The following is a 230686-nucleotide window of genomic DNA, read 5'->3' on the forward strand; positions in this document are numbered from 1 at the left end:
CTGGAATATTTGTTTAACATATATATAACAAAGTTAGAGCCAATAAATCCTGCTCCACCTGTAACTAAATAAGTTTTCATAAGCCCCTCCAAACTATTTTATTTTAACTATTAATATTCTATTTAATAAAAGTGCTTTTTAATAAAAGTGCTTTAGTCACTTAAATTTAAGTAACTAAAGCACTTTTTTTCTCTTCACGATACTTTATAATCTCTACTAAAAATGTTATCTAAATTTATATCTTTACATAATTCATTTGCATAAGCTAAGGATTGAAAAGTCCCCGCATCTATCCACCATCTTTGAAGTACATCATAAGTTAATGTGCCTTCTTTTATATACCAATTATTTACATCTGTAATTTCAAGTTCTCCTCTTTTAGATGGCTTTAATGTTTTGATGATATCAAAAACTCTACTATCATACATATATATGCCAGTAACACAATAATTACTTTTAGGATCTTTAGGTTTTTCTTCAATATTAATAACCTTGTATCCCTTAAGTTCTGCTATTCCATAGCCTTCCGGATTATTAACTTGTTTTATTAATATTTTTGCACCATTATTCTGTTGTTCAAAATTAGCCACATAGTCTATTAAGCTATCTTCAAATATATTGTCCCCTAAGATTACAATGGATTTATCCTTACCTACAAAAGCTTCACATAAACTTACTGCATGTGCAATTCCTCCGGGTTGATCTTGAATTCTGTAAGTAAAATTCATGCCATATTCATATCCACTCCCCAAGCGATTAACTGCTGCTCCAATGTGTTCTTTATTCAAAATAATCATAACATCATTTATTCCTGCTTGTTTCATTTTAGCTATTGAATGATCTATCATAGGATACTTTCCAACGGGTAATAAATGTTTATTTACTACCTGAGTCAGAGGAAATAATCTCGTACCTGTTCCCCCTGCCAATATTATTCCTTTCACTGTGAACGCCTCCTGTTTTTTGAGCATGGATATTTAGGTAATTTCTTTTCTCTTTATAGCCACTATATTCTATTCACAGAAGTGCTATTTAGTGCTATTAAAAGATGAATTAAAAATTTCAAATTGCACATTTATAAAAGTTAATGAATATTCTAAAATATAAAATAAGATTTTATACGCTTTAACAAGGTCATAGTCATAAGACCAAAATCAATTAATACTATATTAACTTTAAGGAGTCGATATAAATGAGAGATAGACTTGTAAAAATTATGGAAGAAATTTTAAACGAAAAAATTAACAACCTAAATGATGATGATATTATTCCTGAAAACTTAGAAAACTGGGATTCATTAAAACATCTATCACTTGTAACAGCTCTTGAAGATGAATTTAATATTGTGTTGGAACCAAATGAGATCATTCTAATGAACCAAGGAATTAAATATATTATTGATGTTTTAAAGAAGCATGGAGTGAATTAAAAATGAAACTTAATCATATCGGAATTGTAGTCAAAGATATACAAAAAAGCTTAGTTATTTACGAAAATATTGGATACATTTTAATATCCAATATTATTATTGATAATATACAAAATAATAAATTGATTTTTTTAAAAAATATATTGACTGGAGAAAAAATTGAATTAATAGAACCTATTAATGAAAAATCTACTGTTTTTAATTTTAAGGGTGGATATCACCATTTATGTTATGAGGTTAAAAATATAGATGAATTTATATCAGAATTTAAAAAGAATAAATTAGGTATAATTTTTACTAACAAAATAACAGCACCCGCCTTTGATAATAAGAATGTAATTTTTGCATATTTAAAAAATGATACTATTGTTGAATTTTTAGAAACAGGTGAGCTTTATGAATAAAAATATGAAATATTTAGATTATGTAGCCAAAAGTAATAACATTAGCAATGAAATTATTGATAATAATTTTAAAAAACTAAATATTGCCATTCTAAGATCTTTTACTATCGAAACAATAGTACCAATATTAAAAGTCCAGTTATACAAAGAAAAAATATATAGTAATTTGTTTATAGGGGAATATAATCAATATCATCAAGAGTTATTCAATGCCACAAGCAATTTATACAAGTTCAATCCAGATGTTATTATAATTGCAATAAGATTAGAAGAGCTTTACCCACAATTGATAAGCAGCTTTTTAGATATAAAAAATAATTTATCACAAGTCAAAAATTATATTATTAATGAATATAAAAATATAATTGAGAAAGCAAAGAATGATTTAAAATGTAACATAATCATTCATAATTTCATGCTGCCTTATAACAATTATACAAGTCTTTATGATTTCCAAGATACAGATGGGCAAATTAATTTTTTAAGAAAATTAAATTATGAGTTAGTTAAATTAGTTAATCAGTATAAAGGAGTATATTTAGTTGATGTAGATAATACTTCAAGTTTAATAGGAAAACTAAATATTCAAGACAAAAAAATGTGGTATCTATCTAAAAATCCATATAAATATGAATTTTATGTGCTTTTAGCAAATGAATACACCAAATATATAAAGGCTATTTATGGCTTAAAAAAGAAATGTATTGTATTAGATTTAGATAACACCTTATGGGGTGGAATTATAGGAGAAGATGGACTTGATGGAATTATACTTGGCGAAGCATATCCAGGTAAATGCTATAAAGACTTTCAGCAGCAGCTCTTAAAACTAAAAAATAGAGGAGTTATTTTAGCTATTTGTAGTAAAAATAATCCTGAAGATGTGGACGAAGTATTTGAAAAACATCCTGATATGATTTTAAACAGGACAGATTTTGCATGTATTAAAGCAAGCTGGAATGATAAATGCACTAATATAAAAACTATTTCTGAGGAGTTAAATATCGGTACAGATAGTATTGTATTTATTGATGATAACCCAATAGAATGCGAACTCATAAAACAACAAGTTCCAGAAATTACAGTTATAAATCTTTCTAAAAATCCTATAGAATATCCTGATTTAATTAATAGTTTAAATTATTTTGAGACAATTAATTTAACCGAAGAGGATTTGCATAAAACTGACATTTATAAAGCGCAAATAAACAGAAATATTTTAAAGAATAGTTATAACAATTTAGATGATTATTATAAAAGTCTAGAAATGAGAGTTGAAATAAAAGAAGCAGACAGTTTTGCGGTATCGAGAATCGCTCAACTTGCTCAAAAGACAAATCAATTTAACTTAACAACAAAGCGATATTCAGAAAAAGATATAAAAGAAATGATTCAAGATAACAATTATAAAATATATTATATTAGAGTAATAGATAAATTTGGCGACAATGGCATTACTGGTTGTTGTATATTAAAGAAAATTGATGATTGTAAATTATTTATAGATACATTTCTATTAAGTTGTAGGGTTATGGGAAGAAATATTGAAAATGCTTTCATGTCTTTTATTTATAATAAAGCTAAAGAATACAATATAAAGAAGCTAATTGGAGAGTATATCCCTACTAAAAAGAACAAACCAGTTAAAGATTTTTATACAAATCTCGGATTTTTAAGGGATGAAGCTAATTATTATTTGTTTGACATAGATAATAATGAAATACTATGTCCTAGTTATATTAAAATAATTTAGCAGGTGATTGTAATGAATAAAAGAGGAGTTAATTGTATTATCGATGATAGTGCTACAATAGAAGATGGAGTAGTCTTAGGCAATAATGTAATTATAAAAGAAAATGTTGTTATTAAGCAAGGTACCTTTATAGCAGATAACTGCATTATAGGGGAATATGGAAAAGAATATTATACAGATGATCATTATACTAATCCTAAAACTGTTATAGGAGAAAATAGCATAATTCGCTCATATAGTATTATTTATTCATCTGCTGAAGCAGGGATAAATTTTAGTACAGGACATTTTGCAGTAATAAGAGAAAACGTTAAGATAGGTGATAATTGTTCAGTGGGAACATATAGTACAGTCGCTAGTGACGTTGTTATTGGTAATAATAGTAGAATTCATACTCATGTTCTTATAACGGATAAATCAAAAATCGGCGATAATGTCTGGGTATTTTCTAATGTAACTACTTCTTCAGATATTCACCCTCCATGCGGTTTATGCGATAAGGGGATAGTCGTCGGTAGTAATTCAGTTATTGGAGCTGCAACTACGTGTATACCTGGAGTTGAAATAGAAGAAAATGTTGTTGTTTCCTCCGGGAGTTTTGTAAGCAAAAACTTAAAATCGGGTTATTTATATGGTGGAAATCCGGCTAAAAAGATATGTGAGTTAACTAAAATACCATGTACTAAGATGGTTTATGAGAATGCGTATCCATGGAATGATCGTAAAAATCTCAAAATAGACTAAAAAAGTAAATTTAGAAAGGGCTACCCTTAGGTAGCTCTATTTTAAATTTACTAAAAATTATTTATAACTTCTATCACATATTCTATTTCATCTTTTTTCATCCCATACCATATTGGTAAACTGAGTACCTGAGAGGCTATTTGCTCACCTATAGGAAAATCACCTGATTTATACCCTAAATCTTTATAGGCCTCTTGTAGGTGTATAGGTACAGGATAGTGTATTAGCGTATCAATAAAGTTTTCTTCAAGATACTTTTTAAGTTTATCTCTATCTTCACATCTTACCGCAAATATATGCCATACATGATTACTTTTTCCAACGACATATGGTTTAATAACTTTTTCATTTTTTATACCTTGAAGATACATATTAGCAATATATCTTCGGTAATTATTCCACTTATCTAGGTGTCTTAACTTTACAGTCAAAAATGCTGCCTGAATTTCATCTAGCCTTGAGTTAACTCCTTTATATTTATTATAGTATTTTTTATTTGAACCATAATCTCTAATAGATTTAACTTTAAGCGCTAAATTTACGTCATCTGTTAATACAGCCCCTCCGTCACCTAATGCTCCTAAATTTTTTCCGGGATAAAAGCTAAAACCTGCAGCATCTCCAAAACTTCCTGCTTTTACTCCACTTAATTCAGCTCCATGAGCTTGAGCACAATCCTCTATAACCTTTAAATCATATTTTTTAGCTAAACTTACTATTGCATCCATTTCTGCTAACTGCCCATATAAGTGAACCGGTATTATAGCCTTAGTCTTTTTAGTTATTGCACTCTCTATAAGCTTAGCATTAATATTATACGTTGTTATATCTGGCTCAACAAGCACAGGTTTTGCACCATTATAAGAAACTGCTAATGCTGTTGCTATATAAGTATTACATGGCACTATTACCTCGTCACCACTTCCAATGTCATAGGCTTTTAAAATCAAGTATAAAGCATCTAATCCATTGCCGCATCCTATACAATGCTTAACACCACAAAATTTTGCAAAATCTTCTTCAAACTTTTTAACTTCCTCACCTAGTATAAAAAAGTTATCCTCATATACTTTTCTAAACTTTTCATAAATTTCATTTTCTAGTTCTTTGTGCATGGGTTTAAAATTATTAAACATAACTTTCAAATCATTTCACCTTGCTTATATAAAATTAATTAAGTAGTTCATAACCATCAAAAGTTCCTAATAATTTATGAAACATTACTAGGTAGATTTATAGATTTTAAAAACTCATCATAGTTTCTTATATAGTCTTTTTCATCATAATAATCAGATGCTAAAACTAGTAAAATAGCATCCTTTGAAAATTCAAACATTTCTCTCCAAATATTAGCTCCAATATATATGCCTAAGTTTTTTTTATCTAGAATTACCGTTTCTCTTTCAGCACCGTTATCTAATAGAATTTTACAACTACCATTAATACAAATAAGCACTTGTTGAAGAGTCCTATGTGCATGACAACCTCTAATTACATTTTCTTTTGTTCCGTACATGTAGTAGATTCTTTTTATTTCGAAAGGTATATCTTTTATCTGTTGTATTGCTACTAAAATCCCTCTGTAGTCACATATTTCATCAAAGATATACGTTAACTTCTTCATTATACACACCTAACCTTCTAAAATATAATCTATAAATAGTTTTATAAGTTTAATAAAGTCTTAATTGCTTGTATATAACAATAATTTAAGTTTTCTCTTAATTCCTTCTCCTCTTCATCATCTTCACTTAAATGCTCTTTTATAAATTTTATCTTTGGCTTATAAGTATTCAACCATTTTTTAATAACATTTAAATACTGATCTCTGCTTTTTATAAAGTTATTATTCAAATACGAATTAGTTATTAAATGATACCAATCTACAATGCCCCAAAGTTGAATTATAGGGTCATAGGTATTCTGTTTACCATGTATTCTAAAATAGCTTAATGGTTCTTTAATATATATTGCGTGCCCTTTAGTTAAAAGTTTAAGCCATATAGCCATATCTCCAAAGCCTCTTATTGTTCGACCTTCATAACTAAGAATTTTATCTCCAATATCTCTTTTTCTAAACATTGCTGTAGTAGGTTCTCCCACTACATTTATCATATTGTTAAGCATATAAAAACCTAAATTTTGTCCATTTATTTTACAATTTATATCCATGAAAGGTTTTGTATCACATAAACATTGATTATTTTCATTAATAAACCTTTTATGAGAAGTAACCAAGGTTGCATCCTTATTATTAACTAAATACTTTAACATAAGTTTAATTTTATTTAGAGAAAATAAATCATCGTGCATTAAATAATTAATGTACTCTCCACTGCTTAAATCAAAGCATTTTTGCATATTTAAAACACCTTTTTGTCCTAAAGGACCACCATTATTATAGTATTTTATATTTTTGTACTTTTGCAAATAATTCTTTATTAGTTTCTCTACCTCATCAGTAGTGCTATCATCACATATAATTATTTCTATATTAGTATAAGTTTGATTTAAGGCACTTATTAAAGCCTTCTCTAAATGCTGTACTTGGTTGTAAGCTGGAATTAAAATGCTTACTAGCGGTAATCTTTCTTGCACAAAACTCCCTCCAACAGTTAAATTATGTTAAAGCTTATTTTATATTATTTTATTAATTATATAGGATATTTTCTCATAATAATTTATTCAACATAATATTGTTTAGTGCAATGAATTTATATAAAAAATAATTTATATATTATTTTTTAAAATAGCCATAAAGAGCGCCATTTAAAATCAATCACCGACGCTCTTCTTCTGTGAAATAAATATATTTTATAATATTCCTTCTCTATATAATACCTGAATCATATATTCGGCTCTTTCCTTATAACTATTACCTACTACGGCAGTTGGTGCTTGCATAGCTATCTTTCTACACTCCTCTGTGTGTTTCAAATAATACTTAACAAGTTTTACTGTCTCTTCTGGAGAAGATGAGGTTATTAGATGTTCTCCTGATTTAAACAAAGTTCTTACTCCAGTTGTATCAGAAGTTAAAAGAACGCCTCCAGACGCTAAGATTTCATAAGTTCTCTGAGTAACCATATTTTCATAATTTTGTAGACCAATCATAATAGTAGATGAACTGTAAATCTTATTAGCCTCTATATAAGGTAATGGTCCATGAATCCATTCTCCGGGTATATGATGCCCTAAAAAACTCTCTGCTCTATCCCATTCTCCACCCCAAAAATCTATCCTAATATTTTCTTTCAGCAATGGAACTATAAGTGTTTTAATGGATTGATGTCTATAATGTTCAGGATAAATTTGAAGTAAATCAGGATAAGCATTTGCAATAATAGCTATAGAATATTTATATTCCTCTTGAGGAGTAACAGGGTGATGAACTAAGGGGCTGTATCCAAAATCCATATACGCTGCTTTAATTCCCATTCTCTTATATTCCTCTACTGTCTCTGAACAGATAGTAAATACGAAATCCGGTTGAGTTCTTTCCATAAAGGGTAAAGAAAATCTTGAGGTATATGCGGGGTCTTCAACATTCCAATATACATGAGGTATTCCTGAAGCCTTCGCAACATTTTTAGTTATTACTTGTCTTTCTATACTTTGGTCTTCCGTCCATCCCAAACTTAAAATTAAATCTGGTTTAAATTCATCTATTTGTTTTATAAGTTTGTCCTCTGAAATTGGTCCAGACTTTTTAACTTCATGTCCAGCTTCTTTAAATCCTAAGGGTAAAGTATATATCCAATCTGTACTACATAAAACAAAAACTTTCATTAAGTTTCCCCCTTCAAATCTTTTATAAGAAAAAGTTTCACATGTGAAAGATATATTATAGAGCATGTTAGATAACGTGTTACTGACACTCTTCTTATATCACTTAACTATATTTTTAATATTCCTTCTCTACTTAATACTTCAATCATATATTGGACTCTTTCCTTATAACTCTTACCAACTACAGCAGTTGGTGCTTGCATAGATATCTTTCTACATTCATCTGGATGATTCAAATAATATTTTACAAGCTCTATAGTCTCTTCTGGAGAAGATGATGCTACTAATTGTTCACCTACTTTTAATGAACTCCTTACTCTAGTTGTATTTTTAGTTAAGAGAAATCCTCCAGCTGCTAAAATTTCATAAGTTCTCATAGCAAGCAAATCATCAGAATTTTGTAATCCAATTGTAATATTAGATGAATTATAAACGTCATTGGTTTGCAAATAAGGTAAATATGGATGAATCCATTCTTTAGGTATATCATAACCTAACAAACTCTCTGCTCTCTCCCAATCTCTTCCCCAAAAGTCTATTCTAATATTTTCTTTCAATAATGGCATTACAAGAGTTTTAATAGATTCATATCTTTTAAACTTTTCATTATTGTAAAGAGAAATAGGATAAAGATTAGCAACTACTGCTATAGAATATTTGTAATCTTGTCTAGGAGTAACAGGATGATGAATTAAACTACTATAACCAAAATCCATATATGCTGCTTTAATTCCCATTCTCTTATATTCTTCTACTGTTTCTGGACAAATACTAAATACAAAATCTGGTTGAACTCTTTCCATAAATGGCAAACAAAATTCTTCTGTGAAAGCTGGATCTTCAACCGACCAATAGACATGGGGGATTCCTGTCGCTTTTGTGACCCTTCTTGTTATTAGCTGCGGTTCTAAAAATTGATCCTCATTCCATCCCATACTTATAATTAAATCTGGTTTAAATTTATCTATTTGTCTCATAAGCTTATCCTCTATAATTAGTCCTGACTTTTGAACCTCATGACCAGCTTCCTTGAATCCTAACGGTAAAGTATATATCAAATCAGTACTGCATAAAGCTAAAACTCTCATTAAGCTTCCTCCTATTTTAGTTTTTTTATATAATCTTTTTAATTATAGGCACTAGAAGAGATTACTAACACAATGTCTTATTTAAAGATTTTATCAAATAAGAATGTTTGCTCATGATAATTTATTCAACAATACATTGTTTAGTGAAATGAATTTTTAACAAATAAAAAGAATAAAAGATGGCAAAAATATTGTAAATGCAATATTTCTTGTCACCTTTTATTCCCTTTACTTTATAATTTGACTATAACTACTGTATAATTCTTTTATGCACTTTTCCCAATTGAAGTTATCTAATATATGTTTTTTCAACGTTTCAGTTTTAGTTTTCTTAATTCCTCTTACAATTGCCTCACTAATACTCTCCTCACTATAAGGATTGCAGTATTCAGCCATATTTTCGAAATACTCTCTAGTGCTTCCTTCACTAGTAGATACTATATTACACCCTGAAGCAGCTGCTTCTAATGAAGAAAGTCCAGGAGTTTCAACAAAACTAGGTAATACATGTATTTTACAAAACCTATATGCATTATATATATTATAACTATCCATAAACCCTAGATATTTAACATTACTGTAATTTATACATTTATTAAAATATTCCTTGTCGTTAACATTGCCAATAAGAACTAGCTGTAATCCTAAATCATTGCATACTTTTGCAAGTATAAGCTGATTTTTTCTATGACAGATCCTTCCTACACATAATACGTAGTTATTTAATTCAAACCTCTCTTTAAAATTATAGAGAGGAACATCTTCATTTTCTATTTCAACACCATTGTAGATTACATTATACGGCATCCAATTACCAAATTCTTTTTTTATAATGTCTCCTTCCATTTTACTATTAGGATATATCATCTTGCATCCTTTTAGTATTTCTAACCTATAAGCTCTACATTTATCCCAAAGCTTTATATTTTCCAAATCATTAATGTAATTATAATATTTCTTTAAATCCCAATACACAGAAGATAGCACTATGTTTTTCTTGTATGTCTTAGCTCTTTTATAATATCTATAAGTTTCACCTATTCTTGTTAGGTTAAATAGATGTATTATATTATAGTTAGAGTAATCTATTATAGAGCCATCATTTATATCTACCTCTACACCCATTTTTCTCAAATATTGTGCTGTTTTTAATACCTGCATTGAATCTCCAGCAAAGTTTCTATAATAATCGCTTCTTATACATAATAATACCTTCATAGCAATCCTCCTAAATAAGTTGCTAATTTGTAAATGTTCTTGAAATATTACTATGCAGCTATTTATCTAATTATCACGCTTTATTACTAGTAAGTTATTAAAGATTATCAATTCACTTCATATAATTCAATAAACATTATTTTATAAGATATGCAAAATGATAAGTAGTTTATATCAGCGCAGCAAGTATTCTCCTAACAGAAGATATCATACTGCACAATTATTTACTTAAGGCAATATAATATAATGACTCATATTTGAAACAATAATTTAAAATAAGTACTATTTTATGCATTTAACAAAATATGAGTAATAAAATTATATTTGAAAGGTATGCAGCTATGATTACTATAATTCAAATGCCAACAGTTCCTTTTGACTGGATGGTTCAAAGACCTCAACATTTGATGTCCAGTCTAAGTAAAAAAAACTGTTTAGTTTATTATATTGAAGATAAAGATGGTAATTATATAAAAAAAATAAGCAACAATCTATATGTGCTTAGTCGGGATTATGATTTTAATAATGTCCAACTAATTTCTCCAGTAATTTTGTGGGCAAGCTGCTCTAATCAAGTATATAATATAAATAAGTATCCTCATAATTACGTAGTTTATGATGTTGTTGATAGTTATAGTGACGAGTTTTCTTGCTGGGCTCAATACGCAAGAGAAATGGAAATGAGAGCTGATCTAATTTTTACTAGTGCTGAAAATATATATAATTACCACAAGAATAGGCACCAAAGAGTTTACTTGCTTAATAATGCAGTTGACAACGATAATTTTTCACTATTTAAAAGAAACTTTCCACCAGATTTACCTGTAGGAAAGAAAATAGTAGGATATGTAGGAGCAATAGCAACATGGTTTGACTGGGATACCATTAACTATATCACTGAACGCAAAGATATAAATTTCGTATTTATTGGAACTCTCTATGGTATTAATGCACCAACTGTAATGAAGAATAACACATTTTATCTAGGTCATAAAGAACACTCTGTCCTACCATTCTATATTAATAATTTTAATTGTTGTATAATACCATTTAAGGTTACTAACATGACAAACTCATGTAATCCAATTAAGTTATATGAGTACTTTTCGTTGGCTAAACCTGTAGTAAGTACTAATATGCATGAACTAAATAAATTTTCAAATTTATGTTATATATCACCTAACAGAGAGACATTTCTATATAATATTAATATGGCGTTACAAGAAAATAATTGGATGCTGCAAAATGAAAGAGTAAAAATAGCTTTAGCAAATAACTGGAACGTAAGAGCTAATTACGTTTTAGAAGTATTAAGCAAAGAATTCAATATAAATTTATAAGACTTGAACTAATTAAGAGCCCTGCAGATTTTTAGCAGGGTTTAAATATATATTAAGAAGCTATTCTACATAAATCATCAAGAGTCCCATCTAACCATTTCCCCACATAAAAGGAGTATTATATTCTAATCCTAATTTTTGATATACAAATCCGCCCTAGCATCTTCAATCAAGCTTTTCATTTTACCTTGATTAAAACTCTAAAACTTTCCTTGAAGCTGTAGATACTCATTATACAATTAAATTATAAATATAATTATATTTATAATTTATTCTAATATATTATGAAATCATTAAACACTTTATATAAAAATGTTAAATACAGATGTTACATATAAAATTTTGTTATCTTATGTACAATTTTATTACAAAGACATATATTGTAGTAAGGCATATTAGAGTAATTGACACAACATCAAAAGATTAAAAGAGTAATAATTAAAGAATGAAATAAATGAGGAGATGAGAGGAAAGTATGCCACTTATACAAGTTATTCCTACCGATGATGCGTATATATCTCAGTACTACGCAACTACAAACTTTGGTAGTTCACAAGTTTTGTTCACTGGAAGTTTTGCTCAACCTAATGACTCATACAAAAGCTTGTTAAAGTTTAATTTAGCTGGCGTTATTCCTCCTGGAAGTGTTATACAAAGTGCTACGTTAGAATTGTTTGTTTATAGAAAAGATACTCCTGACGCGCTGTTATCACCACAGACAGTCAGTGTATATACAAATACAAATAACTTTTCACAAAACACAGTCACCTGGAATAACGCACCAGGAATAAATCCAACACCATATTTTAGAAATATAACAGATGCAGATATCAACAATTTTGTTAGTATTGATATAACAAGTTTAGTTGCTAATTGGTTTTATAATATAATTCCAAACAATGGTATAACCTTAGTTGGAATAGAAAATTTGTTAGATACTATAATAGGCTATAGATCTTCCGACTGGACAATTCCAGCACAAAGGCCATTCCTAATTATACAGTATGGCACAGTAGGACCAACCGGTCCAACTGGAGCTACCGGCGCTACAGGTCCTACTGGAGCTACTGGCGCAACAGGCGCTACTGGGGCTACTGGAGCTGCTGGTGCTGACGGTGTAACAGGCGCTACTGGCGCAACAGGCGCTACTGGTGACACTGGAGCTACTGGGGCTACTGGCGCTACTGGCGACACTGGAGCTACTGGGGCTACTGGCGCTACTGGTACTGCTGGTGCTGACGGTGCAACTGGCGCTACTGGCGCAACAGGCGCTACTGGTGACACTGGAGCTACTGGCGCAACAGGCGCTACTGGTGACACTGGAGCTACTGGCGCTACTGGAGCTACTGGTGCTGCTGGTGCTGACGGTGTAACAGGCGCTACTGGTACTGCTGGTGCTGACGGTGTAACAGGCGCTACTGGCGCTACTGGAGCTGCTGGGGCTGACGGTGTAACAGGCGCTACTGGCGCTACTGGTACTGCTGGGGCTGACGGTGCAACTGGCGCTACTGGGGCTACAGGCGCAACAGGCGCTACTGGTGACACTGGAGCTACAGGTGCTACTGGCGCAACAGGCGCTACTGGCGACACTGGAGCTACTGGCGCTACTGGGGCTGCTGGTGCTGACGGTGTAACAGGCGCTACTGGCGCTACTGGCGACACTGGAGCTACTGGCGCAACAGGTTCAACAGGCGCTACTGGTGACACTGGAGCTACAGGTGCGACAGGCGCTACTGGCGACACTGGAGCTACTGGCGCAACAGGTTCAACAGGCGCTACTGGTGACACTGGAGCTACAGGTGCGACAGGCGCTACTGGTGACACTGGAGCTACTGGCGCAACAGGTTCAACAGGCGCTACTGGTGACACTGGAGCTACTGGCGCTACTGGAGCTACTGGTGCTGCTGGTGCTGACGGTGTAACAGGCGCTACTGGTGCTACTGGTACTGCTGGTGCTGACGGTGCAACAGGCGCTACTGGGGCTACAGGTGCTACTGGCGCAACAGGCGCTACTGGCGACACTGGAGCTACTGGCGCTACTGGGGCTGCTGGTGCTGACGGTGTAACAGGCGCTACTGGCGCTACTGGAGCTGCTGGGGCTGACGGTGTAACAGGCGCTACTGGCGCTACTGGAGCTGCTGGGGCTGACGGTGTAACAGGCGCTACTGGTACTGCTGGGGCTGACGGTGCTACTGGCGCAACAGGCGCTACTGGCGACACTGGTGCTACTGGCGCAACAGGCGCTACTGGCGACACTGGAGCTACTGGCGCAACAGGTTCAACAGGCGCTACTGGTGACACTGGAGCTACAGGCGCTACTGGAGCTACTGGTGCTGCATTAGCTGCATCTGGATATGTGTATGAACTTGCAACAGCTATTGATTCTACAGTTCCTGGTGGATCTGATGTTCCGTTTTCTAATAATGGTCCTTTAACTAATATATCCCATACAGCAGGAACTACTACTATTACTGTAACTGATGCAGGCATATATCAAGTTAGTTACAGTGTTAACACCACTGCTGGTTTGGGATCCCAAATAGCAATTGCTATAAATGGCGCTATTGATCCATCTACACCTGTTCCTATTCAACTCGCTACTGGTGACACATCAGGAAGAGCAATACTCAGCCTTGCTGCTGGTGATGTAATTACGTTGCGCAACAACTCAGCAGTAGCTTTCACCATGGCTTTAGCACCTTCAGTTGGTGCACAGATAACTCTTATGAAATTGGATTAGCTTATATTGGGAAGCCTTATGCATTAATGCATAAGGCTTCTCGTTTTAAAGGTTTAAATACCTTATTAAATTGAAAATATTTTACCTGTATGCAGTACAATGTAAATTAAGAAGTATTTATTTAAATATGTATTTTAATTAAACTAATTTAAAATGAGATTAATTTTTGAAAAATTTCATAACCGTAAATATCACTATATAATTACTTATTAAAACATTATATTTGCTTCAATATATGCTACCTATATTTACAATATATCTGCACAAACTATGGCTAATTAAGCTTCGTAAAAGCAACGCTAACTATACAAAATACTTTAGGTGACTCTTCAATACTATTAACTAACAATGGTGGAACTTTAAACGATTCTAATACTTTAATTCTTATTGCTAAATTAAGTTAATATCAAAATCTATTAGTTCTCTAAATATTTAGAGGACTTTTTACTATATAATACAAGTTGTTTTTAGATTATTTTTCTATCTGTATTTATAAGACAAAATCGATTTTAGGTTAAAAATAAAAATTTTGTGTCGCTTTTTATGATAAAGACATATATTATTACAGGACAGACTATAGTAATAGTTCAAACAACACAAGATAAAAAATTAATAAATTAAAAATAAGGAGGAAAAAGCTATATGCCATTTGTACAAGTTACCCCTACTGACGATGCCTTTATAACTCAATATTACCCAAATAATAATTTTGGTAATGATATATCTTTATTTACAGGAGAATATCTACAATATAATAATCGACTAGATGCTTTTAGAAGTTTATTGAAATTTGATTTATCAGGTATTATCCCTCCTGGAAACATGATACAGAGTGCTACGTTACAACTGTTTGTTTATAGGAAGGATAAATCAGATATACAGTTATCTCCACAACCTGTTAGCGTATATGCTAATACAAGTAACTTTTCAGAGAATACAGTTACCTGGAATACTGCACCTGGTTTAAACGCAACACAATATTCTAAAAATGTAACAAATGCAGATGTTAACAATTTTATTAGCATTGATATAACCAACTTAGTAGTTGGCTGGTTCTATAATTTTATACCAAATTACGGGATTACTTTAGTTGGAATAGAAAATATAATTGACACTATAATAGGCTATAGATCCACTGAATGGGGAGTTCCAGCACAAAGACCATTCCTCAATATACAATATGATATAGTTGGACCAACAGGTGCTACTGGTGCAACAGGCGCTACTGGTGCAACAGGTGCTGCAGGTGCTACTGGCGCTGCAGGTGCTGCAGGTGCTACTGGTGCTACTGGCGCTACTGGTGCTGCAGGTGCTACTGGTGCTACTGGCGCTACTGGTGCTGCAGGTGCTACTGGTGCTACTGGCGCTGCAGGTGCTGCAGGTGCAACAGGTGCTACTGGCGCTGCTGGTGCTACTGGCGCTGCTGGTGGCTTACGTGCAGGGTTATATGCTATAAATAGCTCTGGATTAATATCTCCTACAATAGCAGTAGGAAGTCCAATCCCATTTAATACTTCAGTAACAACTTTTGGAGCTGGTATTTCACAATTAGATGCGGACACATTCCAAGTAACTGGTTCTGGTACCTTTAGTGTAACCTTCATTTTATCTACAGCTGCTCTGTCTTTACTTGGAGGGGCTCAAGTGCAGGTTGATGGTGCTCCTGTAGGTGCAACATTTACCTTAATAAGTGCAGGAACACCTATACTTGGTCAGGCATTATTTACCGTTGGAGCTGGTGCTCACACTGTAGAAATAGTTGCCACTGGTTCAGCTGTAACTTTAGCAACAGGCAGCAATGCAAGTATAATTATTGAACAAGTCGCTTAAATTAATTGTTTTATTAGGCTCAGCATTTTGCTGAGCCTTTAAATATACGATACTTGTGTCAAAATTTTTTTATCTTCATATTATATAGTGTAGTAATTTTTGAAAAGGTGATTATATGATAACTATTAGCTTTTGTATGATAGTAAAAAATGAAGAAGATGTAATAAAAAATTGTCTAGAGTCGATAAAAGACCTAGTTGATGAAATAATAATTATTGATACCGGTTCTACTGATAAAACAAAGGAAATAGCTAAGAAATTTACAGATAAAATTTATGATTTCCAGTGGATTAATGACTTTTCTGCGGCAAGAAACTTTTCTTTTAGTAAAGCTACTCAGGATTACATTTTTTATTTAGATGCTGATGATATTTTACTTCCTGAAGATATTGAAAAATTTAAATTGTTAAAAGAAACTCTTGATTCTTCAGTTGATTCTGTAACAATGAAGTATAATGTAGGCTGTGATGAATATGGTAATGTAGCTTTAAGCTTTAGACGTAATAGACTTGTTAAAAGAGCTAATAACTTTAAATGGTATGGTTTTGTTCATGAATACCTATCCGTATATGGAAATATAATCAATAGTGAAATTAGTATAACTCATAAAAAAACACATCCTGCAAGTAACCGAAATCTTGAAATTTATAGAAGTAAATTAAAAGAAGGAGCAGAATTTACTCCTAGAGATATGCTTTATTATGGAAATGAACTGTATGACCATCGTATGTTCGAAGAAGCTCTAGAATATTATAATAAATTTTTAGATTCAAAACTGGGTTGGGTTGAAGATAACATTCGTGTTTGCGGAAATATAGCTGATTATTATCAATCAATTAATAATATAGAAAATTCCAGAAAATACATTTTTAAAAGCTTTGAGTATGATACCCCAAGAGCTGAAGCCTGCTGCAGACTTGGTTTCTCTTTTTTACTGGAAAACAAATTAAATAGCTCAGTTTTTTGGTACGAAATGGCAACGAAACTAGAAAAGCCAAAAGATAGTTGGGGTTTCTTCAATGAGGCTTGTTGGACATGGTTGCCTCATTTACAATTATGTGTTTGCTATGATAAACTAGGAAACTATAAACTGGCTTTCGAACACAATGAAATTGCTAGCCATTTTAGACCTAATGATCAAAGAATATTATATAACAAAAAATACTTTGAAAAACTGGTAGTAAGTAAGTAATAACTAAAAAACTCAAACCTATCCTGCTAAGATATAGGTTTGAGTTTTTTGTTATTATATTTAATTCTAATTTTCTATTCTAATATATGTGAAACTCATCATATAAGATTTTCTTAATCATATTTATTCTAGAATCCCAACTATTTTGCTCTGCTGCTATAATCCTCTTATTCACTATTTCATTATTTTTTTCACCAACAGCTTTATCAATATAGCTTCTAAATTCTTCAGTATTATTAGCTATATAGCATAGATCTGAAAATTTATATATTTCTTTCATACTAGTAGTAACTATAGGTTTTCCAAGTGAAAAATATTCATAAAGTTTTACAGGATTACAACTATTAGTCATATCATTGACTTTAAAAGGTATAATACAACAATCAAAGTTATTTATATAATATGGAAGTTTATCATAATCCTTAATTCCTAAATAATATATATTACTTCTAATTAATCTTGGTCTAAATCCATTATAAAAAGGACCTATAAAAACAAAGTTATATCTTGATCTTTTTGTTATAAAATCGATAAGCTCCCAATCTATCCAACTAGCTACAGCCCCTACATAGCCTACAACTGGTCTAAATGTAGGTAAATCTTTTGGTTTTTCATTCTTTTGTAAAGAAAAATTATCTAAATCCACAGCATTGTTTAAGAGATACACTTTAGGGTGAACTACTTTAAATTTATCATACAATCTATCTGCAGTAGTAAACACTATATCCGCCCTTTCGAGCATCTTATCAATATAAGAACCCCAACCTGCAAACTCATCAGAAGCATCATCTACAACATCATATACTATATAATCATGTGGGATTTTATCTACATTAAGTACTTGATCTGGAGAACTACACCACAAAACTATGCTTCCTTCACATTTAATATCTGAAGGATTATAATTGCTGCCTACTATGTTTAGATTTGTTTCTCTTTGTACTATTCCGTTAACTCCTTTAGTGGTAAAGTAATAAACTTTATATCCGTGTCTAGCAAACTTAGTCATAATCTGTTGTGGTCTTTGAACCATCCAGTCAAAAGGAACACTAGGCATTTGAATAAATGTTATCATCTTTCCATATTCCTTTCCTTTTTAATTCATTTAAAAAAAATTTTACTTTATCCTTATAACTATGCTTTAAATAACATTCTCTTTGTCCTTCAAATGAAATAGACTCTCTTTCATTCTTTCTTATTAAATAATAATCTATATTTCTTAATGTTTCTAAAGAACTTTTACTCCAAACTAAATGTTTCTTGTTAACAAAATAACTATTAATTGCTGGTGTGTATTGAGTAAGATAAAAACCCCTGCACGCTAGGATTTCAAAGGCCTTAACACTCATCATGGTAGAAGAATTATTAACAGAGTGAATTCCTAGTACTATTTTCGCAGAAGCACAGGCGTCTTTTATTTTACTATATTCACAGTATCCACCATAATATTTTTCATCTATTGTAAAAGTCTGACTGCCATCTATCCACCATCTGTTTCCATAAATTTTAATATCGTATCCTCTTTTTATTAGTGGCTCTATCATAGTTTTGTATCCTTGAAGTCTTGCAGGATATCTAGAATAATTATTGCCTATAAATATTATATCATGATTAAATTTTTCATCATATTTTCCTACTACCTGAATGTCTTCATTACATCCAAACATTAGTAGAGATGCATCGATTCCCATTGCCTTATATTTTGCAATGCATTCAACAGAGGGAGTAAATGTTAATAAAGATTTTTTTGCGTGTTTTATTGATTCACTCATCATTTCTATAGGATCATCTATAGCCCAATATAGTATTGGAATATTATATTTTTCTGTTAATTTAAAAAATATATCTCTATTTTTATATATTGCTACATGTTCATAAAAGAAAGCATCGGGCTTATACCGCTCAATCGCATATATTAAAGATTTATAGTTTCCACAGGAAATGTCTTTTCCAAAATTAGTATATATAATTTCTATTGGACTTTGTGCTATAGCGTGACCAATCCCGTATTTTATAATCGGAGCTGTACTCAAAGTCATAATTTTCAATAACATCACCTCTAAGATATATTAAATTTAAACTATATTGATATTATTAAATAGTTCGTTACTGATCTTATGGTATAATTATTTCAAAAGATTTCTTCGTTTCAACTCATAAATAAATATATCGATCTTTTTGTCATAATCATGTTTTAAATAACATTCTTTCTGTCCTTCTAAAGCTATTTTTTCTCTTCCTTCTTTATTATTTAAATATCGATCTACCATTCTTAAAGTAGCATAAGGACTTTCACTCCACGTCAAATGCTTTTCATTTGAAAAATACCTTTGAATTGCTGGCGTATGTTGTGTTAAATAAAAACCTCCACAGCCCAAAATTTCAAAAGTTCTCATACTCATCATGGTACTAGAATTAGCAACAGAATGCATTCCAAGAGCAATTTTAGCTGTGGCATAGGCATCTGGAAGCTCTTTATAATCACAGTAGCCCCCATAATACTTTTTATCTAGAACAAAACTTTGAGAAGTATCAAACCACCAATCGTTCCCATAAACCTTAATGTCATAACCTCTTTGTACTAAGGGCTTTAATATAATATCTATTCCCTTTTTTCTTGAAGAATGCTCAGTATAATTGTTTCCTATAAAGATTATGTCATGATTAAATTTAGAGTTAAACTTGCCCTTATAATGAAAGTCCTTGTTGCATCCAAACATCATGAACACAGCACTTATACCATACCTTTTATATTTTTGAATACACTCAGCTGCTGTGGTCATACACATTTCAGACATTAATGCATGCTTTAGTGAAATGTGAGTGAAATAAACAGGATCTTCTATAGCCCAATATACATAGGGTAAAGAATAATATTTTAAAACTTTAAACATTTCATTTAAGTTACACATTATACACATGCCTGCATTCAATACGATATCAGGTTTAAATTGTTCTATTTCTTCTCGAAGTGCATCCAGCTTTCCCTTATTTATTTCAGCATAAAGTGATGTATATCTGACTTCAATACCCTTTTTTATCATAGCAGCTGCAAATCCATATTGAAAAATAGGTGCATCCTCCAAAAGAAGAATTCTCATAGTAACCCTCCATTTCACCCATTGATTGAACAATGTTTATTGCTTCTACAAAACTCTATTACCTTATATATATTATATGTTTAATAAAAAAAATGGTGAATAAAGTCTTGAATATCTAGATTTAACGCCTTTACACTTAACTTTGATACGGATAAAACTCATTTTAATAAAATTGAGTGACTTAAATTATATTAATAAAATTTTATTAAATTTCATATATATTAATACAACTCAAATTATGTATAGTTATTTTTAGTAATTATAAAGGAAAGGTTGATTTATGATTTATAAAGATTTGCCTTGTATTATAAGTAACTCACAAAATATTATTTATAAATTTTGGTTAGATTCTTTTAATAATTTAAATGTAGAAAATTACGATGAATCTAATATTAATAATAGTACTAGATTCATCTATAAGCACTCGGTACTGGATTATTCTGTAGATATAGATGATATGGATAGAATTCATATCATCTATACAAATAAAGACGGTATTTTAAAATACTCAACTTTAGATTCGCCAAACGTTGAAAAAAACATAAGTAGTGTGTCTTCTAAAGATTATAAATTTGATTATCTTACTATAAAACTTATATCCTCTAGCATTCATGTTTTTTACATGGCACAAAGCAAATATGTTATCGATAAATGGAGTATAAATCATAGTTTCCTATACAACAATACATGGAATTCTAAGAAACTAGATGAAATATCTCTTATAAAAAAATCAGTACCTTATAGTATTGATTTTTATAAGAATAATATTTATATTTTTTATTCAACAAACTCACAGGATCAGTATTCCATACAAAAATTTAATATGAAATTTAACATGTGGTCAACGACTGACACAAATATACTTCTTACAAATTGTCAGGATGCAGAATTATTTATAAATAGTTTAGGTATAGGTACTATATGTTATAATTCATATATTTACAGAAATACCAATACATTATTAAAGTTTAAAGATTTTAATATTAATAGCTCTATTTGGTCTGATGGATTGCCAGTTAAAACTAATACTTATGATCTTTTATTACCGTCTGTATTATGCAGAAGTGATGCAATATTTTTATTTTGGCAAGATAACGATACATTACTATTAAAAAGGTCTCTTTATGAAAATAGTGGCTTAGACGAGAAAAAATTAATATTATATAAAGATATAATATCTAGTTGTCAATATATAACTAATAAAAAACTGCAATACACTACCAAAAGTAATTTTCTATTCTTTATGAATACAACCCCTCCTTATACTATTTTGGAACATAATACTGTAAAAGAATTTCTAAAGGTTGATTTTAAAAAAATTGAGCAAAAATTTAACCCTCTTAATGGGCCACTAAAAGAAACCTTAAAAATAATTACTCAAAATAGTAATTTGAATAATAGAGTTATAGACAATAATGAACGAATTTCTCATCTAGACAATATTAATGTGTCAGATTTAGAATTCAATGATATTAACTTTATAGGCCCTAATAACTCAGGACTTAGTAATTTTAAAGATAAAACTAGCAAAAAAACTGTTAGTGTTAATGAATTAGATATTGAATTAAAATGCTCAAAAATAGAAAAGTTAAAAAATGATCTTTATCTAAAAGAAAACGAGGTTGAAGAACACAAAAATAGTCTTATATTAAAAGACAATGAATTAAATCGACTTGAAAATAATCTCAGCTTAAAGAATAGCGAATTAGAGCAACTTAAAAGTAGTTTTAATGCAAATAATAGTGAATTAGCGCAACTCAGGAATAGTATTAATATGAATAATAATGAATTAGTACAACTGAAAGATAGTATTAGATTAAAAGATAGTGAGCTAGAACAACTTAGAAATATCGTTAATGTGAAGAACAGCGAAATTGAACAACTTAAAAATAATCTTGTTCAAAAAGAATCTGAGCTTAAGGAGTTAAACAGTTCCTATGCTTCACTAAAAGATTTAGTAAATGAAGATGAGTTATTAATACAAAATCTTAATATTAAAATAGAAAAGCTTGAACTTAAACTGCAATCCAAAGACAAGGATACAGACAATTCAGAACTACCAAAAAAGAAAAGTTTTATGGATTTATTTAAAACTTAAAGGACCAATTATTGGTCCTTTAAGTTACTTTTATATAGGCATATTTAGATCCATTTTTAGTTATTTTATATATGCCTTTTACTCTCATAGCTCCAGCTTTAATCTCTGTTTTTATTACTTGCATATCCTTTTCCTTAAATTTTATAGACTGAGTACATCCTGCTGAAAGAGTGCACGGAGTGGATACAAGTTCAACTTTATATCCCTTTCTTAAAAGCTTATTAAATAAAAATACAGCTTGGTTATGTGAAGCAAAAACTAACAAATATTGAGATTGTTCATTATACACATTTACCAACTCCCAACTAGAGCCCTTTTCTCAACCAATATATATTTTGTAATATATCAAGGTTAATATTATCCCTTAATAATATTATATTGTCTGGAGATATAAATGTGACTAGCTCCTCTACATTATGTTCTGCTAAAAATTTAAAAGTTAGCTCATATACCTGTCTAATATAATCTTTATCATCAATTTTGCCATTATATATATATATATTTACAAAGGCTTTACCTTCCTTACTAATTACATTTATAAAAAACTTATCTTTTTCTAAACTACCTTCATAAATATTACTCTTACTTTCAAATCGCGCTGGCATTATCTTACCTATGCCTGTGTAATCCATGTCAATATGTTTAACTTTTATTATATCTCCGATAACAGGTAGATTATTGTAATTCTTTATATTTACCCTTGCTTTGCAATTTTTCCATATACACATATATCCCATATCTTTAATTTCTTCTAAAGCCTTGTTTTCCTTATCATTGTCATATTTAAAACTTATAATTCTATCAAAATATTGTATGTTCCTATTTTTTAGCTTTTGTGTTATAAGTTTTTCAAACTTTTTATAATACTTACTATCTTCATTACTTTTAAACCCCATAAAATGTAAAAAACCATATTTCCCAAAATCCAACTCATTCTCATAACTTATAAAAGCATAGGCTACAACTTTATCCGAATCATACAATTCAATTAGTTCAGTTTTATCCTTTAACATTATAAGCTTATATTGACTCATATTATACTTATCTTCCATAATTCTTCTTTTTTCTTCTATGTTGCTATAACCTTTTATTGTTATCTTATGAGGTGTTGCTCTATTGGGATTTTTATTTATTAAATCATATATTTTTGATAACGTATATAGAAATTCCTCATTCTGAATGAGCTTAAGTAACTCTTCATCTTTTTTATATTTATCATAAAACTCTATTGCTTTTACTTTTAGTTCTTCCCCAGTTATAGCATTTTTCAATTCTTCCATTAATTTTCCCCCTCCAAATAATAACAATTTAGAGCAGACAAGTGCCTGCTCTTTTTAAATGCTATATTTATTTAGCTATTTGAACAGTTTATATCCTCATATTGGTATGGAAAGAAATCTTCTGGGAATGGAGTCAGAGTAAAATCTATAAATCTTTCGCATACATTATCTTCTGGTGGTGTTATATATTCTTCACATTCAGGAGGTGCCGGACAATATCCAAATGCTGGTATTAAAAGTTGCACTTCTCCTACTACTTTGTATACTATGAATACTCCCACTGCAAAGTTCAGTACTCCATTTATAAAACTAGGATTATTTAAAATCTCTGATCTAGTTTCTACAACGATATTAAAACTAAACTCATCTCTAGCTTCTGGAATAAATAATATTACATCCTTATCAATATCTGGTAGGAATCCATTAATTTCTCCTGTAACTCCTGCTGCGTTTCTATATTCTATAGTATAAGGAACTCTTAACACAAATTCTACTCTTGAGAAATTTGGTCTTTCAGGTATTGGCACCCTAACTTCTGTTCCTGGTACTATAAAACCATTACCAAATGATATTTTTTCTATTACAAATGGTCCTCCTGTAGTAGGAAAACTATCTACAGTAACATTAGGGAAGCAAACCCTTTGCTGACAATGTGCAAAGACTTTATTAGTTATAATACATACAGATTCAGAAATATCATCTAACTGATAACTGTCAGTTAAATCAATAGGATCTCCTGGAGAAATTAAAGAACCTTCGTAAGTTCCTATTATACCTATAGGAGCACCTGTAAATCCACCAATACTTCCAATTAGGACATTTGTCAGAGGATCTATCATATTTACACTTAAATTTGCAGAGTTTGTTACATATAACCTTGTTTTATCAGGTGACAAGATTACTCTTTGAGGACTTCCACCTAATGCTATAGGTGTTAATGGTGTGCCAGCTAGTATGTTTACTGGTATTATACTTCCTGCTGTATTTGCAACATATAAGATATTACCAAATACTACAAGACCATTTGGTACCACACCTACTCCTAATGGTATATTATTTAAAATTGAATTATCAGAAAGATTTATTTCACTTACACTTGCACTTCCTGAATTTGATATATATGCCTTAGTTCCATCGCTGCTAAATAATATAAAATTCGGAGCTATTCCTGATGATATCTTACCTACCTCTCTTAATGTTAATGTGCTAATTATTTTTACTGAATTATCTCCAGTGTCTACAACATACAATAAGTTTCCACTATTATTTAGTTTTATATACTGCACATTAGTAAAACCTGTTATGGTTCCTATTAGTGATCCACTTAATAAATCATTTACAGTAACAGTTGTTCCAGTAGATGCATATAGTTTGGCATCTTCAGGCCATACATCTAAAAAACCATTATTTGGAATGTTGTAAGTTTTAACTGTACCATTAATACATATAGCTGATATTGTATTTGAACCTGCATTAGCTACATATACACGATCATCAGTATCATAAGTTGCACGTACAACTTCTGCAGCTCCCAATCCTGTGTTAATTGTTTTAATGATCGCATTAGTAAATTCATCAACAATGGATATACCTCCATTGTTAGATACAAAATATCTAATTCTCCTTGTTAAATCAGATACAGGCATTAGGTCATTCCTCCTCTAAATTATTTTAATTACAATTTTCCTACTACATTAACTTTTTAGGTGGATAAGATAAGAAAAGCATAGCTTTCTAATATCAATATATGAATTAAATTAAGTTGTGTTACTGATTTTAATATAAAAATTATTTATTTTTTACAAAAGAAATTATTAACTATGATTAAGTAGTTTTCATATTTATATGTACTTCAGAATAATATTTACTAATATGAGCATAATGACTAATTCGAAAATTAATGTGTTTTGAATTGATTTAATAATTATCTCTTTTTACCAAAGTGGGGTGTAAAATGTGATTTATAATAATAGATACTGTTTTGTAGTAAGAAACTCTAAGAGCATATTCTATAGATTTACATTAAACAATCACAAAAATCTATTCTTGCAATCTTATAACTATAAAGGGATTACATCTTCATCTGTATTTAAGGAAAGTATTATTAATTTTTCTGCTGAGATTGATTCACTAGATAAAATTCATATACTATATGCTTCTGATGATGGAAATGTAAAATATACTGCATATCCATCAAACTTTCACAAAGATATTAATTTGTTTAATTTTGATAATAAAGTATTTAATATACCTTTTCTTTCATTAAAAACAGTTGAATTTAAACCACATATTTTTTACATATTGGAAAACAAGCTTCAACCTTCTCATAAGAGTATTTATCATGGATTTTTGGAAAACAATACTTTTCACAATACAAAAATTGAGGATATTACTTTTTCAAAATATATATATCCATATATAGTAGATGTGGAGAATAACAACATTTATATATTTTATTCCAAAAATCACAATAACTTTACACTTAAAAAGTTTGATACTTGTTTACGAAATTGGCAAACTTATGATGATAATATTTTTATACCTTCTGCTAATAATGCTAATTTTCTTATCAATGATAAAAACACTGCATTACTTTGCTATAATAGCTCATTTAATAAAAACATTCAGACATTTGTAAAATATAAAGACTTAGATTCCTATAATTCTCAATGGTCAAATCCCATTATGCTTTCAGATGGAAACACTAATTCAGCTCATGCAAGTATCGTAAATAAAAATGGAAACTCATATGTTACTTGGGAAGAGAATGGACAAATTGTGTATAGAAAATCCCTTTTTGGTAAAGATGACTGGGAAGATAAAAAAATTTTAGCACAAAAAAAAGATAAATTTTTTACAGGTATATATTTAAGCAATCATCAAACTGATAAAGATTACAAAAGTATATTTACTACTATTGATATGGGTTCTTTTCCTTATCCCGTAATAAACCTTGAAGGGAATACTGCAAGTTCATTTTATATAGATAAGAATTCTTCAAATAATTCTCTTTTTATGCCTATAAATAATTTGACATCAACTTATAATAGAAAAGAGAAAAAGTTTATACAAGAATTACAAATCTTGCTTGCTGATAAAGATAAAAAAATTATAGAATTATCGCAACATAATCTAATCTTAAAAAATGAACTTGAAATAAAGAATAATCAATTAGAAAATCTAATTAAAAAATTAGAAAAAAGAAACTGGTTTCAAAAGCTCTTTAAGAATAACTCATAAGTCCGGTATTTATCCGGACTTTATTATTTATATCTTCTAAATACGAGTATACTCATAGGTACCATTTCTATTAATCATTTTATAAATATCTCTAATTATAACTTTATTTCTTTTCGCCTCTTCTTTAATTTTTTTAATATCTTCTTTTGTAAACACTATTGATTGACTACATCCCCTAGAAATTCTACATGGTGTTGAAACTAATTCCACATTACATCCTCTTTTTAATAGTTCATTATATAGTAATATAGCTTGATTATAAGATTCAAAGATTAGAAGATATTTGAATTCATTTTCCTCCATTTTATCAACTCCTGAATTTTCGTTATTATTAATCTAAACAGCTTATCTAAATTATAAATATCGCTATTTATAATATATTATGTAAGTAAATATTATAAGTTCACATACATTAATATTAAGTTTACTTCTTTAATAAAATAACGGTTTAAACAGTAACACATTATATCTTATTACATAAAATGATATTGAGTTAGTATTAATAATTACTTTTTAAAGGAGAGATAATAAGTGAAGGAAATTTACGAAATAATAACAAAAATAGAAGACATATTTAATGAGCAAGCAACTACCGACTTAAGTGAAGAAGAAAAAGCAGACCTTGAAAGCTTACTTAATATTGTTGAAGTACAGATAGAAGATAGTAATATTCAGGTAGGCGCTACTACCTCTTCCTCTGCATGTTGCAATCAAGTACCATTTTGCTGCACCGTAGATATTCCTAATCAATTTAATTTAGTAAATATTAGTGATCCAACAATTAATTTTGTTAGCTGCTTAAGCTGTGTAACAGGGCAACCATGCAACTTCCAAATTCCTTTAAGTAATTGTAATCCAATTACTGTAAGTGTATTTCCTATAAAAGCTACTGGTTGCATTCAATTTATTATACACGCAACTGCTCAATTCGATAATGCTTGTACTGTCACAGGCTTTGGCAACACATGCCCATCTAAAAATGGTAAGGCAGATATATGCTGCCAAGGTTCCGTATGCATAGATCAGATTATTAATTTTACATCAAATTCTACGCCACAGTCTAATCCTATACCTTGTGATGTAATTCAGGTTTGTTTTAATAGCCCTGAAATAATAAATTGTGTTACTGGAGTTCAAACAAGTGGTAAATCTATAAGATTTAGCGGACGATTCATACTTCCAACAACTTGTCCTCCACCAACAACATGTGTACCAACAACATGTCCGCCAACTTGTGTGCCAACAACAACATGTCCGCCAACAATTTGTCCTACAACAACGTGTCCACCAACAACGTGTCCTCCGACAACATGTCCGCCAACTACTTGCCCTCCGACAACGTGTCCACCAACAACATGTCCGCCAACTACTTGCCCACCATGCTAAAAATATATAAAATCATAATAATATAAAAAACATTTAGTCCTTGCTTTCTGCAAGGGCTTAATTTTTTTAATAGAAAAATCCTCACTTTAAAACTGTGAGGATCTTTATTATTAAAAATTTATTAATTTAACCTTATAGAAATTTAACTAAAATAAAATATTAAACTTTTCAAAGAAAAAATCATCATCATATACACGTTCTCTAAAATACTGCTCTCTTTGTTTTAAAATTAAATCTAAATTCTTTTTTATATCCGCTGATGCAGTTGAAAAAAAGAAATCATTTTTTGCTATATTTATAGTCTTAATAATACGCTCTTTTTTAAAATGAGAGTAGGCAATGCACAGCATGTTATAAGTCACATTAGCTGTAGTTACCTGATATGGATGCCTAGGTCTAAAAAGATGCTGTACTTTCACTTCAGGATCAACTATAGTCTTATAACCATAGAGCCATGCTTTAAAGCATAATTCCTCATCTTCCTTACCCCATACCTGAAAAAAGTGATCAAAACCTCCTATCTTTTCAAAAGCCTCTTTGGTTATACCAAATGCACAGCCACATGCAATAGGAATTTCTACTATATTCCCTGGATTGCTTGTTAACCAGGTAATTTTAAGTTGATTATCCCATGTCTGACCGTAGCCTGCCGATGTTATATTTGACATATCTACAATACACGGAGCCACCAAGTCAGCATTACAATCTTTTAATGTATTTACCAAGCTGTCTAACCATCCATCCGGTACCTTTACATGAGCATCACAAAAAAATAAGTACTTTCCTTTCGCAGCTTTTCCCCCGGTGTTTCTAGCTTCAGCAGCTCCCACATTATTAGTTTTTACTAAAACAATATCTTTGTAGATATTTTTATTTAAATCCGAGCTTAAAAATTCTGTACTTAGGTCCACAGAAGCGTCATCTACTACTATAATTTCAAAACTTAGTGAATTTTTGCTGTTCATTATAAAATCTACTGTTGATTTTAAGTTATTCACTTCATTTTTACAGGGAATAATAACAGAAACATCAATTAAACTTTCTGATTTAGACAATAACTTGCTCAAACCCCATTCTCCTTCTCATATTTTTAAATCCACACTAATCTAGTATATGAGTAATGTGTAAAATTGTTATTTTTAAAAAGGAATATTAAATTTATCAAAGAAAAAGTCATCATTGTATATGCGTTGTTTAAAATATCTTTCTCTTTGTTCAAAGATTATTTCTAAATTACTCCTTATGTCCTCTGCCGCAATAGAAAAAGCCAAATCATTTTTTACGATATCTATAGTCTTAATAATACGTTTCTTATTAAAATGTGAATAAGCAAGACATAATATATTAAAAATTATATTAGATGTAGTTATTTTATATGAATGCACACTTTTAAAATAATGTTGTACTATCACCTCTGGGTTAACTACAACCCTATAACCATAGAGCCATGCCTTAAGACATATTTCAAAATCTTCACTTCCATATATTTGAAAGATATGATCAAATCCGTTTACCTTTTCAAATACTTCTCTTGTTATTCCCAAAGTACATCCACAGGCAAAAGGAATTTCAGTTATTTTGTTACACCTGTTTGTTAACCATATAGCTCTAAGTTTATCGTCACAAGTCATTCCATACGCAGGCTCTAAAGTATTTATCATATCTATATCAGTTGTATTCACAATACATGGAGCCACTATATGAGCATTATTATAATTTAGTGTATTTACTAAGTTGTCTAACCATCGTACCGGTACTTTTACATGCGCATCACAAAAAAATAAATAGTTTCCTTTAGCAGCCTTAGCCCCAGCATTTCTTGCTTCTGCCACACCTTGCTTATCCGTTTTAATGAGCACAACATCTTTGTAAATATCTTTATTTGAGGAAGATGTTAAGAACTCTGTGCTAAAGTCACTAGAACCATCATCTACTACAATAATTTCAAAATTAATAAAGTTATTAGAACTTATTATAGAATCCACTGTTGACTTCAACGTATTTACTTCATTTTTGCATGCGATGATAATAGAAACATCTATCGACTTGCTCAAACTATACTCTCCCTTTCACATTTTTATTTAATCCTACACTAACTTATTTGCTTTCATATATTCCTTTTATGGCTTTAACTATACTTTCTATATCTTCATTAGTATTAAAATATCCTGGACTTATTCTTACAGTTCCCGATTTATTCGTACCTATTACACCGTGAATTAATGGAGCACAATGATACCCTGTTCTAACGGCAATCCCTTTTTTATTTAATAAATATCCCACTTGAGAGCTATCTATATTTTCTAAAGCAATTGATATTACCGAGCTTCTATTTGTATGATAAGCTGGTCCATATATTTTTACATAATCAATCTTTTTTAGTTCTTCAAGCAAATGCTCTGTCAGGTTTTCCTCATGTTTTTGGATATTTTTTATTCCAGTTTTCTCAATAAATTTGATTCCTTCACATAAGCCAGCTATTCCTGGGGTATTTAACGTTCCACTTTCAAATTTGTCAGGTAGAAAATCTGGTTGGCTCATAGAGTTAGAATTACTTCCAGTTCCCCCTTGCTTAAAATCACTTAAATTAATTCCTTCTCTTATATACAATCCACCAGTTCCTTGTGGTCCAAATAGACCTTTATGGCCTGGGAAAGCTAAAATATCTATATTATCGCTTTCTACATCTATTGGGATAGCTCCAGCACTTTGAGAAGCATCCAAAATAAATATGATGCCTGACTTCCTTGCTATAGCTCCTATACTATTTATATTCTGAATAGTTCCCAATACATTTGAAGCATGATTTATTATGATTGCTTTTGTATTCTTTCTTATTTCCTTTTTTAAATCCTTTATATTTAAATACCCAAGTTCATTAACTCCGAGTAATGTAACTTCTACACCTTGTTTTGATAGATAATTTAAAGGCCTCAGCACGGAATTATGCTCAATTACCGTACTTATGACATGGTCACCTTTTTTTACTACTCCCTTTATTCCTATATTAAGCCCCTCAGTAGCGTTACTAGTAAACACTATATTGAGCGGATTTGAAATGTTGAATAACTTGGAAATGCACTGTCTTGTTTCCATGATTTTAGATGATGCCTTTAAAGCCATGTCATGAGATGCCCTGCCTGGATTAGCAGCATAATTTTTCATACATTCTACAACTGCGTCATATACTCCATCAGGCTTAGGAAAAGACGTAGCTGCATTATCTAAATATATCATAAATTCCTCCTTGATAATACTATTTGTAGTATATATCTATTACCAGTATATTTTTTTATTCTTAAATGTTACATAAAAATATACAAAATAAAATCCGAACTAATTGAAAACAATTAGTTCGGATTTTACTTTGTACTATCATTCAAAAACGGGTGTTTTTGTTTTTTTTCCTTTGCCAAATTTATTTGATTTTCAACTAATTTGTGTTGTAAATCTATTATTTTATATTTGGCGGATTGAAGTTGAAACTTAAATTCCTTATTTTCCGATTTAAGAACTGAGTTTTCCTTCATATGTCTTTGTGCTGTTTCTTGAGTTATATCTAATTCCTCAGTAAGCTTCTGAACACTTTGCTGCAGCTGTTCTACCTGCTGATTGCTTACATTATTTTTTAACTTTAGTTGAAGCTCATTATTATATTGCTCCATATGATTAAGCTGCTTTTTTAGAGTTTCTATGTGTTCCATATAACTGCTCTGAACTTTCTCTATTTCGTTTAATTTATTAATAAGCTCCTCATATTCTTTTTGTTTTTTAAACATATCATCAACAACATTTACAGCAGAAAGAATTGCTGCTGATGATGTACTTAATTTTCTATTATTTTCTAGTATGTTTTTTACCTTTTTATCTACATAACCGGCTACTTTATGTAAATATTCTTCTCGTTCGTCACCTTTTAAATTATATTCAATGCCATTTATCTTAACCGTTACTATATTCATGTAAACACCCTCTTAGATAATTACTCTTTATTCCAATTTTTTATAATTTTATTCTATCATAAAATCTTAATGTATTAAACAGTTTATTTTTACCTAAACTTAACAAAAGGTAGTATAATATATTTCTTACATTATACTACCCTTATCATGTTAAATAAACCTTTTATCAATTTTTACTATTGTCTGTGTTGTGCTCCAAGTCTATTTTCTAAGGTTCTAACTATTTTGTCATAAACCTTATTTACATCAGCATCAGTCAAGGTTCTATTATCCACTCTATAAACCATAGAATAAGCTATACTTTTCTTTCCTTCTGGAATTTGCTCTCCCTTGTATACATCAAATAACTTAACGCTTTCTAATATATTTCCACCCTGTTTCCACATCACATCTTCTATATCCTGTACAAGTATGGCATCATCTACTAAAATTGCCATGTCTCTTGTTACAGCTGGGAATTTAGGAAGTGCCTTGTATTTTTTATCCAAATTAGCATTGCTGTATAATACATCAAGGTTAAGTTCTGCAATATAGCATCTTTCTGATATTCCATAGTTTTCTGATACATCTGGATGAACTTCCCCTAATACACCTACAAGATCCTTCTTTATATAAAGTGCTGCTGTTTTTCCAGGATGGAAGCTTGGATCCTCACTTTCTCTTTTAAAGGACGCCTTATCAATTCCCAGTGTTTCTATTATATTCTCAACTACTCCTTTTATGTGGAAATAGTCAACATCTCCATATAATCCTATAGTTACAATATTTCTTTCTTCAGGAAGCTTACTTAAATCTTCATTTGGAATATAAGCCTTACCAACTTCAAATAATCTTGCATATTCATTGTTTCTAGAGTAGTTTCTAGCTAGTGCTTCCATCATAGATGGTATAGTAGTAGTTCTCATTATACTATAGTCTTCCCCTAATGGATTTTTTATGACTACAGCATTTCTAAAACTGCTATCTTCTGGTAGACGTATTTTATCGAATACCTTAGGGCTTACAAAGGAATAACTTATAGATTGATTAATACCGCTTCCAATTAATACCTCCACTACCTTATCATCTAAATGCTGTTTTTTATTTTTTCCGCTTCTTGAACTAACACTTTCTATAAGGGTAGTAGGGATATTATTATATCCATATATTCTCGCTATTTCCTCGGCTATATCTTCCTTTATATTTACATCACACCTAAAGGTAGGAATATTAATAGCTAGAGTATCGCCATTTATCTCTGTGCCTAGTTCTAATCTATCTAAGTAATTTTTCATATCTTCTTTAGAAATCTCTGTTCCAAGGAACTTATTCACCCATTTATAATCCACTTCTAAGCTATGAGGCTGAAGTTTTTCAGGATATATATCAATAGTTCCTTCCATAATTTCTCCTGCACCTAATTCCTCAACAAGATTACATGCTCTGTCCATAGCAATTTGAGCTAAATTAGGATCTAAATCTTTTTCAAATCTTGAAGAAGCCTCTGTTCTTAAACCTAATTGCTTAGAAGAAACTCTTATATTTGTTCCATTAAAATTGGCACTCTCAAATATTACATAAGAAGTATCATCCTTAACTTCGGAATCTAAACCTCCCATTATTCCAGCAAGTCCTATTGTCTTTTCTCCATCTTTTATATTCAACACATTTGAAGTCAAAATTCTTTCTTGGCCATCTAATGTAACAAACTTTTCTCCATCTTTTGCTCTCTCAACTACTATATTCTTTGATGTTATTTCTCTAACATCAAAGGCATGCATTGGTTGCCCCAGCTCTAACATAACATAGTTTGTTATATCTACTATATTGTTTATTGGTCTTACACCGGCTTCTAAAAGTCTATCCTGCATCCAGCCTGGAGATGGTTGAATCTTAACACTTTTTATTCCTCTAGCTATATATCTTCTACATAGGCTGTCTTTTACTTCTACTTTAATTTCATTTTGAATATTATCTTTGCAGCCTACTTTATAGCCAAGTTGAGGCATTTTATAAGTCTTATTTAATGTGGCAGCAGTTTCTCTTGCTATTCCAACTACGCTTAAACAATCCGGTCTATTTGATGTTATCTCTAAATCAATTACTGCACTTGTCATATCCAAAATATCTTTTATATCTTCGCCAACAGGCGTATCCTGTGTAAGTATCATAAGTCCATGAACTGGCTCATCTCCAGCTATCCCCAGTTCTTCTTCTGAGCAAAACATCCCGTTAGAAACAGCTCCTCTAAGCTTTCCTTTTTTTATCTTTAACCCTCCATGAAGAGTCGATCCATGGAGAGCTGTCGGTACTACATCTTGCTCTTTCATATTTGTTGCTGCTGTAACAATTTGTATAGGGTCACTTTCTCCAATGTCTACCTGACATATAGATAACTTTTCTGCATCCGGATGTTTTTCTATTTTTATTATTTTCCCTGTAACAACATTCTGTATTTCATCACCTGTTGTTATAACCTCTTCAACCTTTGAGCCACTTAAAGTTAATCTATCTCCTAATTCCTTTGGTGAAATATCTATATCAACATAATCTTTTAACCATTTAACTGGAACCTTCATAATAAAATCCTCCTTTTTTAATTTTAAGTTTTATCTTTATTCGTTGGATAATACTCTCATTCTTTACTTTTAAATTATTAGAACTGATTTAAAAATCTCATATCACTTTCATATAGCTGTCTTATATCATCTAAACCATATTTAAGCATAACCATTCTATCTACACCAAATCCAAAGGCAAATCCACTATACACTTCTGGATCTATGCCACAATTTCTTAAAACCTGTGGATGAACCATTCCACAACCTAAAAGTTCTATCCATCCTTCTCCTTTACATACTCTACATCCTTCTCCACCGCACACGAAGCATGTAGCATCCATTTCAGCTGAAGGCTCTGTAAATGGGAAATGATGCGGTCTGAACTTAGTTTTTAGCTTATCTCCAAGCATCTTCTTTGCAAATGATTCCAAAGTACCTTTAAGGTCAGCAAAAGTTATTCCTTTATCAACAACTAATCCTTCCATTTGATAGAATATTGGAGAGTGTGTTGCATCCACAGCATCTGAACGATAAACTTTTCCAGGTGCTATCATCTTTATTGGAGGCTTTTGATTCTCCATAGTTCTTATCTGAATTGGCGAAGTTTGCGTTCTCAAGACTAAATTATCATTTATATAGAATGTATCTTGTTCTCCTCTTGCTGGATGATTCTTAGGAATGTTTAAAGCTTCAAAGTTATAATAATCAAGCTCTACTTCTGGGCCTTCTTCTATAGTGAATCCCATAGATATAAATATTTCTTTCATCTCATCTAAAGTCTGTTCCAAAGGATGTCTTCTGCCTAGATTTTGTCTTATGCCTGGCATAGAAATATCAATTATTTCATTTTGCAGTCTTGAATTCTTTTCTTTGTTCTTTATTTCTCTTGAAAACTCCTCTAAGGCATTTTCTATAGCTTCTCTTACTTCATTAGCCATTTTTCCAACTAAAGGTCTTTCTTCAGCGGATAGTGATCCCATCCCCCTCAATATTTGTGTCAATTCACCCTTTTTCCCAAGATATTTAACTCTGATATTTTCAAGCTCAGAGCTATTTTGAGCATTTTTTAATTCTTCAAGAGCACTATTTTTTATAGCTTCTAAATTTTCCTTCATTTTTTATTCTCCTTTCAAATTTTTATTAACAATACATATACAATGTTTTTTTACAAAATAAAAAGTTCATCCCTTTAAAAGGGACGAACTTATATCCGCGTTACCACCCAAATTGATATTGTTTAAACAATCAATATCCACTTTAGAAATTTATCGGCTTTAACCGCTAACTGCTAATTTTAATCTCACAATTAGAACTCCAGAGTGAACTTCAATATAAAAGCTTTTAAGAAGGTTTTCAGCCTCGACCTTCTCTCTCTAAAAAAACTATATATATTTACTTTCTCCATCATAGTAATATATGCAATTTTATATTTTCTTATTTTACATATTCATATTGAAATTGTCAATATAAATTTTACCTAATTTTCTATTTACCAAAATAATATGTTATATCAGTTTTTGCCTAACTGCTTCAAACATCATAATAGATGCTGCCACAGAAACATTTAAGGATTCTGCTCCACCAGGCATAGGGATTTTAATTTTAACATCTGCTATATCCATTAATTCACCGCTTATGCCACTGCCTTCATTACCTACTGCTATTATAACCTTATCATTCAAATCTACATCATAAAAATTTTTATCTGTATCTAGAGAACTACCAACTAATCTAAATCCATTGCTCTTTAAGCTCTTTACACTTTCTAAGTTTATATCGTGAATTATAGGTATATGAAAAATTGATCCCATAGTAGACCTAAGAGTTTTTTCGTTATATATGTCCACAGTTCCTTTTGTTATTATAACTCCTAGAGCCCCTGATGCGTGTGCTGTTCTTATTATTGTACCCATGTTTCCTGGGTCTTGAACTTTATCAACTAGTATATAAAATCCTTGTTTGTTTTCCGCGTCTATATTTTTATTATTTACCACCGCAACGATTCCCTGAGGAGTATCTGTACCGCTAATAATTTTTAGTATTTGATCTGTAACAGAATAAACCTTAGTGTTTTTTTGAACTTTATCTTGCATATTGAAACTTTGCCATCTATCTAAAGCACTTTCACTTACAAATACTAAAGGAACAATAAAATCAGATTGTAAGGCTTCACCTACAAATCTAAACCCTTCAATTAAAAATCTACTACTTTCAATTCTATATTTCTTATCTTTTAGTTTCTTTGTATCCTTAATCAGTGAATTATCTTTGCTTTGTATGGTTTCCAATTACATGCACTCCTATCCATTAATAACATCTAACTTATTTAGATGTTTATATGTTCCAATTGCTACTATTATATCACCACGTAGAATTCTATATTCAGGACTAGGAGCTATATCAATATCATCTTTTCTCTTTATAGCTACAATATTTATTCCATATCTTGATCTTAAATCCAATTGCTCTAAGGTCTTATTATTCCAATTTTCATTTGGTATTATTTCTGCAATACCATATTCTGATGATAACTCAATGTAATCTAATATGCTGCTTGAAACCATATCTTGAACAACTCTTATTCCCATATCTCTCTCTGGGAAAACTACTTTGTCCGCACCTATTTTATATAAAATTTTCGCATGAATGCTTGTATTTGCTTTAGCAATTACATATTTTACACCTAATTCTTTAACTAGAAGAGTAACCATGATACTATCTTCCATGTTAACGCCTATACCTATTATTGCTACATCAAAATTGCTTATTCCAAGAGATCTTAAACTTTCTTCATCTGTAGCATTTGTATGAATAGCATGGGTAACATATTCTGAAACATCTTGAACTCTCTGTTCATCGGAATCTATTGCTAAAACATCGTTATCTAGTTCATATAAAGTTTTGGCCACAGCTGTTCCAAATCTTCCAAGACCTATTACAACATATTGTTTTTTATCCACAAAATCCACCCCTATCCAATTAAAATTTTGTCCTCAGGATATTTTATTGTTCCTGGAATAGTTTTTTGAGCCAAAGATAACGCCAATGTTAAAGGACCTAATCTTCCAGCATACATAATAAAACTTAATATTATCTTACCTGGTACACTTAGGTCAGGTGTTAATCCGAGAGTTAACCCAACAGTACCAAAAGCTGATATTACTTCATAGAGAATATATTCTAATGAAGCTGGTTTCTCAGTCATACACAGTATAATTGTAGCTATCATAACAATACCTATGCCTAACGTAGTAACAACTAGAGCTCTGTAGACAATCTCTTTTCTTATTCTTCTTCCATATATCTCTGCATCTTCTCTACCTTTTATAACTGATATAACAGTAATAATTAATAAGGCTGCTGTAGTAGTTTTGATACCTCCAGCGGTAGATCCTGGAGATCCTCCAATAAACATAAGGATCATAGTTAGAAATATACCTTCTCCACTCATATCTGCAGTAGGGATAGAATTGAATCCTGCAGTTCTTGGAACAACTGCAGCAAATATGGATGATACTACTTTTCCTTTCATTGACATATTCCCTATAGTCTTAGAGTTATCCATTTCAAATATAAACATTAAAATTGAGCCAGCTACAATAAGAAATACTGTAGAAACTATAACTATTTTTGAGTGCAAAGAAAGCTTTTTTGTATCCTTGAAATAGTATATTTCTTGCCATACAAAAAAACCAAGACCTCCTATAACTATCAGTGCAGCTATAGTAAGTAATATAACTGGATTTTGTGAGTAAGGAGTCACACTTCTAAAATTACCTATTATATCTATTCCTGCATTACAAAAGGCAGAAATAGAATGAAAAATACTATAATATATACCTTTCCCCCAACCAAATTCTGGTACGAATTGAGTAGCCATAAGCACTGCCCCTGCACTCTGTACACAAAATGTGAAAATTAATAAGTACTTAGACATTTTTACTAACCCTTGTATCGTAAAAGAATTAAGTGATTGTTGTATAACAAGCCTTTCTTTAAGTGTAATTTTTCTCCCCATTAATAGCGCAATTAAAGTTGCTATTGACATAAATCCTAGTCCACCTATTTGTATCAAAAACAAAATAACAACTTGACCAAAATAGCTCCAATGAGTCCCTGTATCCAAAGTTACAAGGCCTGTCACACAAGCAGAAGAAGTAGCTACAAATATACAATCAAAAAAATTAGTATATGTACCATTGCGTGATGATATTGGAAGCCATAATAAAAATGCTCCAATCATAATTAATATTATAAAGCCTAGTGCCAGTATTTGAATTTCATTAACCTTAAACCATTTGTTAATTTTAACCTTCATATCAAATACTCCTTTTTAACATATTTGATAAAGATATAACATCATCCATGTCTTTTATATATGTATTTTGCTATTATAAAATAATATAATACAAACCAACTATTGCCATCATAATATATATTAAGTCTAATATTTATGAAAATCAATACAAACTCAAAATATAAATAAAAATGCAGCATAAATGCTGCATTTTATATAATCACTATTACGCGTTTAACTGTTTTTTAGCTATTTCAACTAATTCAGTAAATGCTTTTGGATCATTTATAGCTATTTCTGAAAGCATCTTTCTATTGATGTCGATGCCTGCAGTCTTTATTCCATTCATAAATCTTGAGTATGAAAGACCATTCATTCTTGTAGCAGCATTTATTCTTGCTATCCAAAGTTTTCTGAAATCTCTCTTCTTTAATCTTCTTCCTACATATGCATTTCTTAATGCTCTGATAACTGATTCGTTAGCAGTTTTGAATAACTTGCTCTTGCCACCATAGTAACCTTTTGCAAGCTTTAATATTTTTTTATGATATTTACGAGCATTCATAGCTCTTTTTACTCTTGCCATTTAATAAAACCCTCCTTATCGAACCTGCCTGCTATTTTGCGTAAGGCATTAATGTTTTCATTGTTTTTTCTTGAGTTTCTGAAACATAACCAGTCTTTCTAAGATTTCTCTTAGTTTTTGTACTCTTCTTTGTTAATATATGGCTTTTAAAAGCCTTCGCTCTCTTAAGCTTACCTGATCCTGTAACCTTAAATCTTTTTGCTACACTTTTCTTTGTTTTCATTTTTGGCATGATAATTTCCTCCTCTCAATTATGCTTTCTTTGGACTTAAAATTAATATCATGTTTCTTCCTTCTAATTTTGCTGCTTTTTCTACTACACAAACTTCTTCAATTTTAGCATAAAAGTTTTCTAATATTTTTTTACCTATAAATGAGTAATCAGCTTCTCTACCTCTAAATCTAACTGTTACTTTAACTTTATCTCCTGCAAGTAAAAATTTTCTTGCATTATTAGCTTTTATAGTAATATCGTGGTCCTCAATAGTTGGGCTAAGCCTAACTTCTTTTACATTAATAACTTTTTGTTTTTTCTTAGCTTCTTTATCTTTCTTAGATTGTTCATAAATGAACTTACCAAAGTCCATTATTTTACAAACTGGTGGATTGGCATTTGGTGATATCATAACTAAATCCAATTCTTTTTCTTCTGCAAGCCTAAGTGCTTCTCTAGAAGATATTACCCCCATTTGTGAACCATCGTCTCCTATAACTCTTATCTCTTTTTCTCTTATCTGTTCATTTACAAGAAAATCTTTGTTAATGATTTTCACCTCCCAGGTGGATTTGAATCTATGTACTTAAGTATATATAAAAAAGGACGGCATAAGCCGTCCTTTGAATACAACACTAGACATACTAGAACTGGATTCATATAACCTTACTAGCTGCACTGTAAGGTGAGAAACGGCTGTTTCTTCTTAACAAATGAAATTATACTATCATATTCAAACTTTGTCAACAGTTTTTATTAATCAACTGAACTTATTTTTTTATCGATTTCCTCGGAAATTTTTGCAACAAAGTCGTTCAATGACATAACTCCCATATCACCTTGTTTTCTACTTCTTACTGCTACAGTTCCGTCATTCATTTCTTTGTCTCCTAATACTAGCATGTAAGGAACCTTTTGAAGTTGAGCTTCTCTTATCTTATATCCTATTTTTTCATTTCTTAAATCAGTTTCAACTCTTATTCCGTTTTTCTTTAATTCTTTAGCAATTTTATTTACATATTCTATTTGCCCATCAGTTATATTCATTATTTTAACCTGTACTGGTGCAAGCCAAGCTGGGAATGCTCCTGCATAGTGCTCAGTTAATATTCCTATGAATCTTTCAATAGAACCAAATACAACTCTATGAACCATAACTGGTCTGTGCTTTTCTCCATCTGCTCCTATATAAGTTAGGTCAAATCTTTCTGGCATTTGGAAATCAAGCTGACAAGTTCCACACTGCCAAGTTCTTCCTATACAGTCTTTTAAGTGGAAATCTATCTTTGGACCATAGAATGCTCCATCACCTTCATTAACTCTGTATGGTAGGCCTGCTGCCTCTAATGCTTCTCTTAATCCATTAGTTGCTGCTTCCCAATCTTCATCGCTTCCCATAGAATCTTCTGGTCTTGTTGAAAGTTCAATAAAGTATTCAAATCCAAATACTTTATAGAATTCAGTTATAAGTTTTATAACATTTAATAGTTCATCTTTTATATTTTCCTTAGTTAAGAATAAGTGAGCATCATCTTGAGTAAAACATCTAACTCTCATAAGACCATGTAATGCTCCTGATTTTTCATGTCTGTGAACTAATCCCATTTCAGCATATCTTAATGGTAATTCTCTATATGAGTGTATTCCATTTTTGTAAACAAGTATTGATCCTGGGCAGTTCATTGGCTTTATAGCATAATCTCCCTCGTCAATCTTAGTGAAATACATGTTTTCCTTATAATGATCCCAGTGTCCTGATTGATGCCATAATGATTCACTTAATATTACAGGTGTCATTATTTCATCATAGTCTGCAGCTTGGTGCATTTCTCTCCAGAAGTTTTGAAGAGTATTCCTTACTATCATTCCCTTTGGATGGAAGAATGGAAATCCTGGGCCCTCTTCCTTTATGCTGAATAAATCTAATTCTCTACCTAATTTCCTGTGATCTCTCTTCTTTGCTTCTTCTAGCATCTTTATATGCTCATCAAGTTCTGCTTTCTTTTCAAAGGCAGTTCCATAGATTCTTTGAAGCATTTTGTTCTTTTCGTCACCTTTCCAGTAAGCTCCTGCTATTGAAAGTAATTTTAATGCTTTAGCTTTTCCAGTAGATGGTACATGTGGGCCAGCACATAAATCTACAAAATCACCTTGTTTGTAGAAAGATATAATTGCATCCTCTGGAAGATCTTGAATTAATTCAACTTTATAAACTTCTCCTTTTTCTTGCATTAACTTTATAGCTTCGTCTCTTGGAAGTTCAAATCTTTCTAGTTTTAAGTCTTCTTTAACTATTTTATTCATTTCAGCTTCTATTTTTTCAAGCATTTCTGGAGTGAATGAAAATTCTGCATCAAAATCATAGTAAAATCCATTGTCTACTGCAGGTCCTATAGCTAATTTAACATCTGGATATAATCTTTTTACAGCCTGTGCAAGTATATGTGAAGCTGTATGTCTTAATATCCACTTTCCATCTGCATCTTCAAAAGTTAATATTTCAAGCTTGCAATCGTCGTTAACCTCTGTCATTAATTCTGCTCTTTCACCATTTATTTTAGCTCCTAGAGCCTTTTTAGCTAATGATGTGCTCAGTTCAGCAGCAATATCTGCTACCTTTAAACCATTTTTAACTTCCATCTGTTTTCCGTCTTTTAAAGTAATCTTTACCATCGTTTTTTCCTCCTATTTTCTATTTATATTATATAAAATTAAAAATTAAACAAAATAAAAAACTCATCCCATGTATGGGACGAGTATTATCGCGGTTCCACCCAAATTCAATAGCAGTACATTACAACTTAAATAGAATACAAACATATTTCAATAGAAATATACTAGCTATTATCTTTGTACCTTTAACGCAGGCTAACGGAAATACTTACTAAGTTTCAGTACTCAACTCAAAGGTGGTTTTCAATAACACTTACTCAAAGAACCTTTCAGCCTATGGGTTCTTCTCTCTTGGAGCAGCTACTTATTTACTCTTCCTTGTCATTGTTTTTATTTTCTACATTATAGTTTTTTATCAAATATATGTCAATCATTTTTTCAAAATAAAAAAACTCATCCCATGTATGGGACGAGTATCATCGCGGTTCCACCCAAATTCAATAGCAATATATTACAACTTAAATAGAATACAAACATATTACAATAGAAATATACTTGCTATTATCTTTGTACCTTTAACGCAGGTTAACGGAAATACTTACTAAGTTTCAGTACTCAGCTCTAAGGTGGTTTTCAATAACACTTACTCAAAGAACCTTTCAGCCTATGGGTTCTTCTCTCTTGGAGCAGCTACTTATTTACTCTTCCTTGTCATTGCTTTTATTTTGTATTTATTATATTATTTAATTTAGTTTATGTCAACACAAAACTATAAATTATTCAATTATTCTAAAACTTTATACTCTATGGATGCTGCTTTTGATTTTTTTGCATAGCTTACAGTCATTGCAAAAATTAACTCTATCAGTAAATACTTTTTCTATTGTATCAATTAACTCGTTGTTTTTGCAGTTTTCAACGCAGTGAATTGTTATCTTTTCTGGTGAATTCGTTATTAGCACACTTATAAGCATATCCTCCATATTAGTGCTTTCTTTATATCTTAAATCACTTAAATCACTAAATAACTTTAATGTTATATCATTGCCATCTTCATCCTGTACTGAATACTCTCCGCTATTGTCAATTATTAAATTAATTTTACCTATTTTACTTTCTTGAACTTCTACAAAATATTTTAAGAGCTTTATAAACTCGTTATATTCCTTATCTACCATGTATTTTTCTACAACTTTATCTATTATTGATTCTAAATCTTCTTTTAATTCCTTCATTCTAAAAGTTATAAAGCCATTTATATTTATCTCTTTATTTTCATTTATACATTCAACTATTTTATCTATCACTGAATTTTTTTTATTCATGCAGTAGATCGAATTCTCATCAATTACACGTTCTTCTCCTCTTAAAGCGTCCAAGCTACTTTGTTTTATATCTTTGATTTCATCAAATTTCAAAAAGAAATATGTATCAGATAAAAAACCTAGTATATCTTTTTTATAAAATTCCTCTATAACTACATTGTATAGTATATTAGCCATATGAATGTTGAACACATTGAGAAGCTTAGGGCTAATTTCTTCGTCACAATAGATTTTTACGAAGTGAGTATTTGAATCTATGCTTTCTGAAATGCCTATATTTATATTTTTATATCTAAAGTATTCTCTGACCTTATTTATTCCATCTATGATATCTTCTCTATCATCATTGTAAACAACAGTAAGTAATAGCAATCTTCTCACTCCCTTCTTGAAATAGTATGTGTCTAAACTAAATGTATATGCAATTTTTTTTTGTCAAATATCGACAGTTGCATTATTGAAACTTTGCAGTAGAATATGTAAAATAATATAGGGTTTCGAGGTCGAAAATTAACTTTCTAGCTAGTTTTTCTATACCGATTTTCTAATATAAATATTACTTAATATAAATATTGCTTAGAAAGGATTTTAGTATGAAGTATGCTATTGTAGACTATAGAACAAGTAAAGAAGAGATTCTGAGTTTGAAAAAATTAGGTTGCGAGATACTAATTCCTCCTCCTTCTGATGCGCTTTATGAGGCTGTTTGTGGCCATCCAGATATGCTTTTACATATAGTTAATCAAAAAAACGTTATAGTACATAAGGATATGGATAATGGGTTCATTGACATATTAAAGAATTTACAATTACACATAGTCTTTTCTGAAAATAATCTTGGATCAACTTATCCTTATGATATAATTTTAAATAGTGTAAATTTGCCTAACTTGTTTATTCACAATATAAAATATACTGATCCTAAACTTTTAGAAATGGTAAATGTTAAAAAGCTTATAAATGTAAAACAAGGTTATACTAAATGTTCTACTGCAATAGTAAGTCAAAATGCTGCAATGACTAGCGACACGACAATAACTAAGGCTTTATCTAGAGAAAATATCGATGTACTTCTCCTTCCGCCTGGCGACATACTCTTACCAGGCTTAAATTATGGTTTTATTGGAGGGTGTTGTGGGCTTTTAGACAAAAATTTATTAGCTTTTTATGGAGATCTAAACTATTATGCTTATGGAAAAGAAGTTATGGAATTTTTAAAAAAACATAATGTGGAGCCAGTTTTCTTAAGAAAAGGTAAACTTATTGACAGAGGAAGTCTTTTTATAATTGAAATATAAAACTCCCCATATAAAGCTTTATATGGGGTTTTGCATTTAGTAATTTAATACTTCTATTATTTTGTTCACATCATGTTCTGAAAGTGCAGGATGTACAGGTATTGCTAATACTTCTTCACATAACTTTTGAGATACTGGGCAGTTGCTGCTAATATTCAACTTCTTGTATAAAGGTTGATCTGGTAATATTGTTGGATAATATATACCATAACCTATTTCATTTTTTTCAAGCAAATTAATTACTTTACTTCTGCTCTCTTTACATCTTATTGAAAATTGATGAAATACATGTTTAGTATTATTATTTACTATAGGTAGTATAAATCTATCTCTATTTAATTCTTTCAAATATCTATATGCATTATAAATCCTTAAATTATTAAAATAATCTATTTTTTTTAATTGTTCAATACCTATCGCTGCACTTATATTGGTCATTCTAAAGTTATACCCTAATATATCATGTTGATATCTTTGCACCTGACCATGATTAATGATTTTTTTTACAAAATCATAAACCTTCTCATCATTTGTAACTACCATTCCACCCTCACCGCAGGTCATATTTTTTGTTGGATAAAATGAAAATGCTGATACTGCACCAAAAGTTCCAACCTTTTTCTGTCTGAATTCTGCTCCATGGGCCTGGGCACAGTCTTCTATCAAAATAATATCATATTTTTTGCATATCTCCACAATCCTCTCCATATCGCATGGGTTGCCAAAAAGATGAACTATAATCATAGCCTTTATTTTTCCTTTAGTATTCTTTATAAGATTCTCCACTTTGTCTGGGTCTATATTAAATGTATCTTCTTCTACATCTGCAAATAAAGGTGTAGCACCTACATAAAGAATTGCATTTGAAGTAGCAATAAAACTAAATGGTGTGGTTATTACCAAGTCTCCTTTACCAATACCTGTACCTAACAAAGCAGCATGAAGTGCAGTAGTACCATTAGTAGTACATAGAGCATATTTACATCCTAAATAGTCTTTAAACATATCCTCAAATTTAGTTACATACTCACCGCTAGCTAGCTGTCCCTTTGACAATACTTCCATTACTGCTTTTTCTTCATCTTTAGTAATTAACGGTTTTGCAATAGGAATCAATTTATTTCCCCCTTTTAGATACGCAATTTACTATTTCTCTAGCAACTTTTAACGCTAGATACCCTGTTTCTTCATTGCTTATTGGTTTTTTCCGTTGAGTTATACACTCAATGAAATGTTGTAGTTCTATCTTTAATGGTTCTCCTTCAAAATACAGTGTTTTTTCTTTTCCAACTATATTGTATGAATTATTTTCACTAATCGAATTCTTTATATCACAAAGCTTAACTAAATCTATTTTACTTTTTATATAATCTACATGAATATTCTCATCAGAACTAGTAATGTGTAACTTTCTTATTTTTTCTTGAGATGTTCTACTGGCCGTAAGACTCGAAGTAATACCATTATTAAATTGCATCATTGCTAATACATCTTCTAAATTTTCATCATGTGACGCTGCAAATATTTTAGCTGGTTCACTATTGATCATAGAAAGAATTATATCAATATCATGTATCATAAGATCTGTAACTACATCTACATCAAAAATTCTATCATGTTCAACTTTACTAATTCTGTTTGCTGAAATAGATAGAACTTTTTTTGTTTTTAAATACTCTGTTAAATATAAAATTACAGGGTTAAATCTTTCTACGTGTCCCACCATACAAATAATATTTTTATCCTTCATATAATCAATCAACATTTTTGCTTCTTGTACCGTTGAGGTTATTGGTTTTTCTAATAATATATCCTTATTTCTTTCTATACATTTTTTTGCAATATCATAGTGAGTAGTTGTAGGGGTACATACTATCACAGCATTTACACTATCTAAAAAGCTGTTTAAATCTTCGTAATAGTTAACATCATATATCTGAGACATTTCCTTCATTGTTTTAGCATCTGCATCATATATAGATATGTCATCTACATTACTTCGCAAATGATTTAGAACTCTTAAGTGATTTTTACCCATTCTGCCTAATCCAATAATTCCAATCTTCATAGTTCTCTACTCTCCATTTTATAGTTTTTAGTATATGCTATGAACTTTGTAGAACATTTGACATACTAAAATTAATAAATTATATGATAGATTGTTAATCTTATTGATTGTCAATTAGTTGGTCTTCTGGGACATCTCTAAAGTATTTTGCAGGATTTCCACAATTAATCTTTTTTGCAGGGATATCTTTCGTTATAACACTACCTGCTGCTGCAAAAGCATCTTCACTAATTACTTTTCCAGGAAGTATAGTTGCCTGTGCTCCAATTCGGCCACCTCTTTTTACAGTTACCCCTTTAAATGAATATTCCTTACCTTTAAGTCGTGCAGCATAGTTATCATTAGAAGTTACTACACCGGGTGCAATAAAAACATAATCTTCTAACTCAGAATACGCAGTTATATACACATTTGTCTCTAATTTGCAATGAGAACCAATAACACAGTTGTTTTCTACTGCTACACCTCTACCAATAATTGTATTATTTCCCACTGATACATTTTCTCTTATGGTAGAAATATCTGCAACCAAGCAGCTATTCCCAATACTACAACCTCTATATAGTATAGCGGCTGTTCCTATTATGCAGTTATCTCCAATATTACAGCCGCTAAGATTATTATCTATTTTCAATGCACTTGTTGAAACACTCATAGGCAATTTTCCTATAACAGCATTATCATCAATTCTTACATTACTTCCTATGATCGTTCCATCATGTATAATTACACCGTTTCCAATCTTAGTATTTTGTCCTATTGTGACATTTTTGCCTATTATCGTGTACCATCCAATACTTACATTTTCTCCTAAAGAATTTCCTTCTTTTATAATCGCAGTAGTGCTAATTTCTATATTATCATTAAAATATTTCATATAAATTACCTCCAAACATTCGCTATAACACTATAATATTTATCCTCTAACTTATTTGTGTCATTGAACTATACATCTTTAATACTAAACATAATCATTTTTCTATAACATTCTTTACATTTCACCATAGTATGAAGTGAGGTAATCATACCTTTCTATATTAAAGAGGAGGTGCGGTGTGATGCCTAATAATCTAGTATTTAATAATGTAGCGGAAAATCTTAAAACGCAAATATATGGAAGCACATCTGGTGGCACTGTCACAAGTGTGTTAGTAGATTCCAATGGTAATATACAACTTGGTGGTAGCGTTACTGCTACCATTGCTGCTGGTACTGTTACTGTTGTTGGCGGTAACATCACTGCTACCGTTGCTGCTGGTACTGTTACTGTTTCTGCTGTTTCTCAAGGTACTGTGACTGTCGTTGGTGGTAATATTACTGCTACTGTTGAGGCTGGTACTGTTACCGTTGTTGGCGGTAATATTACTGCTACCGTTGCTGCTGGTACTGTCACTGTTTCTGCTGTTTCTCAAGGTACTGTAACTGTCGTTGGCGGTAATATCTCAGCTACTGTCGCTGCCGGCACCGTAACTGTTGAAGGCGGTAATATTACTGCTACCGTTGCTGCTGGTACCGTAACTGTTGTTGGTGGTAATATAACTGCCACTGTAGCTGCTGGTACCGTAACTGTTATTGGTGGTAATATTACAGCTACTATTGCTGCTGGTACTATGACTGTTGCTGGTGGTAGTATCTCAGCTACTATTGTAGGCCATGGATTTACAACCTCTAATTCAACACTTAATACTAATACTGCAGCGTTAACTAATACAGCTTTCCAATTTGATACTTCTCAGTTCGACAATCACTATTCCTTCTATATAATGAATACTGGAACAGCTACTGTATCTGTTAGACTACAAGTTAGTCCAACAACCACAGATTCTTACTTTGTTAATGATAACACTGCTGAGGTTACCCTCACTCAAAATCAAGCAGTTGTACTAGTTCCTGGTTACTTCTTGAACTATACAAGAGTACAAGTATTAGGAGTAGGGTCTGATACGTCAACTGTAGTAGCTTATATCAACGCTCAGAACTAATTATTAAGTGAACTTTGATTCTATAGAGGGCAGGGGCATCATTCCCCTGTCTGTTACATAAATTAATTTAAGTGGGAGTGATTGATTTGAATGCTAAGCTTAGCGTATGCATGATAGTAAAAAATGAAGCTAAAAGTATAGGGAGATGCCTTGAAAGCATAGTTGATATAGCAGATGAAATTATTGTTGTTGATACGGGCTCCATTGATAATACAAAAGAAATAGCAAAAAAATATGGAGCTAAGGTATATAACTTTAAGTGGGTAGATGATTTCAGTAAAGCAAGAAATTATTCTATTGATAAAGCTACAGGTGATTGGATTTTAATTTTGGATGGTGATGATGAATTTGAAAAACAAGATGTTCATAAACTGTTGGATATAATAAATAATTCTGATGAAGGTGATATATTTATCTTTAATTCTATATGTTACGTGGGCGATACAGCTGGTAGTGAAAAAATAATGAATGTCAACATTAGATTATTTAAAAATAAACCTCAGTTTAGATACCAAGGTAGAATACATGAGGGAATCAAACCACAAAGTAAAGATGTTGTAACAAAATTCAGTGATATTCGCATATACCACTATGGATATATAAACACTTATGTAAAAGATCAAAAAAAACGAGAAAGAAATATGAGGATATTAAAAAAGGAATTAGATGAAAATCCAGACAATCCTTATTGGTTATTTTGTATAGGAAATGAATATTTTGCCTTGAATGAGCTTGATAAAGCATTAGAATATTTTCTTTCTTCCTATGAAAAATGTAATATGCAAGATATTTATGTCCCTAAAGTTATATTAAGAATAATAATGATCTATGATGCTTTAAATAAACCAGATGAAGCTTTAAAATATATCGATGAGGCTCTATCTCATTACCCTCAATATACTGATGTTGAATTTTTAAGAGGAGGAATATACCATAAACTTGGACATATTACTAAAGCCATAAGAAGTTTTCAACACTGTATAGAATTAGGAGAACCTCCTTCCACTCTTAATTTTTTGATGGGAGTTGGGAGTTATAAAGCGTATTATGCCTTAGGTAACGTTTTTCATCAAGTAAGCGACTATGATGAGGCTCTAAAATGCTATAATCAAACCCTTCTAGTAAAAAATGATTTTTATGACGCTATTATTAAAATAGGGGATATTCTCACAAAAATTTATAAAACACCAGAGGATATTAAGAAAAATTTAGAGCAGTTTTTTGATTTAAATAATCCGCTAAACTATTCTAATATGGAGGAAGTACTATTTTCAGCAAAACAGTATCAACTTGCTTTAGATTATGCTAATAGTGCACTAGCTAACGAAATTAGAGTACCATATATGACTTATAAAAAAGCTATGTGTATGTATAATTTAAAATTATATGCTGAAGCGATAAAAGAATTTGAGAAAATAGATCCAGATAACGCAAATTATTTAGATAGTCAAATAATGCTTTTTATATGCTATTCAGTTTTAGATAAATTTGATGCTGCAGAAAATGTTTTATCAAATATCGAAAACACTAATAATAGTAGTAAAGTACACCAAACGTTCACCTGCTTAAATAGTATTTTCAAATCTAAAGGTAAAGAGACCTTGTGTGAGGATGTAGAAGAGTCCAATGAATATTTACCTATTATTATAAATATATTAGATGCTTTTCTTCGCGTAAGGGAATTTGAAAAATTTGAAAAAGCCCTTGAGCTATTTAATTGCCTGGAAAGCAATAATGCTTTACTTGAATTAGCAAAATTATATGCTAAACATGGGCTAATAGGAATGGCTGTAAGTGAAATAAAGAGATCTATCAGTGTTTTTGATAAATTAGATGAAGAATCTGCTTATATTTTATCTAGAAGTTTTTCATTTAAAGAACTTAAATCCTAAAGTTTATAACTATAACAAAGAGAAAATATTAGCTTTCTTAAGAAAATTTACACAAGAGACATTCAATAAAGGATGTGAGATAATGCCATCGGCGATTTTTTATTCAGATTCTAGTATAACATTAGATGAGGCAAATCCTTCTGTTACATGGGCTGGTAGCCCCTATTTAATTGTAGGTCTATACTATAATACTAACCCGCCATCAGTCTATAGAAGCTTGCTTCACTTTAATATAGGCTCGATACCGGCAAATGCAGAAATACAAAACTGTATTTTAAATATGCATGTTATAAATACTGTAGATTCTAATGTACAAGATTTTTTTACTCCATACCTTGTAACCTCACCCTGGAATCAGTCTACTAAATGGGCAACTCAACCAGGAATAAATTATTCTATTAAAGGGTCATCTACAGAGATAGCTGGTATAGGTAACGTGCCTTTTGATGTAACATCTATAGTTAAGTACTGGATTAGTTCTGGAATAAATAGTAGTTTAGTATTAAAATCTACAGAGACTGTAGAACTTAGTCCAAAAACTTTTGTCAGCAGTAACGATACCACCCACACAGATCTCAGACCATTTTTAAATATACAATATAATGATCCAGCGCCTATAACAGTATTCAAAAGAAGATTTGAAACTACTTCAACTATTACACCAACTTCAACTACTCTACAGACAAGTCCTGCAATAGATGTATCACAAATCTTTGATTACACAATTTTTATTCAGAATGCTGGTTCAAATTCAATAAACTTGACTTTACAAATAAGCCCTGATGGAGTAAATTTTGCTACAGAAGCCCAACAACCTATATCTCCTGGAAACCTAGTACCACTAGTATCTAGATATTTAACTAATTATATAAGGTTCATGTATGTTTCACCTGGAGGTACTAGTAATTTTAAATACTGGATAGTAAAGCAAATATAAAATAAATAATCTATTAGATAACATTATATTTTATCTAATAGATTATTATTTTTATAGATATTTTTTTATAATCTCATGAAGATTTTTTGCTCTAAAAAGCCATGAATTTTGGTAAGCAAATCTTTGTCTGTTTTGCTTTTTTTTAAGATTTTTTTCCTTTACCGCTATGTTTAAAAGACTATGAAATTGTTCATAATCTTTTGCCACATATACATAATCTCTATCTATAGAAATCATCTCTAAAATAGCAGTAGATACTACAGGTTTACCTGTGCTTAGATATTCATATAGCTTAACAGGACTTACACAATTAGTCATAGGTGTAATCTTAAATGGATTTATAAAGACATCCATCTCCTTCATATATTTTATAAGATCCTTATAATCTTTTCTACCAGTAAAAACTGCATTGTTGTAATTAAAATTAGGTTTTATATCGTAGAAATCTCCTACAAATACAAATCTTTTATCTGGATTTTTCTTTATAATATAATCTATTAAATTGTAATCTAACCAAGATGCTAAACTTCCTATAAAACCTACTTGTTTTACTCTATTATTAGCTACTATTTCAGCTTTTTTAAAATACTCAAAATCTGCTCCATTTCTTATCATATGGACTTTTTCACCATACTTCCTTTGCAACATATACAGTCCCTGAGACGAGCACGTTATTATATCTGCCTTTTCACTCAAAACATCGAAATTTTCCTTCCAATGTTCGAACTGTTCTGATGGGAAATCTATACAATCGAAAATTAGTATATTATGTGGAATCTGCCTATTTAAATTGTGTTCTGGAGGGTAGCTTTCAAATAATATTATAGGTTTACTTAATTTTCTATAATTAATAGAGTACCTCTTGCTAACTAATAAAAAATTATTATTTATTTTTTCTATATCACTCTTCTGTTTTATATGGATGTCAGGGTTTATAAATATACACTTATATCCCAACAAGCTCATATTGAGTAGTAGTTGTTGAGGCCTTTGAAACATCCATTTAAAGTCAACAGGAGATGGATAAATTATAGTAGGCATACTGCCACCCCCAAATTGTATTTATTAGTAATATTCTATATTTACAGCTAACCAACATCAATCTAAACAGTCATCCCTAGGATAAAAATCATCTGGAAATAGCTTTAGTTCAAAAATCTCTTTGCATAGAGAAATCGAATCGTCTTTATACTCTTCGCATTCTGGCGGATTAGTACAATATCCTAAAGCAGGTATAAGCAAATCTACTTCTCCGACAATGCTTACTTCAATGAATGTACCTACTGAAAATATAAAGGTACCATCTTTGAAAATAGGTGCATTTAAAAGTTGAGATCGAGTATTAACAATAGTTTTTAGTTCCGTTTCACTTCTTGTATCAGGTACATATAGCACTATATTTCTTTCATTATCCTCTATTACATCATTTACTATAAATAAATTATTACTCTTATCATAATATTTAAAAGCATATGGTATTGCTAAAGAAAAACTTATTTTTGAGAAACTAGGATTGTCTTTTAGAGAACTTCTTCTATATGATCCTGGAACAATATATCCTTTAAAAAACCTAACTTCATCTACAATATAGGAATATATAGAATTTAATTGAGCTTTTGCTTTAACATCCTTAAAACACACTCTTAAAACACATCTAGAAAATATCTTATTTTCCCTTATACATACAGCTTCACTTATATCACTAAGTTGGTATGGATCTGTAAAATTTACATCTTGAGAAGGCATAAAATCCAAATTTGAATTTACTGCAACAATACCTATTGGTTGACTAAATCCTTGTATTGTTGCTTCTACCCTATTTGTTAATGAATTTATTATAGAAATGGTATTTTCAGTAGTATTTGAAACTAATAACTTTTCACCATCCGGGGTAGAAGTAATCCTTTCTGGACCTATTCCCACTGATATGCTAGACATAACTGAATTTAATAACGCGTTAACTATAGTTACATTGTTTCCTAAGCTATTTACTACATAAAGATTGTTTTTAAGCAACTTCATCCCAATAGGAGCATTTCCTACATTAAATATAGTAAAGATTACTTCTAGATTGTTTATATCTATAACTGATATAGAGTTGTCCATTGTATTTGATATATATGCTATATCATCATTCTCGTTAATTTCTATAAATGATGGTGCATTTCCAACAAGAATATTTCCTATAACACTTCCATCTTTAGCATTATATATTGTTACTTTGTTATCATCTAATACAAATAATTTATTTTTCGAATTGCTAAGTTTTATAAACTTCACACTATAAAAGCCATCAACTCTCCACAGTAAATTACCCTTTTCTATATTATAAACTGCTAAACTACTAATGTTACTAACATACACTCTTGTCATGCTAAAATCTACATCTATATGACCATTATTAGGCATTTTCAAAGTTTTAACGCTACCATTAGCACATACTATAGAAATAGTGTTCGATCCACTATTTGCAACGAATATTTTATTTTCACTTCCTGTTACAATGTCATAGGGTTGAACATTACACTCAACTTTTTTGATAATTTCATTTTTTACTCCGTCTACTATCGATAAAGTTCCTTCTGCATAATTTGCAATATAATACATGATTTTATTTAACAAATCTTTCATGTTAAAAATTCACTTCCCATTCACACCTCAAGATAATGGTTTTACATATACTTAGTTAGCATACTTAAGTAGTTGATTAATCTTATAGATAACAAAACTAACAACTACTATACAATGCTAATATTATAATATGCAAATGTTGTACTTTATTTGAAAAAGTTTTGTCAAAACTAAACCATTGTATTATATTTTTTAGTGTGCTTTAATTAAGCATATTACTAATATATGCTGTGAATCAACTTTTAATCTACCATATCTTCATCTTTTAAATGTATAAAATGATTTCATCTTAAAATCACTATGATATCTTTATAAAATAAAAAAAGAGAATTGTTAAAAACAATTCTCTTTTTTTATTTGGAGGCGCCACCCAGATTTGAACTGGGGAATAAAGGTTTTGCAGACCTCTGCCTTACCACTTGGCTATAGCGCCGTATTTGGAGCGGAAGACGGGATTCGAACCCGCGACGTTCACCTTGGCAAGGTGACGCTCTACCACTGAGCCACTCCCGCGTTATGTGGTGGCTGGACCAGGAATCGAACCAGGGACACGAGGATTTTCAGTCCTCTGCTCTACCGACTGAGCTATCCAGCCAATTTAGTTTTTTATGGCGACCCAGAAGGGACTCGAACCCTCGACCTCCGGCGTGACAGGCCGGCACTCTAACCAACTGAGCCACTGGGCCATATTTATGGTGGGCACAACAGGGCTCGAACCTGTGACCCTCTGCTTGTAAGGCAGATGCTCTCCCAGCTGAGCTATGCGCCCTCACCAATTTTCTAAGACATATAAGATTATACAACAGTAATTTAATCATGTCAACATTTTTTATGATTTTTATAAATTACTGAGTATTCTCAATATCTTCTTAACAAACATTATCATATAAAATTAAATACAACTTGTCAAAATGCCAATTGTAAATTATATAAACTTATATTCGTTTATCTTAATTTGTCACTATCATTCTTTTAATTTCCCACTTTTCAAGTTTTAAAATAATTCTATTTATCCTTAGCGAATTTAAGAAGTTCGCCGATTTCCTCTGAAGTAAACTTATAACTTTTATTACAGAAATGACATTTTAATTCTTCTTCTTTCCCTTCATTGTACAAGTCTTGTAAATCTTTTTCTCCTATACTAATCAAGGCTCTCTCAACTCTTTCTTTAGAACAATCACATTTATATGAAGGCTCCATATCCTCTAATATCTTTAAATCCATATCATCAAATATAAAATTCAAAATTTCTTCTATAGTCATCCCTTTACTTATCATTTCCGTTATAGAAGGTATTTCTTGAAGTCTATAGGTTATTATGTCTGCAACTAATTCATTTGCTCCTGGCATCATTTGGATTATAAATCCACCAGCAGCACTTACTCTTAAGTCTTTATCCACAAGTACTCCTAATCCTACTGCAGATGGAGTTTGTTCTGAAACTGTAAAGTAATACGCTAAATCATCACCTATTTCACCTGTGTATATAGGTACCTGACCAACATAAGGTTCTTTTAATCCCATATCTCTTATGATAAATAAATTACCATTTTTTCCTACAATTCCACTTACATCAAGCTTTCCTTTTTCATTTGGAGGCAAATCAGCTTGAGGATTGCCAATATATCCTTTTACATGTCCATCAGCGTGAGATGTTACCACAACACCTTGAGCATCTCCTCCTCCGGAAATTTTCAAAGTTAAAGAATCGCTTTCTGACTTAAGCATAGCCCCCATAAGACTTCCTGCTGTAAGCATTCTTCCAAGTGCTGCTGCTGCTGTAGGAGCACAATTATGAACTTTAACACCTTCATTTACAAGGTTAGTTGTTATTGCAGCTATTATTCTAATATCACCATTTTGAGCTGTAGCTCTCACTATTTTATCATTCATTTTTTTTCCTCCTTTTAGTCGGAAACACGGGGTAATTTAACCCGTTCGCTCCCGCTCACAAATTACCCGTTAAAGTCCATTTAGGACTTTAACCTCCTTTTTTCACCACATAAACTATTCTTTCTGTTATGTCCTCTATATCTCTATCCTCATAATTATTCATTTTCATAACTATTTCAAGCCCTATTTCCTTTAAGATTGTTTCTATTTCTTCGCATCTATAAGCTCTTTCACTATGTTGCTCATCAAATCTTTTATACAGTTCTCCTTGTTTAACAAAAAAAGTAAGATACATGTCCACAATATCCTCTTCAAGAGAGTTCTGCCAAATATAAGTAACATTCTCATCATCATAATTATAGACATTATTCCCTAGAACTTCTGTAAGTTTATAATATGAATTAATATCAAATATAAAAATACCTTCATCCTTTAAATGGTTTAAAACGCTTGAAAAGTATTCTTTTAAACTGCTATCTTCTAATATATAGTTTGTAGAATCCAAGCAACAAGTAATTAAATCAAATTTTCTATTTAAGTTCAATTCAGTTATGTCCTGACAAACGAATTTGATATTATTTCTATTACCTCTTAATTTAGTCTCTGCTTCTGTAAGCATATCATAAGATAAGTCAACAGCCCAGGTATTATTAAATTCAGATACAATTTCTCCTGTAATATTTCCTGTACCACATGCAAGATCTAAATAATCTTTTCTATTTACCTTTAATTCATCGCATATCTTTAATATCTGACTTGCCCATTGCTTATAATTTATGTCACTATTTATAAGTTCATCATAAATATGAGCAAATTCTTTATAACATTCCATATTAATTCCCTCTCAAAGTTAATAAAATACACTTCTAAATTATCTACCAATTAATATTATATATTTTTAATACATAAGTCAATAATCTAGCTTATTAACATAAACTTATATATAGCTCTTTTATAATCTATATCTTTGTTCATTTAAAATAACTTCATTTTTAGGAATGTTTAACTCTTTTTTTCTCTTAGTCATTATACCGCCTATTCTCCCTGTTTCCTCAGCAGTTAGGCCGCTCCACCCATACTTATCTACCTTATCTTTTAGTCCTAACTCTTCTGCTATTTCATATTTTAATTTCTCCCTAAGCTTCTCTGCTTCTGTTAACTCTCTATGAGACTTTAATTTAGCTTTTATAACCTTTTTTAATGGTGTTTTTGTCATATTATACCACCCTCCCACTTTTCTGTTTATTATTTTTTACATTTAATAAACTATTTATACGTTATAATATTGGTTATAAATAAAAATTAGCTTAATAGTGAATTTATAATACAAATCTAATAAGGGACTACCTCATAATGCATAGATATACATTATGAGGCAGCCCCTTTACCATTAATTATTTCTACCACTAGTATAAGCATATTTTAATTCAACATCTGGCCCGAATAATGGTGTCATTACACCCTTTACATATTTATATTTTAAGATTTGTCTATTTCTATATACAATGGGTGAAATTACTGCATCTTTTGACACAAGTATGTTTTCAGCCTCCTTAAAGGCTTCAAACCTCTCTTCATTTCCATTTATCCCAATACTATTTGCTTTTCCTACTAGTGAGTCATATATAGGATTTGACCATCCAGTTGGTATAATGCCCGCACTAGCGATCCATAGATTCAATTCAGCAGAAGGATCATTGTAATCCCCTGTCCAAACTATACTAGCCAGTTGATATTCACCTGAGTTTATTCTTTTCTGGAACATTGGATAATCAACATATTCTATTTTTAAATTTATTCCGAGATTTTTACAGTACATTTTTTGAAAGAATTCCGCTATATTTCTTTGATCTATATCTGCCCCCGCTTGTAAATAACTTATTGTAATTTTACTTGTATCCGCCTCCATCCCCAGTTCTTTTAACCCTTCAATTAAAAGTTTCTTAGCATCCGGATATTCCTTCTTTAACTCTTTTATTGGCTCAAAGTTAGCTTTTTCCCTAAAACCTTCCTCTCCTATTTGCACAGATGGCGACACCCACCCATAAGCCGGAGCATATAGCCCCTTCCATAAATCTTTACTGATAGCCTCTCTATCTACAGCTAATGAGAAAGCTTTTCTAACCTTTGGATTACTAAATATCTTATTATTTTGATTATAAATTTCACAATTTATAGATGGTTCCTCTACTTTTAAAATATCAATCTCATTCTTCTTGTTAAGCTTGTTATTCCATTCTGGTGATATACCACCTACCAGATCTAGCGAATTATTTAGAAATTCATTCATTATATCTGTGTCATTTTTTTCTATTTTCATTATTATTTTTTCAAGCTTAACAGATTTAGCATCCCAGTATGAGTTATTTTTTATCAACTCTAGTTCTTTGTTATGAGTCCACTGTTTTATTAAAAATGGACCATTAAAAACTAGTGTATTCACCTCAGTTCCATATTTATCTCCATACTTTTCTACAATATCCTTTCTTTGAGGCTGCATTATTTCGTAACTTGTTAACTTTAAAAAATATGCACAAGGTCTTTCTAGTGTAATTTCTAATGTTTTATCATCTAGTGCCCTTACTCCTAATTTGTTCGAGGATATATTACTAGACTTATTTGTTTCCAAAACATTATATTCCTTAGCTCCCCTTATTGGATATAATAAAAATGCATTTTGTGATTTAATGGCTGGATCTAGCGTTCTCTTAATCCCATACTCATAATCCTTAGCTGTTACCTTCTTACCATCAGACCATTGATTATCTCTTAAGTAGAATGTCCATTTCAATTGATCTGGAGACACTTCCCATCTTTCAGCACCAGCAGGCTTGACTATATTTTTGCCATCCTTATCTTCCTCTACTCTTGTTAGGGATTCGTTAACCTCGAAGAGAATTTGAGATGAGTACCTATCAGTTGATTTAGATGGGTCTAAAATTTTTGGTTCATCTTTTAATATAATACTTATGTATTGTTCGCTATCATTTTTATTTAATTCCGAATTGGTTTTAATTGTGTTTTTTCCACATCCCCATAAAGAAAAAATAGTAAGAACTATTATTATGAATCCAATCTTTTTGATCTTCAATAAATTACCTCCTTATGTTTTCGAATTAGATCTTTATGGTTTTTTTTACCTATTATACATTATTGGTAGTTTGTTAAATTTTTATTCAAGTGGTCTCTACAAAACTTCTAAAAATAGTTATATGTATGCATAAAAAAAACTTGAAATGTATAATTACGTATGTTAAACTAATTGTAATTTAATAACGATACTTACCTTAGGGTAGAGGTGCTGTAATTAATAGTATTTATTTTTAGTCGGCAGACGCTAAGAAATAGAGAAAGGAATTATGGCCGAAGAAAATAATTTGGCGGAATTATTTTCTGGCTTTGCACATAATATGTGTAAGGTTGTCACTTAAGTTTTTGTTTTATACAATAACTTAGCTATACGATTTTTGTATGGTTTCATTTATGAAGGTGGAGAGCTACAAAGGTACACAGAGTTGCATTGTATTTTTTGTGCAGCAGAGGTGTTCCTTTGCTGCTTTTATTTTTCTAGAAATTATATACAATTATATAATATAATTAATTTAAAGCACTTTTTGCAATATATTAAGCAATTTTAGCAATAATTTATGCAAAAATTCAACATATAATATAATTAGCTGAGTAGAATTCTTTAAGCAGGTATACAAAATCTTAAGTCCTAATTGCTTGAGGTTTTACAATAAACTATAAATAAAATTTTAGGGGGTATTTAAAATGAAATACAATGTAGCAGTAGTTGGCTGTACAGGCATGGTTGGAAGAAAGTTTTTAGAAGTATTAGAAGAAAGAAATTTCCCAGTGGATAAAATTTATCTTTATGCATCTGCAAAATCTGCTGGAAAAATGATAAAATTTAAGGGTATAGATGTTGTTGTTGAGGAACTAAAAGAAGATAACATTAAAGATAAGAAGATAGATTTCGCACTATTTTCCGCTGGTGGAGATGTAAGTAAAGCGTTTGCTCCTATATTCGCTAAATACAATATTACTGTTATAGATAATAGCAGTGCTTGGAGAATGGATCCTGAAGTTCCTCTAGTTGTACCTGAAGTAAACCCTGAGGATATCAAATGGAACAAAGGGATAATTGCAAATCCTAATTGCTCTACAATTCAAGCAGTAGTTGCACTAAAGCCTTTACATGATAAATATGGAATAGATAGAGTAATATATTCAACTTACCAAGCTGTATCTGGTGCTGGAATGGGTGGTTATAATGACTTGTTCGAAGGTTATAAAGGTACTGCACCAAAAAAATTTCCTTATGCTATAGCTGGTAATGTTATTCCTCACATAGATGTATTCATGGATAACGGATACACAAAAGAAGAAATGAAAATGATTAGCGAAACAAAAAAAATATTACATGATGATAACTTAAAAATCACAGCTACTACAGTTAGAGTGCCTGTAGTTTATGGGCACAGCGAAAGCATCAATGTAGAATTAAAAAATCAATTTGAACTAAATGATGTATTTGAATTATATAAGAATTCAAAAGGAGTAATCTTAAAAGACGATGTTCAAAATCTTGAATACCCAATGCCTATAGATGCTGCAGGTCGTGATGAAGTTTTTGTTGGAAGAATTAGAAGAGACTTTAGTACTGATAATGGCTTAAATTTATGGGTTGTAGCGGATAACATAAGAAAAGGAGCAGCTTCTAACGCTATTCAAATAGCCGAATATATAATTAGTGAAAATAAGTAATTTATATAAATCTAAAACATAAATTACTTATGTATATAAAAATATTTAAGATGAGGTGTTTGTATGAGTTTATTTAAAGGTTCCGGTGTTGCTATAGTAACTCCATTTAATGAAACAGGAGTAGATTTTAAAAAATTAGAAGAACTACTTGAATGGCACATTAAGTCAAGCACAGATGCTATAATAGTTTGCGGTACCACTGGCGAAGCATCTACAATGAGCGAACAAGAAAGAAAAGAAACAATAAAATTCACAGTAGACATAGTAAATAAAAGAATTCCTGTAATAGCTGGAACAGGAACAAACAATACTGCTGCATCAATAAACATGAGCAAATGGGCTGAAAGTATAGGTGTAGACGGACTTTTAGTAATAACTCCTTATTATAATAAAACTACACAAAAAGGTCTTGTAGAACATTTTAAAGCTATAGCTACAAGTGTTAAGACTCCTATAATTGTTTATAATGTTCCTGGAAGAACAGGCATGAATATTACTCCAAAAACACTAAAAGAACTATGCCAATTTGATAATATAATTGCTGTTAAAGAAGCAAGTGGAAATATAAGCCAGATAGCTGAAATAAAAGCTTTATGCGGCGACAGACTTGATATATATTCTGGAAACGATGATCAAATAATTCCTATACTGTCTTTAGGTGGCGTAGGTGTTATATCAGTACTTGCAAATATAATTCCTAAAGATACTCATGATATGTGCGAATTATATCTTGCTGGTAAAACTAAAGAGGCTTTAAAAATACAATTAGATTCTCTTGCTTTAACAAATTCTTTATTTATAGAAACAAATCCTATACCTGTTAAAACAGCTATGAATGTTTTAGGAATGAATGTTGGAAATTTGAGACTTCCATTATGTGATATGACTGATGCAAATTTAGAGGTTCTAAAGAAAGAATTAAAAAATTACGGGCTTTTAAAATAACTTTTTAAAATAGAATTATAATCTTAAGTGTAGCATCATATAATATGAAGATAAACTTTATAAAATAAAGACATAATTCTCATATTATTTGATGCTATAATTTTAACACATTTTATTTTTAATTAATTACTAGGAGGTTTACAATGGTTAGAATTATACTAAGTGGATGTAACGGAAAGATGGGAAGGGTTATTTCAAGTATAGTATCCAACTTCCCAGACTTAAGCATCGTAGCAGGTGTTGATAAAAGTAACCAGCAAAACACTTATCCTGTATTTTCAAATATTGATGATTGTACTGTTGATGCAGATGTAATTGTTGATTTCTCAAGACCAGATGCATTAGATAGTCTTCTTAAATATGCTAAAGAAAAAAATGTAGGTATTGTATTATGTACAACGGGTTTCAGTGATGAACAGATTTTAAAAATTAAGGAAGCATCTAAAGAAATTCCTTTATTCCGTTCAGCAAATATGTCTATAGGAATTAATGTAGTAAATAAAGTTTTAAAAAGCATAAGTGCACTACTTTATAAGGACTTTGATATAGAAATAATAGAAAAGCATCATAATCAAAAAGTTGACTCACCAAGTGGAACAGCTCTTCTACTTGCAAATACAATAAAAGAATCCTTACCTGAAGAAACTATATTTGTTCACGGAAGAGAAGGTATAGCTAAAAGAAGCCCTAAGGAAATTGGAATACATGCTGTTAGAGGTGGAAGCATAGTTGGAGATCATGAAGTTATCTTTGCAGGACAAGGAGAAGTCATTGAAGTTAATCACTATGCGATTTCAAGAGAAGTATTCGCTGTAGGCGCCCTTAAGGCGTGTCAATTTATGTATGGCAAAGGAAAAGGTCTATATTCAATGGATGATGTAGTTAAATAAGAAATAAGTTTCAATAAGAAGAAGTATAATTCATTCAAACTCAAATATAAATGAACTATACTTCTTTTAAATACTTTATTTATATATGTAAAAATTCACTTCAAATCATACTGTATATATTGTTCACAAGATGTTTTTTTATACCACATCTTCCTTACATTTTAATACTGCACTTTCTTTATCATCAAAGAATTCTTTAGTTAATTTAAATACTTGAGGGCTTAAACGAATAAGTGCAATAATATTTGAAATTACACCTAAACCGATTACAATTTCTCCAACTGACCAGACTATTTTTAATGCACCTACAGCACCCATGAAAATAAATAGTAAGAATCCATATCTGTATATTTTTCCAGCTTTAGCTCCACCAACATAGTTCATTGTAGACTCTCCATAATAGCATAAACCAATTAGTGTAGAGTAAGCGCATAATATAATACTTATACTAACAACATATGATAAGAAAGGATGAACTTTTCCAAAAGCTAAACTAGCTAATATATTTGGTGACGCTCCTGTTTGAAGAACACCACTTGTTAAAATAGCTAAAGAAGTTATAGTACATACAACAAATGTAACGATGAATACTTCTATAATTCCCCACATACCTTGACGTGCAGGATGATCTGTCTTTGCCGTAGCATGTGCTATAGGAGCTGTACCTTGTCCAGCTTCATTAGAGTATAATCCTCTATTTATTCCGTATCTAATAGCTGTTGCTACTGCAACACCGCCTAATCCACCACCAAAAGCAACAGGTGAAAATGCACATCTGAAAATAAGACTAACTGCTTCAGGAACTTTTGATATGTTAGCACATATAACTATAGTTCCTGATGCAAGATAAAGTAAAACCTTAGCTGGGATAAGTTTTTCAGTAACCTTACCTATTCTTGATATCCCCCCCATAGAAACAATACCTACAAGAGCTATAATTATAAGTCCAACAATTTTAGGTGAAATATTGAAATAGTAAACGATATTTCCAGCAAGAGCATTAGATTGAATCATAGTTCCTGCTAAAGTATTTAATATTAAAGTAACTACGAACCATGTTGCTAAGAATTTAGATTTTAATCCTTTTCTCATATAGTATGTAGGTCCACCAACAAATTTACCTTCTTCATTTTTTTCTCTATATGCTATACTTAAAGTAATTTCTGCATATTTAGTACACATACCAACAAAAGCTGCAACCCACATCCAGAATATTGCACCAGGACCTCCAAAAGCTAACGCCGTTGCAACTCCAACGATACTTCCAACACCTACTGTAGATGCTAACGCTGTTGTTACAGATTGGAAAGGAGTTAATGTTCCTTCTCCTGGAATGTCCTCTTCCTTTACAAATATTTTCCCAAATGTTTCTTTAAAAATAAAACCAATCTTTCTTATTTGTAAAAATTTTGTACCTATTGTTAAATAAGCACCTAAGCCAACCAATGCACATATTGTCCAGGGCCCCCAGACTAACGCCGATATTTCTTTTAATAAAGTCTCCAAGTTTTCCATTGCTCATCCTCCATTTAACATCTATTTATAAGCTCTTCAACTCTTCTATATATAATTATTTTTTAAAACCTTTACATAACTATTGAAAAATCGAAATACTCACGCTATTGCACATTGATGTTGCTTATTTTTCTTATATTCTATACATGCTTCTACAAATGCCTTAAAAATTAAAAAATGTTCTTGGTAATGCTCTACCATCATTTCTGGATGCCATTGTGTTCCAATTACAAATCTATCCCCTTTTAATTCTATAGCTTCAACAATTCCATCTGGCGCTGAAACTGCAACTTTAAAGGCATCCGCAACATCTTTTATTGCCTGATGATGATATGAATTCACTTCTATTGTTGTCTTATTTATAACCTTACAGAACTTGCTATTTTCTTTTATTTCTGCTTTATGTACCGGATTATATTTTGGTGAACCATACATAGAATGATTTATATCTGCATTATTTTTTAGTTCTAATGGCACTTGACATAAATCCTGATAAAGAGTTCCACCACAAGCAACATTTAAAAGCTGATATCCTCTGCAAATACCAAAGACAGGCATTTCGCTTTTATTAATAACATTTTTTATCAAACTCAATTCATGTTTGTCTCTTCCCGGATTAAGAGGTCCTATTTTAGATCCCATAAATTCACCATAATGTTTAGGATGAATATCATTTCCTCCAGCAAAAAGTACTCCATCAACCATATCAGTAATATCTTCAATATTATTTTCATTATTATACACAGGAATAATTATAGGAATTCCACCAGCTCTTTCAATAGCCTTAACATAATCATTTGTAGTAAGCTGCCAATCAAGCTTGCTACCTAAACTACCAAAAAGTTCACTTAATCCACTACAATAATCTGCACATATGCCTATAATCGGTTTCATTTCTACTCCTCCTACTTACTTAGTAAAAAATTTAGTTATCATTGAGAATATAATTAAATAGTGTCTATCTGTTTTGTATTGAATATCTGCTCCTTTCTTTATATGAAATGATTTTTTACTATGCATATTTATAAGCAAAATATGTGCCAAAATAAAATTAGCAGATTTAGTGTAGTTTTAATTACTTTTAAAATCTAAATTGTCAAAATGACAAGTCATTTTGACAATTTAGATTAAATATATTAGTTTTGATTAAATATTAACAATGGTAAAGTCTATTGTCATTTTGACAATAAGTTTTTCATTTTGAACAATAAATTTTACAAATTGTATTTTTTTATGTCTCTATATAAAGTAGAAAGGCTTATCCCTAACTCTTCTGCAATTTTTTGTTTACCTTTAAGTGTACTACCGTACTTAATCAGTAGATTTTGAAGGCAGTTTCGTCTTATTGATTTTAAATTCTTATATTTTTCATTTTTTGCTTCACTATTGATTTTTCCTGGAACGCATGCAGTTGTTAATATATCTGTATTAGCCATATTAACCGAATACTCAATTACATTCTCTAATTCCCTTACATTTCCAGGCCATTCGTATAACAATAATTGTTTTTTTACCTCTTCTGATATGCTAATAATATTCTTTTTAAACTTTTCGTTATACTTATTTAGAAAATATTCAGCTAATAGTATAATATCCTCCGGCCGTTCTCTAAGAGAGGGGATCATTAAAGGTATTACACATAATCTATAAAAAAGATCTTCTCTAAACTCCCCCGCCTCAACCATTTCTTCCAGGTCTTTATTCGTAGCTGCAATTATTCTAACATCCAATTTTATTGGTTTTACTCCTCCTACTCTTTCCAATTGACCATATTCAATTACTCTTAATAATTTAGGCTGCAAATGCAGTGATAAATCTCCAACTTCATCAAGAAATATCGTTCCACCATTGGCAAGCTCAAACTTGCCTGGTTTTCCTCCTTTATTCGCTCCTGTAAAAGCACCGCTTTCATATCCAAAAAGTTCACTTTCAAGAAGATTCTCAGGTATAGCCGCACAATTGATTGCTATAAAAGGTTCTTTCTTCCTTTCACTCAGTTCATGAATTGCTCTAGCAAATAACTCTTTACCTGTCCCACTTTCTCCTAAAATTAAAACATTAGATTCATATTTGGCAGCTTGTACTGCAAGATTTTTCGTCTTATTCATTAAACTACTGTTTCCTACTATACTATCAAGGTTTATATTTAAATGGGAAGCATCTGCCAAAAGCTGATATGCTATATTGCTTAATTCTTTTTTATGTTTGAATTTAAAAAGAATATCCGACTTTTCATTATCGCTATTAATAAATTTAACACTTACAAACATTCTATTATTAGGAATTGAGCATCTTAAATCTACTTCCCACTCTTTACTACTGTCTTCTTTTGCATCACTTATTATATTCTCTAAGCAAGCTTCCGGAAAAATATTTTTAATGTTAGTTTGATTCTTTAACATTGCTTTCATATTGCTGTTATATCTAATTATTTCACCACAAAAATCGGTTAACACAATTCCTTCACTTATTGAGTTTAATACTGTTATTAACCTATCCTCTGTTTCTTTTTCTTTTATCTTTGTTATAATAGTATCTCCAAGTCTTTCAAGAAATGTAATTAATTTACTCTTAATCTTAATTAGTTTATCTTTAAGCTCAGGTGTTAAAGATGCAATTGTAATCGCCCCAATACACTTGCATTCATTTTTTATAGGATATATTATTGAATATTCTCTTTCACATTTATTATAATCTTTCATTGGACATGTATTGCAAATTTCACTTTCCTGTGGATTATCAATAATTAAGAGAACCCCTTTTTTAATTACATAATCATTTGCACAACCTTTAGGAAGTGCTATTCCAGTAGTTTCCTTAAATACACCAGTTCCTGCTACCCTTATTAAATGCTTGTCAGTAACATAAATATCAAATTCGATAACTGAACTTGTTGTTTCTATTAAATTCTGTATAAATTCTTTTATTTTATACATTAAACTGTGCATAACGCTTTGCCCCTTTATCAATGAGTCATTTTTCTTTGAAAATATATCCAAATGTTATAAAATAGAATACATGAAAAGGCAGTTTTTAAAACTGCCTTTTCCTAACTAGAAATCTGCTTATTTGTTTCTTCTATTTATTAATGCAAGTACTCTGTTCATTTCGTTGTTAACTATCATGTAGCCTTCGTCTACACCCATTCCTGGTTTTGCAAGTACCTGTTTTGCTCCACAAGCCATACCTATGTTTGTTGTAACTTCAGCAGATCTATTAGTTTCGTTGCAAGTTCCTCCACAATAAGCTCCAATACCATGTTCTTTGCAGTACATTATAGCATCAGCTATATTGTTAACTCCTCCAAGGTCTGGAGTCTTTATTTGAACCATATGTCCAGCTTTGTTATCAGTAAAGAACTTAACATCTTCTACAGTGTTACACCATTCATCGGCAACTAATTCTACTTTTATTCCTCTTCCGTCTATCTCAGCTCTTAAGTCTCTCATTGCTTCCATTTGTTTTTGTCTATCTTCTACATCCATAGGTCCTTCAATTCTTAATTGGAATGGCTTAGCAACTTCTTCTAAAGTTCCTAAGTAATCAGCCATAGCCTTTATGTTGCAATCAAATGCAGCCCCAATTGTTCCATAAACATCTATATGGAATATTGGATTATATTCTTCTGTTGTTCTTAATTGTAGAACTCTATCTCTTAGCCATTTAACATAGTCTAATAACTTTTCACCTTTTAATCCAAGCTTTTCTTCTACGTTATTTATAAGTGCATGAGGCATTACATCTGCACCTTTTATGATCATTTTGTCTGAGTTATCGTATCTGTCGTCTCCTGATTGAGTGAATATTGGAACTCTTTTAATTTCAGCTTCTGGATTATATTCATTTCTTATAACTTCAGCCATAGTTATTTTTTGTGATTTTGCTACAGCATCAAGTATTGCCTGAGATACTCCGTATCTTATAGCTGTGTGTAATCTATTTCCGTTAACTTTCATGTTATCAAATTCTTCTGCAAGAGCTTTAAAGCTGTTTAACTCTCTTCCTATAAGCTTTGGTGCTATTTCATTTTCTATTACTGGTATAAAGTCTTTTGCTAAAAATAGTGGGTCTCTTCCGCCTGCTCCTGAATATTGAACTGCAGCACAATCTCCGTGTGCTACTTGACCGTCTTCAAGCACTAACATAACAGATATAGCTTCTCCCGCCTGTCTTACACTAGTAAAGCCGTCTGTTACAGGCTCTCCTACATATGTAAATCCATCATGCTTTGCTCCTTTTTTTATTGCTCTTTGGTCATCAAAATAAAATCCAGTTTTTCCTTCTGCACAAATAACATCAACTATTTTCATTTTTTACACCCATCTTTCTAAATAGTTTATTTTTGTATTTATCCGATGACTACCACTATTGCTTGAGATACTCCATATCTTATAGCAGTATGCAATCTATTTCCGTTAACTTTCATGTTATAAAATGATAATCATCGGATATTAATATCACTATTTTGCTTTTATTATTCTGGTCTACCTATAAGAACACCCTTACCTACAGCGAATATATCATCTATTGTCATCTGGAAGCTTACTTCTCTTCCTTCAAAGTTACCTCTTTCTTGTAGCTTTTTCATGTTGAATTCTTTTAATTCATCACTTAGAGGTACGTTTCCAAAGTTAAGATATCTTACAGCTCCATTATTATCTCTTGCTGGCATCATTTGTCCTAAATTGTATTTGCTTGGAGCAAATGGTATATCTACTGTTCCAACTTCAAAGCCTTTTACTGTTCCTATAGCTAAATCACCATTTCCAAGTTCGAATAATTTATCCATCATGCATTTTGTTTCAGCTTTAATTACAGCTATTTCTGTTTCTAATTCTTTTGACATAGGAAGTCTTTGTCCTTGAAGCATATTTAAAGCCATCTTTGTAGCCTTTATTCCTGCTGCATTTGCTTCTTTTGTTGGTATTCCTAATGCTTCATGAGGAGTTTTTACTATAACTTTTGTAGCTCCAGCTAAAGCTGCTGTTGCTGCTCCCGATGATATAACTCCAAAAGCTTTTGCTTCATCTTGTGGGAATCCACCCATCCATTGATGGAATACTGTTGTTACATAAACATCATTATATCCATATTGTTTTAAGTATTCATTTACTTGTTCTTCTAAAGCTCTTATAGCTGCAACGTCTTGAACTAGGTTTCCACATTGTCCATATCCAACAGTTATGTTTTTAACACCTTGCTCTGCTGCAAGTAAAGCTTCTATTATAGCAACTGTATTTGATGTACTTGGTGGAACTAATGTACCTGTCAAAGGACCGAATGGCTCTCTATTTATAGATATTCCTTGCTCTTCATAATATCCAGCAAGTCTATCACAGTACTGCCAATCTAATAAAGTTTTTTCTATAGATACACTCTTTGCATAAGGAATGTTGTAGGATATTCCGCCACCTTCATTTGAAGTCCAACCTGCTGCATGAATTATCTCTGTAAGTAGTCTAGCATCTGGTGTACCGTGTCTTGCTTGAAGAGGCAATTCTACTGATTCAAATACTTTTCTACATCCTTTTACTCCATGGTTAACTCCTGGGAAACCATTTAACAATGATCTTCCTGCTGCTATACTTTCTTGAATTCCTACTTCACATTCGTCATATCTATTTTGTCTTGTATAACTATCTATAGTTGATGGAAGCAAATCTGCTCCACCTTCATTTTGAAGATATGTTAAAAGTTCTATATGCTCATTTAATAAAGCAACACCTGCTCTTGGTTGAGCTAACGTAATTCCTGCTTCTTTAGCCTTCTTTAATTTAGCTGGAAAGCTTTTGCTTTCAGGTATGTTCTTTAAGTACTCAACAGCTTCTTGAAGATCTACTTCTTTACCAGTTGGCCACTGTGCTAAAACCTCTTTTCTCATATTGAAAAACTCTTCGTCAGTCCATTTTTTATTTTTAAGTTCCAATCCGATTACCTCCTAATCTACATTAACCAAATATTTTTTCATTATTCTTACTGCTTTATCTGTTAACTACCTATTCATCTGAGTGTGCCTCTGCTGAAAGTCCTATATCAGATAAAACTTATGTATCATTTAAAGTAAAACATTCTTATAAAAGTTAGCCTTATATCGTTTTCAAGAGGGGCCTATTTAAACCTAAAGTTTTAGATCAGCCTTTAAATCTCTAATAGTTATTTCTGGAGATGTTCCTGGAGCATACACTTTATCGAATCCCATCTCTTTAAACTTTTGGTGAACATCTTCCCACTTTTGTTTTCCAACAACTAAGTTTCCACCAACATACATTAGTATTCCTTTTAGACCTGCTTCATCACATTTTTCTCTTAATCCTCTACAATCTATCTCTCCATGTCCATATAATGATGAAACTATTATGGCGTCTGCATTAGTTTCTATTGCAGCATTTATAAAATCTTCTTGCGGAGAAAGAACTCCTATATTTACTACATTAAATCCTGCTTGTGTAAATGAATGTTCTAATATTTTATTCCCTACAGCATGACAGTCCGATCCAATTACACCTATTACTAAAGTTTTCATTATGAGACCTCCTAAAATTTACTTTTGATATTTTAATTCTATATATAAAGCCTTTGTCGAGTTATAATTTAGGCTATATAAAAGCCATCATATTGTCTTATATTTAATTATTTTTCTAGTAACTTGTACATTTTTCGAAAATTCCATCATTTTAAAATTTTAAAAAATAAATGGACTAATAGACCAATCCATTGTTCTTTTTTATAATAGCATAATAAAAAATACATATCAAATATTTTTTCAAATAATTCTTTTTTCATAATTTTCAAATAAATATATGTATTTTTATTCATATTTTTTATTTAATATTCATAGTCTGATATTCTACTATTTCGTAATTAATTGTGAAAATCTATAATTACTTACAAAATTCTATATTTATATACTAAGATATACAAGTGTATCTACTACACTATTCAAACAAAGATTTTATAAACTCTGCATATATTTTCATATAGTCAAAAATATACCATGAATATTACATTGCATAAAATTGCACATCCGAATTTACTTATACAATTATTTTATCTTGCTATTATACTTCATAATAATTTTAAATTAATTCTAATATAAACTGATGTATATTTAAATACTTATCAATTTATAGATCCAATTTTAAAATTGGACTCATGAAATTTTATGTTAAATTACATAATAAAAAGTGCAATACTTAAGTATATAGAACTCTTCTATAATACAAAATACTGCACTCTTTTTTAAGTTTAATTTATAAATTCTTCACAAAGTTTTCTATTCTATCACATGCTTCTTTTAATTGTTCCATGCTGTAAGCATAGGAAATTCTCATATATCCTTCTCCACCCACACCAAAAGCGGATCCTGGTACAGCAGCAACTCCTGCTTCCTTTAAAAGCCTTTCACAAAAATCTTCACTTTTCAAATTAAATTTCTTTATGGAAGGAAACATATAAAAAGCACCCATTGGGATATTAGATTCAAACCCCATTTTAGTCAATCTATCATATAAATAGTCTCTTCTCTTAATAAATTCCTTTTTCATATATTTTACATCTTCCATACAATTTTTAAGTCCTTCATATGCTCCATATTGGACTATAGATGGTGCACAGGATACATTGTACTGGTGGACCTTCATTATAGAGTTCATAAATTCTTCTATCGCACATACATACCCTATTCTAAGTCCTGTCATAGAAAACATCTTTGAAAATCCACCAACCACTATTACTTTATCTTTTATGTCATCGAATTGTGCTATAGAATAATATTCTTTTTCAAAATATAGTGCACTATACATCTCATCACTTACAACAATAATCTCATTTTCACTTATTATTTTATGAAGTTTATCATTATCTTCTTTGGATAAAATAGCTCCTGTAGGATTAGACGGATAGGATAACACCATCACTTTAGGTTTTTCTTGTGCTATTAACTTTTCCAGCTCTTCAAAATCAATTGAAAAATCTTCTTTTAAGTTATAATTTACAATATCGCCACCTAATAGCTTTACACAACTTTCATAAGCTGGATAAGCCGGTGTTGGCACTAGAACCTTATCTGAAGGATCAATCAATGCCGCAAAAACATCCATTAACCCTTCACTACCTCCTACTGTAATACATATCTCATTTTCATTATAATTTATATGTTGAGTTTTTAAGTAGTTGGAAATCTCTTTTCTAAGTTCTATAATACCTGCATTTGATGTATATGTAGTTTTATTTTCATTTATTGCATTAATCATAGCTTCCTTAATTTTCTCAGGTACATTAAAATCCGGCTGACCTAAAGTTAATGAAATTGCATTAGGATATTTAACTACCTTGTTGAAAAACTTTCTAATTCCTGAGATCTCTATGCTTTGAACATTCCTAGAAATAATACTGTTTATATCTTTCATTTTATAATTAGCCCCTTTCCGTTACTTACGTTAAATCATGCATTAATAATATTAAGTTTAATACTTTAACAATATAATAGCATAAAACTATTTTTATAAACAGACTTCTTAGTTTCATGATAAATAGGAACCGGACCTTAGAATTCCAATTCCTATCTCTCATTATTTTAAATTAGTTTTTGATCCATAATATCTGTCAATCCTAAGCTTGCTATTCTGCTTTCAATTTCATTTTTATCAGTAGAATATAGTTTCATATCCTGCATTCGTTTAAAATACTCTGCTCCTGCAAAAGTATATCTATTCCTTCTTCCTTTTCTTGACATCATCTTGTAATTAGCATAAGATATAATATCGCCAATAGCTGTTGCTTTTGGAAGAACTAATAATGGCATACCCGAAAGATATCTTACAGCATTATGCCCTGCTAAACTTCCTGTGCATATAGCTTCTGTATGCCCTACAAAAAGACCACTCTTTTCTCCACCACAGAATAAGTTGCTTATACCTTTTACCTTCATATCATCAGTTCTTGGAGCTACGGATAAATATCTAATTGAATTACCTTTTCCTCCTGCATAAGGATCAATATATTTTGCATTCTCTAATCCTTTAATCTTTCTTAATTTATCCAGTGGATAATAAGAAGTCATAAGCTTTACATGCCCTGTGTCAAGCAAAACCACGTTTTCAGCAAATTCTTTCAAGGCATACTGTTGGCATACTTTCGCTTTTAATTTATCCATATTTATATCTTCTGGAGGAACCTTTAGGACAATTGCTCCTTTTTCATTTAACTCTCTAACTAATTCTTCATCTAAACTCTCTTTGCAGAGCTTACAAGAACCACTAAAGGCTCCATATATACCATCTTCTCTTTCTCCCTGAAGATCATCCACGCCAGCCCTCATACTTATACTTACTCTTGGTCCAAAAGATGGACATCTCAATACACACATTGAGCAACCATTGCCATATCTTAAACAGTTACCCATAGGTCCAGTTGAGCCTGTAGTTTCAATAAATACATCGCCTTCATCATAAGTTCCATCCGCTAAATATAATCCTATTATTCTATCTTCAGCTTTCTTTATATCTACTACCCTAGATATCATTTTTAATTCTATTCCTAATTCTAGTAGATACTTTTTAACAGCAGGTTCTATTTTGTTGACATCATAAAGCCATGCATGCTTATGTCCTGGGAAATCTATATTTTTATGTCTTGTATTTTTATCTGTTATATTAATTAAGTCTCCTGCTCCAAGCGCTAGAAGCTCTTCAGCAGCAGTATATCTTCCATTATTTCTCATTATTCCACCAACGTTACCTAGTCCTAAAATCATATCGGTTTTTTCGTAGAGTGTAACTTCAGCTCCTGCTTTTTTTGCTGTTATTGCAGCAGCACAACCAGCCCATCCACCACCGATTATAATAACTTTCATTAATAATCCCCCTTTATATTTGTAACTGTCAACTTAAATCTTCAATTCACAATATAAAAATTTTGTGTCGCAAAATTTTTATATTGCATTCAAATAAGTCTTCTTTCTTTAAATACATATTTAGGATCTATCTGAATCTTACATAGCTTCTTCACTACATGATTTTTATATCTAGTGCTGCATGTACCGCATACACCCTCTCCACAGCACATTTTTGAGTTGTTACAACAAGATACATCAATAGAATCACTTAGATAGTTTAATAATTTATAAATTAATATATCAGGCCCATCACAATGAACTAAATTTACATTTTCAACCTTTAATATTTGACCAATTATATTTTTAAATTCTTCTGAGAGCTCTCCTGCTTCTAACATATTACAATAAAATATTTCAGCATTACACATATCAAAGTACTTCTTTCCCAAAAGTTCCTTAAAAGGAGTCTTATCTATTATTGCAATAACTTTGTTTCCATTCGAATATAATTTTTTTAATACTGGTACTAATGGTGCAATACCAATTCCCCTTGCTACTACAACAGAAATTCCTTCCTTTGCCTTATATAGATTTTTCAATCCTAAAACTCCATTCCAAAATGGCCCTCTTATAAGTACGCTTTCGTCTTCTTTAAGCTTACAAATACTTTTTGTTTTTATTCCCTTTAGTTCAATGGCTACTTTCAAAGTATTTTCCTCAGTATCTGCTTCCATTATAGAAATAGGAGTATCATAATAGGCTGATGACTCAGGATTTCTCATAAATATTACACTACCAGGATATACTAAGTCGCTCACTAAACTATGTGGGGCATTTATTGTAAGGATAAATAACTTATTTTCCAATACCTCTTTTTTCATTATCTTGCATAGATATTCTTTTCTTATATCTTTAGCTTTGTTATTATTTAATATATATTCTTGATACATGCACACTCCCTTCCAGTTAATACAATCGCAAAAGGTTTTTCCTGAAAGTTGTGAACACAATACGCAATCTCCAGTTTCTGCCAAATGACAAGGGCAATATATACTTCCAGCATCAATACAATCCTTTATTTCATAACCCATTAAACTACCTCCTAATGCACTATACTATTAGATTATTTTTCGAGGTTATATTTTGTTACTGAAACTTATATTTTGTTGCTAAAAATGTGCTTTACCCCTTTAATTCATGAAACATATTTATTATAATTATACTTATTATGATAAATATGATAATTTAAATTACTTAACTAAGGAGGTTCTACATATGAACTATAATTTAACCGATCCATATGAAATTGCCAGATATATAAAAGAAGCTAAAAAATCCACTCCTGTTAAAGTATATCTTAAAGGAGATATTTCAGATTGCAATCTAGGAAATATAGAAAGCTATAACGGTTCAGACTTTTATGTGCTTTTTGGTGAGTCTGAAGAAGTTTCAAAATTTCTTGAAAATAACAAAGAAATGATTAAACAATTTAGAATGGAATATGATAGAAGAAATTCTGCAATCCCTCTTATTGATGTAAGAAATATTGAAGCAAGAATTGAACCAGGCGCTATTATAAGAGATAAGGTTACAATAGGTAAAAATGCCGTTATAATGATGGGCGCTGTTGTAAATATAGGTGCTGAAATTGGCGAAGGTACAATGGTAGATATGAATGCTGTTGTTGGCGCAAGAGGTACTCTTGGTAAGAGAGTTCACCTTGGTGCTGGTGCAGTTGTTGCCGGTGTTTTAGAACCACCAAGCAAATCACCATGCGAAATAGGAGATGATGTTCTAATTGGTGCTAATGCTGTTATACTTGAAGGAGTAAAAATTGGAAAGGGTTCTGTTGTAGCTGCAGGTTCTGTTGTAACAGAAGATGTTCCTGAAGGAGTAGTTGTAGCAGGCACACCAGCTAAAATAATAAAGCAGGTTGATGAGAAAACAAAGGATAAGACTAAGATTCTTGAAGATTTAAGAAGATAAGTTAATTTAATTTAAACAGTGAATAGTTTTTAATACCATTCACTGTTTATTTTTTAAGAAATCTGTTTTCCTGGTAGAGTTTCCTCTAAGTTATTTTCATTCTCCTTATGGCTATATTCCATATCTTCATCTATCTCAAAACTGCTGCTTACCTCATTGCCATCTTCATCTTTATTTACTTTTTCCATTTTTGATATAGAAACTTCATATGCTATCTTTTTTATTACATCCTCTTCTGAAATCTTCTTTTGGTATTCTCTGCTTTGCAATCTTCCCCAAATTCTTATATTATCACCAACTTTTAAAGTTTTACAGAATCTTGAGTTTCTTCCCCAAGCAATAGTTGGTATGTAGTCCGATTTGTTATAAGATCTGTTTACTGCAAGAAGCATATCTGATATTTCTCTTCCAAAAGGAGTTGTCCTATAAACTGGTTGTTTACAAATAAAACCATCAAGAAATATCTGATTAGGATTTTTGCTTCTTTCCTCACAAGCGCTAATATTTCTTGCAAAAACTGTTAATATTAGTCTATTAGCCCCATCTACAAATTTGTTATAAGATCTTAGTTGACCCTCAACTATAATTTGGGACCCAACTCTAATATCCATACCGCTTATTAGCCTTTCAGAAACTGTAATAAATAATGCATCCTTAGCATCACTTAGTCTCGGAACTTCGATATAAAAGGTGTAAAACCCCTCACCATACATCTCATGACTAAATTCTAGCTCTGAACTTACTTCCCCCTCAAGATAAATTTTATTATTCAACATTAAATTGTCCATCATAACCCCTCTTTCCCTTAGTTTTTGAATTATCTCATCAACATATAATTATTCAAAGAATACTGAAAATATACTTATTAAATTTTAGCATATAAGGTTTAGGTTAAAACCGTAAGCTTTTTTCCTTTAACTAAACTACTTATGTCTTTTCCTTCAATAATGCTAATAGTTATTCCAACCATAGCTGCATATATCTCTTCTTCTCCGCTAAAACTTATATTAATTGGGACTTCTGCAGGTTCTAATTTTCCAAATGCATTATAATTTAAGTCCCTCTGTAGACAATACACAAAACTGTTATTATCCTCCATACTGGAAACTGTAATTGTATTTTTACTGCCTAAACCATAAGTTATTATGTTTCCATATACGTTAACATTTCTATTACTATTTACCAAATCCATGTTAACAAAGCAGTAACCTCCATTTAATAATACATCTTTAATGCTACTATTTGAATTAAATATTACGTAATCATAATAGCTTTCTCTTTTTACAGCATATTTAGTAAAATACTTGCAATCAACCTCTAATGATTTGAGAACTTTCTGCAAATAGGAATTAAAACTTTTATTACCACCTATTATGGATACTGTTTTCATTTTCCTACCTCCTCAAAATAATTGATTAAAATTATTTTAAACAAGAGATAGTTTTTTATACTATTTTATTAGTTTGTATATAATATCTCCTTCCTAATTCACCTTGATATTTCCATTATAATACAAATTTACACCAAGTTTCAATAACTCTTATATTAAACTAAGTAAAATATAGTATAAATAGCCTTAATTGGATATTTGTTTGCCTGAATAATCAATTTTATAATTATCTTTATAAATCAAATTCCCAATTTTTTCAAATTTATAACCTTCACCTTGAAGTTTTTCTATGATTCTTGGCAAATTTCCTGGTGTATACTTCGCGTTATTGTGAAATAGTAAAATAGAACCTGGCTTTGTATTTTTTATTATCCTATTATACTCTACGTCCGCCCCCTCTTCTCTCCAATCTATGCTATCAACATCCCATTGTACACAATAATGTCCTGTTTCAGATGCAGTTTGTACTGACATATCATTGTATGATCCTTCTGGGAATCTGAAAAGCTTTGTACCTTCACCTGTAAGCTGTCTAATTTTTGCATCACTAATATCTATTTCCTGTATAATTCTTTCTCTTGATATTTTAGTCATGTCTGGATGCTTATTAGAATGATTTCCAATCTCATGGCCTCTCTTATAAATTTCTTTTACCTTATCTGGATTTTCGTCTATCCATCCTCCTACTAGAAAGAATGTTGCTTTAATATTGTATTTGTCAAGTATGTCTAATATTTTGTCTGTGTTGTCATTTCCCCAGCTTACATCGAAACTCATAGCTATTTTTTTATCTTTTATATCAACACAATAAATAGGCAAATTCCTGTTCATTCTTATAAAAGCTCCTCTTTCTTTATAGTTGATAAAAATAGATGTTATAATAGCTATAAAAAGCAAAAATAACACAAGTAAAATTTTTTTTGATAACCTAAATCTCAAAATTTTCCCTCCAAAATATAATTGTTCTTATAAATTTATATAGTATCATTTACTAACAATTATTACATAAATTAAATAAATTTCTTGTTAATATTTTTAGTGGTTAAGTTAACCTAATCTTCCTGAAACTCTACAGAATAAACTAATAATAAAAGTACAAACTATGACTACAGTACATAGTTAAAGGAGGATTTTATATGGCATTAGGTCAATCTGGAAGTGGAAGAACACAATTAGTACCAGAAGCTCATTCTATATTGGATAACATGAAATATGAAATAGCTGAAGGATTAAATTTAGGAGTTCACCAAGGTTCTGAAGATTATTGGGGCGAAGTTTCATCAAAAAACTGTGGTAAAGTTGGCGGTGAAATGGTAAGGAGACTGATATCAATGGCAGAACAGAACTTAGCTAACGGAAAATAACATATAAAAAATAAAGCACTGAAGAAATTCAGTGCTTTATTCATTTTCATACATTTTATGTTATAATATAAAATATAATTATTGTATAACTAATAATTTATCAGGAGGATAGATAATGTTTGAGGATACTGTAGAGCTAGCAGAAAACAAATTATTACTGCTTTACATACTTAATAAAATTAAACTCCCTATCTCGAATAATCATATAACACAGATTATTTTAGAAAATAATTTTATTAATTATTTTACTCTTCAGCAATATTTAACAGAACTTGTTTCTTCGAGTTTTATAAAAGATATAGACAACTCAGGTAATCACAGATTTATGATTACTGAAAAAGGAGCTAAAGTGTTGTCTTTATTTGAAAATAGGCTTTCTAATAGTAAAATAGATACTATAGATAACTATTTAAAAAATCACATAGAGAATATAAAAAAGGAAGTTGCTGTAACAGCCAACTATACAATAGAGAATAAAGATAACTATATAGTTAACTTAAAGGCACTAGAAAATGATTCTATACTCATCGATATAAAAATTAATGTAGGATCAAATAAACAAGCTAAGGATCTATGTCAAAAATGGAAAAGCAATTCTTCAGAATTATATAATAAAATTATTAATTTATTGATAACCTAATAGCATGTTTATACTAAAATCATACCTGTAGGCTCTCCTCCTATAGGTATATATTTTTTGTTTCCATTTTCAATGTTTACATCTATTAATCTATTATTATAATTATCTCCTACGTATATACTTCTGCCATATTTCATTATTCCTCTTGGCATTCCACCCACAATTATTTTTTTATCTTCCTTATAATGATTTATGTCTATAACACTTATGCTGCCCTCTCCAAAGTTAGATACAAGGCAAGTCTTCTCATCGCAATACATATCAATAGGTGAATTTCCTACAGTAATTCTGTTAATAATCTTATAGTTCTTTAATGAAAGAACCGCTATGCTTCCTCTAAAATCGGAACCTATATTACTTTCACATACAAGAGAATATTGTCCATCAACTGTAAATAAGGCTTTCGTAGGATATGCACCTACTCTTATATTTTTAATATTATCGTTATTAGTACAATCAATTATCGTTATGCTATCATCATACATATTCGATACTAGTAAAAGCTTCTTCTCCTTATTTAAGCATATACTATGTGGTAAACTTCCACAGGGGATTTCCTCTACTATTTTATTTTCTATAAGATCAAATACTATTAAACTGTTAAGGTCACCACATATTATATATGCATTTTTTCTAAAAATAACTACATCATTGCAGTGCACACCTATATAGTGGCTGCTTTCCTCTAATTCTTCTAATAAATTTATAATTGATATACTATTACTATAATTATTTGCTACTATAAGTTTATCTTTATATAAACTTATGCCATGTGGCCCAACTCTGTCATTCATATTATTTGACTTTAATATAATTCTACTTTCTTCTTCAAAATTATTTATATTAACTTTAGAAATAAAATCCGAAGAAGTATTACATACATATAAACGCCTCAATTCTATCCCCCCCTTACAAATATAATATGAATATTCCTCAAAATAGGTAATAATAAATTTAGAAATTTTATTAGGCATCTGAAAGAAAATAACAAGTCAAAAATGCAACGGATATTTTGAAGATGCCTTATCTAAACTTTAAGAATATTTTTTAAATAACACTATGTGTTGAGTAATATATATATTTTGTTATATAATGTTTTTGTTAATCATAAATTTACTAATAATACTCAAGGCAGGTGATATTATGTATAGCTATAAAACTAATGGAGTTTGTTCTAAAGAAATAAATTTTGATATAGTAGATAACAAAATTACTAATGTTTCTTTTGTTGGAGGATGCAATGGTAACCTTCAAGGATTATCTAGTCTCTTAGAGGGGTTAGAGGTTGAGGACGCTATTAAAAAATTAGAAGGTATATCCTGTGGCGGCAAGAACACATCTTGTCCTGATCAGTTTGTAAAAGCTCTTCAAGAAATGGTTATAAAAAATAATTAAACTTATAATATCAAAGCATTAAAAAGTGCCTTAACTATGTAAAATAATTAAGGCACTTTTTTATATTTTATTATTAAAATAATTTCAGTATTTTTCTCATATCACCTATCATATATAACGAACCAGAAATTAACAATAGATCATCTTCATTACAATATGAAAGAGCTAACTCATATGCATCTTTATAATTCTCTACCGCTTCGCATTTTGTGTTATATTTTTGTATCACATTTTTAAGTTCTTCTGCACTCTCAGCTCTATAGCTGTTAGGTGTTACTGCTATAACTCTGTCCGCTAGGGGAACAATGGTATTTACCATACTATCTACTTCTTTATCTGCTAATATTCCTAATATTAACGTCATCTTATTATATTTAAAATATAATTCAATATTTTCCTTGAGCTTTGAAATACCATCTATATTATGTGCTCCATCTATTACAACTAAAGGCTTGTTCCTAATAACTTCAAGTCTTCCTATCCATTTCACAGTCTTTAATCCATTAATAATGCTATCAACACTTATCTTTATCCCTTGCTTTATAAGCTCTTCTATAACAAAAACTGCTGTAGCACAATTTAATAATTGATGTTTACCTAGCAAGGCTAATTCTATATAATATGTACTCTCATTGGTCTGTAATTTAATGTTTTGACTATAATTCATGCTCTGATTATCTATTTTAATATTGTTATCGTCTAAATACTCTACACAGTTATTCGGAACCTTTATTAATTTACAGCCTCTCTCAAAGCATACCTTTTCTATAACTTCTTCCGCTTCCTTTTGTTGAGGATACATTATTACAGGTACACCATTTTTTATTATTCCGGCTTTTTCATAAGCAATCTCCTCTAATGTATTACCTAATATTTGCATATGATCATAGCTTATAGATGCCATGACACTTGCTAGCACTCCTCCACCTTCAACAATAGAAAATGGTTCAATTACATTTGTAGAGTCTAACCTTCCCCCTAATCCTACTTCAACTACTGCAAAATCTACGTTTTTCTTCGAGAAATAATAAAACATTGTACAAGTTATAATCTCAAATTCAGTTGGATGTTCATATCCTAATTCTATAACTTTATTTACTGAATTTGATACTTCTGTAACAGTTTCACTTAACTCTTCTTTGGAAATGTTTTCTCCATTTATTTGAATTCTTTCTTCAAAAACCTCAAGGTAAGGTGAAGTATACATGCCAACTTTATATCCAGCATCTACAAGTATTCGAGTAATCATAGCAGTAGTAGATCCTTTTCCATTAGTGCCAGCTAAATGTATACATTTTAACTTTTTATGAGGATTCCCCAGCAATTCTAGTATCTTTTCCGTTCTATCCAATCCAAAGTTAGTTCCGAATTTGGCCGTATTGGTTATATAACTCATAGTTTCTTGATAATTCATAATGTCACACCCCAATATTTTAAAATTTACCCAATGGCTAATTGATTCTGATTTAAACTCTATCTTATTTTATCAAGAATTTAACATTCAATCAATTTTATTATAAAACTATATATTCTTATAAGTTATTATTAGATTAACAATTTTGGCATAGCTAACCCAACAAAACAAAAAACTGCTATAATATTTCTACTACAACAGTCTCCTATGACGCTCTTATTTTACAGATTCTATAATACTATTTATTTTTTGAATTTCATATTCTATCATATGCTTTTGCTCGCTTTGAAGGCTTTCTTTCTTGCTTATATTTTGCTTTAGCTCTTCTATTTCTTTCAGTAATTCTTTAATTCTATCTTGATATTGGTTTACTACTTCATCTGTATTCTTAGAGAATTCTTTAAGGTAATCTCTAAGTACAACTGCCCTATCTTTACCATCTTTTAGTAAAGTATTAATATTCATGCCTGATGCATTTATTATATTAACAACTGATTGTTTTTTGATTTCAGTTGGAAGGTTCCCTGGTAAAGCATTAAAAAAGTTATCTATTATGTATACCTTTTTTGTATTCTCATTTTCCAAATTAAACATGCTATATATTTCTTCTATACTTAAGACCGTATCTATACTCATATTACTAGCTTCCTGACATATATTATTTTCTTCATCCTCTTGATTTGCTGTTATAATCTCATCATCTTTTGAAGAGTCACTTTCGATATTATTATCTTCCGGTTTATCACTTTCGCTGAGTACTTTATCTTCACATTGCTCCTCATTTTCTAGTTTTGCGTCTTCTATTTTTTCTACTAACTTAAATTTTTCAAATATAGATTTCTTTGCTGCCATCTGCTTATCCCCCTATTTATTACTATAAAGTTCAATGTTATAATAAATCTTTTGGTTAGCTTTTATCTATCTTAAACTAAAACTCCTGAAACAAATCCTAATACAACACATAACGTACCTTCCACAGTATATCTGCATCTGTCGGTTAATCTAAATCTATTTTTAGCAAGCTTTTTATCAAGGATAAAAAAAATAGTCTTACAAAACAAAAGAGTAAATAGAAATATCATAGAAGCTTTAATGTACTTATCCACAATATACCAACCTTCCATTCACTTTATCAAAAGTATCGTATCTACAATTTCGACTCATATATAATATACGTAAGTTTTAAAATATACTTTAACATATTTTTAAATACACTTAAATTTTTTTTAATATTTTTAATACGCAAAAATATCCCCCTTAATTATTACGGGGGATATTAGACTTAGCCTATTATTTTAAACTTTTCAATCTTGAAATTACTGCTGCAAGCATTTCTTTATATTTGTCGCCTTTAGCTTTTTCTTCATCAACTACTGCTTGAGGCGCTTTTGATACGAATTTTTCGTTAGCAAGCTTTTTCTCTACTCTATCTATTTCTTTTTCTAATTTTTCTTTCTCTTTATTTAATCTTTCAAGCTCTTTTTCAAGATCTACTAGATCAAGTAAAGGCATAAACATTTCTGCTCCTCTTGTAACTACTGAAACTACATTTTCTGGAGCTTCTTCTTTAGTATTTAAGAATTGTACCTCACTAGCTGAAGCAAGCTTTTGGAAGTAAGTTTCCCCACTCTTAAATGCTTCTAATGCATCACTTTCTGTTACATAAGCCATTACTTTAGCTTTTCTTGAAGGTGGTACATTCATCTCAGTTCTTACATTTCTTAATGATTTAATAGCTTCTATTATATATTCCATATCTTTTTCAGCTTTTTCATCATTAAGTGTTTCATCATATTCTGGCCATTTTGATATAACTATTGATTCAAACTCAGTATAAAGGTGAGTATATATTTCTTCTGTTATGAATGGCATTATTGGGTGTAATAATTGTAAGCTTGTTGATAAAACTTTGTTCAATACATTAAATGCAACACCCTTAGCTTCTTCATCTTCACCATACATTACTGGTTTTACAAGCTCTATATACCAGTCACAGAATTCGCCCCATATAAAGTCATAAACTTTTTGTGATGCTATTCCTAACTCAAATTTTTCTATATTATCAGTTACTTCTTTTACTAAAGTGTTCATTCTTGATAGTATCCACTTATCAGCAGCACTGTAGTTTTTGCAATCCTTATATTTGTTCATAGCTTCCTCATCTATATTCATAAGAACGAATCTTGAAGCATTCCAAATCTTATTTGCAAAGTTTCTAGCAGCTTCTACTCTTTCAGGATAGTATCTTATATCATTTCCTGGAGCATTTCCTGTTATAAGTGTAAATCTTAAGGCATCTGCACCATATTGTTCTATTACCTCAAGTGGATCTACTCCATTTCCTAAGGATTTAGACATTTTCTTTCCATTTGCATCTCTTACTATACCATGGATTAATACATTTTCAAATGGAATATCATCCATACAATATAATCCTGAGAATACCATTCTAGCTACCCAGAAGAATATTATATCGTATCCTGTAACTAATGTACTATTTGGATAGAAATACTTTAAGTCTGGTGTTTTATCTGGCCAGCCCATTGTTGAGAAAGGCCATAATGCTGAACTGAACCAAGTATCTAATACGTCATTGTCTTGTTGTAATTTTTCTGAATTACACTTATTACATTTTGTTGGTTCATCTACAGATGCAATAACCTCACCACAGTCTTGGCAGTACCATACTGGAATTCTGTGTCCCCACCATAACTGTCTTGAAATACACCAATCTTGAATGTTTTCCATCCAGTTAAAATAAGTTTTTTCAAATCTTTCTGGTACAAACTTAATCTTCTTAGTTTTTACAACATCTATAGCTGGTTTTGCTAAAGATTCCATCTTTACAAACCATTGCTTTGAAACCATAGGTTCTATAACCGTATTACATCTATCATGAGTTCCTACATTGTGATTGTGTTCTTTTATATTTACTAAGAAGCCTTCATTTTTTAAATCTTCAACTATAAGTTTTCTAGCTTCATATCTATCTAATCCATCATATCTACTTCCTGGGAAATTTATTCTTCCGTCTAGGTGCATAACAATTATTTCTGGTAGGTTATGTCTCTTTCCTACTTGATAATCATTTGGATCGTGAGCTGGAGTTATTTTAACTGCTCCTGTACCAAACTCTAAATCAACATAATCATCTGCTACTATAGGAATTTCTCTATTAACTAGTGGAAGCATTAAAGTCTTTCCTATTAGGTGAGCATATCTTTCATCATTAGGGTTAACTGCAACAGCAGTATCTCCAAGCATTGTCTCTGGTCTTGTAGTAGCTATTTCTAAATATTCATCGCTGCCTACAACTGGGTATTTAATATGCCAGAAATGTCCGTCCTGTTCGCTGTATTCTATTTCAGCATCGGATATCGCAGTTTGACATTTTGGGCACCAATTTGTTATTCTATTTCCTTGATAAATTAAACCTTCATTGTATAACTTAACAAAGAAATTTCTAACAGCTTTGTTTGCTTTCTCTTCCATAGTAAAACATTCTCGTGTGGAGTCTACTGAACAACCTAACTGTTTTACCTGATCCATTATTCTGCCTCTATACTCATTAGCCCATTCCCAAACCTTGCCTAGGAATGCTTCTCTACCCATTTCCTTCTTTTTAAGGCCTTGTTTTAAAAGTTCATTTTCAACCTTAACTTCTGTAGCTATACTTGCATGGTCTTGTCCTGGTAACCATAAAGTACTGTAACCTTGCATTCTTTTAGTTCTTATGATTATATCTTGGATAGTATCGTCTAGCGCATGACCTAAGTGAAGCTTTCCTGTAATGTTTGGTGGAGGTAATACTATTGTATATGGAGCTTTATTTTCATCCACCTCTGGAGTAAAATAGCCTTTCTCCTCCCAATTTTTATAGATTCTGCCTTCAAATTCTTTTGGACTATAAGTTGTTGCCATTTCTCTTTTTTCTGACATTCTAATTCCTCCTTTTAGTCGGAACACTGAGCAATTAAAGATTGCTCTCTCCCGCTTGCTAATTGCTCGTTAAAGCCCATTTAGGGCTTTAACCTCCTTAAGTTATTAAATATTCTTATACCTTGCCATTGGATATTCATCAGTATACTGATCTTAGAAAATAAAAAAAGCCTTCATCCCATAAAAGGACGAAGACCCGCGTTACCACCTTTTTTCCTGCAAAATTACAGGCTCTTAATACAAATAACGGTTAAGAAAACCGTCTTTACCTACTATAAATTCAGCAAAGAAGCTCCGAAGCTACATTCAAAGTAATCCGCATAGAAAGCCTTTCAGCTAGTAAGCTTTCCTCTCTTAATACTTTTCTTACCTTTACTCCTCTTCATCATAGCTAATTAAATCCCTATATTTAACTTTTAAATATTATTATATCCTTATTTATTCTACTGTCAAGTATATTTATATAAATTTATAATATTTTCTCCACAAAAATGTGAAATATTCTTTATTCTTCTCTATTGCACTATATACTAAATCGCTCTGACGTTTCATAAAACTTTTTTGCTTGCTTTAGATTTCCATCTTTCTCATAAATCGTTCCAATTATATAATATATCTCCGAACATAATGGATCTATAGATAAAGCTTTTTTCAAAATATCATAAGCCTCTTCATTTCTTCCTAGTTCGATCAATTCTCTACTGTTCTTTAAGTAATCATCTAAAGCTTTAGTATTATCATCATTAAAAATTTCATTTAATACTGATTTAATCTTTTCTGCAGTAAAAGGTTTTTGCAAATATACAACAGCACCAAGTTTTGTGCACTCCACTGCATTTTTGATTGTAGCAAATGCAGTCATAATTACTACAGGAATATTAATACCTATTTCCCTCATTTTCTTCAAAACTGTAGTTCCACTTATTTCTGGCATTTTTATATCTAAAAAAGCCAAATCAAACTTTTCGATATTTAATAGTTCAATTGCCTCTTGCCCATTTTTAGCTGTGATAACTTCATAATCATTTATTTCAAGACATGTAGTTAGTAACGTTCTTATGTTCTTTGTATCATCAACCACTAATACTTTTTTCATTCAAATTCCCCTCCATATCTAACTAATTTGCCACAGGAATAGTAAAGGTAAAAGTGCTTCCTACATCTAATTTACTTTCACACCAAATTTGCCCGCCGTGAGCTTCTACAATCTCTTTAGCAATAGCTAAACCTAACCCACTACCTCTCATTTCTAAATCGCTGCCTTTTACTTGAACAAACTTATTAAATATTCTCTTCTGGTATTCAGCAGGTATTCCTACTCCTGTATCAATAACTGATACAAATATTTTATTACCTTCAGCAAATGCCTTTACTAAAATTTCATCTCCTGCATTTACGTATTTTAATGCATTTGACACCAGATTATTTAACACCCAGGATATTTTATCTGGGTCTACTAGTATTTTAGGAAGCTTTTCGCTTGCTTCATAATATAAATTTACTTCCTTATCTGCAGCTTGGTCATTAAATCTTTTAATACAATTTTCTATTATTCCAATTATAGAACATGACCCTATATTAAATAACGCCTTATCTGACTCAATTTTAGAAAGCTGAAGCAGTTCGTTTACAAGGCTAGAAAGCCTTTCCCCATCTTCTCTTATTGTTTTTATAATGCTTTCCTGTTTTTCACTCAAACATCCTATTTTCTTATCTGTAACCAAGCTTAATCCCATCATTATTGAAGTTAAAGGTGTTTTTAATTCATGAGATATAGTAGCCATAAAGTCTGATTTTATTTTCTCAAGTTGTTTTAGCTTAGTAACATTCTGGAATAATACAACTATTCCATATATATTTAAATTCCTATCTTCTATAGCCGTAACAATAATATTAAAGTAATAATCTTGTTCCTTTATCTTTAAATTCATTATTTTTTCTGCCCTTTTTTTATGTTCTTCTCCATAAACACTGGATATATATTCGTATAATTCTCTATTATTTATACTTTCCAAAAAGTGTTTGTTTAAAGCATCAAGTTCTTTTATACCAAAGATGTCTTCACAAGCATCATTTAGTAAAATAACCTTACAATCTGTATCTAAAACAATTAAAGGGTCAGAAATACTTTTTACAATAGCAAGTGACTTATTCTTTTCTTCTAATAATTTGCCTTTACTACTATATTCAAACTGTTGAAGTCTTTTGGTCATGTTATTAAATTCATGCGCTAGAAGACCTATTTCATCAGTTGAAACTACAGGTATCTCCTGATGCAGATATCCTTCCTTAACGGATCTTATGCATTCCGTAAGAATGTATACTGGCTTTAAAAATCTATTAATGAAGAATGTTGAAATAAAGAACCCTCCTACTACAGCCACTGTAGACAATCCCAAGATTATATACATTGTTACTATTGTGTCATTAGTTACATTATTTTTTCCATTAAACATCGCTTTTTCATTTAAAGAGGATAAACCTTTTAATTCATTTTTTAAGTCATTATATTGAACATTAACTTTATTGTTGTAAAAATCAAGAGCTTCATATGTTCCCTGTTTACTTTTAATTTCCTGTACATTTTGAAACAACGTCATATATTTAATATATTCATTATTAATTTTAGCTACGTAGTCTCTCTCCCCTATTTCAGTTATATTATTAGCTTCTATGTTATACCATCTATAAAACTCATCACTATTCTTATAAAATAAATTAGTTCCTATTTGTTCATTATTATTGATATAACTTAAAATAGCTGTATTTTGTTCATCAATAGCTTCAATCATTTTATCAACTGCATTTATGCTCTTATAATTATTAACCATTAATCCATCTATTGACTTACTTAATATATGAAAACTAATTACTGAAGTAAATCCTACCACAGCAATCATTAATACAAGACAAGTATATACTACTGAAATTTTACCTTTAAGTGTTCTTATCATATTCCCCTCCGTTACGATATTCTACATTTATTCCTCAGTATAAGATTATCGATAACTAACGTCAATTAGTTAAGCTAACATTAAAACGAGAAAACATCAAATATGCCTGCAAATCAATAAATTAATTAAGCTAGATCCTATTTAATAGCAAGGAAAATCTAAAAATGGACGATTTTCAAGACTTCAGCAAAAGAACTATAGGTAATATAATTAACTAATAATAAAACTATATGTTATAATTCCAGCTGTACTTATTATATATATTTAGACTATAGCAATAACATTAAATTTTATAATAATCATACAATAATTGTTAATTATAGAGGTGGAATATGTATAAAATTATAAAAAATAGTTTTGTCAAAAACTTATTAGTAAGCTTTTGCAAAAATAATTTAGAAAAAAAAGAAAAAATACAATCTCATGATCTTAACAAAGGCTTAGATACCAATATTGCAAAGCTTTTAGATAAAAACGGAAACATAAAAATAGTAAGTGCATGTTATCTAAAAAAAGGAGATATAGTTGTTGTGGAGGTTGGTGATATTATTCCAAGTGACGGCGAAATAATTGAAGGACTAGCTTTAGTAGACGAGTCTGCAATAACTGGTGAATCTGTTCCGGTTATGAAGGAAGCCGATGGAGATTCCTCTTCAGTTATAAGTGGGACAAGACTTGTAAGTAATTGGCTGAAAATTAAAGTTATTAAAACTCCTGTAGAGTCATGCTTGGATAAAACATTTTGCTCTACAGAGCGCAATTCTATATAAATCAAAGCTTATATATAAATAAAAATAACTCTAGATAGTCTAGAGTTATTTTTATTTATAATTTTTTATTTTGTTTTTAATAATGTTGCTATTTCAAGATTTACCTTAAGAACGTTAACTCTAGGTTCGCCAAAGATTCCCAAAGCCCTTCCTTCCGTATATTTGTTAACTATATTTTGAAGCTCTGCTTCGCTTATGCCTGTAGCTTTTGAAACTGCTGGTATTTGTATCTTTGCTGATTCGGGACTTATATTTGGATCAAGTCCTGAACCTGAGCTTGTAAGCAAATCTGTCGGTATATCTTCTTTCTTCACGCCAGGATGAGATTTTAAAAACTCATCTATATCTTTTTGTACTCTATCAGTTAAAGCTTTATTTGATGGTGCAAGATTTTGTGAACCTGAACTTACACCAGTATATGCAACCTTTCCATTCTTATCAGGTTTAGTATCAGCTTCAGTATAGGTATTATAATTAACTGCTGAAACTCTTCCATGAAAGAATCTTGGATCAGTAAAGCTTTGGCCAATCAACTCAGAGCCAACTTCTTTTCCATTGACAAATATCATACTTCCATTAGCCTTTTTATTAAAAACAAGTTGACTTATTCCTGTCATAGCTAAAGGATATATTATTCCACATAAGATCAACAATACAACACTTATAAGAATTGATCTCTTTAATGTTTTCATGGTTTTAATCTCCTTCAATAAAATATATTTATATAAGTATTTTATTAAGGAAACAGGTTCAGAATTGGTGTGGGTAATTCCTCCCCTGAATCCTTAAAACAAAATTAAGATATTAGCTTAAGTTTAATATTCTTAATAATGGTGTTATAATTAAATCTATGACTTTAATCCCAACAAAAGGTACTATCATACCACCAACACCAAATACTAACATATTTCTAAGTAAAAGCATTTCTGACTTCATAGGTTTATACTTTACGCCTCTCATGGCAATAGGTATTAACACCGGAATTATTATAGCATTAAATATTAATGCTGAAACTATAGCACTAGAAGGCGTTGATAATCTCATAACATTTAATATCTGCATTTGAGGTATTGCTACAGTAAATATAGCAGGGATTATAGCAAAGTACTTAGCAACATCATTTGCAATACTAAAGGTTGTTAAAGCACCTCTAGTTATAAGAAGCTGCTTACCAATTTCAACAACCTCCAATATCTTTGTAGGGTCTGAGTCTAAGTCAACCATATTGGCTGCTTCCTTAGCTGCTGTAGTACCACTATTCATAGCGAGGCCTACATCTGCCTGAGCAAGAGCTGGAGCATCATTAGTTCCATCTCCTGTCATAGCTACTATCTTTCCTTCACTTTGTTCTCTCTTTATAGCATCTATTTTATCTTCTGGCTTAGCTTCTGCTAAAAACTCATCAACCCCAGCTTCTCTAGCAATTGTTTCTGCAGTCAATGGGTTATCTCCCGTACACATTATAGTTTTTATACCCATTTCTCTTAGTCTTGCAAATCTTTCTACAAGACCAGGTTTTACTGTATCTTTTAGATATATAACTCCATATATTTTATTATCTACACATACTACTAATGGAGTACCACCTAATTTTGAAACTCTAGTTAGGCTTTCATCTAAATCTGATGGAATTTCACCACCAGCCTCAGTCACAAACTTTTTAATTGAATCCTGTGCTCCTTTTCTTACCTTTCTTCCGTCTGAAAGGTCTAATCCACTCATTCTGGTTTGAGCCGTAAATTCTATAAAGTCTAAATTCTCATATTTAGATGCTTCTATTGTAGTTCCTTGTTTTTTACCAAGTTCAACTATGGACTTTCCTTCTGGAGTATCATCTTTAAGTGATGATATCACAGAATAGTGGATAAGTTCTTCAATTTTTACAGCAGTAACTGGTATAAATTCCGCAGCTAATCTATTACCATAAGTTATAGTACCTGTTTTATCAAGTATCATTGTATTAACGTCACCACAAGCTTCAACGGCTTTACCTGACATTGCTATAACATTAAATCTTGTAACTCTATCCATACCGGCAATGCCTATAGCTGATAAAAGACCACCTATAGTTGTAGGTATGAGACAAACAAGAAGTGCAATTAGTGTTGATATAGGAATTCTAACTCCAGAATACATAGCCATAGGATAAAGGGTTACTAAAACTATTAAAAATATTAGTGTTAAACTAACAAGCACTGTATTTAAAGCTATCTCATTAGGTGTCTTTTGTCTGGATGCACCTTCTACTAAAGCAATCATCTTGTCAAGGAAGGATTCACCAGGTGTAGCTGTTATTTTAACCTTTAACCAGTCACTTACGACTTTGGTTCCTCCAGTAACAGAGGCAAAGTCTCCGCCAGCTTCCTTCATAACTGGTGCGGATTCACCTGTTATAGCAGACTCATCTACAGATGCAAGACCTGCTACAACTTCACCATCATTAGGAATTAAATCTCCTGTTTCTACAAGAACAATATCTCCTTTTTTTAGTTCACTTGCACTTATTACTTTTGCATCGCCATTACTATCTAAGAGCTTAGCCATAGTATCTTTACGTGTTTTCTTTAAGCTTTCTGCTTGAGCTTTACCACGACCTTCTGCTATAGCTTCAGCAAAATTTGCAAATAAAACAGTTATAAAAAGAATTAACATAACAATCAAATTATATGTTCTTAAATTATTACCAGTATCTCCAAATATGGTTGGAAAAAATGTTAATAATAAAGATATAAAGAAGCCTATTTCAACAACAAACATAACTGGATTTTTAATCATATATTTAGGGTTTAATTTCCGAAAGGATTCAGTTATAGCTTCATTAACTATTTCTTTGGTAATAAACTTATTTTTCCTATCATTTTTACTCATACCAAATGCTCCTTCTTAAATATTTGTAAAACTTATATTACCATTAAACTTAACGTATAAGTGTTAAATGCTCTGCTATCGGTCCTAATGCAATAGCTGGTAAGAATGTCAATGCTCCAATTATTAAAACAATAACCACTAAAGTTATTGAAAACATAGCATTATCAGTTTTAAAGGTACCGGCAGTTGCAGGTATAGCTCTTTTAGAAGCTAAGGACCCTGCTACAGCAATAAGAATTATCATGGATAAATATCTTCCAAGGAACATTACAATTCCTGTAGCGGTATTCCAAAATATCGTATTATCTGCCATGCCTTCAAATCCAGAACCATTATTAGCTGCAGATGATGCAAACTGATAAACCACTTGAGTTAAACCATGGAATCCAGGATTTGTTACTCCTGCTACACCTTGAGGAACAATTAATGCTAGTGCAGAAAACATAAGTATTAGAAATGGATGTATTATTATAGCTAGTGCAATCAGCTTAATTTCTCTTCCCTCTAGTTTCTTAGATAGGAACTCTGGAGTTCTACCTACCATTAATCCACATAAGAATACAGTTAGTATTGCATACATAATCATATTCATAAAACCTACGCCTTTTCCACCAAAGGTTACGTTTAGCATCATATTAAACAGTGGCACTAATCCTCCCAAAGGTGTTAGAGAGTCATGCATATTGTTTACAGTTCCCGTTGTAAAAGCTGTAGTTACAGTAGTAAATAGTGCAGACTGAGGTATACCAAATCTAACTTCTTTACCTTCCATGTTTCCCATAAGCTGATTAAGACCTATATGTGCTAGTGCTGGATTACCTGCTTTTTCTGCTGAATAACAAATTGGAAGTACAAGTAAAAATAATATTCCCATAGCGGCAAATATTGCCCAGCCTTGTTTTTTATTCTTTAACATTAGCCCAAAGGCATATACTACAGCACCAGGCAGTATCATCATTGATAGCATTTCAATTAAATTCGTTATAGGTGTTGGATTTTCAAAAGGATGAGATGAATTAGCACCAAAGAAACCACCACCATTTGTACCTAGATGTTTAATTGACTCAAGAGTCGCAACTGGACCTAATGCTATATCCTGAAGCTTACCTTCTATTGTAGCTACTGTATGAGTACCGGTCAGAGTTTGTGGTACTCCCTGTGCTACTAATAACAAAGTAACTATAACCGATAGAGGAAGAAGAACTCTAGTTATAACTCTAGTCAAATCTACAAAAAAGTTTCCAAGAGTTTTATTTCTGCCGATGATTCCTCTCATAAATGCAAGTGCTGCAGCAAAACCAGTGGCCGCAGAAGTAAACATCATAAATGTCATTACAGTCATTTGACTTAAGTAAGATACACCGGATTCACCACTGTAATCCTGAAGGTTTGTATTTGTTATAAAGCTTATTACTGTATTAAAGGTAAGCGACTGCTCCATTCCACCTACCTTATTTGGATTTAGAAAATGTAAAGATTGAGTTCTCAATATTAAATATCCTAATGCTGCCATTACTGCATTTACTGCAATAATTGATAGGATATATTGCTTCCACGTCATTTCTTCGTCTTTTTTTATTCCGCATATCCTATATATAAAATTATCTATAATATCGAAAAATCCATTACCAAAATGTTTTTCAAAGGTACTTACCTTGTACAAATATTTACCAACTGGGATAACCAATAAAACAAATATTATTAGTGGTATTATTATTTGCAAAGTTTCCATTGCAACAACCTCCTTATATAATTAAATTATTAAAACTTTTCAGGGTTAAACAGTGCATAACATAAATATATAAACAGCAAAATAGTTATTATAATTAATCCCCACATTCTCTAGCTCCTCCTACTAATCCTTTTTATTTTCAGTTTGCTTATCACACCATTCAGCAAAAAATTTTAGACATACAAAACCTATAAAAAGTGATGCTACAAAAATTATGTCCATCATATATATTTACCTCCTTTTTGTCCAGTTAAATATTAATAATTCATAATTCATTGTCAATGCAATTGAGCATATTGAGATTATACTGCCATTGAGGAAAAAAATGAAATTTAGTGTTGTCCTCAATTTGAAAAACTCCAAGCTATTGTACACAGTTTAGAAAAACTATTATCAATATTCTTAGTAATCCTTAGTATTTGCTTTACTTACCTTAAGTATTCTAAATTGACATAAAACAAAAAAAGTACTAAAATATAACCATTTTTTAATTTAAATCTGTATTAATATTCTGACTTTGGCATCGATCAATATTTTGCTATTAACATCAATTGACTAAAAAATCAATATATTGTTCATATCATAACATATAATAAATAGACACAAATCATAGAAAAAGTTTTATATTTCAATTTAATTACTTTTAATGTTATTGATAATGTTAAATAGAAAATGAACCTTGATTTTAAATATTAATAAATAAGTACTATAATCTTTATACATAAGATGAATTTTTAATGAACTGAGGTGTTTATGTATGAAAAAGCTGTTATCACTTATAATATTCGTTTTAATCATTTTGTCTATGACAAGCTATCACAAAAATCCTTATTATGGCAAATATATTTGTCAAGTAAATGCTAATATAACGTTGAATCTTAACAAAGACAATAGTTATAATCTAATAAATACATTCAATAAAGATGCAGAATCCTCTAACGGAAAATATACAATTACTGATAACCAGATTACTCTTATACCTAAAGAAGATAATTCTTGTTTTTTCAATGACAAAACTATAAAAGGAAAAGTAGAAGGAACAAGAATTACACTTTCAAACTTTCTAGCCAACCAAAACTGCATATTTAACAAACAATAATTAACATACTAACTTAATAAAGTCATAAGGCTAGATCCTGTAAATTTCACTGTACAGGATCTAGCCTTATGACTTTATTTATCTTAAATCATTTGGTATAACATGAACTTCTATATCTCTTGTAAGCTTTAAGAGTCTCGTAACTGTTGAGCCTCTTAATATAGTTTGCCATTTAGTTCTCGTACTATGGCCAATAATTATCTGTGTTATATATCTCTGAGTTGCAAATTGTGCTAACTCTCTTGATATACTCTTGCCAGTCAAATTTACAACTTCTGCTCCTAACTGCCGTGCCAATTTAAAATGTCCTTCAAGCCTCTCCGAATCTTTTTCGGTCGTTTTCTGAGCAAATATCCTTGTGCTATTTATGTTAACTACAACCCATTCACATTTGAATTTTCTTGCTATTCTAGCGCCTCTTCGAATAAGCTTTTTAGAAGTTGGGCTAGGACTTATACATACCATTACTCTTTCTATAATGTGCCAGTTTTCTTTAATTCCATGTTCTTTTTTATATTCTTCAAGTTCTTCATCAACTTCTTCAGCAGTTTGACGAAGAGCTATTTCTCTTAATGCATTTAAGTTACCTAGCCTAAAAAAGTTTTTTAACGATCTAGCAATATTTTCATATTTATATATATATCCACCTTTTAACCTGCTTTGAAGAGCTGTTGGGGTAATATCTATTACTACTACTTCATCTGCTTCTTCAACAATTTTATCTGGTATAGTTTCTTTAACTGTAACTCCTGTAATTTGTCTTACTATATCGTTAAGACTTTCTAAATGCTGAATATTTAATGTAGATACCACATTTATTCCTTGGCTTAAAATCTCTTCAACATCTTCATATCTCTTTTTATTCTTAGAACCTGGCACGTTGGAATGTGCTAATTCATCTATAAGAACAGTACTAGGCCTCCTTGATATAATAGCTTCAGTATCCATTTCCTCCATTACTATGCCATTATACTCAATCTTTTTTCTAGATACAGTTTCTAGCTTTCCTATTTGAGCCTCTGTTTCTTTTCTCTGATGAGATTCTAAATACCCAATTACTATATCTTCACCTTTTTCAAACCTGTTGTTGGCGTCATTAAGCATAGCATAAGTCTTTCCAACACCTGGTGCATAACCTATGTATATTTTTAATCGTCCACTTAGCTCTCTTTTAAACTTTTTCAAAGCTTCCTCTGGGGTATCTCTTTTGAACTCATTTCTCATTTATCTCAACCTCTTAAAATAACTATATATTTAAGTACATTATATCTAACAAAATATAGTAAGTAAACTTATTCTTCAATTATACAGGGATTCAGAAACAAGACTACAGTAAAAAATACATATTCACTTAGTTATATTTTTTTATTTATAATTTCCATAGAGAATTTAATTTTATACATTTCTCAATTTTGAGCTCCATATACTATACAAAAGTTTAACCAAAGCTTACTTAATTTCATAATATAAATTAATATCTAATTTATTCAACGGAGGTTCTGTATGAAAAAACATAAGTTTATTCCCTATTCCATTTTAATAACTTTTATTTTTATAGTTACTATTTTTGCTGGATGTGCTGAAAAGAAAAATGCTGATAAGGATGTTGTAACTGTTAGATTGAATGAAGTTACCCGTTCGGTTTTCTACGCTCCAATGTATGCAGCAATGAGTCAGGGATTCTTTGCTGAAGAAGGTTTAAAAGTAGACCTGACAACTGGAGAAGGTGCTGATACAACTATCTTCAAAACACAAGTATTATAATTAATTTGTTATAATTAATTATAACTCCCCTCATAATAAAATTTGTTTGTAATCTCAAATTTACTATAAAGGGGAGGTTGTTTATATATTTTATTATTTACTAATCATTCAATAGTTTTAAATCCACAGGGCATTTTCCGTAGGTTTTGCCTGCTTCCATAAACATTTCAACCTTTTCTATTGGTGTATGCATTGGAATTTGACATCCTGTACTTAAAATGTAACCTTTTTTAGAGTCATGTCCCTTTCTAATAGATTCTTTAACTGCTTTAAAGATATCTTCTTTGCTTCCTGAATATACTGCATCTACTGGTGGAACGTTTCCAGTAATAACTACTCTATCACCCATTATTTCCTTAGCTTCTTCTAAATCCTCTACATTATCAATACTGAAATTGGAAACACCAGCATTTACGACATCTTGCCAAATTTCCTTACTTTTGCCGCAAATATGTATACCAGGGGCGCTTCCTGTTTTTTCTTTTATCTTATTTATATTTTTCTGAAGAGCAGGTAATGAAAACTCTCTAAACTGCTTTGGACTTATAAGACTAGTAGATGAAACTGGATCTGCAAATCCAATAGATACACCTAGCTTAGCTACTTCCTCTATATACCTGTTGTTAGATTCTGCTACTATTTCCATCAAAGTATGAACTCTTTTAGGATACTTAATCATCCATTTTAATAAATTTTCTGTTCCCACTACTGAAGCCGCAACACTGAAAGGTCCCGACATAGCAGCACCAACATCTACTTCATCTTTAAGTGCATCCCTAGTAAGTCTTATTGCCTCAATTAAAATTGGCAAATTACCATCCTTTAGCGGATCTACAACCTTAAGAGATTCTATCTCATCTACAGATTTAATAGCTGGTTCCATTAGATATGAAATACCATACTCAGGATAACCTACTTTAGATCCCATAGCTTGAGCAACTCCTCTGAGACTAGTAGATATACCTAAGCTATCATGACGAAGTCTTTTAAATAAAGCTATTTCCAAATCAGCCATAAGCTGTGCTGAATGATAATATTCCCTGGCTGTTACTCCAATAAAAGGAACCATTGTAACTCCCATATCAGGAACACATATTATTCTATCAATTTCCTCTCCTTTAGAAAAAGCCTTCATTCTTTCTAGTGGTGTCATTTCTTCTTTAATCAACTAAAATCATCCCTTCTTTTGCTTTCATACATATAATTCTAACATTGTAATGCCAAGCTTTCTATAAACATATTAAATTGTAATAGTTCAAGCCTTTTCTATAAAAATTTTGATATAATATCATTTTTCAAATCTGTCTGATTTTTCTTAAATTTTAGAAACAAGAACTGTCAACTGAATTTATTTCTAAGGTTTTCTCTGAATGCTCCTTACATACTCTTCTAAAATCACATCTTCATACTTCTCTTTTAACACCTCAAACACAATTCTAATCTTTCTATCTTCTAATTCTATTAAATCCTCTTCTTTCTCTGAACAATTAATCTTAACTGAAATATCCTCTTTTCCTCTCATAAAAATCTCCATTAAAAGCACTGTTATAACTATAATATTCAGCTCTATTAATTTCTTTCAAAAATCTTCTTTTAAATTTTAAAAGAACATAAACTTTAATATATAACTTTAACTTGCTGTGGAGGTAATCTTTATGATTGCTGCAATATATGCTAGAAAATCTATTGAAACTGACAAAGGAGAATCTATAGAAAACCAAATTCGATTATGCAAAGAGATTGGTACTAAAGCAGGAGTTACAGATTTTTTATACTATAAAGACGAGGGATTTAGTGGTAGTAATACTAATCGTCCTAAATTTAAGCAGATGATGAAGGATGCTAAGGCTAAGAAGTTTTCTATGCTCATTTGCTATAGATTAGACAGAATATCTCGTAATGTAGCTGACTTTTCTTCTACATTAGAAACTCTTCAAAAATATGATGTAGATTTTGTTTCCATCAAAGAACATTTCGACACTTCAACTCCTATAGGTCGTGCTATGGTTTATATCGCTTCTGTTTTTGCACAGCTTGAGCGTGAAACTATTGCTGAAAGAGTTAGAGATAACATGCTTGAACTTGCCAAAAGCGGTCGTTGGTTAGGTGGTACTGCTCCCCTTGGTTTTAAGTCTGAAGCTATTAATTATAGAGATTTAAATGGTGGGAATAAAAAAATGTATAAGTTAACTTTAGTACCAGAGGAAATTGAACTTGTTAAGCTAATTTTTAATTTGTATTTAGAGAAAAAGGGCTTTCCTTCTGTGGCCACTTACCTTTGCAATCATCATTATAAAGGTAAAAATGGTGGCGAGTTTTCACAAGGTACTGTGGAACAAATTATAAAAAACCCTGTATACACTTATGCTGATAAGAAAATTTATGAGTATTTTAAAAATCTTGGTGCAATAGTTTGTGGCAATTTTGATGGTAAAAATGGTCTTATTACTTATAACAAAAGAGAAAAAGGAAGAAAAACAAATCCTATTAGTGAATGGATTATAGCTGTTGGAAAACATAATGCTATTATTCCTAGTGACCTATGGCTGAGATGTCAAAATATCAATGCTTTAAATAATCAAAAGCCTTCTCCTAGAAGTGCTACTGGTAACAAGTTTCTTTTATCTGGACTCTTAATCTGTGGTGAGTGTGGCAGTGGTATGAGCTCTTGGAGCAGAAATAATCCTAAGAGTGGCAAATACGAAAGGTATTATAGATGTAACTTAAAGAACAGAGCCTCTAATAGATGTAGTTCTACCATGTTAAATGCAGATGTAGCTGAAGATTTAGTTTTAAAAAATATAAAGGGAGTTACTGTAGAACAACTTATAGAGTCTTATGATAAGATAGTTTCTAAACAAAAAAGCAAAAGCAGCTTAATCAAAGAAGAAGAATTAAAACTACAAACCCAAATAGAAAACAATAAAAAGCTTATTCAAAGCTTGATAAGAAAGCTAGCCCTTTTAAATGATGATCCTACTATAATTTCAGAGTTTCAAAAGGAAATTAATAGTTTAAATTTACAAAACCTTTCTTTAGAAAAAGATTTACTTGCTTTAAAGAATCTTGCCTTAAAAACAGATTCCGATTTAAATTATATTGATGAAATAACCAGCAAAATAGAGAACTTTAAAAAGCTTTTTGATTGCATTGAAAGCACAGATAAAAAGCGTCAGTATCTTTTAGAAATTATAAATAACATTGTGTGGGACAGTAAAAGTAGAACTCTGCAAGTTAACTTATTCAATGCTACCTCTGATTTTCCTATTGGCGGTGTTAGAAGAAGATCTAACGATAACTTGTCCTTTAAAAATGTTTCCAGATAAAACTATGCAACAGGTATTAAGCAAAAGCGTTGATATAGGTTTTTGTGGACCAGAACAAGTAATATACATTAATAATCAAAACAGAGATGATTATCCTATACTATTTGCACAGCTAACTCAAACAGACGGCTCATTCTTAGTTGGAAGGCATGAGGAAAAGGACTTCAAATGGGAATCACTAAAGGGTAAAACTATAATTGGTGGAAGACCAGGTGGGATGCCTGAAATGACTTTCGAATATGTACTTAAAAAGCATAATCTTGAGCCTGGTAAAGACGTAAATATCATAACCAACATTGCCTTTTCTGCTGTAACAGGCGCATTTAAAGGTGGTACTGGCGATTATGCAACTATCTTCGAACCTAATGCAAGTATGCTTAATAAAGTAAATGCAGGTTATGTAGCTGCCTCTGTTGGCAAAGAAGCTGGCACTATACCTTATACTTGTTTCTTTTCAACAAAATCCTACATGGATAAAAATCCACAAGTAATAGAGAAATTTACTCGTGCTATATATAAAGGACAACTCTGGGTTCAAAAGCATAGTGATGAAGAAGTAGCAAAAGCTATAAAATCCTTCTTCCCTGGAACTGATGAGGAAATACTAGTATCTGTAGTAAAAAACTATAGAGGCATTAATGCTTTTGCTTCCAATCCAACACTTAAAGAAGAAAATTTGAGTAGGCTTATGGATATAATTCAATCTTACAAAGCTGATCTAATCCCTCAGAGACCACCATTTGATAAAATTGTAAACAATACCTTTGGCGAAAAAGCTATTAAAGAAATAAAATAAGGGTGCATAGTGCACCCTTAAGCTGTTAATAAACATATTTTGTTAACAACCTTTTACGCTTATTATAAAAATTATTTTCTATATTGAAAATAATTAGTTTATTTGATTATTTCTATTGCAGTCATAATTATACCCATAGCCATAAAGCATATACCCACAACTTTTTGTAATGTCTTTTCATTAACTTTATTTGCATAACGAGAACCTATAATTCCACCAAATACTGCTCCTACAGATAATAAACTACCTAATACAAAGTCTATATTACCTCTAACCCCATAGCCAACCGTAGAAGAAAGGGCTGTTATAGCCATTATAAGAGTAGAAGTACCTATGGCCTTATGAAGTGGGAATGCCATTAATACTATTAAAGCTAAAAGTATCATAACTCCACCGCCAGCTCCAAATATTCCACTTAATATTCCTATACCTAATCCTATAACTAAAGCTGCTAATATTTTTTGCCATTCTTTTTTAAAGTTAACCAATTTACTTAAAGTATCTGATGAATCCTTTTTCTCTTTATAACTCTTACGAACCATTGATAAACCTGCAAGAACTAACACAACTCCAAAACTTGAGGACAGGTTACCTTCTCCCATTTTACTTGCAAATGATGCACCTAATTGGGCTCCAATAATAGAAGTTAAAGCTATCCAAATACCTGATTTAAGCTCTATATTGCCATTCTTGTAGTAAGAATAAGATACAGTTAAAGAAGCTATAACATCAACAAAAAGACTTGTACCTATTGCGGTATGAACACTAGCTTTAAAGAGCATAGTTAAAATAGGAACTATAATCATAACTCCACTAGCCCCTATAAGGCTTGTTATACCACCAGTGATAACACCTATAACTATTGCTAATAAATATAATACTAAACTCATAAAAATATATCTCCTTTGCTATTTCTATTTCATAGATAACCCTATGAAGTTAACTAAAAAATTGATGTTGTCTTCTTTATCATTTGGATGAAATTCTAACATTATTAATGTGGATACTAATAAAGATTCTGCTAATCTAGTATTAACGTTGGAACATTTGCTAAGAGTTTCTACCTTATCAAGACAATTTAAAAAATTTTCTACTCTTAAAATCAAGCTGTTTTTTAAACCATTAATCTCTTTATCATCTTTCAGTTCAGCTACTGAAGTATTTATCAAAGCTTTACCTAGACCATTCCTTGCTTCAATGTCTTCATAAAGTGAAATTATGAATTTTCTAAGTTTCTCTCCTGAAGAAATGGTAAGTTCACTTATAGCATCAAGCTTATTAAATGTATTTTCCCAACTCTCTTTAAGTATGCTTATATAAAGCTGTTTTTTATTTTCATAGTAATTATATAGAGTTCCAACGGCTACACCGGATTTTTTAGATATCATTTTCATATCAACGTTAGTATAGCTAAACTCAACAAACAATTCTAAAGCACAATTTCTGATAGTCTTCTCAACATCTTTTATTATCTTTGGCATAACATCACCTCTTTTTTATGAATCATGATTCATTTAAACATAATACTATTTTATACTCTTCTTTGTTATTTGTAAATAAATTTAAATGCTAAATTTGATAGAATTATAAATAACAGCTTTGGTGAAAAAGCTATAAAAAAATAAGGGTTCATAATGCACCCTTATTTTTTAGTTCCATCTTCAGCTGCCATTTGATCTTTAGTTTCATTTTGGCTTCTCAACACTTCATCTTCCATAGCTTTAAACGCCACTGAAAGCATAAGCTTTATTCTGTTTAATTGGTTAACCTCACTTGCACCGGGATCATAATCTATAGCTGCTATATTTGCACCAGGATATCTTCTTTTTAATTCTTTTATCATTCCCTTACCTGTAACATGGTTAGGCAAACATGCAAAAGGCTGCATGCATACAATATTCTTTGTTCCACTCTCTATAAGTTCTACCATTTCCGCAGTTAAAAACCAGCCTTCACCAGTCTGATTGCCTAATGATACTATTGGTGAGGCACCTTCTGCTAGTTTTTCAATTTCTATAGGAGGACTAAATCTTTTGCTATTAGCTAAAGCAGCCTTCATAGGTTTTCTATAATACTCAATAGCTTTTATAAAAGCATTCCGCACAATTTTATTCCTTCTATTTCCTGAAAGATATTCGTATTTAAACTTTGCATCATATGCACAATACAGGAAGAAATCTACTAAATCCGGCATTACTGCCTCAGCACCTTCTTTTTCAATAATATCTACAATATTATTATTTGCTGTAGGATGAAATTTTACAAGTATCTCTCCTACTATTCCAATCTTAGGCTTACTGATATTATTTATCTCTAAAGTATCAAAATCCTCTACTATAGCATATATATTTTCTTTAAATTCTTTATGATTTCCATTTATAACATTTTGCTTACACTTCTCAAGCCATTTTTCATATAAAATATTAGCTGATCCAGGAATTTTCTCATAAGGTCTTACTTTATAAAGTACCCTCATAAATAAATCACCATATAATAATCCAATCATAGCTTTATTTAGAAGACCTGCTGTTATTTTAAATCCAGGATTTTTCTCTATACCTATGGGATTTAAAGATATTACTGGAATATTTGACATTCCAGCTTCCTTAAGAGCTTTTCTTAAAAAACCTATATAGTTTGTCGCTCTACATCCTCCTCCTGTTTGAGTTATCAGTACAGATGTATTATTTAAGTCATATTTTCCTGATTTAAGTGCCTCTATCAACTGTCCGACTACTATTATGGAAGGATAGCATGCATCATTATTTACATATTTTAACCCTTCATCTACCGCCTTCTTATCTACTGAAGGCAAAACTTCTAGATTATATCCAGATGCTTTAAAAGCTTCTTGAACAAATTGAAAGTGTATAGGAGACATCTGTGGACATAAAATTGTATGTGTTTTTCTCATTTCCTTGCTAAAAACAATTCTATCTGAACTTTTTAGTATCTTCATTGGCTTAAATCCTATACTGTCTCTTTCTTCTAAAGCAGCCTTTAATGATCTTATTCTGATCTTAACTGCCCCTAAATTACTTCCCTCATCTATCTTTAAGACAGTATATATCTTTTCATAAGAGTTTAATATATCTTGTACTTGATCTGTCGTTACTGCATCTAAGCCACAACCAAAAGAATTTAGTTGTATAAGTTCTAAGTTTTCTTGAGTAGCAACAAAGCTTGCTGCCGCATATAGTCTTGAATGATAAACCCATTGATCTACAACTTTTAAAGGTCTATCAATTTCTCCTAAATGTGCTATAGAATCCTCTGTTAGAACAGCCATTCCGTAAGAAGTAATTATATTTGGGATTCCATGATTAATTTCTGGATCCACATGATAAGGTCTTCCTGCTAATACTATACCTTTTTTGCCAGTTTCTTTTAGATATCGTAGTACTTCTTCACCTTTATTTCTTATATCCTTCTTGACCTTACTATCTTCCTTATAAGCTTCTGCAGCAGCTTGTTTAATCTCATCTCTGCTTATATTAAAATCTTTTAATTCATCAAATAATCTTTTTACTAATCTATTCTCATTATCTATAGGCAAAAATGGATTCATAAATTTAATATCTTTATCTCTCAAAATATCCATGTTATTCTTAACAACCTCTGGATATGATGTAACCATAGGACAATTATAATTATTGTCTGCCTGAGCTTGTTCCTTCTGTTCATATGGAATACAAGGATAAAAAATAAAATTTATACCTCTGTTAACAAGACTGATTATATGTCCATGAACTATTTTTGCAGGATAACAAGCTGATTCAGAAGGTATTGTTTCTATTCCAAGTTCATATATCTCCTTAGATGATCTAGGAGACAATTCAACTCTAAATCCTAACTTAGTAAAGAATGTAAACCAAAAGGGATAATTTTCATATATATTTAGTACCCTTGGAATACCAATAGAACCTCTTTTAGCTTCTTCTTTCTTTAGTGGTTTATAATCAAATATTTTTCTATATTTATAATCAAATATATTTGGTATTTCATTAGTCTTATGGTCTAAACCAACGCCTCTCTCACATCTGTTGCCAGAAATAAATTCTCTGTCATCAAAAAATTTATTTATAGTTAAAAGGCAATTATTACTGCATTTTCCGCATCTTTTCATCGTTACATCTGTTGAAAAACTCTCTAGCTTATCAGACTCTAATAAACTACTTTTTTTATCTTTTTTGTATCTTTCTCTAGCTATTAAGCCAGCTCCAAATGCTCCCATAATGCCTGCTATATCCGGCCTTACAACTTCTCTTTCGGATATAAGTTCAAAAGCCCTAAGAATAGAATCATTGTAGAAAGTTCCACCCTGTACAATTATCTTCTTTCCTAACTCCTTAGGATCTCTTATCTTTATAACCTTAAAAAGAGCATTTTTTATTACTGAATAAGAAAGCCCTGCTGATATATCACCTACAGAAGCTCCTTCTTTTTGGGCCTGCTTAACTTTTGAGTTCATAAAAACCGTACACCTTGAGCCCAAATCCACAGGTTTTTTAGAATAGGTTGCTGCCTTAGCAAAACCTTTTACATCCATATTTAAAGAATGAGCAAAAGTTTCTATAAATGAGCCACATCCAGAAGAACAGGCCTCATTAAGCATTATGCTGTCAATTACCCCATTCTTTATTTTTAGACATTTCATATCCTGTCCACCAATATCTAGAATAAAATCTACTCCTGGCTGGAAAAATTCTGCTGCCTTATAGTGAGCTACAGTTTCAACTTCTCCTATATCCACTAAAAGAGCAGCTTTTATAAGTCCCTCTCCATAACCAGTAACTGCAGAATTTACTATACTAGCCTTTGGCGGTAATTTGCTATATAAATCCTTTAATATTCTCACAGCAGATTTAAGTGGACTTCCCTCATTACTTCCATAAAAAGAATAAAGTAAGTTACCATTATCATCAATAAGAGCTGCCTTTGTAGTAGTAGAACCTGCATCTATTCCTAAATAACAGTTTCCTTCAAATTCTTCTAAACTTTCCTTTTTAACTAGGTATTTTTGGTGTCTTTCTGTAAAATTTTGTAACTCATGTTCATCCTTAAATAAAGGCCTCAACGTCTGCACCGCATCACTTGTAAACTCTTCGATTCTAGGTAGTTTTTCAATCAAAGATTCAAATGACATTATATTCTCTTTTTTAGAGGTTAGCGCAGCCCCAATAGCTACAAACAGCTGAGAATTCTTAGGAAATATAATCTGTTTTTCTGTTAATTGTAAAGTTTCAGTAAATCTATTCCTAAGCTCAGATAAGAAGTATAAAGGTCCTCCTAAGAATGCTACATTTCCTCTTATTGATTTACCACAAGCAAGTCCACTTATTGTTTGATTCACTACGGATTGAAATATGGACGCAGCTATGTCTTCTTTTGCGGCTCCTTCATTTAAAAGAGGCTGAATGTCAGTTTTGGCAAATACTCCACATCTTGCTGCTATAGGATAAATGACCTTGTATCCCTTTGCAAGCTCATTTAATCCTTCTGCATCTGTTTGAAGCAATGATGCCATTTGATCAATAAAAGCTCCAGTTCCTCCAGCACATGTACCATTCATTCTTTGGTCTATTCCATCATCAAAAAAAGTTATTTTAGCATCTTCTCCACCTAGTTCTATAGCTACATCTGTGCATGGAATAAATCTCTTTATGGTATTAGTACATGCTATTACTTCTTGTATGAATGATATGTTTAACCATTCAGATACAGATAACCCGCCGGAGCCTGTTACCATTATTGTAATATTTGCTTCCTTAAAATAATCATAAGCTTCTTTTATAACATTAATTATAGTACTTTTTATATCTGAAAAATGTCTCTGATATCTACTATATACTATACTGTCCTTATTATCACAAACGACAATCTTTACTGTAGTTGATCCTACATCAAGACCAATATGAAACAAGTTTCTCATAAATCATATCACCTTTTTACAAATTAATAAGTTTATGGGAATTACATATTTTTCTTTTAAATTATCCTATGGATAAAATAACGTATGTACATTTTAATATGAAACTCCTTCTCCTTTCGTCGAATGAGTAAGCGATCATCTCAAAATCAACACTCTGTGTAAGTGACTATCACCAAATCGAAGATTTGGGATATCTACTTAAGATTTTGGATGCCTGCTTACGTATTTTCATTATAACAATGTAAAACTCCGATTTTCATATGCTTTTTCATAAGCAAACTATATAATTCCTTAATACTAAATATATAGTTTATAAGAAAAAAAATAACCATATCAATAATATACGGTTATTATATAATTTTGTTAAATTTACATGAACTAGATATAAGCCTATGAAATCCCATAATAATACTTTTCTATAATAACATTATAACATATATTTGTCTTTATCTGTTTACTAATTATTCAAATATAACATAATGTTAAAAATTCCGTTTTAACATTATGTTATAAGAGTTCATATAATGAAATATGCTAAAACTTCTATAGGAGATGATCTCTTGGATAAAGTATCTGTCAATAACATTTATATGAACTATCATTCGTTGAAAGGATCAACCAAGGCTATAAATGATATAACCTTTACAGTATCAGATGGTGAGTTCCTTAGTATAGTCGGACCTTCAGGTTGTGGAAAATCAACCTTGCTTAATATAATTGCAGGACTTCTAAAGCCATCTAATGGAGAAATATACGTTGATGGTGAAGTCTCAAATTCTATATCAACTAAAATGGGGTATATGTTTCAAAGAGACCACCTATTTGATTGGCTAACAGTATGGGACAATATACTTCTTGGATTAAAAATACAACATAAACCTATAGATTTGTATAAAGAAAAGGTTAATTCACTACTAAATGATTATGGGTTATGGGATTTTAGATTCCATCATCCTTCAGAACTTTCAGGAGGCATGCGGCAAAAAGTTGCCTTGATTAGAACTCTTGCTCTTAATCCAGAAGTTCTACTTTTGGATGAGCCCTTCTCAGCTTTAGATTACCAAACTAGACTTAATATAAGTGATGAAATTTATAAAATAATTAAAAAAGAAGGTAAAACAGCAATCATGGTTACTCATGATATTTCTGAAGCCATATCAATGTCTAATAGAATAATTGTTTTGACAAGTCGCCCTGCAAAGATAAGCAAAATATTTGATATTGATTTTTCAATTCCTCACGATTCACCATTAAAGTGCAGGGAAGACTCTAAATTCAGACTTCACTTCAACAATGTATGGAAGGAGTTAAACTCTCAATGATTGATGAAATTAGAGAACATGAATTATATATAAAAAGTGTTAAAAGGAGAAAAAGAAATATTGTAATTGCTAGAATATCAATCCTAGTATCAATATTTTTATTATGGGAAATCGCAGGAGATTTAAAATGGATAGATCCATTTTTAACAAGTACTCCATCAAGGATGTGGAAAAGCCTTGTTAAATTATATATGGAAGGAAGTTTATTTAAACATATATGGGTTACTTGCTATGAAACTATATTAGGGTTTGTTCTTGGAACAATCCTTGGTACTCTAATAGCTATAATATTATGGTGGTCTGACTTCATTTCAAAAGTATTGGACCCGTATATTGTTGTACTTAACGCCCTTCCTAAAGTAGCTCTTGCCCCGATCATAATATTTTGGGTTGGAAATGGAGCTCCTGCAATAATTTTAGTAGCTCTTCTCATATCAATAGTAGTTACTATAATAACTGTGCTAAATGGCTTTAATGAAGTTGATATAGACAAAATAAAGCTACTTAAAACTTTTGGAGCTTCTAAGCTTCAGATATTAATTTATTTAATAATACCATCCTCTATTCCTACATTAGTTTCAGCACTAAAAATAAATGTAGGACTCTCCTGGGTAGGAGTTATAATGGGTGAGTTTCTAGTAGCTAAGGATGGATTAGGCTTTTTGATAATATTTGGAGGTCAAATAGCACAATTAGATACAGTCATGCTCAGCATCATAATATTAGCAATACTCGCATATTTAATGTATGAAGCAGTAGAGTTTTTAGAAAAAAAGCTGAGAATGTAGCTTTCTTAACTGCATAAAAAAATAAAATGTGGTTATGATTTTTAATGGAATATTTTTCCGAAAAATTTGATATAAATTTATTACAACAGAATGAAAAACGTGTTTGGTAAACCTAAGGAGGATTAAAATGAGCTACTTTCACAAGGCTAATGAATATTATAATGCTAAAGATTATAAAAAAGCACTAGATATGTACGAAAAAGCCATTAAAGTTAAAGAGAATGAAGCATCTTCACTGTATAATTCTGCTGTATGCTTTATAAAGCTTAAAGAATACAATAAGGCTATTCCTCTATTAAAATCTGCTATTGATTTAAAACGAGAAAGCAAGTACTTTTTTAACCTTGGATATTGTTACACCATGCTAAAGGATAATAAAAAAGCTTTGGTATACTTTAATACAGCATGGAGCCTAAATAATGATGATACTGACTGCGAAAAAGCAATAAATATAATAATTAAAAATCACTTATCAAAAAAATCAAAATAAAATACAGCTTGAAGTATCTAATCTTCAAGCTGTATTTTTATTTCAGAGTTTCAAAACTATATCCCTTAGATTGTAAATATTCTATTACCTGTGGAAGAGCGTCCACTGTAGTAGTCTTGGCAGGAGCATCATGCATTAAAATTACTACATGATCTTGAGTAGTGTATTTTTTCAATTTATCAAGCAAATCATTTACAGGAACAATGTTACGCTCAGCATCACCGGTTAAATCATTCCAATCTATATAGTGGTAACCAGCCTTTTTTGCCGCTTCTCTGAAAGGTGCTAATTTTGTCCCAAAAGAGCCTCCTGGAAATCTTGCAAGCTTTAAATTATAATCATTACCTATTATAGCTTTTAAAGTCTTGTCCCCTTTATCTAAATCACTAACAAAAACATTTGGATCTGAATATATATGCTTCATGTTATGAGAATAAGTATGATTTCCAACTACATGTCCTTCTGCTACTTCTCTTTTTACTAATTCACTATTTTGCTCAGCACATTGTCCAATAACAAAAAAGGTTGCCTTTACATTATATCTTTTTAGTATGTCCAATATTTTAGGTGTATTATTTGTTGATGGACCATCATCAAAGGTTAAATATGCAACTTTTTTACCATCTGGTTTATATGGATCAAATTCTCCACTACTATTGCTATTATTACTATTTTTTTTATTGTCACTATTTACCGCACTTTCTCTCTTATTCATAGCTTCATCGGAAGGTTTCTTTTCTGTTTCCTTTGTGTCGCCATTTGCAGCACTTACAACAACGTTGTTCTTCTTATGAGACATTTTGCCGCCAACAAAGAATCCAAAAGAAAAAAGTACTAATAAAGAAAATGCAGTAAGGATGGCATTTCTCTTTTTTCTTCTTTTATTTCTTTTAATTCTTTCTTCATATTTTTCCATAATTCACCATCTCCTATATTCTCGTCAACAATATTATACTGCTTTTTGGTGAAAAATCATATTACAATTTGGTAACATTTTTACCACTCTCCAGCTATTTGAGAGCCTCTATGATCTAACTCAAATCTTTTACTATTAAAGTAGTTTCCCCCTTTGTAGAAAGTTGTATCAACGTTAATCCATTTCCCTTCTTCAGGTATATACACTTGGTTCCATGCATGGCTTACCCAGCTGACACCATTAAACCCTTCACCAGTTATTAATCTCACTTTCATATGGTTAGCCCTAGCCATCGCAACATACAAACAGGAATAGTCAAAACAAATCCCTTTTCCCGTATTGAAGGTAGGTATAGCCCCTGACTCCACATTAAAGTTGTTATTTAACACTTTATTTGCTTTATCATGATCGTAACTTACGTTACTTCCTATCCAATTATATATTATCTTTGCTTTTTCCTTTGTATTAGATTCCTTAGCAGTAATTTCTCTCGCTGTCTTATCTATTTCTGCATTAGATTTTACTCCTTGGTCCAATGTAACTCCATTGTAATAGACTATAGTTCTGCCTTTGCTAACACTCTTTCCTGGTATAGTTTCTTTAGGCTCAGATTCTTTTGTTACAATCCTAAAAGAATTATTTATTATACCTGGCAATTTTTTAGCTATTTTAGAGTCTGTAATAGGAATAACTATTTCTTTACATATAGTATTATAGGGTTTGGACCCTTCCAGGTGCTCATTAAGCTTATCGCTAGCACCAAATATAGACATTATATTTAATATAAAAGTTACTATAAGTACGTAACACACCGCTTTAGGAAATTGAACAAACATTCCTGCCATTCTCTTAAAAAAGTTACTCTTTGAACTCAAAAACTTTTCTACCCCATCAAGTACAGGATAAAGTGTTGCGTAGCTTATAAGATCAAAAATCAATTTAATAATCCTATATACTATGAATATAAGTATTGGTATTACAACTGCATATACTATAAAGCTATTGCTTTCCATATATTGAACTATACTATCCGGTATAATTTTATATATTTGTTTGTAAATGCCAGTTTCGTGCTGTAAAAATATCTTTTTACCATAATAAATTCCTAAAACTAAAGAAATAACAAAAGAAACATTTCTATTTATTTCGTCTATTCCAGCCTTCAAGTTACTCGAAGAAAATTTAAACAAAAAACCTTTTAAAAGAGGATATAAAAATACTAAAGCTAATACAAGTGTTACAGGATTAATATTCTTATTCATTATAATAATCACCTCTTAATTAATTGACAATTTCTATACTTAACAAAATATTTTTAAGTTTTAATCTAAGAGGTTTTGTTAAATATAAGAGTCTTTTATAATATTGTTTAACGCCGCTTTTATGTCACTCCAAGAGTATCCTCTTCGCAAAAGATAATCTCCCAACTTCTTATAAAGCTTTCTAACATCACTTTCAGATTTTATTAATATTTTATACCTTTTCTCTGCCAGCTCATATAATTTATCTATGTCCTCATTTACCTTATCTTCAGCTTCGTTTTCATATATGTTATCTATATCCTGTTTTACTACTTGATTTAAGACACTTTGTACTATATCTAAATTATAGCCCTTTCTAATTAGGTATTCTCTTAATTTTTTATTAATATTTCTAATATCCTGTTCACTTTTAATTAATAAGTTATACTTTTTTTCCGCCAATTTTAAAGCGGAACTTTCCTCAGAATCTTTATTAATATAACATAGCTTTTCATTTATTATTTCTTCACTTATTCCTTTATTAATTAATGTATATTTTATTTTATTTCTACCTTGAGAGTTCATTTTATCTTTTATGTACATTTGTGCATACTTATTATCATTTATAAAATCATACTGTTTAAGAAACTCTTTAGTTCTCTCAATAACTTTCTCATCATAGCCTTTTTCAATTAATTTATCAGTAATCTGCTTCTCTGTTTTATACGATTTTTCTATCATTTTTAAGGAGGTATTCTTACATTTTATATAATTATCTTCATTTACTATCTCCTCTAAATTATCCTTCTCTATAATCTTATCCTTTGAAAGACTATGAGTATATACAAGTTCTGCACTACATGCGAAAGCAAATTCGTCATTTATATATATATTAACTCTATCTTTATTTCTTTTCTGCACTTCTATCTTTGTAATAATATATTTATCTTTGTTCATTTCAAACTCTCCATTTAAGCATATAAAGATTATCTACTATCTTCACTTTTCAATATGTGTATAGTAGGATTTTCAAAAACAACTCTTGCTACATTGTATATATCCTCTTTCCTTATATTATCTAAGTTTTTCATATCATCAACAAATTTGAATATATCATCTTCATCAATAGCTTGATGCAGTACATAATTTCCTATATCTGTAGAATCTTCTAAAGTAAATGCCACAGCTGTCTTTAGAACCTTTTTCATCAATCCTATGGTGCTGTCATCAAAAACAATATTTTCATTTTTGATTTCTTCTATACAATTATCTATAGTGTTTATAGTTTCATCTACATTCTCATCACTAACAGCAGTGTATATATATAATGTTTTTACATTAGTAGTCAAATCTAAATCTGTATAAACATCGTAAGCAAGTCCTTTTTCCTCTCTAAGCTTTCTAAACAATATAGAGTTAGCACTTTCTCCAAATTTATGATTTAAAATTCTAAGAGCAAGCTCCTCTTCTTTTGTTATATTATAAAAAGTGAATAGATATAATATTGTACTCTGTTCTATATCTTTTTTATAAGAAACCTTTAAGCCAGGTATATTATTTTCAACAATAACTTCCTGTCTTTTAAATTCTTTCCACATCCACTCTTTAAAATACCTCCAAACTAAATCATATACATACTCATGCTCAAAGGATGATACTATGGAAATAAAACAATTATTAGGAACATAATATTTGTCATAGAAATTTATTAACTTTTCTCTATTTATCTTATTAACAGTTTTTTCATCGCCTATAGTTTCATATCTTAGAGGGCTTTTTATAAATGCCATTTCGTTTATCTTTTTAAAACTATAGTCTTCTACATCATCTTTACTTGTCCTAATCTCTGCTAGTATTACATCTCTCTCTTTACTAATCTCTTCCTCTGGAAATGTTGAGTTTCTAAGCATATCTGATAACAATTCTATTGATTTTTCTAACTCTTCACTTAGCGCTGTAATACTGTACACTGTGCAATCATTGTCGGTGTAGGCATTGTATTCTCCACCTAAGGCCTCTAAATCTAAGTTTAACTGTTCATTTGTCTTAGTTTTCGTACCTTTAAACAACATATGTTCAATAAAATGCGATATTCCCTTTTCCCCTGGTTTTTCAAAAATTGCTCCTATTTTTATACCTGCATGTATTGAAGTAACCTGCGTATCTTTCTTTATACTAATCAATCTTATTCCATTAGGTAAGACTTTTTGTTTAGCATCAAACATAAAATTAATCTCCTTAAAATCCATAATGTAATACATTATATTATAATTTATGTTGACAGAAATAAAAAGATTAAAACCTATAAATAAAAAAACTCCCCGGATTTCTCCGGGGATATATAGATATTCAATCAAGGTGCTTAACTTATTAGCGGTATTCATAGAGGTACCTCTTCTGTACTGTTAATAATTTTAGTTATCTCTAGGGCTTGCTGCTAAGAGCTAACATAAAATCATTAAATGTACTGTCAGATGTACCTCTATGAATACCTTGATTAAGTCAATTATCAAAATTGGATATCTATACTCTATGCTTATTATTTATTGCTTAGCTGGTGGCGCAGGATCTAATAATCCCGTTTTATTCAGTTGTAAATTTATTTCTCCAACAACAGCCTCTCTGAAGTGATCTATTTCATCTTGAGTAAGTCCTGGAACTTTGTTTAAAAGCATTTTATTAAACATATCAGCTTTTTGTTGTCCGGATTTTGGAATAGATTTAAACTGTTGTTCAACAGCGAAAAATATACTCTTTGCAATGTTGTAAGTTATATTATACTGATCAGCACCCATTTGTTTTATAAGAGCTTCTTTTTTCTTGGTCAAATAGGAAACAGCAACAGTAGTTAGATATGAAACCAGTACTCCCAAAATTGCTAAAACTGCTTGTACAAAAATACTCATTGCTTGATTTTCCACAAACTCCATCCTCCTAAAATTGATTTTTATAGATAAAGGATCTTATTTTAAAATTTTATTCCAGCTTTCTGTTCTAATAACTCCATCTGGATTTGAGTATACTTTAGAGGATTTTTGCCAGTCCTTAACCTTTTGAAGTGTTGCGTCATCAAATACCCCAGTCTTAGATACTCCAATCCACCACTGAATAAATTTAGTTGCTATAGTATTGCTAGGCCATCCTTTACCTATTATTGACATTTTAGTTATAGCATTTAGTGAATTGACAAGCTGAGAATCTATATTTTCACCCTCTGGTAGTCCTACAATACTTCTGAACTGTTTTATAGCAGCTTTAGTTTTAGAATCTAACACACCTGTTGCATTAGCTTCTCCACTCTCCAGACAGCTAACTCTTTGCAAATCATGCTGTACAGATTTTATAAAGTCCGAGTTGCTATTACTTGGCTTTACTGTTTGTCCAGTCAGTCCTTGAACTATTGCCGAGGCTATAACTTCAGCACCTAATTTGTTATATAAATCTGCATCACTTTGAGTATCCACAAAGCATACTTCTATAAGAATTGCTACAGGATTACTATTCCTTATTACATATAAACTACTGCCATCTTTTACCCCACGATTTACAAACCCCAGAGCTGCTAAGCTTTTTACTACACTAGAAGCTAAAGCATTACCTGCAGCACTCATAGCAAATACTTCACTACCTTTTCCACCACCTGCATTTAAGTGTATAGAAACTAAATAGTCTGCGTTAACTGCATTATTACACCTTTGCTGAAGTGAATTCGAAACACTCCAAGCACTTGTAGGTCTTACATTCCAAGCCTGATGACCTACTATTTGAAGTTTGTTTATAACTTTATTGGCTATATCCAAAGCACAGTCCTGTTCATTTAAATATCCTTCTGCTCCTGTGTCTGGATAACACCCATGTCCAGGATCTACTGCAAATTTGCTCATAATAATCTACCTCCTATTTAGATTATGTTGGTAAATTAAAAGTGCTAATAGTTATTTAAATATTTTATCTTTAACTTCTTTTATGTCCTCTTTGATACAATTTAAGCCTTCTTCTATACATTGAAATTTATCTGTTAACTGAGATATTATCTCCTGATATTTTGATTCTCTTTTTGAATTTTCATTTAATACAAAGAAAAGCAGTGCTATAAAAAGCACTGCCCATATTCCTTGCTGCACAGCTAAATCTAATATTTTCTCTTCCAAGTTGCACCTCCATTAAATAATAAAGTGCAGAACTTTTCATTCTGCACTAAGATTCAGTTATCCTGAGGTACAGATTGTACCCCTTCTTTACATATTTTTTTGTATAATCCAAACTGGAAACGTTGTTTCATGAGCACCATCAACTTTATGGATATGGTGAACTTCAAGGTTTTCCACTGCACCACATATCCAGCATCTATAATGTCCATCTTCTTTAAGCCTGTTCTTATTTTTTATAAATTCCTTTGACTCTGCTCTTTTAGCGTGTTCTGGAGGAATAACAACTTCTGTAAGATGTCTAATACTTTTATGCTCTTCAACTATTTAATCATCAACGCTTTTCTTTTCTAAATGGGTTTCTTCCGTAGTTCCATCTCTTTGTATTTTATAATATGAAACAATAACTAATAGGTGAATATGGGGTAAAATAAAAAGAACCTAGCTAAACTAGTTCTTGCGTCATATAATTTTCCCATTTGTTTTATCAAAAATTATTCTTCTTCCTACTTGAATTGCCATTTATAAAATTCATCCTTATTTTTTTAATTAATTATCAAAAGCTATCCAATGTACAGGTATATTTTCTGGTTTATAACCACCTGGATATGAAAGATATCCTTTATGAAAAGTAAATCCATTGGTTTGAATTTGTAATTCGTTAGTAGAATAAGCATCATCAGAAGTTATACAATATATAAAATCACTTGAACTATTAAGCCAAGAACTTTTTAATATCATAAAAAGTTCTGCATTTTGTGGCAAATATAAAAATAAAGTAGCTGGGATAAACGCAAGTGTATTTATACTTAAAGTATTCATTTCCCATCCACCATAATCTACTTGTCTTAACGGAGTTAAATAAGATGTACCGTTTGCCCATTTTTTCCCCGTATTACCTGTTCCTGATACTCCGAATATAGATTTACCATTTATTATATTTGAGGGTATAAAATTAGCGTCATACATAAATATTTCTGGTTTTCCTGCTCCTCCAACTGCTAAATATGCTCCAAAGGGTATGCTTACATTTAAATTACCACTACCACTTGCCCATGTGGAAACAGGGGTAACTCCATTTGGTTGGCTTACTAATGCTCCTACCAGTCCACTATCGTTATCGTTGGAAAAAGTTTTTCCTGCTAAGACATTCCCAACGTCTGCTGTACCTTCTGCCTTAGCTACAAGAAAAAAACAATTACCTGTAACATCATAATAAATTTCATAAACCTTGCCATTTTTTATGGTTGGTATACTTCCGTCCAGCTTTTTTATACTCTTAGCACCTTTACTATCTATATTAATAGTAGTTGCAACTGTACCATTATCTGCTATAGCCTTAAATCTTAATATTCTACCTTGTGTATAAGTAAAATTACCACCTGTAGTTACTACAATCGCTGTAGCAGTTCCGGTGGCAGTTTGTATCACACTTTCAGCCAAATGCGACGTAAAATCATCTTGTTTAGCTGCTCCCCCAGTTTGCCCTAATTTTGAAGAAGATATCGCATCCGTAATTCCATAACCAGCTAATGTAGTAGGTTTATTCGATGTTATCTTACCCCAATCCAAATTAGGAATATCAGGAGCAGCTAGACTTGCGCCACCAGTAACTAATCCTTTTGAGTTAACTATTACTTTTGGATATGACCCAGCTGTAACCCCTGACGCAGGTAGTGTTGTGGTCATAGAAATGTTAGTAGAACCATCAAAATTAGCAGAACCAGTTATATCACCGCTTAAAGCTATACTTCTTGCAGTTTGAAGTTTAGCAGCAGTATCAGCACTGGCTGATGAACCTACTTTTGTAGATCCATTTTTCATATTTATTAGTTCAGTATCAATAACATCAGCATTATAATTAAAATCATCAATGTTTACTACATCTGTTCCTTCTGGTTTTTTTAATCCTAAATTTACTGTTGTCTTCAATATTTTTCACCTCTATCCATAAACTTTTAAGTCATTCCATGTTTTCATTTTTGATTGACTCCAAGTGAGTTCTATCAATTTATTCCACCAAGTGTAAGTATATTTAAAAGAGTATCCCAAATGTGCTGGCTTAATGGTTTCTATTATTTCTATTAATCCTGTCATATTCTTTGGAATACCCTTTATGCCAATAAACTGTATTATAAAACTATAGTCTAAAAAGTTTTCTAATACCTCAACTTCTCCTCCTGAAAAAGCTTCGGCAACATTTTTGATCATATTTTTAGTTACAGTTCCAGCTCCTCTTAACTTTGCCTTTATAATCTCTCTTCTTTCTTCATAGGGTTTATTTAAATCGGTCTGAATACCTAGAGTTTTTTCCCATATGCAGCTTAGTCCCCAAGTTGCACTGTCAACATAAAATTGATCTAACAAATCCTTCTTGGAGTAATTTAGTTTACCAACTTCTTTTGCTGTAGTACCTTGAATACTTTTCATTAGTTCAGAATTTTCATAGTATGTTGGTAAGTAGTTCATTAAATCAGGTGTGAAAGGTTGCAATTGCTGCGATATTAAGTTATTATCGGCATATTGTGTGATTCCATAGATAGCATTCCTATACATTTATTACACCCCCACACTAATGGTCCCAAGCACAGGTGTCTCTTCATTCTCAAGTTTTACATTTAAAATACCTCCATTAACAAGAAGGTTGCTGTAATCAATAACTCCATCAGTATTAAATATTAAATTACTTATGCTTGCGTATGAAATATAGTTGCTTATAAAAGATATTTCTTTAAAATATTTTATTAGGTTATTTTCAATGGAAGCTTGAATTTGATTTAAGGTGCATAATTTAGTATCTATTACTAGAGTAACTGATATATTTATTGATTTTTCTTTTGCTGAAACTACTGTAACATCAGATCCTATAGGTCTATTTTCTTCTATATGATTTTTAACAGCATTTACAAGATTACTATCTGCAGCTTTTTTATTAGAGTTAATTATAATTACCTTTACAGTTCCATTACCATTCCAAAGAGGAAATACTTTAGCATCCCCAACACCAGTAACTTCCTTAGCCCAATTCCTATAATGATACTTATTACCTGAAGTTGCTGGGGTTTGCAGTCTCTCGAAATACCTTTTTCTTAGACTTTCATCATCTTCAACATCATAACCATTTGATATTGGATTAGGATTTGTAACAGATATAATCCCGCTTATTTGCACTGGAACCTCAGTAATAATATTAGCAGGAACATTATATCTACTTCCAACTTCACTAGCTTCTGTACTAACAATAGTTGATTCGTTTATTACTACAATATCTTCTATAGTCTTGTATACTAGACCAGATTTAGTTTGAAATATTGAGCCTGATTTCAAAGTTGTACCTATAACAGCATTTACCAAAATTTGAGTTAAAGCTTTTTTGCCAGGCTTTCTGGTAATTCCATAAGGGTTTGTTATTTTTTCAAGATCCTCTCCTGTAGCTCTATAAGGATCTGTTCTTCTTAATACATCATCATTTGATATATATGATTTTTCTAATTCTTTGCTTACTGGAGATAAAGAATCATAAATAAAAGAACCTTCTGATTTATCTAAATCAGAAGGTATATCATCTTTCATTCTTTTCAATATGTCATCAGTCGAGTTATTTTCAATATACAAATAATCACCTCCTATACAGAAGTTTAATCCTTTAGGAATACTCTTCTGTACTTAACCTTTAAGCGTTCCTTTTCTTTAAATTTGATTTTCCCTCGAAGATTTCTCTTATCTGTAAATATAAAGAATTCTTATTTTATTCTTTATAAATTTCTTTTACTCTGCTCTTTTAGTATACTCTGGATCAATAACAACTTCTGTAAGATTTCTAACACTTTTATGCTCTTCAACTATTTTATCAGCAGCGTTTTTCTTTTCTAAATAAGTTTCTTCTATAGTTATTATTTTCTTGTATTTTATAACATGAAATAGTAACTAGTAGGTATATATAATGCAAAATTAATAGAACCTAGTTAAACTAATTCTTGCGTCATATAGTTTTTCATAAACGGCATAAAGTTACTGCAAATCACATTCACACTTTATCAATATTGACATATTATATCTCTAATCCTGCAGCTTGCTGGCTGATTCTCTATCTATATAATTAAATTTATCATATAAATAGATTATCTTCATAATAAGTTGTTTGCTTACTTTTTATATGAAATCCTTTGAAATCAACACAATCGACATGATCAACATTGTTAGTTGAACCAGAAAAAACTTCTAAATGATATAACCCTAATGATAAGGTAGACAAAATTGTTTCCAATGCTTCTGACTTATATACAACACCATTTATTTTTATATAAGTATTAAGATAACAAGAAACATATGATTTTAAACTCATCTCATCTTTAGAATTTATAAAAACCCAAGCTTCCATAATTTTAGTATCCAATTCATCTGATTTTAGATACTTTGCATAAAATTTAAATCCATATTGATCAATAGGTGAGTATGTTAATTTATCCTCATTAACTCCATTAATTACTTTTTGAGTTGAATAATCTATTTTCGTATCTGTCTCAACAAATATTACCTGTGGAGAAATATGTGCAAAAATTAAATCCGCCTCATACTGATGGCCTATATCTCCAAAATGTAATCTATCTGGAATAAGCGTAGCTATGTCAGTTGGCGAATAGAGTAAAAATCTTTCTGTAAATTTATTAATATCAATTAATTCTAAGTTATATTCAACGGATAATTCTCTTTTAACCTCGTTTGCAATTGAATTAATTGCTTCTGCTGTTCGTAATGGATATTGGCTTGCATACTGCGTGTCTACATTTGGTGATACAATAGCCTGTGTTGTTAGTAAAAATGGTTGAATACCTCTTGAATAAAACCAATTTATTTGTGAAATTATATTAGCTTTAAATCCATCTCGATAGGCTTTAGTGTCGGAATAATTCAATCTGTCGTTTATGCCCCAACCAATACCAACCATTTTAACGTCAGAATAGTCAGTATCAATGCCAAATTCCGCATTAATATTTGTAACACCAAAGGCAGAGTCTTTACCAGAAAAACCAGCATTATATACTCTCAGCCTGTTATTTCCTGTTGCTAAGCGCAAGTTTGTTTCTAACTTTCTACAAAAAGTATTTGGAGATTGACTATCTTTCCCTAACGTATTTGCAACATACCCTGTTGTATTATTGCCATCTATTGTACTATCACCATAAAATGCAATGGGAAATTTGTTTCCAGCTTTCCATTGGCTCCAAGCATCATTGAATGTATATATTTTTTTGAACATTTTCGCCTTATCAGCAATACTATATTCGTCTACTTTTTCAGTAATAGGACTAGATTTTAAATGATTTTTATTTAAAATTTGAAAAAAACTTTTCAGCAAAATACATCACTCCTTGTTTACTTTTATAACGCAAAAGTTTTCTATGACGAACTAAATGAAAGTTATCTCTATTTAAAATAACTTTCATTTATAATTCATTCGTATAACGTAAAATCTTACATATAAAATTTTATAGTTCAAACATACTTAGTACCTGTGTACTTTCATCCTTCTCATACGAAGCTAACTCCAGTATCTTATTAAACAAAGTTATATTTCTATCTGCTTTTGTTGTATGATAAGAATTTTTTCGTGTAATTCATTGAATAACCTAATAGAGACTTGTACACTTATTCTTCCACCAACAAAATATCCACTTTCATCAACTATTGTTGAAGTAGCATCAGAAATTGCATAGCCTGGTTCTCCTAATGGTCTGATAAAGTTTTTTTGCTTTATTCCTTTACTCTTATAATATTCAATTTCATGTTCTCGCATATTTCTTACTTCTTTAATGAATGGCAGTTCTTTATCTATGTTCGCAATCATCTCTTCAAATTCTTGAATATATTGCTTACCTTCTATTAACCATTCCCTAGCTTTATTTAGTGAAATTACAAAGAAATATTCTTCAATTCTAGATAAGTCTGAAACATCATCCATTCTATTTTTATCACTGCAATGAAAATTATCAAAACATCTCATTTTTTCAAATAAGACTTTCATTTCATTGCTCAAATCAAGTATATTTTGACCTTGAATAATAACGAATTTACACCATCTTCTTACATTATCTAAACAGAAAAACATTTTTGTTCTCTCTTCATCAATCATAATCTATCTCCTTACATATCTAAATTAATGTATTATATGGGAAATATAACTTGATATTACCATTTTATAATATAAAAATAAAGAGTAAGATTAATACACAAAGATTTTCCTAAATAACATAATTTACTTCAGTAATTTCTTTATACTGTATATCTGTAATCTTACCTTTTGCAACGAATATTTTTAAGGAAGTATTGTTATAAAATCCTAGGTTATAGTACTGTGAACATACCTTAAACCAATCCATATTACATCAACCCTCCATTCACTAAAGCTAATACTATTTGAGCATTTTGTGCTTGTAAATCTATCATTTTTTGTTCTTCAGGACTTGATGGAATACTTGCTATTACAGCATTTATTTCAGCTATTGTAGAATCTGTGCCTTCTACTCTAGTTTTCCAACTTGTTATAGCAGTATCTGCTCCTTCTACTTGTACATAATCAAAACCATCTTTAGATACTAAAACTGAAAATTTTAGTCCATCTACTTCTTGATCTTCATGTGTTATTGATAATTTACTTGTTTTTATATATACCATTATTTATCACCTTCCAAATTAAATGATTGCATTACCCATTCCGTAACTGGACTATTACCAAAATAACTTAATACTTCATCCATCTTATTTCTTGCTATACACTCTTTACATAGTGCGAAGAACTGAGCAAGTATGTTATTATATCCTGCTGTATCAGAGGAATTACCCAAATGAGTAACGTGATATGCTTCCTGGATGTACCTCCTAGTCATAGATATAAGCTGATTAGAATCTTTGTTGTCTTTATCAAAACTGCCATCATCTAATTCTGCTTTTACTTTAGACCATGTTTCAAGTTCTCTAACCCTTTCCTTGCCTTGTACTTGCATATTTTTAAGTCCATATATAAGTTCCTGTTTTTCTATTTCCTTTATATTTAGTTCTGCTTCTAACTTTTTAACTTCATATGATTTTAAATTACTAGTTAACTTATCTTCTATTTCTTCAATTTCAGCTTCCTTTATACTCAATTCCTGTTGCTTCTTTCTATATTCAAAACTTAGTTGCAATAATTGTTCAAAGAATACTGTTTGCTCTAGTTTGGCTTGGTGATACTTAGAAGCATTATCTGGACAATCTTTATCGTTAAGGACACTACACCTTATTTCTGTTTCTGTTCTCCATATAGTTTGGGTCATTATATTGTGTTTTAGTTCTGGCATCATATCTTTCACCTTAACCATTAGTTCAGTAGGTAATATATTTGCTTTTCTAACATCACTTAAAAAGTGTTCTGTCATATTTTCTATTGTGATTAAGTTGTTCATACTAACCTCCTATAATTATCCAAAGAATTTTTCTGTAATTTGCGTATAATTATTACTGGAAATGCAACCTCCAAAAGATAATCCTACACTTTGAGTTCCACAACCTGCTAGTTTTGTCCTTAGAACATTTAAATCACCTGTAGTTGACCAGGTACTTCCATTAAATTTTTCTGTAGTCTTTAAGTAACTACCACCACCACCGTTATTTCCTCCAAAAGATAATCCTGCATTTTGAGTTCCGCAACCAGCTAAATCGTATCTACGAACATTTAGACCACTAGTGCCACTCCAAGTACTTCCATTGAACTTTTCTGTAGCAATTTGAGAACCAAAACCGTTAACTCCTCCAAAAGATAATCCTGCATCTTGAGTTCCACATCCTGCTAAAGATTGTCTACCTAAAATTAAATTTCCAGTTGTACTCCAAGTACTACCATCAAATTTTTCTGTTTTAACTGATGAACCATTACCTCCAAAGGATAATCCTGCATTTTGAGTTCCACAACCTGCTAGTAAAGTTCTACCTGTAATTAATTTTCCAGTTGTACTCCAAGTACTACCATCAAATTTTTGACAATCATTAGTATATGAACCATCACCCCCAAAGGATAATCCTGCATTTTGAGTTCCACAACCTGCTAAGTTATAATTGGGGTAGATCATATTAACAGTGCTACTCCAAGTACTTCCATTAAATTTTTCTGTAGCACCTGGATTATTACCATTATACCCACCAAAAGATAAACCTGCATCTTGAGTGCCACATCCTGCTAGTTCATCTCTAGCTATATTTAAACCTGCTGGATTATTTACCCATACGCTAGGGTTAGGATTAGTGTGAAATAGATATTCCAAAGTATTAAATCCATTTCCTAATTTATCTTTCATACAACTTTGTGGTAGAACTACTTTATAGTCTCTATTTGGGTACATACTTTCGTTTATAGTGATGTAAACAGAATCTTCGTCTGTTCCATTTGCAGTATTACCAACATTTATTGTCGCACCACTAAATACATTGGCAACACCATCTTTTAATACTTGTATTGCTCCTAAATTATTAGGGTAAACCCTATTGTAAAATTCTATTCTTATACTAGCTAAATCCACTGGTGCATTGACTGTTGGATGGCTAGAACCTACTATTCGTGTCTGACCTAAACTGTCTTCTTCCATTGTTCCTATCATTACCTGTGTGCCACTACCAAAAGCTCGGCCTATAGCTACTCCCTTTTTTATATTAGCAGGAACAAGTCCAGCAACAGACATTTGTATCTGAGAATTGGAATCAATATATCCTGTTCTGCCATAAGCATTTCGACCAGTAATCAGACCTTGACCATTAGGGTCTGATGGATTTGGTATTATTTCTGTTATTTCCTCATATCCACATATTTGAAACTTAGTATTTGCTCTATTGGTCATTGTACCTTGACGACCAGTATCTATATCATTTGAATAAGTATCTCCTGCTAGTACGTGGGCATCTATAGTATTTCCCTCCGCACTAGCTTTGATAAAAAAACAACCATTTCCATTATCTCCTGTAGCATTATACCAAACAGTATATGCCTTTCCTGCAATCAAGGTTGGGGCTGTAGTCGTGTTAGATTTATATAATTTTTTATTATTTATAGTTGTAGCACTACCATTATTATTAACACTAGCAATAAAAGTAATAGGATATCCCGTTACCAATGTACCACTAATTGTTAGTGTTATTGCTGTAGCAGTTCCTGTTGCAGTTTGATACATATTATCAGCCAAATGCGAACTAAAATCAACTTTATCAACCTTAGTTGTCACCGCGGTATCTATCTTGTCCCAATTGTCATTTAACATAGTCTTTATATTAAAAGTATCATTTCCATCTACAGTTGGATCTTTTTTATATAAATTTAAATTAGGCGTATTACTAGCCATTTATTTCACCTCCAGCGAATTTATTTAATGGAATAGCTTCGAGCTGCCTTAATGTCTTAACTCCATCAATATATTTTAAAAGTAGATATGAAAATATATATTCAAGCCTTAAGTTTACTGGTTTTATATCTTCCAAAGCTTTTTTTAAATCATCTAAATTGTCTGGAATTCCTATAATACTATTAAATTTAATATTTATTTTTCCATCAAAAGTAACATCAACCTGTCCATTTGTATAAGCATCTGCTACCATCTTAATAAGCTTTCCATCTATTTTTCCTGTGCCTCTCCACTTGGATTTAATTACAGCTCTTCTTTCATCCAAAGACTTAGTTAAGTCAGTTTTAATCCCCATTTCATTTTCGTATATGGATAAGGCCCAGGTTGCAGTATCAATACCTAACTGATCATTTAGGTCTTCAATTTTTTCCCCTAAAGTATCAAATTCCCTAACTTCAGCATCATATATATTTTTAAATATTTTAGATTCAGTAATAAATGATGGCATGCAGCTTTTCATGTATTCATTATCCAATTGTTACCACCCCTTTTACTGCTACTTCATTATCATCTATTGGGATGTTGGAAGTTCCTCCATTGATAGTTAAATTTGAATAATCTAAAAAGCCTTTTGTATCTAGTATTAACGCTCCTACTTTAGCATAGCTTATTGAGCTTTCAACGAAAGCAAAATTCTTGAGAAAATCAGTTAGATTATTTTCAAAATTAATCTTTCTTTGCTCATCAGTATAATTTTTATCTTTTACAGCAGTAAAGCATACATTTATATCTTTGCCTACTGCACTCACTACAGTACAAAATGCACCTATTGCAGCAACTCCCTCTCCTAAGCCTTTACTTTCAGGATCTATATAATTTTGTACTGCCTGAACTAACTCTGTACTTGCTGGCTGCTTATTAGAGTCTATTATTACAACTTTTACAGTGTTATCTCCATTCCAAAGAGAGTATACCTTTGCGTCTCCTACTCCTGCAATTTCTTTTGCCCAATTCTTATATTGTGCTTTATTGTTACTTGTAGCTGGTGTTCTAATTCTTTCATAGTATCTTTTAATTAACTCTTCATCACTTTCAGCATCATAACCACCTTCAGTAGTACTTGGATTATTTACACTAATAATTCCAGGAATGGCTACCGGTATTACTGTTATTTGATTAGCAGGAACATTGGAGTCTATTCCTGGAACAACTGCTTCTATACTTATAGTTCCCTTAGTAACAATTGTTTTTGTTTCTATAGATATAAATTGTATACCTCCAGCAGTTTGAAACAAATCACTTGCTTTTATAGTAGCATTACCTATAACATTTAAAGTTGTATGAGCTTTTGTAGCCTTTTTTCTTTTTATTCCTGTTTTTTCATATATTCTTTGCTCTAATTCATCTCCAGATAAAGCGTCTATACTAAGTTTTCCTACTATGTTATCTAATTTAATATGAGCTTTTTGAAACTCATTAGCTGCTGGTAGAAGTGAATCATAAATAAAAGAACCTTCTGATTTATCTATATCAGAAGGTATACCATCTCTCATTCTTTTCAATATATCATTTGTACTATTACCTTCACTATACATTGATTTTCACCTCCCCATAGTTTGTAATAGCTATAAAGCTAATATCTAATTTATCCTTTGAAAAATTCATGTCAAATTTCTCAATTCTTTCTATATAAGGATTTAACTTTAAACATTCCCATACTAGTCTTTTACCTTCACTTTGCAGAAGCCCTCCAGAAAACCCTCCTTCTCCAATCAGTGTTTCTAAATCATGTCCATAGTTTTCTGAATATACACTGTATTTTAGTTTTACAGTATGAAGAGCCTTCCATATCCAAATCTTAATTGCTTCCTTTCCTTCTACTACAACCAGCTTTCCATCTTTCATGATAAAGTCGTTATTTTCAAAATCCCAGGCGTATTCCCTTGGAATCCTTTCTATTTTCTCATCATTCTTTTTTATTTCATTATTAATATTTACATCAATCTGTGGAAAAATGCTCATGCTTTCACCACCCTACATAAAATTATATATGTCTGTCTATCTTCCGTAGCCAAACAAGCTAGTATATCATCTTTTTTAAGACTATCAGTAAAATTCAAATCCGCATCTGGAATACCTAATGCAGTTATGCTGCCGGTTGTGGTATTTCCAGTTGCGGATGTAGATGGAATAGTTATTTTTCTTTTGTAGTTTTTTAGGAGATAATCAGCTACTAAAAGATTGTCTTTAGTTAATTGCAGATCGCCTATTTTTATTATAAGAGGATCTGAATTTAGGACCACTCCTAAATCTATACTTGGAGGGTTGTATGCTGATCCATGTTTTTTTATTATATTTATTAGTTTACCGTAGCAGTCTTCCATTTTACTCCTCCTTTGCATCCATAGTATTATAATAGGAAAGCTTTAAATCCATGGTATACTTTCCTGAAGCTAACTCCCATGTGTGCGTATCTCCATCAATGAACATAATAGTATCAGCTAAAATATCAATATAAGGTATTTTAACTTGTATAGCATATCCTGTTCTACATCTCCAATCACCTATCGCTGTTACAGAAAATTCTCGATCTATTCCATGTAACAACTTTCTAGCTTCCGTAACTGGATCTTTATTTTCTTCCTTTTGATATTCTTCTTGAAACACTCCATAAAACTTTATCATATCTTCTAACTCAGTAATACCACTATCATTACCATTTTCATCGTAAATTTTAACCTTATTCACCATATTAGAACTTGTGTCTTTGTATACAGTCCCCGCCATATTTAAATCTGGACTCAACACAGCGTTAACATCTACAGTACCTGTATAGCTATGCCACTCTTGATTAGTTATAACTTTACCCTTTTCCATAACTGAAAACATATCATAATCTGCATAAGGCATATATTTAATATTATTAACCTTATTTACTTGAGTATATATTTCCATAATGGCTTCATAAGCAGTTTTATTTTGAATTAGTCTGTTTATTTTTATTCCTGTAGTAGGTATATAGTTATACATAACCCCTAGATCTTTGCATATCTTTTCTACTGCATATTCACTTTCTATATTTTGAAAGTTATAGGTTACTTTAGATCTTAAAAAATACATTAGATAATCATAAGCTGTAAAAGTTATTTCTTGAGCCCCAGAATTTATTTCTCTATCCACTACAACGCCACGATATATTTCTTTAAAATCTAAATATACATATATAATAGTGCCAGGGCCTATCTGTGCATTAGGTTGGTTTTTGTCTCTTATTGAATAAGCCATATTTATATCTAATTTTCTAGCACATTGCTGTACATCTCCGCTAATTTGTACTGTTTTACAGAAATCAGTTATATTCTCTAAAACTTTTCTATCATATAAAGCCCATACACTAAGATACATTAAAATACATCCCTTCTAATTGGCGATATTCTCTAAGATCTAATGTAAAATATACATCTCTATCTCCAAATTTTTCACCATAAGTGAACTTTTCTATAGTACATAACATATTTACATCCGTTTCTGTAATTACTAAGCGTATTGGCTTACCACTTTGCTGCCACTTTTTTATCAACTTTACACATTCATAAGGCTCAGGAAAATTTAAATACTGGCAGAAGTTATATTTTTCATTAGGAAAAAAGCTATTAATTGATATATTTGAAAGCTTACTTTTACCAATAAAACTTACTTCTCCTAGATTTTCTACATTAAAAACATCTACATTTATTTCATTAGATAGATTGTACTCTGCTGGTGGTACGGGAAGTTGAAATTTATCTTCATTCTGCATTAGCCAAAATTCCATAATCTATTCCTCCTATACACAATTAAATCCTACTTTAGTTAACTTTTTAGCTAAAGCATCTGCTATTCTGTCAATATCCGCATCTTCTCTAACTACTAAGGTGTCTGCTAATTTTCCTATTCTTAAGGAACCATCTAGTGCGTTTTGAGAAGTTCTGTTATCTAATATCTGTGTTCCTCCTGGAAGCTTCATAAGTTCGGGTCCTTGTTCTCCTACCCATGTCCAACCACCATGAAAATAAGATGTACCAACTGCACACTTATCAGCAGGATTTTTTTCGAATCTCGATTCTCCTTCATTCGGACGTTCAAAACTACCTAGTTTTTTTAAAGCATCATTCCAGACCTCATTGAAATGATTATATAAATAGTTAAGTCTTTCTACAATTCCATTTATGTCTTTTTCAACAGCATCTCTTATTCCGAGAAAATTATTTTTCCAGGCTACAGCAAATAATCCTACTCCTACTATAAGCAATAAAAGCATTGGATTAAGTCCCATCAAAGCCTCTATTGCCCCAATAGCAAATTTTGAAATTATACGACCAAGTCCACTAAATACTTTTCCTATAGGAGCAAATGCTGATTTTAATGTATTAGGCATTTCTTTCGAAACTGATTTAAAAATACTTGGCATTTCGTCAAATGCACCTTTTAATGTCTTTCCAAGTTGCATATTTTTTAAAATTTTTGGCACTCCACTAAAGGCCTCTTTAACTGTTTTCCCTATATTGGCGCCTTTTATTGTAGACTTTATCGTCTTAATTGATTGGGATATATTTTTACCAATTCCACTAAATGCTTTTCCTGTGGGATCATTTGGTATTTTTCTTATAGCTTTATATATACTATATATATCTTTAGTTAGGTCGCTTATATCTCCATAGCCTGATATTATATCTTTGACACTAAATTTATTGTCTTCTTTAGGCTTATCTGATTTTTTTAAAACTTCTTCTTTTTGTAATTTAATCTCTAATTCACTTATTTCTTTTATAGCTTTTTTAACAGATATTATTTGCTTTTCGAAACTGTCAGTTTTTAATTTAATTTCTAATTCACTTATTTCTTTTATAGCTTTTTTAACAGGTATTATTTGCTTTTCGAAACTGTCAGTTTTTAATTTAACCTCTAATTCACTTATTTCTTTTGTGGCTTTTTTAACGGATATTATTTGCTTTTCAAAACTGTCAGTTTTTAATTTAATCTTTAATTCACTTATTTCTTTTATAGCTTTTTTAACAGATATTATTTGCTTTTCAAAACTGTCAGTTTTTAATTTAATCTCTAATTCACTTATTTCTTTTATAGCTTTCTTAACAGATATTATCTGCTTTTCAAAACTGTCCGCGGCATTTACAGCTTTTTTCAAATTTTCATAAAAACTTTCGTTCAGATTAAATATGTTTTTATTTTCTTCACCCAAATTTTCACCACCCTTCTTTTTATAAAATATACGAGATACATTTAAGTATCTCGTATATTAGTTATACCAATACCACAGGAAAAATAGGTGTCTCAGAATTTCTCATTTCCTGCCTATTTTTATTTTTTTCTTCTATCTCATTTTCATAAAAAGCTTGTACTATCAATCTTTCGCCTATAGGCATACTATAAAACACAGAGGGTCTTATACCTTTTTCTTTCCAATAATAATACATCATCTGTACAAGACCATCTGTGTTTATGAGTTTTTTATTTCTTTTACTGAATCCTTACCAAATCCTGAAAGATCAGTTATAGTTGTATATATGCTTGATATTTCTCCACTCAAAAATATCTTCTGAACCAAATCCTTTGGAGTAGGTACGCCAAAGTGATCCATAAGTTCTTTACTCTTAAAATCAGGGTCTTTTGTTCCCTTTAGAATTGTTAGCACTTGTATATTGTTATCTAGTTCAATATTTCCTTCTACATTAATTGAAATGCTTTCCTGTAGCTCATTAAACTCACTAGGAGTTAACGCCTGACATGTAACTATAAAAGGTTCTCCATATAATTCAGATAATCTAGTTATCTCTACATCCTTAGTTGGTCTCTTTAACTTACTTACATCATTTTTTAATAATAAATCTATTGTCTTATTCATAAAAATTTCCTCCCTATACAATCATGAAATTTCTTAGTTTTAATATATCTGGAAACTAACTTTCTAATTTGCATATTTTACTTATATATATTTTTTATATAAAAAAATTAGCTAGAAAGTTGGCTTATACAGAGGGATATGTTTCCAAAGCTGAAGGTACATTTTAAAAACTTTGTGTCAGTCTTAGCGGAGAATTTTTAGACTGGCTAAAAGTTTTTAACATACTGAAGCTTGGAACATATCCCGGCGTATAAGTCAACTTTCAGACTTCTCCCCTATACTTTCTATATCATGTCTATATATTCAAAGTCTTCAAAAGTAAAAGGTAAACTCTCAACTAAAGCTTTATTTGCTGACCAATCTGCTAGAGTTAAATCATCAAATTTAACACCCTTTAAGCATACTCTTTCAACTCCATCAGATGTAGGATCTGCTAATTTAGAAATTATGGTGCATACAACTTGCTTTCCTTGTCTTAAGTTATCACCAATTAATTTAGCCATTCTACTGCTTACTTTATTTAAAGTAACCGTTCCTTTCCCTTCCCATCCTGAGACTTTAAATGCCTTACTTAACCTTCCACACATAGGTATGTCCACCTTCTGAAATGTAGCTTTAGCCTGTAAGCCAGTGCACTCTGAAATCAATTCAGAGTTAATCCATAATTCTCCCCAAGTTCCAATAATAGTTTTTTCTGCATTATACATAAAATATACCTCCTAAGTATAAAAATTTTTAACATTTTTTAATTATTAGCTCTCAAATTAACTTTTACTATTTAATAACTCTATAGGGAAACTAACTAGAAAGTTAACTTATATAAAGGGATATGTTTTCAAAGCTGAAGGTAGATTTAAAAACTTTGTGTCAGTCTTAGCGAAGGGTTTTAAGACAACCTTAGAATCTTAGATACTGTTTGAGCATAGCGAGTTTATCTAAGTTCTTAGGTCGTCTAAAACACAAGCTTTAGACTGACTAAAAGTTTTTAACGGACTGAAGCTTTGAAAACATAGCCTGGGGTATAAGTTAACTTTCGGCCTAGTCCCCCTATAAACTACTTAATTCTATATAGAAACATTAAAACTCATATCTTCTATTGCATCTAAGATTTTAATATTTGCTGCCAAGAACACCTTATCTTTAGTATTGGCCTGCTTAATATCTATTTCTTTCATTCTGTCAACATCAACGCCTATACTCTTCAAGTAAGCTTTTTGTCCTTCTAAATCAATAGTTACCTTATTTTTATCTCTATCTAGAAGGCCTTCCATTTCTAATTCTTCAAAATAGCCTCCAATAGAAGTTGTTAATAGGCACTTGTTATCATAGGAGTTGCTTACCTTTCCTATATAGTTATCATCAACAACTTTCTTTATATCATCATGAATCTGATCCATGATATCAATTATTTTTATCTTTTTAAAATCTTCCCCTTTATCGTTAGCTGTAGTTACAAGAGAATTTACCGCTCTGCCAACCTTAACTTTAGCTCCATCATTTATAAGTATAAATTTGCCGGAGTCTACAGCAGCATCAGAATCTTCCTTTGTTAAGTGATCACAATCTAATACTTCAAGTAGAGGTGCATAAGTAGCACTTATAGTTAATGGAGTGCCGGCTAGTAATCCCGCTATTCTGCTGCAGTATTCTTTAGTTGAATAAGTTTTATCTTTAGTTTTTATATTTTGAGTAGCAAAATTAATTATTCCTTCATGATCGGCAGCACAATTAGGTAATACAGCCTTAACCTTTATATCTCTATTATTTCTAAGGTCTTTAACCCAGCTTGCAAAAGCAGTAACATCTGCATCTAAAATATCTGGCACTGCAATATAGTCCCACTTAATAGTTTCAAAATATTTCTGAGCTTCCTTATAATCAGCTGCGGTATTTATATATGCTATAATCTTTTTAGGAGCTTTTTGATAACCCATAAGTGCTAAATTAATTTGCTCTTTATTTATATCGCTTAGACTATTTGGAATGTCTTTTGGACTATATATAGTTATAGGATTAGTAACACCTGCACCTATTGTGTCCTTTAATATTAGAGCAACAACGCCACGTTCTCCACGCTCAATAGCAGTTGTACCTGCTTCTTTAAATATGATATTAATACTTGGTAATTTCATTAGATTCCACTCTCCCTTATATAAATATTTTTCATAGTTTCAAGATTATTTTCACTGTTGTATATGTCTTCTCTAGATTCTTCTTTATCTAAAGTAAGTTGTAAAAATATATCTTTATCTTCTGTATAATTTACAGCCATATCGCTAATGCGTACCCAGTTATCTCCTACTCTAATTCCCATATTAGAAAATACTTTTTTTAACTTTTCTAAAGTAGCTAATTGATCTAATCTAATAGGTAACTGGTATTTGCTTAATGGAGCAAAATATACTATTTTTATTAAGATGTTATTGTTGTATTTTCTTCTATTTATATCTACTTGCTTTGTCGATACATGATAAATAAAAAAAGAAGGTCTTTTAAATCCTTCTCCTATGTCTTGCAAATAAATATAATGTTCAAATTCTTTTGCTATATCTACTGCTATTGCCTTAATTAATTCTTCCATAATTATTCACCTATTTTTTAATATTTCAGTAAGTCAGGTTCTTTCTCTAATAAGCTTATCTTCATTTACTACACTTCCTGATATAATATTAAATCACACTCAATATGATGATTAGCAGGTTTATAAATATTTTTTACAATGTAGTTATCTCCATCTATTAAAGCTATGTCACCTGCTTTTATATTTGCACTTATTACAGTGTATAATCTTAAGTTTTGTGTAATTTTAGTTTGAGGCATAGATTGTACAAATTTACTTATGGGACGCCCTATTCTGCATGGGTAAGGACCATAGGCTGTTTCTTGTTGTTCTACTATATGATTTAATCCAGCTGTGCTTTCTGTTCTAATAATAGTAAGACTCTGATTTAAAAGATCTGTAAACACCTTATACACTCCTTTTTAGTTGAGATAAATAAGGTGTGAGTATATCTTCATGCACATTATACTGAACATAATAGTCTCCTATTCTCTCATACCTTATATCATTTTTACCCTGCATAATTTTGATAACTAGCTCTTCAACAATTCCTTCATATTCAGGCTTCAGTTGAGTGTCTCCACAATAACTTTGAACTCTTTGGCTTATTCTGCTTACATAATATTTTATTAGCTCATCTTTAGAGTTATCTACCATGCCTAAAACTAGTTTTATATTTTCAAGCATACCTTACCACCTTCTAACTACTTATTTGCTTTAATGCACCTCTACGCCTTTTATAGCTCCTATGCTTCATTAGGTTTTCAATATCATGTAAATTTTCCTCCTTTGAATTATTTAGCTTTTTATCTTGTTTATCAACTAAAGCTTTTTTAACTTCCATGATCTCACCTCCTTTTAATATCTAGTGTACACTCCCATACATTGATTGATTTTATTTATTTTATACGTAGACTACATATAATTTATGTAGTCTATAATTTAATTGTTTTATGATTATAATTAATACACAATTTAAGAAAGATACGACTGAACTTATATTACATTAAATCTATAAATTGCAATTTATCTTAATATTCTTTTATAATATTGGTACACAAATTTCGCAGCAATGCTTATTTATCATCTGTATTGCATAGCGTTCAAGGATAGGTCTTCTATCATCAAATTCGTAATTTCTTTTTGATAACTCTGAAAATATCTCCATCCATGCTTTTTGCATAACATCTACCGTATGACTTATTTTAAATACGCAATATTTTCCACCAATAATTTTTCCAAAATTAATATACTTATTATCAACCTTAAGTTCATCCGAAACAACTAAACATGTATCATAACGACAATCTTTAGGTTCTGTGAATTGAGGGTTATCTTAGGCTATTCCTAATATCGGGTACAGCCGAGATATGTGTAAAACAGGATATTTTTACTTATGTTTTTTATCTCTAACTATATATTTAAACCAATTTATTATATCTCTAAATAAATCAACCCTACTATAGTTTTTTACACGAATCTTGGCCATATCCCTTATAAACTTCCTTTTTTCTTTAAATCATCTAACTTTGATTTAAAATCCTTCACAAAATCCCCGGGGGTATTAATGAGCGAAAAATATGATTATCTGTATATCAATCAGCCTTTAAATCTATGATCTTTTATTTTAAAGAGAAACCTTTGCTATTTAAAAATTTTTCAATACAATCTCTATGATTTAATGCTGCTTCATTAAATAAATAATAATCTGTCTTTTTCTTATCTTCTGCAGTAGGAGATGCACTGAATTTTTCATGCCATTCATCTTTATTAAAAGGTGCAATTTTTTCTCCATATAATTCACCAATCAAATTATTCCAATCATCTGATTGATCTACTTTTCTAAGATTAATAACATTTTGAATCTTTTCTTTAACACTTGCTTCTAATTCAGCATATTTATTTACCTCAAATGGAGTATTATCTCTGATGCATTTTAAAGCATATACCATTTGAGTAAATCCTAACATGTATTCTTTAGGATTGTCCTTTTCTATTTCACTATTGCTTCCTGTGTTGTTACTTACCCATTGAGGAGAATATTTATAATGTAAGTATGGATAATCTGGTAAATGTCCCATACGTCCATGCCCTAAATAAACAATTCCCTCATAGGTAGCCATTGGAGGTAAGGCAAAATAGTCCCTTGTTTCTGGATTATCGTCAAGGATATGTGGAAGAGTTGAAGATTTAACGATATTAAAATTAAGATCAAGCCATTCTCCGTTAAAAGACTCCTTTACACTATTACCAGCATCATTAATGTACCATGCTGGTGTTCCTATATGATACTTATGAGACCATGTATCTGCCAAAACATGCATTCTTAAACCTATCATATGCAAATTTGGTTCTGATTTATTATAGCTTGTATCATTTATTATAGCTTGAACTGTAGTACTATTTGTATTACATATCAATTTAAATTGTTTTAATTGCTCATCATCTAATTTCCAGTCACTAAACCATCCATCATATGAAGTCACTCCTTGATAAGGTATTTCATTTTCAAGATTTCCAGGTAAAAAGTGAAAATTCATCCATGCACTTTGTATTTCATGTAGCTGACTATCACTCCAAGCTTCTATTGGATTAAGATAATATTTAATATATTCATCGTTAGCCATAACTGTTGGCTGTGGTGCCCTCCCTAGTAATTCATTTAATTTTGAATCCACCATACTAATATTAGATTCATCTACATACTGTGCTGAGTGAGCTATCACAATAGCTTCCTCCTTTTCAAATCCTGCTAGTCTTGCTGCAAGAAATGTTCCATAATAATGAAGATCAATATTCATAATTAAGTTCCTCCTTTAAATTTTAAATTCAATATAGTCGCTTGCGGAATTCCGCAAGCGTTGATTCGCCTAAATTTGCACAGGCTAACCCTAGTATTAAGTTAGACTTTGTTAATGGACATTTTGGTTACTTCTACAAGTTTGGTCTTTTAACAAATGGTTGGGGTATTCCTTTGAATATAAAATTCTTCGATGAAGATTTTTATAAATCCTTAGATAAAAAAGGTAAATGCTATCACACATGTGAAAATCCCTGTACAGATAAAAAAAGTGGTCGTATGACATATGTTTATCCTGATAAAGATTTTAGACTTTATCCTGGTGTTCAAAGGAATTCTTCAGAATGGGATGAAACATACCCTATTCGTGCATGTATTGAAAGATCTATAGCTTCTTTTAAGTGCAATCCATGCATTGAACAACCAAGAACAGTAAATACCACTACTATGCGTTCTGAATTATACTTAACTGCTATTTCTAAACTCATAAATGTAATACTGGCTTACGCCATAAATAAGCCTGAATATATTAGAAGCATAAATAAACTTCTTAAAATAGCAGTATAATTAACATATCCACAGTTGCATATCAAGCCGCTATGCTACGCATGCCTTTTTATCAAAAGGCTTTTTGTTGTGCTGTCCTTTTTCGGATTTTTAAGCAAAGTTCCAAAAGTTATCCACATTTTTTAATTGTCAATTCTGCAATCATCTAATCATTTAAATTTTTGTTATTTGTTAAATCTTTTCTATTAGGTTTAGGATCTAAGTCTTTTTTCGCTTTCATATCCTCACCTCCTTTCAATAAACAGAGTTCTAAGCTTCAGGTGGAGTTCTGACTCCATCTGAAGCTTAGAAGTCATCGGATAAAACAACAAGCACTTGAAGTATCTCCAAGTGCTCGTTTCGAATTAATTTGATGATATAATATTAGCATGTGTTTACTGTACTTGTTACAGAAAAAATCCGACCATTTCCGGGATTTATCCCGTGTACTTTTTGCTTACCCAAATTAGTTCTGATATCTTATTTACAGCTTTTCTTTTAATGCGGCCGCAGTAATCTCCATCTCTGTTTGTTAATATGCCTATTTTATTCCATCCCATTTTTTCAAAATACCTTAACTTAATTATTTTTATTTCCTCTTCTTCTAATATAGTTAAGGCATTGTCTACTTTGCTAAGCAATATTTCCTTGCTTCTCTTTTCTTTCATTAAATCCCTTATTAACTTTTCTTTCTTTAATATTTCGTTCTCTACTGAGCTACTAAAAGCATTAGTTTTTCCTGTTCGTTCTTCATACCCTACAGCTTTAACACCATCGTATTCTGATTTAATCTCTTCTATTTCTAATTCTAAATTATTTATTTCTGCCTTAATTATCTTATAATTTAAAAGTAATCCATCTGTTTTTTTATATAAATCCTTTCCCTTATCTTTGTTCATTTTATCAGCTCCTTTTTTATATGTTTTTCTCTTTTATTTTTTTCAAGTAATTTTCTAGATTATTGATAGCATAGATACCTTATCAATGTAAGAATAAGTCTATTTAAAGTATTCTTTATAAAAAGAGTTTCTGGCATCAGAGTTTTTTCTATCACTTGATGCTTAGAACTCGTTATCTAGAGAGTATCCGATCAAGCAGTCATCGAATAAAGCTTGTATTATTAATAGTTTTCATTATTTAATCTTCATTACGTTATTTACGTAATTACAATTTAAAAAATGCCCACTACCATCGTTGATAACTTAAGTAATTTTTTCAAACTCATTTTCCACCTCCTATATATCTAAGATTAAAGTATCTTTTGAGTATAAAGATTTTTATTGATATATATAATAAATTATTATATATTAGCAGAATGTTTATAATTATTATACGTAAATATCGTAATAAATCATACATCTGTATTATGTTATTTGGTTAAAATAAAGTTGTATTGTTTTAAAAAACTCTAAATTTCTCATATTTACGTAAAAAACGTATTTTTTCATATTTACTTCCGTTTTTATTGATGTATAATATAATTAATACGTTATTATCGAACTAAAGATAGTAACAAATTCAGAAAGGTGATATGTATGTCTATTAATAGTATAGGAGATAGAATAAAAGCTCTTAGAAAAGAACACAGTTTAACTCTAAAGGATTTATCTGAAAAAGCAAATATATCAATTTCTTTTCTAAGTGATATTGAGAATGGAAGAAGTAATCCTTCCTTGGAAAGATTAAATGATATCGCTAAAGCACTTGACACTACAACATCTTATCTTCTAGGCGAGAATCAATTAGCTAATGAAAGAAACGAGACACAATTAAATAAAAAAGACGAAAAAGACATAGAAAAAAGACTTAATCAAATAAAAACTGAACTTATGGAAGGGCAAGATGGACTTATGCTTTCAGGGGAACCAGTATCACCTGATGCTGTTCAAAGCATTGTAGACGCACTTGAGTTTGGTATGCGTCAAGCAAAATTAATTAATAAAAAGTATATACCTAAAAAATATAGAAAAGATTAAGCTCAACTGATAGGTTAATGTTTGTATTGCGTGGGGGAGTTAAATTGAGAAACCATATAAAGGAAAAAGTAGATCAATTAACAAAAAAATTTAAAACTGATAATCCTTTTGAATTAGCTGAATTACTAAAAATTCAAGTAATTCATTGGCCTTTGCATGAAGAAGTTAACGGATTATATCAATATGAAAAGAGAGTTAAGTTTATCTATATTAATTCCACTCTCCCGTATTTAATGCAAAGAGTTGTATGCGCACATGAACTTGGTCATGCAATTCTTCACCCTAAATTAAATTGTACTTTTTTAAAAAACCATACCTTTTATAATATAAATAGATATGAAAATGAGGCCAACAGATTTGCATCTGAGTTATTAATATCAGATAGCCTCAAGGAAGATTATCCAAGCTATTTTAACTTAGAACAAATATCCCTAAGTGAAGGTTTACCTATAGAGTTATTGAAGCTCAAATTCGAAAAATGATTTGAGTATTTTTTAGACTTTTATCAGAAAATTTTAACATAAATGTACAATATTAAATAAAACCCACAAATGTGGTATTTGCAGGTTTTAATAAATATCTTTTTTGTAGATTTTATAGTTTATGTTTTTAAATATGTTATCTAATTCTTCCATATATGAAATATGCTTAGAATCTAATGTATTCTTAGTTATGTCATCATATAACTTATCAAATCTTTCAATATGTGTATTCACTCTCTTTACCGCATATTCAACAGTTGTATTGTTTTTTATTATAAAGGGCCAATCCGATGCTTCTGCAAGCATTAATTCTCTAGCAGCTTGATTTAATGCTCTTTTCTGAAGATCACTGGGATTAGTATAGGTATCAGCCAGCCTTACCATAGCCTCTGCACAGCTATGAAGATCTCTATAAATCCAATCATTGGATTTATTTATCCATACTGAATAATCTCCATTTTCTCCCCAACTTGAAGGACACGGATTGCTGCATTGAACCATTGGGTATTTTTCTAAATACTGCGACGGTGTTATTAGCTCATAGTTCGTCCATTCTTCTGCAGATTTTCTTATAAATGCATCTATAAAATCCGGCCCCTCAAACCACCAATGCCCAAACAATTCCGTATCATAGGGGCAAGTTATTATAGGTGGCTGCTCCATGTTTTGAGAAATATGATTAATTTGATTAAATCTAGAAGATGCAAAATGTGAACTATGCTCCTTAATTTTCTCCATTGCAGCTTCTCTGTTATAATACTCCTTTTTATCTGTTTTTTCTGTTATTCTATAATACTTTATCCCTGTATCTAACCTTATTCCACCTTTATTTATGTAAGGCTTTATGTATTCCATAGGCAATTCATATCCTATATCCTTATAAAACTCTCTATAATAATAGTCACCTGGATATCCAGTAAAGTTACTCCAAACTTGATGTGAAGATTCCATGTCTCTTCCAAAAGCACATACACCATTAGGAGTAGCTATTGGGGCAAAAGTTCCATATCTCGGCTTTGGTGATGCATTAAGTACCGCAGTACTTTCTGTTATAAAGTATTGTATTCCAAAATCCTTTAACATTGAATCCAAGGAATATGTATAAGCACACTCAGGCAGCCATATTCCCTTAGGAGAATGTCCTATACAATCTATGTATGATTGTATTCCTGTTGCAAGCTGTGCTCTGACTGTTTCTGGATTTACCATAAGCAAAGGTAAAAGTCCGTGAGTAGCAGAACAAGTTATTATTTCCAAGCTGTCAGACTTATCAAATTTTTTAAATGCATTCATTAAATTGCAATCATAACTTTTATATATTGATATCAATTTATTAAATCTTTCATTATAGAAACATGCTAGTTTGTTTAATTCCCTATTATTCTTTGTTCTAATAATCTCTTTTTCTGATAGTTCTATAGATTTCTTTAAATATTCTAAATATCTTTTTTGTAAATAGTCGTCCTCTAGCATAGCCATCAATGGAGGTGTTATGGACATAGCAATTTTAAAATTTATGTTATCCTTTATAAGATTATCATAAACCTCTATTAATGGTATATAACATTCGCTCATAGCCTCAAAAAGCCATCTTTCTTCTAAAGAATCCTCAATTTCAGGATGCCTGACAAAAGGCATGTGGCTGTGAAGTATCATTGAAACATAACCAGTGACCATATTTTTACCCCCATATTACTTAATTGGCGACGAACATAGATCATATTTAATTATTACTTCATCAAAATATCTATTAAAAAAATCTTCTTTACAATAATCTGTATTTATTATTATTTTAGGGTATCCATTCCACTTTTTATTGGCGTTCATAAAAGGATAGGGCTTAGGTTCTCTATGCTTCTTAATATTGTTTGTATATTCTTCATAAGTAGTAAGGCTTGCCTTAGAATTTATGTTAACATTTTGAGAAAGATCTACAAAATATACTGAAGTATCTTCTGATTCGTAACTTCTTGGAGTAGTAACTGTATTGGATACTGCAAATGCATAAAAAGTGTTATCTGGTAATACCCTGCCAAGCTTTATAAATATGTCTTTATCCCCTCTATCCATATTTATATACCAGTTATTTGCAAAATCATCTATAAAAATTGTTTTCGTTTCTTTTGCTATGCCATTTTCTACAAAGTAAACTTTAATAACAGGCTTTGAATTTTTCCAGGAGCTTTCCCCATATCTGTTCTCAAATTCTCTTATAGTTACAGATGATACGTTAAAATAACAAAATATTCTACTTGCACTTTGCACCATTAAAACTATATTTGATTTTTCCTTTCCCAGCATGAAATCACTCCTCTGAATGTATAGTAAAGATATTATACCTTAAAATTCCATTTACGTCACTTATAGAAACTCTTAAATTTTCTTGTAACATTTAATATAGTTCTTTGATATAATATAAATCACTGTATTTTATATTAAAGTGTATAGATGATTTAAGACAAATTGACTTATAAAAACTAATAAAGAAAGGAGAAATTACATGTCTAAAATATCATTTAAAGGAAGTGCTATACTAAATCCAGTTCCAGCAGTACTTATAACATCTAAAAGCAAAGAAGGAAATGTAAATGTATTTACTGTTGGTTGGATTGGAACTGCATGCACAAGGCCACCTATGATAACAGTGGCTATACGCCCTGAAAGATTATCATACAAATACATAAAAGAAACAGAGGAATTTGTAGTTAATCTACCTTCTAAAGATCTTGTCCGTGCCGTAGACTTTTGTGGTGTGCGATCCGGAAAAACTATTGATAAGATAAAAGAGTGTAATTTAGTATTGGAGGATAGTGAACAAATTTCTGTACCTGGTATTAAGCAATGCCCCGTTACCATGGAATGTAAGCTTAAAAGTATAACTCCTCTGGGAAGTCATGATCTTTTTTTAGCAGAAGTAGTATCAATTCATGTAGAAGATACTTTAATAGATGAAAGTGGTAAAATACATTTAGAAAAAGCTAATTTAATATGTTACTCTCACGGTGAATATTTTCCTGTTTTCAATAAACCTTTGGGTAAGTTTGGATACTCCGTTCAAAAAAAGAAAAAAACTAAAAATAAATCAAAAAAATAATATTTTGCATGTCCCTATCACATAGAATATGATAGGGGTGATTTTAATGTCAAACTTCAAAAAGTTATTATTTATTTTAATTTTTATACTCATTATTGAAATCATATTTATATTTACAAAACATAAGATGTCTCCAAACAGAGATACATTAGAATACAACAACCTTTTATGTAAAAGCTATCATACAAATTTACTATGGTATAAATGAGCAAAACTATGCAGATAAAAAAGGCCGAAAGTTAACTTTCGGCCTTTAAACTCTATTTTAAAACAACTAATTCATAATCTTGAGTACCTATACCTATTTGTTCAGCGTGCTTTAAACCAGCCTCCCAGTTGGTATTTACATGTATATGAGTAAATTTATCTTCACCTTCATGATAGTGTTCATGTTCAAGAACTGATCCATTTATTATTGGTGCTTTATTTACCAAATCCACACAAGCTCTATCTAGTGCAACGGGATCAAAGGAAGCAGCTATACCTATATCCGGTACAATAGCTATATCATTTGAATTCCAACAATCACAATTAGGTGAAACATTCATTATAAAACTAATATGGAAGTTAGGCTTATCTTTAATAACTGCATAAGTGTATTCTGCAATTTTTTCATTTGCAGTATCAGCTGATTCATTCCATATAACTTGTGCAGCGTTAAATTGACATATCGCAACACATTGACCACAACCTATACACTTACTATAATCTATATCTGCCTTTTTGTCTTTATCAATTACTACAGCAGATTGTGAGCAGCTTTTTATACATTGTCCGCATGCAACACAATTCTCTTTTTTTATCTTTGGTTGAGATGCGGAATGCATTTCTAATTTTCCACCTCTTGAACCGGATCCCATTCCTAAATTTTTTATTGCACCACCAAAGCCAGTCATTTCATGGCCTTTAAAATGATTCATAGATATAATTATATCTGAATCTGCGATAGCAGTACCTATTTTAGCAGTTTTACAATGCTTACAGTTGATTTCTATTTCTCTATAATCTGTTCCCTTTAAACCATCTGCAATTATAACATTACAGCCTACTGACAATGGATTAAAACCATTTTCAAAAGCAGCCTCTAAATGGTCTATAGCATTTGATCTTCTTCCTGTATATAATGTATTGGCATCAGTAAGAAATGGTATTCCCTCTAATTCCTTAATCACTTTTACTAATTTCGCTGCATAATTAGGCCTAATATATGCTAAATTTCCTGGTTCTCCAAAGTGAATTTTTATAGCTACAAATTTATTTTTAAAATCAATATTCTCAATGCCCGCCTTCTTTACTAGCTTCTCTAGTTTATCCAATAAGTTTAAGCCTGGTTTTGTTTTTAAGTCTGTAAAATATACTTTAGACTTTTCCATTTAATTGCCCCCCCTTAAAAATATACAAAATAAATATATTAATAAGATATAGTATATCAATTTTTAATACACTTTTAAAGTAAGATACTTTATTGAAATATAGTAACTTTTATGGTACCACTATAAACTTTTTATTATCAGGTCTTCATCAAAGTAACATTTTTTAACTTCGTAGAATAATATGAAATTATCAATGTTCGGAGGTATATAAATGTTACAAAAAAAATGGTTTTGTTGCCCTTACACCATGTGCCAATTCTGCAGCAGTTTTTATCATTGTCATCCAAATATGCGTATGAGCGGCAACGAGGAAACCTTTATTGACAAAGATGAGAGTAGAGAAGAAATTTCAGAATGTGATGTGGATGCAAATAACAATTCCAATGATACTAACATAGAAGCCTCAAGTGAAGATTTTAGTGACAGTAGGTCAAATTTAGATGTAGATATATACTTAGATGCATTTAGAGCACCTCAAAATGAGATAGATCAACTATTAAAGTTGCTAGCTAAAGAGGAGCCTAATATTTATAAGAGTCTGACGGATTATGGGATTAATAGACGTACTTCTGATTACTTACTTAGATTAATTATTGGATATGTTCTCGATAATGCGGAAAAATATTCAGGAAGCGAAAACCAAAAGGTAAATGCCATCGCCAAGGATTTCGAGAAAAGATACTCTTATGTTTTATCATCTTTAGTAACTATGGGTATACCTCGTAATAGACTTAATGAGCTTATAAAGAAAGTTATTAGATTCACACTAAATAATGCACAAATTTCTACTGAAAAAGGATGGAGTAAGTGGGAAGACTTAGGTGGCATTTTAACTTCAGGTCCTGGCTCATCTTCCTGGGGACCAAATAGATTAGATGTTTTCGTTAAAGGATCTGACAATGCTATGTATCATAAATGGTGGAATGGTTCCAGATGGAGTGACTTTGAAAATCTTGGCGGTGTCTTGACTTCTGCTCCTGCCTCAGTATCCTGGGGGCCTAATAGAATTGATACTTTTGTTCGCGGCACTGACAATGCTATGTACCATAAATGGTGGAACGGTTCTAGATGGAGCGACTATGAAAATCTAGGTGGTATTTTAACTTCTGCTCCAGGTGCATCATCATGGGGGCCAAATAGAATCGATACCTTTGTTCGTGGAACAGATAATCAACTTTATCATAAGTGGTGGAATGGGTCTAGATGGAGTGATTGGGAAGCACTAGGTGGAAACCTAACCTCTGGACCTGCTGCTGTATCCTGGGGGCCTAACCGTATTGATGTTTTTGCTAGAGGACAAAATCAAGCACTATGGCATAAATGGTGGGATGGTTCTAGGTGGAGTGATTGGGAAGACCTCGGCGGTAATATAGCATCTGAACCTGCAGCAGTATCAACTCGTCCTAATCGTATTGACGTTTTTGCTAGAGGTAAAAATGGAGAATTAATCTATAAATCTTGGAATGGAAGCCGATGGAGCTCATGGCAAAACCTCGATGGAAACTTGACCTCTGCACCTGCATCAGCATCCTGGGGCCCTAATCGTATTGATGTTTTTGCAAAAGGGAAAAACGATCATCTATGGCACCTTTGGAAGGAGTAGTATAAAAATTTGCGACATAAGATCCTATATAGGGCATTAGTCTGAAAGTTAGCTTATACTCCAGGATATGTTTCCAAGCTTCAGCACGTTAAAAACTTTTAGCTTTGGAAACATATCCCTTTGTATAAGCTAACTTTCTAGTTACTTTTCCTATAAAAACTGTGTCGCAAAATTTTTAAATTATGAATTACATTAAAAAATTACCGGTACGGAGTTTAAGATTATATACTTATGGCAAATATCTAAATGATTGTTATCTTGTTGTAATATTATATTGGTGATATTATATATAGTATAAACAAATAAAGCATGGTTGTAAGCAATTTTGCTATATTAATAAAATTTTAGATAGTGGGTGATTTTTTCATGCGTAATTTAATGTTGACAGAAGCTGGAAAGAAAAAACTAGAAGAAGAATTAGAATACCTAAAGACTGTCAAAAGAGTAGAAATAAAGGCTGCGTTAAAAGCTGCTCGTGCACAAGGCGACCTTAGTGAAAATGCAGATTATAGTGCTGCTAAAGATGACCAATCAATGACTGAAACAAGAATAATGGAATTAGAAGAAACACTTAAAAATGCACAAATCATTGAAAGTTCTGATGAAGAAGATGTATTTGGTATTAACAAAACAGCTTTAGTAAAATTCTATGATATTGATGAAACTGAAGAGGTTACATTAGTTAGTACCGTTGAGGCAGATGCTAAAAATATGAAAATAAGCATTGAGTCACCACTTGGCGAAGCTTTATATAAATTAAAAGTTGGCCAAAAGAAAACTGTAACATCACCAGATGGCGAGTATGACGTAGAAGTTATAAAAATACTATAAGAAATACATAAGATTCACTCCTAATAGAAAAATTCACAGGAGTGAATCTATTCATTTAAGAAATTTTTAGCTTGTTATTTTCTTTCGGATACCTAATCAAGTGTTTTACTAAACTTCTTCATAGTTAGGCCAACAATTATAAGAATTAAAATTAATAAAGAAATAATTGGACTTATCAGATAAGTTATTCCAACTCCCTTTACTATTATTCCTCTTAAGATCTGTAAAAAGTAAGTCATAGGTAAAACATTACTTATATAATAGATAATCTTAGGCATAGACTCTCTTGGAAACATAAATCCAGAAAGTAATACACTAGGTAATAGAAGAGCAATTGATGCCTGCATAGCTTGCAGTTGAGTTTTAGCTACTGTAGAAATTAGCATCCCCATAGCTAGAGAACATATTAAAAATAATGTTCCAAGTAAAATTAGCAATGCCACACTTCCCTTTATTGTTACCCCGAATATTATATTCCCTAAAAGCAGGGCCACAATCATATCAAAAAATCCTATTATCGTATATGGTATAAGCTTACCAACTATTAGCTCAAAAGATGTAACTGGAGTCATAATAAGCTGTTCTATCGTACCCTTTTCTCTTTCTCTAACCATAGCAAAAGATGTTAATATTACTGTTATATTTTGAAGAATCAGCCCGATAACCCCTGGTACATTAAACTTACTGCTCTCAAGAGTGGGATTATATAGCACAAATGGCTTCAAACTTATACCTGTGTTTTCTTGTTTTCCTAATGCTGACCTTTGGGTCTCAATTTTCCTCATTTTTAAAGAATAATTATTTCCAATGAGCAGTGAATATGACATAGCAGTTCTAGCTATAGTAGGATCTGATCCGTCCACTAATACCTGTACTTCAGTTGGGCTATTTCTTCTCAACTCCTTAGTATAATCAGGTGGTATAACAAGTCCAACTTTAACCTTTCCCATCGCTATATATTCCTCAACCTCTTTTGGTGAATTTACTTCTCCATAAAGTCTAAAGTAAGAGGAATTCGTAAACTTACTTGTTAACTCACGGCTCTCTGAAGTTCTGCTTCCATCATAAACTATCAAATCTACGTTATTTACATCAGTATTAACTGCAAATCCAAACAATAAAAGCATCATTATTGGCATCATCAATGCTATTACAAGGCTAGCTTTATCCCTTTTTATGTGAATAAATTCTTTTTTAGTTATAGTCATTAGCCTCTTCCACTGCATTATTTATCGCCTCTTTTCTGCCTCGTTAATTTTAAATCATCAAAAGATGATATAACATCCTTATTTGAAAGCTCTTTAACATAGCTTATAAATATATCTTCTAAGTTATTTATACCATGTTCCTCATACAAACTATCAGTAGTACTAATCGTAATGAGTTTGCTATTATAAATAAAACCTATGATATCACAGATTGAGGCCTCATCCATGTAATGAGTTGTTACTAATACTGTTATTCCACCTTTAACAAGATTAGTTATTGTACTCCAGAATTCTCTTCTTGATACCGGATCCACTCCTGCTGTTGGCTCATCTAGTATTAAAAGACTAGGTTTATGAATAAGAGAGCATCCCAATGCTAATCTTTGCTTCCATCCACCGGATAATGTACCAGCTAAACTTTTTTCTTTTCCTGTTAGATTAGCCATTTCAATTAATTCTTTTTTTCGTTCTTCTAGTTTATCCTTGGGTATCATATATATGTTTCCGTAAAACTCTAGGTTTTCTTCTACTGTTAAATCCTCATATAAACTGAACTTTTGAGACATATATCCTATATTTTGCTTTATTTTCTCTGATTCTTTTATAAGGTCATATCCTAAAACCTTTCCTTCTCCAGAAGTTGGTTTTAATACGCCGCAAATCATTCTTATAGTTGTAGATTTTCCCGAACCATTAGGCCCTAGAAAACCAAATATTTTACCTTTAGGAATGTCAAATGATAGATCATCTACAGCTGTAAAGTTCCCAAACTTTTTTGTAAGGTTTTTTATAGAGATGGCATATTCCATAATAAGCCTCCATTATTTTAAATTTACATCAAGAAGCATACCAGTTTTTACATTGTCAATATTATCTAAAACCTTGATTTTTACTTCATATACAAGCTTAGTTCTGTCATTTTTAGTAACTATATTCATTGGAGTAAATTCTGCTTCTGGTGATATATATATTATCTTTCCTTTTATGGTTTTATCCTTTAAAAAATCACTCGTAAGTGTTACTTCCTTTTCTAGTTTAATGTGTGTAAGTACGCTTTCAGGTACATAAATTTTTACCCATAGATTTTTGTCATCTAACAATGTAGCAACTGCACTACCTGGTGCTATATATTCACCTTTCTTAAAATTAATAGTTTCTATAATACCATCAGTAGATGTCACTATATTACTTTTATCTAGCATAACTTTACTAAGCTCATAACTGTTCTTTGCTTTTTCTACTCCATACTGTGCTGAGTTTTTATCTCTTTCTGTAGCACCATTTACTAATAACTGCAATTTTTCATTGGCTGAATCCAGTTGTGCACTATAGTTGCTAACCTGTGCTTTAGAGCTTTCCAATGAGTCTTTAGCATTATTAAGTACATTTGAAGCAGTGTCAAGTTCGTTTTTGGCAGCATCCATTTTGTATTTTGAATCCGCTCCACTTTTATATAGTGCTGCTGCATCATCATATATCTTTTTCTTATAATCAAAATTTGTTTGCGCAGAGTTTAAATTATTTTCTGCAATTTTTGCTGCTGCTTCTCCTTGCTTTACTAATGATTGTGCTTGTCTCACCAAAGCCTCTTGAGCTTTTATCTCCTCAGCTCTAGTACCATCTTGTTTTTTACCTAATTCATTTTCAGCGTTTTTTATTGATATTTCTGAATCTTGAAGTTTTAATGAATTTTCATCAGAGTCTATAGTCGCAACTAATTCACCGGCCTTTACCTTACTTCCCTCTTGAAGTTTAATCTCCTTTATCTTTCCACCAATTTCTGTAGATAGGTTTACCTTATCTGCTTCCACGGTACCGTAATATACAAATTCATCTTTTTGCTTGTCCTTAATGGATTTAAAAACAAAACCACCAGAAACTGCAATTATTAAAGTAATAAGCACCAATACTTTTACTTTTTTCTTTTTATCCACTATATTTCACTCCTTTATTAAAACTATATATTACTAACTCCGTTTAAGAATATATCAACAATCTTTCTTATCTCATCTTCGTGATTTTCACCTTGAAAAAAATCTGGAAAAGTATTAGAAAATATAACATAACCTAAAAGTAAGCTCATCAGTGTCCTTGTAACTAACTTAGGTTCTAGGTCTCTAAGATTGTTATTTTTTATATTAGATTCAATGAAAAAGTTTATAAATGGAATGAGTTTAGGTGCTAAGTCTTTTCGCAAAGTTTCTAATAATTCTGGTTGGTAAGCTGCCTCCATAAATACTGTTTTAATTAATGGTAGGTTTTTATCAATTAAATAGAATCTATCAATTAATAAATTATTAATTACTTCTTCTAATGGTTTATCATCTTCATTTTTTATAATTCTCTCTGCAGAATCTAAAATCATAGGCCTGAAAAACTTTGTAATTAGCGGTATTAATAGTCCCATAAGCAAATCTTTTTTAGTTTTATAATATCTAAATATAGTTCCTTCAGCTACGTCAGCTTCCTTTGCAATTTCACTCGTTCTGCTTCCATCAAACCCCTTAGCTGAAAATACTTTTACAGCAGCCTCTAATATCTGCCATTGTCTTTTCGTCATTTCTTCTTCTGAAAAGCCTTCATTTGATAAAAGCTTTTCAATCATCTCTTTATTTTCTATGTCCATCTTTATCCTCCATTTTATATAAGTAGAATAATTTTATAGTGCTTACTCACTCAAAATGAGTGAGTACTCATTTTAAATTTATTATATTTTCTGAACTTTGTCAATTGCTTTTATCAAAATAAATTCACGTTTTATTAAACTGGATAACTTATGTAAAAATAAAATGTTATAAGTATTGCTTTTTATTTTTACAAATCTATTAAAATAATCCAGAAATATTGACATTAAAGTACTTTTATGTTAATATAAGATTAACTTAAAAATATATCATTAATTTATGAAAAGACGTTCACATGAGCGCATTTAGCATTTGTGTAATGAGAGCATATTAATCTGAGGAATTTAATTCTCTTGGGTTTATATGCTCTTTTTTAATGAATATAATAAACGGGAGGGGTTAGTATGAAAAAAAATTTTAAAAGTTTCTTTGTAATTTTTATTGGAGCATTATTGGTAGCCGTGGGCACTTACTTTTTTCTAGCTCCAAACCATATTGCTGCTGGAGGAATAAGCGGTGCTGCTATAATAATAAATAGTATTTTCCCAAGTTTGCCTATCGGAGCATTGATGATGGCTATGGAGGTAGTACTATTTTTAACTGGTATTTTAATAATTGGACCTGTTTTTGGAGGAAAAACTATATTCTGCAGTTTTTCTGTTTCAGGAATAATTCTACTATTAGAAAAGTTTTTCCCTAATGTTCGTCCTTTAAGCGACGATATGTTAGTGCAACTTATATTTGGTGTCTTAATATGTGGTGTAGGTATGGCAATTGTATTTGATCAAGATGCATCTACTGGTGGTACAGATATTATTGCAAAAATAATAAACAAGTATTTTAAAATTAGCATTGGTAAATGTGTATTAATTGCTGATATTGTTATTACAGTAGCTGCCTCTATTGTATTTGGAATAGATAAAGGTATGTATGCAATTCTTGGTGTAATACTAAATGCAACACTTATAGATACTGTAATAAGAAACCTAAATACCTATAAGCAAGTAGCAATAATAAGCAATTCAGGTGAGGAAATAAAAGATTATATAGTAGATACATTAGATAGAAGTGCTACTATATACTACGCTAAAGGCGCATATAACAATAATGAAAGAGAAGTAATTACTACCGTTGTTAACAGAAAACAATTTTTAAAATTAAAGGATTATATAAAATGTATTGATGAAAGAGCCTTTATTACAGTTAATGAAGTTAATGAGGTTCTCGGAGAAGGCTTTGCAGAAATTGCATAATAAAGATGGGTACTAGCTTTGCTAGTACCCATTCTTTATTAAATTTATCCTAGTATTTCTTTTAAATCTTGTTCTGGAGTAGTTATTGGAGCTAAGTTAAATGTTTCAACCAATACATTAACTACATTTGGTGATAGAAATGCTGGTAATGAAGGTCCTATCTTAATGTTTTTGATTCCAAGAGATAACAATGTTAGTAGTATACATACAGCTTTTTGTTCATACCATGAAAGAATCAGTGATAATGGTAAGTCATTTACTCCACAATTAAATGCTTCTGCTAATGCTAATGCTATTTTAATTGCTGAATATGCATCATTACATTGTCCTACATCTAGTAATCTAGGAAGTTCTCCTATAGTTCCGAAATCTAGCTTATTAAATCTATATTTACCGCAAGCTAAAGTTAATATTATAGAATCTTGAGGAACAGCCTTAGCAAAATCTGTATAGTAGTTTCTTCCTGATTTTGCACCATCACATCCGCCTATTAAGAAGAAATGCTTAATTGCTCCTGCTTTAACTGCTTCTATTATTTTTCCTGCATTGCTTAATGTTGCATTATGTCCAAATCCAACTAATATTGACTTTTCTTCTTCATCTTCAGTCCATCCGCCAAGTTCTAGAGCTTTTTCAATAACTGGTGTAAAATCTTTTACTCCATCTTTATCATCAATATGTGCAACACCAGGCCAAGCTACTACGCTGGAAGTGAATATTCTATCTTTATAGTTTTCTCTTGGCTTTTGTATACAGTTAGTTGTCATTAAAACTGCTCCTGGAAGATTATCAAATTCTTTTTGTTGATCTTGCCAAGCTCCACCAAAGTTTCCTATAAGGTGACTATATTTATTTAACTCTGGATATGCATGACATGGAAGCATTTCACCATGAGTATAAATATTAATTCCTTTTCCTTCAGTTTGCTCTAATAATTGTTTTAAGTCCTTTAGATCATGTCCTGATACTACTATAAATGGACCTTTCTTTTTAGTTACTAGTACGCTTTTTGGAGATGGGTTTCCATATTCACTTGTATTAGCTGAATCAAGAAGCTCCATAACTTTAAAGTTTACTTGTCCAAGTTCCATATCTAAGCTAAGCCAATCTGATACAGTTAAGTTTTTATCTAAAGTAGATGCCAATAACTTATAGAAGAAGTTATTTACTACTTCGTCTTCTCTTCCTAATACATAAGCATGATGAGCATAAGCTGCCATTCCTTTTATTCCATATATACCTAATTCTCTTAATGAGCGTACATCTTCATTTAATGTTGAATCTGACATAACACCTAAATCTTTAGCGTCTGATATCATCTCTTCTATAGTATTTGGCGCTTTATAATCTACCTCATCAGGAATTTCTACAGTAATTTCTCCTGCTACTCCCTTAAGTTGAGCTTTAACACTTTCAGATTCCTTTATTAAATCAACTAATCTATTAGAATCAAAATTTACATTTGTTAAAGTTGAGAATAATGCATCCATAGTGAATTTATTAATTTTACTATCTATTTTTATTCCTTTTTTAACTGCTTCATTTCCATAGAAACCTATTCCTTTTAATTCATGAATTAGAAGGTCTTGTAATGCAGCTACAGCCGCATCTTTACCACAAACTCCAGCCTTTGTACAACCTTTACCTCCTGCAGTTTGTTCACATTGATAACAGAACATATCGTAATCATTTGCCTTTAAGTTATATCCAAGGCCGTTATTCAAATCTTCTACTAATTTATCTAGGTTTATGCCATGGACTGCCGCTGCTTGTTCTAGTGATTCCATTTGTGAAGATGGACATCCTACGCATCCCATACCATGATTCATTAATATTTGTGCTGCCTTGCTGTCTAATTTTAAAATTTCTCCGATTAGCATATTACTAGTTATTTTCATTATTATTTCCCCCTCTTAATATAAATTTTTACTTGCTATGTAAAATCTTGCGGGTTTTCTATTAGTGATTATACTTTACCAAAAATAATGTTATAAATCAGTAACCTATGTTACAGAAAAAAGAAATGTTTAATAATATAATAAACACATAAAATAATATCTAGTAAAATAAATACTAATCTAACTTACTTAAAATACATCGTCACTATATTTAAACTTAAGTGGTAATTTATTTTATATAGTTGTTTAGAAGGGAGATATAAAAATGAGTAAATTTTTAGCACCTATTCATACATGGTTGTTCAATAAAATAAAATTATATGAGGGTTTAGAATCAGATTTAGTCAATGCTTATACAGAAAAATATGGGGAGAGTGTAAAAAGCTTATATAAAGATATAGAAGAGAAGCATGGATATCCTTTAGAGAGTAAACCTATAGAGGAATTAATAGATGTTTCTAACATACATGGTTGGTTACAACATAAAATATCCCTTGCAGAGACAAGACAGGCTGCTTTTATAACAGAAATATTTAATAATTATAACAAAGAAGAGACACTAAATATAGCTCTAGATTTATATGCTAAGCAAGCCCGTATTTGTGCTGAAGAAGCAAAAGAAAAATATCAAATTAATACCCCTGAAGAAATGTATAATGCATTAAATAGCTATATCATTGAGGGTATGCCTTGTGATAGAGTAAATGATATTACTGTAAATAATGAAGATAAATTGCAGTGGGAAACTGCATTATGCCTGCATAAAAATTACTGGAATGCTGCTAACGGAGATATAAATGTCTTTTACACATTGAGAGAGGCATGGATTAAAGCTTTCATTGAAACACTTAACAGCAGCTTTACTTATAAGGTGACTCATAATGCTACTGGAACTCCTGTATCTGTAAATGAAATAATAAAAAAATAATAAAAAAGAGTAAAGGATTCAATATCTTTTACTCTTTTTTTGTAATATGATCTGCTATTTAACCCACTTTTCTTCTAACTGCTCTAACATTTTTATGTAGTTATTTTGAGTATTTTTTTCATCAGCATTATCCTCTAATTCAATACACCTGTCTTCAATTTCTTTAAGAGAGCTTTCACTTAAGGATCTTTTTGCAAAATTGTATATGGCATTATCTTCCTTATCTATATGTCTATTCAATAAATCACAATAACCTATAGAATTAGCTATAATATCTACTCTTGCTTCCATGTCTCCTTCTTTAAACTTTTTAAGTGCTTCTTCTAAATTGCTGATGAATAATCTCCCTAAATCATGTTCTACAAGCATACCAGATAGAGGTGCTTTCACTTTTTCGCCTAATTCATCTTCCATTTTCTTAAATAGTATATTTTCTTCCTTACTATGATGATGCTTATCAGCATAGTTTCGTATAAAATCAATCATCTTTATAAAATCATCATAAGATACTTTTCCAGTTTCAAGTATAGCTATACATATTTTTCTTATGACTTTAAGTCCTCTTTTTATAAACATATGTTCTTCTTTCATTAGTTCGATTGAGTCCATTTTTAATCACCTCTATTTAATATTGTTACCATTCAAATAAATATATATGAATAATTTATAGTCATATTGGGTGAACTAAATTTATATAACGCTGGAAATATTCTTATGGATGGTGATAACTTTGTCTAAAATAATAGTTTTTGTAATATTATTTGTTTTTATTTACATTACTGCAAATATATCAATTAATATTTATTTCAACAAAAAATTTACATCAAATATTCAAAACGCAGATTATATATATATTGATGGTATAAGGATAAATTTTGTTAAGAAGGGAGAAGGAGAACCTATTCTTTTAATTCATGGATTTATATGTTCAATTCTAATATTTGAAAATATAATAGATACTCTATCTCAAAACAATACAGTATTTGCCTTAGATTTAATAGGTTTTGGTTTCTCAGATAAGCGTAGAATTTTAAATTATTCTAGAAAAGATATGGGTAAGTTATCGACAAAATTTATGTTAAAGCAGTGTATGAAAATTGTATAATTTCCATACACCTTTTATATATTAAATTATATTAAATAAAAATAGATTACACTTGATTACTAGGATATCCTGCATACCCTATTCCTAAACAATCTGACAAATCTTTATCTACAGTAACTAAGTCCGTCGTTGAAAGCTGATCAAATCCAGTTTTACCCATAGCAACAAGTGCTAGTTTCATCTCTTCATTGCAAGAATTTAAGAAATTAGACAGTGTTTTTGCCCCTAGCTCTACATCTAATTCATCTGTTAGCTTTCCATCATAAAGCACAAGCTGTGGTGTTGGTTCATTAGGAGTTGCTTTCACTGCTTGAGCTTGAATCATTGCAATTAGTGCTATAGAACCTATGTAAACAGCGCTAGCTCCAAGTGCTAAGGCCTTAAGGAAATGCCCAGGAGTACTTAATCCTCCTGCTAGAATAATATCATATTTATCTTTTACTCCATTTTGCTCTAAATATTTTGCTGCCCTAGATACAGCATACAATGTAGGAAGTCCCATATCATCTTGAAGAGTTGGAGGTGAACCGGCTGTTCCCCCTTCAGCACCATCAATAGTTATAAAATCTGCATTAGTTTGCATTACTATATCTAATTCTTTTTCAATAAAATGAGATGCTGCTATTTTAATCCCCACTGGTACTTCATAATCTTTTTTTAGCTTATTTACTAAATCTATTATTTCTTTTGGTGTATTTGCTTCTTCAAATCTTGAACCTCTATTAGCTGGTTGATTTTCTCCAAGGTGCCATGATTCTCTCATGTGATCTCCTATATTTTCTGGTTTAATACTTCCAATCATTGCTCCTCCCCAGGCTCCTTGCCCAAGTTGAACTTCTATAGCATCCAGCTGAGATAACTGTTCTACTGTACACAATGATCTATATCTATTGTATTGGCCTATTAGTAGGGTAGCAGCTTTTCTTTCTTCATTAGTAACCGGTGCTTCACCAGTATTCGTTGAAATCCCAGCTAAACTAGCTCCCTTTGCCAATGCAACCTTAGCATTTAAGCTTAACGAGGCTCCATAAGACATACCTGTTATCATAATTGGCATAGATAATTTTAAAGGTTTTACAGCATTTTTCCCTATAGTTACTTGGGTATCTACAGCAAATTCATCCTTTGTAGGAAGTGAAAAAAGCTGTGTTGGGTTTAAATATAATTTATTCCATGGTGATTGAACATTTGGACTTCCAAGTGATCTACTTAATACTTCTCCAGATTCCCCTCTCATACAAGCCTCAATTATAGCACGTACTGTTAACTTTTGTGCTGCTGTTATAAGTACAAAAATATTTTCTGTATATTCGTCCTTTAGCATTCTTCCCATTAAATTGTCAGCAGTATCATTAGCTATTCCTCTAATTAAGCTTTGAAACATAAGAATACACTTCCTTTCAGTTTTACCATTAATAATTATTGTGTATAAATATATAAAGTAATATGTAATCTTTGGTTTGGTTTATTATGGAATAAAACCTATATTATATGGTAATACTGTCATTAATAGTTAATATATAGGAGGCTATAAAATGAGAATTCCAAATCATATTGGCGTTATACCTGATGGAAACAGACGCTGGGCTGTTAAGCAAGGATTAGGTAAAGAACAAGGATACGGCCCAGGACTTGATCCCGGATTACAATTATTTAAGATTTGCAAAGAACTTGGAGTAAAAGAATTAACTTATTATGGTTTTACTACGGACAATACCAAAAGACCAGCAGTACAAACCAAAGCCTTTACTGCAGCATGTATAGAGGCAGTAAAAATGTTATCTAAGGAAGATGCCTCGCTTTTAGTTGTTGGTAATAGTTCATCGCCTATGTTTCCTAAAGAACTTCTTCCTTTTACTAAAAGAAAACAGTTCGGTAAAGGAGAAATGAAAGTCAATTTTTTGGTTAATTATGGTTGGGAATGGGATTTGGGAAATGCTAACGATTTAACTACAAATAATAGAAACACTATAATAAGTTATTTAAAATCCTCTGATATTACTAGAGTGGACTTAATTATAAGGTGGGGAGGAAGAAGAAGACTTAGTGGATTTTTACCAGTTCAATCAGTCTATTCAGATTTTTACATTATAGATGATTACTGGCCTGACTTTAAGCCTTCACAATTTTACGAAGCTCTTGAATGGTATAACAAGCAAGATATTACTCTTGGAGGCTAAAAGTGGAAAGCTATTTAACAGCTTCCCTTTTTATTAGGCCCATTCAAACAAATAATAAGCCAGTATGATTGAAAATAAATTATCATACTGACTTGTTATTTATTTGAATGTAACTTATATTAACTTAACCCTAGTTCCTTACGCTTTTTCTCTATATGATCAACATATATTTGAATAGTTTTTTCTGCATCTAATTCTACTACAACTTTTCCAAGTCCCAATGTCTCTGTTGTTTCTGTAAGAGTTTTAACTACTACATCGCTTCCTGTTATAGATGGAACAGGAGCTACATGTACTAACCATCCAAGCGCCACGGCTGTACATGCATCTGCTACTGCTTTTTGCTCTAGATATTCTGGTGCACCTATGACTAACGGTAATTTATTTGTATCTACATCTAATGCATCAGCAAGTTCTTTTGCTGTATGCGTCATTTTGCCAATATCAACGCATGCACCATAGCTTAGTACAGGTGGTATTCCCAATTGTTTACATACAGCCTTTAAGCCCTCACCTGCTTCATCGGCAGCCTTCGGATTTGTTAAACCTGTATATTCCATAACACTTGAAGTACATCCACCTGATAGCACAAGTATGTTGTTCTTAATTAGGCCTTGGGTTATTTTGAATATATTGCTTCCCCCTTGACCATATCTTGCTGTTGTACACCCAACTATAGTTGCAATACCTCTTATATTACCATTTACGATTTGGTCAATTAGTGGTTTAAAGCTTCCACCTAGCGCTCCTTTGACTGACTCTGTACTAAATCCAACCATGCAATCTGATACATATGGTGGTATATGAACTTTTCTATTTTCACCTTTACGATTCTTAAATGCATCAATAGCCATATCTAAAACTTTTGCCGCTTGCTCATTCATCTTCTCAGGAACAAAATCTAAGGTCTCTGTTCCTTGAAGCTTAATCACTGGATGTACGCTTAAAAGTTTAGTTCCAAAGCGTTTTGCATAAAGTGGCAAGGTTGGAACCGTGCAGTTATAATCAAACATAAATAGGTCAACTACGCCTGTAGCAAGTAAATATTCTTCAGATAACCATTCACCTTCTTGACCGGTATAAGCCTTTTGATTATGAGTTCCCTCATAGTTCATCAGCTGTTGTCCTTCACAAACATGACCTAATATCTGTATTCCATCAGCGCCAGCAGCTTTTGCCTTTTGCTGCCATTCATCAGATGAAGCCATTTCAATAGCCACATGTGCAAGAAGAGGCATGTGTCCATTTGTAATTATATTTATCATATTTTCTTTTAATAAGCCCATATTTTGCTGCTTCATTGTTATTTCTTGAGTGCCCATAAGTATTTCCTGTAATATATCAAGCATAAATAAACCTTGATATTCATTAGCTATACCAAGTCTTACGCTGTTTAATAAGAATTCAATAGGATCAGAAGTAAAGTTAGTCATACACCTTGTTTGTGCAAAAGCAACTTCACTATATCCTCCCCCTGGGAATAATCCTAGCTGATTCCATAATTCCTTACGTCTTGTAGGTGCAAAAGCCTCTACAGTTTTAGAAGGAATATGGAATGGTGCATGTATGTCATCCATAACCCACTGTGCAAATTGTACTGCCAGTTTTTCTATAGGCTGATTAGCATCAAGTCCTGCCATATCAGCATACTTTTTGAGTTTTTCAGCATCTCTTATCTTTAGACCACTTTCTGGATGTTCTCCTGCTGCTTTAAGTGTTCTTGCAGCTTGGTGTGCATGAAATATGTTAGCAGATGTACCTATAGTAACATGTCTATACATAAAGTTTCTAGCTACCATTGTGTGTCTATCAACACCGCAGGTTCCTCTAGGAACTTTATCACTTATACGACAAGGCCCATTAGCACACAACTGGCAGGATAACCCCTCAATACAAAATTTACATTGTATTGGCTGCTGCTGTGAAAAACGATCGAAAACGTTTGTCATTCCAGCCTTATGTACAACTTTATACATATCTCTCATAGCAGGATCAATTATGACATTTAGAGGAAAGCCATCTTTACCTTGATCATCTTTATTTTTTATATGCTCTCTTTGAAGTTTATGAACCTCTTCCATAGAAACTGGATTGCCGGCAGCGCTATAATCAACTTTAAATTGTTCATGAAGATCATGATGATCGTTTGGATCATTAGTATCCTTTACTTTTTCAGATATGGTATGAGCTTCTCCACTCATTGTTTCTGCACTTTTTTTATAAGAACCTTGAATATCCTTATCTGACATATAAATCACTCCTTGTTAATTATTCCCATTTAGTTTTTTCATAGAGAGTTATTTATATACATAGGAAACTACTTTTAATTAGTACATTAACCCATGATTTGATATTTTAAATTTAACATCAATATTTATTTGTGCTGTTTTATAAGCTTCATTCCAGTTAACCTTTTTCCAATAATCACTATGTTTAGCTCTTACTATATCTCCAATTCCTAGTGAATCACAACCTACCGCCTGAGTATATTTTATTATATTTAAACACTCATTTTTCAGCTCCTCAGCCATTTCACTTTCAAGTTCTCTATACTTTTTTTCTTTATCTAAATCGTCCCATCTATATTCATCAATAAATCCTTTAAATTTTAATTGTATATTTACAATTGGTTTACCTTTATCTATATTAACATTTATTTTTCTTTTTGATTTTTTTATGGAAGCGGCTATGCCATCTTTTACATTACTATGAGCATCTTCTATATTAGGAACTCTAAATATGTATTCCACTGTATTTTTCATTTTATTCATCATTGCAAGTATTAAAGTGGTTTGTTTAACATCAATGTTTCCTACCATTTTATCTCTTGAAAACAGTGCTGAACCTATAATTTTAACTGATGTAGATTCTAATTTTATCATAGGAACTATACTGTCTAACCCTTCCACATAATATTCTGTATCAAAATTATGAATTCTAGTTTCCGCCATTTTTGAATCTTTTACAGCAGCTTCAAATAGTTGATTTAAATACATTCCTATTCTTGGCTTATCCTGAAATTCAAGCGATTTTTTACATAATTCATAAGGACTTCCATCTACAATAACTAAAAATGCTAGTGTAGGACTTAAAGGATCACTAGAAAATATGGATATCAAATTATGGATATCACCTTTTTCTGCTAACTCTTTTGAAATAAGAACTTGCTGAACCTTACCAGCTTCTAATGGTCTAGATGTTTTTGTTCTTGAAATCTCTCTTGCCTGCCTTAATGAGTCCGCCTCTTGGCTAGTTAACTCTACCTGATTTTTTTTCCCAAGTCCAATAGCTGGGCTTGTGTAAGTGATTAATAGCTTTCTACCTTTTTCCTTTGAAGACTCTATTCCAGTCACTAATATAAAGCCAACTTTTTCATAAATTTTTTGATCCCAGCAGCCTATAAGTGTGTTTGAAAAAATTACTATCATTAAAATTACAAGTATTTTCTTTATCTTTATTCTAACTATTTTTTGCATTAGAATTTACACCTCTTTTATTAACAAAGGAAAATGCATAACTCACTAAAAGAAAAACTATAACTGAAATTCCATAAATACTAACTATTCTTTCAAAATTTGAAATTTGTATTTGATCTTTCGGGATTCTACTTATTAAAACTATTATAATTGTGCATAAAGTAGTAAGCATTTTTTTATTTTTTATATTTAAGAGTTTATAGGAGCTATAATGTGCACAAAAATAGCAGGTACGTATTGCACCAGCCATGACAGGCATCCAAAGAGATATAAAAAATAAGTCTACTCTTTCAAATAACATAGATTTATATGCTCTAGCTAAACTAAAAAGGGGAAATACCATAAACTTTAACCTATTTTCCCCAAATATTCCTGTAGAAACTATAACAACTGAAGTATAAAAAAATCCAGATAAAAAAATTGCTGCTACTGTAGACTTTGTAATCTTATTTTTATCCATAATATTAGGGTAAATAAAAGATAGTAATTCATAACCTAAAAATGAAAAAGTTACAGTACCTGTACCTTTTATAATATTCTTAATCCCTGCTTCCCCTACAGGTTGAAGAAATGTTAATCTTATGCTTTTACCTACTAACATTAGTAAAATCATCATAGTTGTTATTGAAAAGTAAAATACACTGCCATATCTACATACAGCTTTTAGCCCATACCAAACTAAATATATGGTAGGAATCATAACAAAAAGACTCAATATAATAGCTGGAGTATTTCTTAGTATGGCAACCTTTATAAGCTCTGTGAATTGTCTTAGTATATAAGCTGGTAGTAAATATGTGTATACTACTAATACATAATTATTAAAGGTTCCTATATGTTTGCCATATAACAATCTATTAATTTCTAAAATTGACTTATTAGGATATCTCTTTAGAAAAAATGTTATTAAGCTTCCTGAGATTATTGATATAAAATTTGCTGCTATTACACAAATCCATCCGTCATGGCCAACAGCTTTTGCAAGAGATGCTGGTAGTGAAAGTATACCAACTCCCACTTGAGCAGTTAATATAAATGTCATTGCCTGTTTTGAGGTTATATTATTTCTATCCTTCTCCATTACCTTTTCCTCTTTTCTTATCTACAGGTTTTGGCATTTCAGGTCTCCTTCTAAGTAAGTTAAGTGGAAATCTTACAATAGTATCTTTAAGGTCCTTAACTCTTAAAGGTATAATCGGTTGGAAATATGGCTGTCCTAAGGATTCTAATACAACAAGATGCGCAATTATCATTGATACACTTATGACAACACCTATAATTCCAAATATAGCAGAAAATATCATTATTACAAATCTTATAAATCTTATAGCTAAACCCATATCATAAGTTGGTTGAACAAATGAAGCAATAGCAGTTACTGCTACTATAATTATAAGTAAATCACTTACAATACCAGCTTGAACTGCTGCCTGCCCTATAACAATACCGCCTACGATGCCTACCGAAGTGCCTATATATGTAGGAAGCCTTACAGCTGCCTCTCGAATAAACTCTATAGTTATTTCCATAACTAATGCTTCAAGTATAGGTGGCAAAAATACTCTTGATCTGGATTCCGCTAGTGATACCAATAGGTTTAATGGAATCATGTAGTAATGAAAAGAGATAATTGCTATATATAATGCCGGAAGAAGAACCGCAATGATTAAAGCTAGAAACCTTAGAATCGTCAAAAAACTTCCAAATATCCAATGAGTACTATAATCATCAAAAGCTGTCAAAAATGCAAAAAAGTTTACTGGTAAAATAAGAACTACGGGAGTCATATCTAACAAAACTACTAATCTTCCTTCCAAAAGTGCTGCAATAGCTCTATCAGGCCTTTCTGTGGCTTGGTATTGTGGAAAAGGTGATTTCTTAAAATCAGTTATAAATTGTTGTATGTAACCAATCGCAAGTATTCCGTCATAGTTTATAGTACTTAGTTTATTATATAAAGTATCTATCATCTGAGGATTTGCTATTCCTTCAATGTAGGCAATTGCAGTAGTTTGATTAGTTGCAGTACCTAATTTTAACGTTTTAAATTTAAGATTATTGTTTCTAATTCTTTTTCTTAATATAGACATATTTATATTTAAATCTTCTATAAATCCTTCATGAGGTCCTTTTACATTTTTCTCAGTTTGTGGTTCACTTATCTCTCTTTTTTCAGATTTCTTGCTTTCACAGCATATGGCATAATTGATTCCATCCACAATAAAAATTGTTATACCTGACATTATATTTTGCAAAAGCTCATTAAAGTCATAAGTAAGAAAAATACTACTAATAGGAATGTTTTGTATCTTTTTTAAATCTAATAAGTCTTCATATTTCATAGAGATTATAGGACTTATAAAATCTCTTTGTATTAAGTTGTCATTAACAAGTCCTTCTATATATATAAAGCAACCTTCTTTATCATTATCTAAATACACATTTTTCCACATAATATCCGGACAATTAGTAAATTTTATTTTTAATTGATTTATATTATCTAAAATGGAATTAGATATTTTTACATCTGCAGGGTTGTTACTACAACTATTATTCATATTTGTATTGTTTATCATACTTACAAACACCACCATTTATGATGTCTTAATTATTGTTATATTTTATTTACTGCTTATTTCTATCACTTATTTGTTGTTTTACCTTTTTTACAATGGTTGCAATATCCTTATATGCCTTAATAGTTCCATAAGTTACTATAGGCCTTCCAAAAGACACGAGATTCATTGCTCTTGAACTAAAACCTCCAATTTTCATCCACAAGTTAACAGATGGTTGTGTATCTACTATAAGCAGATTATCTGTGCTTCCATTTAAAATAGTATACATACTTGATATAGCAGGTACAACCAAATTAGGCTTATATCTACGTCCCATAGTAAATACCTTATTTCCAAATTCATCTTCGCCAATATATAATAGAGTTCCCATTTGACTTCGAGTTGTCTTGTCAAAAGTCGGTAGACTTAATAATTCTTCTTTTGTAGGAATCTTATCCATAGAGAGGTTTCCTATATGAATATTTGCAGCTGTAGCTGTAGAGTGCGCTCCTCCTGCATCATGATAAACAACTATCATAATTAATCCTCCTATTCTGATATAAGTTTTAATTTAATTATTCTAAAATAACTCCAATAATTTCAATTTTAATGATCAAAAATTTCATATATAATCTCTTATTATATTAAAGTACCTTAAATTCCATATTTTTATTCATAACTAAAACTTAATATAAAGCTAACTATATTAACACATCTGGATAATACTTCAACACATGAGAAAACTTTCACTAATAGCTTTTACTTCTTTGAAGATAATAATATAGAGGAGGGATAGTATGGCAAAAAATAGAATTAAAGAACGTTTTATGGGAGTTCCAGTAGAAAGTCATGACACTGCAGCATGGGCTAATATAGAGGATACAAAACCAGTTTCAAATGTTACCTTACCTAGCGAAACCGAAGTAAGAAATGCAAAGGAATGGGTAGATACAAACGAAAAATAATACTTATAAAGAAAGGGTTGCCTATAACATAGTAACCCTTTCTTTTAATAATTCTATATGAAACTTTTGTTAATATTTCATTTCTGCTAAGCGCTTATAAAAGTCGTATCTTTCTTTAGCATTTTTCTCTGCTTCATCAAACATTTTATCTGCAATCTCTGGAAATACGTTCATAAGTGAAGAATATCTTATTTCACCATGTATGAAATCCTTAAATGGTTTTGTTGGTTCCTTTGACTCTAATAGGAACGGATTCTTTCCTTCTTCTCTAAGCATTGGATTGTATCTATATAAATGCCAATATCCACTTTCTACAGCTTTCTTTTCTTCCATTATGCTAGTTCCCATTCCAGATTTTATACCATGACTTATACATGGAGCATATGCTATTATAAGTGATGGTCCCTTATATCTTTCAGCTTCAGTTATAGCTTTGATTGTTTGATTCATATTTGCACCCATTGCTATTTGAGCTACATATACATAGCCATAAGTCATTGCCATTGCTCCAAGGTCTTTTTTTCTTACCTTCTTTCCTGCTGCTGCAAGCTTAGCTACTGCACCAGTTGGTGTAGATTTTGAGGATTGACCACCAGTGTTAGAGTATATTTCTGTATCCATAACAAATAGGTTTACGTCATCTCCCATTGCAAGTACTTGGTCCACACCACCATAGCCTATATCGTATGCCCAACCATCTCCGCCTATAATCCATTGAGATTTCTTTATTAAGTAGTCTTTTCTATCCATTATTTCTTTTATAATTTCATCCTTACTATAGTCGTAACCTTTTAAAACCTCAAATATTTTAGCTGTAGCTTTTTTCGAACCGTCTCCATCATTCATTTCATTTAACCACAAATTGAAGGCTTCCTTTATTTCTTCTTTCCCATCAGCTAGCACATATATCTTCATTAAATCAGCTATTTTTTCTCTTATCTGCTTAACTCCTAAATACATTCCATATCCATATTCAGCATTATCCTCAAATAATGAGTTTGCCCAAGCAGGTCCTTTGCCTTCTGCGTTTGTAGAGTATGCTATTGATGGTGCACTTGCTCCCCAAATTGATGAGCAACCTGTAGCATTAGCAATCATCATCCTATCTCCAAATAATTGTGTTAAAAGTCTAATATATGGGGTTTCACCACATCCTGGACAAGCTCCATTAAACTCAAGCAATGGTCTCACAAACTGACTTCCCTTTAATGTATTAGGATCCATAACATTCTCCTTAGGAGTAACAGTCATTGCAAATTCCCAGTTTTCTGCTTCCATCTCTATTTCATGATCTGCCTGTTTCATCATAAGTGCTTTTCCTGGTGCAGGGCATACATCTGCGCAATTACCGCATCCTGTGCAGTCAAGTGGAGCAACTTGAATACGATATTGATACTGTTCTAATCCTTTTCCTGTTGCTTTTTTAGTTTTAAATGTATCTGGTGCTCTCTTTACTTCATCTTCATCTAGTAAAAATGGTCTTACAGTTGCGTGAGGACATATATACGAGCATTGATTACATTGAATGCATTTATCTATCTGCCATTCAGGTATCATTACAGCAATTCCTCTCTTTTCATATGCTGTTGTACCAAGTGGATAAGAACCATCTTCCATACCTACAAAAGTGCTAACAGGAAGCTCATCACCTTCGTGTCTTGCTATAGGTCGTTGAATTTTCTTAATAAACTCTGGTTCATCTTTAATTGGTATATTAGGGTCTTTTGCATCAGCCCAGTTTCCTGGTACAGTAATCTTTTTCAAGGAATCTATACCTCTATCAACTGCAGCCTTATTCATTTCAACAATCTTTTGGCCCTTTTTGCCATAAATGTGCTCTATAGAGTTCTTTAAGTATTCAATGGCATCTTCAATAGGAATTACATTAGCTAATTTAAAGAATGCTGACTGCATAATCATATTTATTCTTCCGCCTAATCCTATTTCGCCTGCTATTGATATAGCATCTATTACATAAAAATTAATATTATGCTTTGCTATGAATCTCTTTATTGATGCTGGTAATTTTTCATCTAGTTCTTTTTCATCCCATGGACAGTTAAGTACAAATGTTCCACCATCTTTTAGACCTTTTAATAAATCATAATTATATACAAAGGACTTATTGTGACAAGCAATATAATCAGCTTTATATACTAGATATGGTGATTTAATAGGTTTTTTACCAAATCTTAAATGAGAAACAGTTGTTCCACCTGATTTCTTGCTGTCATAAGAGAAATAGGCCTGTGCATAAAGGTTAGTGTTATCTCCAATAATCTTAACTGCACTTTTATTTGCTCCAACGGTACCATCTGATCCCAATCCATAGAATTTGCAGCTTATAGTTCCCTCTGGTGATGTTTGTATAATATCCTCTTCTTGAAGTGATGTATTGGTTACATCATCTACTATTCCAATAGTAAATCCATCCTTTGGATTATCTTGTTTTAAATTATTAAACACTGCCAGTATTTGAGATGGTCTGGTATCTTTAGATCCTAATCCATACCTTCCGCCTACAATTACAGGTCTGTTCTCGCTCTTATCATATAACTTAACTACATCTAAATATAGAGGCTCTGCCAATGATCCTGGTTCTTTTGTTCTATCTAAAACTGCTATTTTCTTTACAGTTTTAGGTAATACATCAAAGAAATACTTAGCAGAAAATGGTCTATATAAATGCACTTTTATAGATCCTACTTTTTCTCCTTTAGACATTAAGTAATCAACAGTTTCATCTACAGTATCACAAACTGAACCCATAGCTACTATTATGTACTCTGCATCTGGCGCACCATAGTAATCGAATGGATGATAAACTCTTCCCGTAACCTTTTCTATTTCTCTCATATAGTTTTCTACAATATCTGGCACTGCTAAATAAAATGGATTTGAAACTTCTCTTCCTTGAAAATAAATATCTGGATTTTGTGCAGTACCTCTTACTACAGGGTGTTCTGGATTAATTGCTCTATCTCTAAATTGTTTAATAGCTTCGTAATCAACAAGTTTCGCAAGCTCATCATAATCAATAACTTCTATTTTTTGATACTCATGTGATGTTCTAAATCCATCAAAAAAATGTAAAAATGGAACCCTTGATTTAATTGTAGATAAATGTGAAACGCATCCTAAATCCATTGCTTCTTGAACGCTTGATGAAGCTAATAATGCAAAACCTGTTTGTCTGCATGCCATTACGTCTTGATGATCCCCAAATATTGATAATGCATGTGCAGCTATTGCACGAGCTGTTACGTGAAAAACTCCTGGTAGATGCTCCCCTGCGATTTTATACATATTAGGAATCATTAAAAGCAATCCTTGTGATGCTGTATATGTTGAAGTTAATGCTCCTGCTGCAAGAGAACCATGAACTGCTCCTGCTGCACCTGCCTCTGATTGCATTTCAACAACCTTTACTGGCTGACCAAATATATTTCTCTTTCCATGAGCAGCCCATTCATCTACACCTTCTGCCATAGGCGTAGATGGAGTTATCGGGTATATTGCCGCAACTTCTGTAAAAGCATATGATGCATAAGCAGCAGCTGCATTTCCATCCATTGTCTTCATAACCTTTTTCATGAAATAATCCTCCTCACATTTTTAAAATAAGGCACATAAAAATAAATAACAAGTCAAATTTGAATGTGCCTGATACTCATACTATTTTCCTAACTTATTATTTGATACAGAAAGAATCTCATACATAAAATAAAAAATTATTTACTAATTTTTTTATTTTTACTAAGAAAATTCTAATTTTTAATATTATTAAGAAATTAGCAAAGAATATTATTAGTACAAAGAGGAATTAATTTTCTTTATCAATTGATAATGTATTTCACCCCTATTTTTATTGACTTATAATGGATTGTACGTTATTATTATTTTATAATCTTTTATCAAGTGATAATAAATAATTTTAGGAGGAACTGTAGAAATGAATGAGAAAACTAAGGTCGCAAGGCTTTCTATATTATCAAACTCAGGCCTTATCATAATGAAATTATTTGTTGGAGTTTTTACTGGATCGGTAAGTATAGTATCTGAAGCCATCCATTCTACAATGGATTTAGTTGCAGCTATTGTAGCTTATTTTTCTGTAAAAATTTCAAATAGACCTGCAGATGAAGACCATCCATATGGTCACGGTAAAGTTGAAAATATTTCTGGAGTAATAGAAGCCCTTCTTATCTTTGCAGCCTCTGTTTGGATAATAGTGGAGGCGATAAAAAAGCTTCTTCATCCTGAGACAGTTGAATCCATAGGTATTGGATTTATTGTTATGTTTATTTCCGCTGCAATAAATTACTTTGTATCAAACAAGTTATACAAAGTAGCTAAGCAGGAGGATTCTATAGCCTTAGAAGCTGACGCTTTGCATCTAAAAGCAGACGTCTATACCTCTCTCGGCGTAGGTGTAGGACTATTATTAATCTGGATTACAAAATTACATTTTTTAGATCCTGTAGTTGCAATTATAGTTGCGATATTTATTCTAAAGGAATCTTTTGAGCTATTAAAAACCGCATTTAACCCTTTACTTGATGTAAAATTATCTGATAGAGAAATTAATATTATCGAATCTACTATAAGTAAGTTTAAATCTGTTTACTGCGATTTCCACGATTTGAGAACAAGAAAATCTGGAAACGTAAAATATATAGATTTGCATCTTGTTTTTCCTGAAAACATGTCAATAAAGGCTGCTCATGATATATGTGATGAAATAGAAGATGAACTTGAAGCATCACTTAGAAATACAGAGGTTTTAATACATTTAGAATCCTGTACACATCAATGCCTTATTTGTGAACACAAAGAAGATAACCATATAAAACAAAAATCACAGGAATAAACTTATTTATCCTGTGATTTTCTCTTTAATTATTCACTTAATGAATTTAACGCTCTTAGCAGATTATCAAGTTCTAGTCCATGCACTTGAGCAGCCTGCTCTAAAGTTTCAGCTTGAGCTGAAGGACATCCAACACAGCCCATACCAAAGCTCATTAAAACTTCAGCATTTCTAGGATTTAATCTTATAACTTCTCCTATTGTCATATCCTTTGTTACTTTTTCCATAAGTAAATACCTTCCTTTTCACTTTTCTCATACTAGAAGTTAGTATGTACCTTTATTATAAATTTATTATATTTTTATTTTAACTTAAATGCAAGAATGAACTTTTTTGTTAAATAGTAACCTTAATGATACTTACATACCTGAAGTTCTATTTATTTATCATCTTGAATTCACTATTGGTTAATTTAAAATTATTTTTTAGCCCCTCTGTTACATAGACTCCCTTGTCTTTTGTTATAAATATTGCCTCTACCCCAGGTAAAGAATTCTTTACATACTCAGGCCCTTTTTCTAGTCCCTGATAAAAAATATACTTAGTCATAGCATCTGCATCAAAAGATACATCTGTAAAAACTGTTACACTAGCTAAGGAATTTTCCATAGGGTATCCTGTAAATGGATTTAATATATGGTGGTATTTCTTTCCATTTTTCTCAATATACCTTTCATATATACCTGAGGTAACTACAGTCTTATCAGTAGCCCTTAGCACACCTATCTCTTTTCCTCTCGTGTCAAAAGGATTTTGTACTCCTATTCCCCATGGTCGACCATCTGGATTGTTGCCAATAACTAATACATTACCTCCCAAGTTTATAATCGCATGTTTTACTCCATTTTGCTTTAATACCTTTGCCGCTTCATCTGCTGCAAATCCTTTCCCTATTCCACCTGCATCAATGGACATTCCAGGTCTCTTAAGCATTACTTTTTTATTTGCTTCATCTAGTACTAAGTCTTTATATCCAACTAAAGCTTTTGCTGCATCTATTTCTGCTTGTGTTGGAACTTTAGCATTATCTGTTCCTATCCCCCAAAGCTTAACTAGCGGGCCTATTGTTATATCAAAGGCTCCTTTAGACTGCTCAGAATAGTATAATCCCTTTTTTATAACTGCAAAGGTATCATCGGATACTTTTACAAAATTCTTCCCTGCGGCATTTGCTACTGCATCAAATTCAGTTCCTTCTTTATTTATACTCATTTCATTTTCTATCTGCTTAATTCTTTGAAAAGCTTTATCAATTGCTTCATTTTTATTACCATCATAAACTTTTATTGTACATATGGTACCAAGCATAAATTCTGTTTTTTCAGCTGGTTCAACATTTTGTGAGCTACACCCTCCTAAAAATAAGGACATAACCATAAGGCCAACTAATAATATAGAAAGTTTTCTTCTACTAAGGTATTTCATTGTCTATCACCTTCTTTTCTATTTATAATACTTACTTTAATCTTGGCATAGAGAAATTAACTTTCGACCAAGTAACCCTATAAATTATTTTAATTTCAAAGGAATTCCACATGAAACTAAATATGCTTCATCGCTTAATCTTGCTATAAACTGATTTATATGTCCTAGTATATCACTAAAAATTCTTCCTAGCCTATGCTCTGATACTAATCCCCATCCTACTTCATTTGTAACAATAACTAAATTTTTATTACTTTCTTTAGCCGCTGCTATCATATTCTCTATTTCATTCTTTATACTAAAACTTAGTTTTTCTATATCTTCTTGATTCATGCTTTCAAAATCATAATTTTTATCGAACATTAAATTTGTTACCATAGTTCCTATACATTCTAACATCACATACTTATTCTTATCCTCTTTTAATATCTTATCCAAGCCTTTGTATCCTTCATAAGTTTCCCATTTTGAATTTCTTTGCTTCTTATGTTTTTCAACCCTTTTTTCCATTTCCTTATCTGTTACTATTGCAGTAGCAATGTATAACACATTATCCTTATCTTCTAGTAATTTTTCTGCAAAAGTACTTTTGCCACTTCTGCTGCCTCCAGTAACTAAAGTTATTTTTGACATATAATCCGCTCCTAACATCACTATTTCACCTTATATTTTTAATATAACAGATATCAAAATTAATGTTAATATTTCCACCAACTCATTATTTGCTCCAAGGGTATCACCTGTCAGTCCCCCAATTCTTTTTTCACAGAATAAGTTGAATATAAAGGACAAAATTAACGCAGCAATTAATAAGATAACTATGTATCGTGGTGTCATCAATAATGATAAAACTCCTAATGTAATCACTAATCCTATAGCAAATTGGACTATCCCAACATTACCAATAAAAAAGTTTCCTGTACCAGTACTTTTCGCAGTTTTTCCTTTAAACCCTAAAAACAACACGGAACACCTTGATATCATAGGGGCTGCAATAATTGCTACTGAAAATTTTGGAACTATAAAAGAAAAAAGAGTATATTTGAGTAGCAAGTCCATAACCATAGCAATACAAGCATAAGTTCCTATTCTACTGTCTTTCATTATTTCTATTATTCTATCGCTGCCCTTAAAAGCGAAAAATCCATCACAGGTGTCTCCCAGTCCATCTATATGTATTGCGCCAGTTACTATAACACCAACTATTAAAATTATAATTATCACTGCATCTATAGGAATAATATTTACGAGTAGCTTGTACACTCCCCACTGAATTCCACCTACTACTAAACCGATTACCGGAAAAAATATTGATGCTCTTCTAAAGTTATCCTTTTCACAAGGTAAACTTACATTTACCGGAATCCTAGTTAAAAATTGAATCATCAACAAAAAATTGCATACAATTTCTTTCATAATTATAGTGCCTTCCTTTCATATTTAACTATAGAGAAACCAACTAGAAAGTTAACTTTCGGGCTTTAAATCCTACACGTGAGTTATACTATCTATGTACAGATTACCATATTCGTATTTTATGATGCTTATATCTCCGTTACTTGACCCAAAGCTCCAAAAATAATCTATATTTCCCCCTAGTATATAGCAATACACTGATCTTATTACTCCTCCGTGAGCAACAATAAGTATATTATCTTTCTCTAATTTTAAGATATCGTTCATAAAACTTTTAACTCTTTCATAGACTTGTACACAGCTTTCTCCTCCAGGTGGAGAGGTATTTTTCCAATCTTCACACCATGCCTTCCATTCCTTTGGATAAAGCTGCTTTAATTCTTCATAGCCTTTACCTTCGAATTCGCCAAAGTCTCTTTCATTTATTCTCATATCAGTTATTAATTTATACTGTTTATTTTTTAATAGAATTTCAGCTGTATTTACTGATCTTTTCTTCTCACTTACATATACTTTGTTAAAGCTTACATCCTTTAATAATTCCCTTGCTCTTTCTGCTTGTAAAATACCTTCTTTAGTAAGCTCTACATCCAAACTGCCATAGTAACATTTACTTTTATTTTTTTCAGTTTCACCATGTCTTACAAAGTATAAATTCATATAAATCACCTCAGTCCTGCCTATTTAATTATATAAAAAATATTATAAATATACAAACTTAATAAAGGCTGCCAACAACATTGCTGGCAACCTTTACTTTATCATTAAATACCTAATCTGGTAATGTAGAACCTCCGAAAGGCATCAATATTACTTTAGCATTCTCACCTTTTTCATTAAAAGCCGCATCTACAGCACTTTGAGCATCTGAAAAAGGCTCCATAAATATACTTCTTACAAAATTCGGGTCCAACTCAGAAACTAAGAATATCTTAGCTTTCTTTAAAATCATAGCTATTGCTGCTGCTTTATGGCCTCCAAGTTGAAAGTTTCTTTTAATTTCTTCAATCATATCTTCAGATTTTTCAAAATTCAGCATCCACTGCTCAAACACTTTCTCTCCTAGCCCTTCTTTACAAGAGGCTACCAATATTATTATTCCTCCATCTTTTACTGCATGTTTTGAATTATCTAATGCTTTTTGCGCTTGATATAAGTTTAAGTCCTTAGGATATCCTCCCGGAGTAGTGATAACTATGTCAGCCTTCTCTTTTATATTTATCTTATAAAAGCTGTCTAAAAATCTGCATCCTTCTCTATGAGCATCTATATAATGGCCTGCTACTGCTTTAATTATTTTCTTGCTGCTGTCTAAAACTACATTTACTATAAAATCTATAGGAACAAATTTTTCCACAGCATCTATATCAATTCTTACTGGGTTAGTCTTTATATTTCCTGTTCTTGCCTCTTCTTCTACCATTCTGCTGTGGTTTGCTTGAATTGCAGCTCTTGTAGAAACTCCAGGCATTATTGCCTTAGCCCCTCCACTATAGCCTGCAAAATAATGATATTCAATGTTTCCAAGACATATCCTTCTATCAGCCTTTGCTACTTCTTTATTTATATCTACCGGTGTTCCGTTTGCCGTTATTCCTAAGTGTACATATTCTGTTGAATTACTATCTATACACTTTATTCTTTCATAAATTTCTTCCCCAACTAGATATTTTTTTTCATCTTCTGTGTGAGCTCTATGGCTTCCAAGAGCAAATACTATTGTAATATTTTCATCCTTTATTCCTGCACTGTTAAGTTCCTCTATAACTACAGGAAGTACTATTTTACTTGGCATAGGTCTTGTTATATCACTAGTTACTATTACAACATTTTCTCCAGCTTTAACAATATCTTTTAACTTTCTAGAACTTATGGGATTGTCCATTGCTCTTTTAACTTCTTCTACTCCAGTTAAATCAAGCTCAATCTCATTTGGAAGTAATATATTAGATACATTTTTTTCATCTATACTAAATTTCAATTTACCTTTTCCAAAGCCAAAGCTATATTCCATAAATAACTCTCCTCAACAATTAATTTAATACAAATTTTATAAAATTTTACATTTAACTTGTCATAAGGTTTAAAAATAAACAGTAGAGGCAGGCTCAAGGCTATTGAGTCTAAATCTACTGTTATTTATACGATTATATTATTTACTCTTCAATTCTCACTGGTCTTCCTTCTTCATAGGATTTCTTTGCAGCAATCGCTATAATTACTGGCTTTAATCCATCAATGCCTTCAACTGGTGTTGGAGTATCATTTTTTATTGCATCAAAGAACTGTTTTAACTCCTCAACAAATGAATCCTTGTATCTTTCAAGGAAGAAGTATTTAGGCTTATCACTAAATACGCCTTCTGCTGTACTGAGTACTGCTGAAGTTGGAGCATCGTTGCTGACAGTTACGCCTCCCTTTGATCCAAACACTTCTACTCTTTGGTCATATCCGTATGCAGCTCTTCTGCTGTTATCAATAATACCTATGGCACCATTTTTAAACTTTAGTGTAATCAAAGCTGTATCTACATCTCCTGCTTCTCCGATTGCAGGATCTACAAGCACTGCAGCATTAGTATATACCTCTGTTACTTCACTTCCTGATAAATATCTAACCATATCGAAATCGTGAATAGTCATATCTAAGAACATTCCTCCAGATACTCTAGCGTATTCAGCTGAAGGCGGTTCTGGATCTCTTGAAGTAACCTTAATTATATGTGGATCACCAATTTTCCCTTCTTTAACATATTCACGAACTTTGCTAAAGTTATGATCAAAACGTCTATTAAAACCAACTTGATACTTAACTCCTGCCTTTTTAACAGCATCTAGTGCTGCAGCTATTCTATCAAGATCATAGTCTATAGGTTTTTCACAGAAAATATGTTTTCCAGCATTAGCAGCCTCTACTGATATAGGTGAATGTGTATTTGTGGATGAGCATATTAAGACAGTGTTTATTTCTGAATCATTTAATATATCATGATAATCTGCATATACATTTTCAATCCCTAAGTTTGCAGCCCAATCTTTTATATTGTCAGCATATACATCTGCAATAGCCTTAACTTTAACATCTACGAAATTATTAATTACATTTTCCGCATGAAGTTTTCCTATTCTTCCAGCTCCAATAATACCAAGTACAATTTTCTTATTCATAACCAATCTCTCCTATCAACATTTAGAATTTAGTATCTCTTATGTGTAAAGATTCTTTACACATAAGAGATCTGCTTGGGATATTTTTATCTAAATACTATAGACCTGTCTTTTCTGTTATAAACTTTCTTGCTTTTATAGCATATTCTAATGGGTTAGCTTTAGCAGGATCTTGTTCTGCTTCAACAACAAACCAACCTTCATAATTATTTTCATCTAAAATCTTAAATAGTGGGCCATAGTCTATCATTCCATCTCCTGGAACTGTGAATACTCCAGCTTTAACTGCATTTAAAAAGCTCATTTCTTCGCTTTTTACTGTAGCTAAAACTTCTTTTCTTATATCTTTTAAATGTACGTGTTTGATTCTGTTTATATATTTCTTTAGAACTACCTCTGGATTTACATTCGAGAAAGTAAGATGACCTGTATCGAAAAGTAAATATACTAAATTAGGATCTGTTATTTCCATTAGTTTATCTATTTCTTCTAAAGTTTGTACACCTGTACCCATATGGTGGTGATAAACTATCTTCATACCTTTTTGTGCTGCAAGTTTGCCTAGCTCTTCTAATCCTTTTGCAAGCTTGTTCCACTCTTCTTCTGTAAAGTGAGGCTTCTTGCTTAAAACTGGAGTGTCCATCATGCCTTGAATACTGTGCCCTTGCTCCGATACAACTATTACTTTTGCACCCATAGCATTAAGGAAATCTCTATGTTTTATAAATTCAATTACAGTATCTTCTAGTGGTTTTGTAGTTAAGAATGAACTAAACCAGGCACTAGCTATATTTATTCCTCTTAAGTTTAAAGCCTTCTTTAATACTTCTGTATCTTTTGGATATTTGTTACCTACTTCACTTCCTGTAAAGCCAGCTAAAGCCATTTCACTAACACATTGCTCAAAAGTATTTTCTCCTCCAAGCTCAGGCATATCATCATTTGTCCATGCTATAGGAGCTATTCCCAATTTTACTTTATTTTTATCTAACATATCTTATCCCATCCTTGCCTTATTTTTAGTACTTTCTTGCATCCTTTATGTGATCCACAAGATCTTTATAAGCTTCTTTAACACTTTCTTTCTCTGAAACTTCTGCTGTTCCAACTCTCCACCATGATTCATAACCATTTGTCATAGTCTTAGGAAGAACCTTAATATCAATTAATGTTGAAACAGTTTGTTTCTTTGAATCCTCTATAGCTTTTCTTAATTCTTCCTCGTTTTTAACAGTGTAGGTTTTACATCCATAGCTTTCTGCGTTCTTAGCAAAGTCTATTGGAACTAGTTGTCCATCTAGCTTTCCAGTTGCAGGGTTCCTAAACCTAAATTCAGTGCCAAAGCTTCCCATACCGTTTCCCATCTGAAGATTGTTTATACAGCCAAAGGACATATTATCAAATAGGAGTATATTGATTTTCTTTCTTTCTTGAATAGATGTAGGAAGCTCTGAGTGAAGCATCATATAAGATCCATCCCCTACCATGGCATATACCTCACCTTCAGGCTGAGCAATCTTTACTCCAAGAGAAGCATTTACTTCATATCCCATACAGGAATATCCGTATTCCATATGATATGTGTTAGCTCTCTTTGGACACCACACTCTCTGTAAATCCCCAGGTAAACTTCCTGATGATCCTACCACTATTGCATCCTCATCAAGCATTTCATCAAGCATACCCAAAACTCTTGTCTGTGTTAGGAAGGAACCTGTTTGATTGTTAAACTCCTCTATTACATGATCTAAGTGTCCTGCAATCTCTGGTTTAAATGAATCTTTTTCATATTTTATATTAAACAGACGGCTAAGCTCCTCTGCCCACTTATTCTTTGCATCTTTTATTTCATTTGAATATCCTGATTTATATCCTACCTTGTCTAGCTCTTCTGTAAGAGTTTCTAAAGCACTCTTTGCATCTGCTACCACTCTTACAGCATCCATTTTGTAGGCGTCAAACTCAGCAACATTTATGTTTACAAATTCTACATCAGGATTTTGGAAGATCCACTTTGAGGATGTAGTGAAATCCGTATATCTTGTTCCTATACCTATAACCAAATCTGCTTCCTTTGCTATTATGTTAGCTGAAAGATTTCCTGTTACACCAATGCCTCCAAGGTTAAGCTCATGATTCCATGGGATTGCACTCTTTCCTGCTTGTGTTTCAGCAAAAGGAATATTATACTTTTCGGCAAATAACTTAAGTGTTTCAGCAGCTTCGGAATATCTAACACCGCCTCCACATATTATTAAAGGTTTCTTTTTAGACTTAATAATGTCTAAAGCATCCTTTATCATTTCCTTAGTTGCAGGTCTTCTTTCTATTCTATGGACTCTCTTTTTAAAAAAATCAGTTGGATAATCATATGCTTCACCTTCAACATCTTGAGGTAATGCAATTGTAACAGCTCCAGTATCAGCTGGATTTGTAAGTACTCTCATGGCATTTATCATGGCAGACATGAGCTGCTCTGGACGACTTATACGGTCCCAGTACTTACTTACAGCCTTGAAAGCATCGTTGGTTGTAATATTAAAATCATGGTAATGCTCAACCTGCTGTAATACAGGGTCAGGCTGACGTACAGCATAGGTATCACCAGGTAAGAAAAGCACTGGTATACGATTTGCACTTGCAGTTCCTGCTGCTGTAACCATATTTGCTGCACCAGGACCAACAGATGATGTACAAGCATAAATCTGCTTTCTATGATTTTGCTTTGCAAAGCCTATCGCAGCATGAGCCATTCCTTGTTCATTTCTTCCTTGATGCACTATCAATTCACCGGGATCTTGTTCTAAAGCCTGTCCTAAGCCAAGAACATTACCGTGTCCAAAAATAGTAAATACACCTTTCACAAATTTAATTTCTTTTCCATCAAACTCTACATATTGGTTATCTAAAAACTTAACAAGGGCCTGTGCCATTGTAAGCCTAATAGTTTTCATATTTTCACCTCAAAACAAATAAATTTTTACCTATTTTAGGACATCCGCCGCATAAGAATGAATCAGTAAAGAGGAACGGCGGATGTATATAATTTAATAAGGGGCAATTTTATTAGTTTTTAAACATTGGGTTAATTCAAGTACTAATGAAGTAAATCTTTAAATTTCATCTGAAGTTTTAATTTATTTGTCAGGCCAAATTTTAGCATCCTTTTCTGTAACCCATAAATGTTCAGGCACAAAAATTGGAGTTATATATGGATTTCCATCTAAATGTCTTATTACCCAAATATAATACATAGCATATCCTGGGGCTGTAGTTTGTGGATGTGTAGCATTGTCTAGTATTTTTACAGTATCATTATTCTTTAACTTAACTACATCCTCTCCTAACTCTGAAAATCCATATCCTTGTTCAGGGTTAAACTTATAAAAGTATATTTCTGGTTGTGGATGATAATGTGGTGGATAACTTGACCATTTTCCCGGGTAATCTACAACTTCTCCAACGACTAAGTTTGAATGTTTGGCATTTGAATAATCAAATACAGTTCTTACAATTCTTGTGGAGGCTTCGTTCATTGTTCCAGCACCACGATTTTCACTTCTGCATTCTTTATTTATATACAGCTTTGATTCAAATATAGTGTCATTAGTTGTTTTAGTAACACATATTTCTGTGTCTTCAGAAATTCCTGTGATTTTTACCTCAATATTCTTTGGTACATGAAGTACCCATGGGTCTTCATCGAAGCAAGAATTTCTTAAAGCATTTTCTTTTTTACCCTCATATTCAAAAGTAACTTCACCTTTAATTAAAAGAAATGCTCGTTCTTTTTCATCCTTATCTATTTCAACCTGATTCTTAGCAAGCCTCAATATGCCAAAATCCATCATGGTGTTATGTTCTTGTTCATCAATAGTAGTTATCGAGTTATAACCATATTTAAAAGGTTCATTCTGTTTAATCCTAAGCATAATTTGTCACCTCTTTATAATATTTAAGCCATTCTAAATCTTAGAATAAACTTATAAATTTTTATTCCATCTGCTCTGAATTATTTAATCTTTCTTTCTAAAACCTTCTTAACTTTTGACATAATATCCTTGTAAGTAAGGTTATACTGCTCCTTTAAGTAATCTACAGGTCCAACTTGACCAAATCTATCTTCAACTCCAACCCTTTCAAGTGGTACAAGTTCATTCTCTGTAATTACTTCCGCCACTGCAGAGCCTAATCCATTTAATATACTGTGGTTTTCAGTCGTTACAATAGCACCTGTTTCTTTTGCACATTTCAATATAGCTTCTTTATCAATTGGTTTTAAAGTGAACATATTTTCAACTCTTACAGATATGCCCTCTTTATCCAATGCATCAGCAGCTTTTAATGCTTCTGATACCATTATCCCTGTAGCGAATATTGTTACATCCTTACCATCTCTAAGTGTTATAGACTTTCCTATTTCAAAGGTTGAGCCCTCTTCATATATCTTCACTGCATTTTTTCTTAAAAGCCTTGTGTAGAATACACCATATTTGTCAGCAATCTGCTCTATTATATTTTCAAGCATTACACTATCAACTGGTTCTAGTATTGTTATGTTTGGGACATTTCGGAGTATTCCCATATCCTCAAAAGGCATGTGTGTTCCTCCATTAAAGGCTGCAGTTACTCCCGGGTCACTACCTGTAATTTTTACATTAAGCTTTGCATATCCACAGGATAAGAAAATTTGATCAAAGCATCTTCTTGTAGCAAAAGGTCCAAAGCTATGAGCGAAAGGTATTAGTCCTACTGCTGACATACCTGCTGCAACACCAATCATGTTTGCTTCTTGTATTCCTACATTAAAAGTTCTATCTGGATACGCCTTCTTGAATGGCATCATTCCCATTGAACTCATTAGGTCTGCATCAAGAGCTACTATATTTTCATTTTTATCTGCTAGTCTCATAAGTGTTTTAGCATACATATCTCTCATTGCTATTTCTTCATTTACTCTTTTTTCTGCTAATTTAATACTCATTATTTCATCACCTCTTGTAGCTTATTCTCTAATGCCTTAACTGCATCTTCCATTTGCTCTTTGCTTACAGTTATATGGTGATTACTTAAAATACCTTCTGCAAAACTACATCCCTTTCCCTTAACAGTATTCAAAACTATTACTGAAGGTCTGCTTCCATTTTCTTTAGCATTTTCTATAGCATGGCATATTTCCTCAACATTATGTCCATCAATGCTTTGAGCATACCATCCAAAACTCTCAAATTTAGCTTTAATATCTCCAAGATCATTTATATCCTTAGTATATCCGTCTAACTGCTGCTTATTGTAATCCACAAAAGCAATAAGATGATCTACTTTTTGCTGGGCTGCACACATTACAGCTTCCCATACCTGCCCTTCCTGTATTTCTCCATCTCCAAGTATTAAATAAGTATAGTTATCTTTCCCTTTTAATCGATTCCCCAGAGCTACTCCTAGTGCAGTAGAAGATCCTTGACCAAGAGATCCCGTAGTCATATCAATACCTGTCGTTAGGTTTCTATCACAATGGCTTGGGAAATGAGTTCCTGGCGTATTTAGTGTAAGAAGGTCTTCCTTAGGAAAGTACCCTTTCAGCGCAAGGGCTGAGTATATTGCAGGCCCTGCATGTCCCTTTGAACATACCAACCAATCTCTGTCTTCCCACTTTGGATTCTGAGGATCTATATTCATTGCTTCACCATAAAGTACTGCTATAGTATCAGCAACGGACATTGCTCCTCCCATATGTCCAAAGCCTAGAGTACCTATAGCTCTTACAGTTTCTATTCTTATATTTACTGCAAAAGTTTCTAACTCTCTTATTTTGTCATAACTAAGCATCCTGCACCTCCAATTTTTTATCATAAGCCTCTTTCATAGCTTCGATAAGAGGCATTTTCACGCCAGATAAGAATCTTACCATGGCTCCTCCGGCTGTACATACGTAATTTATTTTGTCTGTATCTATAAAACGTTGAGCTGCACTTACTGTATCCCCGCCGCCAATTACAGAATAACCTTTAGCCTCCGCTATAGCGTTCCATATTGCTTTAGTTCCATATTCAAATATCTTATTTTCATAAACTCCAGCGGGACCATTTACAAAAATTGTACCTGCTTTTGTTAGCTCCTCCTCAAACATTTCTATAGTTTCACGACCTATATCCATACACATGTGGCTTATAGGAAGTTCTTCTATAGAAACTTCTTTTCTAGCGCCATCTTGCTCATATGCTAAGTCCACTGGATATATTATCTTTTCACCGTATTTTTCAAGATATTCTTTAGCCGGTTCTATAAACACATCGAGATTTCTATTTTTTATAAATTTCTCGTTAGCTTCTCCTAATTGGTATCCCTTTGCCATAAGCATTATATGTCCAGTTATACCACAACATAATATTCTATCTGCAGTACCATTTTCTAAGACCTGTTTCATCATTCCAAAAGCATCTGATATTTTAAGTCCACCAAGTACAAATACAGAAGGCTTATCTGGACACTCCATAACCTTAGTTAAAGCACTTAATTCCTTAAACATTAACGTACCTGCCGCACTAGGAAGAATTCCTTGAAAAGCGACCATAGACGGTGCATTTCTATGTGCTGCTGCAAAGGCATCATTCACATAGAAATCTACAATAGGTGCAAGACTTCTAACTAAGTAGGTATTTAACATTCCTTTTGCATCTAATTTTACGTCGTTTTCAAAAGTAGATACCTCTTCCGTTAAATATCTTAAGTTTCCTAAAAGAACCAATTCACCACATTTCAAACTTTTAACTGTATCCTGAGCTGCAGGGCCGCATACATCATCTATATATTTTATTTCTCTGCCAAGCTTTTGAGATAACTTTTCTGCATGCTCTTTCATAGACATTAGATTATGATAGTCTAATGTATCTCCCTGATGCGCTATTATAGCAATTTTAGCTCCTTGTCCTATCAGATAGTTCAGTGTAGGAATACTTTTATTTATTCTATTTTCACTTACTATCTTTTTAGTTTCCGGATCAATTGGAGAATTTATATCTAATCTCAATAATACTGTCTTATCTTTATAATCAAACTCTTCCATTGACCTTATTTTAGTTCCAACTATTCCATCCATTTTCCCATCCCCAAATATTTATTTGTTTCTGCAACTCCTTCGAGCCTATCTGTTTGCATTTCCATAGCAGCTCTTATAGCATCTATATTTTCTGGTATAACTACTGCTTCTTGAGGAATATTTATTGCAAACATTATGTCTTTTCCTGACTTAACGATTGATTCTTCAAATACTGCTATTTCGTACATATCTCCTCTTGGATTTCCAAGATCTCTTGCATATCTAAATAATGAAGCATTTCCAAGGAATCCATCTGCAAGTCTTACAACTCTTATTCTTGGATGCTTGCTAAACATTTCTAACAATTGCTCTTTTGATATATCCTTTTTAGGTGTAGCTAAAACAGTTATAATATGTCCATGTGTTACTGGTGTATGAACAAGTATTCCTGTTGCATCTACATGAGGCATTATTGTCATTAAGTCTAATGCCTGATGGCTTGGCGCCTTATCAACCTGTAATGCATTTGTAAGACCTCTGTGATAGTCACCAGGATCAGCAACACGTCTTATTATTGTTATTGCAACTTTTTCAACACCTACTTCTCTATCTATACAATCTACTGCTCTGATAAGTCCTGTAGTGTTGCAGGAAGTTAACTTTAAGAATTGTTTACCTACTCCCTTCTCATAGTTTGCATAACCATGGAAGAACACATCTGCTACATTATTTTTTTCTCCACCTTGGAATATTGCTTTTTTATTGTATTTAGCATAAAGTTCTTTATTTTTAGCTCCTACTCCAGCACTAGTAGCATCAAGGATAACATCACAATTTTGCACTAATTCTTCAAGAGTGCCACTTACAGGTATTCCTAATTCATCAAATAATTTTTTATTTTCCGGTACTGCAGTATATAAAGCATATGGCATTCCTTTTTCTTTTAAAGCTCTTACTGAAAGTGTAGGTGAAACATCTGCAACCCCCACTAATTCCATATCTTTTTGAGAAGCAACTCCATCTGCAAGTCTTTGTCCAATAACGCCAAAACCTGCAACTCCAACTTTTATCATTTTTTATTCCCCCTAATTTTCAATATTTATCTTTTAATAAACCTTTAAGTTTTCGGATAATACTACTTATAATTGACCAAGTAACGCTTTAGTATGTTCTGCAACCATCTCTGGAGTAATATCATTTTTTCTAGCAACTCCAGTATCTATTGCAGCTTTTGCTACATATTCAGCAACTTTAGGTGCTATTCTCAAATCAAAGGCTTCCGGTATAACATACTCTGGTCTTAACTGATCTTCATCTACAAGTCCTGCTATAGCATAGGCTGCTGCTATCTTCATTTCATCATTAATTTCACTAGCATGAACATCTAATGCTCCTCTAAATATTCCTGGAAAAGCTAGTACATTATTAACTTGATTTGAGAAATCTGATCTACCTGTGCATACTACCTTTGCTCCAGCTTCTACAGCTAAGTGTGGAAGTATTTCTGGATTTGGATTTGCCATAGCCATAATAATTGAATCTCTGTTCATTGATTTAACCATTTCCTGTGTCACACAGTTTGCAACCGATACTCCTAAGAATACATCTGCACCTTTTAGCGAATCCGCTAAGTTTCCTGATATTAATTCTTTGTTAGTTATTTCAGCTATTTCGTCTTTGTATTTATTCATACCAGAGGTTCTTCCTTTATATATTGCTCCTTTAGTATCGCAAAGAATTACATCCTTAGTTCCCATCTTTAATAATAGTTTAGTAATAGCAATTCCTGCTGCGCCTGCACCGTTTATAACTACTTTAATATCTTCAAACTTCTTATTAGTGAGCTTCAATGCATTAATCAAGCATGCAGCTGAAACTACCGCTGTTCCATGTTGATCATCGTGAAATATTGGTATATTAGAGATTTCTTTAAGCTTTTGTTCGATTTCAAAACACTCTGGAGCTTTTATATCCTCTAGATTAATTCCTCCAAAAGTCGGTTCCATAAGTTTAACTGTTTCAACAATCTTATTTACATCCTTAGTTTCTAAGCATATTGGGAAAGCATCTACTCCACCAAAGGCTTTAAATAATACCGCTTTACCTTCCATAACAGGAAGACCTGCTCCTGCCCCTATATCTCCAAGCCCCAATACTGCTGTACCATTTGTTACTACAGCAACCCAGTTTCCTCTTGATGTGTAATCATAAATTAGCTCTGAATTTTTATTAATTTCCAAACAAGGTTCTGCAACTCCTGGGGTGTATGCAAGTGTCATATCTTCTTGATTTTTAACCGGTACCTTACAATTCAAAGCTATCTTACCTTCATTATCTTTGTGAAATCTTAGTGCTCTTTCTCTTAAATCCAACATTATTTCCTCCTGCCTGTACTATAAATTTTATTTTTTATGCGTTAGCACTTGTTGTATTATTTGTGTTTGTATTTGTAACTGGAGCTATTTTAGCTTTCTTTTGAGCTTGAGTTCTTAAAACATCTACATAAACGGCACCTATTATAACTAATCCTATTGCAACAGTTTGTATATCTGCTGGTACACTTAGAAGATTTAATCCATTTCTAAGCACAGCCATAATCATAGCTCCTATTAACGTTCCCCATACTGTACCAGATCCACCCATAAAGGATGCTCCACCTATTATACAAGCGGCGATAGCATCTGCATCGTAGTCTAAACCAGCTAGTGGAAATGCTGCATTAACTCTTCCTACTAAAACTATTCCACATAGTGCTGCCATGAAACCACATATTGTATAAACTAGTATTAATGTTCTTTGTACATTAACACCAGATAACTTTGCAGCTTCTTGATTACCACCAACTGCATATATATATCTACCTTGAGCTGTTCTAGTTAAGAATATATGGAAAACTACAAATACAACTATAACTAATATGAAACTTACTGGTATCGCTCCTATTTTTTCTGATCCTAAAAATTGAACTGATTTAGAGAAACCTGATATTGGAGAAGCTGCTGTAACTATAAGAGCTAAACCTCTTGCCACATTTTTCATAGCTAATGTTGATATAAATGGATGTGGTAATTTTAGTTTAGTAAGCATAATTCCATTGAGAAATCCTAGAAAAGCACCAACTGATAAGCATAGTGGAAGAGCTAGCATAGGAGACATATTCCACTTTGTTATAGCAACTCCCATTACGCATATAGATAACGCCAACATAGAACCAACAGAAAGATCGATACCTGCTGTTATTATAGTAAGTAACATACCAACAGAAATTAAGCTGTTTATTGCTGACTGATTTGCTATATTCATTATGTTTTTAAAGGTAAAAAACTGATCTGACGCAAAGCTTAAAACAACACAAAGTATTAACAAGCCTAATAAAGGGCCAAGTTTAGATAATATACTTTTTAAAGATTTATCTTCGTTTAAATCAAACCTTGCTTTTTTGTTTGTTTGTTCCATTTACTATATCCCTCCCGAAGCCGCTTTCATAATATTTTCTTGATTAGCCTCTTTTCTGTTAAATTCACCTGTAATCTTTCCCTCATGCATAACAATAATTCTATCGCTCATACCTAATACTTCTGGCATTTCTGAAGAAATCATTATTATTGCTGCTCCTTTAGCTACAAGTTCATTCATAACATTATAAACTTCAACTTTAGCTCCTACGTCTATACCTCTTGTTGGTTCATCAAAAATATATATATCTGCATCTGTATTCAACCACTTAGCTATAACTACTTTTTGTTGATTTCCGCCGCTAAACTGTCTTACTATAAAGTTATCTAGCGGAGGATTTATATTCAATTTTTTGATATTTTCAGCACATCTTTGTTTAGATTTGCTTGCACTCAAAAGTAATCCATTTCTTATTTTATTAAAAGATGAAATATTCATATTAAATGCTGCTGTATTGTCAAGGATTAACCCCTGTCCTTTTCTATCCTCAGTTAAAAATGCTATTTTATTATTCATCGCATCTCTAGGGGATTTTATTTTAACCTTTTTGCCGTGCACAAATATATCTCCAGCGTCTTTAGGATCTGCTCCAAAAATGACTCTCATAACTTCAGTTCTCCCAGCTCCTACAAGACCTGCCAATCCAAGAATTTCTCCTCTTTTTACACCAAAAGTAATGTTTTCAAACACACCATTTTTACTTAAACCCTCAACTCTTAGCGCTTCTTCACCTAGTTTAGTTTCTATTTTAGGAAATTGTTCTTCCAAATCTCTTCCAACCATTAATTTTATTAGAATTTCTGTCGTAACTTCTTTTTTCTCTAAAGTCTTAACCTTTTCCCCATCTCTCATAACTGTAACTCTATCGCATATTTCTAAAATTTCTTCAAGTCTGTGTGAAATATATACTATTCCTATACCCTTATCTCTTAAGCTTTTTACAGTTTTTAGCAACTCTTTAACTTCTCTATTGCTTAAACTCGCTGTAGGCTCATCCATTATTAATACTTTTGTCTTTACACTTAAAGCTTTTGCTATTTCAACCATCTGTTGTTGTCCCACACCTAACATATTTATAGGTAACTTTGGGTTAATTTCTTGTCCTAAATCCTTTAATAACTCAGATGCCCTTTCTATCATGTGTGTTCTATCAAGTAACTTGCCTTTTTTAATTTCTCTACCTAAAAAAACATTTTCCGCAACTGTAAGTTGTTTAACAATGTTTAGTTCTTGGTATATAGCTGTTATTCCTAAGTTCATAGCATGTTTAGGTCCATCAATAACCGTTTCTTTACCTTCAATAAATATTTTTCCCTCATCATTTCTATGAGCACCTGTTAAAATTTTAATTAACGTAGACTTACCTGCTCCATTTTCTCCTACTAATCCGAGTACTTCACCTGGATACACATCTAAATCTATTGAATTTAATGCTCTAACCCCAGGAAATATCTTGGAAACGCCTTTTAATTCAATAATAGGCTGTTTCATTATACAACTCACCTCTATTTCCAATTAGCTATAATATTTGTATTTTTTAATTTTGTGAACCCAACGTATTTTGAGTTAGTCGGGCCCACATTTTAATACTTATATAATAAAAGTTATTTTTTAAGTATTTTATCTAACTCAGCTTGAGCCTGATCTACATTTTCTTTAGTTATCATCTTTGTACCAGTATCAACTCTCTTGTCAACGTTTTCACCTTTAGCAGCCTTAACTGCAGTTTCTACACCTAATTTACCTATATTATATGGACTTTGTGCTACTGAAGCTGTAAGCTCTCCAGCTTTTATTGATTTCATAGCATCTGGTGAACCGTCAAATCCAATTACAGCAACATTTGTTTTATTAGCTTGTTTAAGTGCTCTTAGAGCTCCTAGTGCCATTTCATCATTTGAACAGAAAACACCTTTTACATTTGGATGAGTTTGTAGAAGGTTTTCCATTACTGACATAGCTTTGTTTCTATCACTGTTAGCTGGCTGAATTTCTACAACTTTAACACCAGCAGCTTCTAATTCTTGCTTAGCACCATTTACACGTTCATCATGAGTTGCATCTCCTAAAGCTCCTCTTATAATAACAACTTCTGCTCCTTTACCAACCTTTTCTGCTAAGTACTTACCACCAAGCTGTCCACCAGCTAAGTTTCCTGTTCCAACAAAGGCTTTTTTCTTATCCCATTTAGCATCTGTGTCTATAAGAATAACAGGAATTTTAGCAGCATCCGCCTTATCAAAAGTAGCTAGTGCAGCACTAGGTTGTGATGGTGCTACAACTAAAACAGAAACTTTCTTAACTATTTGATCTTCCATTAAGGAAGTTTGCCCTGCGATGTCAGTTTCATCATTTGGACCAAGTACTTGTACATCTACTCCCAATTCTTTACCAGCATCCTTTGCACCTGCTTGTACTATCTTCCAATAGTCACTGTTTACCGCTTTTAAAACAACAGATATAGTAGGTTTTCCATCTTTCTTATTTGATGCTTCTTGACTTTCACCAGTTGACTTATTTCCACATCCAACAAACAATGATGACATTACTGCCGTAATAGCAAGAGCACTTAACAACTTTCCATATCTCTTCATCAATTTTCCCCCTTAACTTTATTAAAATTTGAACCATATATATTTGATATTTGTTATTAAATTCTATCCTCCTCTCATTAGAATTTAATTTTTATGTAATGTTATTTTGTACTATTTAATATAAAGAGATTTTTTAATATTAAAGATATAAAGAGTTTTTTATCAAGTGTATAAGTACTATATTTATTTATAAAAATAATGTATAATTTAAATATTGCATATTGTCTGAATTTTCACCCTTTGCTTCGGCATATTTAAATAATAAAGTAAATTCTAAATTTTCAAAACTATAATTTTTTACTATTTGTTTACTTTTTAAAAATATCATTACTTTAAATATTTTTAGTTACTTTGTTTTATGTTACATTAGGACTGATTAGTTTTATCACTAATTTTCCCATATATGTTGTTATAATCCATAAAATACCTTTTATTTTTAACACTTTATTTAAAACTAAGCACATATGGTTGTATTTTTAAAGTTAACTTTCATACTAAGGAGATGTATATATGAAAATGTTTGCATTAAATAAAAAATTTAATTTTAAAAGTACATTTATAAGACTATTACTGTCATATATAATGCTTACTTCTGCAATATTATTCGTAACTACTCTAGCTATATATAGCGGTTACAAACGTCAAATTATAGAGAACTCTATATCATCTTCTCAAAAAATATTAGAACAAGCTTCCTACTATACGAATTATACATTAAACTGGGCCAAGCTATTTTCATATCAATTATATTTGAATCAAGATATTTATAATTTGATGTATTTAAACAAAAATGAAAATATTACAGAGGTTGCGAATCCTAAAATTATGCAACTAACTTCTTCAATTCCATCTATTTATTCAATATACATTTACAATAACAACAATGGGAAGATTTACACATCTATAAGTGGCGAACAAAAATCTGATAGTTTTTATGATCATGAAATCCTAGATATATTGAAAAATTCTTCTGAAACATTTTCTTCTAACTTAATTCCAAGGAGAATAAATCTATCCTCAGAATATAATTCAAACTATAAAAAGAATGTTTTATCAATTTTTCTTAGCAATAGTAAAAATCCTAAAAATAATTTACCTGATGGTGCTATAATTATAAACTTAGATGCTGATGAAGTTGAAAAATATTTCAAAACTATTTCGGAAAATGGATGTGATTTATTTGCCATTGATAATAAGGGTAATATAGTACTCCACTCAAGTTCAGGAATGTTTTTAAAAAATATATCTCAAAGTGATTATTTAAAGAAAATATTAGAAAATAAGAATGATAACGGAAATTTCTTATGTGATATAGACGGAAAACCTTGTGTTATTACTTACACAAGCCTAGGAAGAATGGGTTTAAAGTTTATTACCATTACTCCATATAATACTTTTCTTGGAAGTATAAATAAAATGATTCATTTGATTATAGTAATATTTATAACAATATTTGTTATAGGAGCTGCCTGTTCATATTTAATGTCTGTGAGAATATATTCTCCTATAGATAGAATTGTTAAACAAGTTAAGAGTAAAGCAGCTATTAACAATGACCTCCAAAATTACAATAAGTCTAATGAGTTTGATTTTTTATCACTAGCTATTGATAATATTCTTAATGAAAAGTTAAGCTTGAAAAAACTTTCTATTGAAGATACCAACTTTATTAAAAAACAGTTGTTAAAAAGTATATTATTAAATACAGTGGTAAATTTCAAAGACATAAAAACAAAATTTGAAGAGCTAAATATTAATATATCTGAAAATGGGAATATAGTTATTGTGTTTAAAATAGATAGAATTAAACATTTTTATTCAAGGTTTTCTAATAGAGATAGGCAGTTAATACGATTTGGCATATGTAACATATGTAGTGATGTTTCTTCAAAATACTATAGTAACGAGTGCCTTAATATAAATGGTAATTTAATAGCATTAATTTTAAGCACTTCAAAAGAATCAAGTCAAGAAGACTTAGATTTAATTATAAATATTGTTGCTGAAATTCAAAATTATGTTTTATCATATTTTAATGTTTCACTTTCATCTGGTATTGGATCTTATGCTTATAATTTATCACAAATATCATCTTCATATAAACTTGCTGTTGACTGTGTGAATTATAGACTAAAATATGGCACAAACTCCATTCTATATTATGATAAAATAAACCCTGATATTAATAATGACTATTTCTACGACGAAGATTTAGAAAGTTCCTTATTTAATGCTATAAAACTAGGTAACATGAAAAATATAGAAACCGAACTGGATAAAATGCTTAATAAGATTAGTACCTATTCTTATAGCAATATTCTTCTTAGTATATCGCAACTGGCTTTACATTCAAAAAAGCTAGTAGATACCCTCTATAAGGTAAACAATGAAACTAGAAACATAAGTCTAAAAAACTTTTTGGATAACCTAGATAAATTAGAGACCTTAAATGAAGTTAAAGCATGGTTTATGAGCCTTTATTCAAATTGTGTAGCTCAGTTTAATGAAAAGAAGTTAAATAGGGTAAATACTATTGTTAAAGCTGTTACTAATTATATAGACGAAAATTACCCTAATTCGTCTATATCACCTGAGAGTATTGCAGACCATGTAAATATTTCATCAAATTATCTTAGAACTATCTTTAAAAATACGGTAAATAAATCTCTATCTATTTATATTTCTGAAGTTAGATTTAATAAAGCTAAACTTCTTCTTGAGACTACTGACTTAACAGTATCTGAAATATCTACCGCTGTTGGTTTTAGCAATACGAATTACTTTTATACTGCCTTTAAGAAGAATTATGGTATTTCACCTAATCATTATAGAAACACTTATAAGTCTACTTAATTGTTTATAGATATCCAACCTCGATAATTGACTTAACTAAGGTATTCATAGGGGTACATCTGACAGTACATTTAATGATTTTATGTTAGCTCTTGGCAAAGCTGCTTTAGAACATATACAATCTTAAATACTGTTTGAGCATAGCGAGTTTATTTAAGATTGTTGAGGTTCTTGGCAGCAAGCCCTAGAGATAACTAAAATTATTAACAGTACAGAAGAGGTACCCCTATGAATACCGCTAATAAGTCAAACACTCAGATTAAATATCTATATATAAAAAGTGGATACCTCTAATCAGAGGTATCCACTTTTATTCTTATTTAAAGTATCTATCTAATAATCCTTTAAATGCACATCCATGTCTAGCTTCATCTTTGCACATTTCATGTACTGTATCATGAATTGCATCATAGTTTAACTTTTTAGCTAAAGTAGCTAAGTCTTTTTTACCTTGGCAAGCTCCATGTTCTGCTTCAACTCTCATCTGTAAGTTCTTCTTTGTATCAGCAGTTACAACTTCACCAAGTAATTCTGCAAATTTTGCAGCATGTTCTGCTTCTTCAAAAGCTATTCTCTTATATGCTTCTGCTATTTCAGGGTATCCTTCTCTTTCAGCTTGACGGCTCATAGCTAAGTACATTCCCACTTCTGTACATTCACCTGTAAAGTTAGCTCTTAGCCCTTCTACTACTGCTTGATCTACTCCTTCAGCAACTCCAACTTTATGCTCATCAGCCCAACTCATTTGGCCTTCTACTTTTTCTATAAATTTTTCTCTTGGAGCTTTACATTGAGGGCACTTTTCTGGAGCCATCTCTCCTTCATGAACGTATCCACATATTGTACAAACAAATTTTTTCATTAATATTTCCTCCCCATCTAATTATAATTTATATATAGGTTTTTATTTATAAAGATTAAAATATCATCAACAATTACTATTATATGATATTAATTCGTATTTTTCAAGTGTTTTCCAAAATAAGATATGTATATTTTTTTAACTTTTTGTATACAGGTATCCAAAGGAAAAATTCAACTTATTAAGAGAGATATTTTTCCAGACTGGAAGTAGTTTTAAGACCTTTATTTATTCTATTTATAAAAAAAGACTTATATGAAAATAATTAGTGTTATTTTCACATAAGTCTAACTTTCATATATTACATTTTATGCAATATTATCTTCTGCTTTCTTAAACTTACTCTTTCTTGACTTGTAAACAGGATATCCTATTAATGTAAGGATAAGTCCTATTCCAGCGTTCTTAGGTTGAGTAAATAAAGTATTTAATATTATATAAGCTCCTCCAACTATTGCTATAGCAGGTACTATAGGATATAGAGGTACTTTATATGGTCTGTGAAGGTTTGGTTGATTTTTTCTAAGAACAAACACAGCATAGAATGTCATAACATAGAACAACCATATTACGAATATTAGTAAGTCAGTTAACTGATCAAACTTTCCTGAGAATACTAGTAATATTGATATAACAGCCATTAATATACCACTGTTTATTGGTGTCTTAAATGTTGGGTGTAATTTTGCTAACCAGTTACTAAATGGTAGTTTATTTTCAGTTGCCATAGCATATGGAATTCTCATTCCTGTTAATATATATCCATTGATTGCTCCAAATATTGACACTAGTATACCTACTGTAATAATCTTTCCACCTGATGGTCCAAAGATTATTGTTGCAACGTCTGCTGCTGGTGTTTTTGTTGCTGCAAGTGCAGTTGCTGGTAATACGAATAAGTAAGCTACGTTTATTAATAGATAAACAGCCATAACTAATGATAATCCACCGATAATCGCTCTTGGTAAGTCTTTAGCAGGATTTTTCATTTCTCCAGCTATAGCTCCAACGTTTATCCATCCATCATAAGCGAACATTGTAGCAACTAGTGCTGATCCTAAGCTTGTACCAATTGGGTGATCAACAGCAGTCATTGGGAATAATCTAACTACTCCACCATCACCTTTTATAAGTCCTACTATTATGATTGCAAATAAAGGTATTAATTTACCTGCTGTTGCAACTGTCTGAATAGCTCCACCTGTCTTTGATCCTAATGAATTCATACATGTAAGGAATATAATAGTTATAATTGCTATTGGAATTATCATTGAATCACTTAAACCTAGTAGAGTAGCAGCTTGAGTACCAAATATTATTCCAAGAGCTGCAATATTTGCTGGGAAATATATAACTGTTTGAGCCCATCCTAAAAGATAACCCCAAACATCACCATATGTTTCCTCTAGATATGCTACCATACCACCTGTTTTTGGTATAGCTGCAGATACCTCAGCAGCAGTAAGACCACCTGCTATAGAAATAATTCCACCTAAAACCCATGCAGTCATACCCAATCCTGGCGCTCCTGTTGCACCAAATACAGCTGTAGGTTTGAAGAATACTCCTCCACCTATAACCATACCGATAACGATTGCAAGAGCGGGCACTAAACCGATTTCTTTTTTTAATTCATTATTGCTCATGGCGTGATTTACCTCCCCACAAAAGTATTATGATATATATTTTTTATTCCGATAAAATCTTAACATGAATCATTCACTAAATCAAGTTAAATTTTCACAATAATTTTATATTTAAATGAATTTTTTTCATTAATTTACATAATAAGCATACCATTTTTGCGAATTTATAAATTTATGGTCATTTTTTGAAATTTTACCTTTATATAAATTGTTATTTTTATAATTATTTAATTATTATAAAACTTTTAATAAGAATAATTTTTGTTATACTTGAAATAAATTTGTCATGATTTACGTCATATTGGAGTTCTCATGCTAAAGTTTGCATACATAAAAAGTTCTTTGCTACAATCAAAATGCAAAAGATTTAACATATTCATTCACAACTAATAATTACACTACATTTTTAATCTAGTAGTAGTAATCCAGTAATGATATTAAAAATTCATTTAACATCATTTATTCGATAAAATGTAAAATCCCTATATTTCAATCTATCAATTACTTGATGCAGCACCGATTGATTAGAATATTCGTAATATGGGTATCCATCTTCCCCCTTAGATATTTTTATATCATCAAATTCTATATATGGATGATAAAAAAAGCTTGCAATCAACCCCTCTTTTAATGTATCTATTTTATTAATCATATTTATACAATCATCTTTACCATCTATATAATTCAATGGTGTAGGAATATACTTTATGAGTCTTCCATATTTATCTTTATAAAACACCTTATTGCACTCAGTTATACCTCCATCTTCAGAATATGGTTCATATATATAATCAAAATTTTTTTCGATAATATCTTGTTGAGGATATAAAATAGCATAGTGCGGCACTTCAAAAAAACTGCATTGAATTTTTAATTGTGCAGCTGTCTCTAATGCAGCGTTTATTATTTCCTGTGCATACTGAATATCTCCTGGAATATTGTCTCTTAAACTTCTATGAAATTCTATTCCATCTACACTTTCTGTCTCTCCATATTGATGAGTATATCCGTGAAGTCCTATTATTCCACCTTTATCCATAAAGTAATCTAGAGTAAAGACAAAATCAGCATTATGCATATTATAATTTTTTAGAAGATCATTATCTATATTTTTTCCCGGGCTAACATATCTAGGTATCCATGCAATATGAAAAGGTATTCCTTCACTATGCAAATAGTCACAAATTATTCTGAGTTTCTCCAAAGACTCTTCCGAACTATACATTCCCCCTGCTGCTATATCTTCTAGCCTAATTAAAGCAGGTTTCCCTTGCTTACTTACTGCAGTACAATTTTCTATACCTCTATTTTTATATAGAGATATAGTATTTTTATCTATATTCCATTGAGTCTTTAAATCAAACATTTTTATAAAGTCAAATAGTGTTATATAAACACAATCATTAGTGCATACTGGTTTCTCTTTTAATTTAATAACTCTTTCATTCTTGACAAATTCATTTTTATCATGATTAACAATAATATCACATTGATTTAATCTTAAAACTGTACTATTATTTTTTATAGAACTCTTTCCATGAAGTTTACTTAAGATCTCTGTCACAGGAATATAATATCTATTATTTTCTACATATATAGGCTTTGACAAATTTAAATCAACGTCTTCGTATCTTAACCTTATGTTAGCCTTTATCATATTAATATCTTTTGATGTATATTTATTGCTATTGTTTTCTACAACCACTTTACTACTTGCAGACTTAATAAAATATGTAAATATTAAAAGCACTATAATTACAATAAAAAATTTCCACCTGCTAAAAATTCTCATTTTATCGCTTCTTTCTTTATTAATAGTAATATAAAAAATTCTTCACTTTATTTTTGCCTTTCTCATGAAAATTATCCTAATTTTATGATTTAATTTTCCTAAATTTCACATCAACAATATTTTCTAAAAAATTACTTTTGACAAGTAATAATTTTTATTATATGATATAATTAATTATATAGTAAGGATGGTGTATATGAATAATTTAGCTGGTATTTTTAGAGAGAAGAAATTAAAACTTACTCCTCAGCGTATTGCAGTATATAAGTTTTTGCAATCTACAAAAGAGCACCCATCTGCTGAAACTATATATAAAGCTCTACAACCGGAATATCCTACAATGAGTTTGGCAACTGTTTATAAAGCTTTAAAAACATTAGTTGAGGTAGATCTAGTTAAGGAAATTAATGTAGGCGAAGGTAACTTTAGATATGATGGAAATGTTACGTCTCATCCGCATATACAGTGTTTAAATTGTGCAAGAGTTGATGACATTGATGGTATTTCCTTCTCAGACTTAAATGACAAAGCGAAAGATTATACTGACTACGATATTATCAATAACAAAATATATTTTTATGGAATATGTAAATGTTGTAAAGATAATGCTTGTGAACAGTAGTTTAGTACAAATTTTTAGAGCAGTTGTGATCAACTGCTCTTTTGTCTTATCATTATTTCATTTCTCTATTTAAAAGCATCATCTACAGCTTCATCCCACTCTTTGCCTGTATGCTTTCCATTTAGTATTTGATCTATTTTAGATGATATACTACTTTTTAATTTATCTGGTATATTGTAAACATACATTACACTATCTTCTGTACTATTCTCGAGATGTTTTACTATACTTGCTTTAGCTCCTCCAACTATAGAATTATTAGCTTTTTTATTACCAGTAATAAATCCCTGTTCTACTAATTTTTTATTAATTTCTTCATCAGTAAAAAACTTTATGAAATTTCCTATCTCTTCACCATTCTTACTATTTACTGGAGTACACATTATTGCGTTACTTATAACAGGTACGTTCATTTTTTTTGAAGGATCATTTGTACTATCAGCAGCAACCATTATATTGTTATCCTTGAAATGACTTGAATAATAAGATGAACTTATTATTAATGGAATATCTCCTTTTACAAACTTCTCCACGCTACTTTCGTTTCCTACTTCAAAAGTGTTCTTGTTTATATTCCCACCACTAACAAGACTAGATATAGTATCAAAAGCCTGCTGCATTTCCTTTAAAGATTTATAAGCTGCACCCCCACTATCAAATATGCTTTCTAGTTTTCTCATACTTACCTTATTATTAACTATTATAGAAGATAGTCCACTGTTTATATCTAAATCTTCAGTAAGCACAACTGGAATTCTCGCTGATGTACTATTTATCTTTTTTAACGCTTCTTTTAAATCATTAACTGTAGATGGTTGGGATAAGCCCAATTTATCAAAAGCACTTTTATTATATAATATCTCCATAGTGTAAGGCATTAGTGCTATACCGTAATATTTATCTCCAAACCTTCCATATGCATTTACAACACCATAATACTTATCACTTATCTTATTCTCATCATAATAACTTCCTAAATCACTCAGAAGTCCTTTTCTACTTAGTTTTATCATATTATTCCTAGAAGTTATTACTATATCTTGTTCACTTCCCTTACTTATGTCCTCTTCAATCTTTCCACCTATTGTATTATTAACACTGAGCTTTACTTTAGGATTAGATTTTTTGTACTCTTCTGTAATAATTTTTAATATATTCAAAGATTCTTTATCTTTAATATCAACATATATGTTTAATTGCTTTTCTTTAGGTGTGTCTTTTTTAAAGGAGCAAGCACTAATACTTAAAGTTAATATAACTAATAAAAAAATCGTTAATACTCTTTTCTTATAAAACATATTTTTCTCCTTTCACTATAACTTATTCTTTATAAATATCACCTTCTTTCTAGTTACAAAGTACTTCTAAATTTATTTTGTGCATAATAATTAAATATATAATAAATTCATATAATTAAGTGGAGGTGAAATATATGAATTTCAGGGTAATATTTCTAAAGAAAAAACATATTTATTTTATAATTTTTATACTTATCATTTTCATATTTTTAATAGTTTTTCTAATATCAAGAAGTTCATCTGCAACTTTTAATAATGTATCTGATAATAAGGTGTTAAAAGCAGATTTTAATGGAGATGGTAAGGAAGAGGAGTTATATATTAAGAAAGATGGTACTAAATATATTCTGGAATTAAAATGTAAAGATAAAATTTATCCTATAGAAGCTGGAGGTAAGCTATCACCTATTGGTTTTTATTCTCCTTACTGGCCTATGCGTGTAACTCTTATTGATGTTTCAAGAGATAAAATTCCAGAAATATTTGTACAAGCTTCAAATAAAGATACACCTATTCAACATGTATTCTTTTGGAACAATGAAAAATTTGAAAATACTTTTTCTAATTCTAACAACATACTAGGATTTATAGATTGTAAAAATAACAGAACACCAAAGGTTATATCCGGTAGATTACAAGACGCTGGTATATGGATGTCAAACTATATATTTTTAAACTATAAATTCAAAAACTATAATTATGAAACTACAAATACATTTATGGGGAAAGATACAATTTTTACTTTTATTAAGTTTATACAAAGTCTTCCTCAGAATGAAGAGTATACACCAAAGGAGGTATTTTCATCTAATATACCTGGTAGCAGTTTGTCTGTAATTGGAAAATTGTCCGGTGATAACAACACTTATGTGTTTCAAGATGCAATATTTATGGAAAACAGGTGTGATAAGAATGGTAATGTATCAGAGGTCATTTGGACTCTTAATTTTAGAGGCACTTCTAACAAAGATAAAAGTATAGTAAAAAATTACACTTTAATTGTTAACTTAATTCCGGATGAAAACAGCAAAGAAAATAATTATTTTAAGATTATATCAATTAACTTAAAATAATAGGATTAAGATTTATTTATAATTAAAAAGGGACCGCATTTACGGTCCCAAGGGGGATGGGGGGTTATCGCATCAAGTAGAGATTATAGTACTTGATGCTACAGGAGATTTTATCTCCGAATTACATTTTTTATTTTGTCCCATTCCCCAATATTTATACATCTATAAATAACTTTTTAAATATTTTTTATATATTTGTTCTGTTTCCGCTTTTATCTCTTCTCGAAGGCTTTTAGGTTCTATAACCTCAGCATCTTTTCCGATTCCAAGTATCCATTTCTTTAGTTCATCGGTATCATCTAAATAAATACTTAATAATACATCTCCATTTTGCAGCTCTTCTATCTGTTGACTAATGTGCCACCTGCCATCTTTAATAAACTCGGAAATATTCTTATCAAACTTTATTACGATCTTTGTCTTCTCGCCCTTGAATACACCCCAATTATTATTAAGATAATCTTTTAGTGAGAAAGTGTGAGGTATCATGTATATTTCATTTGTTGCTTTTATTGTCTTAATTCTTGATAGCTTAAAAGTCTCTATGGTATCTTTCATGTGACAATAACCAATAATATACCAAGCACCCTCTCTGAATAATAAAGTATATGGATCTACTTTTCTTACAGTCAAATTATTTTTATTTATTGAAAAATAATTTATACTTATGGTTCTTCCTCTATTTATAGCATAATTAATCTTTGATATTTTATCTTCCATACCTTGTAAATTTCCAATTTCGCTTATTTTAAAACACCCGTTGTCATTTAAAAGTTTTAGTTCATCGTCATCATTTATACAAATGCTTTTTATTTTGGAAACCGCTGACTGTAGATTTTTTTCCGCTATAAATCCATTTTCTTCAGTAAGTATTTTAGTGGCCATTAATAAAGACTGTAATTCTTCTTCGCTGAGCTTTGATGGTTTCATATAAAATTCTTCGTCTATATAAAATCCTCCATATCTTCCTTTCTTTGTATATACAGGTATATTAGCTTTATTTAAACTATTTATATATCTATATATAGTTTTTTTATCGACTTCCAAAGTTTCAGCTAATTCTGATGCGGTTGTAAGTCCCTTATACTGTAGCGTAATTATCATCTCTAGCAAATGAGAAATCTTAGACATATTTTTTCCCCCCAGTATATAGTTATACTAATCTTTACTTTTATCGTGTTATTTTGATATTTTTTTAGTACATTTTCATATGATTTTAAAAATTATATTATATTATCATTTATCACTATTGTAGAATCAAATTTTTATTACATTAAACTTTTATATAAATTATTTTTTGTTGTGTCAAATCTATAATAAATGAATAATATATATTATAAACAAGCCAAAGATAAGTATTCGAAAAGCTACTAATTATAAAATATTTAAACTTAAGATATAAAGTGAAAAGAATTAAATAAAACCATAGCCTAGAAAAGGGGGATTAGAATATGAGTAGACATCATCACCACTGCAGCAATAACAATAACTTTTTTCCAATAGCAGCATTAGCAGCTTTAATAGCATTTTTCTTGCTAATATTTGGTAGACGCAGAGGTACTCGTTTCGCTGTTTTAATAACACTTGCTGTAATAATAGTTTGTGGATGCTCTGGCTTTAACAGAGATCGTTGCTAGTAAAACAAAGTTGTAAGTATCACGTCATATCTTATGCATAAACTATTTGATCACTAAAAGTAAGATATAATTACACAAGGGCAGAAGAAACTGGTAGAACCTATGATGTAAAGTAAAAAGAGTTAAATAAAGCCATAGCCTAGAAAAGGGGGATTTGCGTATGTTCAATAATAATTTCGGCTTCATAGCATTAGCCGCTTTAATAGCATTACTATTGTTAGCACGCAATAGAAGAAAGGGAGCTCGTGATGCTATTATAATTACACTTGCTGTGATAATAGTATGCGGTTGCGCTTGTAACAACCATTAGTATTTAAATAAAGTAATTCAATTAGGGAGAGCCTACTGCTCTCCTTAACATAAAGGAGTGATAAAATGGGAAAACATCATCGTAAAAATAATACCAATGTTTCTCAAGGATTTAATTTTGGTGATTTATTGAAAAATATTGACATAAATCAAATTATATCTTTAATCGGCTCTCTTGTAGGTGCTAATAATATGACTACAGGCCAATTAAGCTCAATGCTTAGAAATTTTGATTTAAATGATTTAAATCAACTTGATTTAAATCAAGTAGTAAGCTCGAGTAATATGAATAAAAATGAAATAAGATCTCAACTTTTAGCTCTTGCAGATAGATTAGATGATGTAGATAACGGAAAAAATAGTAATGTACAAGACCAAGTATTAAATGCTGTAAAATCTCTACAGTCATCTCCTGATGGACAAGACCTTTTAAACTCTTTGTTAAAAGGTGCTCTAGGAAATAGTGATAATGACAGTAAAAAAAGTAAATAAACTATATTAAATTATATAAAGGTAAAGACACGTTTACATAACTTGTAATACATGTCTTTACCTTTATTATATTACTCTAATTGCATCCTCCAAAATCTTGCTTATCCTAACTTCTGAGCCAATAATACCATGGTAGTTACAAAATTAAATACAAAATGATTAAACACAGAATACCAATAACCCTTTTTATTAATTAAATAACAATTGTATAGTCCTATCCATATTAGTATAGGTAATGCCATTAAGTTAAAATGTATGAATGCAAAAATTATGCTGCTTAATATTGCTGATAAATATATCCCAATCCTAGGTCTAAATATCTTTTCAAATAATAGCCACCTAAATACAAATTCTTCAAGTATAGGTGCAAATATAGTAACAATCGGAATCATTATCAAAAATCTTTTAAGGGGCATACTAGACATCCATGTAACTATTTCTTGCTGTTTTGCATTTACATTTAATCGATAAAATATACCTGATGATATTGCGGAGATTAAAATTGTTATTAAATATGACTGAATAGTATACTTAATAGCTGATATTATATTTAAATTCCTTATACTAAACTTAAATCTATTATAATCTTCTAACAATCTACTGCTTATGGTAGGTTTTGTTGAAATATTTAATTCACATGGAGAAGTATACTCACTCCTAGTGCTGTTATAGCAAATTCTTTCCGCCATTTTTAAATATCTAATATTTATCAATACAAAAATAAAAGGAATTAAATTTTGCGTAAATAGAGAAGTTACAATATATAGTATACTTATTATTGTTAATAGAAAATAACTTCTCTTTCTTTCCCTTGAAAATCTTATAAATATTATAAGCGGAGGTAAATAAACAAATAAAAACACAAGGAAATCTTTAATAATATTAATTTTAGTCATTCAACTTTCTCCTTGTTTATACTTACTTAACCTTGAACAGTTTCATCAATAACCTCTAGCAATTCTTCCTTTCCCATCTTTTTAAGAGAAGAAAATGTTAAAAGCTTATCATTTGGATTTAATTCTAATGTTTCTCTTATCATCTTTAAGTTTTTTTGCAATTCATTTTTAGTTAGTTTATCAATTTTTGTTGCTACTACAACAGCCTCATAATTATAATACTTAATCCACTTATACATGTTTATGTCATCCATACTTGGTTTATGTCTGCAGTCAATTAAAAGTACTATTTTTTTAAGCTGTTCTCTTTTAGTTAGGTATGTCTCAATTACTTTTCCCCAGCTTTCCTTTTCTACCTTTGAAACTTTTGCATATCCGTATCCAGGTAGATCAACAAAATAGAACTCGTTATTTATTAAGAAGAAATTCACTAGTCTCGTCTTTCCTGGAGTACCACTTACCTTAACTAGTTTTCTTCTATTAGTTAAAGTGTTAATCAGAGAAGATTTACCTACATTAGATCTTCCTACAAAAGCTATTTCTACTCTATTGTCACTAGGATACTGGGCTGCAGCTACTGCTGAAATAATAAACTCTGCTTGTTTTATTTCCATAATTTCATCACCATCTAATCATTTTTTACTAAAGCATGTTCTAATACTGTATCTATATTATCTGCTAGTATAAAACTCAATTTACTTTTTATTGTTTTAGGTATTTTTGATAAGTCTTTTTCATTTTCTTTTGGTATAATTACAGTATCTATACCCGCTCTATACGCAGCTAAGCTCTTTTCTTTGAGTCCTCCAATTGCAAGTACTCTACCAGTTAATGTTATTTCTCCAGTCATAGCTACATTGTGCCTTACTTTTCTTCCACCTAAAGCGGATATTATAGCAGTAATCATCGTAACACCTGCTGATGGCCCATCTTTAGGTACAGCACCCTCTGGAACATGTATGTGAATATCTTTATTTTTATAAAATTCTTCATCTATTCCATATTTCTTTGCATTTGCTCTAACATAACTATATCCAGCTCTTGCTGATTCCTTCATGACATCTCCAAGTTGGCCGGTTAGCTCTAGTTTTCCTGTTCCAGACATAGCAGTTACCTCTACTGGCAAGGTGTCTCCACCATACCCTGTCCATGCCATACCCATTACAACCCCAATTTTATCTTCTTTATCTGTTTTTTCGTAAGTAAATAGCTCAGGACCTAGATAGCTTTTAACCTTATTCGTATTAACTATAATCTTATCCTTATCTTTTTCAATCATTTCTGCTATTGCTTTTCTTATAAGAGAGGATATTTTTCTCTCAAGGCTTCTGACACCAGATTCCCTTGTGTAGTTTTCTATAACAAAATATATAGAGGAATCAGAAATCTTTATTTTATTGTCCTTTACTTCATGTTCTTTTAATTTCTTAGGAAGCAAATGATCCTTTGCTATATGAAATTTCTCTTCTGAAGTATATCCTGAAACTTCTATAACTTCCATTCTATCTAATAAAGGTCTTGGAATAGTTTCTAATGAATTAGCAGTTGTTATAAACAAAACTTTAGATAAGTCAAACTCTAATTCGAGATAATGGTCTCTAAAGGTACTGTTTTGCTCAGCATCTAGTACTTCTAAAAGTGCATCTGCTGGATCTCCCTTAAAATCATTACTCATCTTATCTATTTCATCCAATAAAAATAATGGATTTTTTGATTTAGCCTGTTTCATGCCATATACTATTCTTCCTGGAATTGCTCCAATATAAGTTTTTCTATGACCTCTTATCTCTGCTTCATCTCTAACTCCACCTAAAGACATTCTAACAAAGTTTCTGTTTAATGCATGAGCTATAGATCTTGCAATTGAAGTCTTACCTACCCCTGGAGGTCCTACAAGACAAAGTATAGGTCCTCTTAGTGAATTACTCATTTTCTTAACAGCTAAATATTCAATAATTCTATCTTTTACATCTTCAAGTCCATAGTGCTCTTTCTCTAATACCATTCTAGCAGACTTTATATCTAAATTATCCTTAGTTTCAGCATTCCAAGGAAGGTCTAATATCCAATCTAAATAAGTTCTTATTACACCACCCTCCGCAGAGTAGCTTCCGCTATTCTTTAATCTATCTAACTCATATAGAGCCTTTTCTTTAACCAACTTAGGAAGTTTTGCCTTTGTTATCCTATTCTTGTATCTTGTTATTTCTTTTTTATCTTCATCTTCCTCACCAAGCTCTTCTTGAATAGCTTTTAGTTGTTCTCTTAAGTAATATTCTTTTTGTACCTTATCTATTTTATTTTTTACCTTAACACCTATTTTTCTTTCTAACTTTAAAATATCAACTTCATTTGATAGTATATCTAATAATTTTTGAAGCCTTTCTTCAACGTCATATGCTTCAAGAAGTTCTTGCTTATTTTCCTGTTTTAACATTAAATAAGAACTGATAACATCACTTAATCTACCTGGATTATCTAATTCTTCTAATGTTACTATTGTTTCAACAGGTATACTTCCTGATAACTTTGTATAGTCATCGAAAGCTTTTCTAACAGAACGAACTAGCGCTTCGCATTTATTAGTTTTATCACATTCATCATCTTCTAATATTTCAACTTCTGCCTTAAAAAAAGGACTTTTTTCAATGTATTTTTCTAGTCTTCCTCTACTTTCACCTTCAACGAGTACTCGTACAGTATCACCTGGCAACTTTAATATTTGTTTTATATTACAAATGGTACCCATTGTATAAATATCTTCTTCTTCTGGCTCTTCAACTTTAGCTTCTTTCTGTGATACCAAAAATATTTTTTGGTCAACAAGCATAGCTTCTTCAAGCGCAAGTATAGATTTTTCACGGCCTACATCAAAGTGTATAACCATATATGGAAATATAGTAATGCCTCTTAAGGGAATTAGAGGAAGGATTTTCAAATTTTTATCCATATTTTCCCCTCACTTTTAAAATAATTTAGTAAAAACTATCATAATTACAATAACTTAAAATAGATATTGAAATAAATTTATATATAGTTAGACTAATATATTATAACTATAAAATAGTTTTTTTTCAATTATAGTTATCGATTAATATCAAATATTTTTTTAGTTTAAAATTGAAAAATGACAATTGAGAAGTATAAATTCTCAATTGCCAATTGAACCTAGCTACATATTTATTGACTCAGCTGACAATACATCTAAGTTAGCTTCTATTTCTATAGATGAACGTTCCATTGCTTCATTGACTATAGCAATATCAATAACTTCTTTTATATTACTTACAGGTATTATTTTTACTCCTTCTATTTGTGAAAAGTTATCCTGCCAATTTTCATTAGGTATTACTACAATATTTGCTCCTGCCTTTTTAGCAGCCTGAATTTTTGCATTGGCACCACCTATTGGTTTAACCTCACCATGTATTGATATTTCGCCAGTCATTGCTACTTTATTATTTACAGGAATATTCTTTATAGCACTATATACAGCCGTAGCTATACTTACTCCCGCAGATGGACCATCTACCGGTGCACCTCCTGAAAAATTTATATGTATATCATACTCATCACAATTTAGATTAAATAATTTCTCAATTACAGTTATTACATTTTCAACAGAACATCTAGCTGTGCTTTTTCTCCTCATTCTTCTATTTTGAGCGTTTATTTCTTCTTCTTCAATTATTCCTGTTATTTTAAGATTGCCTTTTCTAAGACTAACTTTTTTTGCAGTAGCTTCAACTTCCATTAATGCTCCCATGTTAGCTCCATAAACCGCAAGCCCATTGACATATCCTACAGAAGGCTTACCGGAAATCTTCTTTTCAGCTCTTGGAGAATACTGACCATTTTCTATTACCCATTCTACATCGCTCACATTAATTTCGCTTCTTTCTTCATTTAATGCTATTCCTGATGCAAGCTGAATTAAATTAACGACATCTCTTCCATTTTGCGCATACTTTCCTACCATATTGCAAGCTTTATTTTCAATTGTAAATCCTATCTTATCTACTGCATTTTGAGCTATAACTTCAATTTCTTCTGGAAGCAATGCTCTAAAAAATATTTCTACACATCTTGATCTTAATGCTGGTACTATCTCTTCTGGATTTCTCGTTGTAGCACCAACTAACCTAAAGTCCGCAGGAAGTCCGTTATCAAAGATATCCTTTATATATGTAGGCATATTTTCATCTGAGGAATTATAATAGGAGCTATCTAAGAAGACTTTTCTATCTTCCAGCACCTTAAGTAATTTATTCATTTCTATAGGATGAAGCTCTCCTATTTCATCTATAAACAATACACCTCCATGTGCTTTTGTTACTGCTCCAGGTTTAGGTTGAGGTATTCCTGCAACGCCTAAAGGACCAGCCCCTTGATATATTGGATCGTGAACAGAACCAATAAGAGGATCTGCTATCCCTCTATCATCAAATCTTATTGTAGTTGCATCAATTTCTATAAACTTAGAACTTTCATTAAAAGGTGAATGATCTTTTTTCTTTGCGTATTCTAAAACCAATCTTGCAGCTGCAGTTTTACCTATTCCAGGAGGTCCATATATTATAACATGTTGAGGATTAGGACCACACAATGCTGCCTGAAGAGCTTTAATTCCTTTTTCTTGACCTATTATTTCACTAAATTTAGAGGGTCTACTTTTTTCTGTTAATGGTTCTGTTAACTTTACTTCTCTTAGTTTTTTTAACTTTTCCATTTCTTTTCTATTTTCTCTATCTACAACTAGCCTTCGTGATTGTTGACCTTTTAATACATTAAGAAAATAGAGTCCCATAACTACTGTAACTACTAATTCAATAATCATTAAGGTATAAATCATATTTTTAAACCTCCCTTAAAGACTCCCTATAATTTCAAATTATATCTCCTTAGTATTATGCACATCTTTCATTCACTATATTCTTTCAGCTCCCTAATAACGGCAATAAAAAAGGAGTTCTGATATTTCACAGTACTCCTTTTTATTATGAAACTCCTTCTCCATTCGTCGAATGAGTAAGCGATTCACACAAAATCATAGATTTTGGTTCTCTGCTTATGCTGTTTCTGAACCCTTTCGAGTTCTAGACTTTTTTACTTTTATAGGTGATCTTTTTTCACCTTCAGCCTCAATAAGAATTGGCTCTTTTGTATCAACAGTTTCTTTATTAACTATTACTTTTGCAATTTCTTCTCTTGAAGGAATATCAAACATTATATTTTTCATAGTATCTTCTATAATTGCTCTTAGACCTCTTGCTCCTGTATTTCTCTTTAACGCTTCGTCAGCTATTGCTTCTAGAGCATCATCTGAAAATTCAAGCTCAACATTATCTATCTCAAAGAGCTTTCTATATTGTTTAACAAGTGCATTTTTAGGCTCTTTCAATATGCTTATTAGTGCGCTTCTATCTAAAGCATCGAGAGTTACCACTATAGGAAGTCTTCCAACAAATTCAGGAATAAGACCAAATTTCAAAAGATCTCCTGGCATTATGTCTTTTAAGAGTTTTCCTACGTCCTTTTCAGTTTTAGATTGTATACTAGCACCAAATCCTAATGTGCTTATTCTTGTTCTTCTTTCTATAATTTTTTCAATTCCATCAAAAGCACCACCACAGATAAACAGTATATTAGTAGTATTTATCTGTATGAATTCTTGATGAGGGTGCTTTCTACCGCCTTGTGGTGGTACTGATGCTACTGTACCTTCAAGTATTTTTAGCAATGCTTGTTGTACACCTTCACCAGAAACATCTCTTGTTATAGATGGATTCTCTGATTTTCTTGCTATCTTATCTATTTCATCGATGTATACTATACCTCTTTCAGCTCTCTCTATGTCATAATCAGCATTTTGAATAAGCTTTAAAAGTATATTTTCAACATCTTCTCCAACATATCCTGCTTCTGTTAAAGTTGTAGCATCTGCAATTGCAAATGGAACATTTAAAAACTTAGCTAGAGTTTGCGCTAAGAGAGTTTTTCCTGATCCAGTAGGTCCTAATAATAATATATTACTTTTCTGTAATTCTACATCATCATTATTAGCGTTTGAATTAATTCTTTTATAATGGTTGTAAACCGCTACAGCTAGTGATTTCTTTGCACCATCTTGACCGATGACATATTGGTCAAGATAGCTTTTTATCTCTACAGGTTTTGGAAGTGAACTCATATCCACTTGAATGTCTTCTTCAAATTCATCACTTATTATTTCTGAACAAAGCTCTATACATTCATCACATATATATACTCCTGGCCCAGCTATAAGTCTTCTAACTTGATCTTGAGTTTTACCGCAAAATGAACATTTCAATTGTTTTTTATCATCAATTTTGGCCATCTTTACACCTCACTAAAGGTTATTTCTTTTTTATAATTACTTCGTCTACTAATCCATAATTTTTAGCTTCTTCTGCTTCCATAAAGTAATCTCTTTCTGTGTCTCTTTCAACCTTTTCAAGCGGCTGTCCTGTTCTCTCACTTAGTATGCTATTTAATTTTTTCTTTATTCTTAGTATTCTATCTGCATGTATTCCTATATCTGTTGCCTGACCTTGGAAGCCACCAAGAGGTTGATGTATCATTATTTCAGCATTTGGTAGTGCAAATCTTTTTCCTTTCGCACCTGCTGCAAGTAAAAATGCTCCCATGGAAGCAGCCATTCCCACACATATAGTAGAAACATCAGGTTTAATATGCTGCATTGTATCATAAATTGCCATTCCTGATGTTATAGACCCTCCTGGACTATTTATGTATAGATATATGTCCTTCTCTGGATCCTCCGCTTCTAAAAATAACAATTGTGCTACAACTAAACTTGCGGTAACATCATTAACCTCTTCACTTAGCATTACTATTCTATCCTTTAAAAGTCTAGAATAAATATCATAAGATCTTTCTCCCCTATTAGTTTGCTCAACAACTACTGGTACTAAACTCATAAATCTCTCCTCCTTTTTGTAATCACATTAAGTGATTTTACCCATTTAAATCTAAATTAAATCAGTTTTTTAATATAATTAATTTAAATATATTAATTTAAAATTAATTGCCAGAAAAATTCCTGGCAATCAACCCTTTAATATATTATGCTATAGCTTTAGTATTTTCTACTAACATTTTAACAACTTTTTCATTAACTACATCTACTTTTAGATAGTTCTTTTGTGACTCAAGCACTAATTTAGCAGTCTTTTCTAGATCTTTACTGCCATATTGCTTTGCCATCTCTGTAGCTTTTTCTAAAAGTTCCTCTTCAGTAGCATCTATATTTTCTTTCTTCGCTATTTCTTCAACTACTAAATCAGTTTTTACTCTTTTATCTGCTGTTTCTTTCATATATTCTCTAACTTTTTCTTCAGTATTATTCGTATATTGATAATATGTCTGTAAATCTAAGCCTTGATATTTTAATCTCATTTCTAAGTCTCTAAGCATGTTATCTATTTCTTTATCTATCATAACACTTGGTATTTCTACTTTTGCATTTGCACAAACTGCATCTATTACTGCTTCTTCAAATTCTCTTTTTGCTCTTAACTCATTTGCTTCTTCCATTTTTCTTCTTATATCAGCTTTTACTTCATCTATAGTATCAAATTCTGAAACTTCTTTTGCAAATTCATCATCTAATGTAGGTAGTTCTTTTACTTTTATATCTTTAACTGTAACCTTAAAAGTAGCATCCTTACCATTTAAATCTTCTCTACCATATTCTTCTGGGAACTTAACAGCTACTTCCTTTTCGTCACCTTTCTTTAAACCAACTAATTGGTCTTCAAAGTTGTCTATGAAAGTACCTGAACCAATTTCTAATTGATAGTCAGTTCCTTCTCCACCTTCAAAAGCTTCGCCATTAACAAATCCTTTAAAGTCGATTACAGCTATATCTCCCTTTTCAACTGTTCCATCTTCTTTTGTCTCTATTCTTGCGTTTCTTTGCTGCATTGATTTTAATTCGTTTTCTGCTTCTTCATCTTTCACTTCATATGTAGGCTTTTTAACTTCTAATCCTTTATACTCTCCTAATTCCACTTCTGGAACTACTGTAACTACAGCTGTGTATATAAAATCTTTTCCTTCTCCTACTTGAACTACATCTATTTCTGGATAATCAACTGGTTTTATATTATTCTCATTTATTGCTGTTGAATATGTATCATCACAACAGAAATTTATGGCATCTTCATAAAATACTCCTTCACCATAATATTTCTTTATTATATTCATTGGAGCCTTACCTTTTCTAAATCCTGGTATATTAAATTTTTTAGCATTTTTAGCAAATGACTTTTTCATAGCCTCATTAAACTTTTCTGCTTCTACAGTTATTTCTAATTTTACTACATTATTTTCTATTTTTTCCATCTTAACGTTCATTGCATTATTCCTCCTAATCACCATCGTGCTTATTGTTAACCCCATTATTATAACATATATTTAAATGTATTAACATATGTTACTGTATCTTATATAATTTTAATATTATTTTAAAATATTAATATATAAAGTAAGAGTTTCTGTATTAATAATTATATACCAAAAAACATAATTTTTACAATTATTTTTTGATTCTAAAGAAAACCTATTAAAAATTTTTTCGCATCCATCAATTCATCATAGTTCAAATAATTATTACTGTAAACTTCAATTATTCCGGTGCCACTATATCCCTTTTCATTTAATTTATTAAGCAAATTTCTATAGTTAACATTTCCTTTCCCAGGTAATAGACATAAGTTCTCTTCATCTCTATCATTTATATGAAAGTTCATTATTCTATTATCCATTATATCAATATACTCTTCAGGTTCAACCTTTGCTTTATATGATTGTTTTATATCAAAAGTAAAATATAAAGGATATCGACATTCTTCTTTTATCATTTTTAAAAATTTAGCATCTCCAGACATACACCATGAAACATTTTCTTGGCAAAGCTTTACCCCTTCTTCCATAGCAGTGTATATTAATTTATTATATATTTCAACTATAAATTTATAGTCCACAAAGCTTAAATCCTGACGTCTCATACCATGAAAAGTATAACATTCTGCTCCCAATAATTTAGCTGCTTTACATATTTTTTTGAAATATATAAACATATCCTCTCTTCTTCTCTTATAGCTATCAAAAAGAAAAGGTTCAAAGGATGAAGAAAATCCATGAATAGAGTTGACTTTAAAATTATTTTTGTCTTTTTCCTCTAAAAGCAATTTTATAAAATCCTCATCATATTCACTTGGGCTATTTAAGAATAACTCTCCAATATTAAATCCTAACTTTTTCATTAAAGCTATGCTATTTTCTGTATTTACCTTTGGGTAAAAACTTGCTGACGATAAACCTATCTCCATCCGACCCTCCAAAAGTGCTCAAATAAATTTATGATAAAATTTCAATCGTTATTCCGTAATACTTCCATTTGATGTTAAGTATATAGTTTTCCCATCTACTATTACAGTAAGCCCTTTATCCGTAAGCTTATCTAATTTTACATCTTCCCCCTCTATTCCCTGAACCCATGTATGTGTTTTGTTTTTTATGTTTTCAATCCATATATATTTAGCTGTTTTTCCAATCCACGGAAGCTGACTTATGTATGCTATATTATCTTCATCAATAAATTTTGGCGCAGAACACCAAATATATTCCGGTTGCGCTGAAAGCTGGCTACTCTTTGTTATAACTGTTCCGCTAGTAGATACATACTGAGGATTAGTTATATCTTGTTTATTTCCGCTTATATCCATCAAAATAATGCTTTGAACTTTACTATCAAATAAAACTATATTCTTACCAGCGGGACTTATACTATATTGTATATTGCTTTCTGCTGGAGAAACATATTTAAATGTTTTGTCATTATTTTTAGTTTCATATATGGCGTTTACAGTAGTTCCATCACTTAATTGGATAGGATAACCTTCTACCTTTTCCTGTTTAGCTGGTGCTTTAGACTCCTGCTTATTTATATTTAAATTCTTTGTTTCATTTTTATTCGGAGTAGTATTATTCTTTGTATTATTTGCATTCGTTCCAAAATTTCTAAAGACATTTTTACTATATATCACAGCAAATATAATTAGGATAATTGCTACAAAGGCTGCAAAAACTATTCTTTTTTTTCTTCTTCGCATTTTTTTTTCATAATCCTTGCTAAATATGCTTGGCTTTCCCACCGCTGATTCCTCCTATATAGTATAAATATTTAGTATTTATACCTAAGTTAATATTAATTATTTATCAACTACATCTTGACAATAAAATTATTGTCGTTCTACGGCAATTCATATTTATTATAACTCAAAAGAATAAAAAATAGTATTATTTTTGTAAATTATACCCTTTGGGCCTGTTTAAGTAAAGTTAAAAATTTGAAAACCCCATGCAAAACATGAGGTTTAATTAATCTAACTCAAATATTCATCAACAGTATTATATTCTATGTTGCTATTATTTTTTTTAACTTGTATAGCTGTAAAAAATGCTTTAAAAGTATCTATGCATGTAAAAACAGGAACTTTATATTCTGCTGCCTTACGTCTTAACTTGAATCCAGTGCTATCAATATTATTTCCTTTTGTCGGTGTATTTATAACCATATTTATTTCACCTTTTGCTATTAAATTTAATGCATCTTTAATATCTACAACAACACAATCTATATTGTTTGCTATTAAGTAATTTCCTGTTTTCTCTGAAGCATAAATTTTAAAACCAAACTCTATATAATTTTTTACTATTTCAAGACCTTCTCTTTTATCCACATCTTTTAGTGATACATATACATTTCCTTCTGTAATTATTTCAACACCGGATGCGCTAAAACCTTTATATAAAGCTTTGCTTAGAGTTCTGTCTATTCCTAGTACTTCCCCCGTAGATTTCATTTCTGGTCCTAAATATATATCTGCATCAACAAGTTTTTCTCCAGAGAATACAGGTACTTTCACGGCAAAAAATTCTTTTTTTTCTAGTAGCCCAGTTCCATAATCAAGGTCAGCAAGTTTTTTGCCTAACATTGTTTCTATAGCTATTTTGACCATAGGAATTCCTGTTACTTTACTTAATATAGGTATTGTTCTTGATGCTCTTGGGTTTACCTCTATTACATAAATACTGCTGCCATCAAATACATATTGTATATTCAAGAGTCCTATTATTTTTAATCCTTTAGCAATTTCTTTAGTATACTGCACAAGCGTTTTAACCGTATCCTCGCATAAGCTTATATATGGATATACAGTTATGCTATCTCCTGAATGTACTCCTGTTCTTTCGATATGCTCCATTATGCCAGGTATCAATATATTTTCTCCATCAGAAATTGCATCCACTTCTATTTCTATTCCTTTTATATATCTATCTATAAGTATTGGGTGCTCGGAAGAAATCTGAACTGCTTCAGCCATATATTTTGTAAGTGCACTTTTATCATAAACAACTTCCATGGCACGCCCACCTATTACGTAAGAAGGTCTTACTACAACTGGATATCCTAAAGATTCAACTGCATGATAAGCTTCTTCTACACTCGTAACGGCAGTACCCATAGGTGACGGTATATTTAGATCTTCTAAAAAATTTCTGAATTTGTCTCTGTCTTCCGCTAGGTCTATAGATTCAAAAGAGGTCCCCAAAATATTTACTCCTCTTTCATTAAGTTTCTTTGCGATATTTATTGATGTTTGACCACCGAGCTGCACTATGACACCTTCTGGTTTTTCTCTCTCAACAATATTCATCACATCATCTATATGCAAAGGCTCAAAGTAAAGTTTATCTGCAGTATCAAAATCTGTGCTAACTGTCTCTGGATTATTATTTATCATAATAGCTTGATACCCAGCCTCTTTTATTCCCCATACACCATGCACACAACTGTAATCAAACTCTATACCTTGCCCTATTCTTATTGGTCCTGAGCCTATTACTAATACCTTCTTCTCCTCTGATATTATATTCTCATCTTCATCTTCGTAACAAGAATAATAATATGGAGTTCTAGCATCAAATTCACCGCTGCAGGTATCAACCATTTTGTATACTGGATAAATGTTATTTTCTTTTCTAATTTTTTCAAGCTGCTCCTTTGTCATTCCAGTAAATTCGCATATTTCTTCATCAATAAGTCCCGTAGCCTCTGCTTCATATAAGATTTTTTCATCTAACTTATCATTCTTAAGTTTTTTCTCTATAGTAACAATATTATTTATACCATTTAAGAACCACTTGTCTATCTTAGTTATGTCATGCATTTTGTCTACTGTTAGCCCTTTTCTCAAACCTTCTGCTATAGCGAAAATTCTTTGATCATCTTGCATTTTTATTTTTTCTATAATTTCATCTTTGCTTAGTTGTGACATTTTATTAATTCTAAGTCCTGTAAATCTTCCATCTAATGAAGTAACAGCTTTTAAAAGTGATCCCTCAAAAGTTCTACTTATAGCCATAACTTCTCCTGTTGCTTTCATTTGTGTCCCTAAAGTTCGCTCTGCCTTACTAAATTTATCGAAAGGCCACTTAGGTATTTTAGTTACTACGTAGTCTAAGGTAGGCTCAAAACAAGCACTGGAACTTCCTGTAACATAATTTTTAAGTTCATCTAAACTATATCCGATTGCTATCTTTGCAGCTATTTTAGCAATTGGATATCCTGTAGCCTTGGATGCTAAAGCGCTAGAGCGGCTAACTCTCGGGTTAACCTCTATTACTACATAATTGCTGCTATTTGGATCTAATGCGAATTGTATATTGCATCCACCTTCTATTTTTAAGCTTCTTATTATATCTATAGCAGCTTTTCTTAACATATGATACTCTTTGTCTCTGAGTGTTTGAGATGGTGCTACTACTATACTATCTCCTGTGTGTATTCCAACAGGATCGATATTTTCCATATTACATATTATTATGCAATTATCTTTTCCGTCTCTTATAACTTCATACTCAAGTTCCTTCCATCCAGCCACACTCTGCTCTAAAAGTATCTGGCCTATTGGGCTCATTTTTATTCCTATATGGCATATCTCTAAGAGTTTTCTCATATTATCTGCTATTCCACCACCAGTTCCACCTAAGGTGTACGCTGGTCTAATTATAACTGGAAATCCGTATTTATTTACGAATTCTACGCATTGTTCCATATTGGTAGCTATTATACTCATAGGTATAGGCTGATTTGTATCTATCATTAATTTTTTGAATTCTTCTCTATCTTCTGCTTTTTTTATAGCCTCGCTATTTATTCCTAGAAGCCTTACGTTATACTTATCTAATATACCCTTTGATTTTAGTTTCATAGCAAGATTAAGGGCTGTCTGTCCTCCGAATCCTGCAAGTATTCCATCTGGTTTTTCTTTTTCTATAATTTTTGTTACACATTCAATATTTAAGGGTTCAATATAAACCTTATCTGCTATATGGCTATCAGTCATTATAGTTGCCGGATTACTATTTATAAGGATGGTTTCTATTCCTTCTTCCTTTATTGCTTTACATGCCTGGGTACCAGAATAATCAAATTCAGCAGCCTGGCCTATTATTATTGGACCTGAGCCTAGTATCATAACTTTTTTTAAGTTTTTATCTAAAGCCATTACATATCCTCCAATTCTCGAAATTATATTAGGCATCTGACACAAAATAGACTAGCAGATTGACTAGTTATTTTTTTGAAGATGCCTTACCCTCTCATTGAGCTTATAAACTTATCAAATAAATATGCTGAATCTTGAGGTCCTGGTGCTCCTTCTGGATGAAACTGCACTGAAAATACTGGCAGTTCTTTATGTCTCATTCCTTCTATGGTGTTATCATTTAGATTTGTATGAGTTATTATAACTTTGTCTTTTATACTATCTCCATCTACTGAATATCCATGATTTTGAGAAGTTATATATGCTCTATCTCTTTCTATATCGTATACTCCGTGGTTTCCTCCTCTATGACCATATTTCATCTTATAAGTATCTCCATCTAGAGCCAACGCAAGTATTTGATGTCCCAGACATATTCCGAAGGTAGGATATTTATAAATTGTTTTTTTAACTGTATCTATAGCCTTAGTAACAGTCTTTGGATCTCCGGGACCATTACTCAAAAGAATCCCATCTGGATTAAGCTTATCTATTTCTTCGCAAGATATGTTATAAGGTAGGATAGTTATATCACAATTTCTATGCTTTAGATTTTCTATGATATTAGATTTTACACCAAAATCAATAACTGCAACTTTATTACCATTTCCCTCTATGTGAATCGGCTTTTTCGTACTTACTTCTTCCATATAATTTTCGTTTAAACTTGTATTACATAAAAGCTCCTCTACTTGACCTTTGCTTAACTCTTCATTAGATATAAGACATTTCATAGCTCCTAAACTTCTCACTTTTTTTGTTATGCTTCTTGTATCCAACCCGTACACACCAACTACATCCATCTTTTTCAACATATAATCTACAGTGTCCTCACTTAAATAATTTGATGGTGCATCAGATATTGATTTTACGATAAATCCTTTAGCATGTATTTTCTTCGATTCACCTTCCAGACTATTCACTCCATAATTTCCTATTAAAGGATAGGTCATGGTTATTATTTGTCCTGCATACGATGGATCTGTCAATATCTCCTGATATCCAGTTATCGATGTGTTAAAAACTAATTCTCCTGCTGCTGTTCCAACTTTTCCAAATCCTTTTCCCTTGTATACAGTGCCATCTTCGAGATATAAAAATCCATTCATAATTATCCACCTCTATAATAATTTTAAAATAATCATATATATTGTTATTCTTTGACCAGTTAACTAACATTTCATATCATAAATGAGTGCAATTTTATAAAAGCCAGATTTTATGCATTAATTATACACTTAACCGAAGGTTATTTTCGCTTAAATCCTACTACAATCCCTTTTATAAAAAAACACATTCGCTAATTTTTATGCATTATTTTTAATATTTATACAAAGAATATCATAATTATTTTATATTGTCAACATATCTCATAGACCTAATTAAATGCATAAAAAAATAGCCTTCTATCTTAAATAGAAGGCTAAATGAGCCCCCAAGGTATATTACCTGAGGTCAAAATAAATATATATTAATGGAAAATACTTAGCTTTATTTATTTTTAAAAGGGTGCCCTAAGCCTTGCGTCTCAGGGCAAAAAATATATATTAAGGAAAATACTTAGCTTATTTATTTTTTAAAAAGGTGCCCCAAGCCTTGTGTCTCAGGGCGAAAATATATATTAAGGAAAATACTTAGCTTATTTTATGTTTCTGCTTCCTGGTTTTACATAAAGCTTGCCTTGCTTACACATTGGACAGCTTTCTTTGTCATATACATTTATATCTAATTTTATTGCGCTGTATACAGGATATGGTATCACTGCATTATCACCATGTCTGTCTACTATACAACTAATCCCTACTACCTTTCCTCCTAAGCTCTCTATTACTCTAGCTACCTCTAAGGAAGATTTACCTGTAGTTATAACATCTTCAGATATTATAACTTTATCACCTTCATTTATCTTGAAGCCTCTTCTTATGGTCATTTCGCCGTCTTCTCTTTCCGCAAATATTCCTGGTTTTCCTGTTTGTCTTGCCAACTCATAGGAAACTACTACTCCCCCCATAGCTGGTCCAACTATTATATCAAAATCAACATTTTTCAATTTATCTGCTACTACCTTTAATACTTTTGCTGCCTTATCAGGATACTGTAAAAGCTTAGCACACTGGCAATATCTATCACTGTGTTTTCCTGATGATAGTAAAAAATGACCTTCTAACAATGCTCCTACTTCTCTTAGTGTATCTATAATCATATTATCTCTATTTTCCATTCTCTTACCTCCAACTTTTAACACTACTTACATACTCCTCTTATCTCTTCTAAATTATTTATTCCTTCATTTTTCATGTATTCATCAATTCCATCTATTATTTCTAAGCATATGTCTGGTTTTATAAAGTTTGCTGTTCCAACTTGAACTGCATGAGCTCCTGCCATTATAAACTCTACTGCATCTTTCCATGAACATATACCACCCATTCCAACTACCGGTACATTTACAGCCTTGCATACTTCATATACCATTCTAAGTGCTATTGGTTTTATAGCAGGACCTGATAATCCAGCGGTTACATTATTAAATACTGGTTTCTTTTGCCTTATATCTATAGCCATGCCTTTAAAAGTATTTACAAGGGATAGCGCATCTGCTCCAGCATTGCAGCATTTATACGCCATATCCACAATGTCCTCAGCATTAGGTGAAAGCTTTACCATAAGGGGCTTTTTACAAGCTTTTCTTACTTCCTTTACCACCTCATATGCTACCTCTGACTTTATTCCAAAAGCCATTCCACCATGCTTCACATTAGGGCATGATATATTAAGTTCAATCATTTCCACATCTGTAGAATTCAATTTTTCTACCCCTAGTAAATAATCTTCAATACTGCCCCCACCTAAGTTAGCAATTATAGCAGTATTTAAATTTTTCATTTTAGGTAACTCATATTTCATAAAGTTATCCACTCCAGGGTTCTGAAGCCCAACACTATTTAATAGTCCAGCTCTTGTTTCATATACTCTTATGCCGTCATTTCCTTCTTTAGGTTTTAACGTAAGCCCTTTAGTAGATATGCCTCCGAGTTTTGATACATCAAAAATTTCTTTATACTCTTCACCAAAGCCAAAGGTACCGGATGCTGCAATTACTGGATTTTTAAATTTTATTCCGCATATATCAACATTTAACATGTTATTCTCACCTTCCAACCTAAATTACTATGTCATCTCCTAAGAATACTGGTCCATCTTTACAAGTCCTTTTATTGCCATGTTTAGTTTTACATGTGCAAACAAGACATGCTCCTATTCCACAGGCCATATGTTTTTCCATCGATACATATACAGGTACATTTTTCTCTCTGCACATCAATACTACTCTCTCCATCATTAGCTCTGGTCCACAACATAGAATTACATCATACAAGTCTGGTTGAAAAATTTCGGTTACATATCCCTTGTGTCCTAATTCGCCACTCTCAGTAGCTATGTTTATATCATTAACATATTTCTTAAAATCATCTATTCCATAGATATCGCTTCTAAATCCACAATAAAGATCAGTTTTACAATCACTTAGTCCTTTTGCCACATAAAACATCGGCGCTATTCCTATTCCACCTGTAACTATTGCAACTTTTCCCTTTATGTTATCTAAGTCAAATCCATTTCCCAAAGGTCCAACTAGCTCTACCTTATCGCCTGCTCCTAATTCACTTAAAGCTTCCGTACCTTGTCCAATTACCTGATACAAAAACACTATTCTCTCATTATCTATGTGATGTATACTTATTGGTCTAGATAGAAGTGGTTCTTTTTGCCATCCTCTAATCATATAAAATTGACCAGGCTTTCCACTAAAACTTCCTTTAATAACTAGCTTAAATATACCACTGCTCACTTGTATATTTTCAAAAATTACCTTTGTTAGGTATTCCATATTCTTTTTCTTCATTAGTTATTCCCCATCCCCTTAACTGCATTACTTATATCTTCTTTCATGCGTATAACCTCTTCTCTTGCATACATATCGTATTTCAATTCTCCATTTGCATGCTTTTTATATGCTAAGAGAATCCCTCTTGAAGAATTAACTACTCCACCGTTTCCATTATTTAAATATAATGCAACATCTTGTGCTGTTCCTCCTTGAGCACCATAACCTGGTATAAGGAAAAACATTTTATCTAGTTTATTTCTAAGTTCAATTCCTTCTTCCACGTGAGTACATCCAACTACTCCACCTATTGAACTATATCCACAACTTCCCATGTAGTTATTGCCTAATTGCTGTATTTTGCTTCCTACTATGTCATAGACCTTTTTATTGCCTTCTGCATTAATATATTGTATATCCTCTGCACCTTTATTTGATGTTCTTATTAGAACGAATAGCCCTTTTTCGCTATTTTTTACATAAGTTAGGTATGGCTCTATACTATCTAATCCCATGTAAGGACTCAAAGTTACAAAATCACTTTCAAAATCTCCTTCAAAATGTGCTTTAGCATACATCTCTGCTGTTTTAGCAATATCTCCTCTTTTTATATCTGCAATTGCTATAGCTTTGTTATCTCTAATATACCTAAGAGTTTTCTTATAGGCATTAAGCCCTGAAATTCCTAGTGCTTCATAATATGCTATTTGTACTTTATAACAAGATGCTACATCTAATGTTGCATCTATTAATGCCTTGTTGTATTCAAATACTATATCTTCAACAAATATATGTTTCCCTGCAACTGATTTCGGTATATATTCCAGAGCCGTATCTAATCCAACACATACATGACCCTTCTTCTTAACGGCTTCATACAAGCTATCAATAATCATAATTAGTACAACTCCCATCCTCAATTTAATGATGTATTTCAATTTTTACTAAAAGTTATTTTTCCACCTTTTATTGTTTTGATTATGTCCCCGCAAACATTAATTCCGCCAAATGGTGTGTTTTTACCTTTTGATATAAAAGTCTCAGGAGAGATACTGTATTCTGTATCTAAATTAGCTATAACTAAGTCTCCATCGTAGCCTATCTTTATTTGACCTTTTTTTACACCTATAATATTAGCGGGGTTTCGTGACATTATTTCAGAAAGTTTATTTAAGGTTATGTGTCCTTCTTTCACTAATTTTGTATAACATACTGCAAAAGCTGTTTCTATACCTGATATTCCTGGTGCACCATTTTTCTTATCTTCAACGCTATGTGGCGCATGGTCTGTACTTATGGTATCCACCCATCCATCCTTTATTGCTTTTATCAGGAAATCTACATCTTCCTTCCCTCTTATAGGTGGATTTACTTTATAGCCATTGTCTATTAGCGCTACATGATGTGGCGCTACTTCACAGGTGATGTTATATCCTTTTTTCTTTGCTTCTATAATATATTCCATAGAATTTTTTGTACTTACATGAGCCATATGGACACTACACCCCGTAAACTGCGCTAGTGTTATATTTCTCCAAGTCATAGTATCTTCAGCTAATCTTGTATCAATATTTGTAAGTGAATGTTCTTCACAGTGACACATAACTATTCTTTTCATTTCATTAGCCTTTAGCATAGCTTTGAGCATAACCTTGCTATCTATAACATCTTTCCCATCTTCTGATATTATTTTTACACAGGGTTTTAATTTATCTAAATGGCTTATATCCTTTCCATCAAAGTTATTCGTAATAGAAACTACTTGATGAACATCTATAATTCCTAATTCATTTGCCTTATTTAATACATAATCTACTGTATCCATACTACTGCAAACTGGATTTGTGTTTGCCATAAGGTTAACCATTGTATATCCACCTTTAGCTGCTGCTCGGCTTCCACTCTCTAGATCTTCCTTATAAGTTAGCCCTGGATCTCTAAAATGTACATGCAGATCTATAAATGAAGGAAGAACAGTTAGTCCTCTAGCATCTATAACCTTACAATTTTTATTTAAGTCTTCTCCAATTTCACAGATCACTCCATTTTTTATATAAATGTCACCTGTAAAGTTCTGTGACCAATCTACTATCATTGCTCCTTTAATTAATAATTCCATAAAATAGTGCCCCCTCGTTTCAGTGTATTTTTTACGCTTGTATTTACCAGCTACATATCTGAAACCTTATGTATATCGTCACAGTATTTGCATTTATATTCTCCTCTATCCTCATTAACAAGATAGAAAACATTTGATATACTATTTTCTACTGACGTTATACATCTTGGGTTTTTGCACTTTATCACATTTTCAATTCTATCTGGAAGTCTTAAATTAATTTTTCTCTTTATAGTTTCACCGTCTATGATATTTATAGTAATGTTAGGATCTATGAATCCTAACACTGTTAAATCCATATCTAAATTATTCTCTATTTTTATAATATCTTTTTTACCTAGTTGTTTGCTTTCCGCGTTCATAATGAGTGCAACTGAGTAATCTGCACTATTTAACCCTAAATAATTAAATATTTTTATACCGCATCCAGCCTTTATATGATCAATTACTATACCATTTTTTATACTATTTACAGTTAACATCTCTCTCCTCCTTCTAGAGCTATTTTGCTCCCAATAACTTTGCAATTAGAGCCATCCTTACGTACATACCATATCGAGCTTGTTTAAAGTAACACGCTCTTGGATCATCGTCTACCTCAATGGATATCTCGTTAACTCTAGGAAGTGGATGAAGAATAATCATTTTTTCTGATGCATTTTTCATTTTTTCTATATCTAATATATAACTGTCTTTAAGTCTTATATAATCCTCTTCATTAAAAAACCTTTCTCTCTGTACTCTCGTCATGTACAGTATATCAAGGTCACCTATAACATCATCTAACTTTTCAACCTCTGTATATTCTATATCATTCTTACTCAATTCCCCTTTTACATAATCAGGAATTCTCAATTCATCTGGCGATATTAGATAAAATTTGTTATTGTCAAACCTTGATAGAGTTTTTATTAATGAGTGTACAGTCCTTCCGAACTTTAAATCTCCACAACATCCTATCTTCAAATTCGATAGTTCACCTTTTATAGATTTAATAGTAAGAAGATCTGTAAGAGTTTGTGTTGGGTGTTGATGCCCACCATCACCTGCATTTATTATCGGTACATCTGAATACATAGACGCCACTTTTGGAGCTCCTTCTTTAGGGTGTCTCATAACTATAATATCAGCATAGCATCCAACTGTTCGAGTGGTATCTGCTATACTTTCTCCCTTTGAAACTGAGCTAGAATTTGGCTCTGAAAAGCCTATGATTTTTCCTCCAAGCCTAAGCATGGCTGCTTCAAAACTAAACCTAGTTCTTGTACTTGGCTCATAAAATAATGTGGCTAGTATCTTGTCCTCACACAGGTGTGAAAACTCTTTAGGATTTGTCATAATTTGATGTGCTAAATCGAAAATTTCTTCTAATTCTTTTAGTGTAAGATCTGAAGTGTCAATTAAATGTCTTGCTCTTAACATACTACACTTTCCTCCTTCTTAGCCTCTCTGTGCTAAATTTAAAGGTATAAAAAAATGCCTTCCTAATGGAAGGCATTTACATACAATAATAACTATTATTATATAGTAGGTTTTACTATACTAATACTTATTTAATATATACTAATACTTGTTTGCCTTCCCAGCCTCACAGGACCGGACTTAAAGGTAACACATGTTGTGTTATTTACTTTTACTTAGAACATCATAACACAAATATTATTTTAAGTCAATATATTACTTAATTCCCTTAGCCATCAATGCTGCTCCGATAGATCCTGCATATCTTCCTAGCTTATCCGTCTTAATAGTTGAACCTAACTTTTCTGAAAGTTTCTCAACTATGTATGGATTCGCACTTAAACCTCCAGTAAGAAAATAATTAAAACTATCTGAGTGCTTTTGGCATAAGGATTTCACTTTTCCTGTAATTGAATCAACTACACCACAAGCTATATCTTCTCTTTTCTTTCCGCTTCCAATTAAACTTATTACCTCAGACTCTGCAAATACAGTACACATAGAACTTATAGTGGTTTCCTTACCTTCTTGAGCTCTTTTGCACATTTCAACAATATCAAAGCCTAGGGTGTTTGCCATAAGCTCTAAAAATCGCCCTGTACCTGCTGCACATTTATCATTCATTGTAAAATTAGTTACATTTCCATTTTGTACAGTAATAACTTTTGTATCCTGTCCACCTATATCAATAACTGTACAGTCTTTACCAAATAGGTAATAAGCCCCTTTGCCATGACAAGTTATCTCAGTAACTGTCTTATCCGCGTAAGGAACGGATACTCTGCCATATCCTGTAGCAACTATTTGGGAATTATTTTTATTTATTCCCAATTCACTTAATCTTTTCTTTATATTTTCAGCGGTTTCTACACTACTCCATCCTGTTGGCAGAACAAAAGTTGATTTTATAATCTCATCCTCTAAAATACAAACTTTTGAAGCAGTTGATCCTATATCTACTCCTATATAAAACATAAGCTATCCACCTTTACAGTTATAAAAAACTATTATCTCTTTTTATCTTCCGTATAAAATCCTAAAACATTTATGCTGTTATATTCTATTAAACGCTTTATCTTCTCTTCATCTTTTCTACTATACATTATAGAAATTCCACAAGACACAGAAGTTTTGCTTGGCGTTGGTACTATAGTATACTTTATTTTTTCTTTTTTTAGCAAAGTTTCCGTTTTGATGCCTTCTGTTAGAGAAGGGAAAAGTATATAACATTTAACTTTCTTCTTTCCCATTTCATCACCTAAATTTCAAGCTTTGCTAATAATATATGCATAACATACAAATTATTGTACCTATAAATAAGGATTGGTTATTTTTTTATTTATGTAATGAAAACCTAATATTTTAACATTATTACAATCTATTAATTCTCTTATTTTCTCTTCATCTTTTTTATTATACATAATAGCTATACCACAAGATGCTGACAGCTCTCTAGGTGTAGGTACTATTGTATGTTTTATATTATCTTTCTTTAATGCGGACTCCAACTTAACACCTTCAGTATGTGAAGGGAAAAGTATATAATGTCTTATATTTCCCATACTATCACCTAATTCATACGATAATTAACTTCTATATGAAACTCCTCTTCCTATCGTCAGAGGAGTACTCACTGAGTAAGCGACCATATCAAAATCAAAGATTTTGTATGTCTGCTTAACCGATTCACACAAAATCAGCACTCTGTGTAAGCGACTATCTCCAAATCATAGATTTGGGATATCTGCTTAAGATTTTGGTTCTCTGCTTAAATCATTTCTAAGAATGCTTCAACCCTTGTTTTTATCTGTCCTGAATCTTCTGTAGAATAATCTGTTTCAATATGCATAATTGGTATATTCTTTTCCTTTAATGCTTTTTCAACTGATCCATGTTCTACAGCATAGGTATGACAGAATGATAAGTTGAAATCAATCACTCCATCTATATTATATTCTTTTGAGTATCTGGTTATTTCATCAATTCTTCCTGTATTTGGTGTAAAACATGCACAGTTTATCTTTAAATATCTATCTGCTAGATTTTTAATTAGATCATCCAATGTTTCTCCTTCTTCAGATACTTCATTTTCAAAGTATCTTGTTCCTGTACAAGTTTCTTCAACAATTACTTCTGCATTTAAGCTTTCAATTATTGAATGAAGTTTCCAGTTAGGTACTGCCATTGGAGTTCCTGTTATCATTAATCTTTTCTTTTCATTGTCTTTTAAGCTCTTAACTCTTTCATCTAATTCATCACAAAGTTCGTTTAATTTTTCAACAAATCTATGTGGATCATCATAAAATGCTATTTGTGATATTAATAAAGCATCTAAGCCACTTATTGGGGATGGCTTATGCTTCCTTAAATCATATAATCTTTTTAATGCTTTTCTTTTAGCATTTGCAATTTTTATTCCTTCTCTAAGGCTTTCTACAGTAACCTTATTCCCAGTAAGTTCTTCTATTTTAAAAATAGTATCTTTTATTTCCTCTTCCCATTTGCTGTAATCTTTAGCTCTCTTCATTTGAGGTAGATCCATTACATGTACTGGCACATGTTCATTTAATATTTCCCATGCCTTTTTCTTACCATCACAAGTTGTTTCTCCGATTACCATGTCACAAGACTGGAAGTATGGGCATGTTCCACCAATCTTTGCTCCCATAAATGCCTTTATAAGAGGACACATATTTCTTGGAAGCACCTTTTCTCCATCTTCTACCCAGAACTGTGACCCAGCGCAAAGTCCAATACCTACAGCTTTTGCTGCTAATATTACTTCATCTGGAACAAATACACAAAATGTACCTACAACTTTTCCACCTTTTTTTCTATGTTCATCAATTTCTTGTATTCTAAGTCCATGCACCTCGGCAATAACAAAATTAAAATAATTCATGCCTTCTGGTCTATTTTCTTGATTTAAATAAGTTGCACCATATAATTCTGGTAGAACAGCACATAGTTTATCATGCTTTTCTAAATCCATTCCTAGCTCTGTCCATAGCTTTCTATAATCTCCCATAATTGTATCCCTCCATCGTTTATTTTACAGTAACATTGTAGCACAACAGATATTGTAAACGTTATTTTAATATGTTATAATTCGACAGCTATTTATAAATTTTACAAATAAGATTCTGTAATAAAAAACAGATTACTCCATTTTACATGGAATAACCTGTTTTACGGGAAACTTTTTTATGACATATATAATCAATAAAGGAAGTTCTATTCTTAATACTAATTATTTATGAAGCTCTATGCTATATCCGTTCTCTTTTAGATCTTTTATTATTTGCTCGCCATGTTCAGCTGATTGTACTGTTACTTCGAAGGATACGTCAGCAAAATCAAGTCCTTTCTCATTCCAGTTGTTATTTTGTCTTGCTGTAACAACGTTTCCTCCCATTTTTCCTATTTCAGATATTAATGCACCTAATGTTCCTGCTTTATCTTGAAGTTCTACAGTAAATCTTAATCTTCTGTTTAGTAGAACTAATTCTCTTTCTATTATCTTAGAAACAGTAGCTATATCTACGTTACCACCACTGATTAATGCTACAACGTTCTTTCCTTCTATTCCTGATACTTTTCCTGCTAATAATGATCCAATTGCAGATGCTCCAGCACCTTCAGCAACTAGTTTATTTCTTTCCATAAGTGAGAACATACCATAAGCTATATCATCTTCACTAACAGTTACTACTTCATCAACATATTTTTTAATATATTCAAAGCATACATCTCCAGGTGTGCTAACTGATATACCGTCTGCTAAAGATTTAGCTCCTGGTAATGTAACAACTTTTCCCTTTTCTAATGAAGCTTTTGTTGATGCTACTATTTCAGGCTGTACTCCTATTACTCTTATTGAAGGCTTTATAGCTTTAGCTGCTGTTGCAATACCAGCTATTAATCCACCTCCACCAATTGGAACTACTATTACATCAGTATTTGGTAGTTCTTCTAATATTTCAACTCCTATTGTTCCTTGTCCAGCCATTACATCTATATCATTAAATGGGTGTAGGAATGTTGCTCCTGTTTCTTTTTGCACTTCTACAGCTTTTGCATAACATTCATCATATACTTGACCTGCTTGAATTACCTCTGCTCCGTAGCCTTTAGTTGCTTGAACTTTTGCTTGTGGTGCAGTTACTGGCATTGCTATTGTAGCCTTAACTCCAAAAGCTGTAGCAGCATAAGCAACTCCTTGTGCATGGTTTCCTGCTGATGAAGCTATAACTCCTCTGCTCTTTTCCTCTTCTGTTAGATTAGCTACTTTATTGTAAGCTCCTCTTAATTTAAAAGCACCTGTTTTTTGTTTATTTTCACACTTTAAATATAAATTACAACCACATTGTTTTGAAAAAGTACTTGTGTAAAATAATGGAGTTTTTCTTACAACGTCCTTAATAGTTTCCTGAGCTTTTTTAATTCTTTCTAAATTTAATTCCATAATTTATTCCCCCTAATAATGGTATAATTTTTATATATTCATCTAGAAAAACTAGATAAGTAATTGCAGCTTTTAAAAATTGTGAATTTTTTATTGCAAAATTGTTTTGTTAATAATTCATTAATCTACATTTTTCACAAATTGATTTTTTTTACATTTTGTCTTTTTTAGAAACGTTTACGGATGTACACTGTACGCGAATAAGAAATTAATTATGTAAAAATTAATCTTTACTTGAAAATCATGTAAAATATAATCAATTTTTTATGTAGTTATATTTAGTTTTTTTTAACTTTCGATTACATTTTATCATATTTGTATCGTTTGCACAATCAAAATTTACATAATTTCAGCTTTTTTTCAAGAAAATTTATATGAATATTGCAATATTAATTTCATGTAATGAACTTAATATTGCAAAAATAAAAGTCATGAAAAGTAACATTTCATGACCTATGTTTAATGTTATTCAAAAGAATCAGTTAAATAGGTATATTTGTTTAATATCATATCCCATATTTTTAAATTTTGAATACAAAAACTCTACTTTTCTCATTTTTATTTTAATTATATTCATATTAACAGAAAAATCCCCTATGCTATCTGGATTTATTTCTTTTAAATATAATATTTTCTTATATTCATCTGTATTGCTATAAATTATAGATGCTTCACCGGTTATTTGCATACCCCCGAGTTTCATCATGCTTTGATAGTTATCATAAATTGATATTGATACTTTATTATTTAGTAATATATTTGCAAACTTTTCTCCACCTTCAGTTATAATGTATATATATCCATCCTTATAACTATATTCTATAGGCGTTCCCCTTACACCTATACTAGATGCTGTACACAAAGTACACGTGTTATGTGCATTTAAAAATTCTTCTATTCCTTTTAATAACTGAGTTCCAGGCACTCTTTTTATAAATTCATCTCTTATATTTTTTACGTCTATTCCAAATTCTATTACTTTATTTATGTCGTACATATTTATATCTATAAATGGCATGGTAACTTTGTTGCAAAATAACTCTATAGCTCTATAATCTTCTGGATTTAATTTATCTAATTGAATTATTCCTCCTAAAGCTCGAAAATACACTACACTATCCCCTAGTATTCCTAATATCTTATTTATATATTCATATTCTTTTTTTGTTGAAATACAAGTACAAAAAACTGCGATTCTTTTATCTTTTATCCATTCTATATTGTCTTCTAAAAACTTTAAGGTTTTTAATTGAATTTTTTCGTTGTAAACAGGGGAACCTATCACAAAAAACTCGAAATCTTTATCACTTTTCTTAAAGTCCTCTATTCTACAATATTTTGATGGCCCTAATATTAATGACAAATTCTTAGCTATAACTTCTGTAGTCCCATACCTACTTTCGTAAAGTATAATTGTTCTTTGCATTTCATCCCCTCCATAAAAAACCAATTATATACTAGTTTCTGATAATACTATATTTAAGATTATATAGTTAATTTATTTATATTATGCCGCTATAAAAATAAGAACTTATTAAGTATTTACCCTAATAAGTTCTTATTTTTGATAATATAAAGTTAGATTTTATCAATATTAACTTCAGTAGTAATTATTTCAGATAAAAATAAAGCAGTCTTTAGACTGCTCTAAAGACTGCCTCTATGATATAAGATTTAAAACTTACGTAATGCCTATATAACTAGCTTTTAATGGTGCGCCCAGCAGGAGTTGAACCTGCGGCCTCTGGATTCGAAGTCCATCACTCTATCCATCTGAGCTATGGGCGCTCACAGGATACTAGTGTCTCTTACTTCAAT

At 31.2% G+C, this 230686-nt stretch carries 212 protein-coding genes, 6 tRNA genes, 2 pseudogenes, 1 riboswitch and 5 other annotated features (1 of these 226 running past the window's edge); of the genes and pseudogenes, 48 read left to right on the forward strand and 172 right to left on the reverse strand.

Features of this window, described 5'->3' with window-relative positions; genetic code table 11:
* Together rfbB and ACZ5N4_RS23205 are read right to left on the reverse strand one after the other, a co-directional pair.
* On the reverse strand, window positions 1-80 hold the beginning of the coding sequence (gene rfbB, locus ACZ5N4_RS23200; protein ID WP_464204846.1) for a dTDP-glucose 4,6-dehydratase. It extends 934 nt beyond the left edge of the window; only the first 80 of its 1014 coding nucleotides appear in the window; its start codon is at window positions 78-80; the stop codon falls past the left edge of the window.
* Window positions 81-194: 114 nt separating this feature from the next.
* Entirely contained in the window at window positions 195-944 is a 750-nt protein-coding gene (locus ACZ5N4_RS23205) for a sugar phosphate nucleotidyltransferase (RefSeq protein WP_464204847.1), read from the reverse strand.
* Window positions 945-1192: 248 nt separating this feature from the next.
* Between ACZ5N4_RS23205 and ACZ5N4_RS23210 the strand changes: the two genes are divergently transcribed.
* From ACZ5N4_RS23210 to ACZ5N4_RS23225, 4 genes are read left to right on the forward strand one after another with little or no spacing between them, the layout of a single operon-like run.
* On the forward strand, window positions 1193-1429 hold the full coding sequence (locus ACZ5N4_RS23210) for an acyl carrier protein (RefSeq protein WP_178908785.1): 237 nt from the start codon (window positions 1193-1195) through the stop codon (window positions 1427-1429).
* Window positions 1430-1431: 2 nt separating this feature from the next.
* Complete coding sequence (locus ACZ5N4_RS23215) at window positions 1432-1833, forward strand: VOC family protein (RefSeq protein WP_464204848.1); 402 nt, start codon at window positions 1432-1434, stop codon at window positions 1831-1833.
* Window positions 1826-3586 carry an HAD-IIIC family phosphatase gene (locus ACZ5N4_RS23220; RefSeq protein ID WP_464204849.1) on the forward strand — a complete coding sequence of 587 codons (1761 nt, stop codon included), beginning with the start codon at window positions 1826-1828 and terminating at the stop codon, window positions 3584-3586. Before ACZ5N4_RS23215 ends, ACZ5N4_RS23220 begins: the two co-directional genes overlap by 8 nt.
* Window positions 3587-3598: 12 nt before the next feature.
* The gene (locus ACZ5N4_RS23225; protein WP_464204850.1) at window positions 3599-4330 is read left to right on the forward strand and encodes a DapH/DapD/GlmU-related protein; all 732 of its coding nucleotides are present in this window, start codon (window positions 3599-3601) and stop codon (window positions 4328-4330) included.
* Window positions 4331-4380: 50 nt separating this feature from the next.
* Here the strand turns inward: ACZ5N4_RS23225 and ACZ5N4_RS23230 are convergent, their stop codons facing one another.
* From ACZ5N4_RS23230 to ACZ5N4_RS23255, 6 genes are all read right to left on the reverse strand, one after another.
* A complete protein-coding gene (locus ACZ5N4_RS23230; protein ID WP_464204851.1) occupies window positions 4381-5475 on the reverse strand; it encodes a DegT/DnrJ/EryC1/StrS family aminotransferase in 1095 nt (364 codons plus the stop codon).
* A gap of 65 nt (window positions 5476-5540) precedes the next feature.
* Window positions 5541-5954 carry a sugar 3,4-ketoisomerase gene (locus ACZ5N4_RS23235; protein WP_464204852.1) on the reverse strand — a complete coding sequence of 138 codons (414 nt, stop codon included), beginning with the start codon at window positions 5952-5954 and terminating at the stop codon, window positions 5541-5543.
* A 41-nt stretch (window positions 5955-5995) separates the two neighbouring features.
* Complete coding sequence (locus ACZ5N4_RS23240; RefSeq protein ID WP_464204853.1) at window positions 5996-6928, reverse strand: glycosyltransferase family 2 protein; 933 nt, start codon at window positions 6926-6928, stop codon at window positions 5996-5998.
* A 216-nt stretch (window positions 6929-7144) separates the two neighbouring features.
* Window positions 7145-8119, reverse strand: coding sequence for a CgeB family protein (locus ACZ5N4_RS23245; RefSeq protein WP_464204854.1), 975 nt, complete (start codon window positions 8117-8119; stop codon window positions 7145-7147).
* Between the two features lie 107 nt (window positions 8120-8226).
* On the reverse strand, window positions 8227-9207 hold the full coding sequence (locus tag ACZ5N4_RS23250; RefSeq protein WP_464204855.1) for a CgeB family protein: 981 nt from the start codon (window positions 9205-9207) through the stop codon (window positions 8227-8229).
* A 228-nt stretch (window positions 9208-9435) separates the two neighbouring features.
* On the reverse strand, window positions 9436-10425 hold the full coding sequence (locus ACZ5N4_RS23255; protein WP_464204856.1) for a glycosyltransferase family 4 protein: 990 nt from the start codon (window positions 10423-10425) through the stop codon (window positions 9436-9438).
* 305 nt (window positions 10426-10730) lie between these two features.
* Here ACZ5N4_RS23255 and ACZ5N4_RS23260 point away from each other — a divergent pair, with 305 nt between their 5' ends.
* The 4 genes from ACZ5N4_RS23260 (at window position 10731) to ACZ5N4_RS23275 (ending at window position 17527) form a co-directional block, all read left to right on the forward strand.
* Entirely contained in the window at window positions 10731-11765 is a 1035-nt protein-coding gene (locus ACZ5N4_RS23260) for a glycosyltransferase family protein (protein ID WP_464204857.1), read from the forward strand.
* A 475-nt stretch (window positions 11766-12240) separates the two neighbouring features.
* Complete coding sequence (locus ACZ5N4_RS23265) at window positions 12241-14505, forward strand: DNRLRE domain-containing protein (protein WP_464204858.1); 2265 nt, start codon at window positions 12241-12243, stop codon at window positions 14503-14505.
* A gap of 642 nt (window positions 14506-15147) precedes the next feature.
* Window positions 15148-16335, forward strand: coding sequence for a DNRLRE domain-containing protein (locus tag ACZ5N4_RS23270; protein ID WP_464204859.1), 1188 nt, complete (start codon window positions 15148-15150; stop codon window positions 16333-16335).
* Between the two features lie 115 nt (window positions 16336-16450).
* Entirely contained in the window at window positions 16451-17527 is a 1077-nt protein-coding gene (locus ACZ5N4_RS23275; RefSeq protein ID WP_464204860.1) for a glycosyltransferase, read from the forward strand.
* Window positions 17528-17606: 79 nt separating this feature from the next.
* Here the strand turns inward: ACZ5N4_RS23275 and ACZ5N4_RS23280 are convergent, their stop codons facing one another.
* The 3 genes from ACZ5N4_RS23280 to ACZ5N4_RS23290 all read right to left on the reverse strand — a co-directional run bounded on the left by ACZ5N4_RS23280 (window position 17607) and on the right by ACZ5N4_RS23290 (window position 20628).
* Window positions 17607-18602 carry a glycosyltransferase family protein gene (locus ACZ5N4_RS23280; RefSeq protein ID WP_464204861.1) on the reverse strand — a complete coding sequence of 332 codons (996 nt, stop codon included), beginning with the start codon at window positions 18600-18602 and terminating at the stop codon, window positions 17607-17609.
* Entirely contained in the window at window positions 18577-19566 is a 990-nt protein-coding gene (locus ACZ5N4_RS23285) for a CgeB family protein (RefSeq protein WP_464211037.1), read from the reverse strand. Before ACZ5N4_RS23285 ends, ACZ5N4_RS23280 begins: the two co-directional genes overlap by 26 nt.
* Before the next feature lie 87 nt (window positions 19567-19653).
* Window positions 19654-20628, reverse strand: a complete 975-nt coding sequence (locus ACZ5N4_RS23290) for a CgeB family protein (RefSeq protein ID WP_464204862.1) — start codon at window positions 20626-20628, stop codon at window positions 19654-19656.
* 280 nt (window positions 20629-20908) lie between these two features.
* On the opposite strand from ACZ5N4_RS23290, the gene ACZ5N4_RS23295 reads away from it, so the two are divergent.
* Window positions 20909-22726 carry a hypothetical protein gene (locus ACZ5N4_RS23295; RefSeq protein WP_464204863.1) on the forward strand — a complete coding sequence of 606 codons (1818 nt, stop codon included), beginning with the start codon at window positions 20909-20911 and terminating at the stop codon, window positions 22724-22726.
* Between the two features lie 19 nt (window positions 22727-22745).
* Here ACZ5N4_RS23295 and ACZ5N4_RS23300 read toward each other — a convergent pair whose 3' ends face one another.
* The 3 genes from ACZ5N4_RS23300 to ACZ5N4_RS23310 form a co-directional block, all read right to left on the reverse strand.
* On the reverse strand, window positions 22746-23015 hold the full coding sequence (locus ACZ5N4_RS23300) for a putative Se/S carrier protein (protein ID WP_464204864.1): 270 nt from the start codon (window positions 23013-23015) through the stop codon (window positions 22746-22748).
* A gap of 16 nt (window positions 23016-23031) precedes the next feature.
* Window positions 23032-24006 carry a hypothetical protein gene (locus ACZ5N4_RS23305; RefSeq protein WP_464204865.1) on the reverse strand — a complete coding sequence of 325 codons (975 nt, stop codon included), beginning with the start codon at window positions 24004-24006 and terminating at the stop codon, window positions 23032-23034.
* A 71-nt stretch (window positions 24007-24077) separates the two neighbouring features.
* Complete coding sequence (locus tag ACZ5N4_RS23310; protein ID WP_464204866.1) at window positions 24078-25652, reverse strand: YncE family protein; 1575 nt, start codon at window positions 25650-25652, stop codon at window positions 24078-24080.
* A gap of 310 nt (window positions 25653-25962) precedes the next feature.
* Here ACZ5N4_RS23310 and ACZ5N4_RS23315 point away from each other — a divergent pair, with 310 nt between their 5' ends.
* A complete protein-coding gene (locus tag ACZ5N4_RS23315; RefSeq protein ID WP_464204867.1) occupies window positions 25963-27246 on the forward strand; it encodes a hypothetical protein in 1284 nt (427 codons plus the stop codon).
* Window positions 27247-27282: 36 nt separating this feature from the next.
* Here ACZ5N4_RS23315 and ACZ5N4_RS23320 read toward each other — a convergent pair whose 3' ends face one another.
* Window positions 27283-27549 (reverse strand): putative Se/S carrier protein, encoded by a 267-nt coding sequence (locus ACZ5N4_RS23320; RefSeq protein WP_178909104.1) that lies wholly within the window; start codon window positions 27547-27549, stop codon window positions 27283-27285.
* Window positions 27550-27777: 228 nt separating this feature from the next.
* Between ACZ5N4_RS23320 and ACZ5N4_RS23325 the strand changes: the two genes are divergently transcribed.
* The gene (locus tag ACZ5N4_RS23325) at window positions 27778-28632 is read left to right on the forward strand and encodes a hypothetical protein (RefSeq protein ID WP_464204868.1); all 855 of its coding nucleotides are present in this window, start codon (window positions 27778-27780) and stop codon (window positions 28630-28632) included.
* A gap of 146 nt (window positions 28633-28778) precedes the next feature.
* On the opposite strand, the gene ACZ5N4_RS23330 is transcribed toward ACZ5N4_RS23325, so the two are convergent.
* From ACZ5N4_RS23330 to ytxC, 14 genes are all read right to left on the reverse strand, one after another.
* Window positions 28779-29699, reverse strand: coding sequence for a glycosyltransferase (locus ACZ5N4_RS23330; protein WP_464204869.1), 921 nt, complete (start codon window positions 29697-29699; stop codon window positions 28779-28781).
* Window positions 29700-29771: 72 nt separating this feature from the next.
* Entirely contained in the window at window positions 29772-30686 is a 915-nt protein-coding gene (locus ACZ5N4_RS23335; RefSeq protein ID WP_464204870.1) for a glycosyltransferase family 2 protein, read from the reverse strand.
* A gap of 43 nt (window positions 30687-30729) precedes the next feature.
* Complete coding sequence (locus tag ACZ5N4_RS23340) at window positions 30730-31869, reverse strand: aminotransferase class V-fold PLP-dependent enzyme (RefSeq protein ID WP_464204871.1); 1140 nt, start codon at window positions 31867-31869, stop codon at window positions 30730-30732.
* 125 nt (window positions 31870-31994) lie between these two features.
* On the reverse strand, window positions 31995-32594 hold the full coding sequence (locus tag ACZ5N4_RS23345; RefSeq protein ID WP_464204872.1) for a cell division protein ZapA: 600 nt from the start codon (window positions 32592-32594) through the stop codon (window positions 31995-31997).
* Window positions 32595-32770: 176 nt separating this feature from the next.
* Window positions 32771-35152: a phenylalanine--tRNA ligase subunit beta gene (pheT, locus tag ACZ5N4_RS23350; RefSeq protein ID WP_464204873.1), complete on the reverse strand. Its 2382-nt coding sequence runs from the start codon at window positions 35150-35152 to the stop codon at window positions 32771-32773.
* Window positions 35153-35229: 77 nt separating this feature from the next.
* Complete coding sequence (gene pheS, locus ACZ5N4_RS23355) at window positions 35230-36249, reverse strand: phenylalanine--tRNA ligase subunit alpha (protein WP_464204874.1); 1020 nt, start codon at window positions 36247-36249, stop codon at window positions 35230-35232.
* A 76-nt stretch (window positions 36250-36325) separates the two neighbouring features.
* Window positions 36326-36551: a binding site (T-box leader), on the reverse strand.
* Window positions 36552-36639: 88 nt separating this feature from the next.
* Entirely contained in the window at window positions 36640-37422 is a 783-nt protein-coding gene (locus ACZ5N4_RS23360; RefSeq protein ID WP_464204875.1) for a TrmH family RNA methyltransferase, read from the reverse strand.
* A gap of 12 nt (window positions 37423-37434) precedes the next feature.
* On the reverse strand, window positions 37435-38094 hold the full coding sequence (locus ACZ5N4_RS23365) for a potassium channel family protein (protein WP_464204876.1): 660 nt from the start codon (window positions 38092-38094) through the stop codon (window positions 37435-37437).
* 11 nt (window positions 38095-38105) lie between these two features.
* Window positions 38106-39452 carry a TrkH family potassium uptake protein gene (locus ACZ5N4_RS23370; RefSeq protein WP_464204877.1) on the reverse strand — a complete coding sequence of 449 codons (1347 nt, stop codon included), beginning with the start codon at window positions 39450-39452 and terminating at the stop codon, window positions 38106-38108.
* Between the two features lie 205 nt (window positions 39453-39657).
* Window positions 39658-40017 carry a 50S ribosomal protein L20 gene (gene rplT, locus ACZ5N4_RS23375; protein ID WP_178909115.1) on the reverse strand — a complete coding sequence of 120 codons (360 nt, stop codon included), beginning with the start codon at window positions 40015-40017 and terminating at the stop codon, window positions 39658-39660.
* 31 nt (window positions 40018-40048) lie between these two features.
* On the reverse strand, window positions 40049-40249 hold the full coding sequence (gene rpmI / locus ACZ5N4_RS23380) for a 50S ribosomal protein L35 (RefSeq protein WP_211143995.1): 201 nt from the start codon (window positions 40247-40249) through the stop codon (window positions 40049-40051).
* 19 nt (window positions 40250-40268) lie between these two features.
* The gene (gene infC / locus ACZ5N4_RS23385; RefSeq protein ID WP_464204878.1) at window positions 40269-40790 is read right to left on the reverse strand and encodes a translation initiation factor IF-3; all 522 of its coding nucleotides are present in this window, start codon (window positions 40788-40790) and stop codon (window positions 40269-40271) included.
* 33 nt (window positions 40791-40823) lie between these two features.
* Window positions 40824-40945 (reverse strand) — a sequence feature (ribosomal protein L20 leader region).
* 42 nt (window positions 40946-40987) lie between these two features.
* Window positions 40988-42904, reverse strand: coding sequence for a threonine--tRNA ligase (gene thrS / locus ACZ5N4_RS23390; protein WP_464204879.1), 1917 nt, complete (start codon window positions 42902-42904; stop codon window positions 40988-40990).
* Between the two features lie 72 nt (window positions 42905-42976).
* Window positions 42977-43238, reverse strand: a binding site (T-box leader).
* Between the two features lie 68 nt (window positions 43239-43306).
* Window positions 43307-43568 (reverse strand) — a binding site (T-box leader).
* A 73-nt stretch (window positions 43569-43641) separates the two neighbouring features.
* Window positions 43642-44541, reverse strand: coding sequence for a putative sporulation protein YtxC (ytxC, locus tag ACZ5N4_RS23395; protein ID WP_464204880.1), 900 nt, complete (start codon window positions 44539-44541; stop codon window positions 43642-43644).
* A gap of 221 nt (window positions 44542-44762) precedes the next feature.
* Between ytxC and ACZ5N4_RS23400 the strand changes: the two genes are divergently transcribed.
* Window positions 44763-45467 carry a DUF6873 family GME fold protein gene (locus ACZ5N4_RS23400; RefSeq protein ID WP_464204881.1) on the forward strand — a complete coding sequence of 235 codons (705 nt, stop codon included), beginning with the start codon at window positions 44763-44765 and terminating at the stop codon, window positions 45465-45467.
* A 36-nt stretch (window positions 45468-45503) separates the two neighbouring features.
* On the opposite strand, the gene ACZ5N4_RS23405 is transcribed toward ACZ5N4_RS23400, so the two are convergent.
* From ACZ5N4_RS23405 to ACZ5N4_RS23415, 3 genes are all read right to left on the reverse strand, one after another.
* Window positions 45504-46583, reverse strand: a complete 1080-nt coding sequence (locus tag ACZ5N4_RS23405; protein ID WP_464204882.1) for a DegT/DnrJ/EryC1/StrS family aminotransferase — start codon at window positions 46581-46583, stop codon at window positions 45504-45506.
* Between the two features lies 1 nt (window position 46584).
* Window positions 46585-47535, reverse strand: a complete 951-nt coding sequence (locus ACZ5N4_RS23410; protein WP_464204883.1) for a Gfo/Idh/MocA family oxidoreductase — start codon at window positions 47533-47535, stop codon at window positions 46585-46587.
* A 100-nt stretch (window positions 47536-47635) separates the two neighbouring features.
* Window positions 47636-48412 (reverse strand): DapH/DapD/GlmU-related protein, encoded by a 777-nt coding sequence (locus ACZ5N4_RS23415; protein WP_464204884.1) that lies wholly within the window; start codon window positions 48410-48412, stop codon window positions 47636-47638.
* A 181-nt stretch (window positions 48413-48593) separates the two neighbouring features.
* Here ACZ5N4_RS23415 and ACZ5N4_RS23420 point away from each other — a divergent pair, with 181 nt between their 5' ends.
* The 3 genes from ACZ5N4_RS23420 to ACZ5N4_RS23430 all read left to right on the forward strand — a co-directional run bounded on the left by ACZ5N4_RS23420 (window position 48594) and on the right by ACZ5N4_RS23430 (window position 52346).
* Window positions 48594-49517 carry a DUF6385 domain-containing protein gene (locus ACZ5N4_RS23420; protein WP_464204885.1) on the forward strand — a complete coding sequence of 308 codons (924 nt, stop codon included), beginning with the start codon at window positions 48594-48596 and terminating at the stop codon, window positions 49515-49517.
* Between the two features lie 86 nt (window positions 49518-49603).
* On the forward strand, window positions 49604-51409 hold the full coding sequence (locus ACZ5N4_RS23425; RefSeq protein ID WP_464204886.1) for a glycosyltransferase: 1806 nt from the start codon (window positions 49604-49606) through the stop codon (window positions 51407-51409).
* Window positions 51351-52346, forward strand: a complete 996-nt coding sequence (locus ACZ5N4_RS23430; protein ID WP_464204887.1) for a DNRLRE domain-containing protein — start codon at window positions 51351-51353, stop codon at window positions 52344-52346. The genes ACZ5N4_RS23425 and ACZ5N4_RS23430 overlap by 59 nt, the downstream gene beginning before the upstream one ends.
* 51 nt (window positions 52347-52397) lie before the next feature.
* Here ACZ5N4_RS23430 and ACZ5N4_RS23435 read toward each other — a convergent pair whose 3' ends face one another.
* The 11 genes from ACZ5N4_RS23435 to ACZ5N4_RS23485 form a co-directional block, all read right to left on the reverse strand.
* Window positions 52398-53387 (reverse strand): glycosyltransferase, encoded by a 990-nt coding sequence (locus ACZ5N4_RS23435; RefSeq protein WP_464204888.1) that lies wholly within the window; start codon window positions 53385-53387, stop codon window positions 52398-52400.
* Window positions 53388-53444: 57 nt separating this feature from the next.
* Entirely contained in the window at window positions 53445-54977 is a 1533-nt protein-coding gene (locus ACZ5N4_RS23440; protein WP_464204889.1) for a YncE family protein, read from the reverse strand.
* Window positions 54978-55335: 358 nt separating this feature from the next.
* A tRNA-Cys gene (locus ACZ5N4_RS23445) sits at window positions 55336-55410 on the reverse strand.
* 5 nt (window positions 55411-55415) lie between these two features.
* Window positions 55416-55490 (reverse strand) — tRNA-Gly (locus ACZ5N4_RS23450).
* Between the two features lie 6 nt (window positions 55491-55496).
* Window positions 55497-55572: transfer RNA gene (locus tag ACZ5N4_RS23455), tRNA-Phe, on the reverse strand.
* A 14-nt stretch (window positions 55573-55586) separates the two neighbouring features.
* Window positions 55587-55663 (reverse strand) — tRNA-Asp (locus tag ACZ5N4_RS23460).
* Between the two features lie 7 nt (window positions 55664-55670).
* Window positions 55671-55746: transfer RNA gene (locus ACZ5N4_RS23465), tRNA-Val, on the reverse strand.
* Window positions 55747-55982: 236 nt separating this feature from the next.
* Window positions 55983-56870, reverse strand: coding sequence for an Hsp33 family molecular chaperone HslO (hslO, locus tag ACZ5N4_RS23470; RefSeq protein WP_464204890.1), 888 nt, complete (start codon window positions 56868-56870; stop codon window positions 55983-55985).
* Window positions 56871-56958: 88 nt separating this feature from the next.
* Window positions 56959-57702, reverse strand: a complete 744-nt coding sequence (locus ACZ5N4_RS23475) for a class I SAM-dependent DNA methyltransferase (RefSeq protein WP_464204891.1) — start codon at window positions 57700-57702, stop codon at window positions 56959-56961.
* A gap of 120 nt (window positions 57703-57822) precedes the next feature.
* Complete coding sequence (locus ACZ5N4_RS23480) at window positions 57823-58086, reverse strand: small, acid-soluble spore protein, alpha/beta type (RefSeq protein ID WP_464204892.1); 264 nt, start codon at window positions 58084-58086, stop codon at window positions 57823-57825.
* A gap of 174 nt (window positions 58087-58260) precedes the next feature.
* The gene (locus tag ACZ5N4_RS23485; protein ID WP_464204893.1) at window positions 58261-59961 is read right to left on the reverse strand and encodes a peptide ABC transporter substrate-binding protein; all 1701 of its coding nucleotides are present in this window, start codon (window positions 59959-59961) and stop codon (window positions 58261-58263) included.
* Between the two features lie 194 nt (window positions 59962-60155).
* Window positions 60156-60378: riboswitch (Lysine riboswitch) on the forward strand.
* Window positions 60379-60644: 266 nt separating this feature from the next.
* Between ACZ5N4_RS23485 and ACZ5N4_RS23490 the strand changes: the two genes are divergently transcribed.
* The 3 genes from ACZ5N4_RS23490 (at window position 60645) to dapB (ending at window position 63475) form a co-directional block, all read left to right on the forward strand.
* Window positions 60645-61640: an aspartate-semialdehyde dehydrogenase gene (locus ACZ5N4_RS23490; protein WP_464204894.1), complete on the forward strand. Its 996-nt coding sequence runs from the start codon at window positions 60645-60647 to the stop codon at window positions 61638-61640.
* A 63-nt stretch (window positions 61641-61703) separates the two neighbouring features.
* Window positions 61704-62585, forward strand: coding sequence for a 4-hydroxy-tetrahydrodipicolinate synthase (gene dapA / locus ACZ5N4_RS23495; RefSeq protein WP_211143987.1), 882 nt, complete (start codon window positions 61704-61706; stop codon window positions 62583-62585).
* Window positions 62586-62728: 143 nt separating this feature from the next.
* Window positions 62729-63475, forward strand: coding sequence for a 4-hydroxy-tetrahydrodipicolinate reductase (gene dapB, locus ACZ5N4_RS23500; protein ID WP_464204895.1), 747 nt, complete (start codon window positions 62729-62731; stop codon window positions 63473-63475).
* A 138-nt stretch (window positions 63476-63613) separates the two neighbouring features.
* Here dapB and ACZ5N4_RS23505 read toward each other — a convergent pair whose 3' ends face one another.
* The 10 genes from ACZ5N4_RS23505 to ACZ5N4_RS23550 form a co-directional block, all read right to left on the reverse strand.
* Window positions 63614-64990, reverse strand: coding sequence for an alanine/glycine:cation symporter family protein (locus ACZ5N4_RS23505; RefSeq protein WP_464204896.1), 1377 nt, complete (start codon window positions 64988-64990; stop codon window positions 63614-63616).
* Between the two features lie 99 nt (window positions 64991-65089).
* Window positions 65090-65884 carry a gamma-glutamyl-gamma-aminobutyrate hydrolase family protein gene (locus tag ACZ5N4_RS23510; RefSeq protein WP_464204897.1) on the reverse strand — a complete coding sequence of 265 codons (795 nt, stop codon included), beginning with the start codon at window positions 65882-65884 and terminating at the stop codon, window positions 65090-65092.
* Window positions 65885-66204: 320 nt separating this feature from the next.
* Entirely contained in the window at window positions 66205-67938 is a 1734-nt protein-coding gene (locus tag ACZ5N4_RS23515; protein ID WP_464204898.1) for a sigma-54 interaction domain-containing protein, read from the reverse strand.
* 117 nt (window positions 67939-68055) lie between these two features.
* Window positions 68056-69300 carry a methylaspartate ammonia-lyase gene (locus ACZ5N4_RS23520; RefSeq protein ID WP_464204899.1) on the reverse strand — a complete coding sequence of 415 codons (1245 nt, stop codon included), beginning with the start codon at window positions 69298-69300 and terminating at the stop codon, window positions 68056-68058.
* Between the two features lie 38 nt (window positions 69301-69338).
* Window positions 69339-69416, reverse strand: coding sequence for a hypothetical protein (locus ACZ5N4_RS23525; RefSeq protein WP_464211039.1), 78 nt, complete (start codon window positions 69414-69416; stop codon window positions 69339-69341).
* Between the two features lie 48 nt (window positions 69417-69464).
* On the reverse strand, window positions 69465-70916 hold the full coding sequence (locus tag ACZ5N4_RS23530) for a methylaspartate mutase subunit E (RefSeq protein ID WP_464204900.1): 1452 nt from the start codon (window positions 70914-70916) through the stop codon (window positions 69465-69467).
* Window positions 70917-71108: 192 nt separating this feature from the next.
* Window positions 71109-71513, reverse strand: a complete 405-nt coding sequence (glmS, locus tag ACZ5N4_RS23535; protein ID WP_464204901.1) for a methylaspartate mutase subunit S — start codon at window positions 71511-71513, stop codon at window positions 71109-71111.
* Window positions 71514-72240: 727 nt separating this feature from the next.
* A complete protein-coding gene (locus ACZ5N4_RS23540; protein WP_464204902.1) occupies window positions 72241-73398 on the reverse strand; it encodes a pyridoxal phosphate-dependent aminotransferase in 1158 nt (385 codons plus the stop codon).
* A 167-nt stretch (window positions 73399-73565) separates the two neighbouring features.
* Window positions 73566-74843, reverse strand: coding sequence for an FAD-dependent oxidoreductase (locus ACZ5N4_RS23545; protein WP_464204903.1), 1278 nt, complete (start codon window positions 74841-74843; stop codon window positions 73566-73568).
* Between the two features lie 89 nt (window positions 74844-74932).
* Window positions 74933-75916 carry a sulfide/dihydroorotate dehydrogenase-like FAD/NAD-binding protein gene (locus tag ACZ5N4_RS23550; protein ID WP_464204904.1) on the reverse strand — a complete coding sequence of 328 codons (984 nt, stop codon included), beginning with the start codon at window positions 75914-75916 and terminating at the stop codon, window positions 74933-74935.
* Between the two features lie 184 nt (window positions 75917-76100).
* On the opposite strand from ACZ5N4_RS23550, the gene dapD reads away from it, so the two are divergent.
* Window positions 76101-76811 (forward strand): 2,3,4,5-tetrahydropyridine-2,6-dicarboxylate N-acetyltransferase, encoded by a 711-nt coding sequence (gene dapD, locus ACZ5N4_RS23555; RefSeq protein WP_464204905.1) that lies wholly within the window; start codon window positions 76101-76103, stop codon window positions 76809-76811.
* 53 nt (window positions 76812-76864) lie between these two features.
* On the opposite strand, the gene ACZ5N4_RS23560 is transcribed toward dapD, so the two are convergent.
* From ACZ5N4_RS23560 to pdaB, 3 genes are all read right to left on the reverse strand, one after another.
* Window positions 76865-77599 carry a single-stranded DNA-binding protein gene (locus tag ACZ5N4_RS23560; protein WP_464204906.1) on the reverse strand — a complete coding sequence of 245 codons (735 nt, stop codon included), beginning with the start codon at window positions 77597-77599 and terminating at the stop codon, window positions 76865-76867.
* Between the two features lie 98 nt (window positions 77600-77697).
* Window positions 77698-78201, reverse strand: a complete 504-nt coding sequence (locus ACZ5N4_RS23565) for a hypothetical protein (RefSeq protein ID WP_178906823.1) — start codon at window positions 78199-78201, stop codon at window positions 77698-77700.
* A 186-nt stretch (window positions 78202-78387) separates the two neighbouring features.
* Complete coding sequence (gene pdaB, locus ACZ5N4_RS23570; RefSeq protein WP_464204907.1) at window positions 78388-79140, reverse strand: polysaccharide deacetylase family sporulation protein PdaB; 753 nt, start codon at window positions 79138-79140, stop codon at window positions 78388-78390.
* A gap of 197 nt (window positions 79141-79337) precedes the next feature.
* Between pdaB and ACZ5N4_RS23575 the strand changes: the two genes are divergently transcribed.
* Together ACZ5N4_RS23575 and ACZ5N4_RS23580 are read left to right on the forward strand one after the other, a co-directional pair.
* Window positions 79338-79565 (forward strand): small, acid-soluble spore protein, alpha/beta type, encoded by a 228-nt coding sequence (locus ACZ5N4_RS23575; RefSeq protein WP_464204908.1) that lies wholly within the window; start codon window positions 79338-79340, stop codon window positions 79563-79565.
* Window positions 79566-79680: 115 nt separating this feature from the next.
* On the forward strand, window positions 79681-80205 hold the full coding sequence (locus ACZ5N4_RS23580) for a DUF4364 family protein (RefSeq protein WP_178906820.1): 525 nt from the start codon (window positions 79681-79683) through the stop codon (window positions 80203-80205).
* 8 nt (window positions 80206-80213) lie between these two features.
* On the opposite strand, the gene ACZ5N4_RS23585 is transcribed toward ACZ5N4_RS23580, so the two are convergent.
* Entirely contained in the window at window positions 80214-81101 is an 888-nt protein-coding gene (locus ACZ5N4_RS23585) for a YncE family protein (protein ID WP_464204909.1), read from the reverse strand.
* A 247-nt stretch (window positions 81102-81348) separates the two neighbouring features.
* Here ACZ5N4_RS23585 and ACZ5N4_RS23590 point away from each other — a divergent pair, with 247 nt between their 5' ends.
* A complete protein-coding gene (locus ACZ5N4_RS23590) occupies window positions 81349-81600 on the forward strand; it encodes a TIGR03905 family TSCPD domain-containing protein (protein WP_464204910.1) in 252 nt (83 codons plus the stop codon).
* 73 nt (window positions 81601-81673) lie between these two features.
* Here the strand turns inward: ACZ5N4_RS23590 and ACZ5N4_RS23595 are convergent, their stop codons facing one another.
* The 6 genes from ACZ5N4_RS23595 to ACZ5N4_RS23620 form a co-directional block, all read right to left on the reverse strand.
* Window positions 81674-83014 carry a bifunctional folylpolyglutamate synthase/dihydrofolate synthase gene (locus ACZ5N4_RS23595; protein ID WP_464204911.1) on the reverse strand — a complete coding sequence of 447 codons (1341 nt, stop codon included), beginning with the start codon at window positions 83012-83014 and terminating at the stop codon, window positions 81674-81676.
* Window positions 83015-83230: 216 nt separating this feature from the next.
* Window positions 83231-83866, reverse strand: coding sequence for a hypothetical protein (locus tag ACZ5N4_RS23600; protein WP_464204912.1), 636 nt, complete (start codon window positions 83864-83866; stop codon window positions 83231-83233).
* Window positions 83867-83937: 71 nt separating this feature from the next.
* A complete protein-coding gene (locus tag ACZ5N4_RS23605; RefSeq protein WP_464204913.1) occupies window positions 83938-84120 on the reverse strand; it encodes a hypothetical protein in 183 nt (60 codons plus the stop codon).
* A 184-nt stretch (window positions 84121-84304) separates the two neighbouring features.
* Window positions 84305-86953, reverse strand: a complete 2649-nt coding sequence (locus ACZ5N4_RS23610) for a valine--tRNA ligase (protein ID WP_464204914.1) — start codon at window positions 86951-86953, stop codon at window positions 84305-84307.
* Window positions 86954-87134: 181 nt separating this feature from the next.
* Window positions 87135-87351, reverse strand: a binding site (T-box leader).
* A 125-nt stretch (window positions 87352-87476) separates the two neighbouring features.
* Complete coding sequence (locus ACZ5N4_RS23615; RefSeq protein WP_464204915.1) at window positions 87477-88049, reverse strand: tetratricopeptide repeat protein; 573 nt, start codon at window positions 88047-88049, stop codon at window positions 87477-87479.
* A 22-nt stretch (window positions 88050-88071) separates the two neighbouring features.
* Entirely contained in the window at window positions 88072-89907 is a 1836-nt protein-coding gene (locus ACZ5N4_RS23620; RefSeq protein ID WP_464204917.1) for a HAMP domain-containing sensor histidine kinase, read from the reverse strand.
* A gap of 332 nt (window positions 89908-90239) precedes the next feature.
* Between ACZ5N4_RS23620 and ACZ5N4_RS23625 the strand changes: the two genes are divergently transcribed.
* Entirely contained in the window at window positions 90240-90677 is a 438-nt protein-coding gene (locus tag ACZ5N4_RS23625) for a P-type ATPase actuator domain-containing protein (protein WP_464204918.1), read from the forward strand.
* Between the two features lie 65 nt (window positions 90678-90742).
* On the opposite strand, the gene ACZ5N4_RS23630 is transcribed toward ACZ5N4_RS23625, so the two are convergent.
* The 4 genes from ACZ5N4_RS23630 to kdpF all read right to left on the reverse strand — a co-directional run bounded on the left by ACZ5N4_RS23630 (window position 90743) and on the right by kdpF (window position 95384).
* Entirely contained in the window at window positions 90743-91369 is a 627-nt protein-coding gene (locus tag ACZ5N4_RS23630; protein WP_464204919.1) for a K(+)-transporting ATPase subunit C, read from the reverse strand.
* A 112-nt stretch (window positions 91370-91481) separates the two neighbouring features.
* The gene (kdpB, locus tag ACZ5N4_RS23635; protein WP_464204920.1) at window positions 91482-93545 is read right to left on the reverse strand and encodes a potassium-transporting ATPase subunit KdpB; all 2064 of its coding nucleotides are present in this window, start codon (window positions 93543-93545) and stop codon (window positions 91482-91484) included.
* A 49-nt stretch (window positions 93546-93594) separates the two neighbouring features.
* Entirely contained in the window at window positions 93595-95277 is a 1683-nt protein-coding gene (gene kdpA / locus ACZ5N4_RS23640) for a potassium-transporting ATPase subunit KdpA (RefSeq protein WP_464204921.1), read from the reverse strand.
* A gap of 29 nt (window positions 95278-95306) precedes the next feature.
* Entirely contained in the window at window positions 95307-95384 is a 78-nt protein-coding gene (gene kdpF / locus ACZ5N4_RS23645) for a K(+)-transporting ATPase subunit F (protein WP_178906830.1), read from the reverse strand.
* Between the two features lie 650 nt (window positions 95385-96034).
* Between kdpF and ACZ5N4_RS23650 the strand changes: the two genes are divergently transcribed.
* Complete coding sequence (locus ACZ5N4_RS23650; RefSeq protein ID WP_464204922.1) at window positions 96035-96376, forward strand: hypothetical protein; 342 nt, start codon at window positions 96035-96037, stop codon at window positions 96374-96376.
* Between the two features lie 78 nt (window positions 96377-96454).
* Here the strand turns inward: ACZ5N4_RS23650 and ACZ5N4_RS23655 are convergent, their stop codons facing one another.
* Window positions 96455-97600: a universal stress protein gene (locus ACZ5N4_RS23655; protein WP_464204923.1), complete on the reverse strand. Its 1146-nt coding sequence runs from the start codon at window positions 97598-97600 to the stop codon at window positions 96455-96457.
* Between the two features lie 279 nt (window positions 97601-97879).
* Here ACZ5N4_RS23655 and ACZ5N4_RS23660 point away from each other — a divergent pair, with 279 nt between their 5' ends.
* On the forward strand, window positions 97880-98140 hold the full coding sequence (locus tag ACZ5N4_RS23660) for an ABC transporter substrate-binding protein (RefSeq protein ID WP_464204924.1): 261 nt from the start codon (window positions 97880-97882) through the stop codon (window positions 98138-98140).
* 100 nt (window positions 98141-98240) lie between these two features.
* On the opposite strand, the gene ACZ5N4_RS23665 is transcribed toward ACZ5N4_RS23660, so the two are convergent.
* Together ACZ5N4_RS23665 and ACZ5N4_RS23670 are read right to left on the reverse strand one after the other, a co-directional pair.
* On the reverse strand, window positions 98241-99308 hold the full coding sequence (locus ACZ5N4_RS23665) for a uroporphyrinogen decarboxylase family protein (protein WP_464204925.1): 1068 nt from the start codon (window positions 99306-99308) through the stop codon (window positions 98241-98243).
* 186 nt (window positions 99309-99494) lie between these two features.
* Window positions 99495-99662, reverse strand: a complete 168-nt coding sequence (locus ACZ5N4_RS23670; RefSeq protein WP_464204926.1) for a hypothetical protein — start codon at window positions 99660-99662, stop codon at window positions 99495-99497.
* A gap of 133 nt (window positions 99663-99795) precedes the next feature.
* Between ACZ5N4_RS23670 and ACZ5N4_RS23675 the strand changes: the two genes are divergently transcribed.
* Window positions 99796-101466: a recombinase family protein gene (locus ACZ5N4_RS23675; RefSeq protein WP_464204927.1), complete on the forward strand. Its 1671-nt coding sequence runs from the start codon at window positions 99796-99798 to the stop codon at window positions 101464-101466.
* A complete protein-coding gene (locus ACZ5N4_RS23680) occupies window positions 101387-102262 on the forward strand; it encodes an ABC transporter substrate-binding protein (RefSeq protein ID WP_464204928.1) in 876 nt (291 codons plus the stop codon). The genes ACZ5N4_RS23675 and ACZ5N4_RS23680 overlap by 80 nt, the downstream gene beginning before the upstream one ends.
* A 98-nt stretch (window positions 102263-102360) precedes the next feature.
* On the opposite strand, the gene ACZ5N4_RS23685 is transcribed toward ACZ5N4_RS23680, so the two are convergent.
* The 3 genes from ACZ5N4_RS23685 to ACZ5N4_RS23695 form a co-directional block, all read right to left on the reverse strand.
* A complete protein-coding gene (locus ACZ5N4_RS23685) occupies window positions 102361-103152 on the reverse strand; it encodes a sulfite exporter TauE/SafE family protein (protein ID WP_464204929.1) in 792 nt (263 codons plus the stop codon).
* 24 nt (window positions 103153-103176) lie between these two features.
* Window positions 103177-103743 carry a TetR/AcrR family transcriptional regulator gene (locus ACZ5N4_RS23690; RefSeq protein WP_464204930.1) on the reverse strand — a complete coding sequence of 189 codons (567 nt, stop codon included), beginning with the start codon at window positions 103741-103743 and terminating at the stop codon, window positions 103177-103179.
* Window positions 103744-103904: 161 nt separating this feature from the next.
* Entirely contained in the window at window positions 103905-108194 is a 4290-nt protein-coding gene (locus ACZ5N4_RS23695; protein ID WP_464204931.1) for an acyl-CoA dehydratase activase-related protein, read from the reverse strand.
* A gap of 560 nt (window positions 108195-108754) precedes the next feature.
* On the opposite strand from ACZ5N4_RS23695, the gene ACZ5N4_RS23700 reads away from it, so the two are divergent.
* The 3 genes from ACZ5N4_RS23700 (at window position 108755) to ACZ5N4_RS23710 (ending at window position 110794) form a co-directional block, all read left to right on the forward strand.
* The gene (locus ACZ5N4_RS23700) at window positions 108755-109516 is read left to right on the forward strand and encodes an ABC transporter ATP-binding protein (RefSeq protein ID WP_464211040.1); all 762 of its coding nucleotides are present in this window, start codon (window positions 108755-108757) and stop codon (window positions 109514-109516) included.
* Window positions 109513-110304, forward strand: coding sequence for an ABC transporter permease (locus ACZ5N4_RS23705; protein ID WP_464204932.1), 792 nt, complete (start codon window positions 109513-109515; stop codon window positions 110302-110304). The genes ACZ5N4_RS23700 and ACZ5N4_RS23705 overlap by 4 nt, the downstream gene beginning before the upstream one ends.
* 127 nt (window positions 110305-110431) lie before the next feature.
* A complete protein-coding gene (locus ACZ5N4_RS23710; protein WP_464204933.1) occupies window positions 110432-110794 on the forward strand; it encodes a tetratricopeptide repeat protein in 363 nt (120 codons plus the stop codon).
* Between the two features lie 37 nt (window positions 110795-110831).
* Here ACZ5N4_RS23710 and ACZ5N4_RS23715 read toward each other — a convergent pair whose 3' ends face one another.
* The 34 genes and pseudogenes from ACZ5N4_RS23715 to ACZ5N4_RS23880 form a co-directional block, all read right to left on the reverse strand.
* Window positions 110832-111710 carry a polysaccharide deacetylase family protein gene (locus ACZ5N4_RS23715; RefSeq protein ID WP_464204934.1) on the reverse strand — a complete coding sequence of 293 codons (879 nt, stop codon included), beginning with the start codon at window positions 111708-111710 and terminating at the stop codon, window positions 110832-110834.
* 80 nt (window positions 111711-111790) lie between these two features.
* A complete protein-coding gene (locus ACZ5N4_RS23720; RefSeq protein ID WP_464204935.1) occupies window positions 111791-112972 on the reverse strand; it encodes a transglutaminase-like domain-containing protein in 1182 nt (393 codons plus the stop codon).
* 78 nt (window positions 112973-113050) lie between these two features.
* Window positions 113051-113908: a recombination regulator RecX gene (gene recX / locus ACZ5N4_RS23725; RefSeq protein ID WP_464204936.1), complete on the reverse strand. Its 858-nt coding sequence runs from the start codon at window positions 113906-113908 to the stop codon at window positions 113051-113053.
* A gap of 29 nt (window positions 113909-113937) precedes the next feature.
* Window positions 113938-115176: a M16 family metallopeptidase gene (locus ACZ5N4_RS23730; RefSeq protein WP_464204937.1), complete on the reverse strand. Its 1239-nt coding sequence runs from the start codon at window positions 115174-115176 to the stop codon at window positions 113938-113940.
* A 318-nt stretch (window positions 115177-115494) separates the two neighbouring features.
* Entirely contained in the window at window positions 115495-115872 is a 378-nt protein-coding gene (locus ACZ5N4_RS23735) for a hypothetical protein (protein WP_464204938.1), read from the reverse strand.
* 42 nt (window positions 115873-115914) lie between these two features.
* Window positions 115915-116835 (reverse strand): N-acetylmuramoyl-L-alanine amidase, encoded by a 921-nt coding sequence (locus ACZ5N4_RS23740; RefSeq protein ID WP_464204939.1) that lies wholly within the window; start codon window positions 116833-116835, stop codon window positions 115915-115917.
* Between the two features lie 51 nt (window positions 116836-116886).
* Window positions 116887-117102, reverse strand: coding sequence for a BhlA/UviB family holin-like peptide (locus tag ACZ5N4_RS23745; protein ID WP_464204941.1), 216 nt, complete (start codon window positions 117100-117102; stop codon window positions 116887-116889).
* Window positions 117103-117155: 53 nt separating this feature from the next.
* Window positions 117156-117311: a hypothetical protein gene (locus tag ACZ5N4_RS23750; protein WP_464204942.1), complete on the reverse strand. Its 156-nt coding sequence runs from the start codon at window positions 117309-117311 to the stop codon at window positions 117156-117158.
* A 337-nt stretch (window positions 117312-117648) separates the two neighbouring features.
* Window positions 117649-119031 (reverse strand): hypothetical protein, encoded by a 1383-nt coding sequence (locus ACZ5N4_RS23755; RefSeq protein ID WP_464204943.1) that lies wholly within the window; start codon window positions 119029-119031, stop codon window positions 117649-117651.
* A gap of 12 nt (window positions 119032-119043) precedes the next feature.
* Window positions 119044-119655 carry a YmfQ family protein gene (locus ACZ5N4_RS23760; protein ID WP_464204944.1) on the reverse strand — a complete coding sequence of 204 codons (612 nt, stop codon included), beginning with the start codon at window positions 119653-119655 and terminating at the stop codon, window positions 119044-119046.
* A gap of 3 nt (window positions 119656-119658) precedes the next feature.
* The gene (locus ACZ5N4_RS23765; protein WP_464204945.1) at window positions 119659-120714 is read right to left on the reverse strand and encodes a baseplate J/gp47 family protein; all 1056 of its coding nucleotides are present in this window, start codon (window positions 120712-120714) and stop codon (window positions 119659-119661) included.
* A 493-nt stretch (window positions 120715-121207) separates the two neighbouring features.
* Window positions 121208-122458 carry an SGNH/GDSL hydrolase family protein gene (locus tag ACZ5N4_RS23770; protein WP_464204946.1) on the reverse strand — a complete coding sequence of 417 codons (1251 nt, stop codon included), beginning with the start codon at window positions 122456-122458 and terminating at the stop codon, window positions 121208-121210.
* Between the two features lie 210 nt (window positions 122459-122668).
* Window positions 122669-123232, reverse strand: coding sequence for a hypothetical protein (locus tag ACZ5N4_RS23775; protein WP_464204947.1), 564 nt, complete (start codon window positions 123230-123232; stop codon window positions 122669-122671).
* A 109-nt stretch (window positions 123233-123341) separates the two neighbouring features.
* Complete coding sequence (locus ACZ5N4_RS23780) at window positions 123342-123479, reverse strand: XkdX family protein (RefSeq protein WP_464204948.1); 138 nt, start codon at window positions 123477-123479, stop codon at window positions 123342-123344.
* A gap of 1 nt (window position 123480) precedes the next feature.
* Complete coding sequence (locus ACZ5N4_RS23785; RefSeq protein WP_464204949.1) at window positions 123481-123774, reverse strand: hypothetical protein; 294 nt, start codon at window positions 123772-123774, stop codon at window positions 123481-123483.
* Entirely contained in the window at window positions 123774-124541 is a 768-nt protein-coding gene (locus tag ACZ5N4_RS23790; RefSeq protein ID WP_464204950.1) for a hypothetical protein, read from the reverse strand. Before ACZ5N4_RS23790 ends, ACZ5N4_RS23785 begins: the two co-directional genes overlap by 1 nt.
* Before the next feature lie 1416 nt (window positions 124542-125957).
* Window positions 125958-126464, reverse strand: a pseudogene (locus ACZ5N4_RS23795) (hypothetical protein); the annotation flags it as partial.
* Window positions 126457-126999: a putative phage tail protein gene (locus tag ACZ5N4_RS23800; RefSeq protein ID WP_464204951.1), complete on the reverse strand. Its 543-nt coding sequence runs from the start codon at window positions 126997-126999 to the stop codon at window positions 126457-126459. The pseudogene ACZ5N4_RS23795 and the gene ACZ5N4_RS23800, both read right to left, overlap by 8 nt.
* Window positions 126992-128059: a baseplate J/gp47 family protein gene (locus ACZ5N4_RS23805; RefSeq protein ID WP_464204952.1), complete on the reverse strand. Its 1068-nt coding sequence runs from the start codon at window positions 128057-128059 to the stop codon at window positions 126992-126994. The genes ACZ5N4_RS23800 and ACZ5N4_RS23805 overlap by 8 nt, the downstream gene beginning before the upstream one ends.
* Window positions 128052-128486 (reverse strand): DUF2634 domain-containing protein, encoded by a 435-nt coding sequence (locus ACZ5N4_RS23810; protein WP_464204953.1) that lies wholly within the window; start codon window positions 128484-128486, stop codon window positions 128052-128054. Before ACZ5N4_RS23810 ends, ACZ5N4_RS23805 begins: the two co-directional genes overlap by 8 nt.
* A complete protein-coding gene (locus ACZ5N4_RS23815) occupies window positions 128483-128848 on the reverse strand; it encodes a DUF2577 domain-containing protein (protein WP_464204955.1) in 366 nt (121 codons plus the stop codon). The genes ACZ5N4_RS23810 and ACZ5N4_RS23815 overlap by 4 nt, the downstream gene beginning before the upstream one ends.
* 1 nt (window position 128849) lies before the next feature.
* Complete coding sequence (locus ACZ5N4_RS23820; protein WP_464204957.1) at window positions 128850-129869, reverse strand: XkdQ/YqbQ family protein; 1020 nt, start codon at window positions 129867-129869, stop codon at window positions 128850-128852.
* Window positions 129859-130278, reverse strand: a complete 420-nt coding sequence (locus ACZ5N4_RS23825; RefSeq protein ID WP_464204959.1) for a phage baseplate protein — start codon at window positions 130276-130278, stop codon at window positions 129859-129861. The genes ACZ5N4_RS23820 and ACZ5N4_RS23825 overlap by 11 nt, the downstream gene beginning before the upstream one ends.
* Before the next feature lie 12 nt (window positions 130279-130290).
* Window positions 130291-131703 carry a hypothetical protein gene (locus ACZ5N4_RS23830; RefSeq protein WP_464204961.1) on the reverse strand — a complete coding sequence of 471 codons (1413 nt, stop codon included), beginning with the start codon at window positions 131701-131703 and terminating at the stop codon, window positions 130291-130293.
* A gap of 61 nt (window positions 131704-131764) precedes the next feature.
* Window positions 131765-131938, reverse strand: coding sequence for a hypothetical protein (locus tag ACZ5N4_RS23835; protein ID WP_464204963.1), 174 nt, complete (start codon window positions 131936-131938; stop codon window positions 131765-131767).
* Window positions 131939-131961: 23 nt separating this feature from the next.
* Window positions 131962-132366, reverse strand: a complete 405-nt coding sequence (locus ACZ5N4_RS23840; RefSeq protein WP_464204965.1) for a phage tail assembly chaperone — start codon at window positions 132364-132366, stop codon at window positions 131962-131964.
* A gap of 284 nt (window positions 132367-132650) precedes the next feature.
* Window positions 132651-133073, reverse strand: coding sequence for a phage tail tube protein (locus tag ACZ5N4_RS23845; protein ID WP_464204967.1), 423 nt, complete (start codon window positions 133071-133073; stop codon window positions 132651-132653).
* A gap of 357 nt (window positions 133074-133430) precedes the next feature.
* Window positions 133431-134498 carry a phage tail sheath subtilisin-like domain-containing protein gene (locus ACZ5N4_RS23850; RefSeq protein WP_464204969.1) on the reverse strand — a complete coding sequence of 356 codons (1068 nt, stop codon included), beginning with the start codon at window positions 134496-134498 and terminating at the stop codon, window positions 133431-133433.
* Complete coding sequence (locus tag ACZ5N4_RS23855; RefSeq protein ID WP_464204971.1) at window positions 134498-134947, reverse strand: phage tail terminator family protein; 450 nt, start codon at window positions 134945-134947, stop codon at window positions 134498-134500. Before ACZ5N4_RS23855 ends, ACZ5N4_RS23850 begins: the two co-directional genes overlap by 1 nt.
* 68 nt (window positions 134948-135015) lie before the next feature.
* Entirely contained in the window at window positions 135016-135333 is a 318-nt protein-coding gene (locus ACZ5N4_RS23860; RefSeq protein WP_464204973.1) for a hypothetical protein, read from the reverse strand.
* A gap of 1 nt (window position 135334) precedes the next feature.
* The gene (locus ACZ5N4_RS23865; protein ID WP_464204975.1) at window positions 135335-135613 is read right to left on the reverse strand and encodes a phage head-tail connector protein; all 279 of its coding nucleotides are present in this window, start codon (window positions 135611-135613) and stop codon (window positions 135335-135337) included.
* 13 nt (window positions 135614-135626) lie between these two features.
* Window positions 135627-135770, reverse strand: a complete 144-nt coding sequence (locus ACZ5N4_RS23870; protein ID WP_464204977.1) for a hypothetical protein — start codon at window positions 135768-135770, stop codon at window positions 135627-135629.
* A gap of 198 nt (window positions 135771-135968) precedes the next feature.
* Window positions 135969-136262, reverse strand: a pseudogene (locus ACZ5N4_RS23875) (GyrI-like domain-containing protein); the annotation flags it as partial.
* Window positions 136263-136548: 286 nt separating this feature from the next.
* The gene (locus ACZ5N4_RS23880; RefSeq protein WP_464204979.1) at window positions 136549-137727 is read right to left on the reverse strand and encodes a DUF6765 family protein; all 1179 of its coding nucleotides are present in this window, start codon (window positions 137725-137727) and stop codon (window positions 136549-136551) included.
* Between the two features lie 173 nt (window positions 137728-137900).
* Here ACZ5N4_RS23880 and ACZ5N4_RS23885 point away from each other — a divergent pair, with 173 nt between their 5' ends.
* On the forward strand, window positions 137901-138293 hold the full coding sequence (locus tag ACZ5N4_RS23885; protein ID WP_464204981.1) for a hypothetical protein: 393 nt from the start codon (window positions 137901-137903) through the stop codon (window positions 138291-138293).
* Between the two features lie 416 nt (window positions 138294-138709).
* On the opposite strand, the gene ACZ5N4_RS23890 is transcribed toward ACZ5N4_RS23885, so the two are convergent.
* On the reverse strand, window positions 138710-139171 hold the full coding sequence (locus tag ACZ5N4_RS23890; RefSeq protein ID WP_464204983.1) for a siderophore-interacting protein: 462 nt from the start codon (window positions 139169-139171) through the stop codon (window positions 138710-138712).
* Window positions 139172-139807: 636 nt separating this feature from the next.
* On the opposite strand from ACZ5N4_RS23890, the gene ACZ5N4_RS23895 reads away from it, so the two are divergent.
* Together ACZ5N4_RS23895 and ACZ5N4_RS23900 are read left to right on the forward strand one after the other, a co-directional pair.
* On the forward strand, window positions 139808-140248 hold the full coding sequence (locus tag ACZ5N4_RS23895; RefSeq protein ID WP_464204985.1) for a helix-turn-helix domain-containing protein: 441 nt from the start codon (window positions 139808-139810) through the stop codon (window positions 140246-140248).
* A 44-nt stretch (window positions 140249-140292) separates the two neighbouring features.
* Window positions 140293-140730: an ImmA/IrrE family metallo-endopeptidase gene (locus ACZ5N4_RS23900; RefSeq protein WP_464204986.1), complete on the forward strand. Its 438-nt coding sequence runs from the start codon at window positions 140293-140295 to the stop codon at window positions 140728-140730.
* A gap of 87 nt (window positions 140731-140817) precedes the next feature.
* Here the strand turns inward: ACZ5N4_RS23900 and ACZ5N4_RS23905 are convergent, their stop codons facing one another.
* A complete protein-coding gene (locus ACZ5N4_RS23905) occupies window positions 140818-142407 on the reverse strand; it encodes a glycoside hydrolase family 57 protein (RefSeq protein ID WP_464204987.1) in 1590 nt (529 codons plus the stop codon).
* Between the two features lie 15 nt (window positions 142408-142422).
* Window positions 142423-143031, reverse strand: coding sequence for a DUF4912 domain-containing protein (locus tag ACZ5N4_RS23910; protein ID WP_464204989.1), 609 nt, complete (start codon window positions 143029-143031; stop codon window positions 142423-142425).
* A 199-nt stretch (window positions 143032-143230) separates the two neighbouring features.
* On the opposite strand from ACZ5N4_RS23910, the gene ACZ5N4_RS23915 reads away from it, so the two are divergent.
* Window positions 143231-143824 carry a flavin reductase family protein gene (locus ACZ5N4_RS23915; RefSeq protein ID WP_464204991.1) on the forward strand — a complete coding sequence of 198 codons (594 nt, stop codon included), beginning with the start codon at window positions 143231-143233 and terminating at the stop codon, window positions 143822-143824.
* 260 nt (window positions 143825-144084) lie between these two features.
* On the opposite strand, the gene ACZ5N4_RS23920 is transcribed toward ACZ5N4_RS23915, so the two are convergent.
* A complete protein-coding gene (locus ACZ5N4_RS23920) occupies window positions 144085-145197 on the reverse strand; it encodes a DUF362 domain-containing protein (protein WP_464204993.1) in 1113 nt (370 codons plus the stop codon).
* Between the two features lie 361 nt (window positions 145198-145558).
* Between ACZ5N4_RS23920 and ACZ5N4_RS23925 the strand changes: the two genes are divergently transcribed.
* Window positions 145559-146800, forward strand: coding sequence for a PLL family lectin (locus ACZ5N4_RS23925; protein WP_464211041.1), 1242 nt, complete (start codon window positions 145559-145561; stop codon window positions 146798-146800).
* A 366-nt stretch (window positions 146801-147166) separates the two neighbouring features.
* Complete coding sequence (gene greA / locus ACZ5N4_RS23930; RefSeq protein ID WP_464204995.1) at window positions 147167-147631, forward strand: transcription elongation factor GreA; 465 nt, start codon at window positions 147167-147169, stop codon at window positions 147629-147631.
* A 92-nt stretch (window positions 147632-147723) separates the two neighbouring features.
* On the opposite strand, the gene ACZ5N4_RS23935 is transcribed toward greA, so the two are convergent.
* From ACZ5N4_RS23935 to ACZ5N4_RS23950, 4 genes are read right to left on the reverse strand one after another with little or no spacing between them, the layout of a single operon-like run.
* Window positions 147724-148839, reverse strand: coding sequence for an ABC transporter permease (locus tag ACZ5N4_RS23935; protein WP_464204997.1), 1116 nt, complete (start codon window positions 148837-148839; stop codon window positions 147724-147726).
* 17 nt (window positions 148840-148856) lie between these two features.
* Window positions 148857-149648 carry an ABC transporter ATP-binding protein gene (locus tag ACZ5N4_RS23940; protein WP_464204999.1) on the reverse strand — a complete coding sequence of 264 codons (792 nt, stop codon included), beginning with the start codon at window positions 149646-149648 and terminating at the stop codon, window positions 148857-148859.
* Between the two features lie 12 nt (window positions 149649-149660).
* The gene (locus ACZ5N4_RS23945) at window positions 149661-150773 is read right to left on the reverse strand and encodes an HlyD family secretion protein (RefSeq protein ID WP_464205001.1); all 1113 of its coding nucleotides are present in this window, start codon (window positions 150771-150773) and stop codon (window positions 149661-149663) included.
* 23 nt (window positions 150774-150796) lie between these two features.
* The gene (locus ACZ5N4_RS23950; protein WP_464205003.1) at window positions 150797-151465 is read right to left on the reverse strand and encodes a TetR/AcrR family transcriptional regulator; all 669 of its coding nucleotides are present in this window, start codon (window positions 151463-151465) and stop codon (window positions 150797-150799) included.
* Between the two features lie 402 nt (window positions 151466-151867).
* Between ACZ5N4_RS23950 and ACZ5N4_RS23955 the strand changes: the two genes are divergently transcribed.
* A complete protein-coding gene (locus ACZ5N4_RS23955) occupies window positions 151868-152716 on the forward strand; it encodes a YitT family protein (RefSeq protein WP_464205005.1) in 849 nt (282 codons plus the stop codon).
* A gap of 44 nt (window positions 152717-152760) precedes the next feature.
* On the opposite strand, the gene hcp is transcribed toward ACZ5N4_RS23955, so the two are convergent.
* Window positions 152761-154614 (reverse strand): hydroxylamine reductase, encoded by a 1854-nt coding sequence (gene hcp / locus ACZ5N4_RS23960; protein WP_464205007.1) that lies wholly within the window; start codon window positions 154612-154614, stop codon window positions 152761-152763.
* Between the two features lie 265 nt (window positions 154615-154879).
* Here hcp and ACZ5N4_RS23965 point away from each other — a divergent pair, with 265 nt between their 5' ends.
* On the forward strand, window positions 154880-155542 hold the full coding sequence (locus tag ACZ5N4_RS23965; protein WP_464205009.1) for a hypothetical protein: 663 nt from the start codon (window positions 154880-154882) through the stop codon (window positions 155540-155542).
* 54 nt (window positions 155543-155596) lie between these two features.
* On the opposite strand, the gene ACZ5N4_RS23970 is transcribed toward ACZ5N4_RS23965, so the two are convergent.
* Window positions 155597-156151, reverse strand: a complete 555-nt coding sequence (locus ACZ5N4_RS23970) for a hemerythrin domain-containing protein (RefSeq protein ID WP_464205011.1) — start codon at window positions 156149-156151, stop codon at window positions 155597-155599.
* A gap of 121 nt (window positions 156152-156272) precedes the next feature.
* Between ACZ5N4_RS23970 and ACZ5N4_RS23975 the strand changes: the two genes are divergently transcribed.
* Entirely contained in the window at window positions 156273-156647 is a 375-nt protein-coding gene (locus ACZ5N4_RS23975; RefSeq protein ID WP_464205013.1) for an alpha/beta fold hydrolase, read from the forward strand.
* A gap of 46 nt (window positions 156648-156693) precedes the next feature.
* Here ACZ5N4_RS23975 and ACZ5N4_RS23980 read toward each other — a convergent pair whose 3' ends face one another.
* Complete coding sequence (locus ACZ5N4_RS23980; protein ID WP_464205015.1) at window positions 156694-158031, reverse strand: FMN-binding glutamate synthase family protein; 1338 nt, start codon at window positions 158029-158031, stop codon at window positions 156694-156696.
* A 151-nt stretch (window positions 158032-158182) separates the two neighbouring features.
* On the opposite strand from ACZ5N4_RS23980, the gene ACZ5N4_RS23985 reads away from it, so the two are divergent.
* Complete coding sequence (locus tag ACZ5N4_RS23985) at window positions 158183-158827, forward strand: undecaprenyl diphosphate synthase family protein (RefSeq protein ID WP_464205017.1); 645 nt, start codon at window positions 158183-158185, stop codon at window positions 158825-158827.
* 119 nt (window positions 158828-158946) lie between these two features.
* On the opposite strand, the gene cooS is transcribed toward ACZ5N4_RS23985, so the two are convergent.
* The 5 genes from cooS to ACZ5N4_RS24010 all read right to left on the reverse strand — a co-directional run bounded on the left by cooS (window position 158947) and on the right by ACZ5N4_RS24010 (window position 165399).
* Entirely contained in the window at window positions 158947-161076 is a 2130-nt protein-coding gene (cooS, locus tag ACZ5N4_RS23990; protein ID WP_464205019.1) for an anaerobic carbon-monoxide dehydrogenase catalytic subunit, read from the reverse strand.
* 78 nt (window positions 161077-161154) lie between these two features.
* Window positions 161155-162303 (reverse strand): Ger(x)C family spore germination protein, encoded by a 1149-nt coding sequence (locus tag ACZ5N4_RS23995; protein WP_464205021.1) that lies wholly within the window; start codon window positions 162301-162303, stop codon window positions 161155-161157.
* Window positions 162287-163384: a GerAB/ArcD/ProY family transporter gene (locus tag ACZ5N4_RS24000; RefSeq protein WP_464205022.1), complete on the reverse strand. Its 1098-nt coding sequence runs from the start codon at window positions 163382-163384 to the stop codon at window positions 162287-162289. Before ACZ5N4_RS24000 ends, ACZ5N4_RS23995 begins: the two co-directional genes overlap by 17 nt.
* The gene (locus ACZ5N4_RS24005) at window positions 163371-164879 is read right to left on the reverse strand and encodes a spore germination protein (protein ID WP_464205024.1); all 1509 of its coding nucleotides are present in this window, start codon (window positions 164877-164879) and stop codon (window positions 163371-163373) included. Before ACZ5N4_RS24005 ends, ACZ5N4_RS24000 begins: the two co-directional genes overlap by 14 nt.
* A 49-nt stretch (window positions 164880-164928) precedes the next feature.
* On the reverse strand, window positions 164929-165399 hold the full coding sequence (locus ACZ5N4_RS24010) for a DUF3189 family protein (protein WP_464205026.1): 471 nt from the start codon (window positions 165397-165399) through the stop codon (window positions 164929-164931).
* A gap of 259 nt (window positions 165400-165658) precedes the next feature.
* Here ACZ5N4_RS24010 and ACZ5N4_RS24015 point away from each other — a divergent pair, with 259 nt between their 5' ends.
* On the forward strand, window positions 165659-165826 hold the full coding sequence (locus tag ACZ5N4_RS24015) for a CDIF630_02480 family spore surface protein (protein WP_464205028.1): 168 nt from the start codon (window positions 165659-165661) through the stop codon (window positions 165824-165826).
* A 69-nt stretch (window positions 165827-165895) separates the two neighbouring features.
* On the opposite strand, the gene nifJ is transcribed toward ACZ5N4_RS24015, so the two are convergent.
* Entirely contained in the window at window positions 165896-169420 is a 3525-nt protein-coding gene (gene nifJ / locus ACZ5N4_RS24020) for a pyruvate:ferredoxin (flavodoxin) oxidoreductase (protein ID WP_464205029.1), read from the reverse strand.
* A 358-nt stretch (window positions 169421-169778) separates the two neighbouring features.
* Here nifJ and ACZ5N4_RS24025 point away from each other — a divergent pair, with 358 nt between their 5' ends.
* Window positions 169779-170696: a cation diffusion facilitator family transporter gene (locus ACZ5N4_RS24025; RefSeq protein WP_464205031.1), complete on the forward strand. Its 918-nt coding sequence runs from the start codon at window positions 169779-169781 to the stop codon at window positions 170694-170696.
* A gap of 29 nt (window positions 170697-170725) precedes the next feature.
* Here ACZ5N4_RS24025 and ACZ5N4_RS24030 read toward each other — a convergent pair whose 3' ends face one another.
* The 18 genes from ACZ5N4_RS24030 to ACZ5N4_RS24115 form a co-directional block, all read right to left on the reverse strand.
* A complete protein-coding gene (locus ACZ5N4_RS24030; RefSeq protein WP_211143205.1) occupies window positions 170726-170923 on the reverse strand; it encodes a DUF1858 domain-containing protein in 198 nt (65 codons plus the stop codon).
* Between the two features lie 148 nt (window positions 170924-171071).
* On the reverse strand, window positions 171072-172121 hold the full coding sequence (locus tag ACZ5N4_RS24035; protein WP_464205034.1) for an FAD:protein FMN transferase: 1050 nt from the start codon (window positions 172119-172121) through the stop codon (window positions 171072-171074).
* Window positions 172122-172205: 84 nt separating this feature from the next.
* Window positions 172206-172754: a bifunctional adenosylcobinamide kinase/adenosylcobinamide-phosphate guanylyltransferase gene (gene cobU / locus ACZ5N4_RS24040; RefSeq protein ID WP_464205036.1), complete on the reverse strand. Its 549-nt coding sequence runs from the start codon at window positions 172752-172754 to the stop codon at window positions 172206-172208.
* Between the two features lie 30 nt (window positions 172755-172784).
* A complete protein-coding gene (gene cobS, locus ACZ5N4_RS24045; protein WP_464205038.1) occupies window positions 172785-173537 on the reverse strand; it encodes an adenosylcobinamide-GDP ribazoletransferase in 753 nt (250 codons plus the stop codon).
* A 72-nt stretch (window positions 173538-173609) separates the two neighbouring features.
* Window positions 173610-174197 (reverse strand): alpha-ribazole phosphatase, encoded by a 588-nt coding sequence (gene cobC / locus ACZ5N4_RS24050; RefSeq protein WP_464205040.1) that lies wholly within the window; start codon window positions 174195-174197, stop codon window positions 173610-173612.
* Between the two features lie 112 nt (window positions 174198-174309).
* Entirely contained in the window at window positions 174310-175551 is a 1242-nt protein-coding gene (larAH6, locus tag ACZ5N4_RS24055) for a nickel-dependent malate racemase, LarAH6 family (protein ID WP_464205042.1), read from the reverse strand.
* Window positions 175552-175693: 142 nt separating this feature from the next.
* Window positions 175694-176704 (reverse strand): inositol 2-dehydrogenase, encoded by a 1011-nt coding sequence (gene iolG / locus ACZ5N4_RS24060; RefSeq protein WP_464205044.1) that lies wholly within the window; start codon window positions 176702-176704, stop codon window positions 175694-175696.
* A 97-nt stretch (window positions 176705-176801) separates the two neighbouring features.
* Window positions 176802-177698 carry a myo-inosose-2 dehydratase gene (iolE, locus tag ACZ5N4_RS24065; RefSeq protein ID WP_464205046.1) on the reverse strand — a complete coding sequence of 299 codons (897 nt, stop codon included), beginning with the start codon at window positions 177696-177698 and terminating at the stop codon, window positions 176802-176804.
* 25 nt (window positions 177699-177723) lie between these two features.
* Window positions 177724-179658: a 3D-(3,5/4)-trihydroxycyclohexane-1,2-dione acylhydrolase (decyclizing) gene (gene iolD / locus ACZ5N4_RS24070; RefSeq protein ID WP_464205048.1), complete on the reverse strand. Its 1935-nt coding sequence runs from the start codon at window positions 179656-179658 to the stop codon at window positions 177724-177726.
* A gap of 183 nt (window positions 179659-179841) precedes the next feature.
* The gene (locus ACZ5N4_RS24075) at window positions 179842-180636 is read right to left on the reverse strand and encodes a 5-deoxy-glucuronate isomerase (RefSeq protein WP_464205050.1); all 795 of its coding nucleotides are present in this window, start codon (window positions 180634-180636) and stop codon (window positions 179842-179844) included.
* 80 nt (window positions 180637-180716) lie between these two features.
* Complete coding sequence (locus ACZ5N4_RS24080) at window positions 180717-181688, reverse strand: transketolase family protein (protein WP_464205052.1); 972 nt, start codon at window positions 181686-181688, stop codon at window positions 180717-180719.
* Window positions 181688-182533 (reverse strand): transketolase, encoded by an 846-nt coding sequence (locus tag ACZ5N4_RS24085; protein ID WP_464205054.1) that lies wholly within the window; start codon window positions 182531-182533, stop codon window positions 181688-181690. Before ACZ5N4_RS24085 ends, ACZ5N4_RS24080 begins: the two co-directional genes overlap by 1 nt.
* The gene (locus ACZ5N4_RS24090; RefSeq protein ID WP_464205056.1) at window positions 182526-183803 is read right to left on the reverse strand and encodes a phosphoglycerate kinase; all 1278 of its coding nucleotides are present in this window, start codon (window positions 183801-183803) and stop codon (window positions 182526-182528) included. Before ACZ5N4_RS24090 ends, ACZ5N4_RS24085 begins: the two co-directional genes overlap by 8 nt.
* Window positions 183791-184816: a type II glyceraldehyde-3-phosphate dehydrogenase gene (locus ACZ5N4_RS24095; RefSeq protein WP_464205058.1), complete on the reverse strand. Its 1026-nt coding sequence runs from the start codon at window positions 184814-184816 to the stop codon at window positions 183791-183793. Before ACZ5N4_RS24095 ends, ACZ5N4_RS24090 begins: the two co-directional genes overlap by 13 nt.
* 66 nt (window positions 184817-184882) lie before the next feature.
* Window positions 184883-186118, reverse strand: a complete 1236-nt coding sequence (locus ACZ5N4_RS24100) for an NAD(P)-dependent malic enzyme (protein ID WP_464205060.1) — start codon at window positions 186116-186118, stop codon at window positions 184883-184885.
* Window positions 186119-186152: 34 nt separating this feature from the next.
* Complete coding sequence (locus tag ACZ5N4_RS24105; RefSeq protein ID WP_464205062.1) at window positions 186153-187199, reverse strand: ABC transporter permease; 1047 nt, start codon at window positions 187197-187199, stop codon at window positions 186153-186155.
* A 3-nt stretch (window positions 187200-187202) separates the two neighbouring features.
* Window positions 187203-188690 (reverse strand): sugar ABC transporter ATP-binding protein, encoded by a 1488-nt coding sequence (locus ACZ5N4_RS24110; protein ID WP_464205064.1) that lies wholly within the window; start codon window positions 188688-188690, stop codon window positions 187203-187205.
* Window positions 188691-188803: 113 nt separating this feature from the next.
* Window positions 188804-189793 (reverse strand): sugar ABC transporter substrate-binding protein, encoded by a 990-nt coding sequence (locus ACZ5N4_RS24115; RefSeq protein WP_464205066.1) that lies wholly within the window; start codon window positions 189791-189793, stop codon window positions 188804-188806.
* Between the two features lie 510 nt (window positions 189794-190303).
* On the opposite strand from ACZ5N4_RS24115, the gene ACZ5N4_RS24120 reads away from it, so the two are divergent.
* Window positions 190304-192646, forward strand: a complete 2343-nt coding sequence (locus tag ACZ5N4_RS24120; protein WP_464205068.1) for a helix-turn-helix domain-containing protein — start codon at window positions 190304-190306, stop codon at window positions 192644-192646.
* A 316-nt stretch (window positions 192647-192962) separates the two neighbouring features.
* On the opposite strand, the gene ACZ5N4_RS24125 is transcribed toward ACZ5N4_RS24120, so the two are convergent.
* From ACZ5N4_RS24125 to ACZ5N4_RS24135, 3 genes are all read right to left on the reverse strand, one after another.
* The gene (locus tag ACZ5N4_RS24125; RefSeq protein WP_178909395.1) at window positions 192963-193508 is read right to left on the reverse strand and encodes an NADH peroxidase; all 546 of its coding nucleotides are present in this window, start codon (window positions 193506-193508) and stop codon (window positions 192963-192965) included.
* 308 nt (window positions 193509-193816) lie between these two features.
* On the reverse strand, window positions 193817-195154 hold the full coding sequence (locus tag ACZ5N4_RS24130; protein ID WP_464205071.1) for an APC family permease: 1338 nt from the start codon (window positions 195152-195154) through the stop codon (window positions 193817-193819).
* Between the two features lie 445 nt (window positions 195155-195599).
* A complete protein-coding gene (locus ACZ5N4_RS24135; RefSeq protein WP_464205073.1) occupies window positions 195600-196904 on the reverse strand; it encodes a DUF2334 domain-containing protein in 1305 nt (434 codons plus the stop codon).
* 238 nt (window positions 196905-197142) lie between these two features.
* Between ACZ5N4_RS24135 and perR the strand changes: the two genes are divergently transcribed.
* Entirely contained in the window at window positions 197143-197568 is a 426-nt protein-coding gene (gene perR, locus ACZ5N4_RS24140) for a transcriptional regulator PerR (protein WP_464205074.1), read from the forward strand.
* 65 nt (window positions 197569-197633) lie between these two features.
* Here perR and ACZ5N4_RS24145 read toward each other — a convergent pair whose 3' ends face one another.
* Window positions 197634-198866, reverse strand: a complete 1233-nt coding sequence (locus ACZ5N4_RS24145) for an ABC transporter substrate-binding protein (RefSeq protein WP_464205075.1) — start codon at window positions 198864-198866, stop codon at window positions 197634-197636.
* 134 nt (window positions 198867-199000) lie between these two features.
* Here ACZ5N4_RS24145 and ACZ5N4_RS24150 point away from each other — a divergent pair, with 134 nt between their 5' ends.
* Window positions 199001-199939: a VCBS repeat-containing protein gene (locus ACZ5N4_RS24150; RefSeq protein ID WP_464205077.1), complete on the forward strand. Its 939-nt coding sequence runs from the start codon at window positions 199001-199003 to the stop codon at window positions 199937-199939.
* A 162-nt stretch (window positions 199940-200101) separates the two neighbouring features.
* Here ACZ5N4_RS24150 and ACZ5N4_RS24155 read toward each other — a convergent pair whose 3' ends face one another.
* Entirely contained in the window at window positions 200102-201070 is a 969-nt protein-coding gene (locus ACZ5N4_RS24155; protein WP_464205079.1) for a helix-turn-helix transcriptional regulator, read from the reverse strand.
* 320 nt (window positions 201071-201390) lie between these two features.
* On the opposite strand from ACZ5N4_RS24155, the gene ACZ5N4_RS24160 reads away from it, so the two are divergent.
* The 3 genes from ACZ5N4_RS24160 (at window position 201391) to ACZ5N4_RS24170 (ending at window position 202377) form a co-directional block, all read left to right on the forward strand.
* Complete coding sequence (locus tag ACZ5N4_RS24160; protein WP_464205081.1) at window positions 201391-201576, forward strand: LPXTG cell wall anchor domain-containing protein; 186 nt, start codon at window positions 201391-201393, stop codon at window positions 201574-201576.
* A gap of 160 nt (window positions 201577-201736) precedes the next feature.
* Entirely contained in the window at window positions 201737-201886 is a 150-nt protein-coding gene (locus ACZ5N4_RS24165) for a hypothetical protein (RefSeq protein WP_464205083.1), read from the forward strand.
* A gap of 65 nt (window positions 201887-201951) precedes the next feature.
* Entirely contained in the window at window positions 201952-202377 is a 426-nt protein-coding gene (locus tag ACZ5N4_RS24170) for a hypothetical protein (RefSeq protein ID WP_464205085.1), read from the forward strand.
* Window positions 202378-202478: 101 nt separating this feature from the next.
* On the opposite strand, the gene ACZ5N4_RS24175 is transcribed toward ACZ5N4_RS24170, so the two are convergent.
* From ACZ5N4_RS24175 to ACZ5N4_RS24295, 25 genes are all read right to left on the reverse strand, one after another.
* A complete protein-coding gene (locus ACZ5N4_RS24175) occupies window positions 202479-203273 on the reverse strand; it encodes a lysostaphin resistance A-like protein (RefSeq protein WP_464205086.1) in 795 nt (264 codons plus the stop codon).
* A 26-nt stretch (window positions 203274-203299) separates the two neighbouring features.
* The gene (gene yihA / locus ACZ5N4_RS24180; RefSeq protein WP_464205088.1) at window positions 203300-203887 is read right to left on the reverse strand and encodes a ribosome biogenesis GTP-binding protein YihA/YsxC; all 588 of its coding nucleotides are present in this window, start codon (window positions 203885-203887) and stop codon (window positions 203300-203302) included.
* Window positions 203888-203901: 14 nt separating this feature from the next.
* Window positions 203902-206223, reverse strand: a complete 2322-nt coding sequence (lon, locus tag ACZ5N4_RS24185; protein ID WP_464205090.1) for an endopeptidase La — start codon at window positions 206221-206223, stop codon at window positions 203902-203904.
* Between the two features lie 222 nt (window positions 206224-206445).
* The gene (gene lonB / locus ACZ5N4_RS24190; RefSeq protein ID WP_464205092.1) at window positions 206446-208125 is read right to left on the reverse strand and encodes an ATP-dependent protease LonB; all 1680 of its coding nucleotides are present in this window, start codon (window positions 208123-208125) and stop codon (window positions 206446-206448) included.
* A 216-nt stretch (window positions 208126-208341) separates the two neighbouring features.
* Window positions 208342-209631: an ATP-dependent Clp protease ATP-binding subunit ClpX gene (gene clpX / locus ACZ5N4_RS24195; protein WP_308040230.1), complete on the reverse strand. Its 1290-nt coding sequence runs from the start codon at window positions 209629-209631 to the stop codon at window positions 208342-208344.
* Window positions 209632-209650: 19 nt separating this feature from the next.
* Window positions 209651-210235: an ATP-dependent Clp endopeptidase proteolytic subunit ClpP gene (gene clpP, locus ACZ5N4_RS24200; protein WP_211143238.1), complete on the reverse strand. Its 585-nt coding sequence runs from the start codon at window positions 210233-210235 to the stop codon at window positions 209651-209653.
* A gap of 145 nt (window positions 210236-210380) precedes the next feature.
* Window positions 210381-211673, reverse strand: a complete 1293-nt coding sequence (gene tig / locus ACZ5N4_RS24205) for a trigger factor (RefSeq protein ID WP_464205095.1) — start codon at window positions 211671-211673, stop codon at window positions 210381-210383.
* Between the two features lie 194 nt (window positions 211674-211867).
* Window positions 211868-212650, reverse strand: coding sequence for a sugar phosphate isomerase/epimerase family protein (locus ACZ5N4_RS24210; RefSeq protein ID WP_464205097.1), 783 nt, complete (start codon window positions 212648-212650; stop codon window positions 211868-211870).
* A gap of 48 nt (window positions 212651-212698) precedes the next feature.
* Window positions 212699-213475 carry a hypothetical protein gene (locus ACZ5N4_RS24215; protein WP_464205099.1) on the reverse strand — a complete coding sequence of 259 codons (777 nt, stop codon included), beginning with the start codon at window positions 213473-213475 and terminating at the stop codon, window positions 212699-212701.
* A 231-nt stretch (window positions 213476-213706) separates the two neighbouring features.
* Entirely contained in the window at window positions 213707-216895 is a 3189-nt protein-coding gene (carB, locus tag ACZ5N4_RS24220) for a carbamoyl-phosphate synthase (glutamine-hydrolyzing) large subunit (protein WP_464205101.1), read from the reverse strand.
* A gap of 86 nt (window positions 216896-216981) precedes the next feature.
* Window positions 216982-218043 carry a glutamine-hydrolyzing carbamoyl-phosphate synthase small subunit gene (carA, locus tag ACZ5N4_RS24225; RefSeq protein WP_464205103.1) on the reverse strand — a complete coding sequence of 354 codons (1062 nt, stop codon included), beginning with the start codon at window positions 218041-218043 and terminating at the stop codon, window positions 216982-216984.
* Between the two features lie 530 nt (window positions 218044-218573).
* On the reverse strand, window positions 218574-219155 hold the full coding sequence (pyrE, locus tag ACZ5N4_RS24230) for an orotate phosphoribosyltransferase (RefSeq protein WP_464205104.1): 582 nt from the start codon (window positions 219153-219155) through the stop codon (window positions 218574-218576).
* Between the two features lie 23 nt (window positions 219156-219178).
* Window positions 219179-220078 (reverse strand): dihydroorotate dehydrogenase, encoded by a 900-nt coding sequence (locus ACZ5N4_RS24235; protein ID WP_464205106.1) that lies wholly within the window; start codon window positions 220076-220078, stop codon window positions 219179-219181.
* Window positions 220079-220097: 19 nt separating this feature from the next.
* Complete coding sequence (locus tag ACZ5N4_RS24240; RefSeq protein WP_464205108.1) at window positions 220098-220841, reverse strand: dihydroorotate dehydrogenase electron transfer subunit; 744 nt, start codon at window positions 220839-220841, stop codon at window positions 220098-220100.
* On the reverse strand, window positions 220841-221719 hold the full coding sequence (gene pyrF, locus ACZ5N4_RS24245) for an orotidine-5'-phosphate decarboxylase (protein ID WP_464205110.1): 879 nt from the start codon (window positions 221717-221719) through the stop codon (window positions 220841-220843). Before pyrF ends, ACZ5N4_RS24240 begins: the two co-directional genes overlap by 1 nt.
* A 38-nt stretch (window positions 221720-221757) precedes the next feature.
* Window positions 221758-222942 (reverse strand): dihydroorotase, encoded by a 1185-nt coding sequence (locus ACZ5N4_RS24250; protein ID WP_464205111.1) that lies wholly within the window; start codon window positions 222940-222942, stop codon window positions 221758-221760.
* A gap of 50 nt (window positions 222943-222992) precedes the next feature.
* Complete coding sequence (locus ACZ5N4_RS24255) at window positions 222993-223424, reverse strand: aspartate carbamoyltransferase regulatory subunit (RefSeq protein ID WP_464205113.1); 432 nt, start codon at window positions 223422-223424, stop codon at window positions 222993-222995.
* Window positions 223425-223443: 19 nt separating this feature from the next.
* Window positions 223444-224364 carry an aspartate carbamoyltransferase gene (gene pyrB, locus ACZ5N4_RS24260; RefSeq protein ID WP_464205114.1) on the reverse strand — a complete coding sequence of 307 codons (921 nt, stop codon included), beginning with the start codon at window positions 224362-224364 and terminating at the stop codon, window positions 223444-223446.
* A gap of 255 nt (window positions 224365-224619) precedes the next feature.
* Window positions 224620-225378 carry an acyl-CoA dehydratase activase gene (locus ACZ5N4_RS24265; RefSeq protein ID WP_464205116.1) on the reverse strand — a complete coding sequence of 253 codons (759 nt, stop codon included), beginning with the start codon at window positions 225376-225378 and terminating at the stop codon, window positions 224620-224622.
* A gap of 32 nt (window positions 225379-225410) precedes the next feature.
* A complete protein-coding gene (locus ACZ5N4_RS24270; RefSeq protein ID WP_178909366.1) occupies window positions 225411-225653 on the reverse strand; it encodes a putative Se/S carrier protein in 243 nt (80 codons plus the stop codon).
* Window positions 225654-225713: 60 nt separating this feature from the next.
* Window positions 225714-225965, reverse strand: coding sequence for a putative Se/S carrier protein (locus ACZ5N4_RS24275; RefSeq protein WP_464205118.1), 252 nt, complete (start codon window positions 225963-225965; stop codon window positions 225714-225716).
* Between the two features lie 206 nt (window positions 225966-226171).
* Window positions 226172-227431 carry a double-cubane-cluster-containing anaerobic reductase gene (locus ACZ5N4_RS24280; RefSeq protein ID WP_464205120.1) on the reverse strand — a complete coding sequence of 420 codons (1260 nt, stop codon included), beginning with the start codon at window positions 227429-227431 and terminating at the stop codon, window positions 226172-226174.
* 222 nt (window positions 227432-227653) lie between these two features.
* Complete coding sequence (gene ilvA / locus ACZ5N4_RS24285; RefSeq protein ID WP_464205122.1) at window positions 227654-228868, reverse strand: threonine ammonia-lyase; 1215 nt, start codon at window positions 228866-228868, stop codon at window positions 227654-227656.
* 478 nt (window positions 228869-229346) lie between these two features.
* Window positions 229347-230294 carry a flavodoxin domain-containing protein gene (locus tag ACZ5N4_RS24290; RefSeq protein WP_464205124.1) on the reverse strand — a complete coding sequence of 316 codons (948 nt, stop codon included), beginning with the start codon at window positions 230292-230294 and terminating at the stop codon, window positions 229347-229349.
* Between the two features lie 285 nt (window positions 230295-230579).
* Window positions 230580-230656 (reverse strand) — tRNA-Arg (locus ACZ5N4_RS24295).
* Window positions 230657-230686: the final 30 nt, after the last annotated feature.

The sequence above is a fragment of the Clostridium nitrophenolicum genome, from assembly GCF_055391695.1.

Excerpts from the sequence above, each read along its gene's own strand:
- ACZ5N4_RS23675 (WP_464204927.1), top strand. The coding sequence starts at position 99,796 with ATGATTGCTGCAATATATGCTAGAAAATCTATTGAAACTGACAAAGGA.
- ACZ5N4_RS23250 (WP_464204855.1), bottom strand. The coding sequence starts at position 9,207 with ATGAGAGTTTTAGCTTTATGCAGTACTGATTTGATATATACTTTACCG.
- iolD (WP_464205048.1), bottom strand. The coding sequence starts at position 179,658 with ATGAAAACTATTAGGCTTACAATGGCACAGGCCCTTGTTAAGTTTTTA.
- ACZ5N4_RS23815 (WP_464204955.1), bottom strand. The coding sequence starts at position 128,848 with ATGGAAGACTGCTACGGTAAACTAATAAATATAATAAAAAAACATGGA.
- ACZ5N4_RS23210 (WP_178908785.1), top strand. The coding sequence starts at position 1,193 with ATGAGAGATAGACTTGTAAAAATTATGGAAGAAATTTTAAACGAAAAA.
- ACZ5N4_RS24265 (WP_464205116.1), bottom strand. The coding sequence starts at position 225,378 with ATGTTTTATATAGGAGTAGATATAGGATCAACTGCTTCAAAAGTTTGT.
- ACZ5N4_RS23600 (WP_464204912.1), bottom strand. The coding sequence starts at position 83,866 with ATGGCAGCAAAGAAATCTATATTTGAAAAATTTAAGTTAGTAGAAAAA.
- pyrE (WP_464205104.1), bottom strand. The coding sequence starts at position 219,155 with ATGGAAAATAGAGATAATATGATTATAGATACACTAAGAGAAGTAGGA.
- ACZ5N4_RS23580 (WP_178906820.1), top strand. The coding sequence starts at position 79,681 with ATGTTTGAGGATACTGTAGAGCTAGCAGAAAACAAATTATTACTGCTT.
- ACZ5N4_RS23705 (WP_464204932.1), top strand. The coding sequence starts at position 109,513 with ATGATTGATGAAATTAGAGAACATGAATTATATATAAAAAGTGTTAAA.
- ACZ5N4_RS24250 (WP_464205111.1), bottom strand. The coding sequence starts at position 222,942 with ATGGAATTATTAATTAAAGGAGCAATGATAGTAGATTGGTCACAGAAC.
- ACZ5N4_RS24150 (WP_464205077.1), top strand. The coding sequence starts at position 199,001 with ATGAATTTCAGGGTAATATTTCTAAAGAAAAAACATATTTATTTTATA.
- ACZ5N4_RS24280 (WP_464205120.1), bottom strand. The coding sequence starts at position 227,431 with ATGGGAGATTATAGAAAGCTATGGACAGAGCTAGGAATGGATTTAGAA.
- ACZ5N4_RS23840 (WP_464204965.1), bottom strand. The coding sequence starts at position 132,366 with ATGAATAAGACAATAGATTTATTATTAAAAAATGATGTAAGTAAGTTA.
- ACZ5N4_RS23670 (WP_464204926.1), bottom strand. The coding sequence starts at position 99,662 with ATGAGAGGAAAAGAGGATATTTCAGTTAAGATTAATTGTTCAGAGAAA.
- ACZ5N4_RS24030 (WP_211143205.1), bottom strand. The coding sequence starts at position 170,923 with ATGGAAAAAGTAACAAAGGATATGACAATAGGAGAAGTTATAAGATTA.
- ACZ5N4_RS23575 (WP_464204908.1), top strand. The coding sequence starts at position 79,338 with ATGGCATTAGGTCAATCTGGAAGTGGAAGAACACAATTAGTACCAGAA.
- ACZ5N4_RS23280 (WP_464204861.1), bottom strand. The coding sequence starts at position 18,602 with ATGATAACATTTATTCAAATGCCTAGTGTTCCTTTTGACTGGATGGTT.
- ACZ5N4_RS23510 (WP_464204897.1), bottom strand. The coding sequence starts at position 65,884 with ATGAAACCGATTATAGGCATATGTGCAGATTATTGTAGTGGATTAAGT.
- ACZ5N4_RS24145 (WP_464205075.1), bottom strand. The coding sequence starts at position 198,866 with ATGTTTTATAAGAAAAGAGTATTAACGATTTTTTTATTAGTTATATTA.
- ACZ5N4_RS23260 (WP_464204857.1), top strand. The coding sequence starts at position 10,731 with ATGAGTAATAAAATTATATTTGAAAGGTATGCAGCTATGATTACTATA.
- ACZ5N4_RS23560 (WP_464204906.1), bottom strand. The coding sequence starts at position 77,599 with ATGGACAATTTAATGTTGAATAATAAAATTTATCTTGAGGGGGAAGTA.
- yihA (WP_464205088.1), bottom strand. The coding sequence starts at position 203,887 with ATGGAAATAAAACAAGCAGAGTTTATTATTTCAGCAGTAGCTGCAGCC.
- dapD (WP_464204905.1), top strand. The coding sequence starts at position 76,101 with ATGAACTATAATTTAACCGATCCATATGAAATTGCCAGATATATAAAA.
- ACZ5N4_RS24095 (WP_464205058.1), bottom strand. The coding sequence starts at position 184,816 with ATGATAAAAGTTGGAGTTGCAGGTTTTGGCGTTATTGGACAAAGACTT.
- ACZ5N4_RS23610 (WP_464204914.1), bottom strand. The coding sequence starts at position 86,953 with ATGTCAGAAAAAAGAGAAATGGCAACAACTTATAGTCCAAAAGAATTT.
- ACZ5N4_RS24125 (WP_178909395.1), bottom strand. The coding sequence starts at position 193,508 with ATGAAAAAATTTGTTTGTACAATATGTGGATACGTTCATGAAGGAGAG.
- lon (WP_464205090.1), bottom strand. The coding sequence starts at position 206,223 with ATGGATAAAAATTTGAAAATCCTTCCTCTAATTCCCTTAAGAGGCATT.
- ACZ5N4_RS23255 (WP_464204856.1), bottom strand. The coding sequence starts at position 10,425 with ATGAAGGTATTATTATGTATAAGAAGCGATTATTATAGAAACTTTGCT.
- ACZ5N4_RS24100 (WP_464205060.1), bottom strand. The coding sequence starts at position 186,118 with ATGTTGGATTTAAGAGAAAGAGCACTAAGATTTCACAAAGATAATGAA.
- rpmI (WP_211143995.1), bottom strand. The coding sequence starts at position 40,249 with ATGCCAAAAATGAAAACAAAGAAAAGTGTAGCAAAAAGATTTAAGGTT.
- ACZ5N4_RS23310 (WP_464204866.1), bottom strand. The coding sequence starts at position 25,652 with ATGCCTGTATCTGATTTAACAAGGAGAATTAGATATTTTGTATCTAAC.
- ACZ5N4_RS23520 (WP_464204899.1), bottom strand. The coding sequence starts at position 69,300 with ATGAAAATAGTTGATGTTATTTGTGCAGAAGGAAAAACTGGATTTTAT.
- ACZ5N4_RS23855 (WP_464204971.1), bottom strand. The coding sequence starts at position 134,947 with ATGGAAGAATTAATTAAGGCAATAGCAGTAGATATAGCAAAAGAATTT.
- ACZ5N4_RS23985 (WP_464205017.1), top strand. The coding sequence starts at position 158,183 with ATGAGAATTCCAAATCATATTGGCGTTATACCTGATGGAAACAGACGC.
- ACZ5N4_RS24005 (WP_464205024.1), bottom strand. The coding sequence starts at position 164,879 with ATGATAAACAATACAAATATGAATAATAGTTGTAGTAACAACCCTGCA.
- ACZ5N4_RS23905 (WP_464204987.1), bottom strand. The coding sequence starts at position 142,407 with ATGGTCACTGGTTATGTTTCAATGATACTTCACAGCCACATGCCTTTT.
- ACZ5N4_RS23940 (WP_464204999.1), bottom strand. The coding sequence starts at position 149,648 with ATGGAATATGCCATCTCTATAAAAAACCTTACAAAAAAGTTTGGGAAC.
- ACZ5N4_RS23825 (WP_464204959.1), bottom strand. The coding sequence starts at position 130,278 with ATGGAATTTTGGCTAATGCAGAATGAAGATAAATTTCAACTTCCCGTA.
- rplT (WP_178909115.1), bottom strand. The coding sequence starts at position 40,017 with ATGGCAAGAGTAAAAAGAGCTATGAATGCTCGTAAATATCATAAAAAA.
- ACZ5N4_RS24160 (WP_464205081.1), top strand. The coding sequence starts at position 201,391 with ATGAGTAGACATCATCACCACTGCAGCAATAACAATAACTTTTTTCCA.
- ACZ5N4_RS23690 (WP_464204930.1), bottom strand. The coding sequence starts at position 103,743 with ATGCCAAAGATAATAAAAGATGTTGAGAAGACTATCAGAAATTGTGCT.
- ACZ5N4_RS23225 (WP_464204850.1), top strand. The coding sequence starts at position 3,599 with ATGAATAAAAGAGGAGTTAATTGTATTATCGATGATAGTGCTACAATA.
- ACZ5N4_RS23415 (WP_464204884.1), bottom strand. The coding sequence starts at position 48,412 with ATGAAATATTTTAATGATAATATAGAAATTAGCACTACTGCGATTATA.
- recX (WP_464204936.1), bottom strand. The coding sequence starts at position 113,908 with ATGAACAAAGATAAATATATTATTACAAAGATAGAAGTGCAGAAAAGA.
- ACZ5N4_RS23220 (WP_464204849.1), top strand. The coding sequence starts at position 1,826 with ATGAATAAAAATATGAAATATTTAGATTATGTAGCCAAAAGTAATAAC.
- ACZ5N4_RS23440 (WP_464204889.1), bottom strand. The coding sequence starts at position 54,977 with ATGAAAGATTTGTTAAATAAAATCATGTATTATATTGCAAATTATGCA.
- ACZ5N4_RS23685 (WP_464204929.1), bottom strand. The coding sequence starts at position 103,152 with ATGAGTTTAGTATTATATTTATTAGCAATAGTTATAGGTGTTATCACT.
- ACZ5N4_RS23435 (WP_464204888.1), bottom strand. The coding sequence starts at position 53,387 with ATGCCTACTATAATTTATCCATCTCCTGTTGACTTTAAATGGATGTTT.
- ACZ5N4_RS23490 (WP_464204894.1), top strand. The coding sequence starts at position 60,645 with ATGAAATACAATGTAGCAGTAGTTGGCTGTACAGGCATGGTTGGAAGA.
- ACZ5N4_RS23480 (WP_464204892.1), bottom strand. The coding sequence starts at position 58,086 with ATGACAAAAACACCATTAAAAAAGGTTATAAAAGCTAAATTAAAGTCT.
- ACZ5N4_RS24110 (WP_464205064.1), bottom strand. The coding sequence starts at position 188,690 with ATGAAACAGCCTATTATTGAATTAAAAGGCGTTTCCAAGATATTTCCT.
- ACZ5N4_RS23920 (WP_464204993.1), bottom strand. The coding sequence starts at position 145,197 with ATGGAAAAGTCTAAAGTATATTTTACAGACTTAAAAACAAAACCAGGC.
- ACZ5N4_RS24170 (WP_464205085.1), top strand. The coding sequence starts at position 201,952 with ATGGGAAAACATCATCGTAAAAATAATACCAATGTTTCTCAAGGATTT.
- ACZ5N4_RS23950 (WP_464205003.1), bottom strand. The coding sequence starts at position 151,465 with ATGGACATAGAAAATAAAGAGATGATTGAAAAGCTTTTATCAAATGAA.
- ACZ5N4_RS23370 (WP_464204877.1), bottom strand. The coding sequence starts at position 39,452 with ATGAAGGTTAAAATTAACAAATGGTTTAAGGTTAATGAAATTCAAATA.
- glmS (WP_464204901.1), bottom strand. The coding sequence starts at position 71,513 with ATGAAAACTTTAGTAATAGGTGTAATTGGATCGGACTGTCATGCTGTA.
- hcp (WP_464205007.1), bottom strand. The coding sequence starts at position 154,614 with ATGAAAATAACTAGTAATATGCTAATCGGAGAAATTTTAAAATTAGAC.
- ACZ5N4_RS23630 (WP_464204919.1), bottom strand. The coding sequence starts at position 91,369 with ATGAAAACATTAAAGAGATCAATTCTTATAAGTGTTGTATTGTTGATC.
- ACZ5N4_RS24120 (WP_464205068.1), top strand. The coding sequence starts at position 190,304 with ATGAAAATGTTTGCATTAAATAAAAAATTTAATTTTAAAAGTACATTT.
- ACZ5N4_RS23695 (WP_464204931.1), bottom strand. The coding sequence starts at position 108,194 with ATGAGAAACTTGTTTCATATTGGTCTTGATGTAGGATCAACTACAGTA.
- kdpA (WP_464204921.1), bottom strand. The coding sequence starts at position 95,277 with ATGGAAACTTTGCAAATAATAATACCACTAATAATATTTGTTTTATTG.
- ACZ5N4_RS24105 (WP_464205062.1), bottom strand. The coding sequence starts at position 187,199 with ATGGAACAAACAAACAAAAAAGCAAGGTTTGATTTAAACGAAGATAAA.
- ACZ5N4_RS24025 (WP_464205031.1), top strand. The coding sequence starts at position 169,779 with ATGAATGAGAAAACTAAGGTCGCAAGGCTTTCTATATTATCAAACTCA.
- ACZ5N4_RS24115 (WP_464205066.1), bottom strand. The coding sequence starts at position 189,793 with ATGAAGAGATATGGAAAGTTGTTAAGTGCTCTTGCTATTACGGCAGTA.
- larAH6 (WP_464205042.1), bottom strand. The coding sequence starts at position 175,551 with ATGGAATATAGCTTTGGCTTTGGAAAAGGTAAATTGAAATTTAGTATA.
- ACZ5N4_RS23730 (WP_464204937.1), bottom strand. The coding sequence starts at position 115,176 with ATGTTTGATGCTAAACAAAAAGTCTTACCTAATGGAATAAGATTGATT.
- ACZ5N4_RS23680 (WP_464204928.1), top strand. The coding sequence starts at position 101,387 with ATGCTACCTCTGATTTTCCTATTGGCGGTGTTAGAAGAAGATCTAACG.
- ACZ5N4_RS23515 (WP_464204898.1), bottom strand. The coding sequence starts at position 67,938 with ATGCACAGTTTAATGTATAAAATAAAAGAATTTATACAGAATTTAATA.
- ACZ5N4_RS23235 (WP_464204852.1), bottom strand. The coding sequence starts at position 5,954 with ATGAAGAAGTTAACGTATATCTTTGATGAAATATGTGACTACAGAGGG.
- ACZ5N4_RS23430 (WP_464204887.1), top strand. The coding sequence starts at position 51,351 with ATGAAGAATCTGCTTATATTTTATCTAGAAGTTTTTCATTTAAAGAAC.
- kdpB (WP_464204920.1), bottom strand. The coding sequence starts at position 93,545 with ATGAGTAAAAATGATAGGAAAAATAAGTTTATTACCAAAGAAATAGTT.
- ACZ5N4_RS23895 (WP_464204985.1), top strand. The coding sequence starts at position 139,808 with ATGTCTATTAATAGTATAGGAGATAGAATAAAAGCTCTTAGAAAAGAA.
- ACZ5N4_RS23870 (WP_464204977.1), bottom strand. The coding sequence starts at position 135,770 with ATGGAAGTTAAAAAAGCTTTAGTTGATAAACAAGATAAAAAGCTAAAT.
- clpP (WP_211143238.1), bottom strand. The coding sequence starts at position 210,235 with ATGAGTTTAGTACCAGTAGTTGTTGAGCAAACTAATAGGGGAGAAAGA.
- pyrF (WP_464205110.1), bottom strand. The coding sequence starts at position 221,719 with ATGATTATTGATAGCTTGTATGAAGCCGTTAAGAAGAAGGGTCATGTA.
- ACZ5N4_RS23780 (WP_464204948.1), bottom strand. The coding sequence starts at position 123,479 with ATGGATTGGTTTAAGGTATGTTCACAGTACTATAACCTAGGATTTTAT.
- ACZ5N4_RS23525 (WP_464211039.1), bottom strand. The coding sequence starts at position 69,416 with ATGAAAGTTAACGGAAATAGATTGCATACTGCTATAAGATATGGAGTA.
- ACZ5N4_RS23820 (WP_464204957.1), bottom strand. The coding sequence starts at position 129,869 with ATGTATCTTAGTGTATGGGCTTTATATGATAGAAAAGTTTTAGAGAAT.
- ACZ5N4_RS23805 (WP_464204952.1), bottom strand. The coding sequence starts at position 128,059 with ATGTATAGTGAAGGTAATAGTACAAATGATATATTGAAAAGAATGAGA.
- ACZ5N4_RS23290 (WP_464204862.1), bottom strand. The coding sequence starts at position 20,628 with ATGAGAATTCTTCTTTTGGAGGATGCACCTATTTTTCAATATGGATTT.
- ACZ5N4_RS23970 (WP_464205011.1), bottom strand. The coding sequence starts at position 156,151 with ATGGACTCAATCGAACTAATGAAAGAAGAACATATGTTTATAAAAAGA.
- ACZ5N4_RS23275 (WP_464204860.1), top strand. The coding sequence starts at position 16,451 with ATGATAACTATTAGCTTTTGTATGATAGTAAAAAATGAAGAAGATGTA.
- ACZ5N4_RS23955 (WP_464205005.1), top strand. The coding sequence starts at position 151,868 with ATGAAAAAAAATTTTAAAAGTTTCTTTGTAATTTTTATTGGAGCATTA.
- ACZ5N4_RS24015 (WP_464205028.1), top strand. The coding sequence starts at position 165,659 with ATGGCAAAAAATAGAATTAAAGAACGTTTTATGGGAGTTCCAGTAGAA.
- hslO (WP_464204890.1), bottom strand. The coding sequence starts at position 56,870 with ATGAATGATAAAATAGTGAGAGCTACAGCTCAAAATGGTGATATTAGA.
- ACZ5N4_RS23890 (WP_464204983.1), bottom strand. The coding sequence starts at position 139,171 with ATGAACAAAGATAAGGGAAAGGATTTATATAAAAAAACAGATGGATTA.
- ACZ5N4_RS23245 (WP_464204854.1), bottom strand. The coding sequence starts at position 8,119 with ATGAAAGTTTTTGTTTTATGTAGTACAGATTGGATATATACTTTACCC.
- thrS (WP_464204879.1), bottom strand. The coding sequence starts at position 42,904 with ATGGTAAAGATTACTTTAAAAGACGGAAAACAGATGGAAGTTAAAAAT.
- ACZ5N4_RS23320 (WP_178909104.1), bottom strand. The coding sequence starts at position 27,549 with ATGGAGGAAAATGAATTCAAATATCTTCTAATCTTTGAATCTTATAAT.
- ACZ5N4_RS23790 (WP_464204950.1), bottom strand. The coding sequence starts at position 124,541 with ATGAACAACTTAATCACAATAGAAAATATGACAGAACACTTTTTAAGT.
- ACZ5N4_RS24210 (WP_464205097.1), bottom strand. The coding sequence starts at position 212,650 with ATGGAGATAGGTTTATCGTCAGCAAGTTTTTACCCAAAGGTAAATACA.
- ACZ5N4_RS23715 (WP_464204934.1), bottom strand. The coding sequence starts at position 111,710 with ATGGAAAAATATGAAGAAAGAATTAAAAGAAATAAAAGAAGAAAAAAG.
- pyrB (WP_464205114.1), bottom strand. The coding sequence starts at position 224,364 with ATGTTAAGAGCAAGACATTTAATTGACACTTCAGATCTTACACTAAAA.
- ACZ5N4_RS24130 (WP_464205071.1), bottom strand. The coding sequence starts at position 195,154 with ATGAGCAATAATGAATTAAAAAAAGAAATCGGTTTAGTGCCCGCTCTT.
- ACZ5N4_RS23270 (WP_464204859.1), top strand. The coding sequence starts at position 15,148 with ATGCCATTTGTACAAGTTACCCCTACTGACGATGCCTTTATAACTCAA.
- ACZ5N4_RS23710 (WP_464204933.1), top strand. The coding sequence starts at position 110,432 with ATGAGCTACTTTCACAAGGCTAATGAATATTATAATGCTAAAGATTAT.
- ACZ5N4_RS23785 (WP_464204949.1), bottom strand. The coding sequence starts at position 123,774 with ATGGTATATATAAAAACAAGTAAATTATCAATAACACATGAAGATCAA.
- ACZ5N4_RS24080 (WP_464205052.1), bottom strand. The coding sequence starts at position 181,688 with ATGAGTATTAAATTAGCAGAAAAAAGAGTAAATGAAGAAATAGCAATG.
- ACZ5N4_RS23295 (WP_464204863.1), top strand. The coding sequence starts at position 20,909 with ATGATTTATAAAGATTTGCCTTGTATTATAAGTAACTCACAAAATATT.
- ACZ5N4_RS23775 (WP_464204947.1), bottom strand. The coding sequence starts at position 123,232 with ATGATTGATGAAGAGAGAACAAAAATGTTTTTCTGTTTAGATAATGTA.
- ACZ5N4_RS23810 (WP_464204953.1), bottom strand. The coding sequence starts at position 128,486 with ATGAGCATTTTTCCACAGATTGATGTAAATATTAATAATGAAATAAAA.
- ACZ5N4_RS24270 (WP_178909366.1), bottom strand. The coding sequence starts at position 225,653 with ATGGGAAAGAAGAAAGTTAAATGTTATATACTTTTCCCTTCTCTAACA.
- ACZ5N4_RS23345 (WP_464204872.1), bottom strand. The coding sequence starts at position 32,594 with ATGAATATAGTAACGGTTAAGATAAATGGCATTGAATATAATTTAAAA.
- ACZ5N4_RS23865 (WP_464204975.1), bottom strand. The coding sequence starts at position 135,613 with ATGCTTGAAAATATAAAACTAGTTTTAGGCATGGTAGATAACTCTAAA.
- ACZ5N4_RS23660 (WP_464204924.1), top strand. The coding sequence starts at position 97,880 with ATGAAAAAACATAAGTTTATTCCCTATTCCATTTTAATAACTTTTATT.
- ACZ5N4_RS24035 (WP_464205034.1), bottom strand. The coding sequence starts at position 172,121 with ATGAAATACCTTAGTAGAAGAAAACTTTCTATATTATTAGTTGGCCTT.
- ACZ5N4_RS23305 (WP_464204865.1), bottom strand. The coding sequence starts at position 24,006 with ATGGAAGAATTGAAAAATGCTATAACTGGGGAAGAACTAAAAGTAAAA.
- ACZ5N4_RS23740 (WP_464204939.1), bottom strand. The coding sequence starts at position 116,835 with ATGAGCAAATTTGCAGTAGATCCTGGACATGGGTGTTATCCAGACACA.
- ACZ5N4_RS23850 (WP_464204969.1), bottom strand. The coding sequence starts at position 134,498 with ATGAAATTACCAAGTATTAATATCATATTTAAAGAAGCAGGTACAACT.
- ACZ5N4_RS24000 (WP_464205022.1), bottom strand. The coding sequence starts at position 163,384 with ATGGAGAAGGATAGAAATAATATAACCTCAAAACAGGCAATGACATTT.
- ACZ5N4_RS24255 (WP_464205113.1), bottom strand. The coding sequence starts at position 223,424 with ATGTTAACTGTAAATAGTATAAAAAATGGTATAGTAATTGATCATATA.
- pheT (WP_464204873.1), bottom strand. The coding sequence starts at position 35,152 with ATGAAGGTTCCAGTTAAATGGTTAAAAGATTATGTTGATATAGATATT.
- ACZ5N4_RS23540 (WP_464204902.1), bottom strand. The coding sequence starts at position 73,398 with ATGAAAGATATAAACAGTATTATTTCTAGGAATGTTCAAAGCATAGAG.
- ACZ5N4_RS23935 (WP_464204997.1), bottom strand. The coding sequence starts at position 148,839 with ATGACTATAACTAAAAAAGAATTTATTCACATAAAAAGGGATAAAGCT.
- ACZ5N4_RS24175 (WP_464205086.1), bottom strand. The coding sequence starts at position 203,273 with ATGACTAAAATTAATATTATTAAAGATTTCCTTGTGTTTTTATTTGTT.
- ACZ5N4_RS24010 (WP_464205026.1), bottom strand. The coding sequence starts at position 165,399 with ATGATAGTTGTTTATCATGATGCAGGAGGAGCGCACTCTACAGCTACA.
- pheS (WP_464204874.1), bottom strand. The coding sequence starts at position 36,249 with ATGAAGGAAAATTTAGAAGCTATAAAAAATAGTGCTCTTGAAGAATTA.
- lonB (WP_464205092.1), bottom strand. The coding sequence starts at position 208,125 with ATGATTTATACCTTAATGATTATTGAATTAGTAGTTACAGTAGTTATG.
- ACZ5N4_RS24290 (WP_464205124.1), bottom strand. The coding sequence starts at position 230,294 with ATGCAAAGAACAATTATACTTTACGAAAGTAGGTATGGGACTACAGAA.
- ACZ5N4_RS23625 (WP_464204918.1), top strand. The coding sequence starts at position 90,240 with ATGTATAAAATTATAAAAAATAGTTTTGTCAAAAACTTATTAGTAAGC.
- ACZ5N4_RS23910 (WP_464204989.1), bottom strand. The coding sequence starts at position 143,031 with ATGCTGGGAAAGGAAAAATCAAATATAGTTTTAATGGTGCAAAGTGCA.
- dapA (WP_211143987.1), top strand. The coding sequence starts at position 61,704 with ATGAGTTTATTTAAAGGTTCCGGTGTTGCTATAGTAACTCCATTTAAT.
- ACZ5N4_RS23420 (WP_464204885.1), top strand. The coding sequence starts at position 48,594 with ATGCCTAATAATCTAGTATTTAATAATGTAGCGGAAAATCTTAAAACG.
- ACZ5N4_RS23615 (WP_464204915.1), bottom strand. The coding sequence starts at position 88,049 with ATGAAAAAAGTATTAGTGGTTGATGATACAAAGAACATAAGAACGTTA.
- ACZ5N4_RS23215 (WP_464204848.1), top strand. The coding sequence starts at position 1,432 with ATGAAACTTAATCATATCGGAATTGTAGTCAAAGATATACAAAAAAGC.
- nifJ (WP_464205029.1), bottom strand. The coding sequence starts at position 169,420 with ATGAAAAAGGTTATGAAGACAATGGATGGAAATGCAGCTGCTGCTTAT.
- ACZ5N4_RS23340 (WP_464204871.1), bottom strand. The coding sequence starts at position 31,869 with ATGATATATTTAGATAATGCAGCTACGTCTTTTCCTAAGCCTGATGGA.
- ACZ5N4_RS23880 (WP_464204979.1), bottom strand. The coding sequence starts at position 137,727 with ATGAATATTGATCTTCATTATTATGGAACATTTCTTGCAGCAAGACTA.
- tig (WP_464205095.1), bottom strand. The coding sequence starts at position 211,673 with ATGAACGTTAAGATGGAAAAAATAGAAAATAATGTAGTAAAATTAGAA.
- cobU (WP_464205036.1), bottom strand. The coding sequence starts at position 172,754 with ATGTCAAAAATAACTTTAGTTACTGGAGGCAGCAGAAGTGGCAAAAGT.
- ACZ5N4_RS23965 (WP_464205009.1), top strand. The coding sequence starts at position 154,880 with ATGAGTAAATTTTTAGCACCTATTCATACATGGTTGTTCAATAAAATA.
- ACZ5N4_RS24155 (WP_464205079.1), bottom strand. The coding sequence starts at position 201,070 with ATGTCTAAGATTTCTCATTTGCTAGAGATGATAATTACGCTACAGTAT.
- ACZ5N4_RS23835 (WP_464204963.1), bottom strand. The coding sequence starts at position 131,938 with ATGTATTATTATTGGAAAGAAAAAGGTATAAGACCCTCTGTGTTTTAT.
- cobC (WP_464205040.1), bottom strand. The coding sequence starts at position 174,197 with ATGAATTTATACTTTGTAAGACATGGTGAAACTGAAAAAAATAAAAGT.
- clpX (WP_308040230.1), bottom strand. The coding sequence starts at position 209,631 with ATGGCCAAAATTGATGATAAAAAACAATTGAAATGTTCATTTTGCGGT.
- ACZ5N4_RS23750 (WP_464204942.1), bottom strand. The coding sequence starts at position 117,311 with ATGGACATTATAGATGCTGGATATGTGGTGCAGTGGAAAACCTTGAAG.
- ACZ5N4_RS23550 (WP_464204904.1), bottom strand. The coding sequence starts at position 75,916 with ATGGGTTATGAAATAAAGGATTGTATTGATGCTGGAAGTATATATTGC.
- greA (WP_464204995.1), top strand. The coding sequence starts at position 147,167 with ATGCGTAATTTAATGTTGACAGAAGCTGGAAAGAAAAAACTAGAAGAA.
- ACZ5N4_RS24090 (WP_464205056.1), bottom strand. The coding sequence starts at position 183,803 with ATGGATGGAATAGTTGGAACTAAAATAAGGTCAATGGAAGAGTTTGAT.
- kdpF (WP_178906830.1), bottom strand. The coding sequence starts at position 95,384 with ATGTGGGGATTAATTATAATAACTATTTTGCTGTTTATATATTTATGT.
- carB (WP_464205101.1), bottom strand. The coding sequence starts at position 216,895 with ATGGCTTTAGATAAAAACTTAAAAAAAGTTATGATACTAGGCTCAGGT.
- ACZ5N4_RS23980 (WP_464205015.1), bottom strand. The coding sequence starts at position 158,031 with ATGTTTCAAAGCTTAATTAGAGGAATAGCTAATGATACTGCTGACAAT.
- ACZ5N4_RS24275 (WP_464205118.1), bottom strand. The coding sequence starts at position 225,965 with ATGGGAAATATAAGACATTATATACTTTTCCCTTCACATACTGAAGGT.
- ACZ5N4_RS23400 (WP_464204881.1), top strand. The coding sequence starts at position 44,763 with ATGAAGTATGCTATTGTAGACTATAGAACAAGTAAAGAAGAGATTCTG.
- dapB (WP_464204895.1), top strand. The coding sequence starts at position 62,729 with ATGGTTAGAATTATACTAAGTGGATGTAACGGAAAGATGGGAAGGGTT.
- ACZ5N4_RS23475 (WP_464204891.1), bottom strand. The coding sequence starts at position 57,702 with ATGGAATGTTATAAAGAATTTGCTCATATTTATGATGAACTTATAAAT.
- ACZ5N4_RS24235 (WP_464205106.1), bottom strand. The coding sequence starts at position 220,078 with ATGTTAAATGTTGATATATGCGGAATAAAATTTAAAAATCCAGTAATT.
- ACZ5N4_RS24075 (WP_464205050.1), bottom strand. The coding sequence starts at position 180,636 with ATGCTTAGGATTAAACAGAATGAACCTTTTAAATATGGTTATAACTCG.
- ACZ5N4_RS23545 (WP_464204903.1), bottom strand. The coding sequence starts at position 74,843 with ATGAAAGTTATTATAATCGGTGGTGGATGGGCTGGTTGTGCTGCTGCA.
- cobS (WP_464205038.1), bottom strand. The coding sequence starts at position 173,537 with ATGAAAGAAATTGTATGCAATTTTTTGTTGATGATTCAATTTTTAACT.
- ACZ5N4_RS23565 (WP_178906823.1), bottom strand. The coding sequence starts at position 78,201 with ATGAAAACAGTATCCATAATAGGTGGTAATAAAAGTTTTAATTCCTAT.
- ACZ5N4_RS23915 (WP_464204991.1), top strand. The coding sequence starts at position 143,231 with ATGTCTAAAATATCATTTAAAGGAAGTGCTATACTAAATCCAGTTCCA.
- ACZ5N4_RS23650 (WP_464204922.1), top strand. The coding sequence starts at position 96,035 with ATGAAAAAGCTGTTATCACTTATAATATTCGTTTTAATCATTTTGTCT.
- ACZ5N4_RS23285 (WP_464211037.1), bottom strand. The coding sequence starts at position 19,566 with ATGACTTTGAGTACAGCTCCGATTATAAAATACGGGATTGGTCACGCT.
- ACZ5N4_RS24165 (WP_464205083.1), top strand. The coding sequence starts at position 201,737 with ATGTTCAATAATAATTTCGGCTTCATAGCATTAGCCGCTTTAATAGCA.
- ACZ5N4_RS23760 (WP_464204944.1), bottom strand. The coding sequence starts at position 119,655 with ATGTATAGGAATGCTATCTATGGAATCACACAATATGCCGATAATAAC.
- ACZ5N4_RS23410 (WP_464204883.1), bottom strand. The coding sequence starts at position 47,535 with ATGAAGATTGGAATTATTGGATTAGGCAGAATGGGTAAAAATCACTTA.
- ACZ5N4_RS23620 (WP_464204917.1), bottom strand. The coding sequence starts at position 89,907 with ATGATAAGAACACTTAAAGGTAAAATTTCAGTAGTATATACTTGTCTT.
- carA (WP_464205103.1), bottom strand. The coding sequence starts at position 218,043 with ATGAATGGATTTTTATATCTCGAAGATGGCACTGTATACAAGGGAAAA.
- ACZ5N4_RS23595 (WP_464204911.1), bottom strand. The coding sequence starts at position 83,014 with ATGAATTATCAAGAAACTATGAGTTATATAACCAATACGGCCAAATTC.
- iolE (WP_464205046.1), bottom strand. The coding sequence starts at position 177,698 with ATGTTAGATAAAAATAAAGTAAAATTGGGAATAGCTCCTATAGCATGG.
- ACZ5N4_RS23720 (WP_464204935.1), bottom strand. The coding sequence starts at position 112,972 with ATGAATAAGAATATTAATCCTGTAACACTTGTATTAGCTTTAGTATTT.
- ACZ5N4_RS23845 (WP_464204967.1), bottom strand. The coding sequence starts at position 133,073 with ATGTATAATGCAGAAAAAACTATTATTGGAACTTGGGGAGAATTATGG.
- perR (WP_464205074.1), top strand. The coding sequence starts at position 197,143 with ATGAATAATTTAGCTGGTATTTTTAGAGAGAAGAAATTAAAACTTACT.
- cooS (WP_464205019.1), bottom strand. The coding sequence starts at position 161,076 with ATGTCAGATAAGGATATTCAAGGTTCTTATAAAAAAAGTGCAGAAACA.
- iolG (WP_464205044.1), bottom strand. The coding sequence starts at position 176,704 with ATGAATAAGAAAATTGTACTTGGTATTATTGGAGCTGGAAGAATAGGA.
- ACZ5N4_RS24240 (WP_464205108.1), bottom strand. The coding sequence starts at position 220,841 with ATGAAGAAAAAGAATATGGAATACCTAACAAAGGTAATTTTTGAAAAT.
- ACZ5N4_RS23590 (WP_464204910.1), top strand. The coding sequence starts at position 81,349 with ATGTATAGCTATAAAACTAATGGAGTTTGTTCTAAAGAAATAAATTTT.
- ACZ5N4_RS24085 (WP_464205054.1), bottom strand. The coding sequence starts at position 182,533 with ATGCTTAGTTATGACAAAATAAGAGAGTTAGAAACTTTTGCAGTAAAT.
- ACZ5N4_RS23995 (WP_464205021.1), bottom strand. The coding sequence starts at position 162,303 with ATGCAAAAAATAGTTAGAATAAAGATAAAGAAAATACTTGTAATTTTA.
- ACZ5N4_RS23505 (WP_464204896.1), bottom strand. The coding sequence starts at position 64,990 with ATGGAAAACTTGGAGACTTTATTAAAAGAAATATCGGCGTTAGTCTGG.
- ACZ5N4_RS23655 (WP_464204923.1), bottom strand. The coding sequence starts at position 97,600 with ATGAGAAATGAGTTCAAAAGAGATACCCCAGAGGAAGCTTTGAAAAAG.
- ilvA (WP_464205122.1), bottom strand. The coding sequence starts at position 228,868 with ATGGAATTAAATTTAGAAAGAATTAAAAAAGCTCAGGAAACTATTAAG.
- ACZ5N4_RS23265 (WP_464204858.1), top strand. The coding sequence starts at position 12,241 with ATGCCACTTATACAAGTTATTCCTACCGATGATGCGTATATATCTCAG.